We start from the raw sequence: 230,686 nt of genomic DNA, 5'->3' as shown, positions 1-230,686 counted from the left end.
CTCAACTTGATCGTAGGTATGTAAAGGGATTTATTACAGATATTGGTGGCCGTACATCTCATTCCGCTATCATGTCACGTACACTTGAAATTCCAGCTGTTGTTGGTTCAGGAACAGCAACAAAAGATATTAACGAAGATGATATCGTTATAATTGATGGAATTGAAGGTGAAGCGATTGTAGATCCTACCAAAGAAGAAATTTCAGAATATAAGCAAAAAGCAGAAAAATTTGCTGAACAAAAGGCAGAATGGGAACGCCTAAAAAATGAAGATTCTGTAACTAAAGATGGTAAAAAAGTTATTTTAGCAGCTAATATTGGAACTCCTAAAGATGTAAAAGGAGCAAATGAAAATGGTGCTGAAGCAGTTGGTTTATTCCGTTCAGAATTTTTATATATGGATGCAACTGAATTACCATCTGAAGATGATCAGTTTGAAGCTTATAAAGAAGCTTTAGAAGGAATGAATGGTAAACAAGTTGTTGTTAGAACAATGGATATTGGCGGTGATAAGGAATTACCTTATTTACCATTACCAAAAGAACAAAATCCATTCCTTGGTTATAGAGCTATTCGTTTATGCTTAGATCGACAAGAAATTTTTAGAACTCAACTACGAGCTTTATTACGTGCATCTAAATATGGAAAATTAGCTATTATGTTCCCAATGATTGCTACTGTACAAGAATTTAAAGATGCAAAAGCAATTTATGAAGAAGAAAAAGCTAAACTTATAAAAGAAAACATTCCTGTTGCTGATAATATTGAAGTCGGAATGATGATGGAAATTCCTGCTGCAGCAATGTTAGCTGATAAATTAGCAAAATATGCTGATTTCTTTAGTATTGGAACAAACGATTTGATTCAATATTCAATGGCAGCTGATCGTGGTAATGAGCGAGTTTCATATTTATATCAACCAACAAATCCATCAATTTTACGCTTAATTAAAAATATTATTGATGCATCACATAAAGAAGGTAAATGGACTGGCATGTGTGGTGAAATGGCAGGAGATCCAACTGCAGTTCCAGTATTGTTGGGATTAGGATTGGATGAGTATTCAATGAGTGCTACTTCAATTTTGAAGACACGAAGCTTTATTAAGAATTTATCAGCTGATAAAATGAAAGAATTAGCAGATAAATCGCTAGAATGTGAGACTGAAGAAGAAGTACAACAATTAGTAAAAAAATATACTGATTAATTTTGGTATAGTCGAATTTAAAGAGACTTTGACATAAATGTGTCATAGTCTTTTTTATTGTTTGATTTTACTATAACAAAAGATGATTAAAAAAGTTTTGATTATTAAATTAGTTAATCTAGATTGAAAATTAAATTTGAAAATAATATAATAAAAGCTGACTAATTGAAATGCGAGGGATGCTCGTGAATATTGGAATATTTACTGATACTTATTATCCACAAGTTAGCGGTGTAGCAACCTCAATTAAAACTTTACGTAATCAATTAGAACGACAAGGTCATAATGTATATATTTTTACGACAACAGATCCAGGCGTTGATAAAAATGTTTTTGAACGGAATATATTTCGCTTTACTAGTATTCCGTTTGTTTCATTTACAGATCGGCGGATTGCAATAAAGGGTGTGCACCGTGCATTAAAAATTGCACAAGCACTTAAATTAGATATTATTCATACACAAACAGAGTTTTCTTTAGGAATAATGGGAAAATTTGTTGCAAGAAAAATGAGAATACCGTGTGTTCACACATATCATACAATGTATGAAGATTATTTACATTATGTTGCAAAGGGAAAACTTTTAAAACCGGTTCATGTAAAACAAATTTCACGTTCATTTTTACAAAATATGAGTGGAATTATTGCACCAAGTGAACGAGTATTAAATACCTTATTAAGCTATGGTGTAACGGAACCAATAACAGTTATTCCTACTGGTGTTGATTTAGTGAAATTTCGTAAAAAAGATCATACTAATTATCGTAAACGTTATGGTTTATCTAAAGATACACCGCTATTATTGACTTTGAGTCGATTAGCCTATGAAAAAAATATTGATCAGTTAATAGATGCATTTGTGAAGATAAAGGAAAAAATTTCTGCAGCTTATTTGATGATTTGTGGGGATGGTCCTGCACGTGAAGATTTAGAAGATCAAGTGAAAAAGTTACATTTAACTGATAGTGTAATTTTTACAGGAGAAATTGATAATGATCAAGTAGCTCATTATTATCATATGGCAAATATATTTGTTTCAACTTCTGTATCTGAATCACAAGGATTAACATATAATGAAGCTTTGGCATCTGGTCTGAAGGTTATTACAACTCATAGTCCATATACAGATGAATTATTAGATGAAGAATGTTTAGGAAAAACATTTTCTTCATTAGATGAATTCGTTGATGATGTAATTGAATATCTAAAACATCCTGACTTATATCAAAATGAAAAAGTCCTTGAACAAAAGTTAATGGCTACTTCAGCAGAGTTATTTGGAAAGAAGGTTGTTGACTTTTATAAGGAGTGTATCGTCAATTATAATCAGGACAATGATGTTCAAGATTAATTTATAAAAGGAGACTTTCATGTTAAAGATTCATATGTATTCTTCTGCTTTAAGTGTAAAAGGCCAAGGAGTCGGCAGTGCATATGCAGAATTAATTAAATTGTTGAAAGAATATTATCCAGATAAGTTAGAAATTGTCATCAATAAATTAGGAAAAGCGGATATTAGTCATTATCATACGATTGACCCGCTTTTTTATTTAGAGACATTTCTTCCTGGAAGAGGAGTTAAAGTGGGATACGTACATTTTATTCCTGAAACAATTGAAGGTAGTTTGGATTTGCCGAATTTTGTAAAAAAAATATTTTATAAATATATAATCAGTTTTTACAAAAGAATGGATCAGATTGTAGTTGTTAATCCAGTTTTTAAAGAAAAACTAGTAAAATATGGTATTTCAGCAAATAAAATTACTTATATTCCAAATTTTGTTTCTAAAAAGGAATTTTTCCCTAAGACACTAGATCAAAAAAAGAAGATAAGAGAGAAACTAGGAATTCCTAATGATAAATTTGTTGTAATTGGTGTTGGCCAAGTTCAGGAAAGAAAAGGTGTGCCAGATTTTATAGAGTTAGCCCAAAGACATCCTGAGATGGAATTTATTTGGGTTGGTGGATTTTCATTTGGGAAAATGACGGACGGCTATAGTAAACTTAGAGAAGTAGTCGATAATCCTCCTGAAAATTTAAAATTTCCTGGAATTTTAGAACGCTCTGAGATGAATGATTATTACAATGCTGCTGATTTGTTTTTATTGCCATCATTTAATGAGTTGTTTCCGATGAGTGTTTTAGAAGCATTTAATGTAGGATTGCCTGTTATGTTACGTGAACTAGATTTATATCACGCAATAATTGATGGCTTTTATGAGGGTGCAAAAGATGTAGATCAAATGGATGATATGCTATCAAATTTGAGTGAAAATCCTGATCAACTAGAACAACTTAAACAGAGAGCTCTCAAAGGTGCAAATTATTATTCGGAGGAACGATTAGCTAATATTTGGTTAGACTATTATACAAATTTGGTAAAGGATAGAAATAATGTCTCGAAAAAATAAAATTGTACTAGGAATTATGATTGCGATTGGAGTATGTATCGTTGGATATTCATTACGAGATGTGCCAATGAGTAGTCTAATTGCAAATTTAAAAGATTTGAAATGGTACTGGCTTTTAATAGCTTTTGCGTTAATGTTTCTTTCTTTAGTTTGTGAAGCGATAATAGTTCGTTTCTTATTGATTAAAAGATATCCTGATTTGAGATGGCGAGATATATTACGTGTTCCAATGGTAGAACAATTATTTAATGGAATTACTCCATTTTCATCTGGAGGACAGCCAGCTCAGATTTTAGCATTGGTACAAACTGGAGTAGATGGAGGACAGGCGATATCCATTCTTTTAATGAAGTTCATTGTATATCAAGCAATGATTGTAGTGAATTTCGTTGTTTGTATGTTATTTGGATTTCACTTAATTGCGGCTAAAATGCATGTAATGGCAATATTAATTGCGTTTGGTTTTTTAATTCATTTTTCCGTTATTATAGGACTTTTAATGGTAATGTATTGGAATAAACTTACCCGCAAATTAGTTAATGCATGTTTGAAGCCTTTAAAATGGCTTCCAAATAAAGAAATATATCCAAAATGGAAACAAAAGTTAGATGAAAAAATTGATACATTTTATCAAGAAAGTTTAAGACTAAAAAGAGATAAAAGGGCAATTTTAAAAATATCATTAATTACTTTAGTTCAATTAATGTTATATTATGTTATCCCTTACTTTATATTACTATCTCTAGGAGTGGAAAATGTAAATATTATTGAAGTGACAACATTACATGTTTTAATTGTAATGGTTATTTCATTATTTCCTATTCCAGGGGGAACGGGTGGAGCAGAATTTAGTTTTGATGTAATTTTTTCTCTTTATATCCATTCAAATAGTAAACTGGTGATAGCAATGATTCTATGGCGGATTGTTACATATTATTTTGGAATGTTTTTAGGAATGATTGCGTTGGTTCAGAAACCACACAAAGTAAAAAAATCGGAAAGAACAGTTTCAGTTTGATTTAGTTAATGTTGCGAATTATTGAATTTTATTTAATAGTTTGACAACATTTTTTTGTTAAATTGTGCTTTTATAATGGTTATTTTGTTAAATTCTTATGAATTTATTTATTTGGTCTATTATGATGGCGCAAAATTTGCTAAAATGTCAATGGTTGCTTATTTTTTGACCGAGGATGAATTTATAAAAAGAAAGAGGACTTAACTATGGAAAAATCTCAACTTGTAGCTATCATTTCACGATTAGATGCAATGATGAAAGCTTCTGGAAGTGAAGTACAGTCACGTCGCTTTGAAAAGGATGGAGATGAACGTGGGATTGTAACATATAATCCTGCTAGTGAAACATTCACTTTAGAAGAAGTTGCAACTAAACAAAGATTTGAATTTGATAATATTGATTTAGCTGCTCTTGAAATTTATGATTTATTAGTTGATTAATTAAATATTTAAATTAAAAAAGTATGGCGTAAATGTCATATCTTTTTTAATAATTTAAACGTGGAGGCACAAAAAATGCGTACAGCATTAAAAAATATCCAAAATTTTTTCAATAAAAAATTAGGATTTTTTGCATTAGTAATTGTACTATTTTGGCTTAAAACGTATGTTGCATATCAAACTGACTTTACGTTAGGTGTATCTGGTACAATTCAAAATATTTTATTAGTTGTTAATCCAATTCCGTTTGCATTAATTTTGTTTGGAATTGCATTATTTTTCCGAGGGAAAACATCGTATTGGATTATGATGGTAATTGATTGGATTGAATCTATTTGGTTATTTGCAAACATTTTGTATTATCGTGAATTTTCAGATTTTATTACATTAGGTGTAGTTAAATCAACAGGAGCGGTATCTAATAACTTAGGATTAAGTATAATGAAAATTATACATCCAACAGATTTTTTAGTATTCCTTGATGTAGTTGTGTTAACTGTATTGCTTATTGCGAAGGTTATTAAAATAGATCACAGGCCTGTACGTTATCGTCAAGGCTTAATTTCTGTGATTTCTGGTATTATTTTATTTGGTATTAATTTAGGAGTTGCAGATAAAGATCGTCCTCAATTATTAACAAGAACATTTGATAATAATTATATTGTTAAATATTTGGGAATGAATTTTTATGCTGGGTATAATTCATATCAAACAATTAAGCAAACTCAAACAAGAAGAAATGCAAAGAAAAGCGATTTAGACAAAGCTTTGAAATATGCTAAAAAGAATTATTTACCGCCTAATATGGAATATTATGGAAAAGAAAAGGGAAAAAATGTTTTTGTAATTCACCTAGAAAGTTTTCAACAATTTATGATTGATTATAAATGGGATGGACAAGAAGTCACTCCGAATATAAATGCTTTCTATCATAATAAAAATACACTTGCATTTGATAATTTCTTTAATCAAGTTGGACAAGGAAAAACTTCAGATGCAGAAACAATGTTAGAAAACTCTCTATATGGGTTACCATCAGGATCTGTTATGACAGAGTATGGTGGTTCTAATACATTTAATGCAATGCCAGCAATTTTAGATCAGCATGGTTACACTACAGCTTCATTTCATGGAGACGTAGGTAGTTTTTGGAACAGAATTAATACATATAAAGCATGGGGTTATGATTACTTCTTCGATAAAAATTATTTTACAAGCAAGGAAGATTATAATGTTGGATATGGATTAAAAGATAAAATCTTTTTAAAACAAGCTGTGAACTATATACAACAGTTACCTCAACCATTTTATGCAAAAATTATCACATTGACTAATCATTATCCATATGAATTAGATAAGAAGAATCAAACTATTTCTAAGACTAAGACAGGTGATGATACAGTTGATGGTTATGTTCAAACTGCTCGTTATTTAGATCAAAGTTTTGGTGAATTTATTGATTATTTAAAGAAGACAGGCTTATATGAAAATTCAATGATTGTTGTATACGGTGATCACTATGGTATATCTAATAATCATCCTAAGGCAATTGCGGAATTATTAGGCAAGAAATCTGTAAATAGCTATGATTTAGCAATGTTCCAAAAAGTTCCATTTATGATCTATGGTCCTGGATTAAAGGGCGGTGTAAATCATACATATGGTGGCGAAATTGATGTGATGCCAACATTGTTAGATTTATTAGGTATTAAAGATAGTCAATACTTAATGCTTGGGCAAGATTTATTAAATCCTAAGCATAGTCAAACTGTAGCATTTCGTAATGGTGATTTTGTATCTCCAACTTTCTCAAAAATTGGAAGCAAAGTCTATAATAATAAGGGTGAAGTTGTTACTGATAAATTAAATACTCAACAAAAAGAATGGGTAGATCAACAACAAGAAAATGTAGATAAGCAATTAGATATTTCTGATCAAATTATTACTGGAGATTTGTTAAGATTCTATCATCCAAAAGGATTTAAGAACGTAGATAAGGCAGATTATAATTATAATTATAATGCTGGAATTAAACAGTTAGAGAAAGATCAAAAGAAATATCCAACTAGTGTATTAGCTGAGAATGGTGGAAAAACTACTGTAAATGATTTTCAAACTGATGCTCCAGAACTGAAAAATATTTCAAATAAAGAGTTATATAAAGAATATTCTACGGCGCATTAATAAAAAAAGACTAAGCTATATTAAAGCTTGGTCTTTTTTTATTTCAAAAAAATAATTTTTTTTGAAAAAAGTGTTGACGTTTAATATTAATGTTGGTAATATATTAAATGTTGTCAGTGAAATAATTAAATATTTCATTTGATAAATATTTATCCTTGATATATGTTGTTATATCTGGTATAATTAAATTATTGTTTCGCATTAAAAAATGTGTTGACATTAAAAAGGTGAACATGATATAATTGTTCATGCATTATTCAAACGATAGATCTTTGAAAACTGAATATGTTTCGATGAACAAATGTGCAGGGCAATTCATGAAAATGAATGCAAAAACATTTGCGAAGTCAATTCGCTAGTAAAATTTATGAGTCACAAAACTTTTAAAATGAGAGTTTGATCCTGGCTCAGGACGAACGCTGGCGGCGTGCCTAATACATGCAAGTCGAACGAGAAAATCTTACACCGGATGCTTGCATCCACCGTAAGAATTTCGAGTGGCGGACGGGTGAGTAACACGTGGGTAACCTGCCCAAAAGAAGGGGATAACATTTGGAAACAAGTGCTAATACCGTATAACCATGACAAGCGCATGCTTGTGATGTGAAAGATGGTTCTGCTATCGCTTTTGGATGGACCCGCGGCGTATTAACTAGTTGGTGAGGTAAAGGCTCACCAAGGTGATGATACGTAGCCGAACTGAGAGGTTGATCGGCCACAATGGGACTGAGACACGGCCCATACTCCTACGGGAGGCAGCAGTAGGGAATCTTCCACAATGGGCGCAAGCCTGATGGAGCAACGCCGCGTGAATGAAGAAGGTCTTCGGATCGTAAAGTTCTGTTGTTAGAGAAGAACACGTGTGAGAGTAACTGTTCATGCGTTGACGGTATCTAACCAGCAAGTCACGGCTAACTACGTGCCAGCAGCCGCGGTAATACGTAGGTGGCAAGCGTTGTCCGGATTTATTGGGCGTAAAGGGAACGCAGGCGGTCTTTTAAGTCTGATGTGAAAGCCTTCGGCTTAACCGGAGATGTGCATTGGAAACTGGAAGACTTGAGTGCAGAAGAGGAGAGTGGAACTCCATGTGTAGCGGTGAAATGCGTAGATATATGGAAGAACACCAGTGGCGAAAGCGGCTCTCTGGTCTGTAACTGACGCTGAGGTTCGAAAGCGTGGGTAGCGAACAGGATTAGATACCCTGGTAGTCCACGCCGTAAACGATGAATGCTAGGTGTTGGAGGGTTTCCGCCCTTCAGTGCCGCAGCTAACGCAATAAGCATTCCGCCTGGGGAGTACGACCGCAAGGTTGAAACTCAAAGGAATTGACGGGGGCCCGCACAAGCGGTGGAGCATGTGGTTTAATTCGAAGCAACGCGAAGAACCTTACCAGGTCTTGACATCTTTTGACCACCTGAGAGATCAGGTTTTCCCTTCGGGGACAAAATGACAGGTGGTGCATGGCTGTCGTCAGCTCGTGTCGTGAGATGTTGGGTTAAGTCCCGCAACGAGCGCAACCCTTGTTGTCAGTTGCCATCATTCAGTTGGGCACTCTGGCGAGACTGCCGGTGACAAACCGGAGGAAGGTGGGGATGACGTCAAGTCATCATGCCCCTTATGACCTGGGCTACACACGTGCTACAATGGACGATACAACGAGTCGCGAAATCGCGAGGTCAAGCTAATCTCTTAAAGTCGTTCTCAGTTCGGATTGCAGGCTGCAACTCGCCTGCATGAAGTCGGAATCGCTAGTAATCGCGGATCAGCATGCCGCGGTGAATACGTTCCCGGGCCTTGTACACACCGCCCGTCACACCATGAGAGTTTGTAACACCCAAAGCCGGTGGGGTAACCTTTATGGAGCTAGCCGTCTAAGGTGGGACAGATGATTGGGGTGAAGTCGTAACAAGGTAGCCGTAGGAGAACCTGCGGCTGGATCACCTCCTTTCTAAGGAAAAATACGGAAACTGCACATTGTCGAAACTTATTCAGTTTTGAGAGATCTATTTCGGGGCCTTAGCTCAGTTGGGAGAGCGCCTGCTTTGCACGCAGGAGGTCAGGAGTTCGACTCTCCTAGGCTCCATTGATGAATTAGTTCATCAAACTTGTTCTTTGAAAACTAGATAATAATTTATTTCTTAATAAACCGAGAACACCGCGTTTTTAAGAGTTTTAACAAGAATCAAAGTTCTTAATTCGCTAAACTCATAAACCAACTGATCAAATCAGTTCAGGTTAAGTTATTAAGGGCGCATGGTGGATGCCTTGGCACTAGGAGCCGATGAAGGACGTGACTAACTGCGATATGCTTCGGTTAGCTGTAAGTAAGCAATGATCCGGAGATTTCCGAATGGGGAAACCCGAAACCGTTAGGTTTCATCACTAAGTGAATTCATAGCTTAGTTGAAGGAAGACGCGGGGAACTGAAACATCTAAGTACCCGCAGGAAGAGAAAGAAATTCGATTCCCTGAGTAGCGGCGAGCGAAACGGGAACAGCCCAAACCAAGAAGCTTGCTTTTTGGGGTTGTAGGACTGAACATCCGAGTTACCAAGAAATAACGTAGTTGAATGATCTGGGAAGATCAACCAGAGAAGGTGATAGTCCTGTAAACGAAACGTTGTTTCCTCAGTTCAGGATCCTGAGTACGGCGGAACACGTGAAACTCCGTCGGAATCCGGGAGGACCATCTCCCAAGGCTAAATACTACCTAGTGACCGATAGTGAACCAGTACCGTGAGGGAAAGGTGAAAAGCACCCCGGGAGGGGAGTGAAATAGTTCCTGAAACCATGTGCCTACAAGTAGTCAAAGCTCATTAACGAGTGATGGCGTGCCTTTTGTAGAATGAACCGGCGAGTTACGCTTGCATGCGAGGTTAAGACCGCAAAGTCGGAGCCGCAGCGAAAGCGAGTCTGAATAGGGCGCAAGAGTATGTAGGTGTAGACCCGAAACCAGGTGACCTACCCATGTCCAGGTTGAAGGTGCGGTAAAACGCACTGGAGGACCGAACCTGTGTATGTTGAAAAATGCTAGGATGAGGTGTGGGTAGCGGTGAAATTCCAAACGAACTTGGAGATAGCTGGTTCTCTCCGAAATAGCTTTAGGGCTAGCCTCGGAGTTGAGGATCGTGGAGGTAGAGCACTGTTTGGACTAGGGGCTCATCAAGAGTTACTGAATTCAGATAAACTCCGAATGCCACAGATCTATATCCGGGAGTCAGACTGCGAGTGATAAGATCCGTAGTCGAAAGGGAAACAGCCCAGACCACCGATTAAGGTCCCTAAATATGTGTTAAGTGGAAAAGGATGTGGGATTGCATAGACAACTAGGATGTTGGCTCAGAAGCAGCCACCATTCAAAGAGTGCGTAATAGCTCACTAGTCGAGTGATCCTGCGCCGAAAATGTAACGGGGCTAAACACATTACCGAAATCGTGGATGCACGTAGTGCATGGTAGGAGAGCGTTCTAAGGGCAACGAAGTCAGACCGTAAGGACTGGTGGAGCGCTTAGAAGTGAGAATGCCGGTATGAGTAGCGAAAGATTAGTGAGAATCTAATCCACCGAATGACTAAGGTTTCCTGGGGAAGGCTCGTCCGCCCAGGGTTAGTCGGGACCTAAGCTGAGGCCGAGAGGCGTAAGCGATGGATAACAGGTTGAGATTCCTGTACTATTAATTTTTGTTTGAACGATGGAGGGACGCAGGAGGCTAGAGATGCGCACGAACGGAAATGTGCGTCCAAGTAATAAGTCGGTATGAGAGTCAAATGCTTGAATACACAACGACAAGTTACGATGGGGAACGAAATTAAAGTAGTGAAGTGATCGACGTCACACTGCCAAGAAAAGCTTCTAGTGAGAAAATTAATACCCGTACCGCAAACCGACACAGGTAGTCGAGGAGAGTATCCTAAGGTGAGCGAGAGAACTCTCGTTAAGGAACTCGGCAAAATGACCCCGTAACTTCGGGAGAAGGGGTGCTGACCTCCGGGTCAGCCGCAGTGAAAAGGCCCAGGCGACTGTTTATCAAAAACACAGGTTTCTGCAAAATCGTAAGATGAAGTATAGGGGCTGACGCCTGCCCGGTGCTGGAAGGTTAAGAGGAAAAGTTAGCTTCGGCGAAGCTTTGAATTGAAGCCCCAGTAAACGGCGGCCGTAACTATAACGGTCCTAAGGTAGCGAAATTCCTTGTCGGGTAAGTTCCGACCCGCACGAAAGGCGTAACGATCTGGGCACTGTCTCAACGAGAGACTCGGTGAAATTATAATACCCGTGAAGATGCGGGTTACCCGCGACAGGACGGAAAGACCCCATGGAGCTTTACTGTAGCTTGATATTGGGTGTTTGTATAACTTGTACAGGATAGGTAGGAGCCATTGAAGGCGGAACGCTAGTTTCGCTGGAGGCGTTGGTGGGATACTACCCTAGTTGTATGAACACTCTAACCCACGCCGGCAATCACGGCGGGAGACAGTGTCAGGTGGGCAGTTTGACTGGGGCGGTCGCCTCCTAAAAGGTAACGGAGGCGCCCAAAGGTTCCCTCAGAATGGTTGGAAATCATTCGCAGAGTGTAAAGGCAGAAGGGAGCTTGACTGCGAGACCTACAAGTCGAGCAGGGACGAAAGTCGGGCTTAGTGATCCGGTGGTTCCGTATGGAAGGGCCATCGCTCAACGGATAAAAGCTACCCTGGGGATAACAGGCTTATCTCCCCCAAGAGTCCACATCGACGGGGAGGTTTGGCACCTCGATGTCGGCTCATCGCATCCTGGGGCTGTAGTCGGTCCCAAGGGTTGGGCTGTTCGCCCATTAAAGCGGTACGCGAGCTGGGTTCAGAACGTCGTGAGACAGTTCGGTCCCTATCCGTCGCGGGCGTAGGAAATTTGAGAGGATCTGTCCTTAGTACGAGAGGACCGGGATGGACATACCGCTGGTGTACCAGTTGTCTTGCCAAAGGCATCGCTGGGTAGCTATGTATGGATGAGATAAACGCTGAAAGCATCTAAGTGCGAAACTCACCTCAAGATCGGATTTCCCATTCCGTAAGGAAGTAAGACCCCTGAGAGATGATCAGGTAGATAGGATGGAAGTGGAAGTGCAGCGATGCATGGAGCGGACCATTACTAATCGGTCGAGGACTTAACCAAAGGTTAAAAAAGCGGTGAAGGTCAAAAGAATAAATTATTAGCTAGTTTTGAGAGAACAAGGTTTTCTCAAAAGCACAAAGTGCGGTGATGATGGCTTGAAGGATACACCTGTTTCCATTCCGAACACAGAAGTTAAGCTTCAAAACGCCGATAGTAGTTAGAGGAACGCCTCTTGCAAGGGTAGGAAGTCGCCGTGCTTAATTATTCCGGCATAGCTCAGTTGGTAGAGCATCTGACTGTTAATCAGGGTGTCGACGGTTCGAGTCCGCCTGCCGGAGTTTGATATATTATGGAGAGTTGTCCGAGTTGGCCGAAGGAGCATGATTGGAAATCATGTAAACGGGTAATGACCTGTTTCAAGGGTTCGAATCCCTTACTCTCCGTAAGATAATTCTGACCCGTTGGTCAAGTGGTTAAGACACCGCCCTTTCACGGCGGTAACATGGGTTCAAATCCCGTACGGGTCATTTATGGAGGATTAGCTCAGCTGGGAGAGCATCTGCCTTACAAGCAGGGGGTCACAGGTTCGAACCCTGTATCCTCCATTGCAAATTAATTTAAATTTAATTTGTGTTTTAACAAAATATATGTTATCATTAATATGTAGTTGTGGCTCGGTAGCTCAGTCGGTAGAGCAAAGGATTGAAGCTCCTTGTGTCGGCAGTTCGATTCTGTCCCGCGCCACCACGGAGGGGTAGCGAAGTCTGGCTAAACGCGGCGGACTGTAAATCCGCTCCTTCGGGTTCGGTGGTTCGAATCCACTCCCCTCCATTTTTATTATAGGGATATAGTTTAAAGGTAGAACTACGGTCTCCAAAACCGTCGGTGTGGGTTCAATTCCTACTATCCCTGCTTATTATTTTGATGGCGATAGTGGTGAAGGTTGGTTAACACACCGGTTTGTGGCACCGGCACGCATGGGTTCGAATCCCATCTATCGCCCTTTTTTATTGGGCTATGGCCAAGCGGTAAGGCAAAGGACTTTGACTCCTTTATGCGCTGGTTCGAATCCAGCTAGCCCAATTTTAAGGATTTGTTCCTTTTTGATGGCGGTATAGCCAAGTGGTAAGGCAGAGGTCTGCAAAACCTTTATCACCGGTTCAAATCCGGTTACCGCCTTTAATTGAATGCTTGGATTTTAAAGGCGTTACCATATCTGATTATGCCGGTGTGGCGGAATTGGCAGACGCGCTGGACTCAAAATCCAGTGTCCGTTGAGGACGTATCGGTTCGACCCCGATCACCGGTATTTATTAGGATTCTTAATTATAAAGAATCCTTTTTTATTAGGCTTTTATGTTTATATTAATAAGTAAAATTTATGTGTTTTAGTACTAGTAAACACATAAAAACACACAGAAAACACATAAAAATTTGAATTATGAGTTGTATACTTTTATATTTTAACTTTTAGTCTTTAATCCTAGATCTTTATAATCTAGGATTTTTTAAGTAAAAATTAATAAAAAGATATTATTTATGAAAACAAGACAACCATTTAAATTCATTTTTATTAGAAGATTATAGAAAAATAATCAATAATAAAAAAAGTCTTTGATGTTTTGATCGTATCAAATGAAGATACTAAAAATAATCAAAGACTTTTTTATTTATAAATTATAGTTATATGATTAGAGAAAATATAGAAATAATTAATGTCCTTTATGTTTTTCTTGACGCTTTAGTTGTTTTAATTCAAATTGTTGTTGTTTAATTAAGAGTTGTTGCTGCTTATGTATTTGTTTGCGTTGCAGTTTGAGATTATTATGTTGAGCTTGTAAAACTTGTTGTGCCTTGGTACCGTGAAATTTTAGAATTTTGTGTTTATTTTGGCGAGCTTGTTTTTGCATTTTTTTTACGCTAATATTCTTAATAACTTGTGATGATTCTCTTGAACTGGCGTAAAAAGATATAGTTTGCCATCTTTGCAAGATTAGTTGATAAATATCACGAATCTTAGGTTCAGATGTTCCTAAATTTATAGCAGCAACAAAATATTTATTATCAATTTGATTTTCAAAGATTCCTTTATAGAAAGGAGCATCAAAAATGATAGTTAACTTTAAGCAATTAGTCATGATAATTCCTCCTTAGATTTAATAAGATAGAGAATGAACGACCCGGAGGAAGGTTACTAATAAATATTAAAAATAATAGTTTATGTTTGGACTACCAACCAAAACTGTGTTTTTATCTCTAAATATACATTATAGTTTAATATAACCATTTTTTGATTTATATAGTATGATTTAACAAGAATAATTTTTATTTTTACTATAATGTGCGAAACTCCATGATGGATATTTAATAAAAAATTTGAAAATAAATAACTGCTATGTTTTGATTTTTAATAATATTTTAGATAGGAGTAATTTTTTTGAAAAAGTATTGTTTTAAAATTAAAGATTATTTTAAAAATATAGACAGCAAGGCCTCAAAAATTATTTTATTGCATATATTTTGCATAGCTATGTTGACTATTAACTATTGGCAAAGTATATTAACAACTACTTCGAATTATTTTGTTTTGGGTTATATGCTATATGTAAGTGTTACAACATATATAATCTTTAATTACAAATATATATATTTATCTTTATCCATGTGTAAAACAAAATATTATAAATATTATAAATTTTTAAATGGAATTTACAATACTGGTTTCATTTTACTTATAATGCTCTTATTTAGCAATAAGAGTTATATTGATAATGACCTAATGGAATTATTTATTAAAATATTATATGACCCTATTAAAAATAGTGGTTTTGATACTTTACTTATTTTAGTAACATTAGTATTATCATTAGGATTAATTGATATATTTTCAGCAATTTATCAATACAAAAAAAATTTTATAAATAATCCTATTATGAAAGTCGATAATATTAGGGGAATAAAATTTATTTTCATTTTTATAAAATATGAATTAATATTTACATCTTTATTTATCATTTTAGATTGTAACTGTGATTTGATAGAATTATTTTTAGTACCTGTTTTAGGATTTTGGATAATTCCAACGGTTAAAGATATAAAAGAGAAGATAGAAAATGAATCATTTAAAATTAAAATAAAACATATTATAGAATCTGAGAAAGAAAATTAAATAATACTATTTAAGAGCTACTTAGAATAGCTCTTTTTATTTTGGAAAGGAATGAAAACTATGAATGAATATTTAATTCCAAAGGTTTCTACTTTTGGTAAGTTATTATTTCAAGGTAAAGGTGAAGAAGTTAGAACTAATCGGCGTGTAACGGCGGTTAAATATAATGTAATTTCAGAAAAACAAAAGGATTTATTAGAAGTACAAATTCCAGTAATTGCGGGATCAAAAACTTTTGACCCTGATACGGAAGTTGAATTAGTTGAACCTAAACTTGAACCAGCAGGACAAGCTACGAGTGATAATCGAGCAATTAGTTACTGGCGTTTAAGTGCGAAAGATATTGTCAAGAAAGGAGAATAATTTATGACAAGATACATGACTTTTAGAAATGGTATTGATGTTGATGTTAATCAAACTTTTGGTGAATTACAATTCTTACAAAGCAAAGGACAAAATATCGGAATTGATGAGAACGGTGAGCCAACAGGAGAAATCAAAGACCGCCGGTATGAAGTTTTTTCAACTGCTCAACGTCAAGCCTATACGGTAGTTTTGCCAGCTGATACACCAGAAAAAGACTTTACTTTCCGACAAAAAGTTAAGTTAGTCAATCCAGAGTTTACTAATTATGCGATTCCAAATAATAACTTTCTACCACGTGTTGGGATTCGGATTACTGCTGATGATTTAGTCGAAGATAAAAGTATTGATAAAGTTACTAAACCAAGTAATCCAGCGGATACAAAGAAATAAGGTGAATTAAATGTTCTATTTGAAAGGCATTAGGATTCGACAATTTCATCGTAATATCATTTTATGGTATTGCTTATTAATGGAATTGCCGTTTTTAATTGGTGGGATTGCTTTAATTTTGTGGGAACATGCCCGCAGTCCTACCAATTTTTTATCAATTAAAAATATAATTTTGCCATTAATTATTATTGTTTTAGGATTAGTGATTACTATTCTGATTTATAAACGTAGTGAAAGCCAAAATAAATTTTTTGCTAGAGTTAAACATCGTCAATTACTAGCAAGAATGATTGTTGATAATAAGTTATATTTAACTAAAACGCGGTTAAATAATCAAAAACGGGAGAAGATTATTTATTTTCCTAAAGTTTATTATCAATATAAAAATCAAGTGATAACCGTAAGGTTTCCAATGGATTTACAAAAGAATCAAGATAAGTTTAATCATATTGGCGAACAACTTGAACAAGCTCTTTATGGTGATTTATTTGAAGTGCGTGATGAGAAAGGCTATAAAGCCTATCGGTTAAACACAAATACGATTAGCAAACGAATCCAAATTGAAGATATTCACGCTGATAATGGCAAGATTGAATTAATGAATGGCTATGTCTGGGACTATAATAAGTTTCCGCATGCCTTAATTGCCGGCGTTACTGGTGGTGGTAAAACATATTTCTTACAAGCACTATTAAAGGCTTTTCTTGATTTAGGGGCTGATTGTTATGTTTGTGATCCGAAAATGTCAGATTTATCACAATTAGATCAAGCACCAATTTTAAAAGAAAAAGTCTTTGCAACCAGTGGGCAAATTGGTAAGTGTATTCGTGAATTTTATGAAGCCATGGTTGAACGTCAAAAAGAGTATCAACAAAAATTGACTGATTCTGGTGAAATTGGTAAAGATTATCGTTCTTTTAACATGCAACCGAAGGTTTTATTCATTGATGAATATGTCGCTTACTTAAGTAATTTAGAATATAAAGAACAAACTAAGGTCTTAGGTCAGTTAAAACAAATCATTCTGTTAGGGCGTCAACTCGGCTTTTTCTTAATTGCGGGTATGCAACGACCAGACGCTAAATATTTTGAAGACGGTATGCGTGATCAATTCGGATTGCGGGTTACTTTAGGTCAAATGTCTTCATCTGGTTATACGATGATGTTTGGTGAGAATGAAAAAGATTATAAGGTGCAACCTGAAAATATCCGTGGTTGGGGTTATGCTTCGATTGGTGGTGCTGATGTCCGGGCATTTTTTGCGCCCTTTGTCAGTCAGGACTTTTCTTTCTTGAGTTATTTAAAGAGCTTGCCGGTGAACGCCGAGAAGCGGGGAGCCGGAGGCGACAGCGGAGCGGGGTCAGGGACTGACCAGCGAACGGCGGAAGCCGACAAGTGAGGTGCGGTTAGCACCTCACTTAAAGTTTAACCCCCGAATGCTAACAGGGGGGTAACACGGATAAAACACATGCGCTGAAACCAAACACGGATATGATAATATCAATGTTTATCGCAATTTTTCATTTGGCGGATGAAAAATTTAAAACCGCCAAAAAAAACTATCGTTTATTAAGGTAAGGATCCAGATAAAATTAAACGATAGTTTTTTTATACACAAGCTAGAATTATATGAATAGGAGAAAAATCCTATAATCATACATTTCTATAATAACTTAAATATATAAATAATTCAAATTAATTAAATTTAGGTGAGATAATGAAAAATAAAAGTAAATGGAATGCTAGTTATATTAGAAGTTTACGCCTTAATAAAGGTTTAACGCAAAAACAAGTTGCTAAAAAAATTGATTTGCCGTTAAGGACATATGAACGTTTTGAAGAAAACGGAACTATAAATCCAAAAACATTTGAGAAAATTAAGAATTTTTTTATTAATCTAATTAGTCATGATACTAAGATGGAAGTCATGATTGATTATTTAAGAATAAGGTTACCAACACATGATTTAAATGCTATCTTTGATGAAGTCTTACGGATTAAACAAAAAGATTTCATCAATGAAGATGTTCACCGTTATGGTTATCTTGATCGTTACAGTTTAGATATGATTCAAGTTTATGAATCGGCTCAAGGCGATCCGCGGGGGACTTTGATTGAATTATCTGGTCAAGGTTGCCGGCAATTTGAAACCTATTTAAATCATCAAAAGCGTAGTTGGTTTGATTTTTTAAGTGATTGCCTTGCTCATTATGGTAACGTTACTCGTATAGATTTAGCGATCAATGATTATAAAGAAGCGATTTCTTTAAAACGTTTGTTAAATAAAATGCGTAAAGGTGAATATCGTAGTAAGTTTAAAAGTACCAGTTATCAAGGTGGAATTAAATGTTCTGATGATAATATAAAGCATGATACCGGAATTACACTTTACTTTGGCTCAATGCAAAGTGATTTTTATATGTGCTTTTATCAGAAAAATTACCAATTGGCACATCAAAAACATCTTAAGCCTCAAGATATTGATATTAAAAATCGGTATGAATTACGTTTTATGGGAAAACGGGCACAAAATATGGTCAGACAAGTTTTAGAAAGTGACGAACAAGCAAAAGACCAATTATTATTAAATTTAGTTTTTGGCTATATTAAAAGTTATGTTACTTTTTTAAAACCAAGTAAGAAAAGTAAACGTAATTGGGACGTTTATCCACCATGGGAAGTTTTTTTAGGTGATGTTGGTTCGATTAAATTTGTAATCGAACCGCAAGAAATGACTTTTGAAAAAACTAGAGCGTGGTTGTCCTATCAAGTTATGCCCACGATTAAAGCGTTAAAAATGATTGATGATACTTTAGGGAGTGATGAAGTTGGGAGTATGTTACGCCAAGCTAAGTTAAAGGAACGACAAAGAAAAATGATCAAGACAATTCTTGATCCTAGTTCATAAAAGAAATTTTAAATAATATTTTAATTACTAGAACATAAGTTCTAAATTGAATTGAGATAAGATGTGGTTTTTAGTATAATAATTAATGAGATAAGTTGAAAAGCGGTAGCCTTCAATTCCCAGAAGGGAGGCGATGCCAATGAAAAGCTAAGTTCGTTGGTCTATCTCCTCCTAAAGAAAGGAGGAGAAGGTAGTGTCTGTCTACCAGACACTTTGCTTAATGATTGCGGTCTTCACCGCAACCATTGTCTTAGTGCAACTGATCATTGAGTTGATCAAGCACTTTAAATAAGCAAAGAAAAAACCGCCACTCAACTTTAACTGAGTAACGGTTTTAAAAGATAGTTATTTGGTTACCGCTTTAAACGGATCTCATAGGAAGATGTATGCCAGTACATCTTCCTTTTTTATTATAACTACATTATTACATTTTATTTTTTTAGTTGCAAGAAAAATTTTTTCTTTGGAGGATAATTATGAAAATGTTTGACAAAAATATGACAGTTGATAAGTTTAGAACACAATATTGGTATAAAACAGAATTACAAGAGATTTGTCGAAAGTATAATTTATCAACTTATGGAACTAAAGCAGAGTTACAAGAATATATTGAACGCTTTTTAAATGGAGAGCAAGATATTAAACCAAAGCGAATTTTAAAAAGAAAAAATGATTTAAGTTTATCTGAAATTACTTTAGATACTAAAATTTTAGAATCAGGTTTCTCATTAAATAATGTTGCACGTGAATGGTTTCGTAATTATTATAACGTAAGTAAATTTTCTTTTAACAAACCAATGGCAATTAAAATGCGTGAAATAGAACAAAATCATGATATGAATGCTACGGTTGCAGATCTTATAGAAGCGCATGATTCTAATAATAAAATTGTCAATAAAGAAGAAAAAACTTATCAATGGAATCAATTTGTTAAAGATTTTAATTCTGATCCTCAAACTAAAAAATTTAAAAACAAAAGATTGAAGATTGCTTCTTTATTATGGAAACAAGTTAAAAAATCTGAAAAAGTTGATAAGGTTTATCATCATTCATTATTAGAAAAGTATCAATCAGAAATCAATGTGTTAATTAAAAGAAAGGAATGATAGTTATTAAACTCGGTAAATTTGAATTTAAGAAAAAAACAAAACGTGAACCAAATAAAATCCCCGTTCATCGTAAAAAAGTGAAAATGAAGTCGGCAAGAATCATTGTGTTAATCGCAATGATTTTTATTTTTTCTTCGGGAATTTTAGCGTGGATTAAATCCTGTGTTGTCCAACAACAAAATGAAAGACTCCAAAAACAAGTTAATACTTATCAAAAAAAGTTAGATAATGCTTCCACGGGAATGAGTGCTTATAGTCCATTGTTAGATCATTATATGCAGGACTTTTTAGGCGTTTATATGAATATTCCGAATAACGATGACGAGATGAAAAAACGAAATAAGGAATTAAAACAGTATTTGGCAACTAATTTGAATGGAACGATTAAGGCTTCTGATGATAGTCAAACACTAGAAAATGCCACACTTTACAGCGTGTTTACTAAAAATGGCGTTAAAATTGCGCAATATCAAGTTGATTATACACAACATACTAAAGATAAAAAAGACTATCAACACTCGGATTATTTAAATATTCCGTTTAAAGAAAAGGATCATCAATTTACGGTAGTTAGTTATCCTTATTTTACTAAACCAGTTGATCCAGTCGGACATGTTGGGCATTTAAAGACTAATTATAGTAGTCAACAAAATAACCATACTAAAACAGTAAGTGCGGTGAGTGATTTTACCAAATCATTTTTAGATAAATACGCGAGTTCTTCACCTAAAGAAATGAGTTTTTTAATGGCTAAACCGGAAGGTTTAAATGGTCAATTTAAAGTTGTTAAAGTGGAGAATATAACGGTTTATGGTTCAAAAGAAAATCCAGTTGTCCAATGTTTAATTACTTTACAAAATAGTAACACTGATATTCAACAATTAGAAAATGTAACTTTAAAACTTCATCAACAAAGTCGCACATATTTTGTTGATGAATTTATTCATGATCAAGGAGGAAATACAGATGAATAATTTAATGTTTGTTTTAGGCGCAACTTTACCAAGTTTAGATAACGTAACTAGTTGGTGGGTAACTCAAGGAAAAGATATTTTATTTATGATTGTGGTGTTTGTTTTATTGAAATATGTCTTTAAACAACAAATTGGTAAAGCCGTTGGCTTAGCGGTCTTTGCTGGGTTAGTTTGGTTTGTAATTACTGATCCGCAAACGATTTTTACGGCAATTGCCAATTTATTTAAGATGTTATTTGGATAAAGAGATGATTGTAAATGAAGAAAGATCCTATTTACAATTATCGTAACGTTTTTAATGAACCGATTAAGATTAAACAGTTAACGAATAACGTATCATTACCATATTTTATTAAATTAAGAGATATTGGGATTTATGTGTTGACGTTATTATTACTGTTTTTATTTTTACATCAATTTGTCAGTTTTATTGACCATTATATTTCAATATTTGGCATTGTTTTTTATCTAGGTGTTCCTTATTTAGTAGTTAGAATCATTGAACACTTACAACCAGATGGTAAAAACATTATGTGGTTTCTATTAGATTATATTAGGTATCTTTTTAACTATAAGTTAAAACATAAGAAGATTTGCCACGATGTAGCAACTAATTATATTGATCAAAAATATGTGTTTGAATCATTTAATTACAAGATAAAGGAGGAAAAAAATCATGGATAAAACTATTAGCGTTTATGTTGAAAATATTCATAATCATCTTGGGGAGTGGTTTGATCTACCAACTAATTTAAGTAAAGTTCATGAAAAGTTAAAACTTGATGATGGGGAAGTTGCCATCACTGATTATGAAGCGCCGTTTACAATTAATGAATATGATAATTTGCAACATTTAAATGAGACAGCTCAACTTATGGATACAGCCCCAGATTATATTGTTGAGAATGCACAAGCATTAATTAATCAAGGGTGGTTTAAAGATATGTACGATTTGATTACAAGTTACCAAGATAAATTAATTTATTTTCCTAATATTCATGATGATGATGAATTGGGAATGTATTTAATTGAACATGAAGAATACGGTGAAGTTCCAGATAAATTATCATATTACATTGATTATGAAAAATTAGGACAAGATTATCGCATTAATTCTGGTGGGATTTATCTTAAAGGGGGCTTTGTGATTGAACAATAAACAAGAATTACTTGATGAAAAACATGCCGAAGCTGAATACATGTTATGGGTTGAGAAGACTTTAGACTTAGATAAACGTTTTAAAAAACTAGAACCTAAATATATAGGAAAATTCTTTATGAATGAACGTTTTCGTTTTTCAAATGCTTTTCATATTAAAGTCAGTATGTATAAAGGAACTCCTCGTTATCGGGGAATTGAAGATGGTTATTTATTTGAAGATGATGTCAGGGATATTGTTGAAAAGTTACAATCTTCATTTTTAGAAAGAGTGTTAAAAGAGCTTTTACTTTTTTAAGAGTTGTGAAAAGAGGTTAATTTATGGAGTTAGAAATTCCATTTAAGTTATTTAAAGACAATTTATTACTTACAAAAACGGGTGATGTGTGGGCATATTATAAAATTAAGCCTGAAAGCATTGCGATTAATGATTTAGAACATAAAGAACAAAATAAAAAGACGATGGCGTTTGTATATGGGACATTATCCAAATATCAAGAATTACATTTAATGATGTTGCCTAAAGATATGAATTTAGCCGATCGGTTTAATCATTTAGCGAAGGATTTTTCACCAAGCGCTGATGATGTTGCACATTATTATGCAAATGAAACGGTGAAACAATTAGAATATGAGTTAGGCACAATTACTGATGAAGAATTTTTAGTTGGCGTTAAACTTAAGACGTTTCAAACTTCTGATAATATGAAAGGTGTGGTTAAAGATTCTTATGATTATTTAGTGAGAAAACTCTTAACTGCCGTTGGTTATGATATGGAAGTTGATGCTAGTTATTTTAAGCAATTTAGTGAAGATTTAAATGAGTTAGATTCAGTTATGCGAACCATTAACGGCTCGCCAGTCAGTGAGAATGAATTAGCGTACCTGTTGCATTACAACTTTTTAAGAGAATTACCACATAACGTTTTAGCAACAGGTAAAGAACATGATTTGTATAAAATTACGGATACAATTTTAGATCCAACTGAAAAAGGCTATCTCAAGTTAGAAAATGAAAATGGTAGTAGTTATGTTGCTTTTATTCCAGTTGGTGCTTTACCTGATAATATTAGTTTTACACATTTATATGAAGTGGCACAAAGTTTAAAGTTTCCCGTAGAATTACAAATTAAAGCACAATATGAAGAAGTTGAAGGGCTAAATGGGCTAAATTCGCAACTTTCACGTTTGAGAAGAAGATTTAAAAGTAGTAGTCAAGAAGCCTATCAAACCGGAGAACGTGATAGTCAACGCAACGTAACTAATCAATTATTGGTTGATGAACTTCAAAATGATATTGAAGATGGCAAAGCGATTTTAAGATGGTTAGCATGTTTTGTGATTACTGGTCATGATAAAGATGAGATTAAAGAACGAAGTGATCGTTTAATTAACCGCTTAGGTTTAAGAGAAATTGATGCTTACCGTCCTAATGCTGATCAATTATCACTTTTTTATCAGCTACTCCAAGGTCAATCAATTCAAGGAGCGAAAAACTGGATTCAAGTTACAAATAATGAAGGTTTTGCGGAAAATTTATTTGCGGTAAGTAATCGCTTAGGTAATAATGTTGGTTGGTATATTGGCAGAGTTGATGATATGGCAGAAAGTCAATCGTTGGAACAATCAATTTACTCTAGCCGTAAAATTGTACTTTTTAATCCGACAATTGCCAATAAAGGAATTAAAGGTGCTAAAACAGATAGTCCACATATTGCGGTTACCGGTGAAACTGGTAAAGGAAAATCTTTCTTAGTAAAATTACTCTTTATTTATATGTCATTTATGAAAACACGTCTTTTATACATTGACCCGAAAAAAGAAATTCGCCATTGGTTTAATCAAGTTATTGAGAATCAAGAAATGCAGGAAAAGTACCCGCTATTTGTTAATCATCTAAAATCTTTTCATTATGTAACTTTAGATGCCACCGATAAGAAAAACTGGGGTGTCTTAGATCCGATTGTTTTTCTTAAAGGTTCGGACGCAAAGGACACAGCAGAAGCGATGATCGAACAAATTTATTCAACCAAAGATAAAGATACTGCTAAGACGGCAATTCTAAAAGCAATTAAAACTGTAATTAATCAACGTGAACTAGGTGAGAAAGTTGGTATGTTAAATGTAATTGAGATTCTACAAAAGAGTGATGATCCTGAAATTCGTGGTGCAGGCAATTTGTTGTATGAAATGGTTACGGATTCAGTTTTACAATTAGGCTTTTCTGACGGAACTAATGATGCCGTTTCTTTACAAGAACGGATTAATATTTTGGAAGTTTCAGGATTGGAATTGCCAAAAGAAGGCGATAATCCCGATAATTATTCTGATTTAGAAAAGAAATCAGTGGCGTTAATGATTCCATTAGGTAAGTTTTGTGAAAAATTTGGTTCTGATGATACTAATACTTATACAGCAGAAGTTTTTGACGAAGCATGGATTTTTAATGTAGCTAAAGACGGTAAGAAAATTCTTAAGTCGATGAAACGGGTCGGTCGTTCGCAAAATAACATGTTATTGTATGCGACCCAGTCGGTCGCTGATATTACTGATCAAGAAGATCATGGACAATTTGGGGTATTATTTGCATTTGATGAACCTTCTGAACGAGAACAAATTTTACAACATGTGCAGTTACCAGTAAATGAACAAAATTTAAACTGGTTAGCCAACATGATTAAAGGACAATGTTTATTTAGAGATATATACGGACGTGTGGGTAAAATTGCCGTACATTCTTTATTTGATGAAATGACGAGTTCCTTTAAAACGATTAATAAATCAGCTTCTTCGGCAAGTGAAGAATTATACGATTAATGAAGTAGAGTTAATTTTATTTGATATTAATTAAGTAAGTGGTGGGTGGGTTGGATTAAGTAGGTGAGAAAAGTGGATAAAAAGAATATAAAAGATAAATATTTAAAATTTGGACTGATAGTTTTAACTATTAGTCTTTTTTTATTAGCAAGTGTAATCAATGTGCATGCGGAAAGCGTTAAAGATATTCTTCAAAGTTATAACATGAATGACATCTCTAAAACGTTAGATTCATTTAATCCTTATATGGAAAAAGCTGGTTTAACGGAAATTATTTTTAAAGCAATGACAGGATTAGCTGGCTTTTTCTGGGAGATTAATCGGTTTGTTTATCAAATTTTTGATTATGCTTTGAAATTAATGTTTGGGGCTTCAACAGTTAATGATGCGATTAATGACTTAATAGATCATGTAACAGATTTGACCGGTAACCTATGGGATTCAATTTTTGGTAAATTTGGAATTATCTTATTTGTATTAGCAGTAATTGCGGGATTTTATCATTTTGCCTTTAAAAATGAAAAAGACGGAATTAAACGGGTGTTATTATCTTTGATTATTGTTGGCTTTTCGATGGTATGGTTTAAAAATTCAAGTTTTGTGTTAAAAACGTTTAATTCAATTTCAACAACCGCTCAAAGCCAATTAATGACATTAGATGATTCTGAAAAAGTTAAAAATGCCAGTGCAACGGACGTTGTCCGTAAAACCTATTTTGAAGAAGCAATCGAGCGACCATATTATTTAATGAATTATGGTGAAACCAGTGCGGAAGCTGTTGAAAAAGATAAAAAAGATCCTTATGAATTTTTAAGTGCAAATTATGATAAAGATTCAGATAAAATCCAAAATAAAGTAAAAAAAGATGGTACTAAATATACGAAAAAAAGCTATATGTACTATAAAGTGTTAATTACTTTATTTTCACCATTAGTCTCATTGGCATATGGAATTCCATTATTTATGGTTGGTTTTATTAACTTAGCAGTTCAGATTTTTGCGCTTTTATTAGATTTACTATTACCAGTAATGGCATTATTGAGTTTAATTCCGAAATACTCAGATAGCTTTTTTAAGGGTTTAATGGACGTTTTTATGTTATTTATTTCTAAAGCTATTTTAGTCTTAGCAATTTTAGGGATTAATCTTTGTCAAAGCGTGATTGATATTATCATTCCACCAAATTCATTATCCGGATATTTTCTCAATGCGTTTATTTTTTACTTGATTTTAATTTTTGCATGGAAGAACCGGAATAAGATTATTCAAAAATTAACGGGTGGACGTTTAAATCAAGTAACTTCAAAGCAAGTGATTACAACGATTCAAAATCAAAAAGAACAAGCCGTAGAGAAATTTCATACATGGAATAATCGAATTGAGCGTGGCAAAGACAGATTAAATAAAGTTAAAGAACGAATTTTAGTTTTTAAAAATGGCGTAAAGCCAAATGAAACCACTAATGACGTTGCTGAAGCACAAGAAAAAATGAAGCAAGTTCAACGAACACCACAAAATGGAACTGTAAATCCAAATAAACAAGATAACAAGTCAGCTAATGAAAATGGATCAGATATTCAAAATCAGCAAAAAACAAGTAAACCACGTGAAGAACAGAATAATATTAATCAAAAGCAAGAGAAAACTATTCATATAACGGATACACAACAGCCACAAAAGCAGGAACGTAGTCAACAAAAACAACCCCAAATTCATCAAGAAAAACATTTTCATAATGATATTAAACAATCAAATATTAATCACAAACAACAAAATATTTATGATAATCAGCAACACAATTTAAATCAGCATAATGAAAGTCATCATCAACAAATCAATACTAATGAACAAAGATTGCAAATGTCTGATATTAATAATCATAACAAGCAACAACTTAGAAAAGCAGAAAAGGACTTAAATGATGTTACTAAACGGCAAAAACAAGAAAATTATCAGCAACGTTTAGAAGATTTACGAGAAGGGCGTGATTAATATGAAACACTGGAAAAAATGGTTAATCATTATCCTTTTGCCTTTTTTTTTTAATCATTATGTTAATTGTAATGATGATTTCAATGTTTGGTTCAATTAATAATAAATCTGAAACCATGGATTTAGATTGTGCAAATAATTTGAATTTACAAGGTAATAATATTTCTAAAGATCAAGAGAAAAATGCAAAACAATTATGGGGTTTTCTAATTAGTAAAGGCTGGACGCCAGCTTCCGTGGCGGGAATTTTAGGGAATTTACAACAAGAATCACAAATTAATCCGACTTCAACCAATCCAACATCAGGGGCACATGGAATTTGTCAGTGGTTAGGTGATCGGTTAACAAATGAACAAAATTTTGCCAAACAACATGGCAAGGATCCTGACAGTATTCAAGCACAAATCATGTTTTTATATGAGGAAGCCAATGGTGCAGAAAAAGCTAATTTAGGAGATTATGCTAAATCACAAACTGATCCCGCAACCGCAGCGGTTCAATGGGAGTTAAGATTTGAACGGGCTGGAAGTGCAGAGGCAAGAAATGATTTAAGAACACAAAATGCAGTTAATTGGTATAACAAACTCAAAGATAGTAAAACGACAGTTACAAATGATAATTCAACGGAAATTACTGATACAAACGCAACTTGTAATGCCGAAGCAGGTAAGGCATTAGCTGTGAAAGGTCCCACAGATCCTTGGTGGAACGACTTATCAAAGTGGGCACATAAATGGGTCGATCAAGTGCCACAAAATTATAGTTATGGTGGTAATCCAGGTTCTTTAGATAATACCGCGACCGCCAAAGCGGTACATGGGGCGACGGACTGTTCTGGATTTACTTTATGGGCATTTGGCAAGATTGGAGTAACATTACCACGCACGGCAGAACAACAGTTTCATCAAGCCTGTGATGAAGTGAATGAAAAAGATGCGAAAGCGGGAGATTTAGTCTTTTTTGATAGCGCTGATGAAGGTGAGTTATGTCATGTAGGTATTTACATTGGCAATGGAGAAATGATTGATGAACAATTAAGTGGGATTATTCAAGAGAAAGTCTGGCCAAAGAATAATCCAGATTATAGTAATATCACTAAAATTAGATATGGCAGAATTAAAGAAAATCTCTATCATCATTAAAGTAAAAGAAAGGAATAACTAAAATGAAAAAGAAAAATTTTGTATGGATATTATCTTGTAGCATGTTAGTTATATTCTGTTTGGTTTTGTGGCACAGTAACCAAGATCTTAAGCAAGATAACCAGACACAAAGTACACAAATTGAAAAATTACAAAAGCAGAATACAAAGTTAAAACGTAAAAGTGAAGTGATTGACCAAAAAAATAATCAAAATGAATTTAAACAAACTTATGAAACAGTCCAACATTTATTTAATCATTTAGAAAATTGGGACGCAAATAATTGGTTAACTAATCAACAAACCGCTGAAGAATATGCAACTAAAGGCGTGATTCAGTATTTTGGTGGTGGTAATGGGACGCAAAAGAATAATCAAGCTCAAAAGCAGTTACAAAATTTAAACGCTTCATCAACTTTAGTTGAATCAAATATTTATTTTTCACCAGAAAAAGTTGATGGTGATGATATCAATGGTGTGTTTATTGGAACAGTGCAAACGAATAGTAATGAATCTGATAGTAAACAGACGATTCATTATCAATTTACGTATAACAAACAACAAGATAAAGTAATGGTATTAAAAGCATTTTAAGAGAGAATATTTTATGAATCTTACATTTATGAAAGAGAATAAGACTTTAAATTTCAAGATATTTAACTTAAGTAAAAGATAAATAATCATAAAACAGTATTAATTTTGATTTTAAATGCAATTTAGATTACAAAAATGTAATAACTTTCATTGATGAATCTGTTGATAATAACAGATGTATAAAGTACTATATGCGTGTGGAGAGCTCATCCATAAAATATTAATATATTTGGGAGGAAAATAAAATGTCAACAGAACAATTATTAGAAGTAATGGAAAATGAGCAAACAACATCTGATTTATTGGATTTAAATGAATCAGAAACAATTGTAATGAGTAATGATGATCCTGATACACGGCTTACAAGTTACTCCTTATGTACTCCAGGATGTGCACATACTGGAAGCTTTAACAGTTATTGTTGCTAGTTTATAAAGATAGGGGAGAGAATTAATTCTCTCCCTATCTTTATATTGGAAAGGAGTTTTTATTATGAACAATTATGATTTAAGCAATTACTTTATGTATAGAGAACCTTTGGGTAATCTTAATAATTTTTTGAAAATTAAAAACTTTAATGATTTACTATTTGCATATAAAAATGATGCTATTTTTAAAGAAGGAACTTTATTAGCTAGCCCATCACTTGTATCATCTATAAAAAAATTAGATCAAGACTTTATAAATAAAAAGAAAATAAGAAAGATTCGCAGATCATTATTTCAATATTATTCCAGATATAATACTAGGACCACTCCTTTTGGAATTTTTTCTTGTGTGGGTATTGGTAATTTCATTGATAATATACGCGAAAATGATAAAAAAAATTACTATAAAAAGGTAAATGCAGACTCATTATGGATGTATAAGTTATATAACAAAATAAAAAATGATCCAGACGTGTATAAAAATATAAATTTAATTATTAATAATGCTTTGCAAAAAAATGATAATTATTGGTTTTTAGATACTAGAACTAATGGGGGATTAACTAAAGATAATAATTTTTCTAAAGATATTAAAATTCGTTCAAATAATTTAATAGATCGAATTATGTATCTTGCAAGAAAACCAATAAAAATTCAGAAACTTACAAAGATAATATCAAAGGAATTTAGTTTACCTGCTGAAAAAGTATTTAATTTTATAAAAAAATTAGAACGTAAAGAATTACTAATTTCAGAATTTAATTTTAGTTTAATTAGTACGGATCCGCTAGTACATTTAATTAACCTTTGTGAAAAGTATCATTTATCTAAAAGCTTCATTGATGAATTAGAAGATATAAAACAATTAATGAAGCAATATGAGAATTTAGAACTCGGTAATGGAGAAGAGCTCATCAAAGAATTAAAATATCGAATGGAAAATTTGGTTGAAAATAAAGAATATTTAAGAGTGGATCTATTTAATTCACAAAAAAAATATATTAATCTTGACTTAAAAAAATCTCTTGAGGAAGTAATAGCTATTTTAGATTCTATTTCATTTGATACAAATTCAAAAGAAGTGCTAAAACAATATCATGAGCAGTTTATTGGAACTTATGGATATGAGCAGTTAGTACCAATTCAACAGTTATTAAATTCTTCTTCAGGAATAGGATTTCCTAGTAATTATGAAGATAAAAATGAAAAATTATTGTCTAATCAAAGAAATAATAAAATAAAAAATTTTTTCTTAAGAGAAATAGCAGATGCTTTGAATAAAAATAAAAGTATTAAACTAACAAAGAATAAAGTAAAAGAATTTGGATTAGATGAAAACTTTAGACCAGGACAACTTTCGGGCGACCTCTATACATTATACGATAAAAGTACCGGAAGATTTGAACTAAGTGGTGCAAATATTTCACCTAATGTAGGTGCATCTTTTGGACGTTTTTATAATGGATTGGGTAATGATATTATGCAAAAAAATTCTGATTTATTAAATAAGACAATCCATAAAACTTTTGCTGATACTATTATTGCACAAATAGATGAGATTCCATATTATGGGAGATCAGCAAATGTGCAAATGTGCAATGATTTAGATGATATGAAGTTAGAATTAAGAAATTACTCAGATAATAGCAAAAAATCTATTTTATTATCTGATATCTATGTTGGTGCTACAAGTGAAGAACTATATTTTTATTCAAAAAAATATAAGAAAAAAATTATTTTTGTAATGAATAATATGTTTAATTATCAAAAGGGATCTAAACTATTACGCTTTTTAATTGAAGTTTCAAATTTCAAATTTTCAGGAGTAACGCCTATTATTTCTGATATATTTGATGAATTTAAACATACACCTGCTGTTATGTATAAAAATATAGTTTTAAGACCAGAAACATGGAATATAAAAGAAGAAGAGATATCTTCTGTTGATGATTTAAAAAAATGGATCTGTAAAAATAATGTTCCTAATCTTGTAAAACTAAAATATTTTGACCATACTATTTATTTGAATTTGCATAGGCAAATCGATTTAAAAATTCTTTATGAGAATATTAAAAAATATAGTTTAGTAGAATTACTTAAAGCAACAAATAAGAATAGAAATATTGAATTAGTCATTCCATTTATAAATAAAAATGTAAAGTCTAATATGGTTAATTATGTTCCAGAAAATATTTATTCAGTCAACAATGTGGATCGTAATTATTTTTATGTAAAATTGATAATAAATAAAGATAATCAAAATGCTTTTATTAAAAACGAATTATTTAAATTGTTAAATTATTTAGGTGTAAAAGGTCAAGATAAATGGTTTTTTATTCGATATAAGGAGGAAGGCAAAGATAGTATTCGGTTACGCATTAAATGTGACGAAACTCAAAAGGGTGATTTATATTTAAAATTTACAAAGTATATGCCTTTATTATATAAAACATTTACGATATCTGATTTTCAAGTGACTCAGTATATTCCAGAAATATATAGATATGGTGGAGAAAAATATCTTTGCGTAATTCATGATTTCTTTTATTTTGATAGCATTTTAGCTATTTTAATTATTAAACAAAATAAACATACTAAAATCTTTACTGCGTTAAGTATATTATATTTTTTGAAAAATATTGGTTTAACTATAAATGAACAACGTTTTCTTATATCAAATCTTTATAATCCCACAGAATCAAATAGAGAATATGAGAAGAAATATCATGAATCAATAAATAAAATTGTAAACCATTTATATAATCATGATGATAAAACAAATGTTGAAAGTTTTTGTGATAAAAATATGAAAGATATAACTTTAAAATTAAAAGTTATGTTAAAAAATAGTGATTTAACAACCAGTAAATGGCGAATTATTGGAAGTTTAATACATATGAGATGTAACAGAGTATTTGGAATAAATTCAAAAGTAGAAAAAGAAATAATGTTCATTGTAAATAAAATTTTAGCGTCCAAGAGGTATGAATTGTTTTTAAATGAGGTTAAAGATAATGAATAATTTAAATAAAATAAAAAATATAATCGATGAACAAAGATATTTTTTAAATATTGAATCATTGATTAAAAAAACAAAGAATTTAAAAAGAACAGATTGCCAAAATATATTTTCACTTTCATCCGGATTACCTGCAATATTAATTTATTATCAAGAATTAGAAAACTTATTTCCAACTATTGATTTATCTAAAGAAAAAGTACAACTTGTAAGCTTAATTTTAAAAAATTTAAAATATGTTCATAGTATATCATTATTTGAGGGCTTATCAGGGATCGGATATGCAATAAATTATATTAATATACATGGAGAATATGATAAATATCTTGATTTAATTGATAATAAGATTCATGAATTATTATATAAAAGGTTAAAAAAAATAGAGTATAAAAATGCTGTTAATCCATTAGAGTATGATACTGTTTTAGGAAATGCAGGAATTGCTAGATATTTATTATCTAGGCCAAGTGATTTTAATATTGCCTTGGTAAAAAAAATTTTAAAAAAATATTATTTTGCTTCTGAGCAAGGTTGGATAATTCCTAGAAAATATCAATTTCTAAATGATGAAAAGAATTATTTTATTAAGGGCAATGTTAATTTTGGCTTGGCACATGGATTTATTGGACCAACGGTCATTATGGCATTATACCAACGTTTAAAATTATCTGACTATGAAAATAAATACTATTTAATGAAAAATATAGAAATTATACAAAAATATTCAAAAAAAGATCAATTCGGATATTTTTGGCCTATACGGTGGGATTGTTATAGAGAAGAAGGTGATTTTAATTCTCGAAATGGTTGGTGTTATGGTGATTTGGGTATTTATAATACACTCTACATTGTTAGGAAAGTAATTAATGATAATAAAGATATTAATCAAATGTATGATACTAATAACTCTATATTAAACCGCAAATATGTCCAGATAGTATCTCCAACTTTTTGTCATGGATTATCAGGACAATTAGCTTATTTACTTTTACAGTATAAAAGAACATCGAATTCCACGTATTTAAAATGTGCAAATAAATTGGTTGATAAAATTTTAAATACATATTCTAAACAATATGAATTTGGTTTTATAGATGTAGAAGATAGTATGAACATAAAGGAAAAGTACTATACTTATTGGGATAATTTTGGGTTGTTATCTGGTACATTAGGTGTTTTATTAGTATTATTAGAATATTTGTCAGTAGTACAAAATAATAATATTGCAAAATGGAATGAAATTTTTCTTTTAAATTAAAATAGTGGGGCGATTTTAATGGAAAAAAATATTGTTTTATGTATATGTGGTTCAGGAGCTACATTAGGAATTACTGAATATATTGCATTTTTAACTGCCAAATTTAAGCATGTTAGAATTATTTTAACTGAAAATGGGGAAAAAATATTACCAATATCATCAGCAAATATGATTTGTGAACATGTATATTCAGATAATGTTTCCTTTTCTGACAAAGAGAAAAATCATATTAATTTAGCAAGATGGGCAGACATAGTTATTGTTATCCCTGCCACTGCTAATATTATAGGAAAAATTTCAAATGGGATTGCAGATACGTTTATGACAACTTTCTTAATATCATTTAATGGCAATGTTTTAATTTATCCTTGTATGAATAACCTAATGTGGAAAAATATTATAGTTCAACGAAATATAAAGAAATTAGAAAACACTAACTATAAAATTATTGTGAGAGATAAGAAAGAATGCTTTGAAATTGCAAGCGGAAAAATGAAAAAAAATATTGTACTTCCATCTTTAGAAGAATTATTCAATGATATAAAAAATATTTTAGGAAGGATAAAATAGATGAAAAAAATTAAGTTAATTTTGCTAAGTTTATTTTGTACTTTTTTATTCTCAAATTATGAAGTTGATGCAAATCAATTTAACATTATCACAGATAATTATAATCAAACGCTTTCTTATTTACAATCGAACCATATGACAATTAAAACATCTATTCCAGAAATTGGATATATTGAAACAGATGGATCTCTTACTAAAGAACAAATTCGTTTAGAAGATAAAAACATAAAATGTATAGAAGATACAGTAAATCAAACAGACCCGGATTTATTTGGAGATTCTGTAGTAGCTCAACCAGAGCCTAATTATTTACCTAAACTATTTTCATATCAGTGGGGAATGAATAGAATAACAAACAGTGGGAAATCATATAGAATAAATCATAATAATCGAAAATTAATAAATGTGGCCATAATTGATTCCGGAATTGATACTTCTCATGAAGCGTTTAAAGGATCAATTGATTTTAAACATTCTGAAAATTTAGTTCCTGCTGGAGGATATGACAATACTGAACCTGAAGAAAAAGGAAATAAAGATAACTTACAAGATTTTAAAGGACATGGAACTGCAGTTGCGGGACAAGTCTCTGCTAATGGTCAAATATATGGAGTATCTCCGGGTGCAGAATTGCAAATTTATCGTGTTTTTGGTAAATCAAAGTCCAAAGAATCTTGGGTTTTAAGAGCCATAATTGATGCAGTAAATAATGGTGCAGATATAATAAATTTAAGTTTAGGACAATATGTTAAATTGCCACAAGGTAATTTCTTTAATTCTGCTGATGCTATTGGCTATAAGTTGGCATTAGATTATGCGGAAAGACACAATGTTATAGTAGTCTCCGCTGTTGGAAATGATGGTATAGGAGAAGATCCTACTTCATTAAAAAAATTATATGAAAAAGAAAATGGTACTGTTGGAAATTTAAATTATCAAGTAATTGATTTACCAGCTTGTTTAAATAATACGATTGCAGTTGGATCTTCAGATAATAATAACAGGATTTCATCATTTAGCAATCATTTCAATAAATATGATTCTCATTTTGTTTTGGCTCCTGGAGGTGGAACAGAATTATTAAATAAGTATGGAGAAAAGAAATGGTATGAAGACAAATTATTTATGCAAGAATCAATTTTATCTACAAGTAATGATGGAAATTATAACTATTTTAATGGAACATCTGTATCTACAGGAAAAGTATCAGGTGAATTGGCCGAAATAATGAGTACATTTGGACTTAAAGAAAGGCCTTGGGCAGCAAAATATATTTTGTTAAATAAAACAACAACTACAAATGATGGATATAAAGAGATAAATGTATATAGTGCATTAGGAGGAAACTGATGAAATGGCTTAATATCTTAAGTTTAAGTAAAAAAGACTATATTTTATATTTTTTAGGATGTGTAATAGAAATAGTAACCGGACTCCTTACAGTAAGACTGACATATATGATAAAAATACTAATTGATGTTTCTAATCCTATAAGATATACTATTCTTCTCTTAATAATTGGAATTAATATTTTTATATTAAGCATTATATCTCAATTTATGATCTCATATGTTGGAAATAATATAATTTTAAATACTCGAAATAGTATTTGGTCAAAGATTTTGGATTCATCTTCTATAAAAGATGATTCATCGGAAGTTGGAGGGCATATTGTTAATGATATTGAGCTAATTGAAAATTTTTTAACATCAACTTTTCCACAAACATTTAATTCTTTAATTATAGGCATATGTTCCATTATTATGATGTTTCGTATAAGTAATAAGATGTCTATTGAACTTTGTATAATATGTTTTTTAATAGTTATCATAATTATTCCCTTTTCTAGAAAATTGAATATTATTGGTGAGAAAATTCAGGAAAGAAAAGCCAAACTGATAAATATTACTTCTCAATTACGTGGAAATCTTAAAGATATTAAAAGTTTTAATGCTCAAGATTATGCTTATAACAAATTTTCACATATGAATCAAAGTCTTTATAAAGAAAGTATGAAGAGAATTAAAATATTTAGTTTATATTCACCTCTTATAAATATTATGATGTTATTTGTAACCATTATAGTAGTTTTATTATGTATTTTAGAAGTAAGAAATAAAACTATATCTATTGGATCGGCTACGATTTTCATTATTTATTTAAATCAAGTTGTAAATCCCATAATGCAAGTTATGCAATTTGTTGCACAATTCAAATTATTAAATGGAAGTATTGTTCATATTATAGGATATTGTAAGTTAAAGAATAAAATTAATTTTGGAAAAAATATTAATCATATAGACACGATTCAATTTAAAAATGTGAGTTTTTCATACGATGAATCAAATATTTTGGAAAAATTAAATTTGAGTTTAAAAAAAGGAGATTATATTTCTGTTATTGGTGAAAGTGGCGTTGGAAAATCTACATTATTAAATTTAATAATAGGTTTTATTTATCCAACAAAAGGAGATATTTTAATTAATAATGTACCACTTTCTGAATTTAAAATATTTCAATTAAGAAATAGAATTAATTATATTTCAGATGAAAAGGTCATTATACCTGGGACATTAAGGGAATTTTTAACGTTTAACTCTAAAAATTATTCTGAAAAAGATCTTTGGAACGTATTACATATTGTAAATATGGATCAAATAGTTAAAACATATAAAGAAGGCTTAGATTTAAGTATTGGTGAATTTGGTAATAATTTTTCATATGGTCAGATTCAGCGTTTTATTTTAGCAAGAGGTTTATTAAGGAAATGCGATGTACTATTACTTGATGAAGCATTTGCTAATATTGATGAAAAAAATAATAATATTATAAGAAAAAGAATGTATGAATATCTAAATTTAAATAATATTATTGTAATTGAAGTAATTCATAATATTAGTCAAATAAATAAAAAGAGTAGAGTACTAGAATTAAAAAATAAAAAACTTATTGAAAGGGGAAAAGTACATGAACAAAGTTTTTATAATAGAGGATGATAAAGAAATTGTATTTCAATTATCACATGCTTTAAAGAAAAGAGGTTTTCAAATAAGTTATCCTCAAGATTTTCATAATATTATGTTAAATGTTATGGAATTTAATCCTGACATTATATTGATGGATATTTATCTTCCTGAAAGTGATGGTTATTATTGGACAAATAAAATCAGAGATTTTTCTACTTGTCCAATAATTTTTATCTCATCCGCTGAGAAACGTATAAATGCCGTAGCATCATTAAGCGCTGGGGCTGATGATTATATTGAAAAACCTTTTGATATAGATATATTGATTGCAAAAATAAAAGCATTACTTCGTAGAACATATGAGTTTAGCAATAGTAATAATGAACTTAAATTCAAATCATATACTTTAAATTTAGTCACGTCTAAAGTAACATTAGGAAATAAGGATATTATTTTAACTACAAATGAATTTATTATTTTAAAAGTATTATTTGAAAATTTAAATAATATTGTTTCAAAAGAAAAAATAATGCATGTTCTTTGGAATAATGAAAATTTTATAGATAATAATGCATTACAAGTTTCAATTACAAGATTACGTAAAAAACTAAGGGGAATTAAATTAGATACATATATAAAAACATTTCGAGGAAAAGGATATGCATTATGTGATGAAAAGAAAGGTATTTAAAATTATATGTTGTGATATTTTTAAAACTATACTGTTTATTTCTATAATAATGTTATTTTGTTGTTTTGACTTCTATTTAAATAATATACCTATTAATATGATTTTTGATCTTATATTATTGGGTATTCCTATAATTTTATTTTATATTTTTTTAAAGTGTTATTTTGATATAAATAAATTTTTTAAATTGGAAAAGATAAAACACTATTCAAAAGACAAAAAACTACCATTCGCAACAAATTTTATTGAAAAAAAGTATCAAACAATTATAAAAATTAATTATAAAAAAAATAATGAAGATATCAGTGAATTAAAGTTAAAAGAAAAAAAATTACATGATCAATATATTACTTGGTTACATAATATAAAATTACCAATCACAGCCTTGCAATTGATTGTTTCGAATAGCGAGGATTTAAATAATGATGAATTTAATAAAATAAATGAGCAGTTGACGATCATTAAACAATATTTGAATGAAATGTTAAATTTAATTTCATTAAATAATGGCAATAATGATTTAAAAATTGAAAAAGTTGATACTAAAAAAATCATTAATGAAATTATAAAAAAATATTCCTGGTTAATGATTTCAAAAAGTCAGAGTATAAGCATTTCAAAAAAGCTTCCAAATTTTGTGTCAGATAAACGATGGCTCGAAATAATGTTAGAACAAATAATAATTAATGCTATGAAATATACTTCAAAAAATGGTAGAATATCAGTTTATTCTGAAAACAATATGTTAGTTATAAGTGATAATGGTATTGGAATTGATTTAAAAGATATGAGTAGAATTTTTGAGAATGGTTTTACAGGCCAAACAGGAAGAGATAAAATTGATGCAACAGGTTTGGGATTATACTTAGTGGGACAAATTGCAGATATGCTTTCTTTAAGAGTAAAAGTAAAATCTAAAAAATTCCAAGGAACGAAATTTTATATTTATTCAAAAGACCTCAAATGAGGTCTTTTTCTTACGTTTTTGTAATTTAATAGTATTAAATGAAAGAATATATAGATGAAAAATAGTTTAAAATATGAATGAACAGGAGGAATTAATAAAAATGGCATTTATTGAGATACAGCATTTACAAAAAACATATGAAACAGAAAATGGTTTAGAAAATCAAGCTCTTAAAGATATTAATTTTTTAGTTGAAAAAGGAGAATTTATTGCAATAATGGGAGAGTCAGGATCAGGTAAATCGACATTATTAAATATGATGTCTGGATTAGATGTTCCAACAAATGGTGAAATCATTATTAACGGAATTCATTTAGAAAATTTAGAAGAAGATGTGGCTACAAAGTTTAGAAGAGATCATATTGGATTTATTTTTCAAAACTTTAACTTATTAGACATATTTGATAGTAAAGATAATATTTTATTACCGGTAGTTATTTCGGGAAAAAATATTAAAAATTATGAAAATAAACTTCAAAGTTTAGCAAAAAAAGTTGGCATTAAAAAAAGCCTTAATAGGTTTCCCTATGAATTATCTGGAGGACAAATGCAAAGAGTAGCTATAGCACGTTCACTAATATTAAATCCTGATTTAATATTAGCCGATGAACCAACTGGTCAGTTGGATTCAAAAACTACAATTAAAATTATGCATCTTTTAGATGACATTCATTCGGAGAAAAAAACAATTTTAATGGTAACTCATAGTCCTAATACTGCAAGTTATGCAGATAAAGTTTTATTCATTAAGGATGGAATTATTTTTAATCAACTTTCAAAAGGAACCGACTCATCAGAGAATTTTATGAAAAAGATTATTTTATCTCAGTCAAATTTATAAAAGGAGATGAAGTTAATTGTTTAATTTAAAAATTGCATTTAACAATCTTTCAAAAAATAAAGCATTGGTAGTTCCATATGTGATCACAATGTCGATATTTGTTGGTTTTTTCTATAATTTACTTAATTTAGCGTTAGATAACCAAATTAAAAATTTATCAGGTAATAAGATAATTGATAATTTAATAATTTTAGGAATTACAGTTATTGGTTTAATAATGTTATTTTATGGAAAATACGCTAATAAATTTATTAGTGATAATCGAAACAGAAATATGGGAATTTTATTAATGCTTGGAATTTCTAAGAAAGAAATTTCACTTATTGTACTTTATGAAAAAATTATTCTCTTTTTATTTAATATTTTAGGAGGATTATTATTAGGAATTTCATATAATAAATTTGCATATCTTTTACTTGAAAAAATATGTGATTCAGTAAAAGCAAATGTAAATTATAATTATATGTCAGTAATATATACAGTAATAATGCTTTTGATAATATATTTAATTATTTATATTTCTGAATTTAACTTTATAAGAAATAGCTCAATTAATGCTATTTTTAATTCAAGTTCAAAAGGAGAACATAAAGTTAAATATCAAGCTTTAATTGCTGTACTTAGTCTTATTTGTTTAGTAGTAGGATACAGTATTGCCTTATATCCTCATAATTTAACTACAAGTTTTAGAAGTTTTATATTGGCAGTACTTTTTGTAATAATTGGAATATTTGGTATCTTTTTTTCAACATTAATTTATTTAATCTCATGTTTGAAACGCAATAAAAAATTTTATTACAATAATAAATTTTTTGTGATGACAGCTGAAATGATTCATAGATTAAAAGAAAATGCCTTTTCATTAGCGTCAATATGCATTTTAAGTACAATTACGTTAATTTCTATATCGGTTTTGGGGAGTCTTTATATTGAAAGAAATAGTATTGTATCGCAAATAAGTCCAAGAGATTTAACTATTCAATCAGTGACGAATGTTAACAAAGAACTGGATTCATTGTCAAAAAAAGCAAGTGTGACCTTATGTAAAAAGAAAGAACTTATTGTATCTCAATCTGTATATGCAAATATGAACAAAAACGATATTATAGTTGATAAAAATGGAGGAGTAACAAGTGATTATCAATTAACTTGTGTGTCACTTAATAGTTTTAATAAAAGTAATAACACACATTATGGATTAAAGAAAAATGAAGTATTAGTTTATTTTCAAAATAAAAGGAATGTTCCTGATGATATATATATAAATCACCAAAAATTAAAAGTAAAAAAACAAATTAAATCATTAAAATTTATGTTTTCGCCACAAAGAGCATTAATGCCAAATATTTTTGTTATTACAAATAATAAAAATATCGCCAAAAAAATTTTATTACAGAATCCACGTATGATTTATATGCAAGGATATACTGTAAATGGTAGCGAAACATGTAAAAATGAATTTTATAATTTAATAAATAATAATAGTAATAACTTTAAATATCAAGGAGCTAATGTTGTAACAAAAAAATTTAGTAAAGTATTAGTAAATTCCTTATTTGGAGGTCTTTTATTTATAGGGATAATATTTAGTATTATTTTTGCAATATTAACAATTATAACTATTTATTACAGACAATTATCAGAAGGAACTAAAGATCAAAAAGAGTATATAAAATTAAAAAAGTTAGGGATGTCAGAAGATTTAATAAAAAAATCTATTCATATTGAAATGTTTTGGATTTTTATGTTACCTTTGATGTTTTCTATATTGAATTTAATAGTTTCAAGTCCTATTTTATTGAAAAATATGCAAATTTTTGGGTTTAATAATAATTTAATTTTTATAAAAACAATTATTATTTCTATTGGAATCTATATAATATGTTATGTTCTTACATATTTCTTAACTTCAAGAATATATCAATATAAAATTACTAAAAATTAAAAAATTATGGAGGTTTAGAAAATGAGGAGAGTTTCAGTATTATTTTCAATTCTACTTTCGGTATTTTGTATATTTGCAATAGCATTTTATCCTATTAATGGAATGAATACCTTTGGAACAAAGGGAATGTGGATAATGGTAATAGCTGCTGTTATTCTTGGTATTTTATTTATGATTTTTGGTAGGTACTTTAATCAATTAATATTAATATATCAAGTATTAGTATTATTGTTATGCTTGCTATGTGGCGTTTTGGGATTATTAGTTGCATCAGGTTACTTAAAATTATTCACTATAGTTATTGCAGTTGCTTCAATTTTAAATTTTATATTTTATTTTTTCTAATTTAAATCAATTAAATATAAAGTAGACTTTTGATTTTCTAATAATTAAGTTACTTTTTATCTAGTTAAATATTTTAGAAATAATGCTAATTAATAATTTTAAGAAAAATAATTTAAGGAGAATACCAAATTGGAAAAAATAGATTTTCATATTCACACACAACCAGATATATTTAAAGATAATGAATTTAAATTTTCATTAGACTGGTTAGAAAGGTATGTTAAACAATCTCGTTTAGATGCTATCGCAGTAACTAATCATAATTTATTCGATATTGATCAATTTAATGAAATAGATAATAATTTAAATTGTAAAGTATTTCCAGGTATGGAATTAAGTTTAGAAAATTACCATGTTCAAGTAATTTATGATAATGATAAAATACATAAAAATGAGCTAATGCATGCTTCTCAAAGATTGCAGGATTTAAATTTAGGTGATAGAAGAGGGATTTCTATATCACAATTTAAAGAAATATTTGTGGATTGGAAGAATTCAATTTTAGTATTTGAATTTGGAAAAAGTAATAACATAAAAAATATTTCTACAGAATTATCGGATGCATTATGTTTAGTGGGTGTATCGAGTCCTCATAAATTTAATAAAGTTTATCTTCAAAAAGATATGCCAACTCCTGTTCTTTTTAGTGATGCTCATGCAACAAAGAACAATTCCGATGTTACTCGAAATAATATTAACAAATTAATGTTTAAACAAACTTTTGTTGAATGTGATGACTCCAGATATATGAGTATTTACAATGCTTTAAAAAATAAAAGTTGTGTAGGACTTACTTCAAATATGCTGAAAGATTCATTTAATATAAAAATAGATAATGGAAAGAATGTAAAAGTTTCTACTGGATTAAATTTAATTATCGGGAATCGAGGATCAGGAAAAACATATTTTTTAAAGAATATAAAAAAATTAGTTGATGAATCTGAATTATTTGAAATTGCACAATTTCAGTCTGCTGAAAAAGCCAATGATATATTAGATACTGAAAAAACTAAAGCGATAAATACTGAGTTTAAGCAATGGAAAAGTGACTATAAAGATCAATGGGATTTTATATATGATAATTTCATTAAAAATGATCAATTTTTAATGAAAGAAAGTTTTGTTGAAAAATTAGATAATTATTTAGATAATTTACGAAGTTATCATAAACGTAATAATAATAATTCTATTGCAAATAAGATTGTTTTGTTTAAAGAAACTAAGTTTGTACCAAATGATTTAATAAGCATATTAGATGATAAATTAAGACAAATTAATAATTTAACTAATTCACTTGAACTTTGGAATTATATGGAAATAAATACTAATAACAGCGTCTATAAACTAAAAGAGGATATTGTCCATTTTAAGTTACTTTTAGAAGAAAAATTAAAAAACGATAAACTTAAAGAAAAAATAAAAGAAAAAGTAAATAGCATTTTACAGTCTATTCAAAATGTAATCACTAGTCAAACGGGTGTTCCTTTAATTCCTAAAATTAATATACTTTCTTTATATAAGAGGTACTATTTTACAAAAAAAGTGAATATGTTTTTGAATAAAATCGTAAACAAAAAAACATTAGGAGTTAGTAATGTAGATATTTACAAGATTAAAGTAAATCTTCTTCCATATGAGAAAGTAACAGAATTTAAAAAGAGTTGTTCATTAAAAAATATTTCTTTTCAAGAGCCATTTAATAAATTTTATAAGAAAAAACAATATGTTCAATTCTTAAAAGAAATTAAAACAAGTATTGGTGATATTCCAAGAGATAGCTTAGAAAAAATTTTTATAAATATAAAAGCTGAATTGTTAACTTCAGATGATATACCTGTTTCAGGAGGAGAAAAAGTAGGATTCTCGCTGATGTTAGCATTGGAAGAAGCAAAAGATAAGCAATATGTTATAGTTGATGAACCTGAAGCATCATTAGATAATAAATTTATTAAAGAACGTTTGATATCCAAATTACAAGAAGTTTCAGAAAAGAGTACAGTTTTTGTTGTAACGCATAATTCAACCTTAGGGTCGTTACTGTGTCCTAATTATTTAATTGTTGCAAAGCGTGAGCATAATGACTACAGTTACTTATCAGGAGGATTCAAACAGAAGAAAATTAGTAATGGTAATTTAGAAATTCCAAGTGATAAAGATTTTATTAATGCTATGGAAGCAGGTTTTGATACATACCGTGAGAAAGGAAAAATATATGAAAATCTTAGAGATCATTAATGATAATGTTTATTTTAATATAAATGAAAGAGAAAGAAAAAGTATAGACAATTTGGATGGAGGGGATATATTTAATATATTAGAGAATATATCAAATAATAACGATTATTATGATCTTGACTATGATAAAAATAGCATAAAAAATGATGTATATAAATCTTTAGTAGAAGATTTAATAAAACAATTTACTGACTTTAAAGATAATGTTGACAATATGAAAAAATCTATAAATAGTACTTTTATAGATTAATAAAGAATATGTGCCTAAAATCTTGAACAAAATAAATTTAAGATTTTAGGTGCTTTTTATGCGCTTTTCGAGGCAAGATAAAATAATATGTATCGAATTTTTTGCAACTTGATATTTATTATGATCTGATATGATCTGAATAAAAGTTATTTAAAAAGTGGAAACTATATACAAGTTTAAATAAATTAGAGATAATCTCTCAAATTAGTTAGTTATTCTATTTTGTAATATTACACCAATCATCTGCTTTATAGTATATTAAATTATAGAAATGAGATGTAAACATGCGTAATTTTAATTCCTTATTCGATTTAGAGAAAGCTTTTCCCAACGAACAAACTTGTATTGACTATTTAACTGAAATGCGTTGGCATGGTTATGTTACCAGTCCATTCGTTGAAGGTTCAAAAGTATATAAATGTAAAAATAATCGTTATCGCTGTAAGGAAAGTGGTAAGTATTTTAATGTTAAAACAGGTACTTTATTTGATAACACTAAAATTCCATTACGTAAGTGGTTTATGGTAATTTGGCTAGTAACATCTAACCAGAAAGTTTCATCAGTGCAACTAGCACGTGATATTGGTGTAACGCAAAAAACAGCTTGGTTTATGTTACAACGCATTCGCAAATGCTTTTTGAATGAAAATGGTAACCATTTTTGATGGCAATGTTGAAGTTGATGAAACTTATATTAGCGGTAAAAATAAGAATCGTCATGCTAGTAAGAAACAAGGACAATCAACGCAAGATAAAACACTAATTGTGGCTTAATACAACGTAATGGTAAATTACCACTCATCGAGTAGAAGTAGACATTTATTTGAACTAACTAAATTATCGCATATATTAAACAAACAATGGAACTTTATACCGATAAAGACAAAGTTTTTGAATTATATTTACATCACAACGTCAATGACAAAATTACAACTAATATCATTGAAGACTTTTGGTCAACACTTAAACTAGTATTTTAGGAATTTACCATTTTTGGTCGAAGGAACACTTATAAAAATATGTTAATGAGTTTGTTTTTCATTATAATACACGGAATTTAACTGACTACGCTCATTATTAATAACTGTGCTATACGCAAACATATCAGGAGACAATCTATGGATAAACAAGTAATGGTTGATGAATTAACACGGATTTTTATTCACGAAGATAAATTAAACAAACTACTAGAAAATAGTAATCAAGAAAATTTATTAAAAATGTATCAAACGTTATTTAAATTATGGAATGAAACGCTGACGGCAAGAATTATTTATCAAAAACAAACGTTGATTTTAACCTTTTCTCAAATAATTTTTGCTGATATTATAGACAATAGACAAAGCCTTGATAAAAGGATATTTGAGATCACAACAATGTTATCGTTGAGTAATGATGGAGAAGAATTTAAAACGATGTTTAAAAAGAAGTTTAAACGATCATTACCAAATTTGAATAAACTCTTTAATAACAATTACGAAAATAATCTGTCTGATTTTGATAAGAAGATAAAAAAGGCTTTGAATTTTAACTGGAGGAAAAATATATGAAAAGTATAGACATAAATGAAATAGCAAAAAATTTTCAATCTCATGAATTTTATAATGAAGATGATATTAAAATTTATGCGTATTCTGATATAATTTTGCCAATTCAAAATATTTATGCACCCAATGCTTTATTTCAATCTGAGCACACTTATTTAAGGGGCGGTCGTGCAGATGGTACAATTTCAAATTTAGTAATTGAATATAAGAAAAAAGGACATTTTAAAAAACAACGAGGTAAAGAAGATGCTCTTTTTGGAAGAAAGCAAGAAAAAAATGATAGTGGTTTATATCAATACATTATTAATAGTATTAATGGAAACGAGATTAATGATTCCATTTTGGAAACTTTTGGTTTAGGTTTTGATGGCGAACAGTGGTTAGTAGCTCGATTTGCTAAATCAAAAGAATCTAATAAATTGGATTTAACTCGTACAAGATTTGAGGATATTTATGGGAAACAAAAAATTTCTTTGAATTATAAATTCAAATATAAAACGTTTCCCTTTAAAGAAGGTATTGAACAAATTATTACGTTAATTTCATCAACCAACAAGATAAAGAAAACTTATCTCGTGTATTCAATCCTAAGTCCAAAATGGTATCAAATGGTGTAATGAAATTATACCAAATAATTAAAAATCAGTTGAAAATACCTATTCCACAAAGAACAACTACTTTATATAATGAATGGGACAGAACTTTTGGAAAGATGTTTGGAGAAGAAAATCAAGAAACAGAATTTAATTCAACAGCTGAAGATATTAGAAAACTTTACGGAATTTCTGAAAATTCATTAATTGAATCAAAACCATTTTTATTTGCTACACAGACATTTTTCAATATAGTTTTGAAGATGTTAATTGACTCTTTTATCAAGAAAATAACCGATCCTTCAGAACAGATAGATTTTCATTTATCCTGGAGTGAAATAGCAGAACTTTTTGAAGGAAAAGGAACGCAAAACGCAAAAATCATTTCAAATTTTTTTGAAATTCATTATTATGAATGGTTTACCTATTTATCATCAAAAGATGATAAAAATACAGTATCAGAGATCATAAAAAACGTATCTGATACTGTTAATAAGTTTGATCTTGCAACATATATTGTTCGTCCAGAAGAAATTCAGGATATATTACAAGAAATTTATATGACGCTAATTCCAAATAAAATTAGACATCTATTAGGAGAGTATTTTTCTCCTGATTGGATTGTTGAACACTCATTAGATCGAATTGGTTATGATGGAAATATAGACAAAACAATTATCGATCCTACTTGTGGTTCAGGAACGTTTGTGATTCAATCTTTAAAAAGAGTTTTAGCGAATAAAAATAATCAAATTAGCTATTTGGAAGCTAAAAAAATTACAAATAATATTGTCGGCTTTGATCTAAACCCTATATCAGCAATTTCTGCAAAGGCAAATTATATCTTAACATTATTTTCTTCTATTGAGGATCCTATTACAAAATTCCCAGAACCGTTAAGTATTCCAATTTATATATCTGATTCTGTATTGTCACCGGTTGTATATTCCGAAGAATCTGATGATACGTTTGTAGCCAAAACATCAGTTTCAAATTTTGTAATTCCCAAGTTTAATACTTTTTCGGAAGCAAGTGACTTTCTAGATGAAATAAGTGATTCTATTGAACGAACACGAGGATATTCTGTTTTTGAAAAATTAGTTCTTAAAAAGTTTAATTTAAGTACTCACCAACAGGAAGCTGTTAAAGAGTTGTATGAAGAATTGTCATCATTGCATCGTAGTTCGCAAGATTCTTTTTGGGGACATATATTGAAAAATAGTTTTGCCCCTGTAATGTTAAAACAAAAGTTTGATTACGTAGTAGGAAATCCACCATGGATTGCGTGGAAAGCAATGAGTAAAACATATCGAGAAGGAACTCTAGATGTTTGGAAAAGTTATGGTATCTTTGAAAAAAATGCATATGATAAAAAAACCACACACGATGACTTTGGTATGGCTGTAACATATGTAGCTTTAGATCAATATTTAAAAGACAATGGTAAATTATATTTTTTGTTGCCTTGGACTTTCATAAAATCTACAAAAGGCGGTGAAGGGTTTAGAAAATTTGAGATAACTAGAAATGGACAAAAAATACCTATTAAAGTTGAATTAGTGGACGATTTTAATGATATTAAAATTTTTAAACCTAAACATACTGTTAGAACAATAGGTGTTTTATTTCGTAAAGGAAAAAGAACAGTATATCCAATGCGTAATTGGTTTGAATGGAAATATGAGAAGAAAATTAATTTTGATGCACATGCAACATGGGAAACAGTTAAAAAGTATATAACAAATACTAAGTTAATTGCCAAACCAATTGATTCATCTAATTTACAATCGTCATGGCTTACTCTTACCAATTCTGAATATAAAATTTCAGATAAAGTACTCTTAAATGGTGTTAATCCAGCATATCGTGGAAGAAAAGGAATTGAACCTGCCGGAGCTAAAGGTGTTTATGTTCTTAAAAAGCCAAAAGTAACTTCTAATGGCTTAGAAATTGTGAATGATATGACACGTCAAAGAAGAATGGATTTAAAAAGTAAGGGAGAACACAAGGGAATTGTTGAAAACAATTTTATTTATCCAATGCTTGGAGGGAGAAATATTAAACGGTGGAAAGTAGTTTCTAATGAATTTATGATTGTCCCTCATAAACCTGATACTCCTTATGGTTTAGCTGAAGAAAAACTTGCAGATGAAGCTCCACAAACATATGAATGGTTAGAATTTTATAAAAAAGGATTATTAGCAAGTAGAAAGCAAAGTGGGAAATTTTTTGATCCTGATAAACAGCCATGGTATAGATTGGATAATGTAGGAAATTATACATTTTCTAAATATAAGGTTGTGTGGAAAGAACAAGTTAAAAGTTTTTCTGCTGTTGCCATCGGTGAATATAGTACTTTACCTAATGCTGATTTAAAAATATTTAACGGCAAAGATAAACCTGTAGTGGTTGATTCTAAGGTATTAATGTTAGCAACAAATAGTATGAGAGAAGCATATTATGTAGCAGGTATATTAAATGCTCCATTTATTAGAAACATAATAGATGCATATGCTATTGGTTTAAACCGTGGAATTGATGTTTTAAAGAATATTAAAGTGCCTAAATTTGATAATGGAGATCCAATTCATATTAAAATTTCAGACATATCGAAGAAAATTCATGAATTATCAAAAGATAATAATGATATATCTGTCGAAGAAAAAAAATTAAATGGAATTGTTAAAAAATTATATAATTAACAAAATGTGCTATTTGTAAAATTGTGTTAGTAAATAGATTCTAAAATTTTGAAGAAGTATTGGCTGCACTACGTAGTTGATACTTTTTTTATGGCTTTAGACTCGATTTAGTTTGCGCAGTGAACAAATTTAGTGTAAACTTATATATAATTTTCGGAGATAAACATTTATTAGTTTATGTATAAAAGGCAAACTTTTTCTAGTATGAGAAAGTTTGCTTTTTTTTGCAACAAATAACATTTTTATATCGGGTTAATAAATGAAAGGAGATGATATTGAATCGCTTTTCCTTATTAAGAGGAGGGAGTACCTCATGACATCATCATTTGAAGAAATCATTGAAAAGCAGTTTGATTATATTTGCAAAAAAGTAATTGAAAATGAAAGAAAGGATTATTTGCGCAATCTGTTTAGAATTGCTAAACATGAAGAAAATTTTTCTACAGTTGGGGATGTAGTGGTTAATAATTTTTCAATAAGCGAGAAGTATAGTATTGATTATCATTTTTTTAATATTAAGGGAATAAAAGTTGGTATAGAAAATGATTCACTTGCGGAAGCATTGGATCAATTACCAGAGAAAAAAAGAAATATAATTTTATTACGATATTTTCTGGACATGAGTGATGATGAAATATCAAAAAAGATGGGAGTTGATAGATCAACGATTTATAGAAATAGAAAGAATGGATTAACTTTTATCAAGAAGTTTATGGAAAGAAGAAATAAATGAAAGAATATAAATTAATTCCATACTCTATTATAAAAAAAGCAACAAGTGGAAATGTTAAAGCAATTGGAAAAGTGATTAAACATTATGAACAATATATAAATAAAAAAGCGGTACGCCCAATTAAAGATGACAGTGGAAATATAAATTTAGCTGTAGATGACAGTTTAAAATTAAGAATGCGAACAAAATTAATAAAAGAGATATTAAATTTTAAAATTAATAGGAAGAAAAATGTAAAGTGAAGAAATTAATATAAAAGAATCACGTTTATAAAAAATATGATTCTTTTATTTTTTTTGCAACAAAACTGTGATTTAGTACGAGTTAATATATGTAAAGATGAAAATCTTATTTGTTCTTTGAAAACTTAATAATAAACAAGTAAATACTTTTTAATAGGAAAAGAGCCATTGAAATAAATACGCCAAGATTTATATTAAGAAAAATAAGGAGCGATTAATATTTAGTTTCAAGATATTTTTTAGCAAAAATTATTAGCCATGACTTTCTTATTAAGATAATGATACGTCTACATAGTTATGATCCGAGCGTGATAAGACCGTCGCAGGTTATAAGTGTAGCTGACAATTTGTCAGAGGTGAGACTCCTATGAGCTTAGCTAAAGCTATTTACTTGTTTTTAAATCTTATGTATGCGTTTATCGTAAAAGGAGATGTTTAAATGTTGTTTGGAGATGATATTTTAAACGGGCAACAATTAATAAACGAATTAGGGATAAGTAGGACATACTTATGTAAACTTTTAAAATTAGGATTACCTTATCATCAATTGGATAAAAATACTAGAAAGTATTATGTATTAGATGAGGTAAAAGAATGGTTGCTAAATAATTAAAACAACTATTTTATTGATATAATAGAAGAAAGACAAAGAAAAAGTTAATAGATAAGAGTACAACTCGAAAGAGGTGTATTTTATGGCAATTACCAAGATGACTTCAGGAAAACATAGTGGGGAGTATATGGTAAGAATCCAACCAATTAATAAAATTACTAAAAAGCCTGCTAAAATTCCTGTAAAATATACTAAAACAAAAATCACAGCAAAAAAAATTGAACGTGATATGTGGAATAAGTATGAAAAAGGGTACGATTATAATATTTCAGAAGAGCCATTTTCTTTAGGCTTTGAAAATTTTGTTGAACAGCAGTGGAAAAATAATCGTTGGGAATATAAAACATATTATAATTGGAGATATTCAGTGAAAGTATGTAAAAAGTATTTCTTAAATATAAAAACTAAAAATATGAATCAGAATCTAGTTGGAGAATTTGCTAGAAAATTTGTTAACGAAAGAAATGTAACTATTGGCAAAGATTCTACTATTAAAAGGATTCTTATTCATATGAGAAGTTATCTAACTACATTAGTTGGAATAATTTTTGAAAAAAATCCTGTACCTGAACGAGCAATTGATAAATTTTTTAGTCAAAGTAAAAAAACTATTCCAATTCCCAGATATATTTTATCGGATCAAGAAGTAGTAGATTTAAAAGAGGTGATAAAAAAAGAAATTAATTTTAATAAGGTAACTGAATGTGTATCAAAGTTAGCAATTTGGGTTGACCTAGAAACTGGAATGAGACCTCAAGAAGTTCAAGGATTAAAATGGAAAAATCTTGTAAAAGAAGATAGTTATTTTATTTTTAGAATTAATGATGCTTGGAACGATAGAATAAAATCATTAAATGGACATCTGAAATCAAGAAAAAGAGGAGAAGAAAGGATAACTCTTCCTATTTCTAATGAACTAGCATTATATTTAAGTAAATTTAAAAAATGTCAGTTAAAATATTTTAATGAAAATAAAATTGAACATAAAAATGATTTTATTTTCACTAATTTAAAAGATTATAGAGATGTTAAAATGGATATTCCAATAACTCAAACTGGATTAAATAAAATGTTAAAAAAGTTAGGAAGTGAAGCATCTATAAATCCAGATTCTAAATATAAATGGTCACTATATTCTTTAAGACACACAGTAGCTACCAAATTAGGAAACATGAGTGATATAAGTTATCCATGGGCAGCTGAGAGATTGGGACATACTTTAAAAGAGTTTATGAATACTTATGTACATGTGGATAAAGATATTGAACAACAAATGATGAATCAATGGGCAAATAATTTAAACACACATTAACACATAAAAAATAAATTAAGAATTCAAGAAAGCTTATCTAGAGGCTTTTAGATAATATCATTCGACCCCGATCACCGTATTTATATATTGTGTATTATGTAAGAGTTATGTTTTATAACTCTTTTTTTGTTTATAATTTGTTTATAAATAGATTAAAATCATATATAAGAAATAAATTGATGTTACTATAAAATAAAACGAATATATTGTGCAATGAATTTGGGTAATTATAAAATTACAAAGCTTGTAATATCAATGAAAAACGGCAATTTCCATCTATATTATTATATAAAATCAGGCCAAATTTATTATGATTTCTATAAATCATATAGCACTTTAAATAAATAAGTGTATAATAAAAATTGTAAGGTAGTTATTTGGATATGGGTATAAGTAAAGGAGCGAAAAATTATGGTTACTTTATATACATCACCAAGTTGTACTTCTTGTAGAAAAGCTCGCGCCTGGTTAAAAGAACATGATATTCCTTTTACAGAAAGAAATATTTTCTCCAATCCACTTAGCATTGATGAAATTAAACAAATTTTACAAATGACTGAGGATGGCACAGAAGAAATTATTTCCAAACGTTCAAAAGCTTATCAAGATTTGGATGTTGATATTGACGATTTGCCATTACAACAGTTATTTGAATTATTACAAGCCGACCCAGGATTGTTACGTCGTCCAATAATTATGGATGATAAACGTCTTCAAGTTGGTTATAATGAAGACGAAATTAGACGCTTCTTGCCACGTAAAGTACGTGTTTTAGAATTAGAAAAGGCACAGAAATTGGCAGACTTTTAAAGTAAAGTTTTAAAGCAGGAGGACTACTCATAGAAGGGTGGTCTTTTTGTTTATTTTCTGTTATGATAGTATCTGAATTTTGAGAGACTTTTGAAGGGAGGATCTCTTCATGGAAAAAGAAAAAATAAATGAAAATACAATGCGTGTTTCTTTAGAAAAGTCAGACCTAGAAGAACGAGGAATTTCGCTTTTAGATCTAATTGGAAATCAGCAAGATGTAGAGGAATTTTTCCATAGCATTTTAGATGAAGTTGATACTGAACATGAATTTCGTGACAATGGTGCTGTTACTTTTCAATTAGTTCCAAATGGTGAAGGTGTAGAATTATTTATTACAAAAGTAGATCCTGAAAAAATTGAAAATATAAAACTACCAGAAGACGTAGAACTTGATGAAAATAAAAGTGTTATGTTGTCTAATATTACTCCAGAACAGTTAGATGAAATGGGCTTAGATGAAGACGTTACAGATTTTTTAAAAAAGAACATGCAAAATGCTAAACAAAAAATAACAAAATCGTTTTTAGATGATTTCCAAAAAAATAAAGAAAAATCCGATAAAGATAATGTTAAAAATAATGGTAGAGCAAAGCGTTTAAGAAAACAAACTGTTGCAGTTTTTAAATTTAATTCTTTTGATAATTTTGTAATGATGGTAAAATCTATTAATACAAATATATGTTTTATTTCTAACTTGTTTAAATTAGATGAAGATTATTATTTTGCAATTGCAATTTCTAATGAGAGATATACAAGTGATGTAATTAATAACTTATTATCTAATATGTCTGAATTTGGCGAAGTTATGGATTTTGCACCAATGTTACTTGAAGAGCATGGTACTTTAATCAAAGATCGTAATGCTTTTGAATGGGTAAAATATCACTTTGCATTTTAGTTTAAACTGACGGGGCAAGCAATAATGCTGTTATAAAATGAGACAAGAACGGTTTAAAGCCAATTTTATTTCAATAAATTGTTATAAAAAATAAAAAAACTACTTCATTTGCGTATATAGAAAATGAGGTGGTTTTTTTGTTTTATGCAGTAAATATAAATAAACAACTAATACATATATCAAAAGCAAATAAAAATTTTAAGTATCTTTGTCCATTATGTTCAATGCCAGTCAAAATAAGAGACATAAAAGGAAAACAATTACATTTTGCTCATCAAATGAATAATAATCATAATAATATAGCAGAAAGTAAAATACATAAAGAAGGCAAAATGTTATTAGCTAAATGGGGAGAAGAATTAGGTTATAAGGTTTCTTTAGAATATTATTTAAAACGAACAAGGCAACGAATTGATGTAATATTAGAAAAAAATTCTAAAAAAATTGCATTAGAATATCAATGCTCGCCTATATCAGTTAATAAATTAAAAGAACGTAGTTTGAATTATCATAAATTAGGAATTAAAGACTTTTGGTTTATTGGATCAAGATATAAAATCAATAAAAGAATCTCACAAATGAATGCGAAATTTTTTCGATTTCATCCAAATTTAGGGTTTTATTTAATATATTTAAATCCAATAGATCAGAGATTAGAAATATATTATCAAATATTAAAGGCCGATTTTATTAAACCTTTTTATCGCGTGAAGTATTGCTATTCTTTGAAAGAGTTCCAATTATTCATAAAACGGAAAAATAAATTAATTATTCCTAAAATTTCTAAATATGATCAAATTAGACAACAAAGAAGAAAAAAGAAGTTACGTTTTTTTCCTACAGAGAAAATGAAATTGATACAAAATGAAAGTTATATTAAAAAAATCAATATTGAACAAATTTTAACTAAATGTTTTGATGTTAATTATAAAATACCAATATATCAGAATCTTATATTTTATTATAACGCTGGTAAATATTTGAAGTTGGAATCATTGGTTAAATGTTATCAATTACCATTTTTAAATATTAATAATTTTGAAAAATAAAAATATTTGATAAAATTAATTTGAGGTGATTACATTGACAGAAATAAAAAAATTACCAAAACGTACAGATATTCCTGTTAAGTTAACATGGGATTTAGATAAAGTTTATTCTTCAACAGAAGAATGGCATATAGACGAAAAAAAATTACTTAATATTTTGAACGATTTTAAGAAATACAAGGGAATTTTAGCACAAAATAGTAATGTACTTTTAGAAGGACTTTCAACATATTTATTAATTTATAGAAAATATGAAAAAATGGCAGTATTTGCATCAATGAAAAATGATCAGGACACAACCAATGCAAAGTATCAAAAATTGCAAAATGAAGCTGATAATTTAGGAACAAAAATTGCTTCTGAAACTGCATTTTTTCAACCCGAAATTGCGCACATTGACGATCAAAAATACATAGAATTTTTAAAAAATAAAAAACTAGTACCATTTAAACATTTTCTTGATGATCTACGTTCAGTTAAAGATCACCTATTAAGTGATCAAGAAGAAAGTTTGATTGCAAAAGCAGGAAATGTTTATAATGCTCCTGAAAAAACATTTGAAATGCTGAGTAACGCTGATTTAGAGTTTCCAGTTGTAAAAGATGAAAAAGAAAATTCAATCCAACTTTCTGAAGGAACGTATTCTAAATTACTAGAATCAACAGATCAAAATGTAAGAAAAAACGCTTTTAAAGCATTTTATAAAACATATGGCAATTTTAAAAACACTTTTGCTACAACTTTAACAGCACAAGTTCAAGTTCAAAATTACCTAGCAGATGTTCACCATTTTGATAGTGCTAGAGAAGCTGCATTAACTGAAAATCATATTCCAACTGAGGTTTATGATGTATTAATTGATGAAGTTCATCAAAATTTGCCATTATTACATCGTTATGTAAAATTACGAAAAAAACTTTTAAATTTAAAACAAGTTCATATGTATGATCTATATACTCCAATTATTGGAAAATGCCCAATTTCATTTTCATATGAAGAAGCGAAGAAAAAAGCATTGGATGCATTAAATGTTTTAGGAGAAGATTATATTTCTCATGTAAAAGAAGCTTTTGATAATCGCTGGATTGATGTAGTTGAAAATAAAGGAAAGCGGACAGGTGCATATTCTTCAGGAACTTATGATACTGCACCATATATTTTATTAAATTGGCAAGATGGATTAGAAAACTTATTTACTTTAGTCCATGAAATGGGTCATAGTATGCATAGTTACTATACTACACATAATCAACCTTACCAATATGGTGATTATCCTATTTTTGTTGCTGAAATTGCGTCAACTACAAATGAAAATCTTTTAACAGATTATTTGCTAGAAAATGAGAAGGATCCGCAAATAAAAGCATATATTTTAAATCACTATTTAGATGGTTTTAAAGGTTCTGTTTTCCGTCAAACTCAATTTGCTGAATTTGAACAATGGATCCATGTACAGGACCAAAATAGTAAAGCATTGACAGCAGATTCAATTTCAAAATATTATGGTGAATTAAATCAGAAATATTATGGACCAGATATTTTTAATGATCCAGAAATATCATTGGAATGGACAAGAATTCCTCACTTTTATTATGATTTTTATGTTTATCAATATGCAACTGGTTTTGCAGCTGCTACAACTTTGTCTAAACGAATTGAAGATAATAGTGAAGAGCATACAAATGATTATCTTAAGTTTTTAAAATCCGGTAGTTCAGAGTATCCAGTGCAAACAATGAAAAAGGCTGGAGTTGATATGAGTCAACGTGATTACCTTAAAAAAGCATTTAATATATTTGAAGAGAGACTAAATCAATTAGAAGAGTTAGTTTTATAAAATAAATAACCTAAGAGTATTACTCTTAGGTTATTTATTTACTATTCTTTTAATCTAGCTGGACGTAAAAATTGAGACTGTGTACAATTAGTTGAAAAATTGGCAAAATTATCCGGTTGTAAAATTAATTGCTTTAATTTATCAAATGATTTCCAAGGGTCTAAAGAGAAGGCATAGTCTGGAAATTTAGTGTTAGTTAAGACTACAGTTGGATAAGTTGAAATATTCATTTCAGCAGCAATTTGTTGATCTTTCCGAAATGTCTTGACTGCTAATTTAGATTTGCGATCTTCTTCAAAAATTTTCCAATCTAAATGACTAATTTGTGCAACGTTACGTACCATTTTTTCTGAATATTTAAAATTATTACGTAAAGTGCATTCTTGAATATTGATAAGAAAATCACGACCACGTTTTTGTCCTTGAAATAATGCTGCTTCATAATCTAGCGACGCATGATAAAGTGTGTCAACAATTTGATTTCGCATTACACAAGGTAAACCAACGTGCTCCATTGCATAGTTTACAGTACTAAGTGTCAGCAAAGGTAAAACTCTGAATCGAATTTTATAATTTGATTCATTTAGTAAATTAATAATCTTTTTTTCTGTTTGATAGCAAGTTTCACTAATTGGATTAATAAATAGATATACTTCTAACATATTTATTGACTCCCATGCATCAATTTATCCAACATCTACTTTATATAAAAGTTATAATTTTTGCAATAAATTTGTTTTCAATTATGTATATTCGATTTTTAATTTTAAATATTAAAATGTGTTAGAATAACAAAGAGAAATATTCAGGGAGAATCAAAATGGATAATTGGGAAGAGTTTTTAGCACCATATGCACAAGCTGTGTCAGAATTAGAGTTAAAATTAAATAGTTTAAAACATCAACTAAGTTATGCTAATAATCATGGTCCAATTGAATTTGTTACTGGGCGAGTAAAAACAAGAGAGAGTATTTTAGAAAAAATGCATCGTAGACATATAACAAAAGAAAATATAGTTACAGATATGGAAGATATTGCTGCGGTTAGAATAATGTGCGAATTTGTTGATGATATTTATCAAATCGTAAGTATTTTGCGTAAACGGCATGATATGGAGATTATAGAAGAACGTGATTATATTGCTCATAAAAAGCCAAGTGGGTATCGTTCATATCATATTATTATTCGTTATTCAGTAGAATTAGTTAGTGGAACAAAGTTTTTAAAAGCAGAAATTCAAATTAGAACACTTGCAATGAATTTTTGGGCAACAATTGAACATTCATTAAATTATAAATATAAGGGCGAATTTCCTCCTGAAATTGCAATGCGCTTGCGTAAAACTGCAGAAGCAGCATTTTTATTAGATACAGAAATGTCAAATATTCATGATGATATTAAAGAAGCTGAGAAGTTATTTGCTCAACGTAAACGTGGTCAGATAGAACATGAAAGGGTAGAGAGAGAAGAAAAATGAAAATTGGAATTTTTGCAAATGAAACCAAAAAATCAATGCGAATTAAAAATGAGCTCATTACAAAATTTAAAGAGCGGCATTTTATTCTTGATGATACACATCCAGATATTGTAATTACAATTGGTGGAGATGGTACCTTACTTTCTGCATTTCATTCTTATGAAGATCAATTAGAAAATATTCGATTTGTTGGTGTTCATACAGGTCATTTAGGCTTTTATACTGACTGGCGTTTAGATGAATTAGACGATTTAATTATTAGCCTACAATCGGATAATGGACAGGCAATTGCATATCCACTATTAGATGTAAGTGTACACTATCGAAATCAAAGTAAGCCTGATAAATTTTTAGCTTTAAATGAAGCTACTTTGAAACGAATTGGAATGACAATGGCAGCAGACGTTTATATTGGCGGAGATTTCTTTGAACGTTTTCGTGGTGATGGATTATGTGTTTCAACGCCGACTGGGTCAACCGCTTATAACAAATCATTAGGTGGTGCGGTTATTCATCCAAGTTTAGCGGCTTTACAACTAACGGAAATAGGGTCGTTAAATAATTTGGTTTATCGTACAATAAGTTCACCGTTGATTATTGCTCCAAATGATTGGATTACAATTAGACCTAATCAAACTAGTGATTATTTTATGACTTTAGATCAAAAAACAGTATACGGAAAAGAAATAGAAGAAATTATGTTCAAAATTTCTAAACGAAAAATTCGTTTTGCTAAATATCGACATACTGCATTTTGGCGTCGTGTTCAAACGGCATTTATTGGTGATTCGTATGAAAATTAATTGGATGTATGAAGGTCAAGAGCCAGTTAAACTTAAAACTTTTATCAAGAACAAAGGAATTTCACGTCATTTATTGGCAAAAATCCGTCATGAAGACGGAAAAATTTTAATAAACGGCAAAGAAAATTATTGTGTTGACAAAATTTCAAATGGAACTAATGTGACTATTGAATTTCCAGCAGAAAAAAATCGTAAAAAAGAATTAGTTCCGTCATATGTACCATTAAATATAATATATGAAGACCGAGACTTTTTAATAGTAAATAAGCCACCACATGTAAATTCAATTCCGTCTATTCCGCAACCATGCGATTCATTAGTTAATCGTGTTTATGGATATTATCAATTAAGAGGATATCACGATATAATTCCCCATATTGTAACTAGACTAGATCGGGATACTTCTGGTGTGGTATTATTTGCCAAACATCGCTATGCTACCGCAATGTTATCAAAACAATTAAATCAACATGAATTAAAGAAGATTTATTTTGCATTATTAAGTGGTAGTTTATTACAAGATCATTTTATAATAGATGAACCGATTGGAAGGGTTCCAAATAGTTTAATTAAAAGAAGAGTTGTAAGCACTGGTAAAAGTGCTCAAACAGAAATTTTTGTTCAAAATCGCTTTAAAGAATGTACCTTTGCTAAGGTTAGATTACATACAGGAAGAACTCATCAAATTAGAGTCCATTCAGATTTTTTAGGTCATCCATTAATAGGTGATACATTATATAATGGAAAGATTCAAATGCCATTGCAAAGACAAGGGTTACATTGTGCGGAAATTGAATTTTACCATCCCTTTAAACAAAAGTTAATGCATTTTGAAGCTCCAATGCCAACTGATATGATTGAATATATGGAAATAGTAAAAAAGCATGCATGATTTTTCATGCATGCTTTTTTATTTAAAAATTATTTTTCAATAAGCATTAATTTAATATCCAAATCATGACACATTTTTTCTAATTTTTCTTGATTTGTACCGGTTAAAATAAATTGTACAGTGCCTTGATTATAGTTAATTAAATCCTGAACTTTTGTTTTAAATGCTTTGTTATTAAAATCCGCTTTGATCATTATATGATCTATTTGATTTTCATTTGCAAAATCAATAGCTTTTTTTTGATCTTGTAATTTTAATGTATCAAATACATGATTAAGTGTAATTTGCATTCCACCACTTGCACCAATTAATTGATACATTACATCTTCGTCTAATTTATTTTGTTTAGTTGTTGCGCCAATTGCAACTGAATCTAATCCTAATGCTTGAGCTTCAAAAATGTCTGCTTCCATGATTTTAACTTCAAGGTCATTAAAATTATAGTTTCCTAGGCGAGGGCGGATCAAGGCTTCAGTTGCAATATTTTTATCTTTAAGATATTTAATACTTTCTGCCATTAATCCTTTACTTACAGTTGTTTCATGGTTTGTTAATTCAATTTTTTGAAATTCATTGGTTTCTGATAATTCATTAATAGATGAAATTTCTTGTTGTTTTATAATCATTAAAATATCCTTTCTAATTTTTAAAACAGACACATACGCCTTCAGGTAAGACTATATCATGTTGAATGCAATTTAGTTTACCATTTTGTTGGTTAACTGTAAAAAGACTTATATTATTTGTATTTTGATTTGCCACAATTAAGAATTTTTCTGTTGAATCAAGTGCAAAATCTCTTGGAAAACTCCCTTGAGTATTTGTATATTCAATTAAATCTAATGTGTGATCATTAAGTATTTGATATGAGACAATACTGTCGTGACCGCGATTAGCAGCATATAAATATTTTCCGTTTGAGGTAATTCGAATAGCACTAGCACCATTATGTTTATTGAATGTAGAAGGAATTGTAGAAATTGAAGATATAATTTCAAAACGACCTTCTGATTTATGATACTTTAAAGTAGCTATTTGACTGCTTAATTCTCCAATAAGGTAAGCATAGTTGTTATTTGGAGCAAAAACCAGATGTCTAGGACCAAATCCAGCAGGTAATTTAAGTTGATTCTTAAAAGTTAATTTTCCTTCATTGGAAATATCGTAAGTTGTTAAAGTATCACTACCTAAATCAATTACTGCTAATCGATTATCTGGAGTTAAATCAGCATAATGAATATGTGAACTTTTTTGTTCTTCGCGTGGACCAGCCCCAGATTGTTTAATACTATCTGTAAGTGTTAGATGACCATTTTTATCTATATGATATGCTTCTACTGTTCCACGATGGTAGTATGCTGCAAAAACTAAATTTCGTTGAGAATCGTAACCTAAATAGCATGGACTTGATCCTTCAGAGAGTGAAGAATCTAATAAAGTAAATTGATTATTGTAAGATGAATAAAGGGCAATTCCACCTTGATTTTTATTTGTAGCAATTGATAATAACATATTATTATTTAAAGAACGTAGATATGTTGGATTGCCAATGCTAATTATATTTTTTGGATGTGAAATTGAATTTGTTACTGAATCTAATGTTGCATGATAAATTCCTTCACTTAATTTTTTTGTATATGTGCCAAAATAAATTTCTTGTTTCAAATCACACACTCCTAAATTAGATTAAAATTTATTATACCATTTTGTGCAAAAACAACATTAACCAACATTATAAATATGATAAAATATCAATGAGGTGAGCTTATGATTAAAGCAAATGTAGTTTCAATTGGCAAAGATGCCTTAAATGAAGAAGATCAAATTATTATTTTATTTGGAGAAAAAGTTTCAGACCGCTTGAAGGACATATCTGTAATTCAAAAAGTTAATCAAGCATCTGATTATAAAATTACTGATGATATGCATGTTATTATTGATGACCAAGAGTATCAAATTAAATATGTTGGACAATTAGTGGAAAGTAACTTTGATTCTATTCATCATACTGTCTTATCATTTGAAGATGTTCCTAATGAACCAAGAAATAATGCAATTTATTTAACTCCACAAAAATTACCAAAAATTAAGGTAGGATCAAAGATTTTAATTAAGTAGGAGTATTATTTTGGCAAAAAAGAAAAAAATAAAAAAAACTAATGAAGAACGAATTTTAGACGAACACCAAATTGAATATGAAGAAAAAAACTTTAATTGGGTAGAACGTGGTCAAGAGGCTTTAGAAGATGCTAAAAGTCAAGGAATAGAACCTAAAAGTATTTTAAAGACAATTGTATTACAAGCAAATGGGGATTCTAAAGATTATTTAGTAGTATGTCTTCCAGTTGATTCTGAAATAAATCTAAAATTAGTTGCTAAACAATTGGATAAAAAACAGGTTCATTTAGCAGATAATAAAAAACTAATTAAGATTACAGGTTATGTGCATGGGGCCAATACGCCTATTGGTATTTATGAAAATAAGGGATTTCCTATCTATTTTGATGAACAAATTAAATGTTTTGACGAAATTTCAGTTTCAGCAGGAAAATTAGGCCGTTCAGTCCGGTTGAAGCAAAGTGATTTAGTTTCTTTAGTGAAGGGAAAGTATATTAAAGTTGAACGCTAAATTAAAGAAAATAGATAAAGCAAAGTTGTTTTTGACTAAAAATTTTAATTTATTCCAATGTCCAGTTTGTAAGCAAAGAATAACTGGGATTGATGGTCAAAGTTTGGTTTGTGAAAATAATCACCGTTTCGATTTATCCAAAAAAGGAACATTATTTTTACTTAAACATGGCGTTAACAGTGGATATGATGATAAAGCGTTGTGGCTTGCAAGAAGAAATTTATTACAAAGTGGTTTGTTTGATGGAATTCTTGATGAAATTATAAAACACTTGCCACAAAAAGAACAAAAGATTTTAGATATTGGATGTGGAGAAGGGACACCATTGTCTAAAATAGCTATTCAACGTTTAAAATTTAACGACAGTTGTGTTGGATTTGATATTTCAAAAGATGCAATAAATTTAGCAACTCAACAAGATACTAATAACTTTTTTTGCATTGCAGATTTAGCAAATTTACCATTTGCAGATCAAAGTTTTGATGTGTTAATTGATATTTTATCTCCTTCTGCATATCATGAATTTCATCGAGTGCTAAAGCCAAATGGAAAATTATTTAAAGTTATTCCCAATGCAAACTATTTAATAGAATTACGACACCGACTTTATCAAAAAGAAAGTAAAAATTATACATATAGTAATCAAGATGTAATAAAACGTTTTAAAGAAATTTATCACGATTTTGAAATCTATCCAGTTAAGTATCAATTTAATTTAACATCTCAATTACAACAAGATTTAGTTAAAATGACTCCGTTACAATGGGGAAGTTCCATTGATATCTCAGAAGTTTTAAAGCAACCGCTTAATCAAATTACTGTTGATTTTTCGTTGTTGATTGCCTAAAATCAATAAAACCTCTTGTCAAATATATAATATAGTGTTATTATTCTTGATAAGAAAACGGTTGTTGATAATTGATATATTGTGTTAGTTATCAGATAATTGTACTTCATTAACGTAGCTGTTCGCCGTGCCCACACCGAACGGTTACGCTTTTTTTTGTCCAAAAACAGAAAGGAAAACTAAAATGACAAATCATATTGTATTATTTGAACCATTAATGCCTGCTAATACAGGGAATATTGCTAGAACATGTGCAGGGACTAATACAGAATTACATTTAATCGAACCATTAGGATTTTCAACAGATGATAAATATTTAAAACGTGCTGGATTAGATTACTGGGATAAAGTAAAAATTACTTATCATAAAAATTTGCCAGAATTTTTAGAAACTGTACCTGATCCTCAAAAACTTTATGTTGTTTCAAAATTCGCAGAACAAACATATACGGATCCTGATTATTCAGATAGCAATGAAGATCATTACTTTTTATTTGGTAAAGAAACAACTGGATTACCAGAAAACTTTATGCGAGCAAATGCAGAAAAATGTATTCGCATTCCACAAAATGATGATCATATTCGTGCATTAAATTTATCTAATACAGCAGCAATTGTTATTTATGAAGTGTTGAGACAACAAGGATTTCCTAACTTGGATAAAACACACACATATGATAATGACAAATTAAAATAGATTAGAGGACAAAATGGCTAAGAAAAAACAAAGGAAAAGAACTACCAAAAGAAGAAAAAAGAAACAACAAATTTCAGAACACATTATCGGATTAATTTTGAGTGTTATTAGTTTATTTGGAATTTTTCGACTTGGTTACTTAGGAATTTTAATTGCAAATGCATTTCGATTATTAATTGGTAATGCCTATCAAATTGGAACCATTACTTTATTATTATTAGGTGTATATCTAATGATATATGGCAAAGAACCACAAATCAAAGTGCGTTATTGGGGCAGTTATATACTTATTTTACTTGGAATTTGTTTAGGATTAGAAGGAATCTTTTTTTATAAATTAGATCTTCATAGTAATTTTATCCAAAATACTTGGCAATATATTTTGAATGATATTGTAAATGCAAGTGTGGCTAACTCCGTTGGTGGTGGAATAATTGGTGCTTTTTTATATAACATAATTTACTTTTTATTATCTGAAGTTGGGGTATACCTAATAAGTGCAATTTTAATTATTTTAGGTATATGTATGCTATTTAATATTTCCATTCAAGAAATTGCTCAAACAGTTGGTAAGTTTTGTCTATCTGTAGGAAATATTATTCTTTGGGTAGGAAAGAAAATTAAATTAGGATATAAAGAACTGATTAAAAGCTTTAAATCCAAAAATGCAAAAATTGAAGAAAAAGAAGATTCTACAATAATTGAAAATATAGATAATGAAGAAGAAAAACAAATTAATGAAGAAAAATTAATTTCACCAGAAGATAAAGAGTTACCTCAGCCAATTGCTGATTCTACAGAACAAGAGATTTTAACTGACGTATGGGATAAAAAAGATTCGAATAGTGAAGAAAATAATGAATCAAATGTTGAATCTAGTCATCGTCAATTAGAGAATTATGAATTACCATCATTAGATTTATTGAAGGATGTACCTCCAACAGACCAAAGTCAAGAAAGAAAAGATATTAAACGAAATCAAGAAATTTTAAAACAAACGTTAAAAAGTTTTGGGGTGGATGCAGAATTAAAAAATACAATTCTAGGTCCTTCTGTAACTAAATATGAATTACATCCTGAAATTGGAGTAAAAGTTTCTAAAATTGTCAATTTAACTGATGATTTAGCCTTAGCTTTAGCTGCTAAGGATATCCGAATTGAAGCACCAATCCCAGGAAAATCATTGATTGGAATTGAAGTTCCAAATAAGAAAGTTGCAACAATCTCATTTAAAGATGTTATTTCCGCTGAACAACGTAGTTCACATCATTTATTAGAAGTTCCATTAGGACGAGATGTTTCTGGTAAATTAATTACATTAGACATTACTAAAACACCTCATCTTTTGATTGCTGGAGCAACCGGAAGTGGTAAATCAGTGGCTATCAATGGAATTATTACGAGTTTATTAATGAATTGTACGCCCGATGATGTAAAATTAATGTTAGTGGATCCTAAAAAAGTTGAATTAGGTGTATATAATGGTATTCCACATTTAATTTCACCTGTTGTAACTGAATCTAAAAAAGCTGCACTTTCATTAAATAAACTAGTTGCTGAAATGGAAAGACGTTACGAAACTTTTGCTAATGTTGGTGTAAGGAATATTGATGGTTATAATCGATTAATTATTAATCAACAAAAAGATATGAATACGTCAGAAAAGAAAATGCCATATATTGTTGGTATTGTAGATGAATTAGCTGATTTAATGATGGTTTCATCAAATGAAGTAGAAAGTGCAATTATTAGAATCGCACAAATGGGACGTGCTGCTGGAATTCACATGATAATTGCGACACAACGTCCTTCAGTTGATGTTATTACTGGCTTGATTAAGGCTAATGTTCCATCAAGAATGGCATTTGCAGTTTCAAGTGGAACAGATTCACGAACAATTTTGGATCAGAATGGTGCTGAAAAATTACTTGGACGTGGTGATATGCTATTTAAATTAGTTGGAAAGAAACCAATTCGAGTCCAAGGAGCATATATTTCTGATGAAGATGTTGAAAATGTTGTATCTTTTGTAAAAGAACAGGGGACAGCTGAATATGATGATAATTTAGCTGTTTCAGATGAAGAAGTTGAACAAAGTCAGACATCAACTTCAGATAGTGATGATCCATTATTTAATGAAGTAATTGATTTTATTCAACGCGAACAAAAGGTTAGCATCTCATTGTTACAACGTAAATTTAAAATTGGATACAACCGTGCTGCACGAATTGTAGATGATTTAGCAGATAAAGGAATGGTTGGTCCACAAGAAGGAGGAAAACCTAGAAAAGTATTTCTTCCTAAAAAAGAAGATTAAAGGCGGGCTGAATTTTGAAATTTGAATTATTCCCAGGTGTTCGAGTAAATTTTATTAAAAATGATCAATTTAAATCCATTCAAGTGATGGTGTCGTTTATAAAAAAATTGACAGATAAAAAACAACTATCTGGACGAACTTTACTAGCGAGCGTTTTGGAAACTGCTAGTCAAAAGTATCCAAATCAGCACGCAATTACATTGAAACTTGCTGAATTATATGGTGCAACATTTGGGACAAATGCTGAAGTTGAAGGAAATTTAAGCCTTTTAAATTTTATTTATAGTTTTGTAGTTCCTGAATATTTACCAAATAAAACAGATATTTTAGGTAATTCAATCGAATTTTTGAATGAAATGATTTTTCATCCTAAAATGGATGGGCAACTATTCGATGAACAATTGTTTATGCGACAAAAAGAAAATTTAGCAACTTATATTAGAGGAATTCAAGACAATAAACAATCAGAAGCATTATTAGAAATTCAAAAATTATATTTTGATGATGAAATTCAAAAATATACACCGTATGGACATGAAAATGATTTTAAAGCTTTTACAAATGAAGAGCTAATTAATGTTTATAAACAAATGATTAAAGAAGATAACGTTGAAATTACAATAATGGGAAATTTGGATGTTTCCAAATTGAAAACTGCTTTAAAAAAATTTGAATTTGGAAAACGTACTAAATCCATTGAATTTGAAAAACAAATTTGTTATCAACAAAATATAAATAAAATTCGGACTAAGGAAATTGAAGAGCCTGTTAGACAGAGTAAATTAGATTTAATTTATCAATTACCAATTAACGCTCAAGCGGGTTCAAAATTTTTTTCAGCAGTAGTTTTTAATGCAATGTTAGGTGGATCTCCACAGTCTAAATTATTTAAAAATATTCGTGAGAAGGAAAGTTTAGCCTATTATGCGGATAGTAGTTATTCAGCATTAAGATCAATAGTCTTAATTCAGACGGGAATTCAAGCAGAGAATAGAGAAAAGGTTAAAAATTTAATTCAGAGTCAAGTTGAATCGTTAAAAAATGGTAACTTTACCGATAGTGAGTTACAGAAAATAAAAATAGAATTAATTAATGAAAGATTAAGAATGCAAGATAACCCATTAAGTATTTTAGATCAACAAGTTTTAGGAAACATCCTTAATCAAAATATGAGTTATGAGTTTCAATGCGATTCTATTCAAAGAGTTACACGACAAGATATTATTAAGGTAGCTAATTTAATGAAATTTCAAACCGAATTCTTTTTAAAGGGAGAAGTTTAATCTATGAACGAAATAAAGTATGACTTATATAATGAAAAATTACATATAATCAATCTCCCTAATGGATTAAATGTTAATTTGATTGTAAGACCTAAATTTCATCAAACATTTGGTATTTTAACAACTAGATATGGCTCAATTAATAATTCATTTAAAGCATCTGACTCAAATGAAATAAAGAAATACCCTAATGGAATTGCTCACTTTTTAGAACATAAATTGTTTGAAAAGGAAGATCATGATGCTTTTGATGAGTTTGCATTGTATGGAGCAGATTCTAACGCATTTACGAGTTTTACAAGAACAAGTTATTTATTTTCAACCTCTTCAAATGTGGGCAAATGTGTTTCAACATTATTAAATTTTGTACAACATCCATATTTTAGTGAACAAACGGTGGAAAAAGAAAAGGGAATAATCGCTCAAGAAATTAAAATGTATGAAGATGACCCTAATTGGCAATTGCTTTTTGGAATTATAAAAAACTTATATCCAAATACTCCACTAACAGCAGATATTGCGGGAAGTGTAACATCAATCCAAGAAATTACTCCCCAAATGCTTTATGAATGTTATGATCATTTTTATCAACCCAATAATATGAGTTTAATGTTAGTGGGAAACTTTAATTTATCTAAAATTAAACAGATTATTATTGAGAATCAAAATAATATTAATGAAATAAAAACATCATCTGCTAAAAATAGTTTAAGTTCAGAACAATTAAATGCAGATGTTATTTCATATGATGAAAAAAGAATGCATATTCAAAGGCCTAAGTTAGGGATCGCTGTGCGTGGAGATTGTAAATTAAGCATTGAACAGCGTTTGAAATATAAGGTGGCATTGCAAATTCTTCTTGAATTATTATTTGGTGAATCATCCCTTGATTATCAAAGACTATACGATAAAGGAATCATTGATAATAGTTTTGAATATGAGATTCAACTTGAAGAAGAATTTCATTTTATTTATTTGACTTTAAACACTAATAAGGTTGAATTAGCTAGCAAAGAGATTAAAAATATCCTTTTAAATGCTTCGAAAAAATTAAGTCAACAAAAAGATATATTTGAAATTATGAAGAAAGAATTCATAGGCCGATATATTAAAGGAATGAATTCTAATGAAAATATTGCAGATCAATTTGATAAATGGCTTTTTGGAAATAAAACACTTTTTGATGCACCAAAAATGATTGAAAAGCTTAAATTAAGTGATTTATTAGATTTATCAAAACAATTATTCAAAGAAAATAACACAACAGAATTTAGAATTTATCCAAAGGAGTAATGCAAATGAAGTGGGCATTAATTTGTGGGAGTTCTGGTGATATCGGAATGCAAATTAGTAAAGATTTAGCCGAAGAAGGTTGGTCTCTTTATTTGCACTATACTCACAATGAACAAAGAATTAATGAATTAGTTAATCAGTTTAATCATAAATATCCTAAGCAGGATTTTATACCAATTCAGGCAGATTTTTTAGATAAAAATAGTGTAGAAAAAATAAGTAATTCAATTTTTAGTTTAGATGCAGTTATTTTTGCACAGGGAACAACATATTATGCATTATTAAGTGATTTTCCTACAGAAAAAATTGATGAAATCTTAACTATACAACTTAAGACACCAGTGTTATTATTACAAAAGTTACAGAAAAAACTAGCAAAAAATAAATTTGGACGTGTTGTTTTTCTAAGTTCTATTTATGGAAAAACTGGAAGTGCAATGGAAGTACCATATAGCTCTGTAAAGGGAGCAATAAATACTTTTGTTCGTGCATACAGCAAAGAAGTCGCTTCACTTGGAATTACAGTAAATGCAATTGCACCAGGAGCAGTTAATACGCAAATGAACTCAATTTTTGATGACGAAACTTTAGAAAAAGTTAAAGAAGAGATTCCAGTTGGATATCTTGCAAACGTAGAAGAAATTAGTTACTGGGTCAATGTGTTATTAGCTGAAAAAGCGTCATACATGACAGGTCAAACTTTATTTGTGAATGGCGGATGGTTAGATTAATCATTTTGTCAGATAAATAGTGCATATGATATACTTATCATGGATATTAACTGAGATAAATTTATATAAGAAAGATGTGGATTTTTAATGAGCGGTGTTGGTCAAAAACTTAAAGATGCAAGAATCGCTAAGGGGTTAACATTAGATGATTTACAACAATCAACTAAAATTCAAAAACGTTATTTAATTGCGATTGAAGAAGGAAATTACCAAGCCTTGCCAGGTGATTTTTATGTGCGCGCATTTGCTCGCCAATATGCTGAAACAGTTGGCTTGGATCCAAATGAAATTGTTAAAGAAATAGATAGTGAATTAGGAACCAAATCTTCTGAATCTAATGAGAACGACGAAACTAGTCGGACTCAAAAAAGAGAACAGATAAATAAACCTGAGGAAAATAGTACCAGTGCAAAACTTGCAAAGTATTTACCAACTATTATTATTGTAGTAATTGTAGTTGCTATTTTAGGAACTGTGTATGCTGTTGCTTGGGGAAATCATGAAAAAGCCAAAAATCGTCAAATTGAGGAGACAAGCACAAAAGTTGCTGTTTCAACTGATGTTAAAAGCAAAAAGAAGAAAGCCTCAAGTACACAAAAGCAATCTTCTTCATCTGAAAGCAGTGAATCAAAGAAACAAAAAATTGTTAGTGCAGGTTCAAGTGGATCAACATTTACATATAATGTTGAAAATGCAGCAACTACAAATGAATTAAAACTTTCTGCTACAACAGGCTCTTCATGGGATGCAGTTTATATTGATGGCACACAAACATGGCAAGGAACTTTACAACAAGGTTCAGATCATACAATTAAGATCCCAGAAGGAACTTCATCTGTAACTATTAATATTGGGAATTCAAAAGCATCTGCTGTTAAGATTAATGATTCAGATCTTAACTTCTTAGAACAAAATTCATCGTTGACAGTACGTAAATTAGTGATTAATTTTGGAAATAATAATTCTCAAACAAGTAGCACTACTCAAACAACTACTAATGCATATTCAAATAATTAAAAATTAATATAATCGGGGTGTGAAATTTGAATTTACCTAATAAATTAACTGTTTTACGTATTTTGTTAATTCCAATCTTTATGCTTGTTTTACTTTTGCCATTAAATTGGGGATTCTTAATTGTTGCTGGAACAGTAATTCCTATGCAGAATTTTGTAGGAGCATTGATTTTTGCAATTGCTTCAATTACCGATTTCATAGATGGACAAATTGCAAGAAAACAGCATTTAGTTACTAATTTTGGTAAGTTTGCTGATCCATTAGCTGATAAAATGCTTGTAATGACAGCATTTATAATTTTAGTCCAAATGGGAAAAGTTCCTGCATGGATTGCAGCTATTATTGTATGTCGTGAACTAGCTGTAACAGGATTAAGATTAATTGTAGTAGAAAATAATGGAGAGGTAATGGCAGCAAAGATGCCTGGAAAAATTAAAACAGCTTCTCAGATGTTTTCAATTATTTTTCTATTTTTAAACAATGTATTTTTTGAAAATATTCAAGTTCCAATTGGACAAATCTTACTTTATGTTTGTTTAATTTTTACTGTATATTCTGGAATTGAATATTTTTATAATGCACGTGCTATTTTTGCAGATTCATTTGGGAAAAATAAGTAAAATAGTTGTAATTTGAAAAGAATATATTTTTTAGGGAGAGGTTGTGACAATGTGCACAGTCTCTTTCTTTGGTTTAAAATATAATTAATTGTTTACGTATTTATAAAGTGAGGAGGATTTTAATGGATGATGCACTAAAAAAGTCTGATTCTTTAATGACTTCCATAAATAACGTAATGGATAAATTAAATAATCAAAATGTCTCATTGGCATTAGCAACTGATTTTATACCCGGAGATGTATTAAATCGTTTGAATAAAGAATCGTATTTTGCTGGAATGATTGTTGCACCGAATGCCGATTCTAAAAATGCTATATTGGGAATACCATATCAATTAATCAATTCAACTGGAAAAGCGAGCAGCGAGATTGCAAGTTGGATGGCTACTCAAGTTCGAAAAATATTGCGAACTGATTTAGGGATTGGAATTGTAAAAAATCCAAAGGATCGGACTTTTTGGATTGCATTAGTGAGTTCTAATGATGAAGAACCACAGACTATTCCTGTTCCATTAAAAAATAAAAGGCAAATTGAAGATGTAATTCAAAAAGCTTTCCAAATGATTGCAATTAAACTAAATTTATAACAAACATTAGTTCGCATTATAAAATGAATTTTGATATAATTTAAATATAAATTGTAAAATTTTAAAGGAGGGAAAAGTGTGGCTGATGAAAGACAAGCAGCTTTAGATGCTGCATTAAAGAAAATTGAAAAGAACTTTGGTAAGGGCTCTATTATGCGAATGGGTGAAAAGGCAGATACTCAAATTTCAACTATTCCATCTGGTTCTTTAGCGTTAGATGAGGCTTTAGGAGTAGGTGGTTACCCTCGTGGTAGAATTGTTGAAATTTATGGTCCAGAAAGTTCAGGTAAAACAACAGTTGCTTTACATGCAGTTGCAGAAGTACAAAAAATGGGTGGTACTGCTGCGTATATTGATGCCGAAAATGCTTTGGATCCAGCATATGCAACTGCTTTAGGTGTAAATATTGACCAACTTTTGCTTTCTCAACCAGATACTGGTGAAGAAGGATTAGAAATTGCTGATGCATTAGTTTCATCAGGTGCAATTGATATAGTAGTTGTTGATTCTGTTGCTGCTTTAGTTCCACGTGCTGAAATTGAAGGAGAAATGGGCGATGCTCATGTTGGATTACAGGCTCGTTTAATGTCACAAGCTTTACGTAAGTTATCAGGTACAATCAATAAAACTAAAACAATTGCTTTGTTTATTAACCAAATACGTGAAAAAGTTGGCGTTATGTTTGGAAATCCTGAAACTACACCTGGTGGACGAGCATTAAAATTTTATTCAACTGTACGTTTAGATGTTCGTCGAGCTGAACAAATTAAAGATGGTTCAGATGTAGTAGGTAACCGTGTTCGAATTAAAGTTGTAAAGAACAAAGTTGCTCCACCATTTAAACAAGCAGAAGTAGATATAATGTATGGTGAAGGTGTTTCTAAGACTGGTGAACTACTTGATATGGCAGTTGACAAAGATATCATTAAGAAGAGTGGGTCATGGTTCTCTTATGGAGAAGAGCGGATTGGTCAAGGACGTGAAAATGCTAAACGTTATTTAAAAGAACATCCTGAAATGATGAAAGAAGTAACTTTGAAAGTCCGTAAGGCATATGGCATTGCAACAGAAGAAGAACAAAAACAATTAGATTTAAAATTAGAAGATCAACAAAAAGATAAAGATTCAAAGAAAAAGTAACGAATTTTTATTTTAAGTTAAGACTTAGATATAAAAAGAAGACAAATGTACGATTTGTCTTCTTTTTGTGTTAAATAGCGAAATAATTATATTGACATTTTCTCTAATTTACAACTAAAATAAATATATGTGTGTAATAAATAATTAATAAATTAAAAATTAAAGAGAATTTGTGATAGTGCATTTATTTTATTGTAATTACAGTAAAGTGTTTTTATGTTTAATTAACAAGCAAAGAGACTTTAAATCATATGTCACAGTCTCTTTATGACGATGCGGAGGTACAAAAATGACAGATTTAATTGTAATCCTCGCCGTCGCTATTTTGACTTTGATTATTGGCTTTATTGTTGGAGATAAACGTCGTACGAAGCTTTATGAAAAAAGTTTAGACGATGCTACTCAAACTGCTGAAGGAATTGTTAAAAGTGCACGTAAAGAAGCACGTCGCCAAAAGAAAGAAGCAATTGTGGAGGCAAAAGAGGAAGCTCACCATTATCGTTCTGAAGTAGAAAAAGAATTAAGAGAACGTAGGTCTGAGATTCAAAAGCAAGAAAATCGTTTAATTCAACGTGAAGAAAATCTTGATCGCAAAGATACAATGTTGGAGAAACGTGAACAAACGTTAGATAAAAAAGAAGGCCAACTTGAATCTGATCAACAAGATGTTGAACATCAACGTCAAAAAGTAACAGAACTTGTCCAACAACAACATGATAAGTTGGAGGAAGTAGCTTCTCTCACTACTCAACAAGCTAGAGAACAAATCATGAAAGAAACCAAAGTGAGTTTAAATTACGAACTTGGACAAATGATTAAAGAAAGTGAAGAAGAGGCAAAAGCGCGTGCAGAACAAACTGCAAAAGATTTAATTGCACAAGCAATCGAACGGAGTGCAGCTGATACAGTTTCAGAATCAACTGTTTCAGTTGTTACATTACCTAATAATGATATGAAGGGTCGAATTATTGGAAAAGAAGGACGTAATGTTCGTACTTTTGAAACTCTAACTGGAATAGATTTAATTATCGATGATACTCCAGATACAGTATTATTAAGCGGATTTGACCCTGTACGTCGGGAAATTGCTAAAATGGCACTTGAAAAATTAATTCAAGATGGTCGTATTCACCCAGCGCGAATTGAAGAAATGGTAGATAAAGCAACGCGTGAGATGGATGCTAAGATTCGTGAAATCGGTGAAGAAACTGTTTTTGATTTAGGAATAAGTGCAATGCATCCAGATTTAATCAAGATTGTAGGACGTTTAAATTATCGTACAAGTTATGGACAAAATGTTTTAACACATTCAATTGAAGTTGCAAAAATTGCCGGTGTATTAGCTGGTGAATTAGGCGAAGATGTTACTTTAGCGAAACGCGCAGGATTATTACACGATATTGGTAAGGCTGTTGACCATGAAATTGATGGTTCACACGTAGAAATTGGCGTAGAGTTAGCAAAGAAATACCATGAAAATGAAGTAGTAATAAATACTATTGCTTCTCACCATGGGGATGTAGAACCTAAATCAGTAATTGCTGAATTGGTGGCTGCAGCTGATGCTATTTCTGCAGCTCGACCTGGAGCTCGTAGTGAATCACTTGAAAATTACCTTCACCGTCTAGAAAAATTAGAAAGTATTTCTAATGAATTTGAAGGTGTAAGTAAGAGTTATGCAATTCAAGCAGGTCGTGAAGTTCGGGTAATTGTAAAACCTGAACAAATTAATGATTTAGAAGCAACTGTATTAGCTCGAGATATTAAAAATAAGATCGAAAATGAACTTGAATATCCTGGACATATTAAAGTTACTGTAATTCGTGAAACTCGAGCAACAGAGTATGCAAGATAATGGTTAATTATCGATTGAATTAAGAATTTAAATAGAAGAATGCGATTAAACGCATCTTCTATTTTTTTATTGGTCGGAAACTAAAATAATCACTCAAAAAATGTTAAAATATAAAAAGCTAATATTAGATGGGGAAGGGATGAATTGAATGTCAAAAACAAAGTTAACACCAATGATGGAACAATATATGGCAATAAAAAAACAATATCCAGATGCTTTTTTGTTTTATCGTTTAGGTGATTTTTATGAAATGTTTTATGATGATGCTGTTAAAGGTTCGCAAATTTTAGAATTAACATTGACTCAACGTAATCACAACTCTAAAAATTCGATTCCAATGTGTGGTGTTCCTCATCATGCGGTACAAAATTATATCGATATATTAATTGATAAGGGATATAAAGTCGCAATTTGCGAACAAATGGAAGATCCTAAAATGGCTAAGGGAATGGTTAAGCGTGAAGTTACGCAATTAGTAACTCCTGGGACATTAATGGACGAATCTGCAAGTGAAGCAAAAGAAAATAATTATTTAACGGCACTGCATCAAAATGGAAAGCAATTAGGATTTGCATATGTTGATTTATCAACAGGTGAGTTAAAAGTTACAACACTAACAGATATAGACAGTCTTGTAAATGAAATCACAAGTTTGAGAACTAAAGAAATAGTAATTGATGATTCAGTTAGTGATAATGTTATTAAAATTTTAAATAAATTGAAAATAGTAGTCTCGATTCAAAATGATGTCGCTGAACATGCAGAATTTTCATATGCAATTCAAGATTTAGATAATGAAGTTGAAGTAACAGTAATAAAACATTTATTAATGTATTTAAATGTTACCCAAAAGAGAGCATTAATTCATTTGCAAAAAGCAGTTCATTATGAAACATCTTCATTTTTGAAAATGGATCGATTTGCTCAAAGAAATCTTGAGTTGTTGAAGAATTCACGTACTGGAAAGAAATCAGGAACACTACTTTGGATTTTAGATGCTACTAAAACAGCAATGGGCGGTAGATTATTAAAACAATGGATTTCAAGACCATTGCTTTCAAAAAAAGATATTCTAGAACGACAAGCAATTGTAAAAAATTTAATTGATCATTTCTTTGAAAGAAATAATTTACAAGATGAATTGACAAATGTATATGATTTAGAACGTTTAGCTGGGAAAGTCGCATTTGGAAATGTAAATGGACGGGATTTGATTCAATTAAAGACCTCATTAGAACATGTACCTCAAATTCGTTATTTACTTACAGAACTGAACGAAGATGGAATTTATGATAAATTATTAAAACAATTAGATCCTGTTGAAGAAGTAGCAGATTTGATTGAACGAGCAATTGTTGATGATCCTCCAATTTCAGTAACAGATGGTAATTTAATTCGTGAAGGATATAATGACGAATTGGATCAATATGTGGATGCAATGAAGAATGGTAAGAAGTGGCTTGCAGAACTTGAAGAAAAAGAAAGACAAGAAACTGGTATTCATAATTTAAAAATTGGATATAATAAAATATTTGGCTACTTTATTGAGGTTTCAAAAGGAAATGTAAGTAAGGTTCCTGAACGTTTTCAAAGAAAACAAACGCTTGTTAATGCTGAAAGATTTATAACTCCTGAGTTAAAAGAAAAAGAATCATTAATTTTAGGCTCAGAGACTAAAGCACAGGAGTTACAATATAAAATTTTTGTTGATATTCGTGAGCAGATTAAAGATCAAATTAAAAAGTTGCAAAGACTAGCTTCTGGATTAGCTCAATTAGATGTTTTACAAGGTTTTGCAATTGTTAGTGAGAATCATCAATTTGTTCAGCCAAAATTGACTGATAAAGGTCATAATTTGAATATTAAAGCAGGATGGCATCCGGTAGTAGAAGAAGTCATGGGAAGTCAAAGTTATGTTCCAAATGACATAAAAATGGATGAGAATCAGACAATTCTGTTAATCACTGGACCAAATATGTCTGGTAAAAGTACATATATGCGTCAACTAGCTTTAACAGTAGTTATGGCTCAAATTGGTTGTTTTGTTCCTGCTAAATCAGCAGAAATGCCAATTTTTAATCAAATTTTTACTAGAATTGGTGCTGCAGATGATTTAATTTCAGGTGAATCGACATTTATGGTTGAAATGAAAGAAGCAAATGAAGCATTAACAAATGCTAGTGAAAATAGTTTGATTTTATTCGATGAAATTGGAAGAGGAACAGCAACATATGATGGTATGGCATTAGCCCAAGCGATTATTGAATATATTCATGATAATGTTCACGCTAAAACATTATTCTCAACTCACTATCATGAATTGACTATTTTAGACCAAGAATTAAATCATCTTACAAATGTTCATGTTGGAGCAGTAGAGAAAAATGGCGAATTAATTTTCTTGCATAAAATGCAACCTGGACCAGCCGATAAATCGTATGGAATTCATGTTGCTAAATTAGCTGGAATGCCTGATAAATTATTGCAACGTGCGGATGTTATTTTAAAGGATTTAGAGAAAAAAGATATAGATATTGAAGATACTACTTATAAGCCAAATGAAGTGGATGAAACTGGTCAAGTTGAAGAACAATTGTCACTTTTCAAACCGGAAAATATTAAATTATCTTCAAATGAGGAAAAATTATTACAAGATATTAAGGAAACGAATTTATTATCTTTGACACCACTAGAGGTAATGAATAAAGTTAATGAATGGCAACAAAGATTAACGCACAAGAAGTAAGGAAGGTTAAAATGGCTAAAATTCATGAGTTACCAGAAATTTTAGCAGATCAAATTGCTGCTGGTGAAGTAATTGAACGACCTAGTTCTGTAATTAAAGAATTAGTAGAAAATTCGATTGACGCAAATAGTAGTAGAATTGATATTTTAGTGCAGGATTCTGGATTAAAGAAAATCGAAGTTATTGATAATGGTGGAGGAATTGCTTCAAGTGATGTAGAACTTGCGTTTCAACGACACGCAACAAGTAAAATTAGTGATCGTGATGATCTATTTAGAGTTAGAACTTTAGGTTTTCGTGGAGAAGCGTTGCCAAGTATTGCGTCAGTCGCTGATGTAAGTCTTGAAACATTAGAAAAAAACGAAACAATTGGGACAAAAATCCATATTAAAGGCGGAAAAATTCTTGAAAAAGAATCTTATGGTGGCCGAAATGGAACGCGTATCCAAGTTAACCAATTATTTTATAATACACCTGCTCGTTTGAAGTATTTAAAATCACCTCAAACAGAATTGTCAGTGATTTCTGATTGTGTTAACCATTTAGCAATGAGTCATCCAGAAATTGTATTTTCCTTAAGTAATAATGGAAGAACATTACTAAAAACCTCAGGAAATGGTAACTTACAACAAGTTGCTAGTGCAATCTATGGAGTAAAAAATGCTACCCAATTAATTCAAATTCAAAAACAAGACGCTGATTTTTCAATTTCAGGATTAACTTCATTACCTAAATTAACTAGAGCTTCTCGTAATTATATTAGCATTTTATTAAATGGTCGCTTTATTAAAAACAATCAATTAACAAAAGCAATTATTAAAGGATATGGTTCGAAATTAATGGTAGGTAGATATCCAATTTCTATTATTAATATAAAATTAGATCCTTTACTTGTAGATGTTAACGTTCATCCTACAAAACAAGAAGTTCGAATAAGCAAAGAAGATCAACTATGTAATCTTTTGACTAATGCAATTTATCAGCAAATTAGTCAAGAAAGATTGATTCCAAGTGCAATCGAAAATTTAAAATCGCATGATCGAAATAATAAAGCAGAAACTAATCAACAACTGAATATGGGATTAAGTGAAAACTCAAGTTCATATCAAACAGTTGAAAGAAAACAAGAAGTATTAGATGCAGTACTTGGAAATAATCCAAATGAAGAAGTTGAAAATATTGTCAAGAAAAAATATATAGCTCAACATTTTGAAAATCCGATTATTATTGAAAACAAAAAACAGCTTAACTCTAAATTGGTTCAGCGTTGGGATGATTGTTATTCAAATAAAAATGAAATAGAAACTAAAGAGCATTTTAAAGTTGAAAAAGATAAAAAAGTTTTTCCAGATTTGAAATATATTGGTCAGTTACACGGAACATACTTATTAACAGAATCGGATGATGGATTCTATATATTAGATCAGCATGCGGCGCAAGAAAGAATCAAATATGAATATTATCGTAAAGAAATTGGTAATGTTGATACAACACAACAAAAATTGTTAGTGCCAATTGTATTAACATTTACTGTGAGTGAAGCACTAAAAGTTCAAGAAAATATTGATAAATTACATGATTTAGGGATAAACTTAGAGGATTTTGGACAAAATACCTATATTATTCATGAACATCCTGTTTGGATTCCTAAAGGTAAAGAAGAACAGATTATTAAGCAATTAATCGAGGAATGCATTAAGAATCCACAGTTAACTATTGCGAAATTTAGAGAAGAAACGGCAATAATGATAAGTTGTAAGCAATCAATAAAAGCTAATCATCATTTAGAACAAGTTCAAGCAGTTTCATTGTTAAAGCAACTTAAACAATGTGAAAATCCGTTTAATTGTCCACATGGTAGACCAACAGTGATTGAATTTACTAATAAAGATATGGAACGAATGTTTAAAAGAATCCAAGATAATCACCATTCATTACGTGAAAATCAGAATTCAGGAGTAGATTAAAATGTATGAGTATTTAATTGGAAAAATTACTGCAGTTAATCCACATTATATTGTAATAGAAGTTAATGGGATTGGATATCAAATTCAGGTAGCAAACCCTTTTAGATATCAAGAAAATAAAGAACAAAAAGTTTATGTTTATCAAGCAGTGCGTGAAAATGATATCACTCTATATGGCTTTTATGATTTAGCTGAAAAACAATTGTTTATGAAACTAATTAGTGTATCTGGAATTGGCCCTAAGAGTGCATTAGCAATATTGGCAACTAATGATCAAGGTGGATTTGTTGCAGCAATAAATGCTGATGATGAAAATTATTTAACTAAATTTCCAAGTATTGGTAAGAAAACTGCCAAGCAAATTATTTTAGATTTAAAAGGAAAAATGGATGATGTTGAAACACCAACACCTATTATTGATCAACAAAATTTAGCTTTGGATTTTGTTGAAGAATCACCATATTTAAAGGAAGCTTTAGAAGCAATGCTTAGTTTAGGTTATACTAAGACAGAGGTAAAACGAGTAAGTAAGAAACTGGAAAAGTTTAATGGCCATTCTACGGATGATTATTTACGTGAAGCATTAAAATTAGTTTTGAAGAAATGATTCTAATTGTTTTTAATTGAAAGGAGAACACATGGTAGATCATAATCGTGTAGTTTCAGGTGAAATTATTGATGATAATGAAGAGTTTAATCAATTAAGTTTACGGCCACAGTTTTTAAATCAATATATTGGTCAGCAAAAGATTAAAAATGAAATATCAATTTATATAGAAGCTGCAAAACAACGTGAGGAATCATTAGACCATGTATTATTATATGGACCTCCTGGATTAGGGAAGACTACATTAGCAGCTGTAATTGCAAACGAATTGCAAGTTAATTTGAAAACAACAACTGGGCCAGCAATTGAAAAGCCGGGCGATTTAGTTGCAATTTTGAATGAACTTGAACCTGGGGACGTTCTTTTTATTGATGAAATACATCGACTACCAAAAAATGTTGAGGAAATTTTATATTCTGCAATGGAAGATTTTTATATTGATATTATTGTAGGGCAAGATTCAACGGCACATCCGGTACATTTCCCATTGCCTCCATTTACCTTAATTGGAGCGACAACGCGAGTAGGGATGTTGTCAGCTCCATTGCGTGCTCGATTTGGTATTTTAGGGCACATGAGTTATTACACTGAGAATGAACTTGCGGCAATCGTTGAACGTTCTGCAGAGGTATTTAATACTAAAATAGATACAGAAGGTGCACATGAAATTGCTCGGCGTTCTCGAGGAACTCCTCGAATCGCTAATCGGTTACTTAAGCGTATTCGCGATTTTTCTCAAGTGTCAAATAAAGAGACAATCGATCAGGAAATAGTTAAATATGCATTAGATTTATTGCGTATTGATGAAAAAGGATTAGATGATAATGATCGGGAATTACTTAAAACTATGATCTTACTTTATAATGGTGGACCAGTAGGACTATCAACTATTTCGGCAAACGTAGGTGAAGAAACTGATACAATTGAAGATGTAATCGAACCTTATTTATTACAAATCGGTTTTATAAAAAGAACGCCTCGAGGTCGAATTGTGACAGATAAGGCGTATAAACATTTGAAAATTGACAAATTAGAAAAATAAGAAGGGTGACTATAATGACAGAAGAAAACTTAAAGACAGAAGATTTTGATTATTATTTACCTCATGAATTAATCGCACAAACACCTTTAAAAGAACGTGATGAAGCTAGAATGTTAGTTTTAAATGCCAAAACTGGTGAATATAAAGATGATTATTTTTATGATATCATTGATTATTTAAATCCTGGTGATGCAGTTGTCATGAATGATTCTCGTGTCATGCCAGCACGTATATATGGGGTTAAACCTGATACTGGTGGTCATTTGGAAGTGTTGTTATTGAACAATACTGAAGGAGACAACTGGGAAACTCTTGTAAAACCAGCTCGTAGAGCAAAAGTCGGTACTAAGATTTCTTTTGGTAATGGAGAATTAACTGCTACGGTCACAAAGGAATTGGAACATGGTGGCAGAATGATTGAATTTCATTATGATGGCATTTTTATGGAGATTTTAGAAAAATTAGGGGAAATGCCACTTCCGCCATATATTAAGGAAAAATTAGATGATCCAGAAATGTATCAAACTGTATATTCAAAGGAAATTGGTTCAGCAGCAGCTCCTACAGCTGGCTTTCATTGGACAAAAGAATTATTAAAAAAAGTAGAAGACAAGGGAATTAAATTAGTATATCTAACTCTTCATGTAGGTTTAGGAACATTTAGACCTGTAAGTGAAGAAAATATTGCTGACCATAAAATGCATAGCGAATTTTATAGTTTATCTCAAGAAGCAGCAGATACGTTAAATGAAGTAAAGCAAAATGGTGGACGGATTGTTGCTACTGGAACAACTTCTATTAGAACACTTGAAACAATTGGTACAAAATTTAATGGAGAAATTAAAGCTGATAGTGGCTGGACAGATATTTTCATTAAACCTGGATATGAATGGAAGGTAGTAGATGCTTTCATTACAAACTTCCATTTACCAAAATCAACTTTAGTAATGTTAGTAGCAGCATTTACTGGTCGAAATAATATTTTGAATGCATATGAACATGCCGTAAAAGAAAAATACCGTTTCTTTAGTTTTGGTGATGCAATGTTCATTCATAAGTAATTAAGGAGGAACAGATGACTGAACCTGCAATTAAATATCATTTAATAAAAAAAGAAAAACACACAGGAGCACGTTTAGGTGAAATAGAAACTCCACATGGAACTTTTCCAACGCCTATTTTTATGCCAGTAGGTACACAAGCTACTGTAAAAGCAATGTCGCCTGAAGAACTTGAAGATTTAGGAGCAGACATTATTTTATCTAACACATATCATTTATGGCTTCGTCCAGGAGAAGATCTTGTAGAAGAAGCTGGTGGTTTACATAAATTTATGAGATGGAATAAAGGAATTCTAACGGATTCTGGTGGTTTTCAAGTATTTTCATTAGCGGAATTAAGAAATATTACCGAAGAAGGAGTTCATTTTAAAAATCATTTAAATGGACAAAAAATGTTTTTATCACCTGAAAAAGCTATTCATATTGAAAATGCTTTAGGGGCAGATATTATGATGAGTTTCGATGAATGTCCACCATTTTTTGAAAGTTATGATTATATCAAGGAATCAGTTGAACGTACTAATCGTTGGGCAGAGAGAGGATTAAAAGCACACAAAAATCCTGAAACACAAGCGTTATTTGGAATAGTACAAGGTGGAGGACATGAAGATTTACGTAAACAAAGTGCACGTGATCTAGTTTCAATGGACTTTCCTGGTTATTCAATTGGAGGATTATCTGTTGGTGAATCTAAAACTGAAATGAATCATGTGCTAGATTTTACTACGCCATTATTACCTGAAAATAAACCAAGATATTTGATGGGAGTAGGTTCTCCAGATGCATTAATTGATGGTGTAATTCGAGGTGTAGATATGTTTGACTGTGTTCTACCAACTAGAATTGCGCGTAATGGAACTTGCATGACAAGTCATGGAAGGTTGGTAGTTAAAAATGCTAAGTATGCACATGATTTTACTCCAATTGATGAAAATTGTAATTGTTATGCATGTCGTAACTATACTCGAGCATATATTCGTCACTTATTTAAAGCTGGAGAAACATTAGGAATCAGATTAACAAGTTATCATAACTTATATTTCTTAACACATTTAATGAAGAAAGTTCGTCAAGCAATTATAGATGATAATTTATTAGATTTTAGACAAGAATTTTTTGAACAATATGGGTTAAATGTGCGTAATCCAAAGAATTTTTAAGATTTTGGGTTAAATATAGTAACAAATACATTTTTTTGGTATAGTTATCTTTAGACTTAATTTAAGGAGTGAATTTGTTATGTTTATGCTTGGAGCAGCACAAAGTGGCGGATTATTTTCAATCATTATGTTGGTATTAATGTTTGCCATTATGTATTTCTTATTAATCAGACCACAAAAGAAACAACAACAACAATGGCAAAATATGATTAATAATTTAAAACGTGGTGATCATGTAATTACACGTGGCGGTTTGCATGGTGTTATTGACGAAATTGATACTGCTAATAAAACTGTTACATTAAATTGTGATGGTATTTTCTTACTATTTAGTTTGAATGCAATTGGTAATGTTCAAAAAGCTGACGTTCAATCTGAAGTTAAAGAAGAAAAGCCAGCAAAAAAAGAAGAAACTAAAGAAGATGCTACTAAAGCAGAAGAATCTTCAAAAGAAGAAAAATAATTTTATTATTTTTGATTAAAGAGCACTGATAATTAATTTTATCAGTGCTCTTTTTTTGTTTTAATTCGTTAAAAATTAGAAAAATGAATAATTAAGCAAAAAAATATTTCATTAATTATAATAATTTATAATTTATAATTAGATAATATTTTATTTATAAATATATAAACGAAAATGCCTTTGTTGACACATTTGTTTAATTTTATCTTAAAATTAATATCTTTATAATACGTAAAAAAACTTATGTATTTGTTAAAAAAATATAAAATCAAGCCTTGACACGCATTGCTAAATGATATAATTTTTAGTTATCGAATGTTTCGATATACGAAATATATGAGGAGGCAGTTGAATGGGAATAATGGATGCACAGGAAATTATGGATACAATCCCAAATCGTTATCCAATTTGCTATGTTGATTATGTAGATGAAATAATTCCTAATCAAAAAATTGTAGCAACAAAAAATGTCACAATTAATGAATCATATTTTAGAGGGCATTTTCCTGGAAATCCAGTAATGCCTGGAGTATTAATAATTGAAACTCTTGCTCAAGTAGCATCGATTTTAATTTTAAAATCAGAAGAGTTTAAAAATAAAACAGCGTATTTGGGTGCAATTCAAAATGCTAAATTCAAAAAAATGGTTAAGCCCGGTGATGTACTAAAATTAGAGTGCTCAATCGTTAAGCAAAGAGCAAATATTGGAATTGTAGACGCTAAAGCATATGTAAATGGGAAAACAGTTTGTTCAACAAAATTAATGTTTATTGTTTCATTAAAAGATGAACAAAATAATAAACTATAAAAAAACGAGTTAATATTTCTAATATGCATTTTATCGATAATGGTATTAAGATTTAAATTTATTTCATAGAGAAAAGATGAATTGATTTATAAGGGAGGTAAAGATAATTGAAAAAAGTTCAAATTAAAAATTTCGCAAGTTACACTCCTGAATTAACAGTTTCTAATGACGATTTGAGCCAAATAATGGATACATCTGATGAATGGATAAAATCAAGAACAGGGATTTCAAATCGAAAGATTAGTTTAAATGAAAATACTTCAGATTTATGCTTAAAAGTTGCACAAAAGTTAATTCAGAAAAACAACATTAATGTAAATGATATAGGATTGATTATTGTTGCAACAATGTCACCAGATGCTTGCACACCATCAACTAGTGCAATTGTTCAAGGAAAATTAAATGCCAAGAACGCAATGGCTTTTGATATTTCAGCAGCATGTTCGGGATTTATTTATGGACTTGAAATTGCTCAAAAAATGATGCGTCAATCATCATTTAAATATTCAATCGTTATTGGTGGTGAAGTCCTTTCTAAAGAAGTTGATTGGACAGATCGAACATGTGCCGTTTTATTTGGTGATGGTGCTGCTGGTGCATTACTTGAAAATGATGCTCAAGTAGAAAGCTTTTATGAAGCAGATGTAAAAACTTTTGGTGAACTTGGAGACAGATTAGTTGCAGGTCAAACAGATCCGATTCAAGCATTCCCACCTAAAGAATTTACTAAATTTCACCCATTTGAAATGGATGGACGTGCTGTTTATAAATTTGCAACAAGCGAAGTTCCACAATCGATGATGCGGGCAAGTGAAACTAATCAAATTGATTTTGATAAGATTGATTATTTTGTCTTGCATCAAGCAAATTACAAAATCATCAAGTCAATTGCAAAGAAAATAAAGCAACCACTTGATAAGTTTCCAATGGATATGGATAAATATGGAAACACTTCTGCAGCTAGCATTCCATTAATGCTTGCAGATCTACAAGAAAACAACAAATTACATGAAGGTCAATTGTTAATGCTTGCTGGATTTGGTGGCGGATTAACAATTGGAAGTCAAATTATCAAACTTTAAGGAGAATTTAAAATGACAGAAGAACAAATTTTTGAAAAAGTACGTGAAATTGCAGCAGAACAATTGGATATTGAACAAGATGAAATTAAGTTAACATCAAATGTTAAAGAAGATTTAGATGCTGATAGTTTAGATTTCTTTGAAATTATGAATGAATTGGAAGATGAATTCGATATTGAATTAGATTCAAACGAAAACATTCAAACAATTAATGATGTTGTAAATTACGTAAAACAAAAAATCGATCAAAAATAATTAATGACGGTTTAAATTATGAAAAATAATTGGGGAATAATGTTTAGTGGGCAAGGTGCCCAAAAGACAGGAATGGGATTGGATTGTTATTCAAGTAGTCCAATTTTTAAAACAGTAATTGATAATGCAAGTGATATTTTGGGATGGAATGTAGTAGATGCATTGAAAAATCAAAATGATGAATTATCAAAAACTAAATTTGTACAACCTAGTTTAGTTGCCGTAAGTGTTGGCTTATATAAGATGCTTATTCACGATGTTCCTAATTTGAATATTAAAGCATATGTTGGTTTATCTTTAGGAGAGTATTCAGCATTGATTGCTAGTCAAAAATTAAATTTCGATGATGGAATGAGACTCTTAAAAATACGAGCAAATGCTATGCAAAAAGATAGTGAAAATGTAAAAAGTGCAATGGCTGCTGTACTTAAGCCAACTGATACGGAAAAAATAACTGAAATTTGTAATCAACTATCGGATGGAGATGAATTAGTGCAAATTGCAAACTATAATTCACCTTCTCAAGTTGTTTTAGGTGGGACTGAAAGGGCACTTGAAAAAGCCCTTGAAGAAATAAACGAAATGAATTTAGCAGGTAAGACAATTCAATTAAAAGTTTCAGGTGCATTTCATACTCCTCTATATCAAAATACAAAGACCATATTACAAAAAGAATTAGAGAATATTGCTTTTACAGATAATGATCAAATGGTATTTAGTAATACTACTGGCAAGTGCTTTGACCAACAAACTATTTCAGAAATATTAGCTAAGCAAGTTATTAATCCTACTCATTTTAATGACTGTATTATAAATATGATTAATAAATGTAAAGTTGATTCAGTACTTGAAATTGGAAGTGGAAAAGCCCTTACTAAATTTGCTAAACAAATTGATCCAGCACTTAAACGTAGTAAGATTGACAGTTATCGAAGCTATTTGAAATTTATAGAAAATATGGGAGAAAATAAATGAATTTAAAAGATAAAAATGTACTTATTACAGGGTCAACGCGTGGAATTGGTGCAGAAATAGCAATTCAATTTGCTGAACAAGGTGCTAATATTATTTTAAATGGACGTCATGAAAGTACAGAAATGCTTGATAAAATTAAAAATATGGGTGTGAACGCATATTATGTGCAAGCTGATATTGCGGATGCAACTGATGTCGATAAAATGATTCAACAATTAAAAGATCAACAAATTGATATTGATATTTTAGTTAATAATGCAGGAATTACACGTGATAAATTACTTATTGGAATGAAAGAAAAAGATTTCGAAGATGTAATTAATATAAATTTACTAGGTGCATTTCGTGTCACACAACCAATTTTCAAACAAATGTTGAAAAGACGTACTGGTGTAATTATTAATATGGCAAGTGTTGTAGGTATTCATGGAAATATTGGTCAAATTAATTACGCAGCAAGTAAGGCTGGGTTAATTGGATTTACAAAAACACTTGCAAGAGAAGGAGCATTGCGTAATGTGAGATGTAATGCAATTGCGCCAGGAATGATTGAAAGTGACATGACTAGAAAAATTGAAGAAAAAAGAAGAAAAGAAATTAAAAATCAAATTCCATTAAATCGTTTTGGGACAATAAGTGAAGTTGCATCTTGTGCACTTTTCTTAGCACAAAATGATTATTTAACTGGACAAACAATTACAGTTGATGGCGGAATGACAATGTAGGGAAGTGAAATAATGACAAGAGTAGTAGTTACTGGAATGGGAGCAGTTACCCCAATTGGTAATGATGTTGAAACTTTTACTGATAATGCATATCAAGGAAAAATTGGAATTAATAAAATTACAAAATTTGATTCAACAGATACAGGCGTTACTGTAGCGGGTGAAGTTAAAGACTTTGATCCAGCTAAACTTGTTGGAAAAAAACAAGCAAAACGAATGGATTTATTTTCACAATATGCATTAGATGCAGCTATTCAAGCAATGAATCAAGCACAAATTGATTCTGAAAATACTAAAGATGAAGATTTAGGTGTAATTTTTGGATCAGGTATTGGTGGGTTGACTACAATCCAAAATCAAATAATTAAAATGCATGATAAAGGACCACAACGAGTTTCACCTTTATTTGTTCCTACAGCAATTGCCAATATGGCTGCTGGAAATATTGCAATCCGATTTAATGCTAAAAATATTTGTACAGCGATTGTAACTGCATGTGCAACTGGAACTAACTGTATTGGGGAAGCTTATCGACAAATTAAAGAAAATCGTGCTGAAGTAATGATTTGCGGTGGTTCTGAAGCATCAGTTAATGAAATCGGAATTGCAGGATTTAAGGCGTTAAATGCTCTTTCAACAAAAGAAAATCCAGCTGAAGCATCAATCCCATTTGATAAAAAGAGATCAGGATTTGTTTTAGGAGAAGGCGCAGGTGCATTAGTTATTGAGAGCTTAGAACATGCACAAAAACGCAATGCGAAAATTTTAGGAGAAATTATTGGATATGGAAGTAATTGTGATGCATATCATATTACTTCACCAGATCCATCTGGAGTATCACAAGGTCGAGCAATGCAATTAGCAATGGATGAGGCTAACTTAAAAGCCGATGAAATTGGATATATTAATGCTCATGGAACATCAACAAAAGCAAATGATGCAGGTGAAACACTTGCCATTAAGCATGTATTCGGGGAAAATAGTAAGGTAAAAGTTAGCAGCTCAAAATCAATGACAGGTCATTTACTTGGTGCTGCTGGTGCAATTGAGGCAGTTTTAACAATTGATGCGTTAAATAAGCAGATTGTTCCGCCTAACGTAGGCTTGACTGAACAGGATGAAGAATGCGATATTAATGTTGTTACTAAAGCAACTGCAGATGAAAATCTTGAATATGCGTTGAGTAATTCATTTGGCTTTGGCGGACATAATGCAGTACTAGCATTTAAAAGATGGAGTGAATAGAATTGGATTTTAAAGAAATTAATCAAATTATTGATAAATTTAATAATTCAACTTTACGTGAATTAGAAATTAATGAAGGACAATTTCATTTACGTTTAAGCAAAAATGAAAATATGACACCTGTTGTAAATTCAGTAGAAAAAAATATTAACACAAACACATCTGAAAATGTATCAGAAACAAAAGATTTAACTGATGTAACAACGGAAAATGTTATTAAGTCACCAATGGTAGGTACCGTTTATTTGCAACCAGAACCTGGAAAAGATAAATATGTAACTAAAGGTTCAAAGGTAAAACAAGGAGACGTTGTTTGCATCATTGAAGCAATGAAAATGATGACAGAAGTTAAAAGCAATGTTTCTGGTGTAATTGAAGATGTTTTAGTTGAAAATGAAGATCTTATTGAATTTGATCAACCATTATTCAAAGTGAAAGAAGGATAATTCTTGGAATTAGGTTTAAATGAAATTAAACAAATTATTCCGCATCGTTATCCAATGTTACTGATTGATAAAGTTACAGAATTAGTTCCTGGCGAAAAGGCAGTAGCAATCCGTAATGTAACTAATCATGAAGAGATTTTTAATGGCCATTTCCCTAACAATCCTGTATTACCTGGAGTATTGATTGTAGAATCATTAGCACAAACAGGAGCAGTAGCGTTATTGTCAATGGATAAGTTTAAGGGAAAAACGGCCTATTTTGGTGGAATTAAAAATGCTAAATTTCATCATATGGTTAAACCAGGAGATACGATGCGTTTAGTAGTTGAATTAACAAAATTACGTGATCATGTTGGAAGCGGAAAAGGAATTGCTTACGTTAATGATCAAAAGGTATGTACTGCTGAATTAACATTTATGATAGGAGACTAAAAATGTTTAAGAAAATTTTAGTTGCAAATCGGGGAGAAATTGCTGTTCGAGTAATTCGAACTTTAAAAGAAATGGGAATTCAAACAGTTGCAATCTACTCATTAGCTGATAAAGATAGCTTACATGTACAATTAGCAGATGAAGCAGTTTGTGTTGGTGGAAATAAGTCCCAAGATTCATATTTAAATATGAAAGCAATTTTATCAGCTGCAGTGGGTACTGGAGCTGAAGCAATCCACCCTGGATTTGGTTTTTTGTCAGAAAATAGTCAATTTGCACAATTATGTGAACAATGTGGCATTACATTTATTGGCCCTAAACCAGAAACAATTGAATTAATGGGAAATAAAGCAAATGCTCGAATTCAAATGCAACAAAGCAAAGTTCCTGTAATTCCAGGAAGTGAAGGATTTATCCATAGCGTTGATGAAGCAATTAAAATTGCAAATAAAGTAGGTTATCCAGTAATGTTAAAAGCTGCAAGTGGCGGTGGTGGAAAAGGAATTCGTTTAGTAAAAAATGAAGTTGAACTACGTAAAGCCTTTTACCAAGCACAACAAGAAGCTTTGAGTTCGTTTAATGATGATCGAATGTACTTAGAAAAAGTTATGAAAAACGTTAAGCACTTAGAGGTTCAAGTTTTTAGAGATGAAAATGGCCACGTTGCATACTTACCTGAACGTGATTGTTCTGTTCAAAGAAATAAGCAAAAAATAATTGAGGAAAGTCCTTGTTCGATTTTGAAAAATGATGAAAGAATGGAACTAGGAAAAATCGCAATAAAAGCGACTGAATCACTTAATTATTTAAATACTGGAACAATTGAATTTTTAATGGACGAACATCATAATTTTTATTTCATGGAAATGAATACACGAATTCAAGTAGAACACACTATTAGTGAAATGGTAACAGGTGTAGATATTGTTAAAGCACAAGTATTAATTGCTAATGGTGATGATTTGCCATTCACTCAAGATGATCTAAAAGCTCATGGAACATCTATTGAATGTCGTGTAAATGCAGAAGATCCTCAAAATAATTTCTGCCCAGCAAGTGGAACTGTTGATTATTTATATTTACCAACGGGAAATTTAGGTGTACGTATAGACACTGAACTTTATCCACAAGCTACTGTATCTCCATTTTATGATTCAATGGTTGCAAAAGTTGTGTCATGGGGACCAACACGTGATGAAGCAATTGCTAAAATGAAACGTTTGTTAGATGAAATTATTATAAAAGGAATTAAAACTAATATTGAATTTCATCAAGCGTTTCTATGTGATAATCAATTTATGCAAGACAATGTATCAACAGAGTATTTAGAAAAAGAATTCTTACCAGAATGGAAGAAAGGACGATTTGATGCAACTTTATAATAAAAAAAATAGACTTAGTCAACAGCATATTAAAGCTAATAAAGAAGCAGAAAAAGACGTTCCTGATAATTTGTGGATTCAATGTCCAAAATGTCATCGTGAGTTTTTCCATGACAAATTGAATTGTTATCAAACATGTTATTATTGCGATTATGGTTTCCGAATTGGAGCTAGACAACGATTAAAATGGCTTGTTGATGATTTTCAAGAATTTAATGAAAAAATTCCTGAAAATGATCCAATTGATTTTCCAAATTATATGGATAAAATTGAAAAATGTCGAGAAAAGACAGGCGTTGATGAATCCATCTTAACAGGAGTAGCACAAATTCATGATGTTTCTTTTGCATTAGGTATTATGGATCCTGGATTTATCATGGGATCTTTAGGTAGTGTTACAGGTGAAAAGATTACAAGAATGTTTGAATATGCTACTAAAAAGAATTTACCTGTTGTTATTTTTACTTCATCTGGTGGAGCAAGAATGCAAGAAGGAATTTATTCATTAATGCAAATGCAAAAAGTTTCACAAGCAATTGCTCAGCACTCAGCAGCAGGATTATTTTACTTATCTGTTTTAACAGATCCAACAACTGGTGGTGTAACAGCTAGTTATGCAAATCAAAGTGATATTATTTTGGCTGAACCACATGCATTAATTGGATTTGCAGGTAGAAGGGTTATTGAACAAACCATGCATCAAAAAATAAGTGATGATTTACAATCTGCTGAAACCTTAATGCAAAATGGATTTTTAGATGGAATTGTTAAACGTCCTGAGGAAAAAGAAATTATTTATCAATTAATCAAATTGAATCGAAAGGAGTAGTGAAATAGATGACTTATAAGCATGAAAATGTCGCTAAAATTGTTGAAAAGGCACGTGCAAAAGACAAAATTACTGCTTCTGAGCTGATTAATTTTATATTTAATGATTTTTATGAGTTGCATGGCGATCGTGCAATGGAAGATGATAAAGCGATTATTGGTGGTTTAGCATATTTTAATGGACAACCAATTACAGTAATTAGTACAGACAAGGGAAATACCCCTCAAGAAAAAATTGAACGTCACTTTGGATGTCCTACACCTGCTGGATATCGTAAAGCACGCCGATTAATGAAACAAGCAGAAAAATTTCAAAGACCTGTTTTGATCTTTGTTAATACTGCTGGTGCATATCCTGGCGTCGAAGCTGAAGAAGAAGGTCAGGGTTATTCAATTGCTCAAAATTTAATTACAATGAGCGAATTAAAAACGCCAATAATCACGGTAATTACTGGTGAAGGTGGAAGTGGTGGTGCTTTGGCACTTGCCGGTTCAGATTCAGTTTGGATGCTTGAAAATAGTATTTATTCTGTTTTATCACCTGAAGGGTTTGCTTCAATTTTATGGAAAGATAGTTCTAGAGCAGACGAAGCTGCTGAAATCTTGAAGTTGGATCCAGCAAGTTTATTAAAGCAACATGTAATTGAAGGGATCATTCCTGAAAGCGAAAATCATAAAATGATTTGCGATGATATTGCAAAGGTATTGCAAGATGAATTAGATCGTTTACAAAAGCTTTCAATATCAGAATTAATTGAAAAAAGACACCAACGTTTTCGCAAATTTTAGAATGATTGGTGTAATTGAATTTTAACTATTAACTTATGTTATGAGGTATGACCCAAATTAAGAACAAAATGCAAGTATTGTCGTATTTTATTAAGTTGGGAGTAAATTAATGGGAGAAGAATTATTATTAAATAAAAAAATTCTAGTTATGGGAGTTGCTAATAAGCGTTCTATTGCTTGGGGATGTGCTAAGACAATGGAAGAACAAGGTGCAACAATCATTTATACATATCAAAATGAACGAATGAAGAAAAGCATTCAAAAATTAGTGCCAAATGAAAAATATTTAATTGAATGTGATGTTTCTTCAGACGAAAATATAAAAAATGCATTTGCAGAAGTTGAAAAAAGATTCGGAAAAGTTGATGGAATCGTGCATGCAATTGCATATGCAAATCGTGAAGAGTTACAAGGCGATATCATGAATACAAGTCGAGAAGGATATGAAATGGCACAAGACATTTCGGCATATTCATTGATTGCTGTTGCAAAATATGGAAAAGATATTTTAAATAATCCAGCAAGCATTGTAACTTTGACATATATGGGATCAACACGTGCAATTCCTAACTATAATGTTATGGGAGTAGCAAAAGCTGCATTGGAATCAAGTATGCGGTATTTGGCACGCGATATGGGAAAATTTGGTGTCCGTGTTAATGCAATTTCTGCAGGAGCAATGAAAACTTTAGCGGTTACGGGAGTGGCCGATCATTCAAGTTTGTTAAAAGAATCTGAACGCCGTACAGTTGATCATCATTCAGTGACTCTTGAAGAAATTGGTGGAGTATGTGCATTCTTAATGAGTGACTTATCCAAAGGGATTGTTGGTGATGTGATTTATGTTGATAAAGGAGTTCATTTAATTTAATCAAAAATCTCTTGCTGAAACCCAAAGTAACTATTACAATGAAATTGTAACAATTAAGAAAGCGATGGGGGACCAGCTTTGAAAGATCGAAAAACACTTTTCATCATTTTTGGTGCTACAGGAGATTTAGCACAAAGAAAATTATATCCAGCATTATTTAATTTATATCAAAAGGGATTTTTGAAAGATAAATTTGCTGTAATTGGGACAGCTAGACGTCCATGGACAAATGAACATTTACAAGAAGTAGTTCGTAATAGTGTTGCTGATATGGAATATAGTGCGCTTGAAATTAATCAATTTGCAAGTCATTTTTATTACCAATCACATAATGTTACTGATACACAACATTATGAAACTTTAAATAAGTTGGCAGATCAACTAGATAAAAAGTATGATATTGGTGGAAATCGTATTTTTTATTTAGCAACTTCACCAGCATTTTTTGGTACAATTGCAAAACATTTACGAACACAAAAATTAGTAACTGAAAATGGTTATAATCGTCTTGTAATTGAAAAGCCATTTGGACATAATTTGAAAACTGCTAAAGATTTAAATGATAGTATTTCAAAATATTTTGATGAGAAAGACATTTTCCAAATTGATCATTATTTAGGAAAAGAAATGGTACAAAGTATCTATGCAATTCGTTTTGCTAATCCTATTTTTAGTTCACTTTGGAATAATCGATACATTTCTAATATTCAAATCACAGTTGGTGAGGTATTAGGTGTCGAAGAGCGAGCTGGTTATTATGAGAATGTTGGCGCTTTAAGAGATATGGTTCAAAATCATATCTTACAACTTGTCTCATTACTAACAATGAATGCACCAGTCGCTTATAATGCAGACGATATTGAGCGTGAAAAAATTAGTGCGCTTAAATCATTGAAAATTTATGAGCCAGATGAAGTTTCTAGAAACTTCATTCGTGGTCAATATGGTCCTGCATATGGTATGCCAGCATATCGTGAAGAAAGTCAAGTTTCGAAAGATTCAATGACTGAAACGTTTGTTGCTGGAAAAATCCAAGTTAACAATATGAATTTTGCGGATGTTCCTATTTATATTCGAACAGGTAAAAGAATGGCAGTTAAAGGCACTCGTATTGATGTTGTCTTTAAAGATATGCCAAATAATATTTTTTCAAATGAAAAATTAAATCCAAATGTTTTAACAATTAACATTGATCCTAATCCAGGAACAAGTTTACGTTTGAATGAAAAAGAGGTTAGTGAAACAAGCTATCCAGTAAGTAGCGTTACAATGAATTTTAGGTATAGTTCAGCATTAAAGGCGAAGACGCCTGAAGCGTATGAGAAATTATTATTTGATGTTATTAAAGGTGATGCTACAAACTTCGTTCATTGGAAAGAAGTCGAGTATTCTTGGAAATTTATTGATGCTATTCGTGAAGCATGGGATCAAAATGGACAAGACCCTGCAATTTTCCCTAATTACGAATGTGGATCAATGGGGCCACGCGAAGCAGATGAATTGCTTATTCGCGATGGAAATTATTGGGAATTTAATCCACTAAGATAGAATAAACGTTAATTATAAGTGTTTATATTGAACAGTAATTCGATGTAAAATAACTTATAGTTAACGTTTTTTTATGTGAGGTGATTTTATATAATGAGAAAAATTATTCATGTGGATATGGATGCTTTTTATGCATCTATTGAAATGCGAGATGATCCACAGTTAAAGAATGTTCCTCTTGTTATATCAAGAAATCCGCAGCATACAAATGGACGCGGAGTAGTAGCAACAGCTAATTATATAGCGCGATCATTTGGAATTCATTCAGCTATGAGTGCACAAGAAGCATTAAAATTATGCCCAGATGCACATTTTAAGCAACCAGATTTTCCTAAGTACAAAAAAGTATCTCATCAAATTCATGAAATCTTCCATGAATATACTGATAAAATTGAACCAGTAGCATTTGATGAAGCTTATTTAGATGTAACTGAAAATAAACCAAGAATTGAAGATCCAGTTGCGTTGGCTCACAAGATGCAACAAGAAATTTATGATAAAGTACATTTAACGTGCTCAACTGGAATTTCATATAATAAATTTTTAGCTAAACTGGCATCTGATTATTGTAAACCAATTGGATTGACAGTTGTTTCGAAAGAAGATGTACTAGATTTTTTATTCCCTATGCCGATTGAAAAATTTCGTGGAGTAGGTAAAAAAACTGCAATAAAAATGCGTCAACTAGGAATTAATAATGGCGAAGACTTGTATTCATGGAAGGAAATAGATTTGATTTCTCAATTTGGGAAAATGGGTCATATATTATTTCAAAGGGTTAGGGGAATTGATGATCGACCTGTAGAATGGCAAAGAGAGCGTAAATCAATTGGGAGTGAACGTACTTTTGATCAGCCATTAAAATCAATTGAACAGGTTGATGAACAATTGCATTTAACTGCAATCAGATTAGTAAATGAATTAAAAAAACAACAGAAACATGGAAAGACAATAGTAATTAAGGTTCGTAATAGTAATTTTGAAACAATTACTAAACGACTAACTTTTGATGATTACTTAAATAATCAAACTGATACTTTAGAATATTATGGACGACAATTATTTGATGAAATTCAAAATATAGATATTGATGTACGGCTATTAGGTCTTACTATTACAAATTTAGATCCTCTAGATTTTGAAAATATTAAATTACAACTTTGAAAAATAAACATAAGATTTGTATACTTGTTGATAGGATAGTTTTATCGGAAGGAGTTTTATTATGTCAATTCAAGCAGATATCATTGAACAAATAGAAAAATTTAAAACAATAATTATTCATCGTCACGAAGATCCAGATCCAGATGCATTTGGTTCACAAGCAGGATTAGCAGAAGTTATTCGCAATTGTTTTCCTGATAAAAATGTCTATCAAGTTGGAGAAAATAATGCAAGTTTAGAATGGATCACTACTGAAGATAAGATTGATGATAAAGTATATGATGGTGCTTTAGTTATTGTGATCGATACAGCAAATACTCCAAGAATAGATGATCAAAGATATAAAAAAGGGGCATTCCTAATTAAAATTGACCATCATCCAAATGATGATGCATATGGTGATTTAACATGGGTAAAAACCGATGCTTCAAGTTCATCAGAATTGATTATTGATTTAGTCAATAATTCAAATGGTAAATTAGTATTGAATAAAAAAGCAGCAGAAGCATTATATGCGGGAATTATTGGTGATACTGGAAGATTTATGTTTAATAATACTTCAGCACATACATTGCGTGTAACAGCTCAATTATTTGAATTTGGCATTGATGCAGCTTGGATGAATCGAAAATTAGATGAGATTACTCCAGGGATTGCTAAATTATCCGCATATGTATGGGATAATATGACAATTACAGAGCATCATGCAGCATATATAGTATTGAAACATGATCTAATTAAAAATTATAAATTAGGTGCTGCAGGGACTGCACCAATTGTATCTGTTTTAGGTAAAATTGACACAGTAAAATGTTGGACTTTATTTGTTCAAGAAGAAGATGGTACATATCGTTTAAATATTCGCTCAAAGGGACCAATTATCAATGGACTTGCAAAAGAATATGGCGGTGGAGGTCATCCATTAGCAAGTGGTGCTAAAATGGATACACTAACAGATGAACAATTAAAAGAATATGTTGCTAAATTAGATAAAATTGCTGCAACATATACAGGAGAAGATAATGACTAATACATTTAAGGAATATAATTTTAAACCGTTTATTCAAAATGCATTAAAAAAATTAGGATTTAGGACACCTACTAAGGTCCAAGAGCGTTTGATTCCTTTGATTTTGAAGGGAAAAAGTGTAGTTGGACAATCTCAAACAGGAAGTGGAAAAACACATACTTTCTTGTTACCAATTTTCCAAAATGTAAATCCTAATGGTTCATTACAAGCAATTATTACGACTCCAAGCCGTGAATTAGCATATCAAATTTATGATGCAGCAAAACAAATTGCGCAAGAATCAAATGAATTCATTAGTGTACAAAATTATGTTGGTGGTACAGATAAGCAAAGACAGATTGAAAAATTAACTAAACATCAACCTCAAATTGTAATTGGGACGCCAGGTAGAATTCTTGATTTAATAAATTCGCAGGCATTAGATGTTCATGATGTTAATCAGTTTGTTGTGGATGAAGCAGATATGACATTAGATATGGGATTTTTAAATGATACAGATGCTATTGCATCTGCGTTACCTAAAGATTTGCAAATGATGGTATTCTCAGCTACAATTCCCGAAAAGTTACAACCATTTTTACATAAATATATGGAGAATCCAGTAGTTGAAAAAATTGAAAATCAAACAATTATTAGTAACACAATTGATAATTGGTTAATTTCAACTAAGGGACGTGATCGTAATCAATTAATTTATAAATTATTGACGATGGGCGAACCATATTTAGCTTTAGTATTTACAAATACTAAAGAAAGAGCCGATGAGTTGACTAATTTTCTCCGCAAAAATGGATTAAAGGTAGCCAAAATTCACGGTGGATTACAACCACGTGAACGTAAACGTATTATGAAATCTGTAGCAAACTTAGAATATCAATATGTCGTTGCAACGGATTTGGCCGCTCGGGGAATTGATATTTCAGGTGTTTCACACGTAATTAATGATGATTTGCCAAATGATTTGGAATTTTTCATTCATCGTGTAGGTCGTACTGGTCGAAATAATATGAGTGGAATTGCGATTACTCTATATGCACCTAATGAAGAACGAAAAATTGAAGAATTGGAATCAATGGGTATTAAGTTTAAACCTAAAGCAATTAAAAATGGTGAAGTTATAGATTCATATGATCGTAATCGTAGACAAAAGAGACGCCGAGTAAATGACCAAATGGATCCTAAATTGCAAGGAATGGTTAACAAACAAAAGAAAAAACACAAACCTGGATATAAAAAGAAAATTCAACGTGCAATTAAACGTGACCAACAACAAAAACGACGAATCGCACAACGACAAGCAATGAGACAAGCTAAAAAGGCTCGTAAAAACTCAAAATAAATTGACAAATATTAAATTATTTTTTATCCTAAAGTAAAAATGGTGTTATTAATTTTAACTGATTATTTTATTAAATTTTAATAAGGTGCTAGATTAAGTTTTAGTTAATAATACTCCTTGTTTTAGATATATTTTATTATGTTATGTAGGTATCATTACAAGTAAGCAGCACCATGAAATTTAATCCTTACAAGTGATGATACTTTTGTTTTGCATAAGTACTGGAAAGAGGAAAAGACATGAAAGAATTATCAAGTACTCAAGTACGCCAAATGTATTTGGATTTTTTTAAGACTAAAAATCATGATGTTTTAAAAAGTGCACCACTAATCCCTCAAGATGATCCAACTTTATTATGGATTAATTCAGGGGTTGCAACGATGAAAAAATATTTTGATGGGACAGTAGTTCCTAAGAATCATCGTTTAACAAGTTCTCAAAAATCAATTCGTACAAACGACATTGAAAATGTTGGTCATACTGCGCGCCATCATACGTTATTTGAAATGCTTGGAAACTTTTCAGTCGGTGATTATTTCCGTAAAGAAGCGATTACTTGGGCATGGGAACTTTTAACAAGTAAAGAATGGTTTGATATGGATCCTGCTAAACTATATGTTACAGTTTATCCAGAAGATAAGGAATCTAAAGAAGTTTGGATGTCAGTTGGCGTTCCTGAAGATCATATTTTTGAAGTAGAAGACAACTTCTGGGATATTGGTGAAGGCCCATGTGGTCCAGATTCAGAAATTTTCTATGATCGTGGCCAAGAGTTTAATAATGTTGCTGAAGATGATCCAGAAAACTACCCTGGTGGCGAAAATGAACGTTATTTAGAAATTTGGAATATTGTATTTTCAGAATTTAATCATAAACCAGATGGCACATATGAATCACTTCCTCATAAAAATATTGATACGGGAATGGGATTAGAACGTGTCGTTTCTGTATTTCAACATGCAAAGACAAACTTTGAAACAGACTTATTTATGCCTATAATTGAAAAAACAGCAGAATTATCAGCTAATAAAGAATATGGCGTAAATGCTGAAGATGACGTTTCGTTTAAAGTTATTGCAGACCATGCACGTGCAATTACATTTGCAATTGGTGATGGTGCATTACCTTCAAATGAAGGTCGTGGCTATGTAATTCGCAGACTTATTCGTAGAGCTGAATTGCACGGACAAAAATTAGGTATTGATGGTGCTTTTATTTATAAGTTAGTTCCAGTTGTTGGAGAAATTATGAAAGCTGCTTATCCTGAAGTCTTAGAACAAGCTGAATTTATTCAAAAAGTTGTTAAAATGGAAGAAGATCGTTTTAATAATACTTTGAAAGATGGAATGCAATTATTAGATCAAGTGATTGCTAAAGCTAAAGAAGATAAGCAAACTCAAATTGACGGTAAAACAGCCTTTAAATTATATGATACTTATGGTTTCCCATTAGAATTAACGCTCGAATATGCGCAAGATGCAGGCTTAGGTGTAAATGAGGAAGAATTTAATGCTGAAATGGATGCCCAAAAGAATCGTGCACGTAATGCACGTTCTAATGAAAAATCAATGGGAGTTCAAAATGGATTATTAACAGACATTAAAACTCCAAGTGAATATGTTGGATATGATCGTTTAGATGCAGAAGGTCAATTAAAAGATATAATTGTTGATAACAAATTAGTTGATGAGGTCAATGAAGGACAACAAGCTAAAATGATTTTCTCAGTTACTCCATTTTATGCAGAAATGGGTGGCCAAGTTGCAGATCAAGGTGTCATTGAAGATCAAAATGGTGAAATTGTTGCTGAAGTTGAGGATGTACAACATGCACCAAATGGTCAAAATATGCATACTGTTAATGTATTAAAACAAATGACTAAAGACCAAACATATTGTTTGAAAGTTAATAAAAAGCGTCATGCTAAATTAGAAAATAATCACACTGCTACACACTTGTTAGATCAAGCATTACGTGATGTTCTCGGTGAACATACGCATCAAGCAGGTTCATTAGTAGAGCCAACATATTTACGTTTTGATTTTACAAATCTTGGTTCAGTAACTGAAGAAGATTTAGATAAAGTTGAAAAAATTGTTAACCAAAAAATTTGGGATGCACTACCAGTAGAAACAGTAGAAACTGATATTGAGTCTGCTAAAAAAATGGGCGCAATTGCTTTATTTAGTGAAAAATATGGTGATATTGTACGTGTAGTTAAGATTGGTGATTATTCAATCGAATTTTGTGGTGGAAATCATGCTAAAAACACAAGCGAATTAGGATTATTCAAGATTACTTCAGAATCTGGAGTTGGTGCTGGTGTCCGTCGTATTGAAGCTGTTACTTCAAAAGAAGCATTTGAATTTATGCAACAACGTAGTCAATTGTTAGATAAAGTGGCAAATCAATTGAAGGTAGCACAAGTTAAAGATATTCCACATAAAATTGATCAAACATTATCTCAAGTAAAAGAATTAGAACAACAAAAACAAACATTAGAAGATAAATTTGCTAGCCAACAAGCTAACGATGTTTTCAAAAATGTTGAAGAGATTAATGGTAAGAAATTAATAGCTTCACAAGTAAATGTTTCAGGCATGAACCAATTACGTCAATTAGCTGATCAATGGAAGTCTAAGCAATTGTCAGATGTTCTTGTATTAGGAACAACAACCGATGATGGAAAAGTTAATTTAATTGTAGCAATGAGTGATGATGCAATTAAATCTGGACTGAAAGCTGGCGATTTAATCAAAGAAATCGCTCCATCAATTGGTGGCGGCGGCGGTGGACGTCCAAATCTTGCACAAGCAGGCGGAAAGAATCCAGCTGGATTGCAAGAGGCATTTGCTAAAGCTAAGAAATGGCTTGAAAATAAATAATTTTTAACAATATAAAGAGATACTGACTTTAAAGGTTGGTATCTTTTTTTGAATATATGTTAATTTTAGTTTAATATATGCAAAATGATTGACAATTTATTTTTTTTATCGCATTATCAAAACAATATAAAAATGGTATAAAATATTGTTACTCAATAAGAATTTTAGTAAAATGAAACTGTAAAGTGTCATGGGAGGTGCCAATTTTGAGTTCAGATAAAACTGTATTTTTTGACTATAATCAAGAAGAACGTAAAGAAATTCATGAAACATTGCAAACAGTATATAATGCTTTAGAAGAAAAAGGATATAATCCTATTAATCAAATTGTAGGATATTTAATTTCAGGTGATCCTGCATATATTCCACGTGCGGATAATGCACGAAACTTAATTCGGAAGTATGAGCGTGACGAAATTATTGAAGAACTTGTACGCTCATATCTTAAAAGAGAGGATATGAATATTCATTGGCACGAATAATGGGGCTAGATGTTGGCTCAAGAACAGTTGGAATTGCAATTAGTGATCAATTAGGATGGACTGCTCAAGGTGTCGAAATTATCCGTATTGATGAAGATAATGAAGTTTTTGGATTAGATCGTGTTGTTGAACTTGCTAAAAAGCATCAAATTGTGGGATTTGTAATTGGATTACCTAAAAATATGAATAATACTTCAGGTCCCCGTGTTGATGCAGCTAAACATTATGGAGAATTGTTGCAAGAAAAAATTGATTTACCAATTGATTTTCAAGATGAACGTTTAACTACGGTTGAAGCTGAACGAATTTTAATAGAAGAAGCAGATACTTCACGCAAAAAACGCTATGAAGTTATTGATAAATTGGCAGCAACATTAATTTTACAAAATTATTTAGACAGAAATGGCAAATTAGTAAAGTTACTGAAACTTTAGAATCGAGGAGATATGATGGCTAATAACAAACAAAATGAAAACTTAATCACTTTAGTTGATGATCAAGGAAATGAAAGTTTATATGAAATTTTATTCACTTTTGAATCAGAAGATTATGGAAAATCATATATTTTATTAATTCCAGCAGGGTCTGAGCCAGAAGAACAAGTAGATGTTTTAGCATTTGCTTTTGATCCAAATAATGATGGTGATGCAACAGATGCAGAATTGTATGATATCGAAAGTGACGAAGAATGGGACATGGTTGAAGGTGTTTTGGATACATTCTTAAATGATGAAAATATGCAATAAAAAAATTCTAGGACGAATTTTTTAAGGCCTTCTTAGAGTTAATGATAAGAATTTTCTAAAAAAGGAATTTCTCAATCGCGAGAAATTCCTTTTTTTATTTTTTTGCATAAATAAAAAGCTAAATATTCAAATTATTTTATTTTACACAACATATTGTACTTAATAAAAATGACATATACAACATGTAGAATAGGTGCTAAAATAAAAGTACATATTTAGTGGGAGGAAAGAATAATGAATAAAATCAATATGTATCAATTACCTGAAACATGTATTAAAAGAGATGGATTTGAAGTTCCATTTGAACTTTATAAAATTAAATTTTTGATCAATGATTTATCCTTATCAGAAAATGAGAATGAAATTTTAGAATCATTTTCAAAAGAATTGAGTGGTCAAAATAAAGTTTCAACAGATCAAATTGAAAAGAGTTTTCTAAATGTTTTAAAAAATATGGATTTTTCAGAACAAGTTCAAAACTATTTAAAGCATAAGGAAATGATTGCAACAGAATTTAAAGAACAAATTAATCCAGTACAAAGATTGAATCGACTAGTAAATGAAGATGCTAGATTAGTTCATGAAAATGCTAATAAAGATAGTAAGTTATTCAGTACTAGACGTGATTTAATTGCAGGTGCTGTTGGGAAAACAACAGGATTAACAATGATGCCTGAACATATTGCGAAGGCCCACTTAAAAGGAAATATTCACTTCCATGATTTAGATTATTCTCCACTTGAAGCATACAGTAATTGTTGTTTAATTGATTTTGAAACTTTGTTCCGAGATGGATTTAAAATTGGAAATGCAGAAGTTGAAGAACCAAAATCAATCCAAACAGCTGTAGCACAAATTACACAAGTTATTGCAAGTGTTTCAAGTCAACAATATGGTGGTTGTACAGTTGATCATATTGACACATTACTCGAACCTTACGCAAATAAAAATTATAAGAAACATTTAAAAGAAGCAGAACAATTAAGTTCAGATGAAACAGTTCAAGAAAAATTCGCTAAAAAGCAAACTATTAAAGATATTTATGATTCAATGCAAGCATTGGAATATGAAATAAATACATTATTTACTACAAATGGTCAAACACCATTTACTTCAGTAGGATTTGGATTAGGAACTTCATGGATTAGTCGTGAAATTCAAAAAGCAATATTACAAGTAAGAATTGATGGACTAGGTAAAAATCATAGAACAGCAATTTTTCCTAAATTATTATTTGCAATTAAAAAAGGTGTAAATTACTATTCTGAAGATCCTAATTATGATATTAAACAACTTGCTTTAAAGTGTTCTTCTAAAAGAATGTATCCAGATATTTTAAATTATCAAGCATTAGTTGACATAACTGGTAATTTTAAATCTCCAATGGGTTGTCGTTCTTTCTTACCAAAATGGACAGACGAAAATGGTAAGGCAATAAATGATGGGCGTGCAAATATGGGAGTTGTAACTTTAAATCTTCCACGTATTGCAATGGAATCAAAGGGAAATCAAGATTTATTCTGGGAAATTTTAGAAGATCGGCTACATCTTGTAAGAGACGCTTTATTATTTAGAGTAAAACGAATTGTAGAAGGTGCTAAACCTCAAAATGCACCTATTCTATATCAATATGGTGCTTTTGGAATGAAAGCAAAGCCAGATGAAAGTGTTGATAAGTTCTTTAATCGAGATCGTGCAACTGTTTCGCTTGGTTATATTGGTTTATATGAAGTAGGTACAGTTTTCTTTGGTCCAAATTGGGAACATAATCAAACTGCTCATGATTTTACAGTTAAAGTTGTTAAAACTTTAGATGATCATTGTAAGAGTTGGGCAAAACAATATGGCTATCATTTTAGTGTATATTCAACACCAAGTGAATCGTTAACTGACCGTTTTTGCCAATTAGATATTAAAAAATTTGGTCGGGTAAAAGATATAACTGATAAAGAGTATTATACAAATAGTTTCCATTATGATGTTCGTAAACATCCAAGTCCATTCGAAAAACTTACATTTGAAATGGATTATCCACATTATGCAAGTGGTGGCTTTATTCATTACTGTGAATATCCAAACTTAAAGCAAAATCCTAAAGCTCTTGAGGCAGTTTGGGATTGGTCATATGACAAGATTGGATATTTAGGAACAAATACGCCAATTGACAAATGTTATAAATGTGGATTCGAAGGTGAATTTAAAGCAACTGCACGTGGATTTGAATGTCCAACATGCGGAAACCATGATCCCAAGACATGTGATTGTGTAAAACGGACTTGTGGTTATTTAGGAAATCCATTACAAAGACCAATGATTCACGGAAGACATGAAGAAATTGCAGCAAGACATAAAAATGTGACACCTTCAATGGCGAAAGAAATGGCAAATCATGCTAGCCATAAGCAAAGCGATTTAAAGAACACTTTAGAAAAGAGTAATGAAAATGAGAAATAGGAGAGAACCAAATAATCCTAAGCCACAAGAATGGTTAGCTAGTGAACTAAGTGAGATGCGAATTGCAGATTATAAACCTTTTAATATGGTTGATGGTGAAGGTGTACGTTGTAGTTTATACGTAAGTGGATGTAAATTTTTATGTCCAGGATGTTATAACAAGGTAGCACAAAGCTTTCATTATGGACAGGTTTATGATGATGATTTAGAAGAACAAATTATGGAAGATTTAGCACAACCATATGTACAAGGAATAACTTTCTTAGGTGGCGAACCATTTCTTAATACTCAAGTTACTTTGAGATTAGCAAAAAAGATACGCAAAGAATTTGGTAATACTAAAGATATTTGGTCATGGACTGGATATACCTGGGATGAGTTAATGCAAGAATCATTAGATAAATTGGAACTACTTTCTTTGATTGATATCCTTGTGGACGGACGTTTTTTAGAAAGTAAAAAAGATTTAACATTACAATTTCGTGGCAGTTCAAATCAACGAATAATTGATGTTCAACGTTCACTAAAAGAAGATAAAGTTCATATTTGGGATAAATTAATCAAATAATAGGAGAATGATTAATGAAAACTTTTGAAATTAAGAATTTAAAAGTCGAAGTTGAAGGAAAAATGATTTTAAAGGGAGTTAATTTAACAGTTAACCCTGGAGAAATACACGTTATTATGGGGCCGAATGGAACTGGAAAATCAACGCTTTCTGAAACAATTATGGGAAATCCTAAATATAAGATATTAGATGGCCAAATTTTATTAGATGGTGAATCAATTAATGATTGGCCAGTTGATAAAAGAGCACGTCATGGCTTATTTTTAGCAATGCAATATCCAGTTGAAATTCCTGGAATTACTAATAGTGAATTTATTAAAGCTACAGTCAAAGCTAGACAGGGAAAAATAAATATTTTAAGTTTTATTCAGAAATTGAAACAAAATGCGGAATTTTTAGATATTTCTGAAAAAATGCTTGATAGAAATTTAAATGAAGGCTTTTCAGGTGGCGAAAAGAAAAGAAATGAAATTTTACAAATGATGATGATTGATCCTGATTTAGCTATTCTTGATGAGATTGATTCTGGTTTAGATATAGATGCATTACAAGTGGTAGCTAAGGGAGTTAATCAAATGCGTTCATCACATTTTAGTACTTTGATGATTACTCATTATCAAAGACTTTTGAATTATATTCATCCAGATGTTGTGCATGTCATGATGGATGGAAGAATTGTTAAAAGTGGAGATTTTAGTATGGCGCAGAAATTAGAAAAAACTGGATATGCTAAGTTAAGAGATGAACTTGGATTAAAAATTAGATTGGTTGATGAAAATGTTTAAAAATGGAAGATTACCTGATATTGAGAAAGTTAATTTTAAATATTGGAATTTTGGTAATCCAGTACAAGAAAGTATAGCCAATCATATTATTGTAAAAAATCAAAAGCAGTTAGTTGATAAGGGGATTAAGATTGTCGATTTAAAAAATATTAAAACTGAATGTTTTGCATTAATAAACAAATTCAAGGGGAAGATAATTTCAAAGGATGAAAATCAATTTGTTGCTGATAATGAAAATGCCTTTAATTGTGGATTGTTTATTTACGTTCCACAAAACTTATTACTTACTGATCCAATAGAAATTGAAATTAAGCAGGAAGATCAACTTGATTGTCGAATTGTAATGTGTATGGACTCTGGATCAAGTGTTTCAATGATTCAAACATTTAACGGAGAAACTGTGGGGAAAAAAGGTGCAAAAATTATTGAGGAAGTAAACGTTAAATGTGATGCACAGTTTAAATTAAATACAATTCAACATCTATCTAATTCGACTACATATTTTAAACAACGTATTAAAGTTGAACAAAATGCTAATGTTATGTGGAATGTAGAAGCTTTTAATTTAACTAATAGTTTAAATGAATGTGAAATTATTTTAGATGGAACAGGCGCTCAAGGAGATTTAAAAATTATTTCTTTAGCAAATAACAAACAAGTGCAGGGTTTTAATGCTAAAATCATAAATCGCAAACTAAAGACCATTGCTAAAATATTGCAGCGTGGAATTGTAATGGATCAAGCAAGAATTGTGTTTAATGGTATTGGAAAAATAGAAAATGGCGCTCATGGAGCAAATTCACAACAAGAAAATCGTTTATTAATGTTATCTGAAAAAGCAAAAGGGGACGCTAATCCAATCTTATTAATTGATGATAATGATGTTCAGGCTGGACATGCTGCAAGTATTGGCAAAGTTGATTTGAAAAAAATGTATTACTTAATGAGTCGAGGATTATCAAAAAAAGTTGCAGAAAAATTGCTTGTTAAAGCATTTTTAATGCCAACTATTGATCAAATTCCTGAAAAAGATATTCAAATGTTATTGAAAAAACAACTTGAAAGAAGACTAGAAAATGAATTGTAATTTAAAGAGTATTCGACAGAATTTCCCTTTATTGCAAAATAAAAAATTAATATATTTTGATAATGCTGCAACAACTCAAAAGCCACAAACGGTGATTCAAACATTAACTGATTATTATCAAAAGCAAAATGCTAATGTCGATCGTGGAGCATATCAATTGTCTGCAGAGGCGACAATTGAATATGAGAAAGTTCGCGAAAAGGTAGCTGAATTTATTCATGCTAAATCAGAACGTGAAGTGGTTTTTACAAAGGGAACGACACAAGCTATAAATTGGATTGCAAACGGTTTTGTTCAAAAACAATTAAATGAAGATGATGAAATTGTAGTTTCAATTATGGAGCACCACAGCAATTTTTTGCCTTGGCAGATAATTGCTCAAAACACACATGCTAAATTAAAATGTGTAAAAATGAACTCTGATTATACACTTGATATGCAGGACTTAAAGAGTAAAATTACAGAAAAAACTAAATTTGTTGCAATTACAGCGGTATCAAATGTTTTAGGAATTGTTAATCCAATTTCAGAAATCTGTAAAATTGCACATCAAAATAATGCGTTAGTCCTTGTTGATGCTGCGCAAGCTGTTCCCAGCATGCCAATTGATGTTCAAAAATGGAATGCAGATTTTGTTGCTTTTTCTGGACATAAAATGTTAGGCCCAACTGGAGTTGGTGTTTTATGGGGAAAAGGCGAACTACTTAAAGATTGTGCTCCACTTGAATATGGTGGTGGCATGATTAATGATGTCAGTTTAGATAATGTCATCTTAAAAGATGTTCCATGGCGATTTGAAGGAGGAACTCCTAATATTGCTGGTGTAATAGGATTAGGAAAAGCAATTGATTTTCTTAAAAAAATTGGAATGCAGAATATTCTTGAAAGAGAGAAAAATTTAACGAAAATTTTGCTTGAGAAGATATGTAATATTGAAGGCGTAAAAGTATATGCAAATCCTAATCAAAATCAAACAGGAATTGTTTCATTTAATATTGGTAAAGTACATCCACATGATGTTGCAACTTTTTTAGATGCTTTTGGGATAGCGATTCGAACAGGTCACCATTGTGCAATTCCACTAATGCATGAATTAAAAGTAAGTGGAACGTGTCGAGCAAGTTTATATTTCTATAATACTGAAGAAGAAATTGAACAGTTCGTTCAAAAAATTAAGAAAGCAAGGGATTTCTTTGGATTCTATCAAAAATAGTGATTTGGATAAACTGTATCAAGAGATAATTCAGGAACATGCAGTTAGTCCGAGAAATTACGGAAAATTAGTACATAAAACAGCTACTAAGCGGGTATTTAACCCTATTTGTGGGGATGATTTAACAATTGAAGTTGAAATAAAAAATGACATTTTACAAAAAATATCATTTAGTGGCGAAGGATGTATTCTTTCAACTGCTTCAGCATCGGTAATGACAGAATTAGTTGTGTCAAAAAGGATTGATGATATTCATAAGTTGATTAATAATTTTTATTCATTAGTAACAGATAAAGTGATAGATCAAGATATGTTAATTGCATTAGGAGATGCTATTGCATTTAAAAATGTTAAGCAGTTTCCAATCAGAGTGAAATGCGTATTGATGTCTTGGGATGCCCTAAGAATGTGTTTGAAAGGAAATCAAGTTAATGAGTAATAAAACTGATGATTTGCAATTAGGAGAGAAGTATCTGTATGGCTTTAAAGATCAAGTAAAACCTTTATATACAACAGGTAGAGGATTATCCACAGATAAAATTCGTATGATTTCAAAAATCAAAAATGAACCTCAATGGATGCTCGATTTTAGATTAAATGCATTTGAAATATATCAAAAAATGCCAATGCCTAATTTTGGGCCTGACTTGTCAGCAATTGATTTTGAAAACATTAATTATTTTAGAAAAGATACAGCAAATGTTGCACGTAAATGGGAAGATGTTCCAGATACAATTAAAGAAACATTTGATAAACTTGGGGTACCTGAAGCTGAACGAAAATATTTGGCTGGGTCATCAGCTCAATATGAATCAGAGGCTGTATACCATAATATTCAATCTGAACTTCAAGAACAAGGCGTAATTTTTATGGATATGGATTCGGCATTACAAGAATATCCTGAATTGATAAAAAAGTATTGGGGAAAACTTGTACCACCATCAGATAATAAGCTTGCAGCTTTAAATTCTGCAGTGTGGTCTGGAGGAACATTTATTTATGTTCCTAAAAATGTTGAATGTAAAATTCCAATACAAAGTTATTTTCGAATTAATGAAGGAAATTCTGGTCAATTTGAAAGGACTTTAATTATTGTAGATGAGAATGCTAGCGTAAATTATGTCGAAGGATGTACAGCACCTAACTATTCTGCAGATAGTTTGCATGCAGCAGTAGTTGAGGTTAATGTTCTAAAAGATGCATATTGTAGATATACAACAATTCAAAATTGGTCTGACAATGTTTATAGCTTAGAAACAAAACGTGCAAAGGCAATGGAGAATGCGACAATGGAGTGGGTTGATGGTAATTTGGGTTCAAAAGTTACTATGAAATATCCTAGTGTTTATTTAAATGGCGAAAATGCAAAGGGGACAATGCTTTCAATTGCATTTGCAGGAAAAGATACTGAGGGAAATGGGATTATTTCTGACACTGGAGCAAAAATGATTCATAATGCACAAAATACCTCTTCTTCAATTGTTTCTAAATCATTATGCAAAGATGGCGGAAAAGCTGATTATCGTGGTGTTGTCCGCTTTGGTAAAAACAGCCAAGGATCATTTAGTCATGTTGAATGTGATACGATTATTATGGATGATAAGTCATCAAGTAATACATTGCCTTACAATGAAATTTTAAATGGTAATGTTTCAATTGAACATGAAGCCAAAGTTTCAAAAATATCAGAAGAACAATTATATTATTTAATGAGTCGAGGTTTATCTGCTAAAAAAGCAACTGAAATGATTGTAATGGGATTTATTGAACCATTTACAAAGGAACTTCCAATGGAATATGCAGTTGAATTGAATCGTTTGATTGAATATCAAATGGATGGTTCTGTAGGTTAAATTTTAATTTGTGAATTAACACAAGAACTTTTAAGTTCTTGTGTTTTTTATGTAACTTTATTTTGAATTTAACTAAGGAAACAACCTAATAAACCTCAAAATATGCTAAAATTAATGGTATTGAGTTTTTTGAAAGGATGAGACGGAATGGCGGAAAGAAAAAGACGTTTTAAAGTTGAAATTGATGGAGAAGAATTTACAATAATTGGAAAAAGTACACCAGAACATATGGATGCAGTAATGGAAATTACTAATCAAGAATTAGCTACAATAAAGAAGCTAATGCCTTCATTATCAGAAAAGAAAGCAGCATTATTATTGGCAATAAATGCTGTATCTGATCAATTAGAAAAACAGGAAGAATTAGATAAGTTAAAGGAACAATTAAATTAATATAGGTGATAATATGCTAGTAACATTGATTATAATTCTTTTATTAATTCTTGCATTTCGCTTTGGTTATAAACGTGGATTATTAATGACGTTAATGAGTGCTGCAGGATATATTGTTGTATTTTTGCTAGCAATTTTTTTAGCTAAACCAATGGGAATTGCGTTATCAGGTGCATTACCAGCGTTATGTAAAAATGTTGATTTTTCAACTATATTTTATCAAGTATTGGCTTTTTGGATTATCGCAATTGTTGGTAGTATTATTTATCGCGTGGTTGCGAAAACAGTTAATGGCATAACTAAATTGCCTTTAATTTCACAACTTAATGCACTTGCAGGTGCAGCACTTTCAACGATTTTAATGTATATAGTGATTTTCTTTGGGTTATTGTTGATGTCAGCATGGCCAAACTCAAATGTGCAACAAAGTGTACATGAATCAAATGTTGCACAATGGATTTTAACAAAAACTCCGCTTTTTTCACAAAATATTTTTGATAATATATCTAATTAACTATGAAAGGAGGATTTACGGATGCATTCTAAAATTTTAAAAACATTAGAATATGATAAAATTCGACAAAAAATTGCAGATTATACTGTAACAGAGAATGGTAAAAAATTAGCATTAAATTTAATTCCAAGTTCAGATGCTGAAACAATTGAGCGTAATTTGGCAGAAACACAGGATGGAGCTGATATCTTAAGATTAAAGGGCGGAATACCAATGCCTAAGTTGTTGGATATCAAAGCTTTATTAAAACGATTAGAGATTGATGCTACATTAAACGGAAAAGAACTTGCGATGATTGCTAAAGTTTTGCGTGCTACGAATGTAGTTAAAGCATTTTTTAGAGAGTTAGCAGATGATGAAATTGATTTAAAATCTGTTGATAAACTTAATGAAGACTTGCAAACAATCCCAGAAGTAAGCAAAAAATTGCTTGTTTCAATTGAAAGCGATGGTCATGTAACAGATGATGCCTCTTCATTACTTAAAAGTTTAAGAAAACAAATTGAAAGTACAGAAGGAACGATTCGTGATAAACTATCAAGTTTGACTCATGGAAGTAAAGCTAAATATTTAAGTGATTCACTTGTAACAATTCGTAATGATCGTTATGTAATTCCTGTAAAAGCTGAAAATCGTGGGCAATTTGGTGGAGTTGTACATGATCAAAGTGCATCAGGGCAGACACTTTTTGTTGAACCACAGGCAATTGTGGATTTAAATAATCGACTTAAACAACAACAATTAGCTGAAAAAGAAGAGATTCAACGAATTTTAAGAGAATTATCTGAATTAGTTGCACCGCATACACAGGAATTAGAACAAAATGCACTGATTTTAGGTAAGATGGATTTTATTAATGCAAAGGCTCAGTATGCAAAAGAAATTCATGCAACGTTACCTGAAATTTCACTTGAGAATGATATATATATTCGTAGAGCATGGCATCCGTTACTTAATCCTAAGACTGTAGTTAAGAATGACATTGCTTTGGGAAAAGATTATCAAGCAATTGTAATTACTGGACCTAATACAGGTGGAAAAACAATTACTTTAAAAACATTGGGTTTGATTCAATTAATGGCTCAATCGGGATTGTTTATCCCTGCAAATGAAGAAAGTCGAGTAGGCGTATTTGATGAAATTTTTGCAGATATTGGTGATGAACAGTCAATTGAGCAAAGTCTAAGTACTTTTTCATCACATATGACTAACATAGTAGAAATTCTAAATTCTATAACAGCTAATTCCTTAATTTTGTTTGATGAATTGGGTGCTGGAACAGATCCACAAGAAGGTGCAGCATTAGCAATTTCAATTTTAGATGCAATTGGTGCAGTTGGAAGTTATGTAGTTGCAACTACTCACTATCCAGAATTAAAAGCGTATGGATTTGAACGGCCACAAACAATTAATGCTTCAATGGAATTTGATAGTGAAACGCTTCAACCAACGTATCATTTATTGATAGGAATTCCAGGAAGAAGTAATGCATTCGATATTTCTAAACGGTTAGGCCTATCAGAACAAATTGTTAATTCAGCAAGACAAATGGTTAGTCAAGATAGTCAAGATTTAAACGAAATGATTTCTGATTTAGTTAAAAAAAGACATGATGCTGAAGAAAAACAAGCTTTCTATAAAAAATATTTAAAAGAAGCTGAAAAGTTACATCATGATTTAGAAGTTGGCTTTGAAAGATTTGAAAGTCAAAAAGATAATCAAATGAATCAAGCTAAAAAAGAAGCTAATGGAATCATTGAGAATGCACAGAAAAAAGCAGATCAAATTATTGCGGAGTTACGCAAGATGAGAATGCAAGGTGCAAATGCTGTTAAAGAAAATGAACTTGTAGATGCAAAAACTAAGTTAAATCAACTTGAACAACCAATTAATTTAAAAAAGAATCGTGTGTTAAAACGTGCAAAAAATCAAAAAGAATTCCATGTTGATGATGATGTATTAGTTAAATCATATGGACAAAAAGGTGTATTGCTTCGTCAAAGTGATGCAGATCATTGGGAAGTTCAAATTGGAATTTTAAAAATGAAAATTGAAACCAGTGATTTGGAAAAAATTAAAGTTGATGAAAAACAAAAATCTCATTCAGGGGTTAGTGTAAAACGAAGTTCATCATCTGGATTACCAACTACATTGGATTTACGTGGTCAAACTAAAGAAGAAGCATTGATGAGTGTTGATCGATATATTGATTCAGCATTACTTGCAGGATATCCATCAGTAACAATTGTTCATGGAAAAGGTACTGGTGCTTTACAGAGTGCAATTAAACAATATCTTTCAAATAATAAATCGGTTAAGAGTTTTAATTACGCATCTGCAAATGCAGGTGGTGATGGTGCAACAATTGTTAATTTTAAATAATTAAAGCTTTATTGTTGTACATTTATGTGTTTTTAGCGTAACTTTATATATAGAATGCTATTAAGGAAGAGGTAAGATTAATGATTGATGTTACATTATTGGGTACTGGTGGAAGTATTCCATTACCTGACCGTTATTTATCATCAGCAATTATTGAATATAAGGGACGTAAAATTTTGATGGATGCCGGTGAAGGTACTGGGGTCTCAATGCGTGCAGTTCGAAGTGGTTTTAAATCATTAGATGTAATCTGTATTACTCATTTACATGGTGATCATGTAATTGGTTTACAAGGAATTTTAGGAACAACAAGTAACACAGGAAGAACAGAACCAATCACAATCATTGGTCCTAAGGGCATTAAAGATGTTATGAAGGGATTCAGAGTTATTATGCCATGGTTAAATTATGACATAAATATCATCGAAGATCCTAAGCCAAATGAACCTATTGTAATTAATAATAAGTGGATTCATGGTGAATTATCAATTTCTGCATTACCTGTAAAGCACACACGGCCTAATTTTGCTTATCGTGTTGATTTGAAACGAAATCCAAAATTTGATCCTCAAAAAGCTAAAGAAAATGAAGTACCACAACGTATTTGGGGTGATCTTCAACGTAAAGATGAACCAATTACGATAGATGGTAAGACATATACGCCTGATATGGTATTAGGAAATGCACGCAAGGGAATGCGTGTAAGTTGGGTTACAGATACACGTCCAACACCAGAAATTCCTGGTTTTATTGAAGGTTCAGATTTGTTATTAAGTTGTGCAAACTTTGGATCAAATGATGACACTGAAAAAGCAGCAAATAAAATGCATATGACATTTGCTGAAGCTGCAACTCAAGCTAAAAAGGGTCATGTTAAGGAAATGGTTTTGACACACTTTTCACAGGCAATGCGTCATCCAGAAAAATATTTAAAGAATGCTACTGATATTTTCCCTAATACAGTAATTGGAAAAGATCATATGCATTTTACTTTAAACTTTGATCAAGATTTTGCTGAACCAACAATTATTGAAACAAAAACTGAAGAATAAATAAAAGTGAAGTTTAATTAGTATGTTGCTAACTAAACTTCACTTTTTTAAATTGTTTTGTTGGCTGTTGTTAAAAAGATTAAGCATTGTCATTAGTATTACTTGAAGTTGATTCTAAATTAGATGAATCAATTTTTTGAGCTTCTTTTTGAATTTTATCAAATTCAATCAATGAAAATGGCTGAATACCCGTTTTTTCTTCTAACATAGAAGAATGTTTATCAATGTGAATGTTGATAGTTACAGTATAATTTTTACTGTCAACTTTTTCAATTTCACCTTCAGTTACAAATTGATCCTCTAATTGATAAGTTTCAGCAATAAAACCAGTTTCTAATTTAAAATCTGGTTTTTCTGTTAATTTACAACGTAATTTAATAGGCTCGCCACTTAGTTCAAAAATTTCTATATCTTTTTTTGACTTAATTAACTTCAAGTCTCCCCAACCAGCATATTTAAAAAATAATTTTAAGTCTTTTTTACTTGCTAGTGGTAATTTACGTGCTAATAATTTTCCTGACCAGTACATGATATCTTTATTATTGCCAACTAAACTAGGGATTAATAAATCACGTAACATCTCTGTACCAAGTGTAGTACCAGATTTATTTAATAATGTTTTGGTAAAAAAATTTTCTTCCATAATTTGCTCCTTCAAAACAACTATTACTATTATATCGTTTTACTGTAGAAAATTCTTACTAATTTAAATGATGAATGATAAAATGAAGATAAAATTAAACAATGAGGTTTTTAAAATGGAACAAATATTAATTGCTACAAAAAATCCAGGTAAGGCACGTGAATATCGTAAAATTTTTGAGCCAAAAGGATTTGAAGTAATTACTTTATTAGATTTAGAAGAACAGAGTATTCCTTCAATCGATGAAAATGGACAATCTTTTGATGAGAATGCTTATATTAAAGCACAGGCATTAACTGATGCAATGAAAATTACTGTTTTAGCTGATGATTCAGGATTATGTGTTGATGCTTTAAATGGAGCACCAGGAATTCATTCAGCACGTTATGCAGGAGATCATGATGATGAAGCTAATCGCAAAAAATTACTATTAGAAATGAAAGATGTTCCAAAAGAAAAAAGAACAGCTCACTTTCATACTTCAATCGTAGTTACTCATCCTACAAAGGAAAATCTTAAAGTTAGTGGCGAAGCAGAGGGAAGAATTTTAACACATGAAGTTGGTGAAAAAGGATTTGGATATGATCCACTCTTCTATTCATTTGATTTAGATAAGACATTTGCCGAAGCAACGGTTGATGAAAAGAACAGTGTAAGTCATCGAGGTAAAGCAGTAAGATCATTAATGAAACAGTTTGACAAATGGTGGACTGATTAAGAATGGATTGAACTTAATGCGGCACGAAATTGAAGATTTAAAATTAAGGTTAATAAAGTGGAGTATATTTACATTAGTTTGCTTAATAATGGGGAACTTGTTTAGCATACACTTTTTGATTTTAGTAGGATTTTTTAGTTTAATCTGGTGTATAGTATTATTCTTCTTGTTTATATATCTGTTATTACGTCATTTTTATGATCACCATTAAGTTTGACTTTTTTATGAACATCTGTATAATAGTAAGAGTAAATTTGCCCGTTGGTCAAATTGGTTAAGACGTCGCCCTCTCAAGGCGGAGTTGCGGGTTCGATCCCCGTACGGGTGATATACTCTGGAATGCTCGTATTTTTATGAGCATTTTTATTATATTTTTAAAATATAAATTTTTTTAGCAACTAATTTATTTTTACGATATAATATTAGAGTAAGTAAATCAGGTGAGGAGGAGTAACATGCTAAATAAAACAAAACATTTTTTAAGAGCGCATGGCGTTGACTATGAAAAAGAGCACGTTAATCCATTAATCGTGCCTGAGAAAGTGTATGTATTAAAATTTGGTAGAGGCAATCGTCTAAACAATCGTTTTATTGTTGAACATACTTATACATGGACTGGTCGGATTAAGATAAATAATATTATATTAAGACTACATGGCCAGCACCATCCTCGTGAATTTCATAATGAAGCAGAATTATTGAATTATTTACGAAGACATGAAAAAGCATTTTCTCAAAATAAAAAAAAGAAAAAGCATGTATGATCAATGCATATTAGTTGATTAAATTAACCAATGACATTATGATAATGGTGGTTGATGAAGTAAGGCTTTGCTCTAGTAGGTGAGTGAAAGCAGTTCAACCAAAAATCTTCGCTCCAGAAAGAGGAGCGAAGTTTTTTTATTTTTAAATGATGCGTATTTAATATTTTAAAGTGACAAAAAGCATATAATTTAAAAAAGAAGGGGATGATAGCATATGTCTGAAAGACGAAAATTAAGTCATGAAAATTTGGTATATCAAGTGATTTCTGAACAGGAGAGAGTTAATGCGGGAGAGATTACACCTGTTGTTTTATCTAAATTGGTATCTTTAGTAAAAGAAGAAAATCCTTCAATCGATAAAGAAATGATTAGGACAGATATAGAGAATATGTTAGGGAAAAAATTATTCCTATTTGAATTAATTGATGATAATTTTGTAGATGTTGAACAGAAAAAGATTTCACTTGATGATTTAAATAAAAACACTTTATTGATAGCAAGTAAGGAAAAAATTTAATAGCAATATTACAAAAGAGGAATCTATAAAAAGTTCCTCTTTTTTTGTTATTTTGAACTTAAAATATATTTATCACATTTAATGTCAGTTTTATAATGAACAAAAACGTTAAAAGTGGTAAAATAATACGTGTTTAGTAGTAGAAGTTTTAAAGGAGTTTTATAAATGAAAAATGTTTATTTTAATCATGATGGTAATGTCGATGATTTAACATCTTTGTTATTATTATTACAAGTTCCAGATATTAATTTGATTGGAGTGGGAGTTACAGATGCCGATTGTTTTGTTAAACCTGCTGCAGAAGCATCACGCAAGATAATCGATCGTTTTAATAGTTTTAATCATAAGTTAGAAGTTGCATTATCTGATTCTCGACCAAAACACCCATTTCCAAAAGAATGGCGCTTAAGTTCTTACGCATTTAATTCATTTCCTATTTTAAATGAAAAGGGGAAGATTAAAACTCCTCAAGCTGAAAAACCTGCACATCTTGATATGATTGATAAAATTATGAATCAGGATGGAAAAACGATCTTAATCATGACTGGACCATTGTCAGATTTAGCAAGAGCATTAGAAATTCAACCTGAAATTCAAAATAAAATTGAAAAATTATATTGGATGGGAGGTTCTCTTGATGGTCATGGGAACGTTATAGAACCTGATTATGATGGTACAGCTGAATGGAATGCTTTTTGGGATCCAGAGGCTGTAAAAACAGTTTGGAATTCTAATTTAGATATTCAAATGGTGGGACTTGAAAGTACAGAAGAATTACCACTTAACATAAAATTGAGAGACCATTGGGCTAGTTTAAGGAAATATCCTGCAATGGATTTAATTGGACAGGGATATGCTCTTGTACTTAATTATGAAGCTAATTCAGTTTATTATCTATGGGATGTGCTTACAACCATCTCAAGCTTGTATCCTGAAACTATTAAGTCGAAAAAGGTTAAAAGTGATGTGATTGTTGGAGGACATGCTGATGGTCGGACATATCCAACTGAGAATGGAAGAGAAATTACATTAGTGACTGAAGCAGATGAAACTAAATTTTATAAAATAATGGATGATTTAGCTAAGTCAGCACATTTCGAATAATTAAAAAAAAGATCTATAAATATTTATAGATCTTTTTTTAATTATTCAAATTCAATTGAGCATACAGGGCACAAAAACAAATAGCCTTAAACGTTGATATATCAAGCGTTTAATGATGTTGCTTTTTTATAAGGTCTCCTTTAGGGTCTCTCAATAAATAAAGTTTGCCTGTTCTTATAATTACAAGAAATGATATAATTTAAATGTACATAACAACCCTTGAAATTCCTAACCGTGTTTTTTAACATGGTTATTTTTTTATGTTAGCATTTGTTAGCATTTTTAAAAGATAGATGTATTAAAAATAAAATTAAATTAAAGTAATATGAAAGAGTTAAGTTTAAAAGTATGTTTTACTGATTGAGTATATAAAAAAACTCACGTAAACCATTCAAGATAATACGTGAGAAAAATCATAAAATTTATATAATTAATTCAATGTGAATGTTTTTTCTTTTTATTAGTTTTAAATACAACATAGAGAACAATAGCTATAATTATAGTTAGTATTCCAGCAATTATCAAATAAATCGGTACAGCCTTATATAATTCATTATGATCAAAAAATCTAATTATGCAACTAATAATTAAAATAGCTGAAAAAATAAGCATTGAGCATATAAAAACTGGATATTTTTTATGATACTACATTCGCATTTTTTATCGTTTCCATGATGACTACAACTTAGTGTATCCCTGTCTGTTATTCTTGCAATGCTTTGAATTAATAAAAATATCAAACAAAGTAATCCTAGCATCAATGAAGAAAAACATATAAGAGTAGTAGATATAGAAGTATTATGAAGATTTGATAAAATTTCTTTTAGACTATCAAAACCACCAAACATCCCAAAAATTAATGCTGAAAATATTCCTAATATTGCGATAAAATCTGTATATATAGAATTTTTAATATTGCTTGCATCCTCTGCTATTACTTTTGCTTTCCGAGCTATTTCGCTTGCCTCTGAACTTTCTTCTTGTATTTTAGATATCTGTAACATACAAAGTTTAAAATGTGTTTCAATTTTAGTTTTAATTTTTTTATCATTGTTACATAAAGGATCATTTTCTTTTTCATCAAAATACAAGTTAAACTCATACGAAGCATCACTATTATCATCATATAGTTTCATTTTGCAGTTATAAATTAATTCTGTTATTTCATCATAAGGAATATTATCTTTATCTAACATGGATAATAATTTTAAAAGCATCATACTTAAATCTTTTTTTATGTGAGTTTTATCAGATACTTTTAACATATAATAGTTTTCTTTTTTACTAGTTTGTAGATTATATTGTTTTATTAATTTTGAAACGCGATTATATTGATTTTTTGATAAGCCTATTTCATTTTTGATATACAAAATATTAAGTACTAATGTTAAAAATAATAAATCTTTACTACGATTTTGTTCATCCATAATTATTGTCCTCTAACAAAATTATTGCGTATTAATGTATCTAAATCTGCATCTAATTTAACATCATTTTTCCCATAATAAATAGGTTCATGACTATGAATATCTTCTTCATTTTGTTTCCATAATGGAAGTGAGTGTGTATATTCCACTATATTAAATACATTTATACTTAATAATTTTTTTAAATACCTTTTTACTAAATCTTTAAATTCAGAAGGTATTTTTTCTTCATTATATGTATGAGTTTCAAATTGAAAACTATTAAAATTAAATTCCTCATGGTCGCTAACTTTTTTTATAGGATTTGAACCATAACTGCTATATTCTGCATATACTTCAGGAATAACTGGACCATAATCATAAGCTTTAAAAAAGCTATCTAAAGGATAGTCGCAATTATATTCTTTAATGTATTGGGCAACTAAAACAAAAAGTACCTTTTGAAGTTGTAAATTTGTAATTGATAATTTTTCTTTAATTGCCTTATCAACAATATAATCAGCACAGTCCATAGCTAACATTTTTAAAACCTCCTAGAAAATGTGATACTTTAATCATTACTGTGATTGTAACACAGAATAAAAATCTACAATAAAATTTAATAAACGTCAATTATATTTAATAAAAAATAAATATTTTTTACATTCAATTAATTTTAATACCTTTCAATATTTTACCAACGTTTCTAAACTGGACAATTAAAACTATTAAAGTGGCTGTAATATGCTTTGTATCAATGATTTACCCAAAACAAAAAGGAGCGTTTTGTCTAGTTTTGTCCAGTTTACATTAAAGTTAATCAAAACATTAATAAACGTTACTATAATAAGCAATTAGCAAAATATAAAAAGCATATTTTGTAAACCATATTTATAAAATTAAAATGGATGCAGTCAGTTATATAAAATAAAAAACTGGATATTTTCCAGTTTTATTTAATATTAAATTTTAGATTTCGCACCCGATATTAAAAAATATGTTAGGTTTTGTCAGGTTCATTATTAATAATATTGCTATGCCAATCATAATAAAAAACTTTTGAAAAGCGAATTTATTATAAATGAATGTCCGTGTCCGCTCCTAGCTATTTGTAATTATATTTTTTAATAGTAGGGGGGATAAAAATAACCGTGAATAATCACGGCCATAATATTTTATTTAATTTGCTTATATAGATATTCTTTGAAACCCTTTAATTTGTCTTGAATATTATTATATTCTTCTTTGCTACTCATTTCGGGATAATCTTTACAACATTCCAAGTAATCATCAAAAGTTAAACTATCAGCAAGCATTCCGATTTCTATTTGTAAGCTGTTTAAATGTTGGTTTAGTCTCTTAACGTTATCCGCTAAACTATTAAATTCGTGGACTTCATTATTATATTTTGTTATCTCTTTTGGGTCGCTTAAATCATCAATAATCATTTTACTTTTATGTAGATTAAATGGAAATTTAAGCGTATAAATGCGATTTGCTGTTAGTTGTTTAAAGCGGTCATTTAAATAGCTATCTAGGTTTTTTAATCTCTTGTAGTCATTTAATAATTTGTGTGTTTGGTCGTTAAATTCGTAAATATCAGCGAATAATAATTCTAATATGTTCATTTAATATACTTCCTTTATGTTTCTTGAATACATAAGTAATAAATCATTGATATTACTATGGTTATCATTATTGTATCTATTATGATCCATGTTACTTTTCTATCTTCGTTATTGTGGTTAAGGAATAATGATAATAGAAACGATATTAACGTAATAATAAAAATAGTCATATTGTGGCAACTCTCCTAATAATTGTCTATTAAATAATTTGTTTGTTTTATTTTAAAGGCAATTAATTTAGAAAGCAATAAGTTATATAATTCTTTTATCCCAGTTTTTTAAATCGGCATTAGCTAAACTATTAATATTATTCATCATGCTTGTTGCTTGGCTTGTTAGCATTGCAACACATTTATTTCTATCAAATTCATCTTTTGCAATTGAATATCCCGCATTTTTGCCATTTCTTTCTGAAACAATCGGAATACCTTTACTTCTTAATTTTGCTACTGCATCAGTAACAGTTCTTGATGAAACATTTGCTATTTGCGTTATTTCTAATCTTGATACTGCTTTGCCACGGTTAGCAATAATATTTAAAATACGTTTTTCAACCTTTGATAATTTAATGCTTTTCAATATAATCTTCCTTTCTTAAATCTATATTCGTAACCATTGCCAACATATCAGCAAATATTAATAATGCTTTGTTATTTAATTGTTTAACTGTACTTTCGCCGTATTGCATCTTTTGAGCAATTTGCCAATAAGATAAATGTTCAAAATAACGGTATTTTATTACCTTTTTACATTGTTCATTTTGTATGCGTTCAATAATAGTCTTTATAGTATCTACAATATTTTTATAATAGGATGCGGTTATTGTCTTATCTTCTTGTATATTGCTGTTGGTTGATACTTTAGTTCCGTTATAACTAATACTTTTTAAATCTGCTAAAGTTGCTAGTTGTTTATATTTTTCAAAATCATTTTTAAAGAAATATCTCACATTTTTACAAGTTTGTTTTTGTTGTTTTGTAAGCGTCATTGACTGCATCCTTTCCAATAAATATAATTTAATTTAGTCATATTATTTATTGTTTAGGATGCATCCAAGCATCTTTTTTTATTACTAAAATAGGTTGAATAAACTATTTAAAATGTAAATAACCAATTTTAACCTCGTTTTTGTGTTGCTTTTTCGTTATGTGGTAGTTAAGAAATGCCTATATATCAACGTTTATTTTATATACTTACATTTGTTACTTTTTTACGATAGTTACGTAAACGCCTATATATCAACGTTTATAAAGCATAACTTACATAACTAACGTTTTTCGTATATGTTTCAATTCCTTATATATATTATTATTATTATTTACTTATATATAAATATATATAAGTAAGTAACGTAAGTAACGATAGTTCTCTTACTCTCTCAAGCGATTAAGTTACTTACGTATTATTTTTTATTAGTAAGTTATTCGTAAGCTATTTTTTATAAAATAATCGTTGGTATTTATCGGGGTCAACATTGCATAAATAACGTTGGTCGTTTCTTAATTCATCCAATTTCTGTTGATCTTTACCACTCCAATATTTAAGTGGCTTTAATCTTGGTGTTGGTGTATATTCCCAACCTTTATTTTTTAAAATCTTTTGCACTCTTAAAGTAAAAGTACGTTGTTTAATTTTTTGGTGGTTGTTTTCCATGTCCATACAAACCATGAAATAATTAAATAAAAATGAGCTTGGTATGCGTGTACTTTCTAACTCGTCCAAATATTTATTAATAAAATAATAAACGGCGTCATTATCTTCTTTAATCTCTTGTGTTGCATTGTTGCTTTCGTCTGTTTGAATAAATGTAGTTACTGGTTTGCTATGCAAGGCTTTATATAAAAGCCATTCAAGTAGTTCTTTACGATTAATATAATCATCTTTGATTTTTCTATTTTTAGGCGTCGCTTGGTATTGATGATTAAATTTTACAATTCTAAACCGTCTTAAATGAGCGTCTGTACTATCTTTAAAACGTGGTACGCCATTCATTGATTGAATGATTAAACTATTAAAACGGTTGTAATATAAGGGTAGTCCTTTCGGGTTAATAATCATTGTTTCGCCAGTTACTAAAGATTTAAAATTGCTACTATTTTCATTAAATGTATTTGGGTCATTATCATCTCCAATAATTACGGCTTTTTCATCCACGCCCGCAAGTTTAAAATCATCTTCAAACTCAATTAGTTTTAATTGTCCGCAATTTTCTTCGCCAACTAAGTTCATTATCAATTTTTCAAAAGTGCTTTTTCCTGTTCTTCCTTGTCCGTTATCTACTAAAAAGATAGCAGCTTCATGCGAAATATTAGCGTCAATGCTAGCCGTGATAATTTGCCATAATAGATTAATCTTGTCTTGTTGTCCGTTTGCAATTTCATTAAACCATTTAGAAACAGACCAACCATTATAAACGGGTTCAGTGGATGCATTCGGGTTGTAATTAGTCGCTATTTTTGTAGTAAATACATAATCAGGACTAAAGGGCAATAATTTATCTTTTTCACGGTTATAGATGCCATTATTTACAATAGTTAAATTATTATCATACGTTCTAGATGTTTCTTTACATTCAATAAGTAACTTATTCCTAATTTCTTTAATCATTCTTTCGGTTGCTTGATTATCTACATAATTAATCAGCGTACTAATTCTTTTTATATTCTTTGTATATATTCCGTTGTCTAAGTCATACCAATATAACGGCGATTGTTCTAATTCTTTCTCATTTTCTCCAATAGTTCTAAAAATTGCATATTTTTCAACAATGTTAGTTATTTCTCTGAATGTTAAACGTGGCTTTCTTACTTCTCCTTTATGCGCTCCGCTTTCAATAGTGTATTCTTTATTTTTACGCAAATTATTGCCCGCCTGTTTCAATTTGCTAAATAGTTCTTGGTTTGTTTTGGGTGGTTCATTATTTGATTGTTGTAATTTACGTAACTTTTCCATATTCTTTTGTGTTTCTTCGTCAATAAGCATCATTTACGCGGTCATCCTCCTTAATATGCTTTTGAATATTGTATTTACTTCTTTATTTTTCAATGGTGGACTAATAAAGGTATCATTGATAGCATGCGCAAACTGGTAAACTGTTTCAGGGTCTGCACCAGTTCCAAAAAGCCAACCAATAACGCCAGTAAGCCAGTTATTGCGGTTTCCTTGTCCTGTTCCTTTTGCTATCTCATCTAATTTTTTACCAGTGTAATATTTATTAGTTGGTACTCTTATTTTGTAATGAAAATCAGTGTTTGGATGCTGTTGTAATTCGTTATATATCCAACGTGGCGCTTTAGTTGCATCTTGTAGACTAATATTATTAATCGGTTTATAAATGTATTCAGCAACGCAAGAGGGCGAAATAATAACGCCGTCTGTTCGTATTTCTGCGCCAAGATGATTACCTAAATTGAATAATGTTTTATTAGTTGGCGTTAGTGATTTATTAGTTTTATAAATTAGATGAGTTCCACCGCTTTGGGTTCTCTCGGTATATGTTTGAGGTAAGTTGTAATTTCTTTTTTTAAGTTCAATTAAAACTTCCTTTAATTGATTTTGATTACTTATATCAATATCAATAAGCACTAATTTATTTTGCGATAATGCTAGTCCTAGATTATTTTGTTTATGATAAGTTTGTTTAATTAAATCAATATCATTAGTAGCATCTTTATAGCCATGAGAATTTTTAAGAGGTATTTTGCTGTTATGCGATAACTGAAATACTTTAAATTTGTTTTTAGCAAGCTGTAACGCTTTTTGTTTTGTGTTCATTTAATTCATCCTTTAATGGTGTTGTTTATTTTATTTATTGCTGTTAAAATTAAGTTTAAGGGTCATCTTTTATGCTTGTAATTTAAGTAAAAAGTCGTTTCTCGAAATTATAAGAGTGGGCAAACTCTTTTTGTATTTCTCTATTTATTAAGTCGTTTTTTAAACGGCTTTTTTATTTTGTTTAAATAAGTTCTTCATGTTCTTTTAAAAAATTAATGATGGTTTCTTTTCCGATTAGTTGCATCCCGTCTATATTTGCAACTGGTAAACCATTTCTAATAAATTTATAAATAGTATCAGTTGAAACGCCTAACCATTTAGCCATTTCTTTTTTATTTAAATAGGGCTTAGCGTGTTGTTCTTCTTGTTTTGCTTTACTAATTGCATTTTTAACAGTGTTATAAATATCGTTGCTTAATTCCTTGCGTTGCTGTTCATCTAACACAACTTGAAACATGTTTTTATCCTCACTTTCCAACAATCTCCAACATTTTATCTATGTAATGCCGACCATAAAACATTACATAAAGTAGATTTTGAATAATATTATTTTCATCATCATAGTTTTTAACTTGCTTGAATTGCGTTTCAAAATCTTTTAAGTCGGCCAACATTTGAAATAGCTTTTCTTTATCTAGATTGTTCATTGTGCTTGTAATCCTTTCTTGTAACTAATTCATCAATTGCTTTTGTATTTCCGCTTAATTCACTAATAATATAAAAAATTGAATTTTCTAAGCGGTTAAATTCATAATCTTTTAACTTATCTTTAGTTCGTGAAATACTTTCTATTGCATCATCTAATAAAGTGATTAAGGCTTTATTTTGTAAATTTAATTCTTCAATATCCATTTAATTCAATTCCTTTCTAGTTGGCCAAACTCAATAAATATTCTTTTAGTCCTTTAACTTTCCAATTATGATCGTTAATAATTTTTTTATTTCTTTGTGGGTCTGATGCAATTTTTTTCTTTAACAATGATTCATATTTTGTAATTTCGATTATTTTCATGTTTAATTCCTTTCTTAAATTGTTACTTGTAGCGTTCCACCATTTAAATATGCTTTGATTTGTTGGTAGTCCATATTAAGCGATAGCAAAGCAATAATTTTATTTTCTAACCCTTGATACTTTTCTAATTGGTTAACGTTCATTAGTTCAGTAATAGGGGTCTTTTTATCTGCTTTGCATGATGCTTTAAATTGTTTGCATGATTTACCAGTTGTAACTTTACAAAGCAAATTTGTAAACATTGAATACGGATGTGGGTAATTTTCTTTTAAATTCCATTCTTTAACTGCATCCGTTAATGTTTTACGTTTGCTTTTATCTTCAAGCCTTAAAGAATGTCTTTTCTTTAATTCGTTACGTGTTGCATAAAATTGCCGTGTGAGTTCAAATTTGAATGCTACTACATTAGGCGTATTTTTTAGCAATGTAATTAAAAAGGTGGCTTGTTGTTCGTTTAAGTGATAAATCTTTCTAGGTCTACCACCTTTTGAATTTTTAGGAGGTTTAGCGATTTCAAATGTCAAAACTCCTAAACGTTCAAGCGTTGTTTTATGTGTTTCGATTAGTTTTCTAATGCTTTTATGCTCATTCTCGCTATATTCCGCAATAACCTCACTTGTTGTATAAGGTTCAGCGGTACTTAATGCCGTGGTTTTGAATACTAATTCTTTCATTAATTGCATCCTCCTTACTGCTCTTTGAGTACGTCTAATTGAGATATAAGCCAGCTATTTAATTTATCAAAGGTTGATTTATAAACGTTTGTTTTTTCGCCTTTAAAAATTTTGTCTAGTGTCCAACGGCTTACGCCGGTTTGTTTTGACATTTCTAACACAGATATATTTAACTCCCCGCGTTTTCGTTTAAGAGCTAAAATTTGAGAATTTGTTAATTTCATACTACTATCTTCTTTCTATGTTCTACTTTTTGAAGAGTGTCAACCTTGATTAACAATATATTCTACTTTTAGTGGAATGTCAATTGAATAAATCAACTTTTAGTAGAATAAGTGTTTTTTTTATGATAAATTTATAAGTGAAAGAAGGATATTTTGATGAAAAAGTACAAAAATAGAATACGAGAATTAAGAGAAGAAAAAGGTATTTCACAGAAAAAATTAGCGGAGGCGATTGGTAAATCTTTTCAAACTGTATCATTTTATGAAAATGGTAAAAGGGAACCTAAACTAGAGACATGGAAAAAAATAGCTGATTTTTTTAATGTACCAATTTCGTATTTGCAGGGGTATTTGGGATATAGTGCCAGTGAAATAAAGGACGATGTATATGGACTGATGATTACTAATGATGATGAAATGCACGATTATATCCATATAAAAAGTTTAAGAACGTATTTTTTAAACGATAGAAATAAGATATATCAATTAAAAAACACTAGTTTAGAGGATATATTGAAAAATATTGAGCGGAACGGTGAAATAGATTTCCAAAAAAGAGATTTGGTATTAGATGACTTGTTAAGTGATATTTTTCCATTTGATTTTTTTATAAATCTTGGTTTAAATTTTTCCGACAATATCACTAATAAGTATGGAAATCTAATAGACGATAATAAATTAGTCCCATACTTATTAGATAAAATGGATAAATATTTGAAACAAGAACCTAGAAAATACTCACATAATGACGTACCTAAAAAAGTAGACTTAGATGATGATGTTATTTTTACGTACGAAGGTCGAGAAATACCCAAGGAAGACCTTGAGTTGATTAAAAGATTTATGAGAGGAAAAGACTAAAAAGCCATAATGAAACAATTAAAAATATAATGATCTATATTTTAATGAGCTCAAATTTGAGCCGGAGTCTAAGTTTAATTTAGTGCGTTTCTTAGTAGTGAAAAGTAGTAATTTTAAATATTACCTTTAATCATTATTAAGTTGTTTTCTGATATTATTTCAGGTTTTTCAAGTTTCGAATGCATTCAGTTTTTAAATCTTTTTTATAGTGTCGCAAATGTAACTTTAATCGTTAAAAAATGTAAGGTTTTGCAAGATTTTGCAAGGTTTTAAAGTACAGTACACTAAATATATTTAGCTTGTTAAAACGTTGTTATATTAGTGCTTATAAGTAAATTAAGCCAATTAAAAAAGCCTTGTTTTCTGCATTTTTCTGCACTTTTTAAGTGTTAACATTTAATTACTACAAAATATACAACCTTGTTAAATCTCTGTTATGTGGTTATTTATGTGCAATTTAATTTATTATTTATAATAAAGAAAATGCTGTTAATATAACGTTTTTAGCAATTTATTTTAAATTTAAATCTTGGCCACAAATACAATTTAATAGATTTCTTGGAATTATAAGAGCGGGCAAACTCAAAGAAAGGAATTTCAGGAATGGTAAAAATTGTTAAGTACGAAAATTCAAAACATGAAACACGTTACAAATTTCGTTTGTATGCGGGTGTAGATGAAAAGACAGGCAAAAAGCGTTACGTTAAGCGTTCTAATTTTTTAAGCGAACAAGATGCACAAAAAGAGCTTTCAAAAATTTCATATCAAGTAAGCACAGGCGAATTTTTTAAACAGGATAGTAATATTAGATTTAATGAGTTATTAGAATTGTGGTTTGATTTATATAAAGGAACTGTTAAGCCCTCAACCTTTGCAACCACTAAACGTATTTTAAATATGCATGTATTACCACTTTTTAAAGATTACTATGTTAAAAAAATAACGCTTGTTGATTGTCAAAAGGCTGTTAATAAGTGGTTTAAAGAATATCCTAAGCAATTAAACAGATATGTATTTTATACAACTAGAATACTTGATTATGCTGTTAAATTAGAAATTATCAATAAAAACCCTTTTAAGAACGTTACTAAACCAAAAATAAAAAGGGATGCATCCACTTTCACAAATTTTTATTCAAAAGCAGAATTAAACCAGTTTTTACACTGTTGTAAGAATAATGGTAATTTTAAAATTTACACTTTCTTTCGTTTGCTAGCATATAGCGGAATGCGAAAAGGCGAGGCTTTGGCACTTACTTGGAAAGATATTAATTTTAATAAAAACATGATTACAATTAATAAAACTGTAACTATGGTTGAAAATAATAAGTTAGTTATTCAATCGCCTAAAACATTATCAAGCAAACGTAATTTATATATGGATAAAGAAACCATGAGCATTTTAAAAGAATGGAAAGTTAAACAGTCGCATATTTTTTATATGAATGGAAAAAATATTCTTGATGACCGCTTAATATTTTCAAATAAAAAAGGGTCAATCTTGCATCCAACACGACCAAATAACTGGATGCATCAATTAAGTAAGAAATATGGTTTGAAATATATTTCTTGTCATGGCTTTAGGCATACTCATGCAAGTATATTATTCCAAGCAGGAGCAACCATAAAAGAGGTTCAAAACAGGTTAGGACATGCGGATGCAAAAACTACATTAAATGTATATACTCACGTTACACAAAAAGAGCAAAGCGAAACAGTAATTAAATTTGCTAATTATTTAAATTAGGGTCTCTCTTTTTATGTTTTATTGTTGATAATCGTTAATATATCAATGATTGTCTAATGCGTTTCAGGGTCTCTTTTAGGGTCTCTCCAGTGTAGTTATCCACAATTATTTGTAGATACTAGAAAATAAAAAAGCCTATAAACTCAACGTTTATAGACAATCATAGATAGTTATAAAGGTCTCAATTGAGCATACAGGGTTCGAACCTGTAAATTATGGATTCAGAGTCCACTGCCTTACCAATTTGGCGAATGCTCAATAATTATAACAGTTTAATTCTATTAAATTGGAAATAATATGTCAAGCAACCATCATGCGCTATGTTTAACTTTTTTTAGTGAAAATTAAGAAAAATCTTTTAAAATAGAATTTCTCGTGTATAATAATATCAAAAGCTAAAGAGGGGATTATTGATAATGCATAAAGTTTTGCTTGTCATGCATGATGTTAAATTTGAAGATTATTATCGAATGAATAAAATTGAATTTGAAATTATGCCTGAAGTTGGTCAGTATATTTATAATACTGACGGTCTAGTATATGAAGTTGAAGCAATTACTCAATTTGCAGGATATGTTTCTGAAAAAGGAGCAGTTGCAGTAATTGTTGTACATCCAGTAGCAAAAGACGAGCCAGTAAGTAATTTGTATAATTTAAATATTGAGGAAGACTTAGACGATTAATTTAGTTAATTAACAATTAAGCCTAGATTCAGCCATATTATAGGCGGAGAATCTAGGCTTTTTTTATTCAAAGGATAATTCGATTAAGTATACTTTGGCCTGATTTAAATGAGCAGTTGTGATCCATACTTCGTCAAAATATGGAATAGGTTTACCAGCCATTTCCCAGTAAGTTTTGAATAAATGTTGATGTTTATTAATAAAATCTTCTGGTAAAAGGTTAACCATTAATTTATTTGCAGGAAAATAGAAATCTTCGTGATCAATGTGAATTGAATCAGGAATAAATAATTGAACAACATTTTCATATGGAGATTTAGTTTTAGTTACCATTTCAGGATTATGTTCAATCTGATTTAAAATTTTATAAATAGAATCAAATGTAAGTTCCATTTGCAGGCCTTCTCTCTTAGTTCTATCTATATTTTAACAGGAATAACAGAAACATAGTAACAGATAATTTATAAAAGTTAATTGATTGGTTTATAATGTTAATATTCAAGTTAAAGAAAGGAGAAAAGAGATGGCTGTAGTTCATTTTTATCTCGTTAGGCATGGACAAACAAAATTAAATCGTCAAGTTCGTTTGCAAGGAATTACAGATTCTCCTTTGACTAAAAAAGGAATTAGAATGGCAAGAAGATTGGGATATGAGCTTAGAAAGATAAAGTTTCGTGCGGTTTTTACAAGCGATTTGAAGCGAACGCAAGATACTGCTAAATATATTTTAGAGGAGAACCTGCAAAGAATTCCTCCAATTTATCGTGATCCTGATTTGAGGGAATTAAGTTTTGGTAGATTTGAAGAAGCACATAATTTTGAAGTGATTCCACAGGCATTGCGTACTTTAGGGATCAGAAAAATAATTCGTGCATTTTTAAATGAAGAACATGTAGGTGAATTGATTAAAATTTTTCGTACAATGGATGGGACAGAGAAAATCGAAGACTCCGCTCATTTATATTCACGCTTTAGTCGGGCATTAAAATTAATTGGTAATGAATATCAAGATGAAGAATGTAATATTTTGATTGTAACTCATGGATTGATATTATCGAATTTTATCGAAAGTTTATGTGGTGATGTGCCAGTATTTTTATTAGATAATTCACGAGCAAGTTTAGTAGATTATCAAGATGGAAAGTTTAAGATTCGGTATATAAATCAATTGGAGGATTTAAATGAGAAAACAAGAAATTAAAAAGGAACTTAAACAACTTGTATCAGATAAAGTAGTTCCTGGAATTTCATATGCAATTATAGATAAAAATAATGTTGAAACACATGTATTTGGAAAATCACAAATTATTCCGATAAAAAAAGAATTAAGATATGGCATGTTATATGATGTTGCTTCGCTAACGAAAGTTGTAGGGACAACTACTTTAATTTTGAATTTGGTAGAAAAAGGTAGACTATCATTAAATGATAAGGTAGCAGATTTTATTCCTTTGTTTGATGATCAACGTGTAACAGTACGTCATTTATTAACACATACATCTGCTATTTCTGGATATATTCCACATCGGGATGAACTTAATCGTAAAGAATTATTGGATGCATTAGATTCATTAAAAGTAGGGGACTGGTTCGATAAAAAAGTCGTCTATACGGATGTTGGATTAATAATGTTAGGACAAATGATTGAATCATTTTATCATGAACCTGTGCAAAAAACTATAACAGAAAAGATATTGGAACCATTAAATTTAAAAGAAAGCACATTTAATCCACAAAAGCAGTTTTCTGTCCCTACTGAGATTACTGATAAACGAGGATTAATTCAAGGAGAGGTGCATGATCCTAAAGCTTTTGTTTTGAAGGAACATTGTGCATCTGCAGGATTATTTATGACATTGAATGATTTAATTAAATTTGCAAATTGGATTTTAAGTGATGAACACGAAAATGATATTTTGACTAATCAAACGATTAATAGTTTATTTAAAGATTGGACAACAAATCATTTACAACGTTCACTAGGATGGGATTTGCGTTTTAGTCCTGATCAAACACCATGGATTTATCATACAGGATATACTGGAACATTTATTTTATTGAGCAAAAAGTATCAACAAGGACTAATTGTTTTAACAAATCGAGTTCATCCATCGTCTAATAATCAAGAGTTCTTAGATCGAAGAGATAAAATAGTAAGTAAATTCGTAAAATTCGATTAATGGTAGCGTTTACATCTGATTGACAACTTGATAAAATTAATTTGTAAATAAATTTCAATCAGATAGAAGGTAGTATATTATGAATGAACCAATCTTCTTGAAACCATTTTTCCAAGAAAAAATTTGGGGTGGAAAAAGGTTAAAAGATGAATTTGATTACGATATTCCAAGTAATCATACGGGGGAATGTTGGGCAATTTCTGCTCATCCACATGGATTATCAATTGTGGAAAATGGACCATTTAAAGGCAAGAGTTTGGAATATGTGTGGAAAAATCATCGAGAGGAATTTGGAAATGCCAAAGGGGATGTATTTCCATTACTTGTAAAAATTTTAGATGCAAAGGATGATTTATCTGTACAAGTTCACCCTGATGATGCATATGCCGAAAAACATGAACATGAGTTGGGGAAAAATGAATGTTGGTATGTAATTAAAGCAGATAAGGGAGCTCAAATTTATTATGGGCACAATGCTAAATCGCGAAGTGAGTTAAAGGAAATGATTTATAATCATGAATGGAATAAATTATTTCGAAAAAAGACTGTACATGAAGGCGATTTTATTTATGTGCCAAGTGGCACAGTACATGCTCTTGGTAAGGGATTAATGGTATTAGAAACACAACAAAGTTCAGATACTACATATCGCATTTATGATTTTGATCGAATTGATCCACATACAAAACAAAAACGAAAATTACATTTAAAACAATCAGTGGAATGTATAAGTGTGCCACAAAAAGATTGGCAAATAAAACCAGAAAATTACCATATTGGTGATGTTTTAGTTACTCGTTTTATTTCAAATAAATTTTTTTCTGTATATAAGTGGGTAGTTGATGGAGGAAGTGGAGTATTTAAACAACAAGCTCCATATATGTTGGTTTCTGTTTTAGATGGAAGTGGATCAATAAAAATTGCTGACCAAGAATATTTAATAAAAAAGGGAATGCACTTTATATTACCATTTTCAGTTAAAAGTTGGAAAATTCAAGGAAATTTACAAATAATTGCTTCAGAACCTGGGAAAAGCATTTGCTAATTAAAAACTAAAAAACTAAGGGTAGATTATTACCCTTAGTTTTTTTAGTTTTTATTATTATTATTATTATTTTTCTAGATTGCTTACATTAATAAATTTTTGTTGATCAAAATCATAAAGTCCTTGATCTGTAATTTTAAGTGTTGGAATTACAGGAAGAGCTAAAAATGAAAGTGTGATAAATGGATCAAATTTAATTTCCTGACTAATAGAACGATAAGCATCTTGAACATTTTTAAGATCAGTATTAGCTTCTTGATATGGCTTATCAGACATTAATCCGCCAATTGAAAGAGGCATTGATGCTAATTCTTTTTGATCATCAAAGACAGTAATTCCTCCATCAATTTCTTTTAAATGTAAAATTGCATTCAAAATTGCTTGATCATTTGTACCCACAGCAATTAAATTATGTGAATCATGAGCAATTGTAGAAGCAATAGCTCCTTGTTGTAATTTAAAGCCTTTTACAATACCTACGCCTACTGTATTTAAGTGGTGGTGTCGTTCAACTACAACAATTTTAAGTTGATCTTTGGAAGTATCTGGTACAAATAAATTATTTTCGACAGTTACGTCCTCAATAAGATGCTTTGTGTCGATATGATTAGGAATAACACCGATAATATTTGCTTTTGAAGATTGCATTTTTAATTCTAGTTGGTTAGGAGTAATTGAAAAGTTCATAGAACTTGGACAATTTGCATTTGAAGCATGTGATTCTGTGGAGTTAATAATTTCTCCATCTTTGATTACGGAATGAATAGATACATTTTGATAGTCATCTAAAACAACAATGTCAGCATTAAAACTACTACTTAATGCTCCTAAGTTTGAAAGGTGATGGGCATTAGCAGCGTTATAGCTAGCCATTGTGTAGGCAGTTTCAGGACGGATACCATGTTGAATTGCTAACTTAATGCAGTAGTTAATACCGCCTTCTTCAAGTAAACTACTGATTAATTTATCATCAGTACAAAAGGCAAAGCGTTGTGCGTTCGATTCATTGACAACATTAATGATATTTTCTAAATCACGTTCAACGGTTCCTTCGCGTAAGAAAACATAGAAACCTAATTTAATACGTTCAAGCGCCTGTTCAGGAGTAGAACATTCATGATCAGTTGTAATATGATTTTGTTGAAAAATATCAAGTTGTTGCCGATTTAAGCCAGCTCCATGTCCATCAATTTGTCGATGATTTGCTAAGCAATCGTTGATCTTTTCTAACATGTCAGCATCTTTGCTGGCAACAGCGGGATAATCCATTATTTCTGCTAAGCCACAGACATTAGGTGTTTGGTAATAAGAACGGAGCTTTTTAGCGTCAAGTTTTTCATAGTTATGTTCAAATGATGTGCATGGAACGCAAGAGGGTAACATAATGAAAGTGTTTAATTGAGTTTTTTTAGCATCTTCGAGCATAAAATCAATGCCACGAGTGCCATAGACGTTAGCAATTTCATGAGGATCAGCAAAAATAGAAGTGGTGCCTTGTTGGAGAAGAACTTTACCGAATTCACTAGGACGAACAAGTGAACTCTCAATATGAACATGAGCATCGATGAATCCGGGAACTAAATATTTATCAGAATAATCAAGGGTTTGATTAGCAGTGAAATCTTCTTGCTCACCAGTAGCGACAATTTTACCCTGATTAATCCATAAAATATTTGGTTCAAATGTCCGCGTAAAGACATTTAATACATGTTGGCTAGTAATTTTTAAATCAACATTTTGCAATCTAATCATCCCTTTATAATGTATTTGGTTACGAATTATCCTATATTTTATCATATAAATTGTTAATGTAAATACTAAATTTCAATTGTTTGATTTTTTTAAATCTGTCTAAAAAACAATAAAACCGAATAAAATAAAAGAGGTCTGGCATTGGAGCCAGTACCTCTAATTAGTATGTTGGTTTGATTTCAAGAGCTTCTTGTTGTGAAAAATCATCATTTGGATATTTGTGTTTTAGTGCAAGTAATAGTAATCGTTTAGCTAAATTACCATTCCGAGCAAGAATTGGTCCATGGAAGTAAGTACCATATGTATTTTTATAAATAGCACCTTCAAAACCATCTTGGCCATTGTTACCATTTCCGACAATAACTTTACCTAGTGGTTTTTCATCATCACCAAGGTAAGTTACACCGCTATGATTTTCAAATCCATGATATTCTTCTCCCGTTTCTTCGTTTTTAATAGTAATATCGCCAATAAAACGGTTATTTTTTTGAGTTTCTGTACGGTGAGATAAGACACCAAGTCCAGGAATTTTAACACCATCAGCACCAACATAATATTGGCCAAGCATTTGATAACCACCGCAAATAGCTAACAAAGGCTTACCCTCTTCAACGAATTTTTGGATTTCATCATGCTTATTAGGTAAATCTTTTGATACAATTGTTTGTTCAAAGTCTTGACCACCACCAAAAAGGGCAATGTCAAAATTATCAGCGTTGAAAGTATCATCTAATGAAATTAATTGAACATCGATATCAGTATTCATTTGTTTAGCATAGTATTTCATAACTAAAATATTACCAATATCACTATAAGTATTTAACAAATCACCATATAAGTGTGCTAAACGTAATTCATATTTCATTAATCCATACCTCCTTTGATGTATCCTTCATCAGCTAATAATTTACGTAATTGAAGAACTGCGGTATATGTTGCAAGAACATAAACATGTTTTGTTGGCATTTGTTCTATGAATTTAACTGCTTCAGTTAAGTTTTCACGTTGATGGAAATTTTCTTCTGGGACGCCTGCGACTCTTAATCTAAAAGTAATATCTTTATAGCGTTCGCCACCAGTTAGAACTGAAGGAATGCGATCAAATGGTAATTCTTCAAAAGATCCATCCCAAATCCAACTAGTATCAATTCCATCAGCATAGTTAGCGTTTAGTAATACAGCTAATGAAAATGGATTGCGATCTGTCTTAATCATTTGTAAAACTTGATCTAATCCAACCGGATTTTTAACTAAAATTAAAGTTACATCTTTATCACCGACTTTAATGACTTCTTGACGTCCAAAGATTTTTTGGTCAGGTGAGCTTAATGCTTTAGTGATTTCAAATGGAAGTAATTCGAATTCACTACCTACTGCATATGCGGCTAAAGCATTGTAGATATTATATGTTCCACCAATATGAAGAGTAACTTCTTCATTATTGATTTTGAATTTTGACCATTGTGGAGATTGGTCAATGATTTCAGTAACATTATATGTTAATTCAGGTCGTTTATAACCACAGTGAGGACAGTAATATTTACCTAAATTACCATATGTACGACTCTTAAAGCGGATGATGTGATTACATTCGGGACATAAAACACCATCTGTATTTGCAGGAGCTTTTTGATCACGATCTTCCTCATTATCAAAACCAAAGTAAACAGTAGGGTTAGGGAGATCTACACTATTAAACAAAGGTTCATCACCATTAGCAATGATTTTTGCTTTTGGATGCATTTTGATTCCCTTTAAAATTTTATTGTAAGTAGTGTAAATTTCACCAAAACGATCAAGTTGATCACGGAATAAGTTAGTTAAAACGAAAGCACTTGGTTCAATATATTGAGAAATAATTGGAACATTTGCTTCGTCAGTTTCTAAAACAGCTAGCTTTTTGCCATGTTTACTTTTTTTAGCTGTTAAAAATGCAGTTACGATTCCTTGTTTCATATTGGAACCACTAGGATTGGTTAAGATATTATCATACTTTTCAGATAATACTTTAACAGTTAGAGCTGTTGTAAGAGTTTTACCATTAGTTCCAGTAACAATAATAATTTCATAATCTTTCGCTAGTGCTTGTAATACATCAGGATCGATGGCTAAAGTTAATTTGCCAGGTAAACTAGTTCCGCCATGCATAAAGTTATGAAGAAACCAGTAAGATGATTTACCAGCTGCAATAGCAATATTGCTTTTTAGAGACATCTATGAAAATCCTCCTGTAATAATATTCTTTTTGTATTTTATCACAAATTTAGTCAGAGTAGTTTTGATTTAAGTTTTACTTTGGTTAATTTGCAAAATTATATAAAGTCTATAATTAACAGTGAAATTTAATTGTAAATCGTATATACTAAAATGGAATGAAAAAATTTTTGGAAGTGAAATTTGTGGCACAATTATTTTTCCGTTATGGTGCAATGAACAGTGGAAAGTCAATTGAAATTTTAAAAGTTGCACATAACTATGAAGAACAAGATAAAAAGGTAATTTTAATGACAAGTGCGATTGATAATCGTGATGGGGTGGGATTTGTATCTAGTCGAATCGGTTTAAAACGTCCTGCGTTTCCGATTGAAGATCAAACAGATGTGTTTGACTATGTACAAAAGAAAAATGCAGCAGAATCAATTGCATGCGTATTAGTTGATGAAGCTCAATTCTTAAAGAAGGAACATGTGCGTCAATTAACTAAAATTGTAGATCAATTTAACATTCCGGTAATGACATTTGGCTTGAAAAATGATTTCCGTAATGAATTATTTGAAGGATCAAAGTATTTACTATTGTATGCTGATAAAATTGAAGAAATGAAGACAATTTGTTGGTTTTGTAATAAAAAAGCAACAATGAACTTGCGTATTAATGATGGAAAACCTGTGTATTCAGGTGAACAAATCATGATTGCAGGTAATGAAGCATACTTCCCAGTTTGCAGACGGCATTACTTTAATCCGCCAGTTGATGAAATTGAAAAATTAAATAATAACTAGGAGGTTCCGATGGATAAGTTATTTGATAGATTGCAAATGCTTGAAGATCGTTATGAAGAATTAGGCGAACTATTATCAGATCCTGAAGTAATTGCAGATACAAATCGTTTCACAAAGCTATCAAAGGAAATGGCTGATTTACGTGAAACAGTTGAAAAATATAATCAATATAAGAAAGTCGTTCAACAAATAAAAGATGATGAAGAAATGTTGAATGCAGGTTTAGATGATGAAGAAATGACTATGATGGTCAAAGAAGAATTAGCATCATCAAAAGAAGCAAAAGAAAAGCTTGAAGAAGAAATTAAGATTTTATTGCTACCTAAAGACCCTAATGATGATAAAAATATTATTATGGAAATTCGTGGGGCTGCTGGTGGTGATGAAGCTAGTTTATTTGCAGCTGATCTCTTTAATATGTATTCAAGATATGCAGAAAAACAAGGCTGGTCAATTGAAGTTGTGGATAAAAATGTGACTGAAGTTGGTGGCTTTAAGGAAATTGTAATTTTGATTAATGGTAAGAGTGTTTATTCAAAATTAAAATATGAAAGTGGTGCTCACCGTGTTCAACGTGTGCCAGTAACGGAATCTGCTGGTCGAGTACATACCTCAACAGCAACTGTTGTTGTTATGCCAGAAGAAGAGGATGTAGAAATTGAGATCGATCCAAAAGATATTCGTGTTGATGTGTTCCGCTCATCAGGTGCCGGTGGACAACATATTAATAAAACATCTTCTGCTGTTCGTATGACTCACTTGCCAACAGGAATTGTTGTATCGATGCAGGACCAACGTTCACAACAACAAAACCGTGAAAAAGCAATGCGGATTTTGAAAGCACGTGTATATGATTACTACAAATCTCAAGAACAAAGTGAATATGATGAAAATCGTAAGTCAACGGTAGGGACAGGTGATCGTTCAGAACGTATTCGGACATATAACTATCCACAAAACCGTGTGACAGATCACCGTATTGGTCTTACATTGAACAAACTTGATAAGATTATGAATGGTGAGTTAGATGATATTATTGATGCTCTAGTGTTATATGATCAAACAAAAGCATTGGAGAATTTACAAAATGAATAATTCGTTTTTTAAGGCCCAACAATGGGCTTTTTCTTTTATTGAAGGATCAAATGCTGATCGTTCTGGTGTAGAGTTGTTATTAAAAGAACAGATGGGCTGGAATGATACAGAGCTTTTAATGCACTTACGTGATGAAATGCCTCAAGAAGAATTAGAAAAATTTCAACGTAATGTGGAAAAGTATGTGAATGGTTATCCAGCACAATACATAATAGGTAAAGCTGATTTTTATGGCTCTAAGTTTAAAGTGAATGAAAATACATTAATTCCAAGGATGGAAACGGAAGAATTAGTAGATTGGATTTTAAATGAAAATAAAGTAAATGATTCTTTGAGAGTAGTGGACATTGGCACAGGAACTGGAGCAATTGGTTTATCCTTGAAAAAGGCTGTTCCTGAATGGAAGATAACACTTAGTGATATTTCAACTGAAGCGCTGAAAGTTGCAGCAGAAAATGCTCAAACATTGGATGAAGAAGTTTATTTGACTCAAAGTGATTTATTTGAAAATTTAAATGGAAAATTCGATATTATTGTTTCTAATCCTCCATATATTGCAGAGGATGAAAAAGGATTAATGGATCAAAGTGTCTTAGAACATGAACCATCTTTGGCATTGTTTGCTGACAATCAAGGATTAAAAATATATCAACGTTTGGCAAAAGAATGTGCACCATATTTAGCTGATGATGCGCTGATGTATTTAGAAATCGGATTTAAACAGGGAAAAGCAGTAAAAGAGATTTTTCAAAAAGAATTTCCTGATGCAAAAATTACAATAAAAAAAGATATTTCAAATCATGATCGTATGGTAAAGATTCAATTTTAGGAAGTGTAAGAATGGAAATCACAAAAATATATCAACCTAGTGAAGTTGATCAGGCTGCACGTGAAATTCAGTTGGGAGAGTTAATTGCTTTTCCAACAGAAACCGTTTATGGATTAGGTGCAGATGTGAATAATGAAAAAGCAGTATTACGCGTATTTCAAGCTAAAAATCGTCCAGCGGATAATCCGCTAAATGTTACAGTAGCAAATTCAGAAATGGTTAAAAAATATGTAAATCAAATTAATGATTGGGGTCAAAAATTAATACAAAATTTTTGGCCAGGACCATTAACGTTGATTTTTAAAATAAAATCTGGCTCACTACCTAAGGTTGTTACTGGTGGATTAACAACAGCAGCATTTAGATGTCCAGATAATAAAGTCACATTAGAACTTATTGAGAAGGCAGGAACTCCAATTGTTGGGCCTTCAGCTAATACTTCTGGAAAGCCAAGTCCTACGAGTGCACAACATGTTTTTCATGATATGGAGGGCAAGATTGCAGGGATTATTGATGATGGACCAACTGCTGTTGGAATGGAATCAACAATTATCGATTTGAGTGGGGATACTCCAGTTATTGTTCGTCCTGGAGCAATTAGTACGACTGAAATTGAAAAGGTATTAGGGATGCCAATTAAAATGAAAAAACAAGCATCTGCAGAAAAATACAAACATTATAATCCTAATGCAAATGTGATGATGGTATCTGATTCTGATTGGAGTGATGCGATTAAGTGGGCTTCTCAACAAATGAATATCGGAATTATGGCTACTACAAATATAATTAAAAAAGTTCCTGAAAATGTAATCACATATGATTTGGGTGAAAATATTAATTCAGCTAGTCGAAAATTCTTTGCTGGCATTCGTGAACTTGATAGTAAAGGTGTTGATACAATTTTAGTTCAACAGTTTCCAGAAATCGGTTTAGGTGAGGCATATATGAATAGATTACGTAAAGCTAGTGCAGATCAAATGTGGCAATTAAAGTAGAAAATAAAATTTAATTTCGCTAAAATAGTATTAAATATATTAAAGGAGATGTTAATTGTGGGAAAATTTGAAGTTTTAGATCACCCATTGATTCAACATAAATTAACAATTATTCGTGATAAAAACTGTGGTACTCGTGAATTTCGTGAAATTGTTAATGAAATTGCAGAACTAATGGTTTACGAAGTATGTCGTGATATGCCATTAGAGGATGTAGAAGTTGAAACGCCGGTAGCAACAGCTGTTGAAAAGCGTTTAGCGGGGAAGAAAGTAGTTGTTGTTCCAATTTTACGTGCCGGTTTAGGTATGGTAGATGGGGTATTAGAATTGCTACCAGCTGCAAAAGTCGGTCATATTGGAATGTATCGTGATGAAGAAACATTACAACCACATGAATATTTTGTGAAAATGCCCGAACATTTGGATAAACGTGAAATGATAATTGTTGATCCAATGTTGGCAACAGGGGGTTCAGCAATAGCAGCTGTTGATGCATTAAAGAAACGCGGTGCAAGATCAATTCGTTTTGTTTGTTTAGTAGCAGCTCCAGAAGGAGTAAAGGCATTGCGTGAAGCTCATCCAGATATTGATGTTTATGCTGCTGCATTAGATGATCATCTAAATGAAAATGGCTATATTGTGCCTGGATTAGGTGATGCAGGAGATCGTTTATTTGGTACAAAATAGCATCACTGAAATTTATAATAATTTATTGATGTATAAATAAAATTAATAAACTTTATAAAAATATAAATAGCGTAGTTTTGCGATTTATTATGCACAGATTAACCTGTTAATCGCTTACATTTTAGCTTTAAAATAATAATAAATCGCAATATAAAAGCCATAATTTGGTTTTGTACTTTGCTTAGAATGGTGGTATCATGAAAATTGTATTCGAAGATTGTCCATCTTTGGATCGAAATATTTTTATGGTTCGACCAATTTTTTCAACCATACGACTACAATCGAAAAGAGGTGAGAATTGGTGTTTGATGACGGAACTAAAATTGTCAAGCTATTTGGGCTTACATTTAATGTAGGTAACTGTGTTTCAGGTTTGTTATCAGCAATTATTGTATGCGGATTAGTTATTTGGTTTTCACGTAATTTGAAGTTGAAGCCAACTGGCAAGCAGAACGCGCTTGAATGGTTGATCGATTTTACTAATGGAATTGTCAAGGCAGCAATCCCAGATAAAGAAAGCGATCGATATGGGCTATTGATGTTCGTATTGTTCACTTTTATCTTTGTTGCTAACCAATTAGGGTTGATCGTTCAATTTGTAATTGGCGATGTTACATATGTTAAAAGTCCAACAGCTTTACCAATGACTACGTTAACGTTGGCATTTATGGTATTAGTAATTTCACATATTGCTGGAATTAATAAGTTTGGCTTTAAGGGATATGTTAAGAACAGTTTCTTCAGTCCAATGGCTATTTTGTTCCCAATTAAAGTCTTGGAACAATTTACAAACTTTATTACCTTAGCTTTACGTTTATACGGAAACATTTTTGCTGGTGAAGTGTTACTTAAACTTATTTTCCAAATGGCTCATTCACACGGAATCTTAACGTTTATTCCAGCTATTCCATTGGAAATGATTTGGCAAGGATTCTCCGTCTTTATTGGATCAATCCAGGCCTATGTCTTTGTAACGTTGGCAATGGTTTACATTACTCAAAAGGTCGAAAAAGAATAGTATTTAATACACTAAGGAGGACATTTTATTATGACAACAGCATTAGCATTACTCGGTGCAGGAATCGCAGCAGGACTTGCTGCTATTGGTACAGGTGTAGGTAACGGCTTAGTTATTTCAAAGATGTTGGAATCAATGGCTCGTCAACCAGAATTATCAGGACAATTAAGAACTAACATGTTTATCGGTGTTGGTTTGATCGAAGCTGTTCCTATTATTGCGATCGTTATCGCATTTATGTTATTGGCAAAATAACCTTTTTAAACGTCAAAATAACATGCAGTTATCTTTGAAATTAAGGAGGTGTCAATAGATGTCTACATTTTTACTTGGCGATGCTGGTATACAATGGGGTGACTTCCTATTCTATCTAGTGCTATTTGTGATCATGGTTCTTATTGTAAAGAAATTTGCATGGGGTCCAGTAACAAAGATCTTGAATGAACGTGCTGATAAGATTTCAAATGATATCGATTCAGCTGAGAAAGCACGGAAAGAAGCAGAAGAACTCGCAAAGAAGCGTGAAGATGCATTAAACAATTCACGTACAGAAGCTGCCGGAATTATCAGCCGTGCAAAACAAAATGGTGAACAACAAAAAGCAACAATTGTCGATGCTGCACATGAAGAAGTTAAGACAATGAAGGTTAATGCCAAGAAAGACATTGAACAAGAAAAGCAAGATGCTTTATCAAGTGTCAAGAATGATGTTGCTGAATTATCTATTGAAATTGCTTCGAAGATTATTCAAAAAGAACTAACTCCTGAAAATCAAAAGGAATTAGTAGATTCATATATTGAAGGGTTGGGAAAGCAAAATGGCAATAAGTAATGCAACACTTGCAATTCGTTATGGCAATGCCCTTTTTGAAGTTGCTAAAGAACAAGACTCTTTGACTGAAACAGCTAACGAGTTAAGTGAGTTAAAAGCAGCTTTAGATAAAGAACCTGGATTCGTCGTTTTTATGACAAGTCCTCAAATCGATGAAAAAGCTAAACAAGAAACATTAGAAGAGATGACAAAGAATGCATCATCATTAGTACAAAATTTACTAAAGATGTTATATGACTATCATCGAATCATGATCTTGCAAGCAATTATCGATGTATTTAACAGATTATACGATGAAGATCGTAAAATTGTTCGTGCAACTGTTAAAACTGCGATTGCACTTGATGATGCACAAAAAGATAAATTAGCAAAGAAATTTGCTGAAATCGAAAATGCAAATCAAGTTATCTTAGAAGAAAAAGTTGACCCATCAATTATTGGCGGAGTGGTTTTACAATCATCAAGTTATATTTATGATGGTTCAATTAAATCTAAGTTAGAACAAGTTAAACGTCTGTTATTAAAAAGATAAAGAGGTGAGACTTTTATGAGCATTAAGGCTGAGGAAATCAGTGCTCTTATTAAGAAACAATTAGCAGATTATCAAGATGAGTTATCTGTTGATGAAGTTGGTACTGTTACATATGTTGGTGACGGTATTGCTCGTGCAAACGGTCTCGATAACGCCTTATCTGGTGAATTGGTAGAATTCCAAAATGGAGTTTATGGAATGGCTCAAAACTTGGAATCAACTGATGTTGGGATCGTTGTTTTGGGTGATTTTAAAGGAATTCGTGAAGGCGACACTGTAAAGCGTACAGGTAAGATTATGGAAGTTCCTGTTGGTGAAGCTTTAATTGGTCGTGTTGTAAATCCTTTAGGACAACCAATCGATGGGATGGGCGAAATTAAAACCGATAAGACTCGTCCTGTAGAAAGAAAAGCACCTGGCGTTATGGATCGACAATCAGTTTCAGAACCATTACAAACTGGTATTAAAGCGATTGATGCTTTAGTTCCAATTGGTCGTGGACAACGTGAATTGATTATCGGTGACCGTAAAACTGGTAAGACATCACTTGCAATTGATACAATCTTGAATCAAAAAGATCAAGATATGATTTGTATCTATGTTGCAATTGGTCAAAAGGAATCTACTGTTCGTGAACAAGTAGAAACATTGCGTAAGTACGGTGCAATGGATTATACAATTGTTGTTTCAGCTGGTCCATCAGAACCTGCTCCAATGTTGTATATTGCTCCTTATGCAGGTGCTGCAATGGGTGAAGAATTTATGTTTAACGGTAAGAATGTTTTGATCATTTATGATGATTTAACAAAACAAGCTGATGCTTACCGTGAACTTTCATTAATTTTGAGAAGACCACCTGGTCGTGAAGCTTACCCTGGTGATATCTTCTATCTTCACTCACGTTTACTTGAACGTGCTGCTAAGTTGAATGATAAGCTTGGTGGGGGTTCAATGACAGCCTTACCATTTATCGAAACAAAAGCTGGTGACGTTTCAGCTTATATTCCAACAAACGTTATTTCAATTACAGATGGACAAATCTTCTTGGACAGTGATAAATTCTATGCCGGAATTCGTCCAGCTATTGATGCGGGTACATCAGTTTCTCGTGTTGGTGGTGCTGCACAAATTAAGGCTATGAAGAAAGTTGCTGGGACATTACGTTTGGACTTAGCATCATATAGTGAATTGGAATCATTTACACAATTTGGTTCTGATTTGGATGAAGCTACACAAGCTAAGTTAAATCGTGGTCGTCGAACAATTGAAGTATTAAAGCAACCATTACATAAACCATTACCTGTTGAAAAACAAGTAGTGATCTTGTATGCATTAACACATGGATTCTTAGATTCAGTATTAGTTGATGATATCTTACGTTTCCAAAATGAATTGTTTGATTACTTCGATAGCAATCACAAAGACTTGCTAGATGAAATTAAGAAAACTGGTAACTTACCAGACACTAAGAAGCTTGATGCTGCAATTAAAGAATTTGCAGATACATTTCAAGCAAGTAAATAGAAAGGGTGGTGAAGGCTGATGGCTGGTTCTTTACAAAGCGTTAAAAGACGAATTAGTTCAACTAAAAAAACGCAACAAATTACAAATGCCATGCAAATGGTATCAACTGTAAAATTGAATCAAATTCAAAAGCATACAGCAAGTTATCAAGTCTATGCCGCCAAGATTAGAAGTGTAATCACTCATCTTGCAAAATCACATCTATTAGATGCTGCTAATGCTAGTGGTGCTAAAAAAGATGATGGTCAAATCAATACATTAGGAATGTTACAACAACGTCCAATTAAAAAAAATGGGATCGTTGTAATGACTTCAGATCGTGGTTTAGTTGGTAGTTATAACTCAACAGTCTTGAAAGAAACAATGAGTTTAATTCAAAATGTAAGTAAGGCTGCTAACAAAAAAGATGACATTGTTATTTTAGCTATTGGTGGAACTGGAGCAGATTTCTTTAAACAACGGGGTTACAACATTGGATATGAATATCGTGGTGTTAGTGATGTACCAACATTTAAAGAAATTCGTCCAATTGTTCAAGCAATTGTAACAATGTATGATAGCAAGGCATATGATAAGTTATATGTTTGCTATAACCACTTTGTAAATACTTTGACATCTGCATTCCGTGTAGAACAAATGCTTCCAATTACAGCTGAAAACGTTGGTGATATGGAAGATAGCGGAATTGCTGAGAATGAGGAAGGTAAAGCAGAACCAACATATGATACTGAACCTTCTGAAGATGCAATTTTAGAAGTTATTTTGCCACAATATGCAGAAAGTCTTGTATATGGTGCAATCTTGGATGCTAAAACAGCTGAACATGCTTCAAGTTCAACTGCGATGAAATCAGCTTCTGATAATGCTGATGACATTATTTCATCATTGCAATTGCAATATAACCGTGCACGTCAAAGTGCAATTACAACTGAAATTACTGAAATTACAGGTGCACAAGCTGCCCTAGAATAATATGGGAGGAATATACGAAATGAGAACTGGTAAAGTAGTTCAAGTTATCGGTCCTGTCGTTGACGTTCAATTTCCTCTTAATGAATCATTACCACAAATTGATAATGCTTTACATGTAAAGCGTGAAGATGGTACAGAACTCGTGATTGAAGTTGCCCTTGAATTGGGTGACGGCGTAATGCGTACAATTGCGATGGATACAACTGATGGTTTGAAGCGTGGTGCTGAAGTTACAGACACTGGCTCATCAATCAGTGTACCTGTTGGTGATGACACATTAGGACGTGTATTTAACGTTTTAGGTGACACAATCGATGATGGCCCTAAATTTAGCAAGGATCATAAGCGCAGTCCAATTCACCGTGATGCTCCTGCATACGATGAATTGAACCCTGGTACTGAAATTTTGGAAACTGGTATCAAAGTTATTGACCTATTGGAACCATACATTAGAGGTGGAAAGACTGGTCTATTTGGTGGTGCCGGTGTTGGTAAAACTGTTTTAATTCAAGAATTAATTCATAACATTGCCGAAGAACACAATGGTATTTCAGTATTTACTGGTGTAGGTGAACGTACACGTGAAGGTAATGATCTTTACTATGAAATGAAAGAATCAGGAGTATTAGAAAAGACTGCAATGGTCTTTGGTCAAATGAACGAGCCACCTGGAGCACGTATGCGTGTTGCCTTGACTGGTTTAACAATTGCTGAATACTTCCGTGATGTAGAAGGTCAAGATGTGTTGCTCTTTATTGACAACATCTTCCGGTTTACTCAAGCTGGTTCAGAAGTTTCTGCCTTACTTGGTCGAATTCCTTCTGCCGTAGGTTATCAACCAACGTTAGCTACAGAAATGGGACAATTACAAGAACGAATCACTTCAACAAAGAAGGGTTCAATTACATCAATCCAAGCTGTTTATGTTCCTGCTGATGACTATACTGATCCTGCTCCAGCAACAACATTTGCTCACTTGGATGCAACAACTAACTTGGAACGTTCATTAACTCAACAAGGTATTTATCCAGCCGTTGACCCATTGGCATCAACATCAAGTGCTTTATCACCTGAAATTGTCGGTGAAGAACACTACAAAGTTGCTACTGATGTTCAACATATCTTGCAACGTTACCGTGAATTACAAGATATCATTTCTATTTTGGGTATGGATGAATTATCTGATGATGAAAAAGTAACAGTTGCACGTGCTCGTAGAGTACAATTCTTCTTATCACAAAACTTCCACGTTGCTGAACAATTTACAGGCCAACCAGGTTCATATGTTCCAGTAAAAGAAACTGTAAAAGGTTTCAAGGAAATTTTGGATGGTAAATATGATGATTTGCCAGAAGATGCTTTCCGTTCATGTGGCCCAATTGAAGATGTAATCGAAAAAGCAAAGAAAATGACAGAAAACGATTAAGGAGGGACCTCAAATGAGTGATAAACCTGAATTAACAGTCTCTGTTGTTACTCCTGATGGTGAAGTATACAATAACAAAACAACTTTAGTGGTTTGCAAAACAACTGAAGGTGAATTGGGAATTATGCCTAACCATACACCAGTTTTAGCATCACTTGCGATTGATGAAATTCGTGTTAAAACAGGAGAAGATAAATTCGATGAAATTGCTATAAGTGGTGGTTTCTTGGAATTTTCAAATAATACATTATCAATTGTTGCGTCTGCTGCAGAACGTAAAGAAAATATTGATACATCACGTGCTGAACGTGCGCGTCAACGTGCCGAAAAGCGGATCAAAGACGCACGGACAAAACATGATGAAAAAGAATTGAAGCGTGCTGAAATTTCATTGAAGCGTGCGATTAATCGAATTAGAATTTCTGGTTCAAATAAATAATAAAAAAGCTACGATTTGATCGTAGCTTTTTTATTTGCAAAGTCTTAATTAAATCTTTAATTCATCAAAATAAAAATGAGTGTTTTTTATAGCTTTTTATTGTATAGTTAAGGGAGTGCAAATTAAGATTAAACAATTTGATTGATATTCTGCACAATATTATGTTATAAAAGACAAGTATGATATGATAATTGCGATAAGAAATGAGGGGTTAGATGAGACAGATTGGAATCAATGCTGTATTTAATTTAATTAGCAATTTTACTTTTATTTTTATTGCATTTAAATGTTTGCAGTCACTCAGGTTAGACTACTATGTTAATAAGAGTAAACAACAAGCATTTAAATTAGTTTTGGTTCTAGTTTCAACTGCTCTAGGTTTCTTAGTAAGCCAATTCTTCCTAAACTTCATCGATAGTGTAAGAAATTTAGGATATCTATTGTAATGGAGGATATAAGTATTGGAAAAAATAGTTGTTCGTGGTGGAAACGAATTAAACGGAACAGTTAACATTGAAGGAGCAAAAAATGCTGTGCTACCAATTTTAGCAGCTGCAATTTTGCCAACAGAAGGTCGGACTGTTTTACATAACGTTCCCATTTTATCAGATGTATTTACAATGAATAATGTGATCCGCTTTTTAAATGTAAAAGTAGGATTTGATCAAGATAAGAAAGAAATTACTATTGATTCAACAAGTGATTTATCATATGAAGCACCATTTAAATATGTATCAAAAATGCGTGCATCAATCGTGGTTTTAGGACCATTATTGGCACGATTAAAACATGCTAAAGTTGCAATGCCTGGTGGTTGTGCAATTGGTTCACGTCCAATTGATTTACACTTAAAAGGTCTTGAAGCAATGGGAGCAAAAATTATTCGGACAGATGGTTATATTGAAGCAACTACTGACGGATTAAAGGGAGCTAATATTTATTTAGATTTCCCTAGTGTTGGGGCAACACAAAATATTATGATGGCTGCTACTTTAGCAGAAGGAACAACAGTAATTGAAAATGTTGCGAGAGAACCAGAAATCGTTGACTTAGCAAACTATTTGAATAAGATGGGTGCTAAGGTTATGGGTGCTGGTACAGAAACAATTAAGGTTGTTGGTGTTGATCATTTACATGGTGCAGATCATGTTGTTGTTCAAGATCGAATCGAAGCGGGTACATTTATGATTGCTGCAGCAATTACACATGGTAATGTATTAATTAAAGATGCAATTGAAGAACACAACAAACCATTGATTTCTAAGTTGAAAGAAATGGGTGCTGATGTAATTCAAGAAGAAAATGGCATTCGAGTAATTGGACCAGAAAAATTATCTCCAGTTGATGTTAAGACATTACCATATCCAGGATTTCCAACTGATATGCAACCACAAATCAGTGTGGCACAATTAGCAGCAGATGGAACAAGTACATTAACAGAAACTGTTTTTGAAAATCGCTTTATGCATTTAGAAGAATTACGTCGGATGAATGCAGACTTTAAAATTGAAGGTAATGCAGCAGTGCTTAATGGACCAACTCATTTTAGTGGCTCAGAAGTAGCTGCTACTGACTTACGTGCTGCAGCAGCATTAATCTTAGCAGGTTTAGTTGCTACAGGTATTACGCAAGTTACCCATCTGGAATATCTTGATCGTGGTTATTGGCACTTTAATCAAAAATTAGCTGCATTAGGAGCAGAAATTAAACGTGTTAACGATATTACAGAACAAGAAATTAAAGTTGAAAATGGCGTAAAAAATGCATAATTAATGTAAATATTTAAGAGGGTTGTGACATTGTGTCCAACCTTTTTTTAGTCGTTGATTTATTCAATGGTTATTCGCACCAAGGTTGTATCTATGTTATAATAACTTAGATATATCCTTAATTTGAGTAACTGAAAGTATCAAAGGAGAAAATTTCTATGGCAAAAAACATTGGAATCGACTTGGGTACAGCAAATGTTTTAATTAATATCCAAGGTGAAGGTATTGTATTAAATGAACCTTCAGTTGTAGCTGTAAATTCAAAATCAAATAAAGTATTGGCAGTTGGCTCTGAAGCATACCAAATGGTTGGTAGAACACCAGGTAGTATTCGTGCAATTCGTCCTTTAAAGGACGGTGTAATTGCTGACTTTGATATCACAGAGCAAATGCTTTCATATTTCATTAAGAAATTAAATGTTAAGGGCTTTATGTCTAAGCCAAATATTATGATTTGTTGTCCAACAAACACAACCGATGTTGAACACAAAGCAATTCATCAAGTTGCTGAAAAAATCGGTGGAGGAAATGTTTTCCTTGAACTTGAACCTAAAGTTTCTGCAATTGGTGCAGGTTTAGATATTTTCAAACCTTTTGGTAATATGGTAATTGATATTGGTGGTGGTACCAGTGATGTTGCATTCTTATCATTAGGTGATATTGTGGCAAGTCGCTCATTGAAGATTGCTGGTGATCGATTAAATATGGATATTTTGAATTTTGTCAAAAAGAAATATAATCTTCAAATTGGTGAACGGACTGCTGAAAAAGTTAAAATTGAAATTGGAACAGTTTTACCAGGACATCGTAATGAAGAAATTGATGTTCGTGGTCGTGATACTGTTTCAGGTTTACCTAGAACAATTACATTGAAATCAGAAGATATTGAACCAACATTAAATGAAACAATGATGAATGTTGTTAATGCGGCTAAAGACGTATTAGCTATCATTCCACCAGAATTGTCAGCAGATACGATTGACCATGGTATTATGATGACAGGTGGAGGAGCATTGTTAGATGGAATGGATCAATTGTTAATGGATAACTTGAATATTCCAGTTAACATTTCTGATACACCATTAGATGATGTTGCAATTGGTACAGGTATTTTATTAGAAAAGCTTGTAGGAAGCGAAAATAAATAATAAACAATGTTTAAGAGATTTTTTACATGGTTGATCAGACAATATCAGCGATTTATTTCTCCGCTATTTCCACCAACATGTCGGTATTATCCAACCTGTTCAAATTATACTTTGCAAGCCATTCAAAAGTTTGGTGCGTTTAAGGGGATTATGATGGGATTTTTTAGAATTTTACGTTGTAATCCGTTTGTAAAAGGTGGATATGATCCATTGCCAGATCATTTTAGTTTACGAAGGAATAATTCATGGAAAGATGATCCTAATGAAAATTTCTTTTATGAAGAAGAAAAACATTTAAGGAGGTAAGCGTGTGTCCAAGAAAACAAAGACAATTGAATTAGTTGAAGATGAAAAAGTAATTGATGGTATTGAAATTTCAGAATTGAAATTAGGCGACCAATTGCTTGGCACAGTTACAGATGATGGAAAGAATAAGTTTACTGCTAGCCTTCCAGATGGCGAATCATTTAACGTTAAAAGTCATGAAGAAGCAATGAACTTATTGATTAGTCACTATCACTTACACTCATAGTCATTACAATTACGCAAAGGAGCCATTAAATTGGATTATAGTAAAAATAGTCGTCGTGCTAAAAGTAACGACGATCGGATAGACTGGGGAATTATTTTCTCAGTTCTAGTATTAGCTGTAATTGGAATGTTATCGATTTATGTTGCAGTAAAGCATGATACAAGTGATGCAAGTGTAACTAAAACGTTATTATCACAAGCAATATGGTATGTTTTTGGTATTATTGCAGTGGTAATCATTATGCAATTTGATGCTGAGCAACTTTGGAAAATTGCGCCGATTGCATATGGCTTTGGGCTTCTGCTCCTGTTCCTGTTGCTGTTCCTGTATAGTAGGTCTTATGCAGCACAAACAGGTGCTAAAAGTTGGTTTGCAATTGGGCCGTTAACATTTCAACCGTCAGAAGTAATGAAACCCGCGTATATTCTGATGCTAGCACGTGTAATTGCGGAACATAATTCAGAATATACAACACATACAATCGAATCTGATTGGAAACTATTGTGGAAAATGTTCTTATGGACACTTCCAATTGTTATTTTGTTAAAACTACAAAATGACTTTGGTACTACATTAGTTTTCCTTGCTATTTTTGGTGGGATGGTCTTAATTTCTGGAATATCCTGGAAAATTATCGGACCTATCTTTGGTGGTTTTGTTGCTATTGGTGCAATTGCTATTTATTTAGCAGTTTTCAATCGTAATATCCTGTTACATTTAGGATTCCAAAATTACCAATTCCAACGAATTGATGCATGGTTACATCCAGAAAATAGTACAACAGGATCAAGTTATCAATTGTGGAGAAGTATTGAAGCAATTGGTTCGGGTCAATTATTTGGTAAAGGATTTAATGTTTCAAACGTTTATGTTCCAGTTCGAGAATCAGATATGATCTTCTCAGTAATTGGGGAAAACTTTGGTTTTATTGGTGGATGTGTATTAATTTTCATCTACTTATTACTAATTTTCCAAATGGTTCAAGTAACATTTGAAACACGAAATGAATTTTATGCATATATTTCAACTGGTGTTATTATGATGATCTTATTCCACGTATTTGAAAACATTGGTATGAGTATCGGATTACTTCCATTAACAGGTATTCCATTGCCATTTATCAGTCAAGGTGGATCTTCATTGATTGGTAATATGATTGGTATTGGACTGATAATGTCGATGAGGTATCACCACAAGAGTTATATGTTTAGTAACAACTCAGATTTTAGTTAAAAAGTGTGATTGCCGGTCCATCGGAAAATAGGCATGAACCTAAGGCTGGACTTTTGTCGCAGCCTTTTTTATTACTTTTAATGATATGTAAGGAAGAGGTAGAAGGATGCAAAGTGATCAATTAACCGAGCTAATTTTGGCACTTGAAATGATTAAGGGCGTTGGTCCTAAAACAGTTTTAAAATTTTTCGATACAGTTAAGCCACAAATGATTTTGGATAATTTTAGAAATATGCATCGAAATACGGTCATTAATAAGCGAATCAATGAAGGTGTTCTTGATTATCAGGAATGGAAAAACTTATTAGAGAAAGCTCATGAATTATTGGAAAAATCAAAATCATTGGGAATGACAGTTTTAAACTACCAAGATGATGATTATCCTGATAATTTAAGAAGTTTAAATCATTACCCATTAATTATTTATGTTAAGGGAAATGTAAAAGCACTTCAGGGACCATCAGTTGGTTTTATAGGTACGCGACGTCCAACTGAATTAGGTTATAAAATGTCAGAACGCATGGCATATCAATTTGCTAAAGATGGACTTACAGTTGTAAGTGGATTGTCAGTGGGAACAAATACAGCAGCACACCGTGGAGCTTTGGAAGCAGGCGGAACAACTGTAGCAATTTTAGGTCAAAGTTTAGAACAACCAATTTATCCTAAAGAAAATGTAGGTTTGGCACAAGAAATCATTGATAATGGTGGAGCAATTATGTCAACCTATTCATTAGGAGCAATTGTAAGACGGCAATTTTTAGCTGCTCGTGATGAATGGGAAAGTGGCTTGGCTGATGGACTTGTAGTTGTTGAAACAGATCAAAATGGAAAAACAGAATCTGCATTACAACATGCATTTAAACAAGGACGACCAGTTGGAATGTTAGATCATAGTCAATGTCCGAAAATTGAGGATGCAACAAAGATTGAACAAGCAATTGGAAATCAAGAGTTTATCAGTAAAAAGAGAGCAATGGCTCTATGGGATAAAGAAAGTCTCCGTGATTTTGAACAAGTAATGGCGAAATCACGCGAAGAATTCTTAAAAAAGAGTAAAAGACATAAACGTTTAGCACAAATTAGACTTTTCTAACGAGTTATAAATGATATTTTTCAAATTTCATGCTATAATAAGGTTTCAGTTATGTACGAAAATCTATATAAAAGGTGATAAAGTAAATGGATAATAAAAAATTACATATTGCATTATTCTTTGGTGGAAACTCATCAGAACATGATGTTTCAAAGCGTTCAGCACACAACATTTATGATGCTTTAGATAAAGATAAATATGAAGTTTCAGTATTCATGTTTACAAAGCAAGGTTTCTTACTTGGTAACAAAGATTCATTACGTATCTTCAATGGTGAACCAGAAGATGAAGTGGTTGCTGAAGCTACAAAAGATGTTGATTTTTCAAATCCATTAGCAAACATTCAAAACTTATCAGAAGTTAAGGATGTTGATGTATTCTATCCAGTTATCCACGGTAACATGGGTGAAGATGGTACAGTTCAAGGTTTATTCCGTCTTTTAAACAAACCTTGGATTGGTAGTGGAATTGCTGCTTCAGCAAATTCATTCGATAAAGATTTAACAAAACAATTATTAACATTACACGGTGTACGTAATACTAAATATGTTGTAGTTACACCAGAAACAAAAGAAGACTTTCCATACAGTCGTATTGCAGAAGAATTAGGCGAAACAGTCTTTGTAAAACCTGCACGTCAAGGTTCATCAGTTGGTATTAACAAAGTTACTAACGAAGAAGAATATGAATCAGCAATGGAAGAAGCATTCCGTTATGATTACAAAGTAATGGTTGAAGAAGCTATTAAGAACCCACGTGAAGTTGAATGTTCAGTATTAGGTAACCGTGATCCTAAATATTCTAAGTTAGGTGCAGTTGATGTTAATGGTGATGACTTCTACGATTACAACAATAAATTCGTAGATGCATCAGGTGTTGTTTTTGAAATTCCTATTAAATTACCAGAAAAATTAACTAAAGAAATCCAAGAAATGTCAATCAATGCATTTAAAGCATTAGATAACCGTGGTTTAGCTCGTATGGACTTCTTAGTTGACGAAAATGACGTACCATACTTAGGTGAAGTAAACACATTACCTGGATTTACAAACATCTCATTATATCCACAATTATGGGAAGTTTCAGGCATTAGTTACTCAGAATTAATTGATAAGTTAATCCAATTAGCTATTGATGAATTTAATGATAATGCTAAACTTCACTATGACTTTACTGAATTAGGAACAGAAAAATTAGGTAAAGGTTTATTAGATAAAAATGGTCAACACCGTGACTAATAAATAATTAAAATCGCAGTATTTACTGCGATTTTTTTATAAAAAAATTCATTTTTTTGCGTATATATTATATGGAGGGGATTATATGAAATGTCCATGGGTATATGGCGCAAATGAAAATCTAATTAAATATCATGATGAAGTCTGGTGCAAAGAAATTCATGATGAGCAGGAATTATTTAAACGTTTATGTTTATTAACATTTCAGTGTGGATTAAAATGGGAAATGATTTTGGATAAACAAAGCATTTTGGAAGAACAGTTTGAAAATTTTGTTCCAGAAAAATTAGTAACATTAAATCTCGAACAGGATTTTGTGATTAATAATCCACGTAAAATCAATGCGATTATACACAATGCACAAACTTTATTGAAATTGCATGCGACAGGACATTCATTGGATGAATTAGTGTGGAAAAATACAAATTATCGCACTATTAACAATGAATGGACTAAGGTAGAACAAATTCCATGTGAATCAGCGTTGTCAAAAGTGGTTGCTAAAAAGTTTCGTCAAGCTAATTTTTGCTTTGTTGGTCCTAAAAGCATGTATTCATATTTACAAATGGTTGGAGTGATTAATGATCATTTGATAACCTGCGAGAATAAATTTGTTGATAAGTTGTGATTAATAATATTATATTGTGAAATATATTTTCGCTAAGTTTATAAAAATAACACTCACAAAATCGTGAGTGTTATTTTTATTTATTTAATTTTTGATTTGCTTTTTTTATCCACTTTAAAGTTTGATAACGGGCGATAAACCAGATAAGTAAATATATTGCAACAAAAAGTAATGTATAAATTGTAAAGCAAGCAACAGTAAGTGGAAACCATCCTGCAAGACAAGCAAGGAATGTAAAACAAGTAAATGAAATTAGAAAATGAACAATGGTTTGTTTTAATAAGTTCCATTTATAAATCTTAAATACATTGCGACTTAAATTCCATGTTATTCCCATTAATGCCCATAAAATAATTGAGATAGAGATTGCATTTAATTTATTAGAAAAATGCATAATAAATTTTTCAGAAGAAGGGTAATATGCCATACCACCATATAAATATGAAAAAATTAATGAAACAATTAATCCAATTGAAATTCCCATGGTAGAACCATTAATAATTTGAGAAAAAAGCTTTTTCATATTCCTAACCTCCGTTTTATATTTTTTACAAATCGTCGAGAAGCAAATGTGTAATCATTATTTTTTAGTAATAATTTAATTGTTCCATTTCTTTCTAATTCTAAATGATCTAAATAATCAAAATTTAAAATCTCACTATTTGAAATTTGAATAAAATTAGAAGGTAGAATTTTTGCAATTTGATATATACGATATTTAATAACATAAGTTTCATTTTCATATGCTGCACAAACATGGTTACTATCTGTATAAATACGAGTAACTAAATTTAAATCAAGTGGTGTTAGTGTATGGCCCTTACTTCCCCAAATAATAATTGATTCTTGTTGAATTTGATTTGCAATTTCTTGCAATTCAGGTGTTAGTTCATGAATATAAAAGTCAATATGTTCATCTTGGCTTTTCTCTATATGAATATTTACTTTCAAATTTTCATCTCCTTTTATAACTAATTATATATACTAATAACTTAATAGTTTTTAAAATTAAATATGTGGAGAATATATTAACTTAAATGGTTGGATTTTAATAATTTTTGGCAGAAAAAAGAACCCGTAATGAACGAGTTCTTTTTTCTTTACCAGCGTTTTTCTATTTCATCAAGTGAAATAACTTCGCCATTATAATTATCTTGAATGTATTTCAAACTTTGATCACGTAAATCTTGATTGATAGCATCAGTAATTGCGGATGAAGTAATTACTTGATAATCATTAAAGAAACCAGCAGCGGCACTATTAATTAAACAAATGTTAGTTACAACGCCACCTAAGATGATATTTTTAACACCTAATTCACGTAATAAACTATCTAATCCGGTTTGGAAAAATGCACAGTATGTTCTTTTTTCTAAAGAGTAATCTTGTTTTTGTGGACTTAAATCTGAGATAACTTCTGCTCCCCAAGTACCTTTCATACAGTGTTCTCCCCAAATCTTTAATTCTGGATCATGAGGTAAGTGAGCGTCTGAAACATAAATCACAGGAATATTTTTTTCATGAGCTTTATCAATTAAATTTTTAAAGTCTGGAATAATTTTCTCTGCTCGTGGATTTGCAAATTTTCCTGTAACGAAATCATTTACCATATCAATTACAACAACTGCGTCTTTCATAAAATACACCTCTTTATCTATTTAATAACTAATTATAGCATGATGTCTTAACAAAAAACTGAAAAATACTTGATTGACATTTAACTATTACTCTCTATAATAATAATCATGCATATTAACTGATAAGGGATGGATTAAATGATTTCATTTGCAAATGATTATCTAGAGGGAGCGCATCCACGTTTATTGCAAGCGTTAGTAGATACTAACATGCAACAAGAACCCGGATACGGATATGACAGTTTTTCACAACAAGCTGCTAAAGTAATTAAAGAGACTTTGGATGCGCCTGAAGCGGAAGTGCGTTTTCTTCAAGGTGGTACACAAACAAATCAAATTGTTATTGATGCAATGCTTAAAGATTATGAAGGAGTAATTGCACCTGAAATTGGTCATATTAGCGTACACGAAGCAGGGGCAATTGAAGCTACTGGAGACATAAAGTTCTTACATTGCCTTCATATGATGCTAAATTAAAACCTGAAGACATTGATGAGTTTGTACAAACTTTCCAAAATGATATGAACATGGAACATATGGTATTTCCAGGAATGGTTTATATCACATATCCAACAGAATATGGGACTTTATATTCTAAAAAAGAACTTGAAGAACTTTACGCAGTTTGTCAAAAACATAATCTACCACTTTACATTGATGGTGCTCGTTTAGGATATGGCTTGATGAGCGAAAAGGCTGATCTTACTATTCAAGAGTTAACTAAATTATGTGATGCATTCTATATCGGTGGAACAAAAATCGGTGCATTATGCGGAGAAGCAGTGGTATTTACACATAATAATGCACCAAAGCACTTTACAACTGTTGTGAAACGTCATGGAGGCCTTTTAGCAAAAGGTCGTTTGAATGGAGTGCAATTTCTTGAGTTATTCAAAGACGGACTTTATTTTGACATTAGTAAACATGCTGTTGAAATGTCAATGAAATTGAAGGCAGGCTTTTTAGCAAAGGAATACAAATTATTTTACGATTCATACACTAATCAACAATTTTTCATCATGACAAATGAAGAAATCGATAAATTAAAACAAAAAGTTGATTTTGCATGTTGGGAAAAATATGATGATACTCATTCAATTGCACGTTTTGTAACTAATTGGGCTACAAAAGAAGAAAATGTTGATGCTTTGTTAGAAATGATATAAAAAAATCCAGATAATTATCTGGATTTTTTGTTTTATTAAGTAGTTGAATTCCTATTTTTATAGACTGTCTTTACGATTTGCTTTAAGTAAGTCTTTTGTTAAAGCAGGCTTATTTTCTAAGTCTGTCCGAATTACTAATACATCACACTTAGCAATTCGTGTTACATATTCAGTAACTGAACCGATTAAGATCCGTTCTACGGCATTAAGTCCAGTAGCACCAATCATAATCAAATCAATATTTTTCTCTTCGGGGATGTCTTTGGCGATAATTACCTTAGGAGCTCCATATTCTACTGAGAAATCAATATTTGTGATTCCAGCTTTTTTCGCTTCATCAACGTAGCCTTCTAAAGTCTTTTTAGCCGTTTGCGTTACTTGCTCGACCATTGATGTATCAAAGCTTGAAATATTTTGAAATGCACGAGTGTCAATTACATGAATTAGATGTAATGCAGTGTCTTTACCATTTCTTTTTGCTACGTCAATCGCCTTTTTAAAAGCTAACTCTGATTCATATGAACCATCGATTGGGACTAAGATATTTTTATAATTTTGTAACATTTAAATCACCTTCCTATCCTCAACTTCATTTTACAAAATTTATCTAAAAAATGAAAGTAATTTAACTATCTAATGAAAGCATATCCAATGAGGATAAATGAAAGGATTGAAACCAAAGCAACATCAACTAAAATCATGGTAATTACTAACATTAAATTGGCGGTAAAACTCATGATAATTGTGATAATTCCACTTAATAATAATAAGCTCCCCATTATTGTTAGTAGAAGAGAAAAAGTGTGATTTTTTTCAGGATGAAAGGTAATAAATGATTTCTTACGATGTTTCCAAATATATCCACCCAAAAAGAGTACAATTGCGCTCAAGATCCAAATTAAAATTTTTACTCCAATACTCATCGAAAATAGATTCCTCCAATAATTTAATAATGTTAGTATAACAAAAAAAGATGTGATCGAAATCACATCCTTGTTCCATTAGTGCCGTTAATCGTCTTGTGTAGTTGAACCCGCAGTGCTAGCAGGAACGCATTTCGTTAGATGGCTTTTGGTTCTTAAGTGAAATAAGTCTGCCAGCCACCATTTATCGGAAATGCTCATATCTATAATTGTTCGGTCAACCTTACATTGATAAGACAACGCGTACACCACAGAAATATTGCATCATTATCATAACGCCTCACACGATTTTTTTCAAATAAAATTATTGATCTTTTAATGAACGACCTTTGGCTTTTTCTAATTTGTAATATTGTTCTGCTAAAGCACGTTCATAACGTCCATTTTCTTTAGGAAGGTAATAGTGCTGATTTTTAATTTTATTTGGTAAATACTGTTGCTTTACCCAGTCATGTGTATAATCGTGTGGATATTTATAACCAATTCCGCGACCGAGTTTTTTAGCACCTTCATAATGTGGATCACGTAGCCAATCTGGGACTTCACCGTAATTTCCTTTATGAATATCTTCCATTGCTTTGTCAATTGCCTTCAAAGCAGAATTAGATTTTGGTGATAAGCATAAATCAATCACAGCAACAGAAAGGGGAATTCGTGCTTCTGGAAAACCAACTTTTTCTGCAGCTTCAACAGCTTGAACAGTACGTGCAGCTGCCTGTGGATTTGCCAAACCGATATCCTCATACGCAATTACTAATAATCTGCGAGTAATACTTGGTAAATCATCAGCATCACACATTCTACCTAAGTAGTGTAATGCCGCATCTGTATCAGAACCACGTATCGATTTCTGAAATGCCGAAACTACATCATAGTGTGCATCACCATTTTTATCATGAACTAATGATTTATGCTGTACGCATTCTTCTGCAATTGATAAAGTTATGTGAATTTTACCAGTATCTTTTTCTGCTGGGGTAGATTTTACTGCTAACTCTAATGCATTTAAAGCACTCCGTAAATCACCATGTGTTGCTTGTGATAAATGAGTTAGGGCATCATCATCTAAAGAAACATCGAAACTTCCTAAGCCGCGTTTTTCATCTTTTAAAGCACGTAATAATGCTGTCTTTATATCATCTTCGCTTAATGGCTTAACTTCAAAAATTTGTGTTCGACTTCTAATCGCTGGATTAATCGCAATATATGGATTTTCCGTTGTTGCACCAATTAAAATAATTTGGCCACTTTCTAAATGAGGTAATAGATAATCTTGCTTAGGTTTAGTTAGACGGTGAATTTCATCTAACATTAAAATTACCGTTCCACTCATTTTAGATTCCGCTACTACTTGTTCTAGCGCCTTTTTAGAATCAGTAGCCGCATTTAATTTACGAAAGGCATATTTAGTTGAACCAGCAATCGCACTTGCTATACTTGTTTTTCCAGTTCCTGGTGGGCCATATAAAATCATTGATGATAATAATTTAGCATTTACCATTCGCCGAATGATTTTTCCGGGGCCCACTAAATCTTTCTGACCAACAACCTCATCAAGATTTTGTGGTCTCATTCGATAAGCTAAGGGTTGCATATTATTTTCTCCTTTCATTTATAAATATAGCATGTTTGAAGGCTACAAGTTAGTGCAAAGATTAGGTATAATAAAAGTAAATTATTAATCTAGGATGATAATTATGAAATTAGATGAAATCGGACAAACAATTAAAGATGAAGAATTAACAGGAGTGTTAAACAATTTATTGTGGAAAGTTTCACAAGAATTCTTATTGATTAATCGTCAAACTGAAATTGTTGAAACAAGTTTAACAATGAATAACACTCAATACTTAACAACAAATGAGGGGAACTTGGTTTTAAAAAATGATCATGAACAGCATTTATCAGCCTTAAAGTCAGAATTGCGTTTAAGAAATTATTTTTTAAAAACAACTCTTGCTAAGAATCAATTTTTATGGCCATTATCTGTTAATGGTATGGGGAATACGATTCAAATTCGTATTCCAGAAGAATTATTTACAGAATTATATAATCGTAAATTTAAAAAATATAAAGTCGATTATTATGATTTTCGTAATCAAATTTATTTAAAGATTGCTGCAGGTATGGAAGAAGCAATGTTCTTGCTTACATATCTAACTGGTTCAGCTCCATTTAAATGGGATAACGCTGGAAAAGAAAAAGGACGTCCACGACGTTCACAACAAACAAGAATGGTATTAGAAAAAGTTGCTGATCAAGAAATTGATTTTCGTACTTTGAAAGCATATCTTGCTTCACAATCAGCAGTTGCTAAAGTTAAATTAGAAGGTCAATTTGACCAAAATCAAGGAATTACAGCATTAACTTTGCAACATATTGATTTAAATCCTAATACAACTGGCAACATTGGTGCTAATATTTTGGAACTCATTAATGTTTTAGTTGGATATTATTTAATGAAAAATAGTTGTGCTAATGATGACTTAGTTGAAACTGTTAAAGCTAGTCGTCAAAAAGATTTAACAGTAGCTAATGATAATCCATTTAAACGTTCTGAATTGATTAAAGAAATGCATGATCTTCTAGAAGATCTTAATCATTTTGCACAAGAATATGGATATGGTAAACAGTTGAATGCTGCTTATGAAACATTGCGCAATAAATTAGATGACGTAATGCAAACACCAGCAGCACAAATTTTACGTAATCAAGGTGCCTTAACTTCATTGGATTATGTACGCCAAATGGCAATTGAATTACAACAAAAAAAACATGTTGAAACAGAACTTTCTGATAATTCATTGCGTTTATTGCAAGCAGCCTTTAAACGTGGCATTGACTATCAAGTGATCTCTGCTACAAATGATCTTGTTCAAGTAGATAACCACTTTGTTACACATGGACTAACAAGTGAACGTGATCAAGCTGTTTTGCCACAAATGTGGTCTGATAAACAAATTGCTAAACAAATGGTTGGTGAACTTAATATTCAACTACAACAAGCATGGGAAGTTAAAAATAATGATGAAGCAAGCCATTTATATCCTTTGATTAAAGACAAAGCAGTTGTTATTAAAAATGCAGTTGGTCATACTAATCAGGCGGGAACATTATACCGCTTAGCTCCAACAAAACGTGAATTTCTTGAAAGTGTTGCATTAATGCTTAAAGAAACTAATAAAGTTTTAGTTGAACAAGTTGTTGCTGGTTCTGCATATCAAGCAATGGTACTTAATGGTAAAGTAGTAAGCGTGATCGAACGAATTCCTGAAAACGTAGTAGGCGATGGACGTTCAACAATTGGCCAATTAGTAGAAAATAAAAAACTCACAATTGGGCGAAATGAACATCAAACTTTAATTTCTCAAGGAATCGATTTGGATAACGTTGGTCAACGTGGTATTCAAACTTTATTAAGATATGATGCATTTAGCGGAACAAACTTTGATAGTTATGATGCTTTAGATGATATTGATGTTAGTTATATCGAAATTCTTCAAAAAATTGCGAATAAATTAAAAATGAGAGATGGATTTATTGATATTGTAATCTCGAATTTATATCAACCATATACCAGTGAACATCCCGAATTAGTAACATTCTTAGGTGCACATGCAGATGCATGCTTGAAGAAACATGAAGAAATGTTAATGAATCAACATCGTGATTTAGCAGGACAAATTGTTGAAAGTTTGCTTCATGATTAAAATTTTAATCATAAAAAGGACTATGAAATTACTCATAGTCTTTTTTTATAAAAGTGCTAATGTTTGCAATTTATGGCATTCATCATTATAGTTAGACTAAATAAATGACGTATTTATTTAATTTTTATTAGAATTATATTTAAGGAGATCATTAATGTTACTCTCAATTATCGTACCTATTTGCAATGTTGCTCCATATCTTGAAAAATGTCTGCAATCGATTCAAACGCAATCGTTTAAAGATTTCGAATGTATCATGGTGGATGATGGTTCAATTGATGATTCAAGGCAAATTGCACAAAGTTTTTGCGATCAAGATGACCGTTTTAAATTGATTGCAAGTGAACATGGTGGGTTAGCACATGCTCAGAATTTAGCATTAAAAGAAGTAAAGGGAGAGTATATTACTTTTTGTGACGGCGATGATTATTTATCTGCAGGGGCATATGAAAATGTACTACCAATTATTGAGAAGAAACCAGATTTGATCATTAGTAATTTATATTTTGAATATGCTGATCAAACAAGAAGAAATTCCGCATATAAATTACCTAATTTAACAAATCGTGAACAAATTGTTAATCATTTCCCAGAAATTTATAAACAACAAATGATGTATTATGATACGAATAAAATTTATCATAAATCTATATTACGTGATTTAAAATTTGAAAATTTAACAGTTGGTTTAGACACAGTTTTAAATTATGAAGTGTTTGCTAGATGTAATAATATTTATTTTAGTGAAAAACCATATTATCATTATTTGCAACGACAAGGGTCATTAGTAAATCATTTTGATGCACAACGTTTAATGATTCGTGAATATGAAACTCAATCATTAGTTCAATTACTTGCTCATTGGAATCCTGAATACGCTAGTCAATTAATTAATTTAGATTGGTATAATACATTAACTAATACGGTTAAAAATGTATATGCATTTGATGAGCATAATCAATTGCTTAAACCGAAACAACGTATTTATTATTTGAAAAATGATTTAAAGGTCTGTCTGCAACATATGCGTGTTAGTTTATTATCTGATGAACAACGTGCATTTATTGATGAAGTAAAAAGTGTTGTAGCAGCAGGTGATGATCAGGAGTTTATTCAAAGATTTGCGAGTTCAAATTTATATTCAGAATAGAATAAGAGGGGAATTAAAATGAAAAAGTTTAATGATGAATTATATGAACTCTTTCCAGATGACGAGATGCAACGTCATTCAAAATTTAAAAATTTGGATGATTTTATGGGTAATCTAGGGGTTAAAAATCAAAATGAATTTGATAACTTATCAGATGATTTGCTTGATAAGTTTGTAAAAGAAAATACAGATTTTGATAACTGGAAAGCAATGGATAAACATGCTAATCAAATTTATCTTCAACGACAGAAAGCTTTTAATTTGTAAAAAATAAGACTATGATGATATGACATCATAGTCTTATTTATTTTATGTAAATTAAAAGTGAAATAAGTTTTTTAAAGAAAATCGTTTCTTCTTTGTCTCTTTTTCTTTTTCTTTTTCATTGGTAACGGTTGGTTCTGGATAAAGTTTAGCAATATCAATTATTTCATGGTGAATTGCTTGTTTTTTATCTGCAAAAACAACAGCAAAATCAGAAGCTGCATTAGGTAATGATTGGTCAGTGTTGCAAGTAAATGCAACATTAGTGTTATTTGCTAAAGTTAGTAATTTTGTTAATTGTTCTTGATCAACTTTTCCGTTTATCGTCATACGATAATCAGGATGTTTTTTTAATTCTTGTTCTAGTGCATCCGTAATACTTACCAGAGTTTAATTGAGCGAAGGTCATAGTTAAATCAACTCGTTCACGGAATGTTCCAAGATATTTCCGTTGTTCATCAGGCTTTAATTGTGGAGTCCCATACATTCCTTTATTGAGATGTTCTTGTAATTGATCTGTCATTCTAATTCACTCCTTATATTGCAGTAACAATATTTTATCAAATTTAGAATACTAAAAAAAGAGATTGCATAATTGCAATCTCCCAAATATAAGCAAACTTTTTATTAAAGTTTGTTGTAGTATTCAACGATAAGTGATTCGTCGATGTTTGCATCTAATTCGTCACGTTCTGGTAAACGAACTAATGTACCTTCCATCTTGTCATCATCAAATGATACAAATGGAACACGACCTACAACTGCTTCTAAAGCATCTTTAACAATTTGTAAGTTCTTTGAACGTTCACGTAATGAGATCACTTGACCAGGTTTTACTTCGTATGATGGAATATCAACACGTTGGCCATCAACTGTGATGTGACCGTGGTTTACAAGTTGACGTGCTTGACGACGAGTTGTTGCTAAACCTAAACGGTAAACAACGTTATCTAAACGTTGTTCCAAAAGAATCATGAAGTTAACACCGTGCTTACCTTCACGAATCTTACCAGCGCGCTTGAATGTGTTAGCAAATTGACGTTCTGTCATGCCGTACATCATACGTAACTTTTGCTTTTCGCGTAATTGTAAACCGTATTCTGATAACTTACGACGACTTTGGCCATGTTGACCTGGTGCGTAAGGACGACGTGATAATTCTTTACCTGTTCCTGAAAGAGAGATTCCCAAACGACGAGAAACTTTCCATGATGGACCTGTATAACGAGACATATTAAATTCCTCCAAAAATGTAATTTTTATGGAGTAAAATAACGATTGTAAATTTAGTATTCGTGCAGTTAATTTTGGACGTTCGCTCTTGCAGCCGAAGAGTTACTTGTAGAACCATTTAGGCAATTAACTGTTGACGTTCTTACCATTTACTGCTGCATTATTTTACACAAGCGCTATTGTAGCAATTTTTAGTTTAAAAGTCAATGAAATGTTATGGTTAAACTATTTTCTTTACGCATAAAATTTAAATTGAATAGAGCATAAAAAATAACATTAGCGAAAAACTAGGAAGATATTAAAATTCCGTTAATAAAAAACATTGGAATACGGTTTTATATGTTATAATTGTAGGGAATGAAAAATTAATCGATTTAAATTTAATTAAAAATAAGCTGCAAGAAAGGCAAAGGATGGGATTATATGATTATCTTTTTAGTATCGCTAGTAATTGTTGCGCTGGTGATTTATCTTAGCGTATTTCTATATAAGCGACACAACACTAAATTAATCGATAGTTACCAAGAAGGAGTAAAGGAAATAACCAATACCTCTCTTGAAAAAGAAATGGCAGAAATTAGTCATTTGAATCTATCAGGCGATAGTTTAAATGAATTTGAAAAAATTGATGAAGATTACCGTGAAATTGTAAATCGTAAATTACCTGAAGTTTCTGAAATTTTAAATGATTTGCAAGAATTAAATCAGCATTATCAATTTGGACGAGTAAAAAGTGAATTAGCTGATGTGAGTGATAAATTAACAGCATTAACAAAGCAATTTGATGAAATAAAAGCCAAGATGGATGATATTCGGAAAGTTACTGAAGAACATCAAAAAGCAGTAGAAGAACTTAGTGCAAAATACAAAGATTTACGCAAAACATTACTAGCAAAAAGCTTTTCATTCGGCCCTAGCAGTGAAAAATTAGAAGATCAATTAGGTGAATTAGAACAAAAATTTGATGATTATACTCGTGTAATGGAAAGTGGAGATTATGTGAAATCAGCTAAGCCACTTGCTGAATTACAAGCGGCAACAGCTGATATGGAAGAAAAAGTAGAAAAGATTCCTCCAATTTATAAAAATCTCAAAAACGTTTATCCAGAACAAATTGAAGAGTTAAATCAAGCCGTTGATCAATTATTAAAAGAAAAATATGTCTTTCGTGAAAATCTAAAGAAAAAGTTAGCTGAAATTCAACGACTTTTAGACAAAAACCTTGTTAATTTAGAAAAAACAAATATTAAGGATGCAGAAAAAATTAACGATCAATTAGGAGACCTAATTGAAGAGGTTTACGATACAGTAGATACAGAATATCGTTCACGTAAATTAGTAGAAAAGAATTATAAATATTATCAAGAATTTTTAGAACATGCTGAAGAACAAGAACATGAATTATTAATTGACTTAGATCGTTTATCACAAAATTATGAATTAACTCATAATGAAATGGAAGATGCACGTGATCTTCAAGCACAAATTCAAGATATTCGTAAGTCCTTTGATAATTTTACAAAGCAACGTACTGAAGGTGTAATCTATTCAAAAGAATTAGCTACACAAAAAGATAATATTAAAAAGCTTACAAAGATTGAAAAACATCAACAAGAAATTAATGATAATGTTTCAAATCTTTGGAAAGAAGAAAAAGAAGCTCAAAAAGCAGTTCAAGGATTTGATTTGGAAATCCACCGTATGCGTCGTGATATTGAAAAATTAAATCTTCCAGGGCTTTCAAGAGAATATACTGATTATTTCTTTAAAGTTAGTGATGAAATTCAAGCTTTAGATGAAGCTTTAAATCAAATCCAAATTAATATGGATGAAATTACTAAGGGATTAATTAATACACAATCAGATCTAGATGTATTAGGTGATAAGACAAAAGAAATCATCGATTGTGCAACTTTAACGGAAGAATTTTTACAATACGCAAACCGTTATCGTACACGCTATCCAGAAGTTGATGCAGCTTATAAAAAAGCAGATCACATGTTTAACAAACAATTCGATTATGTCGATGCTTTAGATGTAATTTCAAATGCTTTGGAAGAGGTTGAACCTGGAATTTACAAACGAATTACAGATGATTATGAATCACAAGAACAAGCACAACGGCAATATCCAATGAATTAAAAACAACCTAGTATTTAATTGATTTTTCCAATTAAATGCTAGGTTATTTTTTTGTTAAAACCTTTACAAAGACTAAGTTAAATGATTAAATTAAGGTTGAGTCGTACCAGAATTTATTATTAAATAAAATAAATATAGAAAGGAACCTTGTTTTGATTTACTTCGATAATAGTGCTACTACAAAAGTAGATGATCAAGTATTACAAACTTACAATATGGTTAGTGAAAAAATCTGGGGTAATCCTTCTTCTTTACACAGTTGGGGTGAGAAGGCCTATGATTTATTGGAACAATGTCGGCGTCAAATCGCAGGTTTAGTGCATTGTGATCCTGATGAAATTTTCTTCACCAGTGGTGGTTCAGAAGGTGATAACTGGGCAATCAAGGGAACAGCAATGGAAAAACTTCCATATGGAAAGCATTTAATCACTTCAAGCGTAGAACACCCAGCTGTATTAAATACTATGGCACATTTAGAAAAACTAGGTTTTGAAGTAACTTATCTTCCAGTTGATAAAGAAGGACGAGTTTCTCCTAAAGATCTAGAACAAGCTATTCGCAAAGATACTGTATTAGTGTCTATTATGGCAATTAATAATGAAATCGGTGCTATTGAACCAATTGATGAACTAGCTAAAGTTTTAGAAAATTACCCTAAAATTCATTTTCATGTAGATGCTGTTCAAGCAGTTGGTAAGGGTGTAGACCAAATGTTAAGCAATCCAAGAATTGACTTAATGACATTTTCTGGCCATAAGTTCCATGCTCCACGTGGAATTGGCTTTATGTACAAAAAGCGTGGTCGAATGATTCAACCTTTAATTGATGGAGGAGGACAAGAGAAGAATCTCCGTGGTGGTACAGAAAATCTTCCAGCAATTGCAGGTATGGCTAAAGCTTTACGATTATTATTAGAAAATGAAGATCAAAAAGTTGCACAACAACGTGCAATTAAACAAAAAATTTATAACCACATTAAACAATTTGATAAAGTACACATTTTCTCACAACCAAATGACGATTTTGCTCCTCACATCTTATGTTTTACGATTGATGGAGTTCGTGGAGAAACTATTGTGCATGCATTTGAACACTATGATATTTATATTTCAACAACGAGTGCTTGTTCTTCAAAGAAAGGGACTGTTGCTGGAACTTTGAATGCAATGAAAATTCCAGAAAAAATCGCTTCTTCAGCAGTTCGTGTGAGTTTAGATGAACATAATACAATGGAAGAAGCTGATGAATTTATCAAAGTGTTTGATCAATTATATGAAAAGTTCAAAATGATTAATTCATAATGGAGGAAATAAATGCAATATTCAGAAATTATGGTTCGTTATGGTGAGTTATCTACAAAAGGTAAGAACCGTAAAAACTTTATTGATCGATTAGCATATAATGTGCGTCAAGCTTTACATGAATTTCCTAATTTAAAGATCACTGCACGCCGTGATCGGATGCATATTCAATTAAATGGTGAAGATTCAGATGCTGTTATGAAACGATTAAATCAAGTTTTTGGTATCCAAAATTACTCACCTTCAGTTAAAGTCGAACGTGATATCGATGCTGTAAAAAAAGTTGCAGTAGAAATGATGCAAGAAAAATATCACGATGGATTAACTTTTAAGGTAAATACACGTCGTTCTGATCATAAATTTAAATATGATACAAATGATATGAATGATCTCCTTGGTGGAGCAATTTTAGAAGCATTTGATGATATTCATGTAAAAATGAAAAATCCAGATGTCACATTACGTTGTGAAGTTCGACCAGATGGGATTTTCTTATCATATGGGAAGATCCAAGGCGCTGGTGGGTTACCAGTGGGAACTGCTGGTAAAGCAATGTTAATGCTTTCTGGTGGAATTGATTCTCCTGTTGCTGGTTATTTAGCTATGAAACGTGGTGTTGATATTGAGATGGTTCATTTCTTTAGCCCACCATATACAAGTGAACAAGCTTTAAACAAAGCAAAAGAATTAACTACAAAATTAGCACCATATGTAGGTAAGATTAAGTTTATTGAAGTCCCATTTACTGAAATTCAAGAAGTTATTAAACATTCAGTTCCAGAGGGATACTTAATGACACTTCAACGTCGTTTTATGTTGCGTTTAACTGAAGCAATTGCTTTAAAGCGTCATGGCTTGGCAATTTTTAATGGTGAAGCATTAGGTCAGGTGGCTTCACAGACACTAGAAAGTATGGCAGCAATTAATGATGTCACAACAATGCCAGTCTTACGGCCAGTGGTTTCAATGGATAAAAATGAAATTATTGATATCGCTAAAAAAATCGATACATTTGATTTGTCGATTCAACCATTTGAAGATTGTTGTACAGTATTTGCACCACCTTCACCTAAAACAAAACCAAGAATAGATAAGGCACGTCAATACGAAGAACGTTTAGATGTTGATAATTTAATTCAACGAGCTTTAGATGGAATTAAAATTACTGAAATCAAAGCTTCAGATCATTTTATGAATCAAAATGAAGATAATTTTGCAGAATTGCTTTAATTATCTTGACGAATAACATCCTTCAAGCTAGAATATCAATATAAGCGCTGAACAAGAGGGACTTTAATGATGCATTTTACAGGGAAAATCGTTATTGAGAAGATTTAATTGCACTTAGAGTTTGTAGCTTGGGAGCTGTTATTCTGAACGGTATTTTTAAGAATAACCGGACTTACTGTAGTTCGTTATTTAATACAGCTAAGCGGGAAATGAATTAGTTCATTTTCAATTTAGGTGGTACCACGGCACTGTCGTCCTAATTTAGGATGGCAGTGTTTTTTTATTGGTGTATAAAATTCCGTTTATAACAATTTATCTGATGGGAAGGATGATTTTGATGCGAGAAATCGATATGTCAACTAAATATGATCCAAAACAAGTTGAACCTGGTCGTTATCAACAATGGGTCGAAGATGGCTTATTTAAACCAAATGGCAATAAAGAAGCAAAACCATATTCAATCGTAATCCCACCTCCAAACGTAACTGGAAAATTACACTTGGGTCACGCTTGGGATAATACATTGCAAGATATGTTAATTCGTCAAAAACGAATGCAAGGATACGATACTTTATGGGTACCAGGAACTGACCACGCTGGAATTGCTACACAAGCAAAAGTAGAAGCACAATTACGTGAAGAAGGCGTTACTCGTTACGATTTAGGCCGTGAAAAATTTGTTGATAAAGTTTGGGATTGGGTAAATGAATATAGTGATATTATCCACAAACAATGGGCAAAATTAGGAATCTCGGTTGATTATGATCGTGAACGTTTTACTTTAGATGAAGGATTATCAAAAGCCGTACGCAAAGTCTTTGTTGATTTATACAATAAAGGTTTGATTTATCGTGGCGAATACATTATTAATTGGGATCCACAAGCAAGAACTGCACTTTCTGATATTGAAGTTATTCACCAAGACGATGAAGGAGCATTCTACCATGTTAAATATCCATTTGTAGATCCAGATTATACATTTAATGGAAAACACTACATTGAAATTGCAACAACTCGTCCAGAAACAATGTTTGGTGATGTTGCTGTTGCAGTTAACCCAAGTGATGAACGTTACAAAGAACTTGTTGGTAAAGAAGTAATTCTTCCATTACAAGGTCGTCATATTCCAATTATTGCCGATCAATACGTTGATCCTGAATTTGGTACAGGTATGGTAAAAATCACACCTGCTCATGACCCTAACGACTTTAAAGTTGGTAATCGCCATGACTTAAAACGAATCAACACAATGAACGAAGACGCAACAATGAACGAAAATGCTGGTAAATATGAAGGCATGGATCGTTTTGAAGCACGTAAGGCAATCGTAAATGACCTAGAAGAAGAAGGCTTTATGATTAATATCGAACCAATTGTTCACAGTGTTGGTCATTCAGAACGTACAGGAGTTCAAGTTGAAGCACGCTTATCAACACAATGGTTCGTTAAAATGAAACCATTAGCTGAAATGGCACTTAAGAACCAAAAAGATGGCGATCCAGTTAACTTTGTTCCAAAACGTTTTGAACACACTTGGAACCAATGGATGGAAAATGTTCATGATTGGGTTATTTCTCGGCAATTATGGTGGGGACACCGTATTCCAGCTTGGTATAACAAAGAAACAGGCGAAACATATGTTGGAATGGAAGCTCCTGCAGATGAAGAAAACTGGGAACAAGATTCTGATGTATTAGATACATGGTTTAGTAGTGCATTATGGCCATTTTCAACAATGGGTTGGCCTGATACAGATGCAGAAGATTTCAAGCGTTATTTCCCAACAAGTACATTAGTTACAGGTTATGACATCATTTTCTTCTGGGTATCGAGAATGATTTTCCAAAGTTTAGAATTTACCGGTGAAGCACCATTCAAGAATGTTGTATTACACGGATTAATTCGTGACGAACAAGGTCGCAAGATGAGTAAGTCACTCGGAAACGGAATTGATCCAATGGATGTTATTGATAATTATGGTACAGATGCACTTCGTTGGTTCTTAACAACAGGTTCAACACCTGGTCAAGATATTCGTTTCTCATATCAAAAGATGGATGGTGCATGGAACTTTATCAATAAGATTTGGAATGCAAGTCGTTTCGTAATTATGAACTTAGATGAAGATACAAAAGCTGAATTGCCTGACAAGTCTGAATGGCAATTAGCAGATAAGTGGATCATCAGTCGTTTGAATGATACTGTAAAAGATGTAACTCACTTCTTTGATATTTTTGAATTTGGTGAAGCTGGACGTTCACTTTACAACTTCATTTGGAACGATTTCTGTGATTGGTACATTGAAATGGCCAAAGAAAACTTGAATGGAACAGATGAAAAATTGAAGAAGAATACGCAAGCAATTCTTTGCTACGTATTAGATCAAACATTACGTTTGTTACATCCAGTTATCCCATTTGTAACTGAAAAAATTTGGTTAACAATGCCACACGAAGGTAAGTCATTAGTAGTTGCAGAATATCCTGTTGTACATGATGATTTTGAAAATCAAGATGCTGAACGACAAATGGAAAACTTAATTGAATTAATTAAGTCTGTACGTAATAGTCGTGCTGAAGTAAATGCACCAATGTCATCAGCAATTGATATTTTAATTCGTACTAAAGATGATGAAACAAAACAAATCTTTGAAGAAAACCAAGATTATATTGAACGTTTCTGTCATCCAAAACATCTTGAAATCGATGCAAATGTTGAAGCACCAACATTAGCAATGACGTCAGTAATTACAGGCGCAGAAGTTTACTTACCACTTGCAGACTTGATTAATTTGAATGATGAAATTAAACGTCTTCAAGCAGAAGCACAAAAACTTGAAAGTGAAGTTATGCGTGCTGAGAAGAAACTTGGCAATGAAAGATTTGTTGCTAATGCACCAGAACAAGTCGTTAATAAAGAACGTGAAAAATTAGCCGATTATCAAGCAAAACTTGATGCAACAAATAAGCGAATCGACGAATTGCAAGAAGCTTTAGATGATTAAACATACTAACAAAAAGGTCATGACAAACGTCATGATCTTTTTTTATTAAATTACAGTCTTTCTTAATTAACGCTAAATTTATATAATAGTAAATGAGAAGAATAATTGTTCTTGGAAAAGGGGACATTTTAGTTATGGAAGAAACAAAATATCAACAGGCAGTAAATTTTGTTCATGGACGGACTAAATTTAAAAAGATTTTGACTCTAGATCGGATGAGAGATTTTTGTCAAAGATTAGGACATCCAGAACGAAAACTTAAAGTAATTCATATTACAGGAACAAATGGAAAGGGTTCTACAACTGCATTTGTACGTCAAATATTAATGGAAAAGGGATTTAAAGTAGGGAGTTTCACATCCCCATTTATTATTAAATTTAATGATCGCTTTTGTATTAATGGTAAAATGATTTCTGATGACAGATTAGTCGAGATTGTAGATAAAATTAAACCAATTGTTGCACAAATGGATCAAGATTGGGCAGATAAAGGTGGAGGCCCAACTGAATTTGAGATTGATACTGCAATTATGTTTAAATATTTTGTTGAAGAAAAAGTCGATTATGCGGTGTTAGAAGTTGGCCTGGGTGGGACCTATGATTCAACTAATGTAGTTTCACCACTTGTAAGCGTAATTACAAATGTTGCCAATGATCATTTGAAATTCCTTGGGCCAACTTTGAGTGATGTTGCACGCAATAAAGCGGGAATTATTAAGGAAAATACTCCAATAATTATTGGAGATATTCATGGAACACCACTTGAAGTAATTGAAAAAACTGCTTTAGAAAAACATGCACCAATGCATATCTTAAATAAAGATATTAATGTTAGCGCCAAACCATTTGAATCATGGGGAGAAAAATTCGACTTCGAATTTCAGGATGTTAAGTTTAAGAATTTAACAACATCATTGATGGGAGATTATCAGATTTATAATGCAGCTTTAGCTGTTACAGCAGTTTCAATAGTTGCTCAACATGAAAAATGGGTACTCAGTCGAGAAGAAGTTGTTCAGGCACTCAAGAAGACGACTTGGCCAGGAAGATTTGAAAGAGTTAACGATGAGCCACTTATTATTTTAGATGGCGCACATAATCTACAAGCAGTCCAAGAATTAACTAAACTTCTAAAACAAAAATTTAGTGATCAACAAATTCATATAATTTTAGCTATTTTAAAAGACAAGCAAGCTTTCGAAATGATAAAAGAATTAGAAAAAATTCCAAATGTTCATATTACTTTGACTAAATTTAACAGTCCTCGGCCAATTGCTGACTATCAAGAAATCGTCAAAGATTTTCCACAAATTAAAATTCAAGAAGATTGGCATAAAGCTTTAGTTCAACAAATTCAGGAAATGGATGCGAGCGATTTAATATTATTTGCAGGTTCACTTTATTTTGTTTCTGAAGTGCGTAGTTATTTTAAATAAACAATGGAGGAGAAATAATGGAATTAGAGGCAGTTATTTTTGATATGGATGGAGTTGTATATGACTCCGAAAAAATGTATTTTGCGGCTGATCAAAAAGCAGCTAAAAAATTAGGATTTGAATTTACTTTTGATTATTATAAGCAATTCATTGGTGCAGGATATGAAAAAATGTATAACAAGATGGTTGAAGATTATGGTGATGCACAAATGATTAAAGACTTTTTAAGAATTAGTCGTGATGAAATTCTCCCAACTGTTAAAGAAGGTCTATTAAAGTTTAAACCAGGATTTTTAAACTTGGCTCATTACTTAGAAGAAAACAATATAACTTACGGGTTAGCTTCAAGCAATTATCGTAACGATATTGAATATTATTTAAAAGAAACTAATTTTGAAAATCATTTTGATTTTATTGTTTCAGCTAGTGATGTGGAAAAGGCTAAACCATATCCAGATATTTTTCTTAAAGCATGGGAAAAAGCTGGAAAACCAAATAAACAAAAAACAATCATAATTGAAGATTCCACAAATGGAATTAAAGCTGCAAATCGGGCAGAAATTCCTGTAATAATGGTTCCTGATTATATTAAACCAACTCAATTTGAAAAAGAACACACGTTAACAATTCAAAATAATTTAAATGATGTATTAGATTTTATTCAAAAATAATTAAAAAAACCCCTTCATTTGCGTATATAAATAATGGAGGGATTTTTTTATGACATTTATTAATAAACAATATCAGCTAAAATATTTAGAAAGACAAATTCAACGTTTTGGTGCAGAAACACTGAATGATCAAGAACTAATGTATGTAGTGTTGCAAACATTCTGTTCAGATAAACTTGCACAAGAAATTTCAGAAATTTACTTTGCTGAAAACTATAATTTGTCACAAATGAATAAATTAACACGAAGTGACTGGCAATTATATTTTAAGAGTGAAGCAAAATCCTTAAAAATGGAAGCTATATGTGAATTGATTAAACGAACAAATCAGTCACCACAATTAATTTTAGGCAAAATTTGCTCAAGCAAAATGGTAGGAGAATATCTTCAAATGAAGATGTCATCCTACCATCAAGAAGTATTATATGGTGTCTTTTTGGATACTCAAAATCAAATCATATATGAAAAAGAAATTTTCAAAGGAACTTTAAATCAAGCAACAGTTCATCCTAGAGAAATATTTAAGATTGCTATTCAATATAGTGCTGCAAGAGTAATTATTGCTCATAATCATCCAAGTGGTCATACAGAGCCATCACAAAATGATCATAATATGACTAAAAGATTAGTCAAAAGTGGTGAAATTCTAGGAATTGAATTACTTGATCATTTAGTAATTGGACAAGACGATTATTTTAGTTTTCGTGAACAACAATTTATTTAAATTAAACCTTTAATCAAGTTATATGTTCCGGCTAGTAACATTACTGTATATGCTATTTTACGTACTGTATTCATTGAGATTCGTTGCAAAATTTTATTTCCAATAAATGTTCCAACTAAGCATCCGATTATAGAGAATGCTGAAATCGGAACTAAATCTGCAGTGAATTTAGTACATAAGAAATCATTGATAAGCAATACAATTGATGTTAAGAAAAAGAATGTTTGAATTGTAGCTTGATATACAATTGGTTCATCAATGACGGAATCGTAATATGCAACCATTGGTGGTCCACCAACAGCAAATAATCCACCACTGAGGCCACTTAAACAACCTACGCCAACCTCAGTTAGAAAGTTCTTTTTTAAGTGAATCTTTGGAGCAATGAAAATTAGATAGATTGCTAAAATCCAAAGAAAAATACCAAGTAAAATAGCCATAAATTTTGATGAAAAACCTACCATTAAGTGAACACCAATGCTACTTGTAATAAACGAAGCTAATGCAGGGAAAATAATTATGTTCCACTTTATTTTATTAAAGTAACGAATAATGATGGTAATCTGTAAAAACATGCAGGTTAATACAGAAATCATTGTGGCATATTTATATGGTAATAATAATGAAACTAGTGGTACAAATAATGATCCAAAGCCAAAACCACCAGTTGTTTGAATAAGTGCAGCGCAAAATGCGATACATGCAATAAAAACAATACTCATAGTTTTTCCTTTCAAAACAAAAATATTTGCGTTTGCATTATATCACAATATATAGTTTGAATAACTAAATATGTTAGTTTTAGTTTAAATTTTTATCAAATGATTATTAGATTCTTACGATATTCGAACCTTGTATTCAAAAAATGACTATGATAAAATTTTTGCGTATAGAAAGAAGGTTAACAATGTTACAAGGAACAGTTCATCAATTTGATAAACAAAAAGGATTTGGTTTTATTACTCCAGATAACGAGAAAGATGATATTTTTGTACATTTTTCAGCAATTACTACTCCGGGTTTTAAAACTTTAACTGCAGGACAACGCGTTTCCTTTGTTGAAGTCGAAGGAAAACGAGGAATGCAAGCAAGTCAAGTTAGCCTGATTGATTAAAATTGGTTGAGTTTTTATATTCAGCAAAAGTTTTATTGTGGTATAATTTTATTAAATGTTAAAATTACCGATTATTATAAATAATTATTATAATTAGATGACGGATGAAGGGATGAGAAGAGTGTTCGGATTTGGTGCAAAAAATATCGGAATTGACCTCGGAACAGCTAACACAATTGTCTATTCAGAAGGAAAGGGAATTGTTTTAAGAGAACCATCTGTTGTTGCTAAAAACACAAAGACAGATGAAATTGTTTCAGTAGGTTCAGAAGCACGTGCGATGATAGGGAGAACACCTGCAAGTATTGTTGCAATACGTCCTATGAAAGATGGTGTTATTGCGGACTATGATACTACTGTTTCAATGATGAAATATTATATTGAAAAATCATTAGAAAATCATGCTGGTAAGCCTGATGTAATGGTCTGCGTTCCAAGTGGTGTTACAGAAGTTGAAAAACGCGCTGTAATAGATGCAACAAAAGTAGCTGGTGCTAAGGATGCATACGTAATTGAAGAACCATTTGCTGCAGCGATTGGTGCTGGATTACCAGTTATGGATCCTACAGGAAGTATGGTAGTTGATATTGGTGGTGGTACTACTGATGTAGCTACAATTTCATTAGGTGGGATTGTTTCAAGTCGTTCAATTCGTATGGCTGGTGATAAGCTAGACGAAGCAATTATTGCTTATGTACGTTCACATTATAACTTGTTAATTGGCGAACGTACTGCAGAACAACTCAAAATTGACGTAGCTTCAGCATCAATTGAAGCTGCAAAAGAACTTGAAACTCAAAGTGTTCGTGGACGTGATTTAGTTACAGGTCTTCCACAAACTGTTGAAATTAAACCAGAAGATGTTGCAACTTCAGTTCAAGAAGTTGTACAAGCAATTATTGCTGCTATTAAGGAGACATTAGAAGAAACCTCTCCTGAAATTGCAGCTGATGTTATTGATCATGGAATTGTTTTAACTGGTGGAGGCGCACAATTAAGACATTTACCTGAAGTTATTTCAGAAGCAACTAAAGTTCCTGTTTTTGTTGCATCAGAACCACTTGATTGTGTTGCAATTGGAACTGGTGAGTCACTTAAAAATATTGACGTTATGAAATAACACTGGCGATGAAAATCGTATCATTTAAGTGGTTAGGAATGTGTTTCCTGGTTAAAATTTGATACGATTTTTGTTTTGAGGAGGATTATAAATGCAAAAACCGTTTTTCAATAAGAAGTTAGTTATCACTCTAGTTTCATTGATTACTGCATTCTTATTGATTGCATTTTCAATTGTTGTTCGTAATGATCGCTCAACTCCATCTTTTATTCAAAGCTTTGGAAACAGTGCTGCCGGCGTAGTTGATACTGTTGTTAATGCACCAGTTGAAGGGATATCTAAAGTAACTGGTTCAGTATCAAACTTAATTGATACCTATCAAGAAAATGCGCAGTTAAAACAAAAAATTGATTCAATGAATGCTTTAGAAGTTGAAAACGACACATTAAAAGAAGAGAACAAACAATTAAAACAGCAATTATCATTAAATAAAAGTTTGACCTCTTATGATAGTATTTCAGCATATGTTATCTCAAGAGCACCATCAACTTGGCAAAATACAGTTGTAATTAGTAAAGGTTCGAGTGCTGGAGTTACAAAGGGATCAGCAGTAATGTCCGATAAAGGGATTATTGGACGAGTTTCAGAAGTTAATAAAACAAATAGTAAGGTTGAATTAATTACTACACAAGATGATTCTGATGATCGTTTTGCTGTACAATTAATTGATGATAGTAATCAAACGGTAAATGGATTAATTACAGGATATAATACTGATACAAATCGTTTGATAATGGGACAAATTACATCAAAAGAAAAAGTTAAAAAGGGAACTAAAGTTATTACTTCTGGTTTAGGTGGAACTACACCTAAAGGACTATTTGTCGGAACTGTAACAAAGGTTGTAAATCAAGATAATGGTTTACCAACAAAGATTTATATAAAACCTGCTGCAGATATGACAAACTTAAATGTAGTAACTGTTACTGAAAGACAAGATTAGAGGTGCGCTATGCGAATTCAAAAAATGAGGTATATCTTTCCGATAGGCTTGTTTCTAGCTGTGTTTTTGGATGGAACATTGACGCATGTTTGGTCAGGTTGGATGGTTACACCAACAACTTTTGTAGAAAGTCGTTTGGTTTTACTCTGGCTTTTTATGGCTGTTTGTTTTGGTGAAGTTGATCATATTATTTTCTGGTCAATTCTTGCTGGATTTATTTATGATATGTACTATACCGGGATTATTGGAATCTTTATCCTATTGTTCCCACTAATGGTATATATAACACAATGGATCGTCCAATTTTTTGAACCATCTTTTATTTTATTATTACTTATTTATTTAATTGATATAACAATATTACTTTCAATGGGATATGCTTTAAATTTATTAATTAATTTAACGGATGTTTCAGTAGTTAATTTTATTGGAAGAACTTTAGGACCAAGTTTAGCATATAATTTGGCATTCTTCGTAGCTTTGTATTATCCATTGAAAAAGTTATTTTTGAAGTATTCATAGGAAAGGTGAAGAAGTATGCCAAGTGAAGCAATTTCATTAAAGGGTCATAAGGATGGTTATGAAATAATATTTCATAGTGAAGCAAGTTTTACTCAAATCATTACAGATTTAAAAGATTTACTTTCTAAGTTATACAAAGATAATGCAAAATTTGAAGCAAACAAAATCGAATTTGACATTAAAACTGGTAGAAGATTACTAGATGCTTCACAAAAGAAACAAGTTGAAGATTTATTTTCTGATTATCCATTGTTCACAATACATCGAATTAAATCAGATGTTTTATTGAAAAATGATGCTTTAGAAATGATCGATAAGAATACAATTCATCCAAATGCAGATATTATCCGTAATGGGCAAGTAAAAACAATTGAAGGTGATGTTTTATTTACTGGGATAATCCATGAAGGTGGAATTTTACAGGCTACAGGTAATATTTATTTATTAGGAAATGTTGAGGGAATTGTATCAGCAGGTTATCCAAATAACGAAAATGCTGTAATTGTTGGAAATGTAAGTGCTGCTCAACAAGTTAGAATTGCAGATCTTGTAACAATTTTTGACGATGAAAATCGAGCAGATTCATTTGAGCCAGTAGTTTACGTAAATGATTTGCATAAATTATCATATTTACGGTTAGAAGAACTTAAAAATCTAAGACCTAAGATTTATGCTAAAATTGGAGGATTTTAAATAATGGGAAAATCAATTGTAATTACTTCAGGAAAAGGTGGAGTAGGGAAAACAACTACATCTGCTAATCTTGGAACAGCGTTAGCATTAATGGACAAAAAAGTTTGCTTGATTGATTTAGATATTGGATTAAGAAACCTTGATGTTATTTTAGGCTTAGATAATCGAATCATATATGATATTGTTGATGTTGCACAAGGAAGAGCTAAATTACATCAAGCACTAATTAAGGATAAACGATTTAATGATAAGTTATTTTTACTTCCTGCAGCTCAAAATACAGATAAGAGCGCATTAGAACCAGATGAAGTAAAAGAAATTGTTGAGGAATTACGTCCAGATTTTGATTATATTTTACTTGATTGTCCTGCTGGAATTGAGCAAGGTTTTATGAATGCTGTTGCTGGTGCTGATCAAGCTATTGTAGTTTCAACACCTGAAATTTCATCTGTGCGAGATGCAGATCGTGTGGTTGGTTTATTAGAACAACAAGATTTAAAAGAACCACCAATGTTAATCATTAATCGAATTAGAAAACACATGGTCAATGATGGAGATATGATGGATGTTGATGAAATTACTCATCATTTATCAATCAAATTGTTAGGAATTGTGTTTGACGATGAAGACGTAATTAGTTCATCTAATAAGGGTGAACCAGTGGTATTAAATGATAAAAGTATGGCAGGACAAGGTTATCGTAATATCGCTCGCAGATTGGAAGGCGAAACAGTTCCTTTGATGTCATTGAAAGAACAAAGTAAGAAAGGTTTCTTTACTAAAATTACTGATTGGTTTAAGAAAAAATAGATTATTCATATTTAACCAGTGATTATGAAGCAATCTTATTTTTATAATACATTTTGCAAGGAGACTATGATTCATTTCACAGTCTCTTTTTAGGGAGAAGAGAAATGAAAAAAACAACTGAAAAGAAACATAAAAAATGGCCAAGAGTTTTGATTGGTATTTTAATTACATTAGTAGTAATATTCTTAGGTATTTGTATTTATTTTATTAATTATGGTTTTGCAAGAAATACCAAGAAACCTGATCATCAAACCAGACAGGCAATTGAATGGTTAGATAAAACAAATAAACAGACTTGGCATGAAACAGCAGTCGGAAATGACAAAATAAAATTAGTAGCAACCTATGTTCCTGCTGCTGAAAAGACAAATAAAACAATTATTGTAGCTCATGGGTGGCATGAAAATTCTACACTTATGGCTCGATATATCAAAATGTTTCATCAATTAGGATACAATGTTTTAGCTCCAGATGATCGTGGAAGTGGCCATAGTGATGGAAATTACTTAGCATTTGGATGGTTAGATCGTAAAGATTATGTCAAATGGATTCATCAACTTATCAAAAAAGAAGGCAAGGATGTCCAAATTGGCCTCTTTGGTGTAAGTATGGGTGGAGCTACTGTTATGAATGTTAGTGGTGAAAAGTTACCATCTCAAGTAAAGTGTGTCGTTGAAGATTGTGGTTTTAGTAGTGTTTATCAAGAGTTTTATAATGTTTTAACTCATGATTATCATTTACCTGCAACACCAATTCTCCAAGTTGGCTCATTAATTGCAAAACCATTAATTGGATATGATTTTAAGGATGCAAGTACATTAAAACAATTGAAGAAAAATAAATTACCAATTTTCTTTATTCATGGTGATTCTGATTCTTTTGTACAAACAAAAATGGTTTATCAAAACTATAATGCAACAAATGCACCAAAAAAGATTTGGATTACATCGAATACAGAACATGCTAAATCTTTGAAGAATCATTATAATGAATATAAAGAAAAGGTAGGAACATTTTTCGCAGAATATCTAAAATGATATTTTATTATAATATTTAAACTATGATACAATTATAGTTGCTTATGAATCTATTTTTATGAAAAGGGTGTTTATATATGTGTGGATTTGTTGGATATATAAATCAAACTGATATTCCAGATGATACAATTATTCACATGGCAAACCGTATCAAACATCGGGGACCAGATGATGAAGGATATTTTACAGATGAAAATGTAGCAATGGGATTTAGACGGCTATCAATCATTGATCTCGATCATGGACGCCAGCCGATGATTAATGCTAAACAAACTGCCGTTTTGACATTTAACGGTGAAATTTATAACTATAAAGAAATTCGTCAAGAATTAACAGAATTAGGATATGAATTTAAGACAGATGTTGATTCAGAAGTTTTACTTCATGGATATGAAGCATGGGGTCCAAAATTATTAGATAAACTTCGTGGAATGTATGCATTTGTTATTTACGATCAAGCTAAAAATGAAGTTTTCGGAGCACGTGATCATTTTGGAATCAAACCAATGTACTACTATGACGATGGAAAATCATTTTTATGGGCTTCAGAAATTAAAGCATTTTTAGATCATCCAAAATTTGTAAAGGAATTTAATGAAAAATTACTACCAGTACATTTGAGTTTTGAATTTATTCCATCAAAAGATACAATGTTCAAACATGTTTATAAATTATTGCCAGGTCAATATTTTATTCATCGAAATGGAAATACTGAAATTTATCAATACTATAAATTTAATTATGATCATATTGATAACTCTGAAACAGTGGAACAAGATGCTAAGAAAATAAAAAGTATTGTTGATGAATCAGTTAAAGCTCATATGGTTGCAGATGTTGAAGTTGGTAGTTTCTTATCAAGTGGTGTAGATTCAAGTTTCGTATTAAATGAAGCTGCAAAATTAAAGCCAGTTCAATCATTTTCACTTGGTTTTAATAATTCTAAATATAGTGAATTAGATTGGTCTTCTCGTTTTGCAAAAGAAATTCATCAAAAGAATACTCGTATTACGATGGATGGAAATGATTATTTCGATATTTTACCAACAATTATGTACTATATGGATGAACCATTATCAAATCCATCAGCAATGCAACTATACTACTTGTCCAAAGAAACAAGTAAGCATGTTAAAGTAGCATTATCAGGTGAAGGCGCTGATGAATTCTTTGGAGGTTATAATACATATCTAGAAGCTCGTCCGTTTGAACGTTATCAAAAAATAGTTCCAAAATTTTTGCGTAATGCATTAGCGCAAGCTGTTTCTGGACTTCCAAGATTCCATGGTCAACGTTTCTTAGAACGTGGGTCAGAACCTTTATATGAACGTTATTATCGTGTAAATTATGTTTATAATTATGATGAACGTAATAAAATTCTTAAAAACAAAGATTTGAATTTAGATACTGGTGACTATACAAAACATATTTTTGATGAAGTTTCTAATAAAGATGAAATGACACAAGAACAATATTTTGATATTAATACTTGGTTACCATATGATATTTTACATAAAGCTGATCGTATGAGTATGGCAAATTCACTTGAAGTTCGTACACCATTAGTTGATAAGAAAGTTGCAGAATTTGCATCATCAATGCCTATTAGTACCCGAATCAAGGGTAATGAAACTAAAGTATCATTCCGTGAAGCAGCAGAATCTGAGTTACCAGATCGTGTTGCAATGAAAGAAAAAATGGGATTCCCATCTCCAATTGCTTCATGGATCAAAGAAGATAAATTTAGAAAACGAATTGAAGAAGCGTTTACTTCAGATGTTGCTCAAAAATTCTTTGATACAGACGCATTATTGGATGTGCTTCATGAACATATAAATGGTAAATCATGTATGCAAAAGATTTTTACTATTTATACATTTATTTTATGGTATGAAGTATACTTCCCAGAAGATACAAATGCTGATACAATTGATAAAGTTAAATATACTCAAGCTTTAAATTAAAAGCATTAAACCGAATGGATTTATTTTTTATTTAAATTAAGTCCATCCGGTTTATTTTTATATGAAAATATGGAATAATGGGTGTTGAAGTCTATTTAAATGAAGGTGAAATTAATGACTTTAAGCCTAACAGATGCACAGAATTTATTAAATGAGCATCATTTATTGGTAGAATATCACCAAAATGAATGCAATTTTGATAATGTTACATATGATTCACGTAAAGTTGAAAAAAATACTTTATTTTTTTGTAAGGGAAACTTTAAAGAAGAATATTTGACTAGTGCAATTGAAAAAGGAGCAAGTGGGTATGTTGCTGAACATAAATATGAAACATCAAAAGATGTATCATATTTAATTGTTTCAGATGTTCAAAAAGCGATGGCTTTATTAGGAGCAGCGTTTTATGGTTATCCTCAAAATGATTTATTTATAATTGGGATAACTGGAACAAAGGGAAAAACAACTAGTGCATATTTAGCAAAGGGAATTTTAGATAAGGCTAATAATGGGAAAACAGCGTTATTCTCAACTGTAGATCGGACAATTGGCCCTAAGCCAGAAGACACCTTTAAATCAAATTTAACTACTCCTGAATCATTAGACTTATTTCATGATATGCGTGCCGCTGTTGATAATGGAATGACACATTTAGTGATGGAAGTTTCATCTCAAGCATATAAAAAGAATAGAGTTTACGGATTACATTATAATATTGGTATCTTTTTAAATATTTCACCAGATCATGTAGGTGAAAATGAACATTCGACATTTGAGGATTATCTATTTTGTAAAGAACAAATATTAGCAAACTCAGATTACTGTATTTTAAATGCTGATTCAGATCATTTTAATGAGATTTATTATGCAGCTAAATCAGATGTAGAAGATCAACAACTTTTTACATTTACACATCAAGCCCAAGAAGTTTTACCAGATGGTAATTTGATTGATATCAAAATTGAAAATGTGGAAGAAACATTGGTTGATAGTCGTTTTAAATTAAAAGCATTAACACCAAAGGCTCAAAAACTTTCATTAGAAAATGAATATACAATTACTATTCCTGGAGACTATAATGAAGGGAATGCTACTAGTGTAATTATTGCAAGTTTATTAGCAAGTGCAACTGCAGACGATGCAATTAAAGGTCTAGCAAAGGTAAAAGTTGCAGGCAGAATGGAAATGGTACAAACTAAAAATCATGGACTTGTATATATTGATTATGCTCATAATTATGCTAGTTTACATGCATTACTTGAATTTTTACGTGCTCAACGCAAAGTTGAACGTTTAATTGTTGTAGTTGGATCAACTGGAAATAAAGGAGTTTCCAGACGTGAAGGTTTTGGTAAAGCTTTAAGTCAAGGAGCTGATATTGCAATTTTAACAAGTGATGATCCAGGATTTGAGGATCCAATGAAAATTGCAAAAGAAATTGATCAGCATATTGACCATAATAAAGTCCAAGTTGAATTTGAATTAGATCGCGAGAAAGCAATTGAAAAAGCAATTAAAATGGCTACGACCTCAGATGTTGTAGTGCTTGCTGGTAAAGGCGAGGATAAATATCAAAAAATTAATGGAGTAAATACTCCATATCCAAATGATTTAAATGTTGCAAAAAAAATTGTGGAAGGATTAGAAGATGAAGAATAAAACAGCAGATTTTACACCAATTTTATTAGGAAGTGACTTTAATGTTTATGGAATGGCACGTTCATTCTATGAATTAACAAATAAACCAGTTAAAGCTATTGCTGAACGTCAATTAGCTCCAACTCGTTTTACTGAAATTGTTGATTTAGAATTAATAGATGGATTTTCAGAAGATCCAACATGGATTAATTCAATGTTAAAAATTAAAGAACAATACAAAGATCATGAAGAACCAGTTATTTTAATTGGTTGTGGTGATGGATATGCAGAATTAATTTCTAAACATAAAGATGAATTATCAGATGTTTTTGTTTGTCCATATATTGATTATGATTTGTTGAAGAAATTAAATAAAAAAGAATCATTTTATAAAATCTGTGACGAATATGATTTACCATATCCTAAAACAAAAGTTATTACAAAGGAAATGTGGGAAAGTAAAGAACCTGTTGAACAACTTTTTGATTATCCAGTTGCATTAAAACCTTCAAACAGTGTTGAATGGGTTGATATTAGTTTCGAAGGCAGAAAAAAAGCCTACCGTGTAAAATCACGTCCTGAATTAGATGAAATTTTACAAAAGGCATATACAAATGGTTATGAATCAGATTTCATTTTACAAGATTTTATTCCTGGTGATGATAGTAATATGCGTGTATTAAATGCGTATGTTGATCAAAATCATAAAGTTAAAATGATGTGTCTTGGACATCCTTTATTAGAAGATCCATCTCCAGCTGCAATTGGAAACTATGTTGCAATTTTGCCAGAATACAATAAAGATATTTATATGCGTTTCCAAAAATTCTTAGAAGATATTAAATTTACGGGTTATGCAAACTTTGATATGAAGTATGATGCACGTGATAACACATATAAATTATTTGAAATCAACTTGCGTCAAGGACGTAGTAGTTTCTTTGTAACTTTAAATGGCTATAACCTAGCATCATGGGTCGTTAAGGATTATGTAACAAATGAATTGACAGATGCAGAAACGGTTTACGGAAATAAAGATGCAAATAAGCATCAACTTTGGTTAGGTGTCGCTGTTAAAACATTTAAGAAATATGCTCGCCAAAATGGTGATAAAGAGCGCGCTCTTGATTTAATTGATCATAAGCGATACGGAATGACATATCGTTATGATAAAGATATGAACTTCAAACGTTGGGCATTAATTAAATGGATGGAACATAATTATGCTAAGAACTTTAAACGTTACTTTAAGGAAAACAAGGGATAAATTATGAAAAACTTTTTTACAATAATTGGTGGCATGGGAACCATGGCAACCGAAAGTTATATTCATCAATTGAATAAACGAATTAAGGCTCATCAAGATCAAGATTATTTAAATTATATTTTGGTCAACCATGCGACTGTTCCTGATCGAACAGCCTACATTCTTGATGATTCAAAGCCAAGTCCATTTCCAGACTTAGCTGAAGATATCAAGCAACAAGCAAAATTAAAGCCAGATTTTTTTACGCTTCCATGTAATACTGCTCATTATTTTTATGATGACTTGCAGAGTTTAACGAATATTCCAATTTTGCATATGCCACGTGAAGCAGTAAAATCAATTGGAGTAAAATTTCCTACAGCAAAAAGAATAGGATTACTTGCAACTCATGGAACGATCGTTGATCATGTTTATGAGGATGAAATAAAAAAAGCTGGGTATGAATTTGTTAAGCCAACAGATGTAATTCAAGATAAGGTAAACCAATTAATTTACACTGATATTAAAGAAAAGGATTATGTTGATCGTCAATTATTTCATGGGTTAGTTAATACAATGGTTAATGAATTGAATTGTGATGTGGTTATTCTTGGATGTACAGAATTATCACTTGCTCAAGAGCGTGAACCAATTGATAATTTACCAATTATTGATGGTCAAATAGTACTTGTTGAAAAAACTTTAGAAAAGGCTATAAAAATGCAAAAATAAAAAAAGCAGACTTTTAAGTCTGCTTTTTTTTATTACATGAAAGAACCAACAGATCCTAAAACAACAGCACCGATGGTAAAGATTAACATTAACCAAACAACTACCATTGTAATTTTTTGGAATGTAGATTTCTTTTCTTTTTTCTTTGCCAAAATGAATCATCCTTTAATATTAATTACAAAGATACTATACATTTAATGTTCATTAAATGTCAATTTAGTTTTTTTAGATAAATTGAAAATTAAAATAATTATCTTTATAATAAGTAGAGAATATTTTTATAGACGAGGAATAGCATGATAAAACAATGGTATATTCAACTAATAATATTAGTTTTAGTTTGGATATTTTTGACATTTTTAAAAAACAAATTTTTGAAAAAAAGATATCCTAAATTTAAGAGATTAGACATTTTTAGTTTATTTTTACTTGTTGCAATTCATTTTCTTTCCCAAAATTTAATTGGAATTTCTATAATTCCGTTCATCGTTTGTGGATTGTCATTGTATGGATTAGCGATGACGATTTTATATGCTATATTCGAAGGACAAATTATTTATAAGAAGTTTTTAATTAAATTTTGGCGTGTAGCAGATCTTGTAATTTTAGCACTATATTGTGTTTTATTAATATTTAAGATTGCTTCTTTTTTTAATTAGAATAGATTGATTTTAAGAAAACTATGACGTAAAAGTCATAGTTTTTTTAATTTATTTAAGTAAATCTTATGTAAAAGCATTTTGTAATATAAATTTAAAAAAACATAAGTGGTTTTTGTTAATAACTAGGTGGTTGAAAGTGGGGGATTGTGGTAATATGTTTCATAGAGGTAATCTAAGGGTGGTGAAGACACGTGTTCATGGGCGAATTTAAACATTCAATCGATACAAAAGGACGACTAATTATTCCAGCAAAATTTCGTGAACAATTAGGCGCAAATTTTGTAATCACACGAGGACTTGATGGATGTTTATTTGTATACCCAATGGATGAGTGGCACACCTTAGAAGAAAAACTAAAAAAATTGCCTTTAAATAAGCGTGATGCACGTTCATTTGTACGTTTTTTCTATTCTGCAGCTACAGAAAGTGGTTTTGATAAGCAAGGAAGAATAAACTTGCCTAAAACATTAAGAGAGCATGCAAAGTTAGATAAAAAATGTGTGGTTGTTGGTGTTTCTAACCGGATTGAAATTTGGTCTGAAGAACGCTGGGAATCATTTACAGATGAAGCAGAAGAGAATTTTGATGAAATTGCAGAAAATATGATTGATTTTGAATTTTAAGGAGTAATTATGGCAGAGTTTAAGCATGTAACAGTTTTGTTAAATGAAGCTGTTGAAAATTTACATATTAATCCTCATGGCATTTATGTTGATTGTACATTAGGCGGTGGGGGACATACTAAAAAAATACTTTCAATGCTTAATGATGATGGTCATCTTTATTCATTTGATCAAGATCAAACTGCGATTGACTATAATCAGAAACAACTATCAACTGAAATTGAAGCCGGTAAGTTGACTTTAATTAAATCGAATTTTCGTGATATTAAGGTTCAACTAGAGAAATTAGGCATATCAAAAGTTGATGGAATTGTGTATGATTTAGGGGTTTCTTCTCCGCAATTTGATGTTGCAAGTAGAGGATTTAGTTATAAACTAGATGCACCTATTGATATGAGAATGGATCAAACTCAATCTTTGACTGCAAAAGAAATAGTCAATAAGTGGTCATTTAATGATTTAATGCGAATTTTCTCCCGATATGGAGAAGAGAAGTTTGCTAAATCTATTGCAAGAAAAATTGAACAACAGCGTGCACAAGCGCCAATTGAAACGACAACACAATTAGTTGAAATTATAAAATCAGCAATTCCTGCTCGAGCGAGAAGAAAGGGTGGGCATCCTGCTAAAAGAATATTTCAAGCATTGCGGATTGCAGTTAATGATGAATTATCTGCATTAGAGGAATCGTTGGAAAATGCTTTATCATTATTGAAAGTGGGAGGAAGGATTAGTGTAATAACTTTTCAATCTTTAGAAGATCGATTAGTTAAAACGATGTTCAAAGAAAAAAGTACATTGCCTGACTTACCTCAAGGATTACCAATTATTCCGCAAAATATTCAAGTTGATTTTCGTTTAGTAAATCGAAAACCAATTTTACCTTCAGAAGTAGAAATTAAGGAAAATCATCGGGCACACTCTGCGAAGTTGCGAGTTATTGAACGAGTAAAATAGGATAGATAAGGTTGTGAATTATAAATGGCTCAAGTAGCACGTAAATACGTAAAACAAACTCAAGTAGAAACAGTAAATCAATCACAAAATACAGCAACTGCATTAGAAATTCAAAAAAAGAAATTTAAAAGAAGAGAACGTTTAACAATCTGTGGATCATTTGCATGGATTGCTGTTCTTGGTTGTTTGACAATCGCATCTTCAACAAATGTCAATACAGCTCAAAATAAGCTACAAGATATCACTACTGAAATTTCAAACATGTCTAGTAAAAATTCAAACATCAAACAAGAAGTTAGTGAATTATCAAGTCGTTCTCGTTTAACTGGAATTGCTAAAAAAGATGGATTATCATTAGATGAACAAAACACAAGGAATGTAACTAAATAATGAATAATAACAAGCGCGAGATAGAAGAAAATACAAAAGATAGTAAAAATGTAGGAAAATTATTTTTCTTTATAGTTATTGGCTTTTTTGTATTAGTTATCCTCCGCTTTTTTTATGTTAGTAATTTTCACCATGCAAATGGCGTAAATTTAAGACAAAAAGTGGAGCAACTTTATGCTAAAAGAACTGAAGTAAAGGCTAAAAGAGGTACTATCTATGACGCCAATAAACAAGTAATTGCCGAAGATACTACAACATATTCGGTTTATGTTGTTTTATCTAAACAAGCACGTACATATGATGGTAAACCTGCATATTTAAAAGATTCTGATAAAGATAAAGCAGCAAAAGTTTTAAGTGAAAATCTTGGAGCATCATATTCACAGATTAGAAAAACTCTTTCACCAAAGGACCCTAATATTTATCAAGTTGAGTTAGGTTCTGAAGGTAAAAATATTTCACTTGAAACCAAGAAACGAATCGAAGCAGCAAATATTTCAGGAATTGAGTTCACACCTTCTCAAGCCCGTTTATATCCTAATGGAACATTTGCTTCACATCTTATTGGAATTGCTGAAAGTGAAAATAATAAACTTGTCGGGATTATGGGACTTGAAAAACAATATAATAAGGATCTATCTGGAAAAAATGGGGTTAAGAGTGAACAAACAGATGGGCAAGGAACAAAACTTCCATGGACAAGTTCAGTTGCTAAAAAAGTGAAAAACGGTGACAACATTTATACAACTTTGGATAGTCATTTGCAAAACTATCTTGAAAATTTACTTACAAAAGCTCAAGAAACATATAAACCAAAAAGTATTAATGCAGTATTAATGAATGCAAAAACTGGGGAAATTATTGCAGCAAGTCAGCGACCAACGTTTAATGCACAAACTAAAGTTGGAATTAATTCTGCTTGGACAAACAATTTAACAGAATCTACATATGAACCTGGTTCATGTATGAAAATTTTCTTAATGGCAGCAGCAATAAATAGTGGAATTTATAATCCAAATGCTACATTTGAGTCTGGAAAATATAATATTGATGGTGCATATGTTTATGATTGGAAACGTTCAGGATGGGGAACTCTTACATATCGTCAAGCGTTTATCCGTTCTTCAAATGTCGGAATGGCACATTTAGAACAACAAATGGGTGCGAAAAGATGGCTTCGTTATTTGAAATCATTTGGATTTTTAAAAGCTGTTAATTCACCTGGTTTAGGAAATGAAGCAAAAGGTTATATTGGATATGAATATCCAATTGATCAAGCAAATACAGCATATGGTCAAAGTATCGATGTTACAGTTATGCAAATGATGCAAGGTCTTACTGCGATTGCAAATAATGGTACAATGGTTCAACCTAGATTTATTAAAAAAATTGTAGATCCAAATAGTGGAAAAACAGTTTATAAATCTAAGAAAAAGGTTGTAGGCCATCCAATTACAGCATCAACTGCAAAACAAGTTAGAAGTATGATGCAAGATGTAATTACTGATAAAGATGGTACTGGACAAGCATATAAGATAGATGGATATGATATTGGGGTTAAGACAGGTACAGCCCAAATAGCCAATTCTACTGGAAGCGGATATTTGACAGGAGAGAAGAATTATATCTTCTCAGTTGCTGGGATTGCTCCATTAAATGATCCTAAATATGTTTTATATATAACAATGCAACAACCTGAGACCTTTGGAAGCGAAGGGTCAGCAACTAAAATGTTAGCAACTATTTTTAATCCAATGATGAAACAAACATTGCAAGATGACACTACTGGTGAGAATGACTCATCTACAAATAAAGTGCCAAATGTTGAAGGATTAAGTGTTGAAACTGCACAAAAAGAATTGCAGAAGACAAACGCCGATGTGATTGTCTGTGGAAATGGTGTGAAGATAGATAAACAATCAGTTGCTGAAGGCCAAACTGTTTTAAGTGGATCAAAGATTATTTTGGTTACAAATGGGACAAAGACAATACCTGATTTAACAGGATGGTCTCGAAATGATGTGAAAACATTGGCAGATATGTTAGGAATCAAGGTTCATTTTGATGGATCTGGTTTTGTAAAATCACAAAGCATTTCTGCAAATACAGTAGTTAAGAAAGATCAACAATTAAATATTGCATTGCAATAGATAAGGAGAATTAAAATGACTATAACAAAAATGCTAATTCCATTATTAATGAGTATGGTATTAACAGCAGTCTGTTTACCAGTATTTATTAATTATGCACATAAAAAAAAGCAAGGACAAATGATTCGTGAAGAAGGACCTAAGTGGCATGAAAAAAAATCTGGAACTCCAACTATGGGTGGTTTCGTTTTTAACTTTGTGATTTTATTCACAGGTATTATGGTTTCATTAATGTACCATTGCTTAAATCCACAGATTTTAATTTTAAACTTTATTTTGATTCTTTATGGATTCCTTGGATTCTGGGATGATTCTATTAAATTATGGAAGAAACAAAATGAAGGCTTGAAACCATGGCAAAAATTAGCCGGTCAAATTGTAGGTGGAATAGTTTTCTTATTGGTTTATCACTTTGAAGGTTTACCATTTTCCATTAATCTTTTTGGCTATGAAGTTAATTTAGGGTTCATTTTTGTCCTATTTGTTATTTTCTGGCTTGTTGGTTTTTCAAATGCTGTAAATTTAACTGATGGGATTGATGGATTAGTTGCAGGCCAATCAATTATAGCATTTGGTGCATATGCAGTGATTGCATTTGCTCAACATCAATATGACGTATTAGTTTTTTGTTTAAGTGTAATTGGTGCTTTGATCGCATTTTTATTGTTCAATCACAAACCAGCTAAAATTTTTATGGGAGACATGGGTTCTCTTGCATTAGGTGGTGCATTAGCTGCCGTATCAATTTTAGTTCATCATGCTTTATCATTACTTATTATTGGAATTATTTTTGTAATTGAAACATTAAGTGTAATTTTACAAGTAACTTCATTTAAGTTAACTGGTAAGAGAATTTTTAAAATGAGTCCAATTCATCATCATTTTGAAATGTGTGGATGGAATGAATGGAAAATTGATATTGTATTTTGGACGATTGGATTAATTGCAGCTGCAATCTCAGTAATGTGTATATTATAATTTAAGGAAGTTTTCTGGTATGAAAAATATTGACACTTATCGTAATAAAAATGTTTTAGTTATTGGATTAGGGAAAAGTGGAGTTAACTCAGCAAAATTACTTGTAAGATTAGGAAGTAATGTTACTGTCAATGATAAAAACGATAAACCTGATTTGAAACAAGTAGAAGAATTGGAAAAATTAGGAGTTAAAGTTGTTACTGGATCTCATCCATTATCTTTATTGGATAACACAGATATAGTAGTTAAAAATCCAGTTGTTCCTTATAATAATCCTATAGTGCAAAAGGCGTTGGAAAATCATATTACAGTAATTACTGAACCAGAATTAGCATTTGAAATTTTAGATGCACAAATGATTGGTGTAACAGGAACCAATGGTAAAACAACAACAACCACTATGATTACTGAAATGTTGAATCATGGTAGAGTTAAAGGAAAAGCATACGCAGCTGGCAATATTGGAATACCAAGCACAGAGATTGCGCAAAAAGCAACTAAAGATGATGTTATGGTAACAGAATTATCAAGCTTCCAATTAATGGGAATTACTAAATTACATCCACATATTGCGGTGATTACTAATATTTATGAAGCACATACTGATTGGCATGGATCACGAAAAAATTATGTTAAAGCAAAAGAACGAATTATGTTAAATCAGACTGCTGATGATTATTTAGTAATTAATTGGGATAATGAGGAATGGCGCGAAATTAGTAAACAAAGTAAAGCAAAAGTTGTTCCATTTTCACGTAAAAAATTAAGTACAGATGGTGCATATCAAGATGGTGAATATTTGTACTATAAAGATGAAAAGATTATTAATGTTCATGATATTCGTGTCCCTGGTACACACAATATCGAAAATGCTTTAGCGGCAATTACAGTTGCTAAAATTATGGGACAAGATAATAATGAAATTATAACCGTCTTGAAGAACTTTACTGGTGTAAAACATCGTACACAGTATGTAACTTCAGTTGAAGGACGAAAGTTTTATAATGACTCTAAAGCAACGAATATGGAAGCTACAGAAAAGGCATTATCAGGATTTAAAGATAATGTAATTTTACTTGCTGGTGGTTTAGACCGAGGATATGAATTTAATGATTTAGTTCCTGCGTTACAAGATCATGTAAAAGCATTGATCGTTTTTGGCGAAACAGCACAATTATTAGAAAAAGCCGGAGAAAAATCGGGTATTAAAAAAATTATTAAAACAAAAGATGTTGTGTCAGCAGTTCCAATTGCATACGATTTAAGTGAAAAACAAGACATCGTATTGTTATCACCAGCATGCGCAAGTTGGGATCAATGGCCAAATTTTGAAGTACGTGGAGATAAATTTATTGAAGCAGTTGAAAAATTAGAACAACAATTGGAGGAGAAAAAATGAGACTACTAGTTTCTGGAGGCGGAACTGGCGGACATATTTATCCAGCCTTAGCACTAATTGAAGAAGCAAAGAAAAAAGATCCAACAACAGAAGTATTATATGTTGGCACTAAAAAGGGGCTAGAAAGTCAAATAGTCCCAGATGCTGGAATTGATTTTAAGACAATTGAAATTCAAGGATTTAAACGTTCTTTATCACTAGAAAACTTTAAAACAGTTTATTTATTTTTGAAAAGTATTAGTGATTCTAAAAAAATTATTAAAGAATTTAAACCAGATATTGTAATCGGAACAGGAGGCTATGTATGTGGTTCTGTTGTTTATGCTGCATCTCGATTACATATTCCTACAGTTATTCATGAACAAAATAGTGTAGCTGGTGTAACTAATAAATTTTTAAGTCACTTTACTAATAAAGTTGCAATTGCATTTGATGATGTTAGAAAGGATTTTCCAGATGAAAAGATTGTTTTTACTGGAAATCCTAGAGCGCAACAAGTGGCACATATGCAAAAGAAAAACCGCTTAGCGCAATATGGACTAAATGATGAACAACCAACGGTTTTGATTTTTGGTGGTTCACGAGGTGCTGAAAAAATTAATCAGTCAGCACTTGAAGCAGCAAAAAACTTTACAGCTAAAAATTATCAAGTATTATTTGTTACAGGAAGAGTTCATTTTGATGAGATAATGAAGAAAGCTGAAAAAATGGATATTCCATCTAATATGGTAATTAAACCATATATTCCAAATATGCCTGAAATTTTACCAGAAATAGATTTGATTGTAGGACGTGCAGGTGCTACAAGTTTGGCAGAAATTACAGCACTTGGGATTCCATCTATTCTTATTCCAAGTCCTTATGTTACTGCAGATCATCAAACTAAAAATGCCATGAGTTTAGTTGAAAGAAATGCTGCTAAAATCATTAAAGAACAGGATTTAAATGGCGAATTGCTTTCAAAAACAATTGATTCATTGATGACAAATGAAAATGAACGAGACGAAATGGCAAAAAATGCATACCAGATGGGTGTGCGAGATGCAGCTGATCAATTGTATAGTGTTTTGCAAGATTTAATTTAAAAACAAAATGCAATATAAAGGGGCGAAGTGATGCACAATTCGTTTAAAAAAATCAAAAAATCAAAAGAAGAGCTTACACCATGGGAAAAAGCCCCAAAAAAACGTAAGCAACAAAAAAAGCGAAAAAATCATTCAAATGATTCAAGGTCTTTTGTAAAAAAATTACCTCAAACATATAAGCTTAGAAAACAACGATTAGCAAGAGGTACAGTTGCTTTGATTGCTATTTTTGGAATTATATTCCTGTCTTCTTTATTTTTTATTTTACCTTTTAGTCGTATTTTATCGGTTAAAGTAAATGCTGCAGATAAAGAAACACGAATTGCAATTGTTAAAGCTAGTGATCTACATTATTATGAGTCATTAATTGGTGTTTGGCCACATACAAGCCAAATTGAAGAACAAATTCATAAAAAAGTTCCTTCAGTAAAGAAAGCAACAATTAAGTATGAAGGAAGTCAAGTTATTATTGATATTCAAGAATATCCAACAATTGGATATTTAATGAAAAACAATAAGTATTATAAATTGACTTCTTCGGGGATGGTGGATGAATATGGGACTGAATCTCCACACGGAAACTATCCCGTCTTTTATAATTTTAAAAATAATGATGAATTAAAAGAAATGACAAAACAATATGATAAATTGGACAGCAATTTAAAAAGAGGAATTTCTGAAATTCATTTAGATCCTACAAAAGCAGATCCGGGTAGGATTAAATTATATATGAATGATGGAAATCAAGTAATTGCTAAGACAGATACTTTTGCTGAAAAAATGCAGTACTATCCTAGCATTGTTTCTAAGATGAATTATACCGGAGTAGTTGATCTTGAAGTTGGAGCATTTTCATATCCTTATGGAAAAAATTAATATTTAGGAAAAAAGGGCTCTAAATGCTTGATTCGCGGTAGTAAAAATTAGTGTTTGTGTGTTAAAATTTAAATATTAAGATATTTTTCTTGAAAGATAATTATAGAAACTGGATTGGAGGATTAAAAGGTGGAAAATTCTGGAATTTATGTAGGATTGGACATCGGAACAGCCTCGATCAAAGTCGTGATTGCAGAATACCTAAAAAACCAACTAAATATAATTGGTTATGGAAGTTCTCATTCTAAAGGTTTGTCTAGGGGTGTAATTGTAGATATTGATCAAGCCGTTGATACAATTAAAGAAGCAATTAAACAAGCAGAACAAAAAGCAAATATTGAAATTGATAGTGTAACTGTTGGTGTACCAGCAAATATGCTCCAAATTCAACGTTGTAAGGGAATGATTGCTGTTTCACAAGATGGTAATTCAGCCGAAATTACAGATGAAGACGTTCATGAAGTAACACGTGCTGCTTTAGTACAAAATCTTCCACCCGAACGTGATGTTATTGATGTTGTTCCTGATGAATTTTATGTAGATGACATCGACAACATTAAAGATCCACGTGGAATGATGGGTGTTAGATTAGAAATGCAAGGTGTTATGTATACAGGACCTAAAACAATTTTACATAACATTCGTAAATGTGTAGAAAAAGCAGGTCTTAAAATTCATGATATCGTAGTTGCACCGATTGCACTTTCTAAATACGCTTTAAGTGATGCTGAACAGGACTTTGGTGCTGTTTTGATTGATTTAGGTGCTGGTCAAACAACTGCTGCTGTTGTTCATGATAGCAAAGTTAAGTATACATATGTTGACCAAGAAGGCGGGAACTATGTAACTCGTGATATTTCAATTGTATTAAATACTTCATTAGAAAATGCAGAAAACTTAAAAAGAAACTATGGTTATGCATTAGCGTCATTAGCATCTACAGATGATTCTGTTCCTGTACAGGTCGTAGGCCAACAGGAAGATGAAATGGTTACAGAAGAGTATTTATCAGAAATAATTGAAGCAAGAATGCGTCAAATATTTGAAAAGATTAAACAATCTTTAGAAACGATTAACGCATTTCAATTACCAGGTGGAATTGTGTTGACAGGCGGAATGGCCGCAATGCAAGGAATTACTGAGTTAGCTCAAGAAATTTTTGGTGTGCCAGTTAAAATCTTCTATCCACAAGAAATGAATTTACGTTCACCACAATTCTCTCAAGTACTTGGTTTGATTGAAGATACAACTCATCAAAGCGAAATTAACATGGTTGTAAAAAGTACATTAGATAATATTGACTTTATTGCACAAAAAGTACAACAACCTGTTCAAAAGCAACCTATGAAGAATGTATCTAAAAATCAAAAAACACCAACTCAAAGTACTAATAAAAAAGCAAAACAACCTAAAAAACAAAAGAAACAAAAAGAAAATAAGATTAAGAACTTTTTCAGCAGTTTCTTTGATTAAAAATTAGAATGGAAATTTTAAGCAAAAACAACGGAGGAGAACCAAATGGACTATGAAGTAGACGAAAACAACAAAGCCAATATCAAAGTTATCGGTGTTGGTGGTGCTGGTGGAAATGCTGTAAATCGTATGATTGCAGAAGATGTTAAAGGTGTAGAGTTTATTGCTGCTAACACTGATGTTCAAGCATTAAAAAATTCTAACGCTGAAACAAAAATTCAATTAGGACCTAAATTGACAAAAGGATTAGGTGCAGGTGCAAATCCTGATGTTGGTGAAAAAGCTGCAGAAGAAAGTGAAGAACAAATTTCAGAAGCTTTAAAGGGTGCAAACATGATTTTTGTTACTGCCGGAATGGGTGGTGGTACTGGTACAGGTGCTGCTCCAGTAATTGCAAAAGTAGCAAAAGAAATGGGTGCATTAACAGTTGGTGTTGTAACTAGACCATTCTCTTTTGAAGGACCAAAGCGTGCTCGTTTTGCTGCTGAAGGTGTTCAAAAGATGAAAGAACATGTTGATACATTAATTATCATTGCAAATAATCGTCTTTTGGAAATTGTTGATAAAAAGACACCAATGCTACAAGCATTCCAAGAAGCAGATAATGTTTTACGTCAAGGTGTTCAAGGTATTACAGACTTAATTACTTCACCTGGTTATGTTAACTTGGACTTTGCTGATGTTACAACTGTTATGAAAGATAAAGGATCGGCATTAATGGGTATTGGTTCAGCAAATGGTGAAAATCGTATCGAAGAAGCTACAAAGAAAGCTATTTCTTCACCATTGTTAGAAGTTTCAATTGATGGAGCAGAACAAGTCCTATTAAACATTACTGGTGGCCCAGACTTGAGTTTATTTGAAGCTCAAACTGCATCAGAAATTGTTACAAACGCTGCATCAAGTGATGTAAATATTATTTTTGGTACATCAATCAATGAAAACTTAGAAGATGAAGTTGTAGTTACAGTAATTGCTACTGGAATTGATAAAAAACGCAATTCACGTAAAACAACAAAACCTTCAATGAACAACAATTCAATGAGTTCAAATAATGGTTTACAAAATAATTCTCAAGCTACATCAAATACTCGTAACAACGATCCATTAGCTAATTGGGATATTACAACTGAAATGAATAATACAAATCGTAATAATGCTCAGCGTGATAATTTCGAAAATGTTGAAAAGAAGGATTTTGATGTTTTCGGTTCATCATCTTCAAATAATAATTTTGACCAAGATGATGATGATAATACGCCACCATTTTTACGTCATCGTCGTAAGTAAATTAAAGGAGGCTTGACAAATGTCACTAGGCGAAAGAATTAATCGCTTTTTTGAAGGATATGATGCTGATGAAGAAAAAGTTAATGATCAACAAACATCAAAAACTACATCAATTAAAGCGAAAGATGAATTTGCAAGAGATAATTCAAGGGGCAATAAAGTTATGTCAATTGTAAGTAGAAATGAACATTCTGAAAAGAAAATCATGCTTTTTGAGCCTCGAGTATTTTCTGATGTAAAACAAATTTCAACTAGATTACTCGACGGTCAGGCTGCAATTGTTAATTTTCAACGTATGGATAATGAACAAATCCATCGAGTAGTGGATTTCTTGTCGGGTGTTGTTTTTGCAACAGATGGTGATATTAAACGTCTTGGAGAAGAAATTTTCTTATGTACACCTGCTGATTATTCTGTTGAAGGAATGTTGACTGAAACAAATTTTCAAGATTTATAATAGGAGTTAATGATTGATTAGTAATATAATTATTGGGTTATTTAACCTGTATACATTAGCAATTGTTGTATATTGTTTAATGTCTTGGTTTCCGGGAGCTCTTCAAACTAAATTTGGTTATTTTTTAGCACGAATAGTAAATCCGTTTTTAGACATTTTTCATTTTATCCCACCAATTTTTAATATTGATTTTTCACCAATTATTGCATTATTTGCATTACAATTTGTTGAACAGGGATTATTATTTTTAATTAGATTATTATTTGGGATATGATAATATGAATGAAAATGTTTATCAGCATTTCAAAAGCGATGAACATGATGTGATTGATAAACTTGAAAGTCAAATTACAAAAGCACAAATTGATTATCAACCAGTATTAACTGATTTTTTGAATCCTAGAGAAATATATATAGCTCAAAGTTTGTTGGGAAAAGATGAACCAGTAAAAATGTCTTCTTTTGGTGGTTACCAAGATGCCGATCTAAAAAGAGTTTTATTTTATCCAGACTACTTTAAATGTGAGAAAGAAGATTTCGAACTTGCTTTACTAGAGATTAAGTATCCAAAAAAGTTTGCGACACTACATCATGGACAAATTTTAGGATCTATTATGGGTTCTGGAATTAAACGAAATGTAGTTGGAGACATCATTACTGATGGTAGTAATTGGCAAATTATAGTAGAGCATAAAATTTGTAGTTTTTTACAGGAACAAGTAAATCAAATTGGAAAAATAAATGTTCATTTAGAACCAATTAATTTAAATGCAATGTTAACTCCTCTTTGTTCTTGGGAGGAACAGAATATCTTAGTTTCATCATTAAGAATAGATAATTTAATTGCTAATTGTTATAGAATTTCTCGAATGCGTGCAAAAGAATTGATTAATAATAATAAAGTCCAAGTAAATTGGGGAAGTATAGATCACCCTGATTACTTAGTAAATAAATATGATATAATTTCTGTGCGAGGTTTTGGTAGAATTCGTTTAAACAATGTTTTGGGTGAAACGAGAAAACAAAAATTAAAAGTTTGTGTTTCAATAATTAAAAAATAAGTGTAAATTTAATATTTTTTGAGTCCAAACTTTTATTAAATGTTAAAATGTATTATTAGTGGAGGTGATGGGGATGGCTTTGACCCCCTTAGATATTAATAACAAAGAATTTCACGTTAAATTTCATGGTTATGACCAAGATGAAGTTAATGAATTTTTAGATCAAATTATCAAAGACTATGAAAGCTTATTAAAAGAAAACGATTCTTTACGTGATAGCTTAGAACAAAATAAAGAAAAATTGAAATATTTCAATGATTTAAAAGATTCATTGAACCAATCAATTATTGTTGCTCAAGAAGCTGCTGATAAAGTAAAGGCAAATTCTCAACGCGAAGCTGAAATTATTAATCGTGAAGCACAAAAACAAGGTCAAGACATTATTGATCAAGCTAATGCTAAATCACGTAATATCATTGATGAAGCATCTAAAAAAGCTAAAAAATTAGCTATTGAAACTGATGATTTAAGAAAACAAGCACGCATCTTCCGTCAAAAACTTCAAGTTATGATGGAATCTCAACTTGAAGTTGTTAAGGGTAGTGAATGGGATTCTATCTTAAAACAAGGTAAAACAAGTAGTTATGAAGAAATTCAAGATGCTATTCGTCAAGATGAAACTCTAGATAAAGAAAACGCTCGTGAAATTAATCCTATTGAAAATGAAGAAGAATTTAATTTCCAACCTGTTCAACCAGAAGCAGAAGTTTCTCCAGCATCTGATGATCAAGCTGAAACAGTTGTCGTTTTCCCAGATAATGACAATTCAAACAATGATGATAAAAAAGTAAATGGTCAACATTTTGCAAATGATGATCAATTAGACTAATATTAAGAACGCGATTTTTTTACATAACTTAAGCGAGTCAGTGATTGGTGTAAGACTGATAGTTCCCTGTAACTAAATTATCATCTTAATTAAACGATTTTGAATATTTAAAGTAGGAATTGTCGGTTCATTACCGTTATCAATGGCTAAAGTAGATATTTTATATCTTAAATTTGGGTGGTACCACGAAAATCTCGTCCCTTGCGGAGACGAGATTTTTTTATTATTAGAAAGTAGAAAGGATAAGATTATGCGAATTAAGAAAACATTAAATATGGGAAGAACTAAATTCCCAATGCGCGGTAATCTTCCTGTAAAAGAAGTAGAACGTCAAAAAGTATGGGAAGAAAATAAAGTTTATGAAAAACGTCAAAAATTAAATGAAGGTAAGCCATCATTTGTACTTCATGATGGACCTCCATATGCAAATGGAAATATTCATATGGGACATGCGATGAATAAAATTTCAAAAGATTTTATTGTTCGTTCTAAATCTATGATGGGATTTCGTGCTCCATTTGTACCTGGATGGGATACTCATGGGTTGCCAATTGAACAACAATTGAAAAAAGAAGGCGTTGATCGTAAAACTTTATCAGTTGCTGAATTTCGTGAAAAATGCCGTGAATATGCATTAAAGCAAGTTAATAAGCAACGTGAAGATTTCAAGCGTTTAGGAATTTCTGCTGAATGGGATAATCCTTACTTAACATTGAATCCAGAATTTGAAGCACAAGAAATTCGTGTCTTTGGTAAAATGGTTGAAAAGGGATTAATTTATAAAGGTCGTAAACCAGTTTATTGGTCATGGTCAAGTGAATCTGCTTTAGCTGAAGCAGAAGTTGAATATCATGATGTGACTTCTCCATCTGCTTTTTATGGCGAAAAGGTTATTGATGGAAATGGTGTTCTTGATAATGATACATACATGGTAGTTTGGACTACTACACCATGGACAATTCCAGGATCAGAAGGAATTACAATTTCTGCTAATTTTGAATATTCTGTTGTACAGCATGATGATGATCCACGTAAATTTGTTATTGCTTCTGAATTATTAAATCAAGATGCTGAATTATTTGGTTGGTCAGATGTAAAAACTTTAAAGACTGTTAAAGGATCTGAATTAGAAAATATTAAAGCTCAACATCCATTTGATGAAAATCGTGAATTAGTAGTTATGCTTGGTGACTTTGTTACTTTAGATGCTGGTACTGGATTAGTTCATACAGCACCTGGTTTCGGGGAAGATGACTATAAAGTTGGATTAAAATATGGGCTAGATGTATTTGCTCCAGTTGATGCTAAGGGTTATTTAACTAAAGAAGCTGGTGAAGATTTTGAAGGTGTATTCTATGAAGATGCAAATCAAATTTCTTTAGATAAATTAAAAGCTTCAAATGCATTAATTAAGCAAATGGATTATGAACACAGCTATCCATTTGATTGGCGTACAAAGAAACCAATCATTTTCCGTGCAACACCACAATGGTTTGCTTCAGTTGATAAAATTAGAACTGATATTTTAAATGCTATTGATGATGTTGAATTTATGCCTGAATGGGGACAAAAACGTCTTCACAATATGATTCGAGATCGTGGAGACTGGGTAATTTCAAGACAGCGTGTTTGGGGTGTGCCACTACCAATTTTCTATGGTGAAGATGATGAAGCAATTATGACTCCTGAAACAATTGAACATGTTGCTAAATTAATTGAAAAACATGGTTCAAACATTTGGTTTGAAAAAGATGCTAAAGATTTACTTCCAGAAGGCTTTACTAGTGAACATTCACCAAATGGTAAATTCAGAAAAGAAACAGATATCATGGATGTTTGGTTTGATTCTGGATCATCACATCAAGGAGTATTAGCAACACGTGATTATTTAACTTATCCATCTGATTTGGTTCTTGAAGGATCAGATCAATATCGTGGATGGTTTAACTCTAGTTTGATTACTAGTGTTGCAGTTGATAATCAAGCTCCATATAAACATGTTATTTCTCAAGGTTTTACTCTTGATGGCAAGGGTCATAAAATGAGTAAATCACTTGGAAATGTAATTGTACCAAATGATGTAATTAAACAAATGGGTGCAGAAATTATTCGTCTATGGGTACTTAGTGCTGATACCTCAGCTGATGTACGTGTTTCAATGGGTAGTTTCCAACAAATGTCAGAAAGTTATCGGAAGATCCGTAATACATTAAGATTCTTATTATCAAATGTAACTGACTTTGATCCAAAACAAAATACAGTACCATTTGATGAATTAGAATCGATTGATCAATATATGGAAATTAAGGCAAATCAATTCACAAAAGAAATCTTGGATGATTATGCTAAATATAACTTTAATGATATTTATAAGAAAGTTATTAAGTTTATTACAACTGATCTTTCAGCATTTTACTTAGATATTGCTAAGGATGTAATTTATATTGAAGAAGCAGATGGTCATAAACGTCGTTCAATGCAAACTGTTTTATATGATATTGTTGTTCGTTTAGCTAAGTTACTCACACCAGTAATTCCTCATACAACAGAAGAAGTATGGGAATATCTACATGAAGATGAGGAATTTGCTCAATTATCTGAAATGCCAGCTGTAAATTATTATGATGGTCAAAATGCAATTTTAGAAAACTGGGAACGCTTCATGAAAGTACGTTCAAATGTATACAAATCATTAGAAATTGCACGTGATAATAAATTAATTGGAAAATCATTTGAAGCACACGTTAAGCTATATGTTACTGATGGTGTTCATGCAGAATTAAGTAATTTGAATGCTGATATAAGACAAGCAATGATTGTTTCAAAATTAGATATTTTACCTATTTCAGAAGCTGATGAATCTGCTGATGATTATGACGAAGTTAAAGTTAAAATCGAAAAAGCAGAAGGTGAAGTATGTCCTCGTTGTCGGATGATTAAGACAGATATTGGCGAAGATAATGATTTCCCAATGTTATGTGCACACTGTGCAGAAATTATTAGACATGATTATCCTGAAGCAATTGAAGAAGGATTAGAAGAATAAAGTTAAAATAAAGGACTATAACCATGTTATAGTCCTTTATTTTTAATTATTTGAGGTTTAATTAGTCTATATTTTTTTTTAATTGTCTGCTATCATTATCATTAAAGCAACAATATCGAGGATGATAATATGAAATTTAAAGAAGAAGTTTTATCAACTAGAACAATTTTTGATGGAAAAGTTGTGCATTTGACAGAAGAAGAGGTTAAATTGCCTAATGGCAAAAAAGCAAGTAGAGAGATTATTCATCATCAGGGAGCAGTTGGTATAATTGCGATTACACCAGACAATAAATTGGTTTTAATTAGACAATGGCGAGCACCATTAGGTCAAGTTACTTTGGAAATTCCTGCCGGTAAAATCGAACAGGATGAACAAGACGATCCATTACTAACTGCAAAACGTGAATTAAATGAAGAAACTCGATTTGAAGCAGATCAATTTGAATTACTTACTAAATTTTATACATCTCCAGGTTTTGCTGATGAGATGATGTATTTGTATCATGCAGTTGGGCTTAAAGAAGTAAAAAAAGAATTACCACAAGATGATGATGAATTTTTAGAGTTAGTAGAATTATCAGCAGCAGAAGTACAAGAAGCAATTAATAATGGTGAAATTTGTGATGCTAAAACATTAATGGCTATTATGTTTTGGCAAATGATGGAGTAATATATGAAAGAAGAAAACGAAAATCGTCATTTTTATGATCAAGATGATTTTAATTCAGATCAACCATTACGACGGAGTAAAACTCCCAAATTTGCAGATGACGAAGAAAAACCGTTAAGACGATCACAGGCACAAGATGATGATATTTCTAACTTGTGGAAAAAAATTGGAAAAAAATCTAAAGATGATTTTGAATCTGAAAATGATTTAGATGAAAATAATAATGAAGAAAACGAAGAAAATTTATCTCGTGTAGATCAAATAAAACGACAAAAAATTAAAGACACAGAACGTAAAACAAAAGCATTAAGTAGAAAATTAAATGCTGTAATATTTATACTAATTGGTTTAATTATTTTGACGTATTTGATAATGAGGTTTGTTAATTTTTAGGAGGTATATTAACTTGAAATATGGAATCATATGCGCAATGGAAGAAGAAATCAAAGAATTACTAAATCACTTAAATAATGAAAAAGAACAATCAATTGGTGATATGAAATATTATGAAGGCAATATTTCAGGTAATGAGGTAGTATTAGTACAGTCAGGAATTGGTAAAGTTCAAGCTGGTATTAATGCAGCATTTTTGATAAATAATTTTGATGTTGATTTTGTAATTAATTCAGGATCAGCTGGTGGTATCGGTGATGGCTTGCATGTTGGTGATGTAGTATTATCCACAGGAACAGCATACCATGATGCTGAAGCAACTGCATTTGGTTATAAAAAAGGTCAATTGCCTGGCCAACCTCAAATCTTTCCTGCGGATAAAGACTTATTAGCTAGAGTACGTGAAGCTGCAATTAAGAGCGATTTGAGTGTAAAAGAAGGTTTAATAGTAACTGGTGATCAATTTATTGATTCAAAAGCTAAAATTAAAAAAATTAAGGAAATTTATCCTGATGCATTATGCTGTGAAATGGAAGGTGCAGCTGTAGGACAAGTAGCGCATGATTTTTCTGTACCATATTTAGTTATTAGGGCGATGTCAGATGTTGGTGATGAAGAAGCTAGCCAATCATTTGATGAATTTATTATTGAAGCAGGGAAACGTTCTGCAAAAATGATATTAACATTATTATCAAAAGAGGCGTAATTATAATGGATAGAATATATTTAGATAATGCGGCAACGACTCCTATGTTAAAAGATGTAGTAGATACTATTTCTGACGCAATGAGCAATACATTTGGAAATGCTTCTGCAGTTAATTCATATGGGAGAGAAGCTCGTGCAGTATTAGATATGAGTCGGCATACAATCGCTGAATCTATAAATGCAAAATTAGATAGTGAGATTATTTTTACAAGTGGTGGTACTGAAAGTGATAATACTGCGATTATACAGACTGCAAATAAACGCAAAAATATCGGTCGTCATTTGATAACAACTTCAATAGAACATGAAGCAGTACTAAAACCAATGCAGTATTTGGAAAGTCAGGGTTTTGAAGTAACATATTTACCTGTAGATGAAAATGGATTAATTAACTTAGATGATTTAAAACGAGAATTACGTGACGATACAATTCTTGTTTCTATAATGACAGGGAATAATGAAGTTGGAAGTAAAATGCCAATTCATGAAATCGGTGAAATTGTTTCAGAATCAAATGCTTGGTTCCATACTGATGCAGTTCAAGCATATGGATTATTAGATATTGATGTTCAAAGAGATCACATTGATTTGCTTTCTACTTCAGCTCATAAGTTAAATGGCCCTAAGTTTTTGGGATTTTTATATGAACGAGATGGTTTAAAATTGCCATCATATATAAGAGGTGGAGACCAAGAGTTAATGAGACGTGCAGGAACAGAAAATATTCCTGGAATTGCAGGTTTTGCTAAAGCGGTAGAAATAGATAATAAAGAGGAAAAAATTAAAAGAACAAATCGTTATTATAAATTTAAAGAGCAAATTGTTGCAGGATTAAAAGCAAATAATATTGATTTTGAAATAAATGGTAAAATGAATGATGGTGAGTTACCTCATGTATTAAATATTTGGTTTAAGGGAGTTCCTAATGATGTCTTGATTACCAATTTGGATTTAAGCGGAATTTCAGTTGCGGCAGGATCTGCATGTACGGCAGGATCACTTGAACCATCACATGTTTTAAAAGCAATGTATGGAGAAAATTCTGAACGTACTAAAGAATCAATTAGATTTAGTTTTGGTGTGGAAAATACTGCAGATGAAATTGACAGAACAATTGATATATTGGTAAAAATCATTAATCGTCTTAAACATTAATTTTAAAAGGAGAAGTTACTACATGGCATATTCAGATACAGCTCAACTTATGGGTGATAAACAAAAGTATTCATTATCATCAGAAATAAAAAAATATTCATTACGTGATGTGGGATTTGTTGAATCTAAAAATGGAAAATTTCAATTTGAGCAATCTTTAGATCCTTCATCTCCATATAATCAAGGATTTAAATTTAAGATGGTTGTTGAAGCTGATTTAAAAAAATTTAAAATGGTTACAACAACTGCAAATGGTATTCGTGAAGTGAATATTTTTACAGGAAAAGATAAGGAAACACATATCGAACAATTAAATTACATTTTAAATAACTTAATTGAACGTAAAATTATTGCTAAAATTTAAATCCCTTATTTTTTGTAAGGAAATCTATGAAGTCCTCTTGCAATAGGGGACTTTTCGTGTATATAATGATAGTTACTGAATAAAAACGACCTTCAAATCGTTAATGATTCAGAATCTAAATGAAATGATGGTGAGTTTATGGAAAATAATAAAAATACTCGTGTTGTTGTTGGAATGAGTGGTGGAGTTGATTCTTCCGTTTGTGCTTACTTATTAAAACAACAAGGTTATGACGTTATTGGTGTATTTATGAAAAACTGGGATGAAAAGAATGACAGTGGCGTTTGTACAGTGACAGAAGATTACGAAGATGTTGCAAAAGTAGCTGCAGAAATTGGAATACCATATTATTCAGTTAATTTTGAAAAAGAATACTGGGATCGAGTATTTGAATACTTTTTAAAAGAATATAAAGCAGGAAGAACTCCTAATCCCGATGTTATGTGTAATAGTGAAATTAAATTTAAAGCATTTGTGGATTATGCAATGAAATTAGATGCTGATTATATTGCTATGGGACATTATGCACAAGTTTCTCGTGATGATAATGGAATAATTCATTTATTACGTGGTGCAGATCCTAATAAAGACCAAACATATTTTTTAAGTCAGTTAACACAAAAACATTTGGAAAAAGCAATGTTCCCAATTGGTGGAATGCAAAAATCTGAAGTACGTGAAATTGCTGAAAAAGCAGGATTAGCAACTGCAAAGAAGAAAGATTCTACAGGTGTATGTTTTATTGGTGAACGTAATTTTAGTAAGTTTTTAAGTGAATTCTTACCTGCACAACCTGGTATAATGAAAACTTTTGAAGGTGAAGTAAAAGGAAAACATTATGGTTTAATGAATTATACTATTGGTCAACGTCGAGGTTTAGGTATTGGCGGTGATGGTAAGAGTAATGAGCCATGGTTTGTTGTTGGTAAAGACATTAAAACTAATACTTTATATGTAGGGCAAGGATACCATAATGAACATCTTTATGCGACTAGCTTAGATGCATCAAAGATTAATTTTATTGCTCCAATTGAAAAACGTGGGAATGATTTTCATTGTACTGCTAAATTCCGTTATCGCCAAAAAGATTCTGGCGTAACTGTTCATTTAAATGATGACCATACTAAAATGGAAGTTGAATTCGATGATCCTGTACGTGCAATTACGCCAGGACAAGAAGTAGTATTATATGATGGTGAAGAATGTATTGGTAGTGGAACAATTGATCATGCATATCAAAATGGTAAACTATTACAATATGTTTAATTTATTAAAGGTCATGGCAAATTGTCATGACCTTTTTAATTAATCATAAAATTTTTAATGATATAATAAACATAACAATTAGTTAAAGGAACCTCAAAATGACAAAATTTTATTTTATTAGACATGGAAAAACTGAATGGAATTTAGAAGGTAGATACCAAGGATCTAGAGGGGACTCACCTCTATTACCTGAAAGTTATAAAGAAATCAAAGAATTAGCAGATTATTTAAAAAATATTCAATTTGAAAAAATATATTGTAGCCCATTGAAGCGAACAATGACAACAGCACAAGAAATTAAGAAGTATTTAAATCAACCAACTTTGAAAATAGAAGTTGATCCAGCCTTCATGGAATTTAATTTAGGTAAGATGGAAAAAATGAAATTTACTGATGCTGAAGCAAAATATCCAGAAGAAGTATACAATTTTAGACACCATCCTGATTTATATGATCCTTCAAAAATAGAAGGCGAATCATATCCGGAACTTTTTGCACGAATGACACCTAAAATCCAAAAAATTTATGAGAGATATCCTGAAAGTAATATTTTGGTGGTGAGTCATGGAGCTGCCCTTGGAGCTGAAATTCGCCATTTAATGGGAATTCCATTAGCACATATTCGTGATAAGGGCGGATTAGCTAACACAAGTACAACAATTTTAAAAACAAACGATGGTAAAAAATTTGATTGCCTTGAATGGAATAAGACAGATTATTTAAAAAGAAAACTAGATGTTACAGACATTATATAAGGATTTGACATATGCATAAAAGTAAGAATATTAGAAAAGAACGGCAAAAAAAAGCCGAAAAATTAACACATAAGTTAGTTAAAGAAATTGATGAAAATCCATATGAATTATCTAATTATTATGAGTTGGGGACAATTTTAACTGAAATGCAGAGTTTTCCTCAAGCAGAAGAACTTTTTAAAAAAGCATTAACAATTTTTCATGAAAAAGATCAACAAAGTAAAATTAATTACGGTTTAGGAAATGTTTACTATTGCGCAGGTTTATATCCTGAAGCAATTGATGCATTTCAAAAAGTTACCGATAAAGAATTAAGTGGAAATGCATACTTAATGATAGGTCAGGCATTTTATGCACAAAATCAATATCAACAAGCAATGGCATTTGCATTAACAGCTAGTGAACAATTAAAAAATGATATAGAGCCAGTTAAGTTATTGGGAGATTGTTTTTTTGCATTAGGAGATCTTAATCAAGCAAAAGAATATTATTTAAAAGCATTATCAATGAATGAAAATGATGTACATACAAATTTTCAACTTGGTATTATTGGTTTTGTAAAGGAAAGTCAGGAAGTAGGGAATCTGTATTTCAAAAAAGTCAAACAACTAGATCCCAATTATTATAAAAAAATGTATTCAAGATTGAATGATATTGAAAAAGCAATTGAGTCAAAGGATATAAATAGTAAAAATGAATGATGATCAAAGTCAAAATAAAGAACAATATGTAATTGGAAGAGTAAAAAGTATCTTCTTTCAAAATCCAGATAATTTTTATAAAGTATTACTTGTAAGTATTGATGAAGATAATTTTAATTGGAAAGAACATACAATTACTGTTGTTGGTAATTTTGCAAATATTGATGAAGACAATCAATATAAATTTATTGGACATTTAGTGGAACATCCTCGTTATGGTATGCAATTAAGTGCTCAAAATTATGAAATTCAATTACCAAATACAACAGAAGGATTAATAAATTATTTTTCTGGTGAAAAATTTCCAGGAATTGGGAAAAAATCAGCTAAACAAATTATAAAAATTTTAGGTGATAATGCACTTCAATTATTGATACAAGATCCTGAAAGAGCTGAGCATTTAGGATTAAGTAAACGTCAATGCAAAGTACTAACAAAAGGGATTAAAGAAAATAATCAAGCAGATACAATTATAATTACGTTAAATAATTATGGCTTTTCAAGTAATTTAAGTGCAAAAATATATGCTAAATATCATGAAAAAGCACTTTCTGTTATTAATGAGAATCCATATAAATTATCTATTGATATTGATGGAATAGGTTTTGTAAAGGCAGATCAAATTGCACAAGAAATTGGAATAGCAGATGATTCAAGTATTCGTATTAATGGAGCGATTTTCCAAGTATTAAATGATATTTGCTATGAATCTGGAAATACATATGCTACTTTTCGACAAGTAATTGAACATACAATTAAATTGCTTGAAAAGGGAAGAAAAACTGAAATTGATCCAGAAAAAGTTGCAGATCAAATTATAGAATTAGAAAAGCAATATAAAATTATTATTGATAATCGTCATGTATATTTACGTAGAATATATAATCAAGAACATTCAATTGCTAATAAAATATATGCGATTGAAGAAAATCAAAATGAAAAAGACTATAAACAAAGTCGGCTTGAAAAATTATTACAGAAAGTTGAAAATTCGCTAGGAATAGAATTTGACAATATACAAAAAAATGCAATTTTTAAAGCTATTAATTCAAGAATTTTTCTATTAACAGGAGGACCTGGAACTGGTAAAACCACTATTATTAATGGGATTGTAGGCCTATTTGCTGAATTAAATGATATAGATTTAGTTAAATTAAAACAGCAAAAGGATAACAATGATATGCCCATTTTATTAGCAGCGCCAACAGGAAGGGCTGCTAAAAGAATGACAGAAGCTACAGGATTATCAGCTAGAACTATTCATCGTATGTTAGGAATAAATGGGCATGATGAAGAATTATCTGAATCAAGAGTAGATGAGTTATCTGGAAAATTACTAATTATTGATGAAACTTCAATGGTTGATACAGAATTGATGAATATTCTTTTAGGAACAGTTCCATATAATATGCAGTTGATTTTTGTAGGTGATAAAGACCAACTTCCTTCTGTTGGGCCAGGGCAAGTTTTTGCAGACTTATTAGAAAGTAATCAAATTGCAAAAGTAGAACTTACAAAAATTTATAGACAATCAGAAGATTCATCAATTGTTGAATTATCTCATAGCATTCAAGAGGGAAAGTTACCATCGAATTTCACAAAGCAATTTCCAGATCGTTCTTTTATTCCATGTCATTCATTCCAAGTTAAATCAGTTTTAAAACAAATAGTAAATGCTTGGATAAAGAAAGGATACTCTGCTGATGATCTTCAAGTGTTAGCTCCGATGTATAAAGGAGAAGCTGGAATTGATCAATTAAATATGCAACTTCAGGAGATAATTAATCCACCTAAAACTGGGCGAAAAGAGATTCAAATAAATCAACAAATATTTCGAATTGGTGATCGAGTATTACAATTAGTAAATGATCCTGAAAAAAATATTTTTAATGGAGATATTGGAAAAGTCATTGGGATTGATTTAAAAAATCCAAAGAAAAAAATTAAAGCGGATAGAATTATTGTTAGCTTTGATGGAAATGAAGTTTCATATGAACGAAAAAATTGGAATCAACTAACATTAGCATATTGTATGTCTATTCACAAATCACAAGGTGGGGAATTTACATTTGTAATATTACCAATGGTACGACAATTTTCTAGAATGTTTGCTAGAAATCTGTTATATACAGCAATTAGTAGAGCAAAGAAAAAATTAGTTATGTTGGGTGAGGAAGATGCTTTTGCTGAAAGTGCGTCAATAGTATCTTCAAATAGGCAAACTGGTTTAAAAGAAATGTTGTTAAGTATTTTTGATTTGGATCACAAAGTTCAGCAAAAAGATGAAGAATCAGATTCAAATAATGAGAATGATGGAATTAAAGATAAAAAAGAAATGATACTAACAAATTCTTTAATTAATGAGAGTAAGATTGATCCTTTGATTGGGATGCATGATATTAAACCTATGGATTTTATGGATAAATAAAAACAGAACGATTGAGAATAAAATCTCTATCGTTCTGTTTTTATTTTTTTCGACGCTCATCTAAAGAAACACTATCGATATTAAGCCAAAATGGATATTCAACGATTTTTAAATATAAATCATTATATTTTCCACCGATGTCACGGCTATCTATTTGTGTTTGCTCGAGTGAGTTAACAGTAATATGTACATTATCTGTATGATAAGAATGAATAAAAGGTAATTTATATGAATTATAAAAATGCGATGATAATAAAAGTAACAAAAAGGTAAAAATATTAATTTTGTCAATTATCACTATTTCAAGGGAGTTATCATTCTTTGAAAAATCCGTTTCATGAGTATGATTATATAAATTTAAAAGAAAAGCTTTTTTATAAAATTTATACTGATGGCCAATTCTCAGAGTAACATCAAATGAATCTAGGCTATTATAATATGCTTTACAAATACTATTAAAATTTGAAAGCCATTTAAAATGTGAATTCATCCATGAATGGTGATTTTTATTACGAATGGAAGATAATGTTGCTTCTAAACCAATTAAATAACTATCTAAAAAATATCCTGTTTCTTCATGATTAGATTCGTAATATTGAACTAAAGAATAATTTTCTGCCTCAGTTGCATTTAAAGTTTGTTTCAATGCAGTAATTGGATTATGTGCAATACCAATTTGATTTGCAAATTGGTGATGTTGTCCGACACTAATAAAACTAATTGGAATATTAGTTTTATTTGCATCTTTAATTCCAGTTAGTACTTCATTTAAAGTGCCAGTACCACCAATAACAAGAATTACATATTTATCAAAATCATTATATTTTAATGATTTTAGAAAGGACATTGCAAATTGTTTTGCATCTCCCTTGGTAGCAGTTTCTTGAGAACGATAATTAATTTTATGTTCATCTAAATATTGTTTGATTTGTTGCCATTGTTTTTTTGCATTGCCAAAATTCGCATGTGAATTAACAATGATGTAAAATGACTTAATCATTCTCTCAACTCCTCTCACCAAATACTTATATAATTAATTATGACATGTAAAAAAAAAATTACAATATTTCTAAGAAAAAACTAAGATATAATGGCGAAAAAAAAGATTATGCAATTGCATAATCTTTTTTAATTAAATTGTAACTAACATAGGTAAGATCATTGGATGGCGTTCAGTTTGTTCAAATAAGAACAATTGCAAATCTGAAACAATTGCATCCTTTATCATTGCTTCAGAAATCTTTTTGTTATTTTTTAAAATACGATTGATTGTACGAGCAATTCGTTTTTTACCCTTATTAATTAATTCACCAGATTCACGCATATAGATAAATCCACGTGACAAAAAGTCAGGACCTGCAATTATTTTGTGTTTCTTCATGTCAATTGTTGCAACAACAACTACTAAACCTTCTTCAGATAAAGTCCGTCGATCGCGTAAAACTATGTTTCCAATATCTCCAATTCCGGAGCCATCAACATAAACGTCACTTGCATTAAAGTGGCCTGCAACACGTGCAGAGTTTGCTGTTAAAGCTAAAACATCTCCATTTTCAAGTATAAATGAACGGTTTTGAGGAACACCACATTGCTCAGCTAATTCAGTATGAATTTTTAACATACGATATTCACCGTGAATTGGCATGAAATATTTAGGTTTGATTAAACGAAGCATTAATTTTTGTTCTTCTTGACCACCATGTCCTGATGCATGAATATTATTTACTTTTCCGTGAATAACATTTGCTCCAGCTTCCTCTAATTCATTAATAACTCGATTTACACTCGTTGTGTTACCGGGAATAGGGGAGCTTGAAAATACAACTGTGTCTCCAGGTTGAATACTTACTTGTCTATGTGTACCATTAGCAATTCTACTTAATGCAGCCATTGGTTCACCTTGAGAACCAGTACATAAAATCATAACCTTATTTGCAGGTAAATTATTAATTTCACGTGCATCAATAATTGCATCTTCGGGAATATTTAAATATCCAAGCTCACGTCCATTAACAATGGCAGCTTCCATACTTCTACCAAAAACGGCAATTTTACGACCACGTTTAATGGCTGCATCGGCAGCTTGTTGAATTCTTGAAATGTTTGATGCAAAGGTTGCAAATATAATGCGACCATCAACTTTTTCAAATATGTGGCGAATAGAGTGGCCTACCCATTTTTCTGATTTTGTGAAGTTAGGAATTTCAGCATTTGTACTATCAGAGAGTAAACATAGAACACCGTCAGAACCTAATTTAGCCATTTTTTGAAGGTTAGGTGGCTGATTAGTAATTGGTGTTAAGTCGAACTTATAATCGCCAGTTTCAACAATTGTACCTGAAGGTGTTTTTACAGCAACACCTAATGTATCTGGAATAGAGTGAGTAGTTCTGAAAAATGAAACACTAGTTTTTCTAAATTTTAATATAGTATCCTCATTTATTTCATGTAATTCTGCGCTTCTAAGTAATCCATGTTCTTCTAATTTACTTTTAATTAATGCTAATGGTAAAGGACCAGCATAAATAGGCACATTAATCTGTTTTAGTAAATAAGGAATACCACCAATATGATCTTCGTGACCATGGGTAATTACTAAAGCTTTAATTTTTTGTTTATTAGCTACTAAATATTGAAAATTAGGAATAACGTAGTCAATACCTAATAAATCATCTTCAGGGAATTTAATTCCAGCGTCTATTACAATAATTTCATCTTGAAATTGAACACCGTACATGTTTTTCCCAATTTCGCCTAAACCACCGATTGCAAAAACGGCAGTTTCATTATTTTTAACTTTGAGTTGTTTCATATGCTAAAACTCCGTTAATTTAAAATTCTCACTTTGCTTTTCATAGTCTAAAGCCTTTGAATTTAAACCTTCGATAAATTCAACATTATAATCTGTATTTTCTTCTACAAGTAAACGAGCTTCGACTTCTGATTTTGCATCTAAATATAAAGCTTCAGTATTTTCTCTACGAGGATTAATTGTTTTTGTTGGTTGATAATATACTTTAAAAATCATTAATTTAAAATCTCCTTTGATATTTATTTTTCACAAATTGCGAAAGAATAAAATTAAATTAAAACTTCCGAACTAGAATTGCTTGCACAATAATTAATTCCATTTTAGCATAATGAAAGTGTTAAGTATAGAAAACAAGATAAAATAGATTAAAGAACAAGCAAATTTTCGATATTTTTTTCCGTATGCTTTATAATTAATAGAGTAGGTGATTAAAATGGTTAAATATATACTAATTATTTTAGTTATTTTAATGGTATTAGGAATTTTAATACTGATAAAAAAACAACGTGAACGTAAGGCTTTATTATTACTTCAGAGAAATAGTCAAAAAATAACGAATGATGCATTTAAAGAAGCAATAAAGAGCGTGAAAGAGATTTGATTAAATAAAGATCAAAAAATTACTTCAGAATTTGTGTCTAATGTATGGGAAAGTAAAGTGACAGCATTTGAATATTCCATTGAAGTATCTGGAATTAAAATCAATGATCTGAAAAATATTCAAAGGCAATTACAAAGTTCATTAGAAAGATATGCAAAGGAGAAAAATTTACCTGCATATCAAACACATCCAGTTTTTGTGATATCAGATATTTGGTTATTTGCAAATGTATTACATATAGATATTTCACATATTACAAATAAAGAAACTTGGTCATATGTTCATGACGTTGAAAAGTCTGATCATACAAAATAAAAGAGGAATTGTTTAAACAATTCCTCTTTTATTAATTATTCAATAATTAATGTGCCTTCTGGAACATCAAAAGGATTATCACCTATATGGTCAAAGAATAAAATACCGTTTAAGTGATCAATTTCGTGTTGAACAACAATTGATGTGTATCCTTTTAGACGTTCTACATGTTCATTACCATCTAAATCAAACCAGCGCAATTTAATGCGATTTGAACGTGGAACATAACCTGGAATTTCACGATCAACAGATAAGCAACCTTCACCTTCGGCTAAAGCAGCTTTTTGTACAGATTCACTAATAATTTTAGGATTTACTAATACGTGTTTAAATACCGGATTACCATCTGAATCTGGAACTAAAACCGCTGTCATACGAATGCTCTTGTCAACTTGAGGAGCTGCCAGACCAACACCAGCACGTAATTTGTATTTAGCTGCGATTTCTTCATCTTGACTATTTTCCAAAAATTCCATCAATTGTGCAGCTAATTTTTTATCATCGTCTGATAAAGGAAATGTTAATTCCTTTGCACGTTTTCGTAAGGTTGGATGACCTTCACGAATAATATCATCCATTGTGATCATTTTAAAACTCTCCTAGTAATTAATTCTTTACCACTTATAATATCACAAAGTATAATAAAATTAAGTGTAAAGTTTTTGAAAGTTAAATATAAGGAAGTAAAGTTAGATGCAAGAAAATTATTCATATCCATTAATGGATGAATGGTCAAAAGATGAAATTATTAAAATGGTAGAGTTTTATGCAATGGTAGAAAAAGCAAATACTATTGGAGTAAATCGAGAATGCTTTTTAAAAATGGTAGAAGAATTTAAAAAAATAGAACCTTCAATTGCTGCACAAAAACAAATAGATCATCGTTATAAAGAAGTTTCAGGTTTTAGTATTTATAAAACAATAAAATCTGCACAAGAATCTAATCAAAAAAAATTTAAAATGAGGTGAAAAAAGTGCATTGGGAAAAAATTGATGAAAAAATTAAGTTATTGATGTTTGAAGCACGAAAAATGGCACTGGAAAGTTTTGACACTAAATTAAATATTAAAACTAAGTCCAATCGGAATGATTTAGTTACAAATATGGATAAAACAATTGAAAAATTTTATATTGATAATATAAAAGAAAATTTTCCTAATGCTAAAATTATGGGAGAAGAAAGTGAGAAAGATCAATTAAAAAATTCAAAAGATCTTTTCTTTGTCATTGATCCAATTGATGGGACAATGAATTTTGTAAAAGAAAAGAATCATTTTGCAAGTATGATTGCTGTGTATGATCATCAGAAACCTATTTTAGGATATATTATGGACATGTGTAATGGAAAGTTATATTGGGGCGGACCTAATATAGGAGTATTTGAAAATTATAAAAAACTTGAAGCACCACGCAATTCAAAATTAGAAGATGGTTTACTCGGTATGGGCTTGCCAATGATATTAAACGATGAGTTTAATATGAAAGAAATAGCAAAACAAACTTCGGGTATTAGAATGTACGGAAGTGCAGGAATCGAGTTTATTCACGTTTTAAAAGGGGAAACAATTGGGTATGTTTCAAAATTACATGCATGGGATTATGCAGCTGGAAAAATTTTGGCAGAAACTTTAAATTTAACTGTTGATGCAATTGACGGAAGCGATATAAATGTGCTATCATCAAAAATTGTACTAGTAGCGACGAAAAGCGCTCAAGCGCAAATTAATCAGCTTATTCATGCCTGATTTAACTGTGGCCAATGTCACAGTTTTTTTCTGAATATTAGTGAAAAAAATAATTAAATTTTCATAATTTTATGAAATTAATTGTATAGTGTTTTTTGATAATCGAATAGAAACGAAAGGAAGCTATAAATTGAAAAGACGTGAAGATATCCGTAACGTTGCAATTATCGCACACGTTGACCACGGTAAAACAACTTTAGTTAATGAATTATTAAAGCAGTCAAATACATTGGATGATCATACTGAAATTAGTGATCGTGCAATGGACTCAAATGATATTGAAAAGGAACGTGGAATCACTATCCTTTCAAAGAACACAGCCGTTAAATATGGTGATAAACAAATTAATATTTTAGATACACCAGGACACGCTGACTTCGGTGGAGAAGTTGAACGTATTATGAAAATGGTTGATGGTGTATTATTAGTTGTTGACGCTTTTGAAGGAACAATGCCACAAACACGTTTTGTTTTAAAAAAGGCTTTAGAACAACATTTAACACCAATTGTTGTTATTAATAAAATTGACCGTGAAGGTGCTCGTCCTGAAGAAGTTGTTGATGAAGTTCTTGATTTATTTATCGAATTAGGAGCAGATGAAGATCAACTAGAATTCCCAGTTATCTATGCTTCTGCTATGAACGGAACAACTTCAATGGATCCAGATCCATCTACTCAAGAACACACAATGGATCCAATTTTCAATACAATTTTAGATACAATTCCTGCACCAATTGATAATTCAGATGAACCATTACAATTCCAAGTGGCAATGCTTGATTACAATGATTTCGTAGGAAGAATTGGAATCGGTCGTGTATTCCGTGGAGCTATTAAAGTTGGGGATCAAGTTACAGTTATGAAACTTGATGGATCACAACAAAACTTTAGAGTTACTAAGTTATTTGGATTTATGGGATTAAATCAAGTTGAAATTCAAGAAGCTAAAGCAGGAGATTTAATTGCTGTTTCTGGAATGGAAGAAATTAATGTAGGTGAAACTGTATGTCCAGTTGATCATCCTGAAGCACTCCCTGTTTTGCGTATTGATCCTCCTACATTGCAAATGACATTTATGCAAAGTGACTCTCCATTTGTTGGACAAGATGGTGACAATGTTACTGCGCGTAAATTAGAAGATCGTTTGAAGAAACAACTACACACTGACGTTTCTCTTAAAGTTGAAGATACAGATTCTCCAGATGCATGGACAGTTTCAGGACGTGGAGAATTACATTTATCAATTTTAATTGAAGAATTACGTCGTGAAGGATATGAATTATCAGTTTCACGTCCAAAAGTTATTTATCGTGAAATTGATGGAAAACTTAGTGAACCATTTGAAAGTGTAATTATTGATACTCCAGATGAATATACTGGTTCAATTATTGATTCATTAGCACAACGTAAAGGTGAAATGAAGAATATGGAACCAAACGGTAATGGTCAAACACGTTTAGAATTTTCTGTTCCAACACGTGGTTTAATTGGTTATGATTCACAATTCTTATCAATGACACGTGGTTATGGTATCTTAAATCATACATTCTCTGAATATAAACCTGTAATTCGTAATTGGGAACCTGGTCGTCGAAACGGTGCTTTAGTTTCAATTAATCAAGGTAAAGCTACAACATATGCAATCATGGGTGTTGAAGGCCGTGGTACAATTTACGTTGATCCAGGTACAGAAGTATATGAAGGTATGATTGTAGGTAAGTCTTCTCGTGAACGTGATATTTCAGTAAACGTTACAAAGGGTAAAAACTTAACAAACGTTCGTGCAGCAGCTAAAGATCAAACAGCTACAATTAAGACTCCAGAACATTTAACTTTGGAAGAAAGTATGGAATTCTTGAATGAAGATGAATTACTTGAAGTTACACCAAATCATCTTCGTTTACGTAAGCGTATTTTAAATACAAATGAACGTGAAAAAGCTGCAAAACGTGATAAGAGAGCAAAACAATAATATTAAAACTTTAAGTAAAGTACTCACAAGAAATTGTGAGTACTTTTTGTTTTTCATAGTTTTTCATAAATTGTTTGTGTTATAATTTTGAAGAGTGTTTATTCTAAAGAGAAGGGTGGTTACGTTAGGATTAATCACTTTAAACCTAATATAAAAATGACAAAGAATGGAATTTCTGGAGTTATGAAATTAATTATTAAAAAAATAAGTGAAAAAATTAAATATTTCGATTGGATGTTATTTATTCCATATATTTTCTTATGTGCAACTGGAATTATTATGGTTTATTCAGCAAGTTCAATTAATTTATCGTATGTAAGTACAAATTCATCACAGTATATGATTAAACAAGTGCTGTATGTATTTATTGGTCTTGTTTTATTATTTTTATTTTCACATATATCATTAAAAAAATTTACAAATAGAATTGGCTTAATGGTCTGGTGGGGAATTTTAGCTGTATTACTATTTGTCGCACGGTTTTTAATGCCTGCCGTAAATGGTGCTCATGGCTGGATTTCACTAGGAGCATTTAGTATTCAACCTGCTGAATTTTGTAAGGTATATCTAGTATTATTTTGCGCATATTGTTTTGCTAATTGGAGTAAAAAAGAGCAGCAAGGAATTCAAGTAAATAAAAAGAAACCTTATATTTTTATTGCACTTTTGCTTTTTTTAATTATTATAGAACCTGATACAGGTGGACTTATGATTAATTTAGCTATTGTACTAATTATGTTTATAACATGCCGCAATTCTGAACAAAGTTTCTGTTACAGAAAATTGGGATTAAAAATATCAAATTTATTTATTATTTTAGCATCGGTTGTAATGTGTATAATTGCTCTTCAATTGCCAAGATTGTCATTTATTCAAGGATTAAAAAAATGGTATTATGGGATTGATCGTTTTATTGCATTTTATAATCCATTTAAATATATTCAAGGTGCAGGACGTCAATTAGTTAACTCATATTATGCCATTAGTAATGGTGGTTTTTTTGGTTTAGGTTTAGGAAACAGTATTGAAAAACGTGGCTACCTACCTGAACCATATACTGATTTTATTTTATCTGTTATTGCTGAAGAATTAGGATTTATTGGGACAGCTGTAATTCTTTTAGTACTTATGTTTATTATTTTACGAATCTTTTTGATTGGGATTCGTGCTAATAATTTATATGATCGATTAATCTGTTATGGTGTTGGAATGTTTATGTTTGTCCAAATCATATTTAATGTAGGCGCTGTAGTAGGACTTTTACCTATTACAGGTGTTACATTGCCATTTATTTCATATGGTGGTTCAAGTATGTTTGTCCTTTCGATGGCCTTAGGATTAGTAATGGGAATCTCAGCAAATCAAAAACGTCATTTAGAAAAAGACCCAATAGAATAAGTGAGGAAAATATGACAGAATTTGAAGAAAATATGCGCCAAGGTGTAATTGTTTATCTGTATCGATTACGCCAAAGTCGGCAATTGAGAAAATTCGGTCAAATACAATATATTTCTAAAAGAATGAAGTATGTTGTATTATATATGGATCGTAATCAAATCGAACAAAATATTGTAAAATTAAAAAAACTTAGATTTGTAAAAAAAGTAGAGCTTTCATATCGTCCATTTTTAAAAACGGACTATGCAACTTCTGAAGAAGAATACAAATTAACTGATGAAGACAAAGAGAAATTCAAGAAGATAAAGAGTGAAATTTAATGAGAGTAATTACGGGAAATTATGGTGGTCGAAGATTAAAAGCAGTACCTGGGATGAAAACTCGACCAACCACAGATAAGGTTAAGGAGTCAATGTTTAATATTATTGGTCCTTATTTTGATGGCGGCAAGGTCCTAGATTTATTTTCTGGGAGTGGTGGATTAAGTATTGAAGCTGTTTCTAGAGGAGCGGAAGAAGCTTATTTAATTGATAGACAATTTCAGGCAATTAAAACGATTAAAGAGAATATTGCTATAACTAAAGAAGAAAATAAGTTTCATATATTTAAAGCGGATGCACATAAAATTCTAAAAAAATTTTCACAAGAAAAATTGAAATTTGATTATGTTTTTTTAGATCCTCCATATGCACAACAAAAAATTATTTTGGATTTAGAAGAAATGGTTAAATTAGATTTATTAAATGATAGTGCATTAATTGTCTGTGAAACAGATCAAAATGCAAAGTTACCAACAAAGCTAAATAATTTTAAATGTATTAAGCAGGTAACATATGGAATTACAGTATTAACATTTTATCAATTTGAGGTGGATTAAATGAGGGCGTTATTTCCGGGAAGTTTTGATCCAATTACGAGGGGACATATTGATATTATTAAACGATCAAGCAAGATTTTTGATGAATTAGTAATTGCAGTTTTATCAAATTCACAAAAGAAATCACTTTTTACTGCCCAAGAAAGACTAACTTTAATTCAAAAAGAAATTGCTAATTTAAAAAATGTTTCCGTCATTAAAAGTGAAAATACATTAACTATTAAATTAGCTCAGAAACTAAATACAAATGTAATTATTCGCGGAGTTAGAGATTGCAAGGATTTTGAGTTTGAAAAACAGATTGCAACTCTTAATCATCAGTTAGATCAAAACATTGAAACATTTTTATTACCCACAAATCCTGATGTAGAATCAATTTCATCATCAATGATCAAAGAAATTGCGATGTTTGGTGGCAATTTAGAATCATTTGTATCTAAAAATGTTAAAAGAGCTATTGAGGAAAAAATAAATGAAAAAAAAGACTAAAAAAATTTTAATAGCTACAATAGTATCAATTTTGATATTATTAGCAGTTTTTCTACCATTACCTTACTATATTGAATTACCAGGATCTGCTGAAAATATATCACAATATATCAAAGTAGATAACTCTAATGGAAAACAGATAAAAAATAAAAAAGGAGAGGTTATGCTTGTTTATATTCGAGAAATGCGTGCGACTCCTTTAACATATGTAATGAGTTATTTGAATCCTTTTGCTGATCGTGATAGTTCGCAGGATATATATCAAGGAAATTCAGAAAAAGATTATCAAAAGATTCAACAATATTATATGGATGACGCTATTAATGAAGCTAAATATGTTGCTTTTAAAGCAGCAAATAAAAAGGTAACACGTAAGTACTTAGGACTTTATGTAATGTCTGTTATGTCAAATTCAAGTTTTAAGGGTAAATTACATGTTGGTGATACTGTTAAGTCAGTAAACGGAAAACATTTTGATGATTCTCAAGGCTATATAAACTATATAAAATCATTACCTAGAAATTCTAAAATTACTATCGGTGTTCAAAGTGGAGATAAATTAAAAAAATTAACAGGAACGACACAGAAACTTCAAGGTACAAGCCAATATGGAATAGGAATTACATTAGCTGATAGAACAAAAGTAGAAACTTCTAATAAAGTTAAAGCTAACATGAATGGAATTGAGGGACCATCTGCTGGGTTAATGATGTCATTACAGATTTATAATGATTTGATCGATGGTAATCTTTTAAATGGTAAAAAAATTGCTGGGACTGGGACAATTAACTCTGATGGTCAAGTTGGAGATATCGGCGGAGTTGATAAGAAAGTTGTTGCAGCAGCGAAAGCTAAAGCATCAATTTTCTTTGTACCAAATAATCCAATTCCTAAAGAAATAAAAAAAGAGTATCCAGATTTGCAAACTAATTATGAAGAAGCAAAAGCAGCTGCTAAAAAAATCCATACAAAAATGAAAATAGTTCCAGTAAGGACTTTTGATGACGCAGTAAATTATCTAAATAAATTAAATAATAAATAAAAAAAGAAATTATTTTAAAATAATTTCTTTTTTTTCGTATATAGATAATGATGGCAATTTTTTTATGGAGGTATTAATTGTGGAAAATATAAAATTTATTTGGGAAGAGCATAAAAATAAAATCATTATTGGATTATTAATAGTTGGAATAGTATGTTGTTTGTTTATGCCATCATACAAACAATCTGATTTGGATGAGTCTAAATTTAATTTTTCATCAACTATTGAAAGTAATACAACATCTTCAACTGTTACAGAACAATCAGTAAGTAACTCAGATTTATATGTAGATATAAAAGGAGCGGTAAATCATCCAGGAGCATATAAAATGGATCCAAATCAAAGGGTTGGAGATGTTATTCAGAAAGCAGGTGGATTAAGTAAAAATTCTGATTGTAATCGAGTGAATTTAGCACAAAAATTAACAGACCAAATGGTAATTTATGTTCCTATAAAGGGAGAGACAATTCCAATATCAAATGATGTTTCATTGAATAGTAGTATTCAAGATCAAAGTAATAATTCAAATGCATCAAATGAAACTAATAAAATTAATTTAAATACAGCAACTCTTGAACAATTAAAACAATTAAATGGCGTTGGAGAGAAAAAAGCACAAAAAATTTTGGATTATAGACAACAACATGGTGGATTTAAAGCAATCGATGATTTAAAAAATGTAGATGGGATTGGTGAAAAAAGTTTTCAAAATTTAGCATCTCAAGTCTGCGTTTAAAGAATTCTGTTATACTATTTTTTATGGAGGTGTTTATTATGTGTAATAAAAATAGAATTCCTTGGAATCAATACTTTATGTCACAAGCAATATTGTTATCGATGAGAGGAACATGTAAAAGATTATCAGTTGGTGCTATTTTAGTACGTGACGATCGAATCATAGCAGGTGGGTATAATGGATCTGTATCTGGAGACGTTCACTGTATTGATGAAGGATGTTATATAGTAAATGGACATTGTTTACGTACAATTCATGCTGAAATGAATGCAATTTTACAATGTGCAAAGTTTGGAATAGCTACATCAGATGCAGAAATTTATGTAACTGATTTTCCATGTTTACAATGTACTAAAATGCTTTTACAAGCTGGAATTAAAAAAATTTATTATTTAAGAAATTACCATAATGATCCTTATGCACTTTCTTTACTAAAGAAGAAAAATGTTGATGTTGAACAAGTAAAAATTAATCCAGAATATTTGCAATCGGTTGTCAAAGTTGCAGAAGAAAATCGGGAATAATTACGCGAAAATACTATTTATTATTCTTTGCATTTGAGTGTATTATTTTAAATTTTTGTTTATTAAATGCTACGAGATTAAATATTATAATTTTACTAATCTTATTTTTACGAATTTATTTTACAAATTACAAACCAATGATTATTACTTTATTTATTGGTGGAATACTTTGGAGTTTTTTTCAATTAGAATTTAGAGAAAAGTTTTATAATCACATTGAAGATAGAGTATATCAAAATGCTGTTGTTCAAGTTTATTCTGATGAGATTAAATATACAGAAGATTCAGCTAAATTTGTTGCAAAAGATCTTCATAATAATGAGCAAATTCAAATAGTTTATATGCCATCAAAAATTAACGATTTAGATTATTTGAAAAAGTTTCATGGAAAATTATTACTTCAAATTAATGGCAAAATCAGAACTCCAGACTTGCCTACAAATGAAAACCAATTTAATTATAGAAATTTTTTATTGAGTAAAAATATTTATTATATCGCATTTGTAAATAAAATAAATTGTAAAAGTAAAACTGCCAATTCTTTAATAGAAAAAATAATAATTAATATTCATATAATTCGTGAAAAGCTAATCAATTATTTTAATACATTTCCTAAAATTTTAGGTAGTTATGCAAGTGCTTTAATATTAGGTATATTAACAGATGATTTTTATGAAACAAGTAATAATATAAGAACTTTAGGGCTTTTATATTTATTTTGTCTTTCTGGAATGCATGTTTTTTTTATTAGACGTTACATAACTGATATTTTACAGTTGTTCCGAATTTCCAAAGAAGTTATAGATTTAATATTATTGTTAGTTTTTCCATGTTATTGCATAATTGGTGGAGAAAATTTAAGTTTAGTACGTGCGGTTTTAATGATTTGTCTAGGAATAATTTCCTCATTTGTATTAAAAGTGCCATTATCTGGAATTGAATGCTGGAGTATTGCATTAATTATTCATTTAGCTTTTTTCCCAGCATTACTATATTCACTAGGAGCACAACTAAGTTATTTAATGACGTTCATTTTATTATCAAGTGAGGAAGAGTCTTCGATTTTTCTAAATTTTAAACTTAATAATTATAGTATGCCTTTAATTTTAAATAGCACATTCCAGTGGAATATTTTAACTTCTATTCTTTCAATTGTAGTTGGTTATTTATTCGAGAAAATTATTTTTCCACTTACAATTATTGGAATTTCAATGCCTATTTTTAAAAGCGGTGTATCATTTGTTTTAAATATATTTGATCATTGGTTTAAATGCTTAGCAAGTTTACCATTTTTAATTACATTTGGAAAAATGCCAATAGTTATTGTGATATTTATTTTATTTATTCAATTTAGATGTGAAAATCGAAAAAATTTGATGATTAAATATTTTTTAATTGTAATGGTGTATTTTATAACATTCTGTTTTATCCATTTTCCTTTGACAAATGAGATAGTTTATTTTGACATTGGACAAGGGGATAGTACATTAATTCGAGAAAAATTTAATAGGAATATAATATTGATTGATACAGGTGGAAAAGTAACTTTTAATGATAATAAGGAAAAACAAAATACAATTGGAGAATCAGTTATTGCAAATTACTTATTAAGTAAGGGAATTAATCGAATTGATGGTTTATATTTAACGCATCAAGATACTGATCATGTAGGATATTTTCCAAGTATTGGGAAAAAGATTTATTTTAGTAAAATTTTTGTGCCAGCGGGGATGGAAAGGCTGAAAAGTTTTAGGTCACGTTTAGCAAAAATTAAAGAACAGAAGGTAAAAGTTATTCCAACAACTTTTTTGAGTTCAAATGAAAATAATATTAAAATATTACATCCGTTTAATTCTGGTAAGGGAAGAAATCAAGATTCGTTAGTGTTATATAAAAAAATTGAATCGTTTCGATTTATTTTTACAGGAGATTTAGATCAAAATGGAGAATTGAAAGTTATAAATTCATACCCAAATTTAAAAGTTGATATTTTAAAAACTGGACATCATGGAAGCAAAACATCAACGAATGATGATTTTGTTCAGAAGATTCAACCTAAATTAGCGGTAATTTCTGCTGGAAGGCATAATCGATATGGTCATCCCAACCAGGAAACATTAGATGTATTAAATCGACATAATATACCATATTTAATAACAGCTAAAAATGGTATGATTAAGGTTGAAATTAAAAATAATCATATTAAAATAAAAAAAGCTCTAAAGTGAGAGGTAATTGATGAATATAGATGAAGCACTTAAACAAATAAAGGATAAGAATTTTTCAGATGTTTATTTAGTAATTGGCGAAGAAAAATATGAAGAAAAATTATTAAAAAAGGCATTTAAAAATGTTATTCCGCATGATGAGCAAGAATTTAATTCAGCAGAATATGATATGGAAACGACTTCGTTGGGTGTTGCATTAAATGATGCAATGTCAGTTCCTTTTTTTGGTGATAAACGATTAGTTTTAATAAATAATCCGTATTTTTTGACTGGCGAAAAAATAAAATCAAAAGTTGAACATAATATTAATGAATTTAGTGATTATCTTAAGAATCCACTTGATACAACAATTTTAGTAATTTTTGCACCTTATAAAAAATTGGATGAAAGAAAAAAGGTTGTAAAGTTATTAAAAAAGACAGCTACTGTCATTAATAATCAATTGTTAGACGAGCAGCAGGTTCGTCAAAAAGTGATTAATCGATTGAAAAAAGAAGATATTACTATTGATTCAAGTGCACTAGATTTACTTTTAGAAAGAACCATGGCAAAAATGGATTTAGTTATGAATGAAGTTGATAAGTTATGTTTATTTGCAACAGATAAACATAGAATTACTTTAGTGGATGTTGATGAATTAGTTACAAAATCACTTGAACAAAATGTTTTTGATTTAGTGGATTTAGTAATGGAACATAATGTTGCTCAAGC

General features: G+C 30.9%; 226 protein-coding genes, 14 tRNA genes, 3 rRNA genes, 1 other RNA gene, 3 pseudogenes and 1 other annotated feature (2 of these 248 running past the window's edge). Of the genes and pseudogenes, 209 read left to right on the top strand and 38 right to left on the bottom strand.

The window, feature by feature from the left end:
• From ptsP to QPK35_RS05085, 21 genes are all read left to right on the top strand, one after another.
• Positions 1-1,208: the 3' portion of a phosphoenolpyruvate--protein phosphotransferase gene (ptsP, locus tag QPK35_RS05185; RefSeq protein ID WP_290032918.1), read on the top strand. Its footprint begins 511 nt before the window's first position; the window shows 1,208 of its 1,719 coding nt (coding positions 512-1,719); the start codon falls outside the window, past its left edge; it ends in the stop codon at positions 1,206-1,208.
• A gap of 185 nt (positions 1,209-1,393) precedes the next feature.
• Positions 1,394-2,560 (top strand): glycosyltransferase family 4 protein, encoded by a 1,167-nt coding sequence (locus tag QPK35_RS05180; protein WP_290032917.1) that lies wholly within the window; start codon positions 1,394-1,396, stop codon positions 2,558-2,560.
• A gap of 19 nt (positions 2,561-2,579) precedes the next feature.
• Positions 2,580-3,620 (top strand): glycosyltransferase family 4 protein, encoded by a 1,041-nt coding sequence (locus QPK35_RS05175; RefSeq protein ID WP_290032916.1) that lies wholly within the window; start codon positions 2,580-2,582, stop codon positions 3,618-3,620.
• A complete protein-coding gene (locus tag QPK35_RS05170; protein ID WP_290032915.1) occupies positions 3,604-4,638 on the top strand; it encodes a lysylphosphatidylglycerol synthase transmembrane domain-containing protein in 1,035 nt (344 codons plus the stop codon). The genes QPK35_RS05175 and QPK35_RS05170 overlap by 17 nt, the downstream gene beginning before the upstream one ends.
• A gap of 206 nt (positions 4,639-4,844) precedes the next feature.
• Positions 4,845-5,078: a YkuJ family protein gene (locus QPK35_RS05165; protein ID WP_290032914.1), complete on the top strand. Its 234-nt coding sequence runs from the start codon at positions 4,845-4,847 to the stop codon at positions 5,076-5,078.
• A gap of 75 nt (positions 5,079-5,153) precedes the next feature.
• Positions 5,154-7,262, top strand: a complete 2,109-nt coding sequence (locus QPK35_RS05160; RefSeq protein WP_290032913.1) for an LTA synthase family protein — start codon at positions 5,154-5,156, stop codon at positions 7,260-7,262.
• A 384-nt stretch (positions 7,263-7,646) separates the two neighbouring features.
• A 16S ribosomal RNA gene (locus QPK35_RS05155) occupies positions 7,647-9,210 on the top strand.
• A gap of 62 nt (positions 9,211-9,272) precedes the next feature.
• A tRNA-Ala gene (locus tag QPK35_RS05150) sits at positions 9,273-9,345 on the top strand.
• Positions 9,346-9,495: 150 nt separating this feature from the next.
• Positions 9,496-12,405, top strand: a 23S ribosomal RNA gene (locus QPK35_RS05145).
• Between the two features lie 80 nt (positions 12,406-12,485).
• A 5S ribosomal RNA gene (gene rrf, locus QPK35_RS05140) occupies positions 12,486-12,602 on the top strand.
• Together the 16S, 23S and 5S rRNA genes with 12 tRNA genes alongside form the textbook arrangement of a ribosomal RNA operon.
• A gap of 8 nt (positions 12,603-12,610) precedes the next feature.
• Positions 12,611-12,683: transfer RNA gene (locus QPK35_RS05135), tRNA-Asn, on the top strand.
• 13 nt (positions 12,684-12,696) lie between these two features.
• Positions 12,697-12,788, top strand: a tRNA-Ser gene (locus QPK35_RS05130).
• A gap of 12 nt (positions 12,789-12,800) precedes the next feature.
• Positions 12,801-12,872 (top strand) — tRNA-Glu (locus QPK35_RS05125).
• A 5-nt stretch (positions 12,873-12,877) separates the two neighbouring features.
• Positions 12,878-12,950: transfer RNA gene (locus QPK35_RS05120), tRNA-Val, on the top strand.
• A 66-nt stretch (positions 12,951-13,016) separates the two neighbouring features.
• Positions 13,017-13,092: transfer RNA gene (locus QPK35_RS05115), tRNA-Phe, on the top strand.
• A gap of 1 nt (position 13,093) precedes the next feature.
• Positions 13,094-13,176: transfer RNA gene (locus QPK35_RS05110), tRNA-Tyr, on the top strand.
• Positions 13,177-13,186: 10 nt separating this feature from the next.
• Positions 13,187-13,257, top strand: a tRNA-Trp gene (locus tag QPK35_RS05105).
• Between the two features lie 15 nt (positions 13,258-13,272).
• A tRNA-His gene (locus tag QPK35_RS05100) sits at positions 13,273-13,347 on the top strand.
• A gap of 9 nt (positions 13,348-13,356) precedes the next feature.
• Positions 13,357-13,428: transfer RNA gene (locus QPK35_RS05095), tRNA-Gln, on the top strand.
• A gap of 25 nt (positions 13,429-13,453) precedes the next feature.
• Positions 13,454-13,524: transfer RNA gene (locus QPK35_RS05090), tRNA-Cys, on the top strand.
• Between the two features lie 45 nt (positions 13,525-13,569).
• A tRNA-Leu gene (locus QPK35_RS05085) sits at positions 13,570-13,654 on the top strand.
• 403 nt (positions 13,655-14,057) lie between these two features.
• Here the strand turns inward: QPK35_RS05085 and QPK35_RS05080 are convergent.
• A complete protein-coding gene (locus QPK35_RS05080; protein WP_290032912.1) occupies positions 14,058-14,483 on the bottom strand; it encodes a YjdF family protein in 426 nt (141 codons plus the stop codon).
• A 299-nt stretch (positions 14,484-14,782) separates the two neighbouring features.
• Between QPK35_RS05080 and QPK35_RS05075 the strand changes: the two genes are divergently transcribed.
• The 40 genes and pseudogenes from QPK35_RS05075 (at position 14,783) to pepF (ending at position 56,815) form a co-directional block, all read left to right on the top strand.
• Positions 14,783-15,514 carry a hypothetical protein gene (locus QPK35_RS05075; protein ID WP_290032911.1) on the top strand — a complete coding sequence of 244 codons (732 nt, stop codon included), beginning with the start codon at positions 14,783-14,785 and terminating at the stop codon, positions 15,512-15,514.
• Between the two features lie 60 nt (positions 15,515-15,574).
• Positions 15,575-15,877 (top strand): DUF961 family protein, encoded by a 303-nt coding sequence (locus QPK35_RS05070; RefSeq protein WP_290032910.1) that lies wholly within the window; start codon positions 15,575-15,577, stop codon positions 15,875-15,877.
• A 3-nt stretch (positions 15,878-15,880) separates the two neighbouring features.
• Positions 15,881-16,270, top strand: a complete 390-nt coding sequence (locus tag QPK35_RS05065) for a DUF961 family protein (protein ID WP_290032909.1) — start codon at positions 15,881-15,883, stop codon at positions 16,268-16,270.
• Positions 16,271-16,280: 10 nt separating this feature from the next.
• Positions 16,281-17,669, top strand: a complete 1,389-nt coding sequence (locus QPK35_RS05060; protein ID WP_290032908.1) for a helicase HerA-like domain-containing protein — start codon at positions 16,281-16,283, stop codon at positions 17,667-17,669.
• A gap of 318 nt (positions 17,670-17,987) precedes the next feature.
• The gene (locus tag QPK35_RS05055) at positions 17,988-19,178 is read left to right on the top strand and encodes an XRE family transcriptional regulator (protein WP_290032907.1); all 1,191 of its coding nucleotides are present in this window, start codon (positions 17,988-17,990) and stop codon (positions 19,176-19,178) included.
• Positions 19,179-19,654: 476 nt separating this feature from the next.
• Positions 19,655-20,284: an SAP domain-containing protein gene (locus QPK35_RS05050; RefSeq protein WP_290032906.1), complete on the top strand. Its 630-nt coding sequence runs from the start codon at positions 19,655-19,657 to the stop codon at positions 20,282-20,284.
• Positions 20,281-21,261 (top strand): conjugal transfer protein, encoded by a 981-nt coding sequence (locus QPK35_RS05045; protein ID WP_290032905.1) that lies wholly within the window; start codon positions 20,281-20,283, stop codon positions 21,259-21,261. Before QPK35_RS05050 ends, QPK35_RS05045 begins: the two co-directional genes overlap by 4 nt.
• Positions 21,254-21,505: a TcpD family membrane protein gene (locus QPK35_RS05040; protein WP_290032904.1), complete on the top strand. Its 252-nt coding sequence runs from the start codon at positions 21,254-21,256 to the stop codon at positions 21,503-21,505. Before QPK35_RS05045 ends, QPK35_RS05040 begins: the two co-directional genes overlap by 8 nt.
• A gap of 14 nt (positions 21,506-21,519) precedes the next feature.
• Complete coding sequence (locus tag QPK35_RS05035; protein ID WP_290032903.1) at positions 21,520-21,945, top strand: TcpE family conjugal transfer membrane protein; 426 nt, start codon at positions 21,520-21,522, stop codon at positions 21,943-21,945.
• Positions 21,938-22,420 (top strand): antirestriction protein ArdA, encoded by a 483-nt coding sequence (locus QPK35_RS05030; protein WP_290032902.1) that lies wholly within the window; start codon positions 21,938-21,940, stop codon positions 22,418-22,420. Before QPK35_RS05035 ends, QPK35_RS05030 begins: the two co-directional genes overlap by 8 nt.
• Positions 22,410-22,718: a hypothetical protein gene (locus QPK35_RS05025; protein ID WP_290032901.1), complete on the top strand. Its 309-nt coding sequence runs from the start codon at positions 22,410-22,412 to the stop codon at positions 22,716-22,718. The genes QPK35_RS05030 and QPK35_RS05025 overlap by 11 nt, the downstream gene beginning before the upstream one ends.
• Positions 22,719-22,741: 23 nt before the next feature.
• On the top strand, positions 22,742-25,237 hold the full coding sequence (locus QPK35_RS05020) for an ATP-binding protein (protein WP_290032900.1): 2,496 nt from the start codon (positions 22,742-22,744) through the stop codon (positions 25,235-25,237).
• A 72-nt stretch (positions 25,238-25,309) separates the two neighbouring features.
• A complete protein-coding gene (locus QPK35_RS05015) occupies positions 25,310-27,229 on the top strand; it encodes a CD3337/EF1877 family mobilome membrane protein (protein WP_290032899.1) in 1,920 nt (639 codons plus the stop codon).
• Between the two features lie 83 nt (positions 27,230-27,312).
• Positions 27,313-28,371, top strand: coding sequence for a phage tail tip lysozyme (locus QPK35_RS05010; RefSeq protein ID WP_290032898.1), 1,059 nt, complete (start codon positions 27,313-27,315; stop codon positions 28,369-28,371).
• A gap of 23 nt (positions 28,372-28,394) precedes the next feature.
• The gene (locus QPK35_RS05005; protein WP_290032897.1) at positions 28,395-28,964 is read left to right on the top strand and encodes a hypothetical protein; all 570 of its coding nucleotides are present in this window, start codon (positions 28,395-28,397) and stop codon (positions 28,962-28,964) included.
• Positions 28,965-29,209: 245 nt separating this feature from the next.
• The gene (locus QPK35_RS05000) at positions 29,210-29,392 is read left to right on the top strand and encodes a gallidermin/nisin family lantibiotic (RefSeq protein ID WP_290032896.1); all 183 of its coding nucleotides are present in this window, start codon (positions 29,210-29,212) and stop codon (positions 29,390-29,392) included.
• A gap of 64 nt (positions 29,393-29,456) precedes the next feature.
• The gene (locus tag QPK35_RS04995; protein WP_290032895.1) at positions 29,457-32,414 is read left to right on the top strand and encodes a lantibiotic dehydratase; all 2,958 of its coding nucleotides are present in this window, start codon (positions 29,457-29,459) and stop codon (positions 32,412-32,414) included.
• Positions 32,407-33,669: a lanthionine synthetase C family protein gene (locus QPK35_RS04990; protein WP_290032894.1), complete on the top strand. Its 1,263-nt coding sequence runs from the start codon at positions 32,407-32,409 to the stop codon at positions 33,667-33,669. Before QPK35_RS04995 ends, QPK35_RS04990 begins: the two co-directional genes overlap by 8 nt.
• A gap of 18 nt (positions 33,670-33,687) precedes the next feature.
• Positions 33,688-34,239, top strand: a complete 552-nt coding sequence (locus tag QPK35_RS04985) for a flavoprotein (protein WP_290032893.1) — start codon at positions 33,688-33,690, stop codon at positions 34,237-34,239.
• The gene (locus QPK35_RS04980) at positions 34,240-35,589 is read left to right on the top strand and encodes a S8 family peptidase (protein WP_290032892.1); all 1,350 of its coding nucleotides are present in this window, start codon (positions 34,240-34,242) and stop codon (positions 35,587-35,589) included. It begins immediately after the preceding gene.
• The gene (locus QPK35_RS04975) at positions 35,589-37,235 is read left to right on the top strand and encodes an ABC transporter transmembrane domain-containing protein (RefSeq protein WP_290032891.1); all 1,647 of its coding nucleotides are present in this window, start codon (positions 35,589-35,591) and stop codon (positions 37,233-37,235) included. Before QPK35_RS04980 ends, QPK35_RS04975 begins: the two co-directional genes overlap by 1 nt.
• Complete coding sequence (locus tag QPK35_RS04970; RefSeq protein WP_290032890.1) at positions 37,207-37,896, top strand: response regulator transcription factor; 690 nt, start codon at positions 37,207-37,209, stop codon at positions 37,894-37,896. Before QPK35_RS04975 ends, QPK35_RS04970 begins: the two co-directional genes overlap by 29 nt.
• Entirely contained in the window at positions 37,877-38,863 is a 987-nt protein-coding gene (locus QPK35_RS04965) for a sensor histidine kinase (protein ID WP_290032889.1), read from the top strand. The genes QPK35_RS04970 and QPK35_RS04965 overlap by 20 nt, the downstream gene beginning before the upstream one ends.
• A gap of 100 nt (positions 38,864-38,963) precedes the next feature.
• Entirely contained in the window at positions 38,964-39,704 is a 741-nt protein-coding gene (locus QPK35_RS04960) for an ABC transporter ATP-binding protein (RefSeq protein ID WP_290032888.1), read from the top strand.
• A gap of 16 nt (positions 39,705-39,720) precedes the next feature.
• Positions 39,721-41,649: an FtsX-like permease family protein gene (locus QPK35_RS04955; RefSeq protein ID WP_290032887.1), complete on the top strand. Its 1,929-nt coding sequence runs from the start codon at positions 39,721-39,723 to the stop codon at positions 41,647-41,649.
• A 21-nt stretch (positions 41,650-41,670) separates the two neighbouring features.
• Positions 41,671-41,994 (top strand): hypothetical protein, encoded by a 324-nt coding sequence (locus QPK35_RS04950; protein ID WP_290032886.1) that lies wholly within the window; start codon positions 41,671-41,673, stop codon positions 41,992-41,994.
• A gap of 129 nt (positions 41,995-42,123) precedes the next feature.
• Positions 42,124-44,229: a hypothetical protein gene (locus QPK35_RS04945; RefSeq protein WP_290032885.1), complete on the top strand. Its 2,106-nt coding sequence runs from the start codon at positions 42,124-42,126 to the stop codon at positions 44,227-44,229.
• On the top strand, positions 44,207-44,479 hold the full coding sequence (locus QPK35_RS04940) for a hypothetical protein (protein ID WP_290032884.1): 273 nt from the start codon (positions 44,207-44,209) through the stop codon (positions 44,477-44,479). Before QPK35_RS04945 ends, QPK35_RS04940 begins: the two co-directional genes overlap by 23 nt.
• 284 nt (positions 44,480-44,763) lie before the next feature.
• Positions 44,764-45,560, top strand: a pseudogene (locus tag QPK35_RS08070) (IS1595 family transposase).
• A 37-nt stretch (positions 45,561-45,597) separates the two neighbouring features.
• Positions 45,598-46,029 carry a hypothetical protein gene (locus tag QPK35_RS04925; protein WP_290032881.1) on the top strand — a complete coding sequence of 144 codons (432 nt, stop codon included), beginning with the start codon at positions 45,598-45,600 and terminating at the stop codon, positions 46,027-46,029.
• Positions 46,026-46,643, top strand: coding sequence for a hypothetical protein (locus QPK35_RS04920; protein ID WP_290032880.1), 618 nt, complete (start codon positions 46,026-46,028; stop codon positions 46,641-46,643). Before QPK35_RS04925 ends, QPK35_RS04920 begins: the two co-directional genes overlap by 4 nt.
• Entirely contained in the window at positions 46,625-49,321 is a 2,697-nt protein-coding gene (locus tag QPK35_RS04915; protein ID WP_290032879.1) for an Eco57I restriction-modification methylase domain-containing protein, read from the top strand. Before QPK35_RS04920 ends, QPK35_RS04915 begins: the two co-directional genes overlap by 19 nt.
• A gap of 313 nt (positions 49,322-49,634) precedes the next feature.
• Positions 49,635-50,054, top strand: coding sequence for a sigma-70 family RNA polymerase sigma factor (locus QPK35_RS04910; RefSeq protein ID WP_290032878.1), 420 nt, complete (start codon positions 49,635-49,637; stop codon positions 50,052-50,054).
• A complete protein-coding gene (locus tag QPK35_RS04905; RefSeq protein WP_290032877.1) occupies positions 50,051-50,296 on the top strand; it encodes a helix-turn-helix domain-containing protein in 246 nt (81 codons plus the stop codon). The genes QPK35_RS04910 and QPK35_RS04905 overlap by 4 nt, the downstream gene beginning before the upstream one ends.
• 439 nt (positions 50,297-50,735) lie before the next feature.
• Positions 50,736-50,909 (top strand): hypothetical protein, encoded by a 174-nt coding sequence (locus QPK35_RS04900; protein ID WP_290034278.1) that lies wholly within the window; start codon positions 50,736-50,738, stop codon positions 50,907-50,909.
• Positions 50,910-50,991: 82 nt separating this feature from the next.
• A complete protein-coding gene (locus QPK35_RS04895) occupies positions 50,992-52,221 on the top strand; it encodes a tyrosine-type recombinase/integrase (protein WP_290032876.1) in 1,230 nt (409 codons plus the stop codon).
• 411 nt (positions 52,222-52,632) lie between these two features.
• The gene (gene spxA / locus QPK35_RS04890) at positions 52,633-53,031 is read left to right on the top strand and encodes a transcriptional regulator SpxA (protein WP_290032875.1); all 399 of its coding nucleotides are present in this window, start codon (positions 52,633-52,635) and stop codon (positions 53,029-53,031) included.
• Positions 53,032-53,140: 109 nt separating this feature from the next.
• Positions 53,141-53,929, top strand: a complete 789-nt coding sequence (locus QPK35_RS04885; RefSeq protein ID WP_290032874.1) for an adaptor protein MecA — start codon at positions 53,141-53,143, stop codon at positions 53,927-53,929.
• Between the two features lie 137 nt (positions 53,930-54,066).
• Positions 54,067-54,978 carry a competence protein CoiA gene (locus tag QPK35_RS04880; protein WP_290032873.1) on the top strand — a complete coding sequence of 304 codons (912 nt, stop codon included), beginning with the start codon at positions 54,067-54,069 and terminating at the stop codon, positions 54,976-54,978.
• A gap of 34 nt (positions 54,979-55,012) precedes the next feature.
• Positions 55,013-56,815, top strand: coding sequence for an oligoendopeptidase F (pepF, locus tag QPK35_RS04875; protein ID WP_290032872.1), 1,803 nt, complete (start codon positions 55,013-55,015; stop codon positions 56,813-56,815).
• 41 nt (positions 56,816-56,856) lie between these two features.
• Here pepF and QPK35_RS04870 read toward each other — a convergent pair whose 3' ends face one another.
• The gene (locus tag QPK35_RS04870; RefSeq protein WP_290032871.1) at positions 56,857-57,477 is read right to left on the bottom strand and encodes a DsbA family protein; all 621 of its coding nucleotides are present in this window, start codon (positions 57,475-57,477) and stop codon (positions 56,857-56,859) included.
• Positions 57,478-57,635: 158 nt separating this feature from the next.
• Between QPK35_RS04870 and yjbM the strand changes: the two genes are divergently transcribed.
• The 3 genes from yjbM to QPK35_RS04855 are packed head-to-tail and all read left to right on the top strand — an operon-like array spanning position 57,636 to position 59,987.
• A complete protein-coding gene (yjbM, locus tag QPK35_RS04865) occupies positions 57,636-58,292 on the top strand; it encodes a GTP diphosphokinase (protein WP_290032870.1) in 657 nt (218 codons plus the stop codon).
• Complete coding sequence (locus QPK35_RS04860) at positions 58,289-59,095, top strand: NAD kinase (RefSeq protein ID WP_290032868.1); 807 nt, start codon at positions 58,289-58,291, stop codon at positions 59,093-59,095. The genes yjbM and QPK35_RS04860 overlap by 4 nt, the downstream gene beginning before the upstream one ends.
• Entirely contained in the window at positions 59,085-59,987 is a 903-nt protein-coding gene (locus QPK35_RS04855) for an RluA family pseudouridine synthase (RefSeq protein WP_290032867.1), read from the top strand. Before QPK35_RS04860 ends, QPK35_RS04855 begins: the two co-directional genes overlap by 11 nt.
• Positions 59,988-60,016: 29 nt before the next feature.
• Here QPK35_RS04855 and QPK35_RS04850 read toward each other — a convergent pair whose 3' ends face one another.
• Entirely contained in the window at positions 60,017-60,613 is a 597-nt protein-coding gene (locus QPK35_RS04850) for a copper homeostasis protein CutC (RefSeq protein ID WP_290032866.1), read from the bottom strand.
• Positions 60,614-60,626: 13 nt separating this feature from the next.
• The gene (locus tag QPK35_RS04845; RefSeq protein WP_321315901.1) at positions 60,627-61,661 is read right to left on the bottom strand and encodes a lactonase family protein; all 1,035 of its coding nucleotides are present in this window, start codon (positions 61,659-61,661) and stop codon (positions 60,627-60,629) included.
• A 93-nt stretch (positions 61,662-61,754) separates the two neighbouring features.
• On the opposite strand from QPK35_RS04845, the gene QPK35_RS04840 reads away from it, so the two are divergent.
• From QPK35_RS04840 to QPK35_RS04590, 51 genes are all read left to right on the top strand, one after another.
• Complete coding sequence (locus QPK35_RS04840) at positions 61,755-62,105, top strand: PTS glucitol/sorbitol transporter subunit IIA (RefSeq protein WP_290032864.1); 351 nt, start codon at positions 61,755-61,757, stop codon at positions 62,103-62,105.
• A 10-nt stretch (positions 62,106-62,115) separates the two neighbouring features.
• The gene (locus QPK35_RS04835) at positions 62,116-62,616 is read left to right on the top strand and encodes an aminoacyl-tRNA deacylase (protein WP_290032863.1); all 501 of its coding nucleotides are present in this window, start codon (positions 62,116-62,118) and stop codon (positions 62,614-62,616) included.
• Positions 62,606-63,463, top strand: coding sequence for a methyltransferase domain-containing protein (locus QPK35_RS04830; RefSeq protein ID WP_290032862.1), 858 nt, complete (start codon positions 62,606-62,608; stop codon positions 63,461-63,463). The genes QPK35_RS04835 and QPK35_RS04830 overlap by 11 nt, the downstream gene beginning before the upstream one ends.
• Positions 63,464-63,647: 184 nt before the next feature.
• Positions 63,648-64,160 carry a tRNA (uridine(34)/cytosine(34)/5-carboxymethylaminomethyluridine(34)-2'-O)-methyltransferase TrmL gene (gene trmL / locus QPK35_RS04825; RefSeq protein ID WP_290032861.1) on the top strand — a complete coding sequence of 171 codons (513 nt, stop codon included), beginning with the start codon at positions 63,648-63,650 and terminating at the stop codon, positions 64,158-64,160.
• 13 nt (positions 64,161-64,173) lie between these two features.
• A complete protein-coding gene (locus QPK35_RS04820) occupies positions 64,174-66,477 on the top strand; it encodes a DNA translocase FtsK (protein WP_290032860.1) in 2,304 nt (767 codons plus the stop codon).
• A 14-nt stretch (positions 66,478-66,491) separates the two neighbouring features.
• Positions 66,492-67,760, top strand: coding sequence for an EF-P 5-aminopentanol modification-associated protein YfmF (yfmF, locus tag QPK35_RS04815; RefSeq protein ID WP_290032859.1), 1,269 nt, complete (start codon positions 66,492-66,494; stop codon positions 67,758-67,760).
• A 3-nt stretch (positions 67,761-67,763) separates the two neighbouring features.
• The gene (gene yfmH, locus QPK35_RS04810) at positions 67,764-69,053 is read left to right on the top strand and encodes an EF-P 5-aminopentanol modification-associated protein YfmH (protein WP_290032858.1); all 1,290 of its coding nucleotides are present in this window, start codon (positions 67,764-67,766) and stop codon (positions 69,051-69,053) included.
• Positions 69,054-69,058: 5 nt separating this feature from the next.
• Positions 69,059-69,784: an elongation factor P 5-aminopentanone reductase gene (gene ymfI, locus QPK35_RS04805; protein WP_290032857.1), complete on the top strand. Its 726-nt coding sequence runs from the start codon at positions 69,059-69,061 to the stop codon at positions 69,782-69,784.
• A gap of 87 nt (positions 69,785-69,871) precedes the next feature.
• Positions 69,872-70,801 carry a helix-turn-helix domain-containing protein gene (locus QPK35_RS04800; RefSeq protein WP_290032856.1) on the top strand — a complete coding sequence of 310 codons (930 nt, stop codon included), beginning with the start codon at positions 69,872-69,874 and terminating at the stop codon, positions 70,799-70,801.
• Positions 70,802-70,827: 26 nt separating this feature from the next.
• Positions 70,828-71,421 carry a CDP-diacylglycerol--glycerol-3-phosphate 3-phosphatidyltransferase gene (gene pgsA / locus QPK35_RS04795; RefSeq protein ID WP_290032855.1) on the top strand — a complete coding sequence of 198 codons (594 nt, stop codon included), beginning with the start codon at positions 70,828-70,830 and terminating at the stop codon, positions 71,419-71,421.
• Between the two features lie 122 nt (positions 71,422-71,543).
• On the top strand, positions 71,544-72,008 hold the full coding sequence (locus QPK35_RS04790) for a CinA family protein (RefSeq protein ID WP_290032854.1): 465 nt from the start codon (positions 71,544-71,546) through the stop codon (positions 72,006-72,008).
• Between the two features lie 78 nt (positions 72,009-72,086).
• On the top strand, positions 72,087-73,148 hold the full coding sequence (gene recA, locus QPK35_RS04785) for a recombinase RecA (protein WP_290032853.1): 1,062 nt from the start codon (positions 72,087-72,089) through the stop codon (positions 73,146-73,148).
• 289 nt (positions 73,149-73,437) lie between these two features.
• On the top strand, positions 73,438-75,003 hold the full coding sequence (gene rny / locus QPK35_RS04780; RefSeq protein ID WP_290032852.1) for a ribonuclease Y: 1,566 nt from the start codon (positions 73,438-73,440) through the stop codon (positions 75,001-75,003).
• Positions 75,004-75,151: 148 nt separating this feature from the next.
• Positions 75,152-77,749, top strand: a complete 2,598-nt coding sequence (mutS, locus tag QPK35_RS04775) for a DNA mismatch repair protein MutS (RefSeq protein WP_290032851.1) — start codon at positions 75,152-75,154, stop codon at positions 77,747-77,749.
• 11 nt (positions 77,750-77,760) lie between these two features.
• Positions 77,761-79,716 (top strand): DNA mismatch repair endonuclease MutL, encoded by a 1,956-nt coding sequence (gene mutL / locus QPK35_RS04770; RefSeq protein ID WP_290032850.1) that lies wholly within the window; start codon positions 77,761-77,763, stop codon positions 79,714-79,716.
• 1 nt (position 79,717) lies between these two features.
• A complete protein-coding gene (ruvA, locus tag QPK35_RS04765; RefSeq protein ID WP_290032849.1) occupies positions 79,718-80,323 on the top strand; it encodes a Holliday junction branch migration protein RuvA in 606 nt (201 codons plus the stop codon).
• A gap of 31 nt (positions 80,324-80,354) precedes the next feature.
• Complete coding sequence (gene ruvB / locus QPK35_RS04760; protein ID WP_290032848.1) at positions 80,355-81,365, top strand: Holliday junction branch migration DNA helicase RuvB; 1,011 nt, start codon at positions 80,355-80,357, stop codon at positions 81,363-81,365.
• A 14-nt stretch (positions 81,366-81,379) separates the two neighbouring features.
• A complete protein-coding gene (gene queA / locus QPK35_RS04755; protein ID WP_290032847.1) occupies positions 81,380-82,426 on the top strand; it encodes a tRNA preQ1(34) S-adenosylmethionine ribosyltransferase-isomerase QueA in 1,047 nt (348 codons plus the stop codon).
• 14 nt (positions 82,427-82,440) lie between these two features.
• The gene (tgt, locus tag QPK35_RS04750; protein ID WP_290032846.1) at positions 82,441-83,586 is read left to right on the top strand and encodes a tRNA guanosine(34) transglycosylase Tgt; all 1,146 of its coding nucleotides are present in this window, start codon (positions 82,441-82,443) and stop codon (positions 83,584-83,586) included.
• Positions 83,587-83,665: 79 nt separating this feature from the next.
• Positions 83,666-84,049, top strand: coding sequence for a preprotein translocase subunit YajC (gene yajC, locus QPK35_RS04745; RefSeq protein ID WP_290032845.1), 384 nt, complete (start codon positions 83,666-83,668; stop codon positions 84,047-84,049).
• Between the two features lie 352 nt (positions 84,050-84,401).
• Positions 84,402-84,857 (top strand): 3-hydroxyacyl-ACP dehydratase FabZ, encoded by a 456-nt coding sequence (fabZ, locus tag QPK35_RS04740; RefSeq protein ID WP_290032844.1) that lies wholly within the window; start codon positions 84,402-84,404, stop codon positions 84,855-84,857.
• A 107-nt stretch (positions 84,858-84,964) separates the two neighbouring features.
• The gene (locus QPK35_RS04735) at positions 84,965-85,939 is read left to right on the top strand and encodes a beta-ketoacyl-ACP synthase III (protein ID WP_290032843.1); all 975 of its coding nucleotides are present in this window, start codon (positions 84,965-84,967) and stop codon (positions 85,937-85,939) included.
• Positions 85,940-85,951: 12 nt separating this feature from the next.
• Complete coding sequence (locus QPK35_RS04730; RefSeq protein ID WP_290032842.1) at positions 85,952-86,194, top strand: acyl carrier protein; 243 nt, start codon at positions 85,952-85,954, stop codon at positions 86,192-86,194.
• 18 nt (positions 86,195-86,212) lie between these two features.
• A complete protein-coding gene (locus QPK35_RS04725) occupies positions 86,213-87,169 on the top strand; it encodes an ACP S-malonyltransferase (protein WP_290032841.1) in 957 nt (318 codons plus the stop codon).
• Entirely contained in the window at positions 87,166-87,894 is a 729-nt protein-coding gene (gene fabG, locus QPK35_RS04720) for a 3-oxoacyl-[acyl-carrier-protein] reductase (protein WP_290032840.1), read from the top strand. Before QPK35_RS04725 ends, fabG begins: the two co-directional genes overlap by 4 nt.
• 12 nt (positions 87,895-87,906) lie before the next feature.
• On the top strand, positions 87,907-89,139 hold the full coding sequence (gene fabF / locus QPK35_RS04715; RefSeq protein ID WP_290032838.1) for a beta-ketoacyl-ACP synthase II: 1,233 nt from the start codon (positions 87,907-87,909) through the stop codon (positions 89,137-89,139).
• Positions 89,140-89,141: 2 nt separating this feature from the next.
• The gene (gene accB / locus QPK35_RS04710; protein WP_290032837.1) at positions 89,142-89,585 is read left to right on the top strand and encodes an acetyl-CoA carboxylase biotin carboxyl carrier protein; all 444 of its coding nucleotides are present in this window, start codon (positions 89,142-89,144) and stop codon (positions 89,583-89,585) included.
• Between the two features lie 3 nt (positions 89,586-89,588).
• Entirely contained in the window at positions 89,589-90,017 is a 429-nt protein-coding gene (gene fabZ, locus QPK35_RS04705; protein ID WP_290032836.1) for a 3-hydroxyacyl-ACP dehydratase FabZ, read from the top strand.
• Positions 90,018-90,019: 2 nt separating this feature from the next.
• A complete protein-coding gene (accC, locus tag QPK35_RS04700; RefSeq protein ID WP_290032835.1) occupies positions 90,020-91,399 on the top strand; it encodes an acetyl-CoA carboxylase biotin carboxylase subunit in 1,380 nt (459 codons plus the stop codon).
• Complete coding sequence (locus QPK35_RS04695) at positions 91,386-92,228, top strand: acetyl-CoA carboxylase carboxyltransferase subunit beta (RefSeq protein ID WP_290032834.1); 843 nt, start codon at positions 91,386-91,388, stop codon at positions 92,226-92,228. Before accC ends, QPK35_RS04695 begins: the two co-directional genes overlap by 14 nt.
• An 8-nt stretch (positions 92,229-92,236) precedes the next feature.
• Positions 92,237-93,016 carry an acetyl-CoA carboxylase carboxyltransferase subunit alpha gene (accA, locus tag QPK35_RS04690; protein ID WP_290032833.1) on the top strand — a complete coding sequence of 260 codons (780 nt, stop codon included), beginning with the start codon at positions 92,237-92,239 and terminating at the stop codon, positions 93,014-93,016.
• A gap of 109 nt (positions 93,017-93,125) precedes the next feature.
• Complete coding sequence (fabI, locus tag QPK35_RS04685) at positions 93,126-93,887, top strand: enoyl-ACP reductase FabI (protein WP_290032832.1); 762 nt, start codon at positions 93,126-93,128, stop codon at positions 93,885-93,887.
• 78 nt (positions 93,888-93,965) lie between these two features.
• On the top strand, positions 93,966-95,435 hold the full coding sequence (gene zwf / locus QPK35_RS04680; RefSeq protein WP_290032831.1) for a glucose-6-phosphate dehydrogenase: 1,470 nt from the start codon (positions 93,966-93,968) through the stop codon (positions 95,433-95,435).
• A 90-nt stretch (positions 95,436-95,525) separates the two neighbouring features.
• Positions 95,526-96,599: a DNA polymerase IV gene (dinB, locus tag QPK35_RS04675; RefSeq protein WP_290034242.1), complete on the top strand. Its 1,074-nt coding sequence runs from the start codon at positions 95,526-95,528 to the stop codon at positions 96,597-96,599.
• Positions 96,600-96,660: 61 nt separating this feature from the next.
• Complete coding sequence (locus QPK35_RS04670; protein WP_290032830.1) at positions 96,661-97,629, top strand: DHH family phosphoesterase; 969 nt, start codon at positions 96,661-96,663, stop codon at positions 97,627-97,629.
• Entirely contained in the window at positions 97,622-98,968 is a 1,347-nt protein-coding gene (locus QPK35_RS04665) for a DEAD/DEAH box helicase (protein WP_290032829.1), read from the top strand. The genes QPK35_RS04670 and QPK35_RS04665 overlap by 8 nt, the downstream gene beginning before the upstream one ends.
• A gap of 239 nt (positions 98,969-99,207) precedes the next feature.
• Positions 99,208-101,853, top strand: coding sequence for an alanine--tRNA ligase (alaS, locus tag QPK35_RS04660; RefSeq protein WP_290032828.1), 2,646 nt, complete (start codon positions 99,208-99,210; stop codon positions 101,851-101,853).
• A gap of 203 nt (positions 101,854-102,056) precedes the next feature.
• Positions 102,057-102,335: an IreB family regulatory phosphoprotein gene (locus QPK35_RS04655; protein ID WP_290034241.1), complete on the top strand. Its 279-nt coding sequence runs from the start codon at positions 102,057-102,059 to the stop codon at positions 102,333-102,335.
• The gene (ruvX, locus tag QPK35_RS04650; protein ID WP_321316009.1) at positions 102,335-102,769 is read left to right on the top strand and encodes a Holliday junction resolvase RuvX; all 435 of its coding nucleotides are present in this window, start codon (positions 102,335-102,337) and stop codon (positions 102,767-102,769) included. Before QPK35_RS04655 ends, ruvX begins: the two co-directional genes overlap by 1 nt.
• A gap of 15 nt (positions 102,770-102,784) precedes the next feature.
• Positions 102,785-103,081 carry a DUF1292 domain-containing protein gene (locus tag QPK35_RS04645; RefSeq protein ID WP_290032826.1) on the top strand — a complete coding sequence of 99 codons (297 nt, stop codon included), beginning with the start codon at positions 102,785-102,787 and terminating at the stop codon, positions 103,079-103,081.
• Between the two features lie 234 nt (positions 103,082-103,315).
• Entirely contained in the window at positions 103,316-105,535 is a 2,220-nt protein-coding gene (nrdD, locus tag QPK35_RS04640; protein ID WP_290032825.1) for an anaerobic ribonucleoside-triphosphate reductase, read from the top strand.
• Positions 105,519-106,103, top strand: a complete 585-nt coding sequence (gene nrdG, locus QPK35_RS04635) for an anaerobic ribonucleoside-triphosphate reductase activating protein (protein ID WP_290032824.1) — start codon at positions 105,519-105,521, stop codon at positions 106,101-106,103. Before nrdD ends, nrdG begins: the two co-directional genes overlap by 17 nt.
• 14 nt (positions 106,104-106,117) lie before the next feature.
• A complete protein-coding gene (sufC, locus tag QPK35_RS04630) occupies positions 106,118-106,888 on the top strand; it encodes a Fe-S cluster assembly ATPase SufC (protein WP_290032823.1) in 771 nt (256 codons plus the stop codon).
• Positions 106,881-107,975, top strand: coding sequence for a SufB/SufD family protein (locus QPK35_RS04625; protein WP_290032822.1), 1,095 nt, complete (start codon positions 106,881-106,883; stop codon positions 107,973-107,975). Before sufC ends, QPK35_RS04625 begins: the two co-directional genes overlap by 8 nt.
• The gene (locus QPK35_RS04620; RefSeq protein ID WP_290032821.1) at positions 107,965-109,188 is read left to right on the top strand and encodes an aminotransferase class V-fold PLP-dependent enzyme; all 1,224 of its coding nucleotides are present in this window, start codon (positions 107,965-107,967) and stop codon (positions 109,186-109,188) included. Before QPK35_RS04625 ends, QPK35_RS04620 begins: the two co-directional genes overlap by 11 nt.
• The gene (gene sufU / locus QPK35_RS04615) at positions 109,169-109,627 is read left to right on the top strand and encodes a Fe-S cluster assembly sulfur transfer protein SufU (protein ID WP_290032820.1); all 459 of its coding nucleotides are present in this window, start codon (positions 109,169-109,171) and stop codon (positions 109,625-109,627) included. The genes QPK35_RS04620 and sufU overlap by 20 nt, the downstream gene beginning before the upstream one ends.
• Positions 109,620-111,041 (top strand): Fe-S cluster assembly protein SufB, encoded by a 1,422-nt coding sequence (sufB, locus tag QPK35_RS04610; RefSeq protein WP_290032819.1) that lies wholly within the window; start codon positions 109,620-109,622, stop codon positions 111,039-111,041. Before sufU ends, sufB begins: the two co-directional genes overlap by 8 nt.
• 147 nt (positions 111,042-111,188) lie before the next feature.
• Positions 111,189-111,434 carry a cell division protein ZapA gene (zapA, locus tag QPK35_RS04605; RefSeq protein WP_290032818.1) on the top strand — a complete coding sequence of 82 codons (246 nt, stop codon included), beginning with the start codon at positions 111,189-111,191 and terminating at the stop codon, positions 111,432-111,434.
• Between the two features lie 13 nt (positions 111,435-111,447).
• On the top strand, positions 111,448-111,948 hold the full coding sequence (locus tag QPK35_RS04600) for a CvpA family protein (RefSeq protein WP_290032817.1): 501 nt from the start codon (positions 111,448-111,450) through the stop codon (positions 111,946-111,948).
• Positions 111,949-111,969: 21 nt separating this feature from the next.
• On the top strand, positions 111,970-114,330 hold the full coding sequence (locus QPK35_RS04595) for an endonuclease MutS2 (protein ID WP_290032816.1): 2,361 nt from the start codon (positions 111,970-111,972) through the stop codon (positions 114,328-114,330).
• A gap of 80 nt (positions 114,331-114,410) precedes the next feature.
• Positions 114,411-115,382 (top strand): ribonuclease Z, encoded by a 972-nt coding sequence (locus QPK35_RS04590; RefSeq protein WP_290032815.1) that lies wholly within the window; start codon positions 114,411-114,413, stop codon positions 115,380-115,382.
• Positions 115,383-115,461: 79 nt separating this feature from the next.
• Here the strand turns inward: QPK35_RS04590 and QPK35_RS04585 are convergent, their stop codons facing one another.
• Positions 115,462-116,025 carry a DUF2507 domain-containing protein gene (locus QPK35_RS04585; RefSeq protein WP_290032814.1) on the bottom strand — a complete coding sequence of 188 codons (564 nt, stop codon included), beginning with the start codon at positions 116,023-116,025 and terminating at the stop codon, positions 115,462-115,464.
• Between the two features lie 115 nt (positions 116,026-116,140).
• Between QPK35_RS04585 and QPK35_RS04580 the strand changes: the two genes are divergently transcribed.
• The 5 genes from QPK35_RS04580 to QPK35_RS04560 all read left to right on the top strand — a co-directional run bounded on the left by QPK35_RS04580 (position 116,141) and on the right by QPK35_RS04560 (position 119,128).
• Positions 116,141-116,743, top strand: coding sequence for an XTP/dITP diphosphatase (locus tag QPK35_RS04580; RefSeq protein WP_290032813.1), 603 nt, complete (start codon positions 116,141-116,143; stop codon positions 116,741-116,743).
• A 255-nt stretch (positions 116,744-116,998) separates the two neighbouring features.
• Positions 116,999-117,071 (top strand) — tRNA-Glu (locus QPK35_RS04575).
• A gap of 127 nt (positions 117,072-117,198) precedes the next feature.
• Positions 117,199-117,507: a hypothetical protein gene (locus QPK35_RS04570; protein ID WP_290032812.1), complete on the top strand. Its 309-nt coding sequence runs from the start codon at positions 117,199-117,201 to the stop codon at positions 117,505-117,507.
• 214 nt (positions 117,508-117,721) lie between these two features.
• Positions 117,722-118,024 carry a hypothetical protein gene (locus tag QPK35_RS04565; protein ID WP_290032811.1) on the top strand — a complete coding sequence of 101 codons (303 nt, stop codon included), beginning with the start codon at positions 117,722-117,724 and terminating at the stop codon, positions 118,022-118,024.
• 165 nt (positions 118,025-118,189) lie between these two features.
• Positions 118,190-119,128 carry a nucleoside hydrolase gene (locus tag QPK35_RS04560; RefSeq protein WP_290032810.1) on the top strand — a complete coding sequence of 313 codons (939 nt, stop codon included), beginning with the start codon at positions 118,190-118,192 and terminating at the stop codon, positions 119,126-119,128.
• A 587-nt stretch (positions 119,129-119,715) separates the two neighbouring features.
• On the opposite strand, the gene QPK35_RS04555 is transcribed toward QPK35_RS04560, so the two are convergent.
• From QPK35_RS04555 to QPK35_RS04495, 13 genes are all read right to left on the bottom strand, one after another.
• Positions 119,716-120,555 (bottom strand): hypothetical protein, encoded by an 840-nt coding sequence (locus tag QPK35_RS04555; protein WP_290032809.1) that lies wholly within the window; start codon positions 120,553-120,555, stop codon positions 119,716-119,718.
• Positions 120,556-120,557: 2 nt separating this feature from the next.
• The gene (locus tag QPK35_RS04550; protein ID WP_290032808.1) at positions 120,558-121,076 is read right to left on the bottom strand and encodes a Panacea domain-containing protein; all 519 of its coding nucleotides are present in this window, start codon (positions 121,074-121,076) and stop codon (positions 120,558-120,560) included.
• Positions 121,077-121,709: 633 nt separating this feature from the next.
• Positions 121,710-122,162, bottom strand: a complete 453-nt coding sequence (locus QPK35_RS04545) for a hypothetical protein (RefSeq protein ID WP_290032807.1) — start codon at positions 122,160-122,162, stop codon at positions 121,710-121,712.
• 252 nt (positions 122,163-122,414) lie between these two features.
• Positions 122,415-122,741, bottom strand: a complete 327-nt coding sequence (locus QPK35_RS04540; RefSeq protein WP_290032806.1) for an HTH domain-containing protein — start codon at positions 122,739-122,741, stop codon at positions 122,415-122,417.
• The gene (locus tag QPK35_RS04535; protein WP_290032805.1) at positions 122,728-123,150 is read right to left on the bottom strand and encodes a sigma factor-like helix-turn-helix DNA-binding protein; all 423 of its coding nucleotides are present in this window, start codon (positions 123,148-123,150) and stop codon (positions 122,728-122,730) included. The genes QPK35_RS04540 and QPK35_RS04535 overlap by 14 nt, the downstream gene beginning before the upstream one ends.
• Before the next feature lie 443 nt (positions 123,151-123,593).
• Positions 123,594-125,147 carry a DNA primase family protein gene (locus tag QPK35_RS04530; protein ID WP_290032804.1) on the bottom strand — a complete coding sequence of 518 codons (1,554 nt, stop codon included), beginning with the start codon at positions 125,145-125,147 and terminating at the stop codon, positions 123,594-123,596.
• Positions 125,148-125,936: a bifunctional DNA primase/polymerase gene (locus tag QPK35_RS04525; protein WP_290032803.1), complete on the bottom strand. Its 789-nt coding sequence runs from the start codon at positions 125,934-125,936 to the stop codon at positions 125,148-125,150.
• A 181-nt stretch (positions 125,937-126,117) separates the two neighbouring features.
• The gene (locus QPK35_RS04520) at positions 126,118-126,393 is read right to left on the bottom strand and encodes a helix-turn-helix domain-containing protein (RefSeq protein ID WP_290032802.1); all 276 of its coding nucleotides are present in this window, start codon (positions 126,391-126,393) and stop codon (positions 126,118-126,120) included.
• A gap of 10 nt (positions 126,394-126,403) precedes the next feature.
• Positions 126,404-126,583, bottom strand: coding sequence for a hypothetical protein (locus QPK35_RS04515; RefSeq protein ID WP_290032801.1), 180 nt, complete (start codon positions 126,581-126,583; stop codon positions 126,404-126,406).
• Positions 126,567-126,788: a hypothetical protein gene (locus tag QPK35_RS04510; RefSeq protein ID WP_290032800.1), complete on the bottom strand. Its 222-nt coding sequence runs from the start codon at positions 126,786-126,788 to the stop codon at positions 126,567-126,569. The genes QPK35_RS04515 and QPK35_RS04510 overlap by 17 nt, the downstream gene beginning before the upstream one ends.
• A gap of 16 nt (positions 126,789-126,804) precedes the next feature.
• Positions 126,805-126,948: a hypothetical protein gene (locus QPK35_RS04505; RefSeq protein ID WP_290032799.1), complete on the bottom strand. Its 144-nt coding sequence runs from the start codon at positions 126,946-126,948 to the stop codon at positions 126,805-126,807.
• Between the two features lie 14 nt (positions 126,949-126,962).
• A complete protein-coding gene (locus QPK35_RS04500; protein ID WP_290032798.1) occupies positions 126,963-127,622 on the bottom strand; it encodes a Rha family transcriptional regulator in 660 nt (219 codons plus the stop codon).
• A 14-nt stretch (positions 127,623-127,636) separates the two neighbouring features.
• Positions 127,637-127,846 carry a helix-turn-helix domain-containing protein gene (locus QPK35_RS04495; RefSeq protein ID WP_290032797.1) on the bottom strand — a complete coding sequence of 70 codons (210 nt, stop codon included), beginning with the start codon at positions 127,844-127,846 and terminating at the stop codon, positions 127,637-127,639.
• A 156-nt stretch (positions 127,847-128,002) separates the two neighbouring features.
• On the opposite strand from QPK35_RS04495, the gene QPK35_RS04490 reads away from it, so the two are divergent.
• Positions 128,003-128,707, top strand: coding sequence for a helix-turn-helix domain-containing protein (locus QPK35_RS04490; RefSeq protein WP_290032796.1), 705 nt, complete (start codon positions 128,003-128,005; stop codon positions 128,705-128,707).
• Positions 128,708-129,310: 603 nt separating this feature from the next.
• Positions 129,311-130,453 (top strand): tyrosine-type recombinase/integrase, encoded by a 1,143-nt coding sequence (locus QPK35_RS04485; RefSeq protein ID WP_290032795.1) that lies wholly within the window; start codon positions 129,311-129,313, stop codon positions 130,451-130,453.
• Between the two features lie 185 nt (positions 130,454-130,638).
• Here QPK35_RS04485 and QPK35_RS04480 read toward each other — a convergent pair.
• Positions 130,639-130,711: transfer RNA gene (locus tag QPK35_RS04480), tRNA-Gln, on the bottom strand.
• Positions 130,712-130,869: 158 nt separating this feature from the next.
• Here QPK35_RS04480 and QPK35_RS04475 point away from each other — a divergent pair.
• Complete coding sequence (locus QPK35_RS04475; RefSeq protein WP_290032794.1) at positions 130,870-131,136, top strand: LysR family transcriptional regulator; 267 nt, start codon at positions 130,870-130,872, stop codon at positions 131,134-131,136.
• A 63-nt stretch (positions 131,137-131,199) separates the two neighbouring features.
• Here QPK35_RS04475 and QPK35_RS04470 read toward each other — a convergent pair whose 3' ends face one another.
• Positions 131,200-131,529, bottom strand: a complete 330-nt coding sequence (locus QPK35_RS04470) for a hypothetical protein (RefSeq protein WP_290032793.1) — start codon at positions 131,527-131,529, stop codon at positions 131,200-131,202.
• Between the two features lie 130 nt (positions 131,530-131,659).
• On the opposite strand from QPK35_RS04470, the gene QPK35_RS04465 reads away from it, so the two are divergent.
• The 3 genes from QPK35_RS04465 to manA all read left to right on the top strand — a co-directional run bounded on the left by QPK35_RS04465 (position 131,660) and on the right by manA (position 134,361).
• Positions 131,660-132,337: a histidine phosphatase family protein gene (locus tag QPK35_RS04465; RefSeq protein WP_290032792.1), complete on the top strand. Its 678-nt coding sequence runs from the start codon at positions 131,660-131,662 to the stop codon at positions 132,335-132,337.
• A complete protein-coding gene (locus QPK35_RS04460) occupies positions 132,318-133,316 on the top strand; it encodes a serine hydrolase domain-containing protein (RefSeq protein WP_290032791.1) in 999 nt (332 codons plus the stop codon). Before QPK35_RS04465 ends, QPK35_RS04460 begins: the two co-directional genes overlap by 20 nt.
• Before the next feature lie 79 nt (positions 133,317-133,395).
• Positions 133,396-134,361: a mannose-6-phosphate isomerase, class I gene (gene manA, locus QPK35_RS04455; RefSeq protein ID WP_290032790.1), complete on the top strand. Its 966-nt coding sequence runs from the start codon at positions 133,396-133,398 to the stop codon at positions 134,359-134,361.
• A 66-nt stretch (positions 134,362-134,427) separates the two neighbouring features.
• Here manA and ade read toward each other — a convergent pair whose 3' ends face one another.
• From ade to QPK35_RS04440, 3 genes are all read right to left on the bottom strand, one after another.
• Entirely contained in the window at positions 134,428-136,104 is a 1,677-nt protein-coding gene (gene ade, locus QPK35_RS04450; protein ID WP_435302705.1) for an adenine deaminase, read from the bottom strand.
• Between the two features lie 169 nt (positions 136,105-136,273).
• Positions 136,274-136,978 (bottom strand): type 1 glutamine amidotransferase, encoded by a 705-nt coding sequence (locus QPK35_RS04445; RefSeq protein WP_290032788.1) that lies wholly within the window; start codon positions 136,976-136,978, stop codon positions 136,274-136,276.
• Complete coding sequence (locus QPK35_RS04440; RefSeq protein ID WP_290032787.1) at positions 136,978-138,327, bottom strand: Mur ligase family protein; 1,350 nt, start codon at positions 138,325-138,327, stop codon at positions 136,978-136,980. The genes QPK35_RS04445 and QPK35_RS04440 overlap by 1 nt, the downstream gene beginning before the upstream one ends.
• Before the next feature lie 185 nt (positions 138,328-138,512).
• Here QPK35_RS04440 and QPK35_RS04435 point away from each other — a divergent pair, with 185 nt between their 5' ends.
• The 22 genes from QPK35_RS04435 (at position 138,513) to QPK35_RS04330 (ending at position 157,108) form a co-directional block, all read left to right on the top strand.
• The gene (locus QPK35_RS04435; protein ID WP_290032786.1) at positions 138,513-139,115 is read left to right on the top strand and encodes a thymidine kinase; all 603 of its coding nucleotides are present in this window, start codon (positions 138,513-138,515) and stop codon (positions 139,113-139,115) included.
• Between the two features lie 9 nt (positions 139,116-139,124).
• A complete protein-coding gene (gene prfA / locus QPK35_RS04430; RefSeq protein ID WP_290032785.1) occupies positions 139,125-140,210 on the top strand; it encodes a peptide chain release factor 1 in 1,086 nt (361 codons plus the stop codon).
• A complete protein-coding gene (gene prmC / locus QPK35_RS04425) occupies positions 140,203-141,039 on the top strand; it encodes a peptide chain release factor N(5)-glutamine methyltransferase (RefSeq protein ID WP_290032784.1) in 837 nt (278 codons plus the stop codon). Before prfA ends, prmC begins: the two co-directional genes overlap by 8 nt.
• A gap of 11 nt (positions 141,040-141,050) precedes the next feature.
• Positions 141,051-142,034: an L-threonylcarbamoyladenylate synthase gene (locus QPK35_RS04420; protein WP_290032783.1), complete on the top strand. Its 984-nt coding sequence runs from the start codon at positions 141,051-141,053 to the stop codon at positions 142,032-142,034.
• A gap of 57 nt (positions 142,035-142,091) precedes the next feature.
• Positions 142,092-142,721 (top strand): uracil phosphoribosyltransferase, encoded by a 630-nt coding sequence (gene upp, locus QPK35_RS04415; RefSeq protein WP_290032782.1) that lies wholly within the window; start codon positions 142,092-142,094, stop codon positions 142,719-142,721.
• A gap of 301 nt (positions 142,722-143,022) precedes the next feature.
• Complete coding sequence (gene atpB / locus QPK35_RS04410; protein ID WP_290032781.1) at positions 143,023-143,739, top strand: F0F1 ATP synthase subunit A; 717 nt, start codon at positions 143,023-143,025, stop codon at positions 143,737-143,739.
• Positions 143,740-143,769: 30 nt separating this feature from the next.
• Entirely contained in the window at positions 143,770-143,994 is a 225-nt protein-coding gene (atpE, locus tag QPK35_RS04405; protein ID WP_290032780.1) for a F0F1 ATP synthase subunit C, read from the top strand.
• A gap of 58 nt (positions 143,995-144,052) precedes the next feature.
• Positions 144,053-144,571 carry a F0F1 ATP synthase subunit B gene (gene atpF, locus QPK35_RS04400; RefSeq protein WP_290032779.1) on the top strand — a complete coding sequence of 173 codons (519 nt, stop codon included), beginning with the start codon at positions 144,053-144,055 and terminating at the stop codon, positions 144,569-144,571.
• The gene (gene atpH, locus QPK35_RS04395) at positions 144,558-145,103 is read left to right on the top strand and encodes an ATP synthase F1 subunit delta (protein WP_290032778.1); all 546 of its coding nucleotides are present in this window, start codon (positions 144,558-144,560) and stop codon (positions 145,101-145,103) included. Before atpF ends, atpH begins: the two co-directional genes overlap by 14 nt.
• Before the next feature lie 15 nt (positions 145,104-145,118).
• Positions 145,119-146,627 (top strand): F0F1 ATP synthase subunit alpha, encoded by a 1,509-nt coding sequence (gene atpA, locus QPK35_RS04390; RefSeq protein ID WP_290032777.1) that lies wholly within the window; start codon positions 145,119-145,121, stop codon positions 146,625-146,627.
• Positions 146,628-146,645: 18 nt separating this feature from the next.
• Positions 146,646-147,599: a F0F1 ATP synthase subunit gamma gene (locus QPK35_RS04385; protein WP_290032776.1), complete on the top strand. Its 954-nt coding sequence runs from the start codon at positions 146,646-146,648 to the stop codon at positions 147,597-147,599.
• 19 nt (positions 147,600-147,618) lie between these two features.
• Complete coding sequence (gene atpD, locus QPK35_RS04380) at positions 147,619-149,025, top strand: F0F1 ATP synthase subunit beta (RefSeq protein ID WP_290032775.1); 1,407 nt, start codon at positions 147,619-147,621, stop codon at positions 149,023-149,025.
• A 13-nt stretch (positions 149,026-149,038) separates the two neighbouring features.
• Positions 149,039-149,464 carry a F0F1 ATP synthase subunit epsilon gene (locus QPK35_RS04375; protein WP_290032774.1) on the top strand — a complete coding sequence of 142 codons (426 nt, stop codon included), beginning with the start codon at positions 149,039-149,041 and terminating at the stop codon, positions 149,462-149,464.
• A 215-nt stretch (positions 149,465-149,679) separates the two neighbouring features.
• A complete protein-coding gene (locus QPK35_RS04370; protein WP_290032773.1) occupies positions 149,680-149,910 on the top strand; it encodes a DUF1146 family protein in 231 nt (76 codons plus the stop codon).
• Positions 149,911-149,925: 15 nt separating this feature from the next.
• Positions 149,926-151,233 (top strand): UDP-N-acetylglucosamine 1-carboxyvinyltransferase, encoded by a 1,308-nt coding sequence (gene murA / locus QPK35_RS04365; protein ID WP_290032772.1) that lies wholly within the window; start codon positions 149,926-149,928, stop codon positions 151,231-151,233.
• A 158-nt stretch (positions 151,234-151,391) separates the two neighbouring features.
• Positions 151,392-152,381 (top strand): rod shape-determining protein, encoded by a 990-nt coding sequence (locus tag QPK35_RS04360; protein WP_290032771.1) that lies wholly within the window; start codon positions 151,392-151,394, stop codon positions 152,379-152,381.
• A gap of 6 nt (positions 152,382-152,387) precedes the next feature.
• Complete coding sequence (gene yidD, locus QPK35_RS04355) at positions 152,388-152,687, top strand: membrane protein insertion efficiency factor YidD (protein ID WP_290032770.1); 300 nt, start codon at positions 152,388-152,390, stop codon at positions 152,685-152,687.
• Between the two features lie 4 nt (positions 152,688-152,691).
• Entirely contained in the window at positions 152,692-152,913 is a 222-nt protein-coding gene (locus QPK35_RS04350) for a DUF2969 domain-containing protein (protein ID WP_290032769.1), read from the top strand.
• A 30-nt stretch (positions 152,914-152,943) separates the two neighbouring features.
• Positions 152,944-154,146 carry an FtsW/RodA/SpoVE family cell cycle protein gene (locus QPK35_RS04345; protein WP_290032768.1) on the top strand — a complete coding sequence of 401 codons (1,203 nt, stop codon included), beginning with the start codon at positions 152,944-152,946 and terminating at the stop codon, positions 154,144-154,146.
• A 106-nt stretch (positions 154,147-154,252) separates the two neighbouring features.
• A complete protein-coding gene (locus tag QPK35_RS04340) occupies positions 154,253-155,242 on the top strand; it encodes a DNA-processing protein DprA (protein ID WP_290032767.1) in 990 nt (329 codons plus the stop codon).
• A gap of 86 nt (positions 155,243-155,328) precedes the next feature.
• Positions 155,329-156,480 (top strand): D-alanine--D-alanine ligase family protein, encoded by a 1,152-nt coding sequence (locus tag QPK35_RS04335; RefSeq protein ID WP_290032766.1) that lies wholly within the window; start codon positions 155,329-155,331, stop codon positions 156,478-156,480.
• 85 nt (positions 156,481-156,565) lie between these two features.
• The gene (locus QPK35_RS04330) at positions 156,566-157,108 is read left to right on the top strand and encodes a DNA-3-methyladenine glycosylase I (RefSeq protein WP_290032765.1); all 543 of its coding nucleotides are present in this window, start codon (positions 156,566-156,568) and stop codon (positions 157,106-157,108) included.
• 76 nt (positions 157,109-157,184) lie between these two features.
• Here the strand turns inward: QPK35_RS04330 and QPK35_RS04325 are convergent, their stop codons facing one another.
• From QPK35_RS04325 to QPK35_RS04315, 3 genes are all read right to left on the bottom strand, one after another.
• Positions 157,185-157,631, bottom strand: a complete 447-nt coding sequence (locus QPK35_RS04325; protein ID WP_290032764.1) for a DUF3021 domain-containing protein — start codon at positions 157,629-157,631, stop codon at positions 157,185-157,187.
• A complete protein-coding gene (locus tag QPK35_RS04320; RefSeq protein WP_290032763.1) occupies positions 157,628-158,059 on the bottom strand; it encodes a LytTR family DNA-binding domain-containing protein in 432 nt (143 codons plus the stop codon). The genes QPK35_RS04325 and QPK35_RS04320 overlap by 4 nt, the downstream gene beginning before the upstream one ends.
• A 149-nt stretch (positions 158,060-158,208) precedes the next feature.
• Positions 158,209-158,745 carry a cysteine hydrolase family protein gene (locus QPK35_RS04315; protein WP_290032762.1) on the bottom strand — a complete coding sequence of 179 codons (537 nt, stop codon included), beginning with the start codon at positions 158,743-158,745 and terminating at the stop codon, positions 158,209-158,211.
• A gap of 138 nt (positions 158,746-158,883) precedes the next feature.
• Between QPK35_RS04315 and QPK35_RS04310 the strand changes: the two are divergent.
• Positions 158,884-159,911 (top strand): annotated as a pseudogene (locus tag QPK35_RS04310) (threonine aldolase family protein).
• A gap of 57 nt (positions 159,912-159,968) precedes the next feature.
• Here QPK35_RS04310 and QPK35_RS04305 read toward each other — a convergent pair.
• From QPK35_RS04305 to QPK35_RS04290, 4 genes are all read right to left on the bottom strand, one after another.
• A complete protein-coding gene (locus QPK35_RS04305) occupies positions 159,969-160,475 on the bottom strand; it encodes a universal stress protein (RefSeq protein WP_290032761.1) in 507 nt (168 codons plus the stop codon).
• A 65-nt stretch (positions 160,476-160,540) separates the two neighbouring features.
• Positions 160,541-160,834, bottom strand: a complete 294-nt coding sequence (locus tag QPK35_RS04300; protein ID WP_290032760.1) for a hypothetical protein — start codon at positions 160,832-160,834, stop codon at positions 160,541-160,543.
• A gap of 68 nt (positions 160,835-160,902) precedes the next feature.
• Positions 160,903-161,094: non-coding RNA, 6S RNA (ssrS, locus tag QPK35_RS04295), on the bottom strand.
• A 44-nt stretch (positions 161,095-161,138) separates the two neighbouring features.
• The gene (locus tag QPK35_RS04290; protein WP_290032759.1) at positions 161,139-162,428 is read right to left on the bottom strand and encodes a replication-associated recombination protein A; all 1,290 of its coding nucleotides are present in this window, start codon (positions 162,426-162,428) and stop codon (positions 161,139-161,141) included.
• 103 nt (positions 162,429-162,531) lie between these two features.
• On the opposite strand from QPK35_RS04290, the gene QPK35_RS04285 reads away from it, so the two are divergent.
• The 3 genes from QPK35_RS04285 (at position 162,532) to QPK35_RS04275 (ending at position 165,961) form a co-directional block, all read left to right on the top strand.
• On the top strand, positions 162,532-164,544 hold the full coding sequence (locus QPK35_RS04285) for a hypothetical protein (RefSeq protein WP_290032758.1): 2,013 nt from the start codon (positions 162,532-162,534) through the stop codon (positions 164,542-164,544).
• 154 nt (positions 164,545-164,698) lie between these two features.
• Complete coding sequence (locus tag QPK35_RS04280) at positions 164,699-165,694, top strand: glycosyltransferase family 2 protein (RefSeq protein ID WP_290032757.1); 996 nt, start codon at positions 164,699-164,701, stop codon at positions 165,692-165,694.
• Between the two features lie 18 nt (positions 165,695-165,712).
• Positions 165,713-165,961: a hypothetical protein gene (locus QPK35_RS04275; RefSeq protein WP_290032756.1), complete on the top strand. Its 249-nt coding sequence runs from the start codon at positions 165,713-165,715 to the stop codon at positions 165,959-165,961.
• Between the two features lie 51 nt (positions 165,962-166,012).
• Here the strand turns inward: QPK35_RS04275 and QPK35_RS08065 are convergent.
• A pseudogene (locus QPK35_RS08065) lies at positions 166,013-166,481 on the bottom strand (YueI family protein).
• A 104-nt stretch (positions 166,482-166,585) separates the two neighbouring features.
• Complete coding sequence (gene rpsD, locus QPK35_RS04260; RefSeq protein WP_290032753.1) at positions 166,586-167,191, bottom strand: 30S ribosomal protein S4; 606 nt, start codon at positions 167,189-167,191, stop codon at positions 166,586-166,588.
• A gap of 423 nt (positions 167,192-167,614) precedes the next feature.
• On the opposite strand from rpsD, the gene ezrA reads away from it, so the two are divergent.
• The 7 genes from ezrA (at position 167,615) to radC (ending at position 177,699) form a co-directional block, all read left to right on the top strand.
• Positions 167,615-169,333 carry a septation ring formation regulator EzrA gene (ezrA, locus tag QPK35_RS04255; protein ID WP_290032752.1) on the top strand — a complete coding sequence of 573 codons (1,719 nt, stop codon included), beginning with the start codon at positions 167,615-167,617 and terminating at the stop codon, positions 169,331-169,333.
• A 152-nt stretch (positions 169,334-169,485) separates the two neighbouring features.
• Positions 169,486-170,634, top strand: coding sequence for a cysteine desulfurase family protein (locus tag QPK35_RS04250; protein WP_290032751.1), 1,149 nt, complete (start codon positions 169,486-169,488; stop codon positions 170,632-170,634).
• 12 nt (positions 170,635-170,646) lie between these two features.
• Positions 170,647-171,864: a tRNA uracil 4-sulfurtransferase ThiI gene (thiI, locus tag QPK35_RS04245; protein ID WP_290032750.1), complete on the top strand. Its 1,218-nt coding sequence runs from the start codon at positions 170,647-170,649 to the stop codon at positions 171,862-171,864.
• A 38-nt stretch (positions 171,865-171,902) separates the two neighbouring features.
• Positions 171,903-172,126: a binding site (T-box leader), on the top strand.
• A 75-nt stretch (positions 172,127-172,201) separates the two neighbouring features.
• Positions 172,202-174,868, top strand: a complete 2,667-nt coding sequence (locus QPK35_RS04240) for a valine--tRNA ligase (RefSeq protein ID WP_435302704.1) — start codon at positions 172,202-172,204, stop codon at positions 174,866-174,868.
• Positions 174,869-175,002: 134 nt separating this feature from the next.
• On the top strand, positions 175,003-176,304 hold the full coding sequence (locus QPK35_RS04235) for a bifunctional folylpolyglutamate synthase/dihydrofolate synthase (protein WP_290032748.1): 1,302 nt from the start codon (positions 175,003-175,005) through the stop codon (positions 176,302-176,304).
• 17 nt (positions 176,305-176,321) lie between these two features.
• Entirely contained in the window at positions 176,322-176,975 is a 654-nt protein-coding gene (locus tag QPK35_RS04230; protein ID WP_290032747.1) for an HAD family hydrolase, read from the top strand.
• Between the two features lie 49 nt (positions 176,976-177,024).
• Positions 177,025-177,699, top strand: a complete 675-nt coding sequence (gene radC, locus QPK35_RS04225) for a RadC family protein (RefSeq protein ID WP_290032746.1) — start codon at positions 177,025-177,027, stop codon at positions 177,697-177,699.
• On the opposite strand, the gene QPK35_RS04220 is transcribed toward radC, so the two are convergent.
• Positions 177,696-178,421, bottom strand: coding sequence for a sulfite exporter TauE/SafE family protein (locus tag QPK35_RS04220; RefSeq protein WP_290032745.1), 726 nt, complete (start codon positions 178,419-178,421; stop codon positions 177,696-177,698). The genes radC and QPK35_RS04220 overlap by 4 nt on opposite strands.
• Positions 178,422-178,606: 185 nt before the next feature.
• Here QPK35_RS04220 and QPK35_RS04215 point away from each other — a divergent pair, with 185 nt between their 5' ends.
• The 11 genes from QPK35_RS04215 to QPK35_RS04165 all read left to right on the top strand — a co-directional run bounded on the left by QPK35_RS04215 (position 178,607) and on the right by QPK35_RS04165 (position 189,518).
• The gene (locus tag QPK35_RS04215; protein WP_290032744.1) at positions 178,607-178,813 is read left to right on the top strand and encodes a cold-shock protein; all 207 of its coding nucleotides are present in this window, start codon (positions 178,607-178,609) and stop codon (positions 178,811-178,813) included.
• Positions 178,814-178,934: 121 nt separating this feature from the next.
• Positions 178,935-179,933, top strand: coding sequence for a rod shape-determining protein (locus tag QPK35_RS04210; RefSeq protein ID WP_290032743.1), 999 nt, complete (start codon positions 178,935-178,937; stop codon positions 179,931-179,933).
• Positions 179,934-180,024: 91 nt separating this feature from the next.
• Complete coding sequence (mreC, locus tag QPK35_RS04205) at positions 180,025-180,876, top strand: rod shape-determining protein MreC (protein WP_290032742.1); 852 nt, start codon at positions 180,025-180,027, stop codon at positions 180,874-180,876.
• Between the two features lie 9 nt (positions 180,877-180,885).
• Positions 180,886-181,398 carry a rod shape-determining protein MreD gene (gene mreD, locus QPK35_RS04200; RefSeq protein WP_290032741.1) on the top strand — a complete coding sequence of 171 codons (513 nt, stop codon included), beginning with the start codon at positions 180,886-180,888 and terminating at the stop codon, positions 181,396-181,398.
• A gap of 15 nt (positions 181,399-181,413) precedes the next feature.
• Positions 181,414-182,091, top strand: coding sequence for a septum site-determining protein MinC (locus QPK35_RS04195; protein ID WP_290032740.1), 678 nt, complete (start codon positions 181,414-181,416; stop codon positions 182,089-182,091).
• Between the two features lie 3 nt (positions 182,092-182,094).
• A complete protein-coding gene (gene minD / locus QPK35_RS04190; protein WP_290032739.1) occupies positions 182,095-182,901 on the top strand; it encodes a septum site-determining protein MinD in 807 nt (268 codons plus the stop codon).
• Between the two features lie 104 nt (positions 182,902-183,005).
• Positions 183,006-183,938 carry an alpha/beta hydrolase gene (locus tag QPK35_RS04185; RefSeq protein WP_290032738.1) on the top strand — a complete coding sequence of 311 codons (933 nt, stop codon included), beginning with the start codon at positions 183,006-183,008 and terminating at the stop codon, positions 183,936-183,938.
• Positions 183,939-184,015: 77 nt separating this feature from the next.
• The gene (gene asnB / locus QPK35_RS04180; protein ID WP_290032737.1) at positions 184,016-185,902 is read left to right on the top strand and encodes an asparagine synthase (glutamine-hydrolyzing); all 1,887 of its coding nucleotides are present in this window, start codon (positions 184,016-184,018) and stop codon (positions 185,900-185,902) included.
• A 114-nt stretch (positions 185,903-186,016) separates the two neighbouring features.
• Entirely contained in the window at positions 186,017-187,561 is a 1,545-nt protein-coding gene (locus tag QPK35_RS04175) for a UDP-N-acetylmuramoyl-L-alanyl-D-glutamate--2,6-diaminopimelate ligase (RefSeq protein WP_290034221.1), read from the top strand.
• Positions 187,551-188,807: a carboxylate--amine ligase gene (locus tag QPK35_RS04170; protein ID WP_290034220.1), complete on the top strand. Its 1,257-nt coding sequence runs from the start codon at positions 187,551-187,553 to the stop codon at positions 188,805-188,807. Before QPK35_RS04175 ends, QPK35_RS04170 begins: the two co-directional genes overlap by 11 nt.
• A gap of 3 nt (positions 188,808-188,810) precedes the next feature.
• Positions 188,811-189,518, top strand: coding sequence for an aspartate/glutamate racemase family protein (locus tag QPK35_RS04165; RefSeq protein ID WP_290034219.1), 708 nt, complete (start codon positions 188,811-188,813; stop codon positions 189,516-189,518).
• 32 nt (positions 189,519-189,550) lie between these two features.
• Here the strand turns inward: QPK35_RS04165 and QPK35_RS04160 are convergent, their stop codons facing one another.
• Positions 189,551-189,670, bottom strand: coding sequence for a DUF4044 domain-containing protein (locus QPK35_RS04160; protein ID WP_290034217.1), 120 nt, complete (start codon positions 189,668-189,670; stop codon positions 189,551-189,553).
• A 144-nt stretch (positions 189,671-189,814) separates the two neighbouring features.
• Between QPK35_RS04160 and QPK35_RS04155 the strand changes: the two genes are divergently transcribed.
• The 25 genes from QPK35_RS04155 (at position 189,815) to recD2 (ending at position 215,236) form a co-directional block, all read left to right on the top strand.
• On the top strand, positions 189,815-190,177 hold the full coding sequence (locus QPK35_RS04155) for a DUF3397 domain-containing protein (protein ID WP_290034216.1): 363 nt from the start codon (positions 189,815-189,817) through the stop codon (positions 190,175-190,177).
• Between the two features lie 194 nt (positions 190,178-190,371).
• On the top strand, positions 190,372-190,803 hold the full coding sequence (mraZ, locus tag QPK35_RS04150; RefSeq protein ID WP_290034215.1) for a division/cell wall cluster transcriptional repressor MraZ: 432 nt from the start codon (positions 190,372-190,374) through the stop codon (positions 190,801-190,803).
• Between the two features lie 9 nt (positions 190,804-190,812).
• Entirely contained in the window at positions 190,813-191,760 is a 948-nt protein-coding gene (gene rsmH, locus QPK35_RS04145) for a 16S rRNA (cytosine(1402)-N(4))-methyltransferase RsmH (protein WP_290034214.1), read from the top strand.
• Between the two features lie 24 nt (positions 191,761-191,784).
• Positions 191,785-192,150 carry a cell division protein FtsL gene (gene ftsL / locus QPK35_RS04140; RefSeq protein ID WP_290034213.1) on the top strand — a complete coding sequence of 122 codons (366 nt, stop codon included), beginning with the start codon at positions 191,785-191,787 and terminating at the stop codon, positions 192,148-192,150.
• The gene (locus QPK35_RS04135; protein ID WP_290034212.1) at positions 192,150-194,300 is read left to right on the top strand and encodes a penicillin-binding protein; all 2,151 of its coding nucleotides are present in this window, start codon (positions 192,150-192,152) and stop codon (positions 194,298-194,300) included. Before ftsL ends, QPK35_RS04135 begins: the two co-directional genes overlap by 1 nt.
• Before the next feature lie 15 nt (positions 194,301-194,315).
• The gene (gene mraY / locus QPK35_RS04130) at positions 194,316-195,278 is read left to right on the top strand and encodes a phospho-N-acetylmuramoyl-pentapeptide-transferase (RefSeq protein ID WP_435302717.1); all 963 of its coding nucleotides are present in this window, start codon (positions 194,316-194,318) and stop codon (positions 195,276-195,278) included.
• A 19-nt stretch (positions 195,279-195,297) separates the two neighbouring features.
• Positions 195,298-196,677: a UDP-N-acetylmuramoyl-L-alanine--D-glutamate ligase gene (murD, locus tag QPK35_RS04125; protein WP_290034211.1), complete on the top strand. Its 1,380-nt coding sequence runs from the start codon at positions 195,298-195,300 to the stop codon at positions 196,675-196,677.
• Complete coding sequence (gene murG, locus QPK35_RS04120; protein WP_290034210.1) at positions 196,674-197,762, top strand: undecaprenyldiphospho-muramoylpentapeptide beta-N-acetylglucosaminyltransferase; 1,089 nt, start codon at positions 196,674-196,676, stop codon at positions 197,760-197,762. The genes murD and murG overlap by 4 nt, the downstream gene beginning before the upstream one ends.
• 30 nt (positions 197,763-197,792) lie before the next feature.
• Positions 197,793-198,638, top strand: a complete 846-nt coding sequence (locus tag QPK35_RS04115; RefSeq protein WP_290034209.1) for a cell division protein FtsQ/DivIB — start codon at positions 197,793-197,795, stop codon at positions 198,636-198,638.
• Between the two features lie 129 nt (positions 198,639-198,767).
• Positions 198,768-200,111: a cell division protein FtsA gene (gene ftsA / locus QPK35_RS04110; RefSeq protein WP_290034208.1), complete on the top strand. Its 1,344-nt coding sequence runs from the start codon at positions 198,768-198,770 to the stop codon at positions 200,109-200,111.
• Between the two features lie 45 nt (positions 200,112-200,156).
• Positions 200,157-201,401 (top strand): cell division protein FtsZ, encoded by a 1,245-nt coding sequence (gene ftsZ / locus QPK35_RS04105; RefSeq protein ID WP_290034207.1) that lies wholly within the window; start codon positions 200,157-200,159, stop codon positions 201,399-201,401.
• A 19-nt stretch (positions 201,402-201,420) separates the two neighbouring features.
• Positions 201,421-201,858 carry a cell division protein SepF gene (locus QPK35_RS04100; RefSeq protein WP_290034206.1) on the top strand — a complete coding sequence of 146 codons (438 nt, stop codon included), beginning with the start codon at positions 201,421-201,423 and terminating at the stop codon, positions 201,856-201,858.
• A gap of 13 nt (positions 201,859-201,871) precedes the next feature.
• Positions 201,872-202,132, top strand: a complete 261-nt coding sequence (locus QPK35_RS04095) for a YggT family protein (RefSeq protein WP_290034204.1) — start codon at positions 201,872-201,874, stop codon at positions 202,130-202,132.
• Between the two features lie 4 nt (positions 202,133-202,136).
• Positions 202,137-202,919, top strand: a complete 783-nt coding sequence (locus tag QPK35_RS04090) for a YlmH family RNA-binding protein (protein ID WP_290034203.1) — start codon at positions 202,137-202,139, stop codon at positions 202,917-202,919.
• A 73-nt stretch (positions 202,920-202,992) separates the two neighbouring features.
• A complete protein-coding gene (locus tag QPK35_RS04085) occupies positions 202,993-203,748 on the top strand; it encodes a DivIVA domain-containing protein (protein ID WP_290034202.1) in 756 nt (251 codons plus the stop codon).
• Between the two features lie 250 nt (positions 203,749-203,998).
• Positions 203,999-206,794 (top strand): isoleucine--tRNA ligase, encoded by a 2,796-nt coding sequence (gene ileS, locus QPK35_RS04080; RefSeq protein WP_290034201.1) that lies wholly within the window; start codon positions 203,999-204,001, stop codon positions 206,792-206,794.
• A gap of 129 nt (positions 206,795-206,923) precedes the next feature.
• A complete protein-coding gene (locus tag QPK35_RS04075; protein ID WP_290034199.1) occupies positions 206,924-207,466 on the top strand; it encodes an NUDIX hydrolase in 543 nt (180 codons plus the stop codon).
• A gap of 3 nt (positions 207,467-207,469) precedes the next feature.
• A complete protein-coding gene (locus QPK35_RS04070; RefSeq protein WP_290034198.1) occupies positions 207,470-207,859 on the top strand; it encodes a hypothetical protein in 390 nt (129 codons plus the stop codon).
• Positions 207,860-207,872: 13 nt separating this feature from the next.
• Entirely contained in the window at positions 207,873-208,565 is a 693-nt protein-coding gene (locus QPK35_RS04065) for a 5'-methylthioadenosine/adenosylhomocysteine nucleosidase (RefSeq protein ID WP_290034197.1), read from the top strand.
• Positions 208,566-208,570: 5 nt separating this feature from the next.
• Positions 208,571-209,722 (top strand): cysteine desulfurase family protein, encoded by a 1,152-nt coding sequence (locus QPK35_RS04060; protein WP_290034196.1) that lies wholly within the window; start codon positions 208,571-208,573, stop codon positions 209,720-209,722.
• Positions 209,723-209,744: 22 nt separating this feature from the next.
• Positions 209,745-210,086, top strand: coding sequence for a DUF1831 domain-containing protein (locus QPK35_RS04055; protein WP_290034195.1), 342 nt, complete (start codon positions 209,745-209,747; stop codon positions 210,084-210,086).
• 138 nt (positions 210,087-210,224) lie between these two features.
• Entirely contained in the window at positions 210,225-211,352 is a 1,128-nt protein-coding gene (mnmA, locus tag QPK35_RS04050; RefSeq protein ID WP_290034194.1) for a tRNA 2-thiouridine(34) synthase MnmA, read from the top strand.
• A 98-nt stretch (positions 211,353-211,450) separates the two neighbouring features.
• Positions 211,451-212,107, top strand: coding sequence for a histidine phosphatase family protein (locus QPK35_RS04045; protein ID WP_290034193.1), 657 nt, complete (start codon positions 211,451-211,453; stop codon positions 212,105-212,107).
• Positions 212,108-212,118: 11 nt separating this feature from the next.
• Complete coding sequence (locus QPK35_RS04040; protein ID WP_290034192.1) at positions 212,119-212,808, top strand: tetratricopeptide repeat protein; 690 nt, start codon at positions 212,119-212,121, stop codon at positions 212,806-212,808.
• On the top strand, positions 212,801-215,236 hold the full coding sequence (recD2, locus tag QPK35_RS04035) for an SF1B family DNA helicase RecD2 (RefSeq protein WP_290034191.1): 2,436 nt from the start codon (positions 212,801-212,803) through the stop codon (positions 215,234-215,236). The genes QPK35_RS04040 and recD2 overlap by 8 nt, the downstream gene beginning before the upstream one ends.
• Before the next feature lie 40 nt (positions 215,237-215,276).
• Here recD2 and QPK35_RS04030 read toward each other — a convergent pair whose 3' ends face one another.
• The 3 genes from QPK35_RS04030 to QPK35_RS04020 all read right to left on the bottom strand — a co-directional run bounded on the left by QPK35_RS04030 (position 215,277) and on the right by QPK35_RS04020 (position 218,264).
• On the bottom strand, positions 215,277-216,236 hold the full coding sequence (locus QPK35_RS04030) for a diacylglycerol kinase family protein (RefSeq protein ID WP_290034189.1): 960 nt from the start codon (positions 216,234-216,236) through the stop codon (positions 215,277-215,279).
• A gap of 132 nt (positions 216,237-216,368) precedes the next feature.
• A complete protein-coding gene (gene rnjA, locus QPK35_RS04025; protein WP_290034188.1) occupies positions 216,369-218,048 on the bottom strand; it encodes a ribonuclease J1 in 1,680 nt (559 codons plus the stop codon).
• Between the two features lie 3 nt (positions 218,049-218,051).
• Positions 218,052-218,264 (bottom strand): DNA-directed RNA polymerase subunit epsilon, encoded by a 213-nt coding sequence (locus tag QPK35_RS04020; protein WP_290034187.1) that lies wholly within the window; start codon positions 218,262-218,264, stop codon positions 218,052-218,054.
• A gap of 217 nt (positions 218,265-218,481) precedes the next feature.
• Between QPK35_RS04020 and QPK35_RS04015 the strand changes: the two genes are divergently transcribed.
• Positions 218,482-218,649, top strand: a complete 168-nt coding sequence (locus QPK35_RS04015; RefSeq protein WP_290034186.1) for a hypothetical protein — start codon at positions 218,482-218,484, stop codon at positions 218,647-218,649.
• Positions 218,650-218,706: 57 nt separating this feature from the next.
• Positions 218,707-218,964 carry a hypothetical protein gene (locus QPK35_RS04010; RefSeq protein WP_290034185.1) on the top strand — a complete coding sequence of 86 codons (258 nt, stop codon included), beginning with the start codon at positions 218,707-218,709 and terminating at the stop codon, positions 218,962-218,964.
• A 35-nt stretch (positions 218,965-218,999) separates the two neighbouring features.
• Here the strand turns inward: QPK35_RS04010 and def are convergent, their stop codons facing one another.
• Positions 219,000-219,551 carry a peptide deformylase gene (gene def, locus QPK35_RS04005; protein WP_290034184.1) on the bottom strand — a complete coding sequence of 184 codons (552 nt, stop codon included), beginning with the start codon at positions 219,549-219,551 and terminating at the stop codon, positions 219,000-219,002.
• A 106-nt stretch (positions 219,552-219,657) separates the two neighbouring features.
• On the opposite strand from def, the gene QPK35_RS04000 reads away from it, so the two are divergent.
• The 12 genes from QPK35_RS04000 to holA all read left to right on the top strand — a co-directional run.
• The gene (locus tag QPK35_RS04000) at positions 219,658-219,933 is read left to right on the top strand and encodes a UPF0223 family protein (protein ID WP_290034183.1); all 276 of its coding nucleotides are present in this window, start codon (positions 219,658-219,660) and stop codon (positions 219,931-219,933) included.
• Between the two features lie 5 nt (positions 219,934-219,938).
• Complete coding sequence (locus tag QPK35_RS03995) at positions 219,939-220,709, top strand: inositol monophosphatase family protein (RefSeq protein WP_321316000.1); 771 nt, start codon at positions 219,939-219,941, stop codon at positions 220,707-220,709.
• Positions 220,710-220,839: 130 nt separating this feature from the next.
• A complete protein-coding gene (typA, locus tag QPK35_RS03990) occupies positions 220,840-222,681 on the top strand; it encodes a translational GTPase TypA (RefSeq protein WP_290034181.1) in 1,842 nt (613 codons plus the stop codon).
• A gap of 183 nt (positions 222,682-222,864) precedes the next feature.
• Positions 222,865-224,079 (top strand): FtsW/RodA/SpoVE family cell cycle protein, encoded by a 1,215-nt coding sequence (locus tag QPK35_RS03985; RefSeq protein WP_290034180.1) that lies wholly within the window; start codon positions 222,865-222,867, stop codon positions 224,077-224,079.
• 11 nt (positions 224,080-224,090) lie between these two features.
• A complete protein-coding gene (locus QPK35_RS03980) occupies positions 224,091-224,399 on the top strand; it encodes a YlbG family protein (RefSeq protein ID WP_290034179.1) in 309 nt (102 codons plus the stop codon).
• Complete coding sequence (gene rsmD, locus QPK35_RS03975; protein ID WP_290034178.1) at positions 224,399-224,956, top strand: 16S rRNA (guanine(966)-N(2))-methyltransferase RsmD; 558 nt, start codon at positions 224,399-224,401, stop codon at positions 224,954-224,956. Before QPK35_RS03980 ends, rsmD begins: the two co-directional genes overlap by 1 nt.
• Positions 224,957-225,445 carry a pantetheine-phosphate adenylyltransferase gene (coaD, locus tag QPK35_RS03970; RefSeq protein WP_290034177.1) on the top strand — a complete coding sequence of 163 codons (489 nt, stop codon included), beginning with the start codon at positions 224,957-224,959 and terminating at the stop codon, positions 225,443-225,445.
• Positions 225,429-226,487, top strand: a complete 1,059-nt coding sequence (locus tag QPK35_RS03965) for a SepM family pheromone-processing serine protease (RefSeq protein ID WP_290034176.1) — start codon at positions 225,429-225,431, stop codon at positions 226,485-226,487. Before coaD ends, QPK35_RS03965 begins: the two co-directional genes overlap by 17 nt.
• 79 nt (positions 226,488-226,566) lie before the next feature.
• Positions 226,567-227,223, top strand: a complete 657-nt coding sequence (locus QPK35_RS03960) for a helix-hairpin-helix domain-containing protein (RefSeq protein WP_290034175.1) — start codon at positions 226,567-226,569, stop codon at positions 227,221-227,223.
• A gap of 38 nt (positions 227,224-227,261) precedes the next feature.
• Positions 227,262-227,747 (top strand): ComE operon protein 2, encoded by a 486-nt coding sequence (locus tag QPK35_RS03955; protein ID WP_290034174.1) that lies wholly within the window; start codon positions 227,262-227,264, stop codon positions 227,745-227,747.
• Complete coding sequence (locus QPK35_RS03950) at positions 227,702-229,975, top strand: ComEC/Rec2 family competence protein (RefSeq protein WP_353851765.1); 2,274 nt, start codon at positions 227,702-227,704, stop codon at positions 229,973-229,975. Before QPK35_RS03955 ends, QPK35_RS03950 begins: the two co-directional genes overlap by 46 nt.
• A gap of 10 nt (positions 229,976-229,985) precedes the next feature.
• A protein-coding gene (holA, locus tag QPK35_RS03945) for a DNA polymerase III subunit delta (RefSeq protein WP_290034173.1) crosses the window boundary here: on the top strand, positions 229,986-230,686 show its 5' portion. 331 nt of this gene lie beyond the right edge of the window; 701 of the gene's 1,032 nt are visible here — the first part of the coding sequence; its start codon is at positions 229,986-229,988; its stop codon lies beyond the right edge, outside the window.

Origin of the sequence: Ligilactobacillus cholophilus (genome assembly GCF_030389495.1) — a bacterium.
GTDB lineage: Bacteria > Bacillota > Bacilli > Lactobacillales > Lactobacillaceae > Ligilactobacillus > Ligilactobacillus cholophilus.
Note: the sequence above shows the minus strand (reverse complement) of the source record. Positions and strands in the feature narration are given on the sequence as shown.

What these genes read in the sequence shown, in the direction of transcription:
- QPK35_RS05175 (WP_290032916.1), top strand. Translation starts at nt 2,580, where the DNA reads ATGTTAAAGATTCATATGTATTCTTCTGCTTTAAGTGTAAAAGGCCAA.
- QPK35_RS05170 (WP_290032915.1), top strand. Translation starts at nt 3,604, where the DNA reads ATGTCTCGAAAAAATAAAATTGTACTAGGAATTATGATTGCGATTGGA.
- QPK35_RS05165 (WP_290032914.1), top strand. Translation starts at nt 4,845, where the DNA reads ATGGAAAAATCTCAACTTGTAGCTATCATTTCACGATTAGATGCAATG.
- QPK35_RS05160 (WP_290032913.1), top strand. Translation starts at nt 5,154, where the DNA reads ATGCGTACAGCATTAAAAAATATCCAAAATTTTTTCAATAAAAAATTA.
- QPK35_RS05080 (WP_290032912.1), bottom strand. Translation starts at nt 14,483, where the DNA reads ATGACTAATTGCTTAAAGTTAACTATCATTTTTGATGCTCCTTTCTAT.
- QPK35_RS05070 (WP_290032910.1), top strand. Translation starts at nt 15,575, where the DNA reads ATGAATGAATATTTAATTCCAAAGGTTTCTACTTTTGGTAAGTTATTA.
- QPK35_RS05065 (WP_290032909.1), top strand. Translation starts at nt 15,881, where the DNA reads ATGACAAGATACATGACTTTTAGAAATGGTATTGATGTTGATGTTAAT.
- QPK35_RS05060 (WP_290032908.1), top strand. Translation starts at nt 16,281, where the DNA reads ATGTTCTATTTGAAAGGCATTAGGATTCGACAATTTCATCGTAATATC.
- QPK35_RS05055 (WP_290032907.1), top strand. Translation starts at nt 17,988, where the DNA reads ATGAAAAATAAAAGTAAATGGAATGCTAGTTATATTAGAAGTTTACGC.
- QPK35_RS05050 (WP_290032906.1), top strand. Translation starts at nt 19,655, where the DNA reads ATGAAAATGTTTGACAAAAATATGACAGTTGATAAGTTTAGAACACAA.
- QPK35_RS05045 (WP_290032905.1), top strand. Translation starts at nt 20,281, where the DNA reads ATGATAGTTATTAAACTCGGTAAATTTGAATTTAAGAAAAAAACAAAA.
- QPK35_RS05040 (WP_290032904.1), top strand. Translation starts at nt 21,254, where the DNA reads ATGAATAATTTAATGTTTGTTTTAGGCGCAACTTTACCAAGTTTAGAT.
- QPK35_RS05035 (WP_290032903.1), top strand. Translation starts at nt 21,520, where the DNA reads ATGAAGAAAGATCCTATTTACAATTATCGTAACGTTTTTAATGAACCG.
- QPK35_RS05030 (WP_290032902.1), top strand. Translation starts at nt 21,938, where the DNA reads ATGGATAAAACTATTAGCGTTTATGTTGAAAATATTCATAATCATCTT.
- QPK35_RS05020 (WP_290032900.1), top strand. Translation starts at nt 22,742, where the DNA reads ATGGAGTTAGAAATTCCATTTAAGTTATTTAAAGACAATTTATTACTT.
- QPK35_RS05010 (WP_290032898.1), top strand. Translation starts at nt 27,313, where the DNA reads ATGTTTGGTTCAATTAATAATAAATCTGAAACCATGGATTTAGATTGT.
- QPK35_RS05005 (WP_290032897.1), top strand. Translation starts at nt 28,395, where the DNA reads ATGAAAAAGAAAAATTTTGTATGGATATTATCTTGTAGCATGTTAGTT.
- QPK35_RS05000 (WP_290032896.1), top strand. Translation starts at nt 29,210, where the DNA reads ATGTCAACAGAACAATTATTAGAAGTAATGGAAAATGAGCAAACAACA.
- QPK35_RS04995 (WP_290032895.1), top strand. Translation starts at nt 29,457, where the DNA reads ATGAACAATTATGATTTAAGCAATTACTTTATGTATAGAGAACCTTTG.
- QPK35_RS04990 (WP_290032894.1), top strand. Translation starts at nt 32,407, where the DNA reads ATGAATAATTTAAATAAAATAAAAAATATAATCGATGAACAAAGATAT.
- QPK35_RS04985 (WP_290032893.1), top strand. Translation starts at nt 33,688, where the DNA reads ATGGAAAAAAATATTGTTTTATGTATATGTGGTTCAGGAGCTACATTA.
- QPK35_RS04980 (WP_290032892.1), top strand. Translation starts at nt 34,240, where the DNA reads ATGAAAAAAATTAAGTTAATTTTGCTAAGTTTATTTTGTACTTTTTTA.
- QPK35_RS04975 (WP_290032891.1), top strand. Translation starts at nt 35,589, where the DNA reads ATGAAATGGCTTAATATCTTAAGTTTAAGTAAAAAAGACTATATTTTA.
- QPK35_RS04970 (WP_290032890.1), top strand. Translation starts at nt 37,207, where the DNA reads ATGAACAAAGTTTTTATAATAGAGGATGATAAAGAAATTGTATTTCAA.
- QPK35_RS04965 (WP_290032889.1), top strand. Translation starts at nt 37,877, where the DNA reads ATGAAAAGAAAGGTATTTAAAATTATATGTTGTGATATTTTTAAAACT.
- QPK35_RS04960 (WP_290032888.1), top strand. Translation starts at nt 38,964, where the DNA reads ATGGCATTTATTGAGATACAGCATTTACAAAAAACATATGAAACAGAA.
- QPK35_RS04950 (WP_290032886.1), top strand. Translation starts at nt 41,671, where the DNA reads ATGAGGAGAGTTTCAGTATTATTTTCAATTCTACTTTCGGTATTTTGT.
- QPK35_RS04940 (WP_290032884.1), top strand. Translation starts at nt 44,207, where the DNA reads ATGAAAATCTTAGAGATCATTAATGATAATGTTTATTTTAATATAAAT.
- QPK35_RS04925 (WP_290032881.1), top strand. Translation starts at nt 45,598, where the DNA reads ATGGATAAACAAGTAATGGTTGATGAATTAACACGGATTTTTATTCAC.
- QPK35_RS04920 (WP_290032880.1), top strand. Translation starts at nt 46,026, where the DNA reads ATGAAAAGTATAGACATAAATGAAATAGCAAAAAATTTTCAATCTCAT.
- QPK35_RS04915 (WP_290032879.1), top strand. Translation starts at nt 46,625, where the DNA reads ATGGTATCAAATGGTGTAATGAAATTATACCAAATAATTAAAAATCAG.
- QPK35_RS04910 (WP_290032878.1), top strand. Translation starts at nt 49,635, where the DNA reads ATGACATCATCATTTGAAGAAATCATTGAAAAGCAGTTTGATTATATT.
- QPK35_RS04905 (WP_290032877.1), top strand. Translation starts at nt 50,051, where the DNA reads ATGAAAGAATATAAATTAATTCCATACTCTATTATAAAAAAAGCAACA.
- QPK35_RS04900 (WP_290034278.1), top strand. Translation starts at nt 50,736, where the DNA reads ATGTTGTTTGGAGATGATATTTTAAACGGGCAACAATTAATAAACGAA.
- QPK35_RS04895 (WP_290032876.1), top strand. Translation starts at nt 50,992, where the DNA reads ATGGCAATTACCAAGATGACTTCAGGAAAACATAGTGGGGAGTATATG.
- spxA (WP_290032875.1), top strand. Translation starts at nt 52,633, where the DNA reads ATGGTTACTTTATATACATCACCAAGTTGTACTTCTTGTAGAAAAGCT.
- QPK35_RS04885 (WP_290032874.1), top strand. Translation starts at nt 53,141, where the DNA reads ATGGAAAAAGAAAAAATAAATGAAAATACAATGCGTGTTTCTTTAGAA.
- QPK35_RS04870 (WP_290032871.1), bottom strand. Translation starts at nt 57,477, where the DNA reads ATGTTAGAAGTATATCTATTTATTAATCCAATTAGTGAAACTTGCTAT.
- yjbM (WP_290032870.1), top strand. Translation starts at nt 57,636, where the DNA reads ATGGATAATTGGGAAGAGTTTTTAGCACCATATGCACAAGCTGTGTCA.
- QPK35_RS04860 (WP_290032868.1), top strand. Translation starts at nt 58,289, where the DNA reads ATGAAAATTGGAATTTTTGCAAATGAAACCAAAAAATCAATGCGAATT.
- QPK35_RS04855 (WP_290032867.1), top strand. Translation starts at nt 59,085, where the DNA reads ATGAAAATTAATTGGATGTATGAAGGTCAAGAGCCAGTTAAACTTAAA.
- QPK35_RS04850 (WP_290032866.1), bottom strand. Translation starts at nt 60,613, where the DNA reads ATGATTATAAAACAACAAGAAATTTCATCTATTAATGAATTATCAGAA.
- QPK35_RS04840 (WP_290032864.1), top strand. Translation starts at nt 61,755, where the DNA reads ATGATTAAAGCAAATGTAGTTTCAATTGGCAAAGATGCCTTAAATGAA.
- trmL (WP_290032861.1), top strand. Translation starts at nt 63,648, where the DNA reads ATGACAAATCATATTGTATTATTTGAACCATTAATGCCTGCTAATACA.
- QPK35_RS04820 (WP_290032860.1), top strand. Translation starts at nt 64,174, where the DNA reads ATGGCTAAGAAAAAACAAAGGAAAAGAACTACCAAAAGAAGAAAAAAG.
- yfmH (WP_290032858.1), top strand. Translation starts at nt 67,764, where the DNA reads ATGAACGAAATAAAGTATGACTTATATAATGAAAAATTACATATAATC.
- ymfI (WP_290032857.1), top strand. Translation starts at nt 69,059, where the DNA reads ATGAAGTGGGCATTAATTTGTGGGAGTTCTGGTGATATCGGAATGCAA.
- QPK35_RS04800 (WP_290032856.1), top strand. Translation starts at nt 69,872, where the DNA reads ATGAGCGGTGTTGGTCAAAAACTTAAAGATGCAAGAATCGCTAAGGGG.
- QPK35_RS04790 (WP_290032854.1), top strand. Translation starts at nt 71,544, where the DNA reads ATGGATGATGCACTAAAAAAGTCTGATTCTTTAATGACTTCCATAAAT.
- rny (WP_290032852.1), top strand. Translation starts at nt 73,438, where the DNA reads ATGACAGATTTAATTGTAATCCTCGCCGTCGCTATTTTGACTTTGATT.
- mutS (WP_290032851.1), top strand. Translation starts at nt 75,152, where the DNA reads ATGTCAAAAACAAAGTTAACACCAATGATGGAACAATATATGGCAATA.
- mutL (WP_290032850.1), top strand. Translation starts at nt 77,761, where the DNA reads ATGGCTAAAATTCATGAGTTACCAGAAATTTTAGCAGATCAAATTGCT.
- ruvA (WP_290032849.1), top strand. Translation starts at nt 79,718, where the DNA reads ATGTATGAGTATTTAATTGGAAAAATTACTGCAGTTAATCCACATTAT.
- ruvB (WP_290032848.1), top strand. Translation starts at nt 80,355, where the DNA reads ATGGTAGATCATAATCGTGTAGTTTCAGGTGAAATTATTGATGATAAT.
- queA (WP_290032847.1), top strand. Translation starts at nt 81,380, where the DNA reads ATGACAGAAGAAAACTTAAAGACAGAAGATTTTGATTATTATTTACCT.
- tgt (WP_290032846.1), top strand. Translation starts at nt 82,441, where the DNA reads ATGACTGAACCTGCAATTAAATATCATTTAATAAAAAAAGAAAAACAC.
- yajC (WP_290032845.1), top strand. Translation starts at nt 83,666, where the DNA reads ATGTTTATGCTTGGAGCAGCACAAAGTGGCGGATTATTTTCAATCATT.
- fabZ (WP_290032844.1), top strand. Translation starts at nt 84,402, where the DNA reads ATGGGAATAATGGATGCACAGGAAATTATGGATACAATCCCAAATCGT.
- QPK35_RS04730 (WP_290032842.1), top strand. Translation starts at nt 85,952, where the DNA reads ATGACAGAAGAACAAATTTTTGAAAAAGTACGTGAAATTGCAGCAGAA.
- QPK35_RS04725 (WP_290032841.1), top strand. Translation starts at nt 86,213, where the DNA reads ATGAAAAATAATTGGGGAATAATGTTTAGTGGGCAAGGTGCCCAAAAG.
- fabG (WP_290032840.1), top strand. Translation starts at nt 87,166, where the DNA reads ATGAATTTAAAAGATAAAAATGTACTTATTACAGGGTCAACGCGTGGA.
- fabF (WP_290032838.1), top strand. Translation starts at nt 87,907, where the DNA reads ATGACAAGAGTAGTAGTTACTGGAATGGGAGCAGTTACCCCAATTGGT.
- accC (WP_290032835.1), top strand. Translation starts at nt 90,020, where the DNA reads ATGTTTAAGAAAATTTTAGTTGCAAATCGGGGAGAAATTGCTGTTCGA.
- QPK35_RS04695 (WP_290032834.1), top strand. Translation starts at nt 91,386, where the DNA reads ATGCAACTTTATAATAAAAAAAATAGACTTAGTCAACAGCATATTAAA.
- accA (WP_290032833.1), top strand. Translation starts at nt 92,237, where the DNA reads ATGACTTATAAGCATGAAAATGTCGCTAAAATTGTTGAAAAGGCACGT.
- fabI (WP_290032832.1), top strand. Translation starts at nt 93,126, where the DNA reads ATGGGAGAAGAATTATTATTAAATAAAAAAATTCTAGTTATGGGAGTT.
- QPK35_RS04670 (WP_290032830.1), top strand. Translation starts at nt 96,661, where the DNA reads ATGTCAATTCAAGCAGATATCATTGAACAAATAGAAAAATTTAAAACA.
- QPK35_RS04665 (WP_290032829.1), top strand. Translation starts at nt 97,622, where the DNA reads ATGACTAATACATTTAAGGAATATAATTTTAAACCGTTTATTCAAAAT.
- alaS (WP_290032828.1), top strand. Translation starts at nt 99,208, where the DNA reads ATGAAAGAATTATCAAGTACTCAAGTACGCCAAATGTATTTGGATTTT.
- ruvX (WP_321316009.1), top strand. Translation starts at nt 102,335, where the DNA reads ATGGGGCTAGATGTTGGCTCAAGAACAGTTGGAATTGCAATTAGTGAT.
- QPK35_RS04645 (WP_290032826.1), top strand. Translation starts at nt 102,785, where the DNA reads ATGGCTAATAACAAACAAAATGAAAACTTAATCACTTTAGTTGATGAT.
- nrdD (WP_290032825.1), top strand. Translation starts at nt 103,316, where the DNA reads ATGAATAAAATCAATATGTATCAATTACCTGAAACATGTATTAAAAGA.
- nrdG (WP_290032824.1), top strand. Translation starts at nt 105,519, where the DNA reads ATGAAAATGAGAAATAGGAGAGAACCAAATAATCCTAAGCCACAAGAA.
- sufC (WP_290032823.1), top strand. Translation starts at nt 106,118, where the DNA reads ATGAAAACTTTTGAAATTAAGAATTTAAAAGTCGAAGTTGAAGGAAAA.
- QPK35_RS04625 (WP_290032822.1), top strand. Translation starts at nt 106,881, where the DNA reads ATGTTTAAAAATGGAAGATTACCTGATATTGAGAAAGTTAATTTTAAA.
- QPK35_RS04620 (WP_290032821.1), top strand. Translation starts at nt 107,965, where the DNA reads ATGAATTGTAATTTAAAGAGTATTCGACAGAATTTCCCTTTATTGCAA.
- sufB (WP_290032819.1), top strand. Translation starts at nt 109,620, where the DNA reads ATGAGTAATAAAACTGATGATTTGCAATTAGGAGAGAAGTATCTGTAT.
- zapA (WP_290032818.1), top strand. Translation starts at nt 111,189, where the DNA reads ATGGCGGAAAGAAAAAGACGTTTTAAAGTTGAAATTGATGGAGAAGAA.
- QPK35_RS04600 (WP_290032817.1), top strand. Translation starts at nt 111,448, where the DNA reads ATGCTAGTAACATTGATTATAATTCTTTTATTAATTCTTGCATTTCGC.
- QPK35_RS04595 (WP_290032816.1), top strand. Translation starts at nt 111,970, where the DNA reads ATGCATTCTAAAATTTTAAAAACATTAGAATATGATAAAATTCGACAA.
- QPK35_RS04590 (WP_290032815.1), top strand. Translation starts at nt 114,411, where the DNA reads ATGATTGATGTTACATTATTGGGTACTGGTGGAAGTATTCCATTACCT.
- QPK35_RS04585 (WP_290032814.1), bottom strand. Translation starts at nt 116,025, where the DNA reads ATGGAAGAAAATTTTTTTACCAAAACATTATTAAATAAATCTGGTACT.
- QPK35_RS04580 (WP_290032813.1), top strand. Translation starts at nt 116,141, where the DNA reads ATGGAACAAATATTAATTGCTACAAAAAATCCAGGTAAGGCACGTGAA.
- QPK35_RS04570 (WP_290032812.1), top strand. Translation starts at nt 117,199, where the DNA reads ATGCTAAATAAAACAAAACATTTTTTAAGAGCGCATGGCGTTGACTAT.
- QPK35_RS04565 (WP_290032811.1), top strand. Translation starts at nt 117,722, where the DNA reads ATGTCTGAAAGACGAAAATTAAGTCATGAAAATTTGGTATATCAAGTG.
- QPK35_RS04560 (WP_290032810.1), top strand. Translation starts at nt 118,190, where the DNA reads ATGAAAAATGTTTATTTTAATCATGATGGTAATGTCGATGATTTAACA.
- QPK35_RS04555 (WP_290032809.1), bottom strand. Translation starts at nt 120,555, where the DNA reads ATGGATGAACAAAATCGTAGTAAAGATTTATTATTTTTAACATTAGTA.
- QPK35_RS04550 (WP_290032808.1), bottom strand. Translation starts at nt 121,076, where the DNA reads ATGTTAGCTATGGACTGTGCTGATTATATTGTTGATAAGGCAATTAAA.
- QPK35_RS04545 (WP_290032807.1), bottom strand. Translation starts at nt 122,162, where the DNA reads ATGAACATATTAGAATTATTATTCGCTGATATTTACGAATTTAACGAC.
- QPK35_RS04535 (WP_290032805.1), bottom strand. Translation starts at nt 123,150, where the DNA reads ATGACGCTTACAAAACAACAAAAACAAACTTGTAAAAATGTGAGATAT.
- QPK35_RS04530 (WP_290032804.1), bottom strand. Translation starts at nt 125,147, where the DNA reads ATGATGCTTATTGACGAAGAAACACAAAAGAATATGGAAAAGTTACGT.
- QPK35_RS04525 (WP_290032803.1), bottom strand. Translation starts at nt 125,936, where the DNA reads ATGAACACAAAACAAAAAGCGTTACAGCTTGCTAAAAACAAATTTAAA.
- QPK35_RS04520 (WP_290032802.1), bottom strand. Translation starts at nt 126,393, where the DNA reads ATGTTTCAAGTTGTGTTAGATGAACAGCAACGCAAGGAATTAAGCAAC.
- QPK35_RS04515 (WP_290032801.1), bottom strand. Translation starts at nt 126,583, where the DNA reads ATGAACAATCTAGATAAAGAAAAGCTATTTCAAATGTTGGCCGACTTA.
- QPK35_RS04510 (WP_290032800.1), bottom strand. Translation starts at nt 126,788, where the DNA reads ATGGATATTGAAGAATTAAATTTACAAAATAAAGCCTTAATCACTTTA.
- QPK35_RS04505 (WP_290032799.1), bottom strand. Translation starts at nt 126,948, where the DNA reads ATGAAAATAATCGAAATTACAAAATATGAATCATTGTTAAAGAAAAAA.
- QPK35_RS04500 (WP_290032798.1), bottom strand. Translation starts at nt 127,622, where the DNA reads ATGAAAGAATTAGTATTCAAAACCACGGCATTAAGTACCGCTGAACCT.
- QPK35_RS04495 (WP_290032797.1), bottom strand. Translation starts at nt 127,846, where the DNA reads ATGAAATTAACAAATTCTCAAATTTTAGCTCTTAAACGAAAACGCGGG.
- QPK35_RS04490 (WP_290032796.1), top strand. Translation starts at nt 128,003, where the DNA reads ATGAAAAAGTACAAAAATAGAATACGAGAATTAAGAGAAGAAAAAGGT.
- QPK35_RS04485 (WP_290032795.1), top strand. Translation starts at nt 129,311, where the DNA reads ATGGTAAAAATTGTTAAGTACGAAAATTCAAAACATGAAACACGTTAC.
- QPK35_RS04475 (WP_290032794.1), top strand. Translation starts at nt 130,870, where the DNA reads ATGCATAAAGTTTTGCTTGTCATGCATGATGTTAAATTTGAAGATTAT.
- QPK35_RS04470 (WP_290032793.1), bottom strand. Translation starts at nt 131,529, where the DNA reads ATGGAACTTACATTTGATTCTATTTATAAAATTTTAAATCAGATTGAA.
- QPK35_RS04465 (WP_290032792.1), top strand. Translation starts at nt 131,660, where the DNA reads ATGGCTGTAGTTCATTTTTATCTCGTTAGGCATGGACAAACAAAATTA.
- QPK35_RS04460 (WP_290032791.1), top strand. Translation starts at nt 132,318, where the DNA reads ATGAGAAAACAAGAAATTAAAAAGGAACTTAAACAACTTGTATCAGAT.
- manA (WP_290032790.1), top strand. Translation starts at nt 133,396, where the DNA reads ATGAATGAACCAATCTTCTTGAAACCATTTTTCCAAGAAAAAATTTGG.
- QPK35_RS04445 (WP_290032788.1), bottom strand. Translation starts at nt 136,978, where the DNA reads ATGAAATATGAATTACGTTTAGCACACTTATATGGTGATTTGTTAAAT.
- QPK35_RS04440 (WP_290032787.1), bottom strand. Translation starts at nt 138,327, where the DNA reads ATGTCTCTAAAAAGCAATATTGCTATTGCAGCTGGTAAATCATCTTAC.
- prfA (WP_290032785.1), top strand. Translation starts at nt 139,125, where the DNA reads ATGGATAAGTTATTTGATAGATTGCAAATGCTTGAAGATCGTTATGAA.
- prmC (WP_290032784.1), top strand. Translation starts at nt 140,203, where the DNA reads ATGAATAATTCGTTTTTTAAGGCCCAACAATGGGCTTTTTCTTTTATT.
- QPK35_RS04420 (WP_290032783.1), top strand. Translation starts at nt 141,051, where the DNA reads ATGGAAATCACAAAAATATATCAACCTAGTGAAGTTGATCAGGCTGCA.
- atpE (WP_290032780.1), top strand. Translation starts at nt 143,770, where the DNA reads ATGACAACAGCATTAGCATTACTCGGTGCAGGAATCGCAGCAGGACTT.
- atpF (WP_290032779.1), top strand. Translation starts at nt 144,053, where the DNA reads ATGTCTACATTTTTACTTGGCGATGCTGGTATACAATGGGGTGACTTC.
- atpH (WP_290032778.1), top strand. Translation starts at nt 144,558, where the DNA reads ATGGCAATAAGTAATGCAACACTTGCAATTCGTTATGGCAATGCCCTT.
- atpA (WP_290032777.1), top strand. Translation starts at nt 145,119, where the DNA reads ATGAGCATTAAGGCTGAGGAAATCAGTGCTCTTATTAAGAAACAATTA.
- QPK35_RS04385 (WP_290032776.1), top strand. Translation starts at nt 146,646, where the DNA reads ATGGCTGGTTCTTTACAAAGCGTTAAAAGACGAATTAGTTCAACTAAA.
- atpD (WP_290032775.1), top strand. Translation starts at nt 147,619, where the DNA reads ATGAGAACTGGTAAAGTAGTTCAAGTTATCGGTCCTGTCGTTGACGTT.
- QPK35_RS04375 (WP_290032774.1), top strand. Translation starts at nt 149,039, where the DNA reads ATGAGTGATAAACCTGAATTAACAGTCTCTGTTGTTACTCCTGATGGT.
- QPK35_RS04370 (WP_290032773.1), top strand. Translation starts at nt 149,680, where the DNA reads ATGAGACAGATTGGAATCAATGCTGTATTTAATTTAATTAGCAATTTT.
- QPK35_RS04360 (WP_290032771.1), top strand. Translation starts at nt 151,392, where the DNA reads ATGGCAAAAAACATTGGAATCGACTTGGGTACAGCAAATGTTTTAATT.
- yidD (WP_290032770.1), top strand. Translation starts at nt 152,388, where the DNA reads ATGTTTAAGAGATTTTTTACATGGTTGATCAGACAATATCAGCGATTT.
- QPK35_RS04340 (WP_290032767.1), top strand. Translation starts at nt 154,253, where the DNA reads ATGCAAAGTGATCAATTAACCGAGCTAATTTTGGCACTTGAAATGATT.
- QPK35_RS04335 (WP_290032766.1), top strand. Translation starts at nt 155,329, where the DNA reads ATGGATAATAAAAAATTACATATTGCATTATTCTTTGGTGGAAACTCA.
- QPK35_RS04330 (WP_290032765.1), top strand. Translation starts at nt 156,566, where the DNA reads ATGAAATGTCCATGGGTATATGGCGCAAATGAAAATCTAATTAAATAT.
- QPK35_RS04325 (WP_290032764.1), bottom strand. Translation starts at nt 157,631, where the DNA reads ATGAAAAAGCTTTTTTCTCAAATTATTAATGGTTCTACCATGGGAATT.
- QPK35_RS04315 (WP_290032762.1), bottom strand. Translation starts at nt 158,745, where the DNA reads ATGAAAGACGCAGTTGTTGTAATTGATATGGTAAATGATTTCGTTACA.
- QPK35_RS04305 (WP_290032761.1), bottom strand. Translation starts at nt 160,475, where the DNA reads ATGTTACAAAATTATAAAAATATCTTAGTCCCAATCGATGGTTCATAT.
- QPK35_RS04300 (WP_290032760.1), bottom strand. Translation starts at nt 160,834, where the DNA reads ATGAGTATTGGAGTAAAAATTTTAATTTGGATCTTGAGCGCAATTGTA.
- QPK35_RS04290 (WP_290032759.1), bottom strand. Translation starts at nt 162,428, where the DNA reads ATGCAACCCTTAGCTTATCGAATGAGACCACAAAATCTTGATGAGGTT.
- QPK35_RS04285 (WP_290032758.1), top strand. Translation starts at nt 162,532, where the DNA reads ATGAAATTAGATGAAATCGGACAAACAATTAAAGATGAAGAATTAACA.
- QPK35_RS04280 (WP_290032757.1), top strand. Translation starts at nt 164,699, where the DNA reads ATGTTACTCTCAATTATCGTACCTATTTGCAATGTTGCTCCATATCTT.
- QPK35_RS04275 (WP_290032756.1), top strand. Translation starts at nt 165,713, where the DNA reads ATGAAAAAGTTTAATGATGAATTATATGAACTCTTTCCAGATGACGAG.
- rpsD (WP_290032753.1), bottom strand. Translation starts at nt 167,191, where the DNA reads ATGTCTCGTTATACAGGTCCATCATGGAAAGTTTCTCGTCGTTTGGGA.
- ezrA (WP_290032752.1), top strand. Translation starts at nt 167,615, where the DNA reads ATGATTATCTTTTTAGTATCGCTAGTAATTGTTGCGCTGGTGATTTAT.
- thiI (WP_290032750.1), top strand. Translation starts at nt 170,647, where the DNA reads ATGCAATATTCAGAAATTATGGTTCGTTATGGTGAGTTATCTACAAAA.
- QPK35_RS04240 (WP_435302704.1), top strand. Translation starts at nt 172,202, where the DNA reads ATGCGAGAAATCGATATGTCAACTAAATATGATCCAAAACAAGTTGAA.
- QPK35_RS04235 (WP_290032748.1), top strand. Translation starts at nt 175,003, where the DNA reads ATGGAAGAAACAAAATATCAACAGGCAGTAAATTTTGTTCATGGACGG.
- QPK35_RS04230 (WP_290032747.1), top strand. Translation starts at nt 176,322, where the DNA reads ATGGAATTAGAGGCAGTTATTTTTGATATGGATGGAGTTGTATATGAC.
- radC (WP_290032746.1), top strand. Translation starts at nt 177,025, where the DNA reads ATGACATTTATTAATAAACAATATCAGCTAAAATATTTAGAAAGACAA.
- QPK35_RS04220 (WP_290032745.1), bottom strand. Translation starts at nt 178,421, where the DNA reads ATGAGTATTGTTTTTATTGCATGTATCGCATTTTGCGCTGCACTTATT.
- QPK35_RS04215 (WP_290032744.1), top strand. Translation starts at nt 178,607, where the DNA reads ATGTTACAAGGAACAGTTCATCAATTTGATAAACAAAAAGGATTTGGT.
- mreC (WP_290032742.1), top strand. Translation starts at nt 180,025, where the DNA reads ATGCAAAAACCGTTTTTCAATAAGAAGTTAGTTATCACTCTAGTTTCA.
- mreD (WP_290032741.1), top strand. Translation starts at nt 180,886, where the DNA reads ATGCGAATTCAAAAAATGAGGTATATCTTTCCGATAGGCTTGTTTCTA.
- QPK35_RS04195 (WP_290032740.1), top strand. Translation starts at nt 181,414, where the DNA reads ATGCCAAGTGAAGCAATTTCATTAAAGGGTCATAAGGATGGTTATGAA.
- minD (WP_290032739.1), top strand. Translation starts at nt 182,095, where the DNA reads ATGGGAAAATCAATTGTAATTACTTCAGGAAAAGGTGGAGTAGGGAAA.
- QPK35_RS04185 (WP_290032738.1), top strand. Translation starts at nt 183,006, where the DNA reads ATGAAAAAAACAACTGAAAAGAAACATAAAAAATGGCCAAGAGTTTTG.
- asnB (WP_290032737.1), top strand. Translation starts at nt 184,016, where the DNA reads ATGTGTGGATTTGTTGGATATATAAATCAAACTGATATTCCAGATGAT.
- QPK35_RS04175 (WP_290034221.1), top strand. Translation starts at nt 186,017, where the DNA reads ATGACTTTAAGCCTAACAGATGCACAGAATTTATTAAATGAGCATCAT.
- QPK35_RS04170 (WP_290034220.1), top strand. Translation starts at nt 187,551, where the DNA reads ATGAAGAATAAAACAGCAGATTTTACACCAATTTTATTAGGAAGTGAC.
- QPK35_RS04165 (WP_290034219.1), top strand. Translation starts at nt 188,811, where the DNA reads ATGAAAAACTTTTTTACAATAATTGGTGGCATGGGAACCATGGCAACC.
- QPK35_RS04155 (WP_290034216.1), top strand. Translation starts at nt 189,815, where the DNA reads ATGATAAAACAATGGTATATTCAACTAATAATATTAGTTTTAGTTTGG.
- rsmH (WP_290034214.1), top strand. Translation starts at nt 190,813, where the DNA reads ATGGCAGAGTTTAAGCATGTAACAGTTTTGTTAAATGAAGCTGTTGAA.
- ftsL (WP_290034213.1), top strand. Translation starts at nt 191,785, where the DNA reads ATGGCTCAAGTAGCACGTAAATACGTAAAACAAACTCAAGTAGAAACA.
- QPK35_RS04135 (WP_290034212.1), top strand. Translation starts at nt 192,150, where the DNA reads ATGAATAATAACAAGCGCGAGATAGAAGAAAATACAAAAGATAGTAAA.
- mraY (WP_435302717.1), top strand. Translation starts at nt 194,316, where the DNA reads ATGACTATAACAAAAATGCTAATTCCATTATTAATGAGTATGGTATTA.
- murD (WP_290034211.1), top strand. Translation starts at nt 195,298, where the DNA reads ATGAAAAATATTGACACTTATCGTAATAAAAATGTTTTAGTTATTGGA.
- murG (WP_290034210.1), top strand. Translation starts at nt 196,674, where the DNA reads ATGAGACTACTAGTTTCTGGAGGCGGAACTGGCGGACATATTTATCCA.
- QPK35_RS04115 (WP_290034209.1), top strand. Translation starts at nt 197,793, where the DNA reads ATGCACAATTCGTTTAAAAAAATCAAAAAATCAAAAGAAGAGCTTACA.
- ftsZ (WP_290034207.1), top strand. Translation starts at nt 200,157, where the DNA reads ATGGACTATGAAGTAGACGAAAACAACAAAGCCAATATCAAAGTTATC.
- QPK35_RS04100 (WP_290034206.1), top strand. Translation starts at nt 201,421, where the DNA reads ATGTCACTAGGCGAAAGAATTAATCGCTTTTTTGAAGGATATGATGCT.
- QPK35_RS04090 (WP_290034203.1), top strand. Translation starts at nt 202,137, where the DNA reads ATGAATGAAAATGTTTATCAGCATTTCAAAAGCGATGAACATGATGTG.
- QPK35_RS04085 (WP_290034202.1), top strand. Translation starts at nt 202,993, where the DNA reads ATGGCTTTGACCCCCTTAGATATTAATAACAAAGAATTTCACGTTAAA.
- ileS (WP_290034201.1), top strand. Translation starts at nt 203,999, where the DNA reads ATGCGAATTAAGAAAACATTAAATATGGGAAGAACTAAATTCCCAATG.
- QPK35_RS04075 (WP_290034199.1), top strand. Translation starts at nt 206,924, where the DNA reads ATGAAATTTAAAGAAGAAGTTTTATCAACTAGAACAATTTTTGATGGA.
- QPK35_RS04070 (WP_290034198.1), top strand. Translation starts at nt 207,470, where the DNA reads ATGAAAGAAGAAAACGAAAATCGTCATTTTTATGATCAAGATGATTTT.
- QPK35_RS04060 (WP_290034196.1), top strand. Translation starts at nt 208,571, where the DNA reads ATGGATAGAATATATTTAGATAATGCGGCAACGACTCCTATGTTAAAA.
- QPK35_RS04055 (WP_290034195.1), top strand. Translation starts at nt 209,745, where the DNA reads ATGGCATATTCAGATACAGCTCAACTTATGGGTGATAAACAAAAGTAT.
- mnmA (WP_290034194.1), top strand. Translation starts at nt 210,225, where the DNA reads ATGGAAAATAATAAAAATACTCGTGTTGTTGTTGGAATGAGTGGTGGA.
- QPK35_RS04045 (WP_290034193.1), top strand. Translation starts at nt 211,451, where the DNA reads ATGACAAAATTTTATTTTATTAGACATGGAAAAACTGAATGGAATTTA.
- QPK35_RS04040 (WP_290034192.1), top strand. Translation starts at nt 212,119, where the DNA reads ATGCATAAAAGTAAGAATATTAGAAAAGAACGGCAAAAAAAAGCCGAA.
- recD2 (WP_290034191.1), top strand. Translation starts at nt 212,801, where the DNA reads ATGAATGATGATCAAAGTCAAAATAAAGAACAATATGTAATTGGAAGA.
- QPK35_RS04030 (WP_290034189.1), bottom strand. Translation starts at nt 216,236, where the DNA reads ATGATTAAGTCATTTTACATCATTGTTAATTCACATGCGAATTTTGGC.
- rnjA (WP_290034188.1), bottom strand. Translation starts at nt 218,048, where the DNA reads ATGAAACAACTCAAAGTTAAAAATAATGAAACTGCCGTTTTTGCAATC.
- QPK35_RS04020 (WP_290034187.1), bottom strand. Translation starts at nt 218,264, where the DNA reads ATGATTTTTAAAGTATATTATCAACCAACAAAAACAATTAATCCTCGT.
- QPK35_RS04015 (WP_290034186.1), top strand. Translation starts at nt 218,482, where the DNA reads ATGGTTAAATATATACTAATTATTTTAGTTATTTTAATGGTATTAGGA.
- def (WP_290034184.1), bottom strand. Translation starts at nt 219,551, where the DNA reads ATGATCACAATGGATGATATTATTCGTGAAGGTCATCCAACCTTACGA.
- QPK35_RS04000 (WP_290034183.1), top strand. Translation starts at nt 219,658, where the DNA reads ATGCAAGAAAATTATTCATATCCATTAATGGATGAATGGTCAAAAGAT.
- QPK35_RS03985 (WP_290034180.1), top strand. Translation starts at nt 222,865, where the DNA reads ATGAAATTAATTATTAAAAAAATAAGTGAAAAAATTAAATATTTCGAT.
- QPK35_RS03980 (WP_290034179.1), top strand. Translation starts at nt 224,091, where the DNA reads ATGACAGAATTTGAAGAAAATATGCGCCAAGGTGTAATTGTTTATCTG.
- rsmD (WP_290034178.1), top strand. Translation starts at nt 224,399, where the DNA reads ATGAGAGTAATTACGGGAAATTATGGTGGTCGAAGATTAAAAGCAGTA.
- coaD (WP_290034177.1), top strand. Translation starts at nt 224,957, where the DNA reads ATGAGGGCGTTATTTCCGGGAAGTTTTGATCCAATTACGAGGGGACAT.
- QPK35_RS03965 (WP_290034176.1), top strand. Translation starts at nt 225,429, where the DNA reads ATGAAAAAAAAGACTAAAAAAATTTTAATAGCTACAATAGTATCAATT.
- QPK35_RS03955 (WP_290034174.1), top strand. Translation starts at nt 227,262, where the DNA reads ATGTGTAATAAAAATAGAATTCCTTGGAATCAATACTTTATGTCACAA.